Below are 230,686 nucleotides of genomic sequence, written 5' to 3'. Positions count from 1 at the left end.
CCGCCGACCGGCGGTCCCGCACGACGACCGCAGCGCCCGACGGCAGCGCGCGGCAGCGCCCGACGACCAGCGCTGCGCGGGCTGCACCGGACGGCGCTGCGGTCGCGTGACGTCGGGGATGCTGGGGTGCCGGCACCCGCCGACGCCCAGCCCCGGAAGGACTCCATGCCCACGCTGTTCACCCCCCTGACCCTGCGCGGGACGACGTTCGCGCACCGCGTGTGGATGGCACCGATGTGCCAGTACTCCGCGGCCGCGGACGGTCCCGACGCCGGTGTCCCGACCGACTGGCACCTGCAGCACTACGGCGCGCGGGCCGCCGGGGGTGCCGCGCACGTGATCGTCGAGGCCACCGCGGTGGTCCCGGAGGGGCGGATCACCCCGTTCGACCTGGGGCTGTGGGACGACGTCCAGGTGGCGGCCCACCGGCGGGTCGTCGCCCTGGTGCACGCGCAGGGCGCGCGGGCGGGCGTCCAGCTGGCGCACGCCGGCCGCAAGGCGAGCACCGACGCACCCTGGAACGGCGGTGCCCCCGTGCCCCCGGGCGCCGGCGGCTGGCCCGTGGTGGGGCCCAGCGCGGTGCCGTTCGCCGACGGTCACCCGGTGCCCGCACCGCTGACGGTCGACGGCGTCGCCGACGTCGTGGCGGCCTTCGCCGACGCGGCACGCCGCGCGGTCGCGGCGGGGTACGACGTGGTCGAGGTGCACGCCGCGCACGGCTACCTGCTGCACCAGTTCTGCTCCCCGGACTCCAACGTGCGCGACGACGCGTACGGCGGTGGGTTCGAGGGCCGGACCCGCCTGGTGCGCGAGGTGACCGCCGCCGTGCGCGCCGCGATCCCGGACGACATGCCCCTGCTGGTCCGCGTCTCGGCGACCGACTGGGTGGAGCCCGCCGGGTGGACCGCGGACGACACCGTGCGTCTCGCCCGCGACCTCGCGCCGCTGGGCGTCGACATGGTGCACGTGTCCACCGGCGGCAACCTGCCCGGGGTGCACGTGCCCGTGGAGCCCGGCTACCAGGTGCCCTTCGCCGCACGCGTGCGCGCGGAGGCGGGGCTGCCGACCGTCGCGGTGGGCGCGATCACCGATCCCGCGCACGCCGGGCGCGTCGTCGCCGACGGGTCCGCGGACGTCGTCGCCCTGGCGCGACCGCTGCTGGTCGACCCGTTCTGGCCGCACCGCGCGGCCGTCGCGCTGGGTGCCGACCTCCCGCTCCCGCCGCAGTACGACCGCGCCCGCGCGCTGCTCTGAGCGTCGCGCAGGCGACGACGACCCGGGCGACGCGCGCCTCTCGGGTCGCGGTGTCACGTCCCGGCACGAGGATGGGGTGACACCCGACCCACCGGAAGGACCCGCCGTGCCCCAGTCCCCGCTGCCCGCCGACGTCATCGAGCTGCTCACCCGGCCCAACCCGGCCGTCATGGCCACCGTGCACCCGGACGGCTACCCCGTCACCGTGGCCACCTGGTACCTGCTGGAGGACGACGGCCGTGTGCTGCTCAACCTCGACGCGTCGCGTGCGCGGCTGCGGCACCTGCGGGAGAACCCGCACGTCTCGCTGACCGCCCTGGCCGAGCACGACTGGTACACGCACGTGAGCGTGCAGGGCCGGGTCGTCGAGGTCGTCGACGACGTGGACCTGGTGGACATCGACCGGCTGTCCACGCACTACGGCGGCAACCCGTACCCGGTGCGGGACCGCGCGCGGGTCAGCGTCCGCGTGGAGATCGACCGCTGGCACGGGTGGGGTGCCGCCAAGCAGGACTGACCGCCGGGCGCCGCACCGGCGCCGCCGTCACCGTCGCGCCCGTCAGGGCGTCGGCGCGGGTGCCGGTGCGGGCGCCTGACGCGGCAGCTCGACGTCGACGCACGACACGGCGGCCGGGTCGCCGCCCGCGAGCGCGGTCACGCGGGCGGCGGCCTCGGACAGCCGCGCCTCGGGCAGCCGTCCGCTGCGCACCGCGTCCACGAGGGCGTCGCGCATGCGGACGGCCTGCGTCCCGTCCGTGGCCAGGACCGCGTCGGCACCGGCCGTGACGGCCTGCACGGCCGCCTCGGGGAAGTCCCACCGCAGGTTGACCGCGCCCATGCCGACCGAGTCGGTGATCGCCACCCCCGTGAACCCCGTCCCGCGCAGCAGGGCGTACGCGCGCGGGCTGAGCGAGGCCGGCAGGTCGGGGTCCAGGGCCGCGTACTGCAGGTGGTTGAGCATGACGACCGGCACACCGGCCGCGACGGCGTCCCGGAAGGGCACCAGGTCGCTCGCCGTCAGCTCGTCCAGGCCCGCGGTCACGACGTCCGACGCGCGGTGCGAGTCGACCCGCGAGCGGCCGTGCCCGGGGAAGTGCTTCACGGTGGGCGTCACGCCCGCGTCGGCCAGCCCCGCCGCGTACGCCAGCCCGTACCGGGACGCGACCGCGGGGTCGGCGCTGAACGACCGGTCGCCGATCACACCACCGGACGGGCCGTCGTCGAGGTCCAGCACCGGCGCGAGGTCCAGGTCCACGCCCACGGCCGCGAGCGCACGTCCCGTGGCCGCCGCCCGGGCCCGGACCTGCTCGGGCGACTCGCGCTGCGCGAGCCGCCGCGGTGACGGGCCGGCACCCACGACGTCGCGCATCAGCGCGACCCGGCCCGACTCCTCGTCGGTGGCCACGAGCAGCGGCCGCCCGGCAGCGGCCCGCAGGCCCGCGGACAGCTCGGCGACCTGGGCGCCGCTGCGCACGTTCGACTCCGAGAGGAACACCCCGCCGACCCCCAGGCGGACCACGTCCTGCGCGAGCGGCTCGTCGGCGCGGACGACGCCCGGCAGCCCGACGACGAGGGTCGCCGCCGCCCGCGCCTCGAGCGGGGCGGGCGTGCACGTCGGCGTGGGGGACGGCGTCGGTGCGGCGGGCGCGGGTGCGCCGCGTGACACCGCGGCGAGGGGCCGCGCCGCGTCCGGTCCGCGCCGGTCGTCGGCCGCGAGCGTCCCGCCGCCCACGGAGAGCAGCGCGCACAGCACGAGCAGGACCCCGCGGCTCCGCGTCGTCCGCGGCCGCGCGTGCCGGGGTGCCGGCGCACGCGCGGCGCGCACGTGCGGCGGCGTCCGGTCGCTCATCGTCGCAGGCTACGTCCGGTGCCCCGACCCCGCGCGGCCGCGGTCAGCCACACCCCGGCCACGACCGAGCCGATCCCCCCGGCGACGAGGTCGCCGATCGTGTCGGCGTACCCCACGTAGATCGTGTCGTCGACGTAGGTGTTGCCCAGGTACTCGCCGATCTCCCACAGGACGCTCAGCGCCAGGCCGAGCGACGCGGTGACGGCCACGACGCCGACCCGCTGCGCACCGCCGTCCGTGGCCACCGGGTCCAGCAGCGCCCCGGTCCGCCGCGCGAGCAGCAGGTGCGCCACGGCGGCGACGAGCCCGGTGACGACGAGGTGCATGACGACGTCGAGCCAGGCGACCGCCTGGTACAGGTCCAGGGCCCCGGACCACGCCGCGAGGACCAGCCCGATGCCGTACGCCGCGTCCAGCCCCCGGGGTGCCCCCGCGGCCGGCGGCACCACCAGCCCGGCCAGCACCAGCGCGAACAGCGCGGTGTCGACCGGTCCCCGAGCGACCAGCGCGATGAGCACGCAGACGACACCGGCCGCCCGCACGACCCCTCCGGGCCCGCGGAGCATCGCCCGCACGACCTGCCCACCCGTCGCGTCCGCCACGCTGCTCCCGTCGTGCGCGCCGGCCGTCCGGCTCCCGCCGCGACGGTACGTCGGTGCCGCCGTCCCCGCACGGCGATCGCCCCGCCGCCGCCACGTCACGGCGCCGACCGAAACTGTTTCGCACCGCGTCGGCTGGTCTAGCCTGCAGCCTGGTGCGGCACCCCGCCCACCGGTGCGTCGATCCCGAGGAGAGCCGTGGGCGCTGGGCCGAGCGGCCGCCGGGCGACCCTCGCCGACGTCGCGGCCGTCGCAGGCGTCTCGAAGGCGACGGTCTCCAAGACCCTGAACGGGCGCGACGACGTCGCCGGCACGACCCGCGAGCGGGTCCTCGCGGCGGTCGCCGAGCTCGGCTACCGACCGACCACGACCGGGGCCCCCGTGCCGCAGCGGCGCGCCGTCGCCGTCGTGTTCGACCTGCCCGCGTCGCCGTACATCCTCAAGGTCCTCGAGGGCATCCTGGCCGCGACGACCGCCGCCCACCTGGACCTGCTGACCCGCCTGGCCCCGGGCCTGGGCGACCGGCGCCGTCGGACCGTCGCCCGCGAGTGGGTCGCCGAGCAGCGCGCGAGCGGGGTCGTCGGCATCGCGGGGCTGACGCTGTCCGCACCCGACGCGCTCATCGACGCCGCGGCCGACGCCGGCATCCCGTTCGTCATGGTCGATCCCGTCGACACCACCAACGAGCGGATGCTCAGCGTCGGGTCGTCCAACTGGGCCGGGGCCCGCACCGCCGCCGAGCACCTGGTCGCCCTCGGCCACCGGCGCATCGGGTGGATCGGCGGGCCCGAGGCGTCGGGTGCCGCGCAGGACCGCTTCTACGGCTTCAACGCCGCCATGGACGCGGCCGGGCTCACCGTCGACCCGGCGCTCGTGCGCACCGACCGGTTCGACGTCGCGACGGGTGCCCGCCACGCCCACGACCTGCTGACGTCGGCCGACCCGCCCACGGCGATCATGGCCGCCGACGACGAGCTCGCGGTCGGGGTGCTCGCGGCCGCGCACGCGCTCGGGGTCCGGGTGCCCGACGAGCTGAGCGTGACCGGTTTCGACGACACGTCCCAGGCGGCCTGGACGACGCCGCCGCTGACCACGGTCCGCCAGCACCTCGAGGGCATGGGGCAGATGGCGGTACAGGCCCTGCTCACCCTGACGTCCGGGACGTGGCCGGCGTCCCGGCACGTCGAGCTCGCCACGTCGTTGACGGTCCGCGGCAGCACGGGCGCGCCGCCGGGTGCCGGCGACCGCAGCGGCTGACGGCCCTGCCGGGCCGCGCGCGGGACGTCGACCTGCGCACCGTCCGGCCCGCCTACCCTGGTCCGATGCCCTCGATCCTCGCCGTGTGCGTCGTTCACGCCCTGCGCCCCGACTCCGGCCCGGTCGGTGTGACGGCCATCGACAAGCGTGCGGTGACCGCCCCGGTCCGTGTCGGCCCCCTCGGGCTGCACGCCGACGTCCAGGCGGACCGCAAGCACCACGGCGGCCCGGACCAGGCGGTGTACGTCTACGGGCAGGACGACGCCGCGTACTGGGAGGCCGAGCTGGGTCGCGAGCTGCCGCCCGGCTGGTTCGGGGAGAACCTGCGGATCGAGGGCCTCGACCCCAACGCGGCGCGGGTCGGCGACCGCTGGCGCCTCGGTGACGACGTGGTGGTCGAGGTCACCGGACCGCGGACCCCGTGCGCGACGTTCGCGCGGTGGGTGGGCGGCGACGACGAGCGCGGCTGGGTCCGGCGGTTCCGCGACGCGGGCCGGGTCGGGGCCTACCTGCGCGTGGTGCACCGCGGCTCGGTGCGGGCCGGTGACCCCGTGGTCGTCGAGCGCACCGTCCCCGACGCGCCGACCGTGCGGGAGGTCCTGCTGGGCTGACCCGTGGTGCGTCCGGCCCGGATCAGGTCGGGTCAGGTCAGCGCGATGGCGATGAGCAGCATCGTCACGAGGAACCCGGTGAGCAGGTTGAGCCACAGGAACGTGCGCCACCCGGCGTTCGCCCGCTCGCAGTCCTCGTCGGTGACGCCGCGGAACCGCCAGGTGCTCACGGCGTACGGCAACGGCAGCAGCGCCGCGAGGACGCCGGGCCACGGCAGCACCAGCAGCACGGCCGCGGCGGCGACGTAGGCGGCGGTGGCCGCCAGCACGGTGGGCCGCGCGCCCAGCACGGTCGCGATCGACGCGAGCCCGCCGGCGCGGTCCGCACGGACGTCCTGCACCGCGCCGAACGCGTGCGACGCCATGCCCCACAGCAGGAACGCGACGAGCACGGGCCACGTGGTGCGCGCCCCGAGGTCGGCACCGGCCAGCACCAGCGCGTACAGCAGGGGCCCGACGAAGTGCACGGCCGAGGAGAACGAGTCCAGGACCGGCCGCTCCTTGAACCGCAGGCGCGGCGCCGAGTACGCCACCACGTCGAACAGCACCAGCAGCAGCACGACGCCCGCGAGCGGCGACCCGAGCGCCAGCAGCCACACGACGAACGGGACGGTCGTGACCACGCAGGCCACGAGGATGCGCCGGTGCACCGCGCGCGCCCGCGACGGGTCGACCAGCCCGCCCTCGATCCCGCCCTTGCGCGGGTTGGCCAGGTCGGACGCGTAGTCGAACACGTCGTTGACCCCGTACATCAGCAGGTTGTACGGGATCAGGAAGAACAGGGTCCCGACGACCAGACGCACGTCGACGAGCCCGTCGGTGGCCAGGAGCCAGCCGGCGGCGAACGGGTAGGCGGTGTTCACCCAGGAGAAGGGCCGCGACGCGGCCAGCACCTCGCGCATCAGCCCTGCGTGCTCTCGGTGTCGTGGGCGTCCTCGGCGCCCGGCACGCCGTCCGGGCGCGACGCCGTCCGCGGCGAGCGGCCCAGCACCTGCCACAGCACGGGCACGAAGACCGCGGCCGCGACCGCGTACGCGAAGTCCTCGAGCGGGGCACCCCAGACGTAGACCCCGAGGATCTTGGTGGGGTCGAAGACGTACAGGCCGACGTCGATCATGATCGTGTCGAAGACGGCGGTGAGCACGCACAGGTGCACGACGGCCCAGACCAGGGCCCACCCGCGCATCCGACGCAGCACCGACCAGGAGACGACGGTCAGCGCCGTGAGCACGAGCACGTTGAGCACGATGTTCGTCACGACGTCCCCCGCCCCGCGGCGCGGTGCTCGGCCGTCCGGTCGAACCACCGCCAGGCGAGCAGGCCCACGTAGCTGAGCAGGGTGAGGAAGAAGGCCTCCTCGACCGGCAGCTCGGGCGCCAGGAGCAGCCCCGTCATGTGCGGGGAGTCCCCGCGCGCGAAGATCCCCAGCAGCAGGCCGGCGACGTCCCACAGCAGGAACCCGACGACACCCAGGCCGACGGTCCACGCGGACCGGCGCGCGTCGTACCAGAAGGCGAGGCCGAGCCGGCGGTCGATGAGCGCGAGGCAGCCGATCGAGACCACGAGCGCCCCGAGGTAGGCGAACGCGATCATGCACGCCCCGCCGTGACGTCGGACCACAGGCCCCGCGGCAGCGCGGACGCCAGGTACCCGGGGCGCAGCGGCGCGGGCAGCGGTCGCGAGGAGGTCTCCCCCAGCAGCCGCTTGGCGACGAGCTCCGCACCGATGAGCACCATCGGCAGCCCGACGCCCGGGACCGTGCCCCCGCCGACGTGCAGCAGGTTGGGCACCCGGGCCGACGCGACACCGGGCCGGAACATGGCCGACTGCCGCAGCGTGTGCTCCATGCCCAGGGCGGTGCCGCGCCACGCCGACAGGTCGCGGGCGAAGTCCGCGGGCCCGACGACGCGCCGCACGACGACGCGCTCGCGCAGGTCGGGGACACCCGCCCACGCACCGAGCTGGTCGAGGTACCGGTCGGCGTGGGCGTCGAGCTCACCCGGCCGCGTCCCGAGCGCCGGGTCGGCGGGGAACGGGACCAGGACGAACAGGTTCTCGTGCCCCGGCGGCGCGGCGGTCGGGTCGGACGCGGTGGTCCGCGACACGTAGAGGGACGCGACGTCGGGCACGCGCAGACCGTCGGGCGGCGTGGCACGCCCGGGCCCGAGGATCGCGTCGAAGTTGGCGGGCCAGTCGCGCGTGAAGAACAGCGAGTGGTGCCGCAGCTCGGGCAGCTCGCCGCGGACGCCGGCCATGACCAGGAGCGCGGAGATGCCCGGTCCGCGGCTATCCCACGCCCCGGCGGGCAGGTCCGCGTGCCGCGGGTCCAGCAGCGCCGTCTCGGTGTGGTGCCGGTCGGCGCCGGACACCACGACGTCGGCGGGGACGACCGTGCCGTCCGCCAGCCGCACCCCGCGGGCGACGCCGCGGCGGCGCGGGTGCCGGACGCTGCGCGGCGCGTCGTCGACCTCGACGGCCACGACGTCGGCGCCCGTGCGCACGACGACGCCCTCCTCGACGGCGGCCCTGGCCAGCGCCTCGACGAGCGTGTACATGCCCCCGCGGGGGTAGTACACGCCCTCACCGAGGTCGAGGTGGCTCATCAGGGAGTACAGCGCCGGGACGCGGTACGGCGAGGACCCGAGGAACACGGCGTGGTACCCCAGCACCTGGCGCAGCACCGGGTGCTGCACCGTCCGGGCGATCCGGTCCGCGAGGGTCTGCGTCAGCAGGCCGGCCAGCGTCCCGGAGCGGCGCAGCACGTCACGCGAGAGGGCGCGGTCGGGCCGCTCGAAGGTCGTGTACAGGAAGTGGTCGAGCGCGGTGCGGTACGCCTCGCCCGCGTCGGCGACGTACCGCCGGATCGCGGCGCCGGCACCCGGCTCGACGGCGTCGAAGGTGGCGGCGTTGACGAACGGGTCGGCGACCACGTCGAACGGGTCGACGCCGGCGCCGGGCTCGGGGAAGAGCCGGTACGCGGGGTCGAGCCGCTGCAGGTCGACGTAGTCCTCGACGCGGCGACCCAGCAGCGCGAACGCGTGCTCGAACACCTCGGGCATGAACCACCAGGACGGGCCCGTGTCGAACCGGAAGCCGTCGACCGACCAGGTGCCGGTGCGCCCGCCGAGCTGCTCGTGCCGCTCCAGGAGGGTCACGTGCGCACCGCCGCGCGCGAGCAGCGCGGCCGTCGTCAGGCCGCCGACACCCCCGCCGATCACGACGACGCGGACGGCACCGCCCGCGGGGGCACCGTGCGGGTCGTGCACCGCATCCGGTACCCGGTGCTGCGTGGTCATGCGCCCACCACCCGCCGGACGCGCTGCGTGGCCTCGCGGGCGAGCGCACCGGCCACGACGCGGCCCACCACGACCGCCTTGACCGGGCCCGGCACGCGGACGCGGCGCTGCGTGAGGTCCTCGGGCGGGGTGGCGGCGAGGTCCCGCAGCAGGCGGTCGTACAGCGCGGTGGTCGCCTCGACGGCGCAGCGTGCCCGCGGCGGCAGCAGCGGCAGGGCGGCCCGCGCGGTCGCCAGGTCGGCGCGCACCTCGTCGAGGACGGCGCGCACGTCGCCGTCGGTCAGCCGGCCGGCGTCGACGCCCGGCAGGTACGACCGCCCGAGGTCGCCGTGGTCGGCGCCCAGGTCGCGCAGGAAGTTGACCTTCTGGAACGCGGCGCCCAGCGCCCGGGCGCCCGCGACCGCCTGCGGCGACGGCTGCACGACCGGGTCGCCGGGGCGACGGTCGGCGGACAGGAAGACCTTGAGGCACATGACGCCGACGACCTCGGCCGAGCCGTACACGTAGGTGTCGTACGACGCGCGGTCGTGCTCACGCACGGACAGGTCGGCGCGCATGGACGCGAAGAAGGGGTCGACCTCGTCGTGCCCGATGCCGGTGCGGCGCGCGGCGCGGGCGAAGGCGTGCACGACGACGTTGGTCGAGTAGCCGGTCACCAGGGCGCGGGCCGTCTGGGCCTCGAGCTCGTCGAGCTCCGCGTCCGCATCGGGGCCGCGGTAGGTGTCGACGACCTCGTCCGCGAGCCTGACCAGGGCGTAGACGGCCTCGATGTCCGCGCGGGAGCGCGGCGGGAGCAGTCGCGTGCCGATCCCGAACGACGTCGAGTACGTCCGCAGCACCGCCCGGCTGGCCCGCGCCGCCGTCGTGTCGTAGCGGCGTCGCGCCGTCATCCCCGTGCTCCGGCCCACGCGCACCCGCTCCGTCGTCGTCCCGCCCCGGCGCCCGCCCCGGGCGCCACGCCCACCGCGACCGTCAGCAGGGCGGACGGGTGGGTGCTGGAAGCGTACGCGGGATCACGCCGTCCCACCGTGCGATCCCCGCCGCACGTCTGTGCTGTGCAGATGTGTTTGTTCCTGTGTGGTTCTGTGGGATCCGCGGGCTCGGGCGGCTATGCTCGCGGCCATGACGTGGCTGGTGACGGGCGGGGCGGGGTACATCGGGGCGCACGTGGTGCGGGCGTTCCAGGTCGCGGTGCGGACCACGGGCGACGAACGGCTGCGGCCGGTCGTGCTCGACGACCTGTCGAGCGGGCACGCAGAGTTCGTCCCCGCGGACGTACCGTTCGTCGAGGCGTCGGTCGTCGACACCGACGCGGTGCGCGCCGCGCTCGTCGAGCACGGGGTCACCGGCGTCGTGCACCTGGCGGGGTTCAAGTACGCGGGCGTCTCGGTGCAGCGGCCGCTGCACACGTACGAGCAGAACGTCACCGGCACGGCCCACCTGCTCGCGGCGATGGCCGACGCGGGCGTCGGGCAGATCGTCTTCTCGTCGTCCGCCGCCGTCTACGGCACCCCGGACGTCGACGTGGTCACCGAGGCCACCCCGACCGCCCCGGAGTCGCCCTACGGCGAGTCCAAGCTCGTCGGCGAGTGGCTGCTGCGCGACCAGGGTGTGGCCACGGGCCTGCGCCACACGTCGCTGCGGTACTTCAACGTCGTCGGGTCCGGCGCGCCCGACCTGTACGACTCCAGCCCGCACAACCTCTTCCCGCTGGTGCTCGACGCCCTGGCGGCGGGCCGGACGCCCCGCATCAACGGCACGGACTACCCGACGCCGGACGGCACGTGCGTGCGCGACTACGTGCACGTGGCCGACCTGGCCGTGTCCCACGTCGCCGCGGCACGCGCGCTGGCGGACGGCCGCACGCTCGACCCCGTCTACAACCTGGGGTCGGGCGACGGGCTGTCGGTCGCGCAGATCATGACCACCGTCGCCCACGTCACGGGCATCGGCTTCACGCCGGAGGTCGGGCCGCGTCGCGCCGGCGACCCCGCCCGGATCGTCGCGTCCGGCGAGGCCGCCGCGCGGGACCTTGACTGGGCGATGCGCCACACCCCGGAGCAGATGGTCGCGACGGCCTGGGCCGCCCACCGCCGCTGACCCTCCCCGCCCGCGGGGAGGGTGACCCTGCCCGCCGGACCTCAGCGCGACGCGGGCTGCAGCGCCTGCAGCCGGGGCAGCTCCGCGGCGAACCGCTCGAGCTCGCGCTCGTCCCCGGCGTAGACGCCCGACGCCCGCGGCCAGTGCACGACGACGTCCCCGAAGCCCAGCGCCGCCGCGCGCTCGACGCCCTCGACGGCGAGGGCGGCGGACGTCAGGGAGAAGCGGGGGGCACCGTCGAGGCTGAGCCAGCGGCCGACCGGCCGGTCGGCGGCGACCTGGTCGAACGCGTCCACCATCCCGGCCAGCCCGTCCCACCAGGCCTCCTGCGCGGTGGCGGCGTCGACGCCGTCACCGACGCCCGTCCCGGGGCCGTACGTCGCCCAGCCCTGCCCGTACCGGGCGGCGAGCGCCATGGCCCGCGGTCCGTTGGCGGCGACGACGAACGGTGTGCGGGGCCGGGCGAGGGTGCCGGGCACCATCCGCGCGGCCTGCGCCGTGTAGAACTCGCCCGCGTGGTCCGTCACCGGCCGCGTGAGCAGCGCGTCGAGCAGCTCGACGAACTCGGCGAACCGCCGCGTGCGCTCGCCACGCGTGGGCGGGGGTCCGAGGACGCTCGCGTCCCAGCCCTCGCCGCCCGCGCCGAGCCCGAGGACGAACCGGCCCTCCGAGACGTCGTCCAGGCCCATGACGTCCTTGGCGTACGGCACGGGGTGGCGGAAGTTGGGCGAGGCGACCCAGGTGCCCAGGCCGATGCGCTCGGTCACCGCCGCGGCCGCCGCCAGGAGCGGGACGGTGGCGAACCACGGCTCGTCGGCCAGGTCACGCCAGGCCAGGTGGTCGTAGGTCCACGCGTGGTCGAAGCCGAGCTCCTCCGCCCGCTGCCACCGCGTGCGCGCGCTCGCCCACCGTTCCTGCGGCAGCAGCACCACCCCGACACGGACCATGGCGCCCACGGTACCCGCCACCACCGACAGCCCACGTGGCCCCACGTCGGGGAGGAGGAGCGACGCCGGGGCGGACGTCGACGCGCACCCGGCGGGCAGGACCTCGATGTCCTGCGGTTTCGTTCGCGATCTCCTGCCCGCCCTCTATTGAACATGTTCATCTGAACATGTTCGCTGGAACCGTGAACCCTCCTCCCCCGCCGGGGCGCCCCCGTCCGCCGGTCCGGCCTCGCCCGCGGCTCCGGCCGGGTCGGCAGGCCCGACCACGGCCGCGGGTCCGGCCGCCGCAGCCGCGGTGCGCGGCATGAGCGCCCCGCTGACGCCGGCGGCGCTCGGCGGCGTGCAGGCCGCCGTCACCCTCGGCGCGGTGGTGGTCCTGCCGCTGGGTCTGCGCCTGCTCGACGCCGCCGGTGCGCTCCGGGTGCCGCGCCCCCGGTCGGCCGTCTGGCCTCTCGCGGGCGCTGCCGCCGCGCTCGCGCTGCTGCTCCCCCGCGGCCCGGTCGCCGTCGGCGCGGTCCTCCCGTTCGCAGCGGCGACCGTCGCCCTGGCAACGGCGGCCGTGCGCGCCTGGGTCGCACCGACCGGCGGCCGCCGGCGCGACGCGTCCCTCGTCGCGTGCACGGTCGCGCTCGGCCTGACGACCGTCGCCGCGCTCGCACTCGTGGGCGACCGCGCCGGTGCGACGGTGCTGGGCTTCGGCGGGGACCTCCTGCTGCTCACGGTGCCCCACATGCTGTTCACCGGCTTCGGCGCGTGCCTGGCCGCCGGGCTGACCGCCCGCGCCGCGGGTGCCGGCAGGTCGCGGCTCGCCCGCGCCGGTGCCGGCGGCGTCACGCTCGGGGTCGCCGCGGTGCTGGTGGGCTACTTCGTGTCCGACGAGGCGGAGCTGGTCGGGACGGTGGTGCTCACGGCGGGGATCTGGTGCGCCACCGTGGCCGCGTGGCGCGCCGCGGCCGTGCGTGACGGGCCCCGCGCGGCCGCCGGCTGGGCCGGCGCAGCGGTCGTCGGCAGCGTCGTGGCGATGCTGCTGGCGCTGTGGTGGGCCCTCGGGGAGGTCACGGACGTGGCGCACCCCGACCTGTCGTGGATGGTCGCCACCCACGGCGCCGTGAACGCGCTGGTGGTCGTGCTCGGCTCGCTCGTGGCGCTGCGCCTGCGCACGCCCCTGGTGCAGGACGGACCCGCCGCCGGGGCGGGCGGGGGCGCCGCCGTACCCACCGGACCCGGAGGGGGGACACCGTGGACGACGACGAGCTGACGTACGCCCCCGTCGGCGGCACGCGGCGACGGACGGGCCACGCCTGGACCCGCGCGGACGTGCCCCCGGGCTACCGCCCCCTGCGCGCCCGGCACCTGCTCGTCGCGGGCGGCGACGAGACCGCCCGGGCGACCCTCGCGGCGGACCTGCGGACCTGGCGCGTGCACCGCGCGGCGGGGATCCGGGTGCGGACCGACGGTCCGGTGCGCCCTGGTCGCCGAGTCGTCACCCTGCTGGGGATCGGCCCGGCGGCGCTGCGCACCCCGTGCCGGGTCGTGTGGGCGGACGCCGAGGGCTTCGGCTACGGCACGCTCCCGGGTCACTTCGCCGCCGGCGAGGAGGCCTTCCGCGTGGTGCGCCGCGCCGGCGACGTCTGGCTCGAGGTCGAGGCGTACAGCCGCCCGGTCCGCCCGTGGGCACGCGCCCTGGCTCCGGTCGTCCCGCTCGGCCAGGCGCTCTACGTGCGGCTGCTCGCGCACGCCGCCCGGCGGATCCACCGGCGCCGCGGCGTCGTGCACTGACCGCCGCACCCGCGTCCGCACGGGGCGTCGCCGCCGGCGTCGGGCACCGCGGGCGTCAGGGGTGCAGCCCCGCCTCGTCGACGTGCGAGGCGGGCTCCAGCTGGAACGTGCAGTGCTCGACGTCGAAGTGGCCCGACAGGCACGTGCGCAGCTGGCTCAGCACGCGCCCGGTCCCGGCCCTGTCCAGCTCCTCGTCCGTGACGACGACGTGCGCGGAGAGCACCGGCACCCCGGACGTGATGGTCCACGCGTGCAGGTCGTGCACCCCGACGACGCCCGGGACGCCCGCGATGTGCTCACGGACCACGTCGAGGTCGACGCCCTCGGGTGTCGCCTCCAGCAGGACCGCGACGACCTCGCGCAGCAGCAGCACCGCCCGCGGCACGACGAGCGCCGCGATCGCGACCGACGCGATGCCGTCGGCACGTGTGAAGCCCGTGGTGAGCGTGACGACCGCGGCGACGACGACCGCGACGGAGCCGAGCGCGTCGCCGAGCACCTCGAGGTAGGCACCGCGCACGTTGAGCGACTCGTGCCGCCCCCGCCGCAGCAGCAGCATGCCCACCGCGTTGGCGGCCAGCCCCAGCAGGGCGACGCCGAGCATCAGCCCGGACTCCACCTCGGCGGGCTGCACGACGCGGCGGATGCCGCCGATCAGCACCAGGACCCCGACCGTCGCGACGACCAGCCCGTTCGCCAGCGCCGCCAGGATCTCGGCGCGCTGCCACCCGAACGTCCGCCGGGACGTCGCGGGCCGCGCGGCGAGCACGCTCGCCCCGAGCGCCACCGCCAGTCCGGACGCGTCGGTCAGCATGTGCCCGGCGTCCGCGATCAGCGCGAACGACCCCGACACCACACCGCCGACCGCCTCGACGACCATGACCCCGAGCGTCAGCGCCAGCACGGACGCCAGCCGCCCGCGGTGCGCGCCGGCCGCCGTCCCGTGGTCGTGCCGGTGCGCGCTCACGCGCCGGCACGCTCCGCGAGGCCGGCGCCGTGGTGCCCCGCTCCCGGCCCTCGCCGGGTCGCCTCGAGGTCCTGCCACGTCGAGGCGCCGCCCGACTGCGCCGGGCCGCCACCCTGCCGCGCCACCAGCCGCTCGGCGGCCGCCAGCACCTCGTCGATCTCCGGGTCGGCCAGCGCGTAGCGCGTGGCCCGCCCCTCGGGGGTGGCGGTCACCAGGCCCGCCAGGCGCAGGACGGCCAGGTGCGCGGACACCGTCGACTGCGCGTGGCCCAGGGCCGACGTCAGCTCGACGACGCGGTACGACCCGCCGGCGAGCAGGTGGACCAGCGACAGCCGGGTGGGCTCGGCGAGCGCGTGCAGCACCCGCGCGACGTCGCTGTGCGGGTGGTCGTGGGGTGCGTCCTGCGCGGCGGCGGACGCAGCGGCAGTTCTCATCGTCACACGGCGATGATATATCGCCGGGCGGCGCACCCCCGCCCGAGGCGGCCGCACCCCGGCACCGAGGTCAGGCCCACCCCAGGGCGTGCAGCCGGTCGTCGTCGATACCGAAGTGGTGGGCGATCTCGTGCACCACGGTGATCGCGACCTCCTCGACGACCTCGTCCCTGTCCTCGCAGATCGCGAGGGTCGGCAGCCGGTAGACGAAGATCCGGTCCGGCAGCGACCCCGCGGCCCAGAACTCACCCCGCTCGGTGAGCGGGGTGCCCTCGTAGAGCCCCAGCAGCTCCGGCTCGTCGGCCGGCGCCTCGTCCTCGACGAGCACGACGACGTTGTCCATCATCGCCGCGAGCTCCTCGGGGATCTCGTCCAGGGCGTCACGGACCGCGTCCTCGAACTCGTCACGCGTCATCTCGACCACGGGACCATCCTGCCCGGCAGCCCCGGCACCCGCGCCGCGCCGGGCCACCGCACCTGCGGCACGGCCGCTCGCACCCCACCTGACCTGCACAGACGTACGGACTTTGGAGTTCCGGCCGGCACCCCGTATGCTCATCACCGGTCTTCCGACGCCTCGACGTCAGGGGCGGACAACCCGCCCCCATCGTCTAGCGGCCTAGGACCCCGCCCTTTCACGGCGGTAGCACGGGTTCGAATCCCGTTGGGGGTACGAGCAGTTCAGCAGGATGGCTTAGGGTGGCTCCGGTCACCACGAGGCCCCGTAGCGCAGTTGGTTAGCGCGCCGCCCTGTCACGGCGGAGGTCGCGGGTTCAAGTCCCGTCGGGGTCGCTGCGAGGGCCGACCGAGAGGTCGGCTTCCTCGTTGCGAGGCTCTGTAGCTCAGTTGGTAGAGCGTTCGACTGAAAATCGAAAGGTCACCGGATCGACGCCGGTCGGAGCCACACCAGACGGCCCCGCGGGACGCCCGCCGGGGCCGTCGCCATGTCCGGGACCGTGCGACGACGCACCCGCCCCCGACGGCCCGCCGCCACGACGCCCGAGCACCGACCCGCGGTCACCGCAGCGCGCTCGTCGCGCCGAGCGCACCGCGCCGCGGCACGCCGCACCGTGGCAGCCGCGGACCCGCGACGAGCCGGTCACCGGTCCAAGTCGGGCCCATCGTCCCGTCCGCCGCGCAGGCCTGCGCGCCTACCGTGGAGGCACAGCTCCCACCGACCGAGGACACGACCGTGACCACGACGACCGACCGCCCCCGCCCCCGTATCCTCGACCGCCTCACCGACCCGCTCGCCGAGCGTGCGCGGGACCGTATCGAGCGCGCAGAGGACAAGGTGCGGGCCGCGGTCCAGCACGAGCTCGACGCCGTCGGTCGCAGCGTACGGACGCGGGCGGTGCGCATCAGGCCCTCCGCCATCGCCTTCGCCGCCGCGGCCCTGCTGACCGTGATCGGCATCGCGCTCTTCGCCCTCGGCGCGGTCGCCGGCCTGGCGACGGCCCTGCCGGTGTGGCTCTCCGCGCTGCTGGTGGGTGCGACGCTGGTGCTGCTCGCCGCCGGTGCGGCCGCCTGGGGCCGTGCGAAGCTCCCGGCCGGCAACCCCACGATCCCCGTGCCGTCGAGCACGCACCCCGCCGAGGAGCTCGTGCACCCCTGGGTCGACTGAGCCCACCCCCGACCGACGACCTCCTGCGCGGCGCGTCGCGAGCCCCCGCCCTCGCGCGCACCGACTCCTACGGGCAGACTGAAGACCGTCGCAGCACCCGTCCCCGCAGGTGAGAAAGGTCGTCGAATGGCAACGCACTCCGGCTGGGCGGACGATGCCCGCCCCGATGCACCCGAGGACCCCCGGTCGCTCGGTCGCCTGGTCTCCGACCTGAGCGAGCAGGCCACGCGCCTCGTCCGCGCCGAGATCAGCCTGGCGAAGGCCGAGGTGAGCGCCAAGGCCAAGCAGGCGGGCATCGGCATCGGCCTCGTCGCCGGTGCGGCGGTACTCGCGCTCTACGCGCTCGGCACGCTCATCACGACGGCCATCCTGGGCCTGGCCAACGCGGTGTCGCCCTGGCTCGCGGCGCTGATCGTCTCGCTCGTGCTGCTCGCGATCACCGCTGTCCTGGGTCTGCTCGGCGTCAAGCGCCTGCAGAAGGGCATGCCGCCCGTGCCGGACCAGGCCATGGAGAACCTGCAGGAGGACGTCGACACCGTCAAGAAGGGGATGCACCGGTGAGCGCCGAGGAGATCACGCCGACACCCGCCACGGACATCGGCACGCTGACGGCCGAGGCCGCCCTCGCCCGCGCGCAGCTGGCCGAGACCGTCGACGCGCTCGTCGACCGCGTCGACCCGCGCCGGCAGGCCGAGCGGGCCAAGGACCGGGGCCGCCGTCTGGTCTTCGACGCGACGGACCCGGCGGCCCTGCCCGAGGACCGCGCCCGCGCGCGCAAGGTGCTCGCGGTGGCTGGCGTCGTCGTGGCACTGGTGGTCGTGGGCATCGTGCGCCGCGCCACGCGGGACTGACGCCCGGCGCTCACGCGCCGCAGGTACGACGCCGACGGCCGCGGTCGAGCCACCCGGGTGATCCGGGTGGCCCGACCGCGGCCGTCGTGCGTGCCGGAGGCCTGGTGCCGGAGGCCGGCGTCAGGACGTCTCGCACACTCCCCCGCGGTGCGCGCAACACGTCGACGCTGGTGCCCCCTGCGCCGGACCTCAGGACTGCGGGGTCGTCCTGGGCTGCGGGACGCCGTTCAGCAGGTCGCGGACCTCGGACTCGCGGTAGCGGCGGTGCCCGCCGAGCGTGCGGATCGAGGACAGCTTCCCGGACTTGGCCCAGCGGGTCACGGTCTTCGGATCGACCCGGAACAGGGTCGCGACCTCGGACGGGGTGAGGAGCGCTTCGGCCTCTGACGAGTGTGCGGTGGACACTGGATACCTCCCATGTGTGACCGCCCCGACCATCCGAGTCAGGTCACTGGTCCGCGGCGGGGCGTACGTCTTGGTACTGAATCTGACACATCGGGCACCCCGGCAGGTCGTCGGCGACGCGGATCCGGTCGTCGCCACCGTGATCCGGACGCCGAAACCGTCACCACGGCGCTGGGGTGCCGTCGACAACGAGCAGCCTAAACCCGTCGTAATCCGGACACATCTCCGATCGCCACCCGAACGGCGGCGCACGAACGTGTGAGGTTCGTCTCGTGGGACGATTACTCCGATTCGGGGTGCTCTGCACGACGCAGGGTGTGACCAGGGCAAACGTCCTAAGTCGAAGCGCATCAACGCTCTGACGTGCACGAATGGCGGGTCGTGGACACGTTCCCGCGACAGCCCCGACGCACTATGTGATCTGCGTCACACTCGTGTGCGTCGAGGGGTGCTCCCCCGTCCGCCGCGGCCGGCCACCCGTGCGCCGACCCGAGGAACACCCGAGTCAGAGCGGACATCCGCGGAGTCAGCACCTGCCGGCACCTGGCAGGACGTGTCCCAACCCACCCGACGCAGGTGGTCGGAATGGATCGCGACCCTGTACCGTTGCCACACGAAGAGACTCAACAGCACCCGGGGCCGCACGTGTCAGCACGGAGCCGCCCCGCTTCCACGTTAGAGGGGGTCGATGCCATGGGGCGCGGCCGTCAGAAGGCAAAGCAGACGAAGGTGGCGCGGGAGCTGAAGTACTTCAGCCCTGACACCAACTACCGAGCTCTCGAGCAGGAGCTCACGTCGCGCAGCCGCAACGATGTCGTCACGGACAGCCGCCGCAGCGCGGTGAGCACGGACGACGACGACCCCGCCGGTTGGGACCGCTGGCCCCGGGACGACGACTTCTGAGTCTCGGGGACTGATCGGCGCAGACGACCACGGCGCGCGCTCCGACCCCCGGGTCGGAGCGCCGTCGTGCGTCCGCCGGCACCACGCGTGTGACGCGCGCAGGCGCGGTCCACGCGGTGACCCGCTGCTCGCGCCGGCCTTCCGGCTCGCGCCGGCCTTCCGGCTCGCACCGTGACGGGTGCGAGCCCGCGGGCGCCCTCTCCGGCTCCCGCCCGTGCGGTCGAGGTCCTGCGGATCATCACGCCGTGCGGTAGGCCCCGTGCAGCCGGACGGCGCCACCCTGGACGCCCTTGGTGCCCGCGACGACGTCCGCCGCGGTCGCGTCGTCGGCCCGGGCGTCCCGCACCGTGCCGAGCTCCCAGGCGGGCATCCCGAGCTCGCGCGCGGCACGCTGGACGTCGTCCGCCACGTCGGGCGCGACCACCGCGACCATGCCGACACCCAGGTTGAGGGTGCTCTCCAGGTCGCCCCACGGCACGGCCCCGAGGCCCTGCACGAGCGTGAACACCGGGGGCAGCACCCAGGACGCCCGGTCGACGTCCGCGACCAGACCGGGCGGCAGCACGCGGGCCACGTTGGCCGCCAGGCCACCGCCCGTGACGTGGCTGAACACGTGCACCCGGTCCGGCCCGAACCGCTCGACCAGGGCCAGGCAGTCCGACGCGTAGACGCGGGTCGGCTCCAGCAGCTCGGCACCCAGCGTGCGCCCGAGGTCGTCGACGTGCCGGTCCAGGCCCCAGCCGGCGACCTGGACGACGCGGCGCACCAGGGAGTACCCGTTGGAGTGCAGACCCGAGGACCCGAGGGCGACGAGCACGTCGCCCGCCCTGACACGCTCGGGGCCCAGCAGCTCGTTCGCCTCGACCACACCGGTCGCGGCGCCCGCGACGTCGTACTCGTCCGGTGCCAGCAGCCCGGGGTGCTCGGCGGTCTCGCCGCCGACCAGCGCGGTGCCGGCCACCGAGCACGCGGCCGCGATGCCGCGCACGACGTCGGCGATGCGCTCGGGCACCACCCGCCCGCACGCGATGTAGTCCGTCATGAACAGGGGCCGGGCGCCGACCACCACGATGTCGTCGACGACCATGCCGACCAGGTCGAAGCCGATGGTGTCGTGCACGTCCATCGCCTGGGCGATGGCGACCTTGGTGCCCACGCCGTCCGTGGACGTCGCCAGCAGGGGCCGACGGTAGGAGGTGAGCGCCGCCGCGTCGTAGAGGCCCGCGAACCCGCCGACCCCGCCGAGGACCTGGGGGCCGTGGGTCGCCCGCACGGCGTCCTTCATCAGCTCGACGGCCTTGTCCCCCGCCTCCGTGTCCACGCCCGCGGACGCGTACGTGACGGGCTGCGGGGCGCTCACGGGTGCTCCAGCGCGGACGCGCCACCGGCCGCCGGGACGATGCTGAGCAGCCCGTCCTCGGGCTGCCCCAACGGCAGCTGGTTCTGCTCCAGCAGGTGCTTGCCGAGCCGCTCCGACGGGGGCAGCTCGATGGGGTACCGGCCGCTGAAGCACGCGGTGCACAGCTGCGACGCCGGCTGCTCGGTGGCGGTGATCATGCCCTCCTCGGACAGGTAGCCCAGCGAGTCGGCGCCCAGGGACCGGGCGATCTCCTCCACCCCCAGGCCGTTGGCGATGAGCTCGGCGCGCGACGCGAAGTCGATGCCGTAGAAGCAGGGCCACTTCACGGGTGGCGCCGTGATGCGGATGTGGACCTCGGCGGCCCCGGACTCGCGCAGCATCCGCACGAGCGCGCGCTGGGTGTTGCCCCGCACGATCGTGTCGTCGACGACCACGAGGCGCTTGCCGCGGATGACGTCCTTCAGCGGGTTGAGCTTGAGCCGGATGCCGAGCTGGCGCAGCGTCTGCGACGGCTGGATGAACGTCCGCCCGACGTACGCGTTCTTGGTCAGCCCCTGGCCGAACGGGATGCCGGACTTGGCCGCGTAGCCCACCGCGGCGGGCGTGCCCGACTCCGGGACGGGGATCACGAGGTCCGCCTCGACGGGGTGCTCGACCGCGAGCCGGCGCCCCATCGCGACGCGCGCGGCGTGCACGGAGCGCCCGTTGATCGTGGTGTCGGGCCGGGCCAGGTAGACGTACTCGAAGACGCAGCCGGCGCGGTCGATCGAGGCGAACCGGGTCGAGCGCAGCCCGTCGGCGTCGATCGCGATGAACTCGCCGGGCTCGACCTCGCGGACGTACGACGCACCGACGATGTCCAGCGCCGAGGTCTCGGACGCGACGACCCAGCCACGCTCGAGGCGCCCCAGGACCAGCGGACGCACGCCCTGCGGGTCGCGCGCGGCGTACAGCGTGCGCTCGTCCATGAAGACCAGGCAGAAGGCCCCGCGCAGCCGCGGGAGCACCTCGAGGGCCGTGGCCTCCAGCGTGTGGTCGGGGTCCCCCGCGAGCAGCGCCGTGATGAGCGCCGTGTCGGTGGTGTTGCCGCGCGCGAGCTCGCCGCGCCGCTGGCTGCCGTACCGCTCGGCGACGAGGTCGACGAGCTCGGCGGAGTTGGTGAGGTTGCCGTTGTGGCCCAGGGCGACGGTGCCCGCGGCGGTCGCGCCCAGCGTCGGCTGCGCGTTCTCCCACGTCGAGCCGCCGGTCGTCGAGTACCGGGTGTGACCGATCGCGATGTGCCCCTGCAGGGCGTTCAGCGCGGTCTCGTCGAAGACCTGGGAGACCAGGCCCATGTCCTTGTAGACCAGCAGCTGCTGGCCGTTCGACGTCGCGATGCCCGCGGACTCCTGGCCGCGGTGCTGCAACGCGTAGAGGCCGAAGTAGGTGAGCTTCGCCACCTCTTCGCCGGGTGCCCAGACGCCGAAGACCCCGCAGGCATCCTGCGGGCCTTTCTCGCCGGGTAGAAGGTCGTGGTTGAGACGTCCGTCTGCGCGGGGGGCCACGGCACCATGGTGGCACACCGCGGGTCCGCCCGGCTCGCCCGTCCACGCGACGGTGCGGCGGGCACGGCGCCGTCAGTCGCGCGGTGCGGGGCGACGGCCCCGCGTGCTGCGCCGGTCCGCGAGCAGGGCCAGCACCCCGCCCACCAGCGTCCCGACGATGCCCAGCGAGATCACCAGCAGCCAGCGCACCCCGTTCTCGCCGCCCAGGAACGGGAGCACCCCGCCGTCGGCGGTGCCGCTGCTGCCGTCCGACGTCAGGGCCGCGACGACGAGCCCCACGACCATGCCCACCAGCGCACCTGCCACGAGGAACGCGCCGTAGCGCGGCGCGCGACGCACGGTGGCCGGGACGGCGACCCGTACGAGCTCGGCCTCGTCGGGCACGTCGCCCGTCGTCCGGGGAGCGGCGGGCGGGGGTGCGGCCGGGGCCGTCGGCGCCGGGACGTCCCGGCGGGTGTCGTCGTGGGCGTCGTCGGGGCGGGGCGTGTCGGGCACGGGACGATCGTAGGTCAGCGGCTCCGCGCCGCCTGCAGCGGCAGCAGGTGGCGGAGGTCGGCCCGCTCACCCGACGCGTGCACGCGTCCCGCCGCCACCGCCTCGTCCCACGTGACGTCACCGGCGGCGAGCGCCAGCCACGTCGCCGGGTCGGTCTCCACCACGTTGGGCGGCGTCCCACGGGTGTGGCGCGGCCCCTCGACCGCCTGCACGGCGCCGTCGGGCGGCACGCGGACCTCGACGGCGTTGCCGGGGGCCAGGTCCGCGAGCTCCTCGAGGGTGAAGCGCACCGCGGTGCGGCGCACGGCGGTCGCGGCGCCCGCGGGGTCGGCGCGCCACGCCTGCAGCGCGGCGCGCCCGTCGGTGGGGTCGGTACGGCGACGCGGTGGCACGTCCACCATCCTCCCCCACGTGCCGGGACGTCCGCCCGCGGCGCGTGCTCAGTCCTGCCCGTCCAGCCACGCCAGCACGGCCCGGACCCGGCGGTGGTCGTCGGGCCCGACGGGCAGGTCGAGCTTGGTGAAGATGCTGCCGATGTGCTTGGCGACGGCCTTCTCGGTGACGACCAGGGCCGCGGCCACACCGGCGTTGGAGCGCCCCTGCGCCATCAGCGCCAGCACCTCGCGCTCACGCGCCGTGAGGCGTGCCAGCGGCGATGCCCGCCGCCGGGCCATGATCGCCGCGACCACCTCCGGGTCGAGCACCGTCCCACCGGCGGCCACGGTGCGCACGGCCTCGACGAAGCCGGCGGGATCGGACACCCGCTCCTTGAGCAGGTAGCCGACCGCGCCGGCGCCGTCGGCCAGCAGCTCGCGCGCGTACAGGTGCTCGACGTACTGGCTCAGCACCATCACCGGAAGCCCCGGCCGGCGGCGGCGCGCCTCGATCGCGGCGCGCAGGCCCTCGTCGCTGAACCCCGGCGGCAGCCGCACGTCGACGACGGCGACGTCGAGGGTCGGGTCCGCGAGCGCGACCTCGAGCGCCGGGGCGTCCTCGACGGCCGCGACGACCTCGCAGCCGTGCGCCGTGAGCAGCCGGATCAGACCGTCGCGGAGGAGGGCGAGGTCTTCGGCGAGGACCACGCGCACGGCACCTCCAGGTGGATCACGGTCGGACCGCCCGGCGGGCTGTCGACCCCCATCGTGCCGTCGAACGCCGCCACCCGGGCGCGGACGCCCTGCAGACCCGACCCGCGGGCGGGGTCCGCCCCGCCGACGCCGTCGTCGCCGACCTCGACGCGCAGCACCGGGCCGGCGGCGTCCAGCCGGACCCACGCCCGCGACGCGTCGGCGTGCTTGACGACGTTGGCCAGCGACTCGGCGACCGCGAAGTACGCGGCCGACTCGACGGCCGGCGGCGGTCGCCCGGGCAGCCGGTCGGTCAGCGTGACGGGCACGGCCAGGTCCAGGGCGAGCGCCTCGACCGCACCCGACAGGCCACGGTCGGCGAGCACCGGCGGGTGGATCCCCTGGACCAGCTCGCGCAGGTCCCGCAGCACGGCCGCGGTGGTGCCGCGGGCCTCGGCGAGCAGGGCGCGGGCCTGGTCCGGGTCGTCGGCCATCAGCTCGGCGACCAGGCCCAGGGTGAGGCCCAGCGACACGAGCCGGGCCTGCGCCCCGTCGTGCAGGTCCCGCTCGATGCGCCGCAGCTCGGCGGCCGCGTCGTCGACGCTCCGCGACCGCGAGGCCGCCAGGTCCCGCACCCGCTGCTCGAGCAGCGCCTGCCGGCCGGGCGACAGCAGGGCGGCGTCCGCCGCGGCACGCGCCCGCCCCAGCGCGTCGCCCCCGCGCCACCACGTCCACGCCGCCAGGACGGCGAGCGCGACGAGCGCGAGCGCCCAGGGCCAGGGCGTGCCCGCGGCGGCCGGCAGCACCAGCGCGAGCACGACGGCGGCGACCGCCACCGGCACCAGCAGGACCACCAGTGCGCTGAGCAGCAGCCCGCCCGTGGCCGCGAAGCCCACCCACCCGAGCAGACGCCAGGCGTCCGCGTCCACGAGCCAGCGCCACCCCTGGCGGAACGGCTCGCCGGCGCTGCGGCTCAGGGCCGCCACGTCCACCTCCCGCAGCCTGCCGTCGGCACCGAGCCCCCACACGGCCGGGTCCAGCAGCGGCGACGGGTCCTGCGCCCGCAGCGCGACCAGCGGCACCGGGTGCCCCAGGGCGGACGTGGCGAGGCCACGTGCCGCGCGGGCGAGGCCGTGGACCGCCGGCAGCACGGCGCGCAGCAGCGCGAGCCCGACACCCAGCGGGGCGAGCACCAGGCCCACGACGGCGGCGACCGTCAGCAGCAGGCTCGGCACGGCGAGCAGGACGAGCGCGAGCGACCTGCCGGTCGCGGCCCAGGGGGTACGGCGTTCCATGCCGCCCATCCTGGCCGCGGGCGCACCGGTTGTCGGGGGTGCCAGGTCCACCATCCGTCCGGGTGCAGCCACTCCTGACCCGCACCACCCCGCCGGGACAGCGTGGACCCGACCGCTCGTCGAGCCCTCGGAGGCCACCATGCGCACCCTCGGACACCGTCCCGCACCCCGCGGACCCGCCCCCGACCCGACCGCGGGAGCCGCGCCCCGCGCGGTGGCCCACGGCCCGGTCTCCCGCGTCGCCGTCCGCGCCGCCCGCTGGAGCGCGACCCACCCGGCGTGGGCGATCGGCGGGTGGTTCGCGCTCGTGGCCGTGTGCGCCGCGCTCACCGCCCTCGTGCCCACGCAGACGATCCAGGACGAGGACACGGGCGTCGGCGGGTCGGGCACCGCTGCGTCGTGGGTCGCGGAGTCCGGGCTCGCGGAGCCGGACACGGAGCTCGTCCTGCTCACCGCCGGGCCGGAGGGCCTCGACGCGGCGCTCGCCGGCGCCGAGGACCTCGCGCGGACGCTCACCGGGCGCCCGGAGGTGTCCGCGGTGGGGCCCCCGGTCCCCGCACCCGACGGCTCCGCCGTGCTCGTCGCGGTCGAGCTGCTCGACGGGACCGACGACGTGGCCCCGCTCGCGCAGGCCGTCACGGAGGTCGCCGACCGCCATCCCGGGCTCGACGTGGAGCAGGCCGGCGAGGTGTCGCTGCAGGCCGCGATCGACGAGCGGGTCGCCGAGGACCTGGTGGGTGCCGAGATCGTCTCGCTGCCCGTCACGCTCCTGCTCATGCTGCTGGCGTTCGGCGCGGTCGTCGCCGCCGGGATCCCCGTGCTGCTCGCCGTGTCGAGCGTCGCGGCGACGCTCGGGATCTCCGCCGTCCTGTCGCACCTCGTGCCGGCCGACCCGACGGTCGCGAGCATGGTCGTCCTCATCGGGATGGCCGTCGGCGTCGACTACACGCTCTTCTACCTCAAGCGGGAGCGCGAGGAGCGCGCCCGGGGACGCAGCACGCTGGACGCGGTGGAGATCGCCGCCGAGACGTCGGGGCACGCGATCGTCGTCTCCGGTGCCGCGGTCGCCGTGTCGTTGTCCGCGCTGTACCTGCTGCAGCTCGCGACGTTCTCGTCCCTCGCGACGGGCGCCGTCGCCGTGGTCGCCGTCTCCGTGGTCGGCTCCCTGACGGTGCTGCCCGCGCTGCTGGTCACCCTGGGGCACCGGGTCGACCGCCCGCGCGTGCCGCTGCTGTGGCGGGTGCAGCGCCGCGTCGGACCGGGCGCCGTCAGCCGTCGGGTCCTGGGCCCCGCCGTGCGGCACCCGCTCGCTGCCGTGGTGGTGGCAGGCCTGGTCACGCTCGCCGCCGCCGCGCCCGCGCTGGGCATGCGGCTGCACGGCGGCGACCTCGACACCCTGCCGCCCGACCTGGCGGAGGTGCGCACCCTCACCCGCGTCGCCGACACGTTCCCGTCGCGCGGGGAGACGGTCGTCGTCGTGGTGCGCGGCGACGCCGCTCAGCAGGCCGAGGTCGTCGCGGCGCTCGGGTCCTTGCGGTCCGCCGCCCTGGCCACGGGCCGGTTCACCGACCTGGGCGACGTCCCGCCCGTCGCCTCCGACGACGGCCGCACCCACGTCCTGGAGCTGGCGGTGCCGCTGCGGAGCGCCGACCCCGCCCTGGACGACGTGGTGCGCGAGGTCCGTGACGACCTGGTCCCGGCCGCGCTCGACGGCCTGGACGTCGAGGCCGTCGTCGGTGGCTGGCCCGCGGCCGACCTGGACCGCACGCAGCGGCAGTCCGAGCGGATGCCCTGGGTGATCGGGGTCGTGCTGCTGCTGACCTGCGTGACCATGGCCGTCTCGTTCCGCAGCGTGCCGCTCGCGCTGGTCTCGACCGCGCTGAACCTGCTGTCGGTGGGCGTCGCCTTCGGGGTGCTGCGCCTGGTCTTCCAGGAGGGTTGGCTGGCGGGCGTGCTCGGGTTCGCGACCCCGGGCTTCGTCATCGACTGGGTGCCGCTGTTCGTCATGGTGGTGCTCGTCGGCCTGTCGATGGACTACCACGTCTTCGTGCTCAGCCGGGTGCGGGAGCGGGTGGCGCGGGGTGTGGCCGCCCGGGACGCCGTGCGTGACGGCGTGGCCGACTCCGCCGGTGTCGTCACGAGCGCCGCGGCGGTGATGGTCTCGGTGTTCGCGATCTTCGCCACGCTCAGCATGCTGGAGATGAAGATGCTCGGGGTGGCGCTCGCCGTGGCGATCCTCGTCGACGCGACCCTCGTGCGGCTGGTGCTGCTGCCCGGGCTGCTCACGCTCCTCGGGGACCGCGTGTGGCGCGACCGGCCGGCCGCCCCCGACCCGGCACCGACGGGACCCGTCGGACCCCTTGAGGCGGCCGCACCCGCGCGGCTAGGGTCCGGGTCATGACCTCGACCCGCACCCACGTCACGTGGTGGCGGCTGCCCTGACGCAGCCGTGGGTCACCCGCCGAGCTGCTCACGCGGCTCGGCGGGTCCACGTCAGGTCCCTGCGCGGCCGCGCGACGGCTCCTCCCCGAGGAGAGCACCGCCATGCCGACCACCGCCCGCTCCGCCCCGTCCGCCGGCCCGTCCCCCGCTCCCGGTGCCGGGGTCCGTCGGGGGCCGGACCACACCCCGCGTGACCACGACCGCCCCGACGTCCTGACGCTCGAGGAGGTCCTGGCGCGCGACCCCGGCGACGTCCGGGTGCTCACGGGCGACCGCCCGACGGGTCCGCTGCACGTGGGGCACCTGTTCGGCACCCTCGCGATGCGCGTCGCGCTGCAGCGGCACGGCGTCGAGACCTTCGTCGTCGTCGCGGACTACCAGGTGGTCACCGACCGGGACGACGCCGGCGACCTGCCCGCGACCGTGCGGGAGGTGGTGCTCGACCAGCTCGCCGCCGGGCTCGACCCCGAGACCACGACGGTCTTCGTGCACTCGGACGTCCCGGCCGTGCACCAGCTCATGCTGCCGTTCCTGTCGCTGGTGTCCGTCGCGGAGCTCGACCGCAACCCCACGGTCAAGGCCGAGCTCGCCGCGTCCGGGCGCGGGCTGTCCGCCCTGCTGCTGACGTACCCCGTGCACCAGGCCGCGGACATCCTCTCGGTGCGCGGCACCCTCGTCCCCGTGGGGCGCGACCAGCTGCCGCACCTGGAGCTGACGCGCACCATCGTCCGGCGGTTCGACCGCCGGTACGGGCCCGTGCTCACCGAGCCGTCCGCGCTGCTGTCGCAGGCGCCGCTCGTGCTGGGCACGGACGGGGCCAAGATGAGCAAGAGCCGCGGCAACGCGATCGAGCTGCGCGCGGACGCCGACGCCACGGCGGCCGCGGTGCGCGGGGCGCGGACGGACGCCGGACGCACCATCACCTACGACCCGGCGGGGCGCCCCGAGGTCTCCAACCTGCTGCTGCTCGGTGCGCTGGCGTCGGGGCGGACGCCGCAGGCCCTCGCGGACGAGATGGCGGACGGGGGTGCCGCGGCGCTCAAGGCGTACGTCACCGACGCCCTCGTCGCGCACCTCGCGCCGCTGCGGGCCCGCCGGGCCGAGCTGGCGCGCGACCCGTTCGTCGTGCGCGACGTGCTGACCCGCGGGGCTGCGCGGGCGGCCCAGGAGGCGGACGCGACACTGGCCGACGTCCGGCGCGCGATGCGGCAGACGTCCTGACGGGCCCCGTGACGCGCGGCCCTCGGACGTGCGGCTCCTCGAACGCGCGGCCCCTCGAACGCGCGGCTCCTCGAACGCGCGGCCCCTCGAACGCGCGAGGGCGGTCCGGCAGCTGCCGGACCGCCCTTCGCGGGTGGATCGGGCCGGTCAGACGACGCCGAGGGCGAGCATCGCGTCCGCGACCTTGGTGAAACCGGCGATGTTGGCGCCGAGCACGTAGTTGCCCGGGTCGCCGTACAGCTCGGCGGTCTCGGCGCAGTTGTCGTGGATCCGCGCCATGATCGTCGCGAGCCGCTCCTCGGTGTGCTCGAACGACCAGGCGTCACGGCTGGCGTTCTGCTGCATCTCGAGCGCGGACGTCGCCACACCGCCGGCGTTGGCGGCCTTGCCGGGGGCGTACAGGACCCCGGCACCCTGCACCAGGGCCACGGCCTGGGGCGTCAGCGGCATGTTCGCTCCCTCGGCCACGGCGAGCAGACCCGCGTCGACGAGGCGCTTGGCGTCGGTCTCGTCGAGCTCGTTCTGCGTGGCGCACGGCAGCGCGACCTGCGCGTCGACCTGCCACACGCGGGCCGACGGCACGTAGTGCGCCCCGGCGCGCCGCGCGACGTACTCCTCGACAGGCTTGCGCTCGACCTCGCGCACCTGCTTGAGCACCTCGAGGTCGATGCCCGCCTCGTCCACGACGTAGCCGCGCGAGTCGGAGCACGCCACGACGTGGGCGCCGAGCGCCTGCGCCTTCTCGATCGCGTGGATCGCGACGTTGCCCGAGCCGGAGACCACGACGCGCATGCCGTCGAACGACAGGCCGCGGGTCGCCAGCATGCGCTCGGCGAACAGGACGGTGCCGTAGCCGGTGGCCTCGGTGCGGACCAGCGAGCCGCCCCAGGTCACGCCCTTGCCCGTGATGACGCCGGACTCGTAGCGGTTGGTGATGCGCTTGTACTGGCCGAACAGCCAGCCGATCTCGCGTCCGCCCACGCCGATGTCGCCGGCCGGCACGTCGGTGTACTCACCGATGTGCCGGTACAGCTCGGTCATGAACGACTGGCAGAAGCGCATGACCTCGCCGTCGGAGCGCCCGCGCGGGTCGAAGTCCGAGCCGCCCTTGCCGCCCCCGATCGGCATGCCGGTCAGCGAGTTCTTGAAGACCTGCTCGAAGCCCAGGAACTTGACGATGCCCAGGTACACCGAGGGGTGGAACCGCAGGCCGCCCTTGTACGGGCCGAGCGCGGAGTTGAACTCGACGCGGAAGCCGCGGTTGATCCGGACCTGCCCCTGGTCGTCCACCCACGGCACGCGGAAGATGATCTGCCGCTCCGGCTCGCAGAGGCGCTCGAGCACGGCCGCGTCCACGTAGTGGGGATGCCGTTCGAGCACCGGGCCGAGACTCTCGAAGACCTCGGTGACGGCCTGGTGGAACTCGCGCTCACCGGGGTTGCGCGCGAGCACCTGTTCGAGGACACGCTCGAGCTGTACCTGCATGGGTCGGCTCCGCTCTGCTCAGCGAGGACGGGGGAAACTTCTCGAGGGTAGGTCTCGTCCCTGTGAGCGGGACGGGACGTCCGACCCGTGGTCAGCGGCGTGCCAGGTCGGACGGCCGGGACACGGATCGCCCGCCCCGGGGACCCGCACGCGACGAGGCCGCGGACACTCCCCCGTCCGGGGTGTCCGCGGCCTCGTCCTCGGTGCGCGAGCGCCTCAGCGCCGCCGCGCACCGGTGGGTGGTCGTGTCAGCGACACGCCACCGGCCGGTGGCGTCGCGTCACCACTTCGCGTTGCGGGCCAGCTCGAGCGCCATCTCCTGCCACCACTGCCCGGCACCGGGCCCGCCGTTGCAGGCACCGTCGGACTCACCGGGCAACTTGATCCACAGCAGCGCGTCGAGCCCGCTGCCGTCGTTGACCCGCGTGGGGCGCTCACCCAGGGCGCGGCCCCGGGGGTTGCACCACTCGGAGCCGGCCGGGCCGTTGCCGTTGCGCGACGTGTCGATGACGAACGTCTTGCCGCCGGTCAGGCGCGAGATCTCCTGCCCGTAGGCCTTGGCCTCGGCGGTCGTGCGGTAGTTCGACACGTTGAGCGAGAAGCCGACGGCGTCGCTGAACCCGATGCGGTTGAGGCGGTTCGCGGCCTCGGTCGTCGAGAGCCACGCCGAGTGGCCGGCGTCGATGTAGACGCGGGCACCCCGGGCGGTCAGCGACTTCGCGGCGTACTGCAGGAAGCCGACGCGGTCGCCCTGGCCGGAGCAGTCACCGAGCTGCGCGAGGGCGTCGGGCTCGAGGACGACCCAGGGGTTGCCCTGGATGCCTTGCCCGACCGTGTCGATCCAGCGTGCGTACTCGGACTCGGAGACGCCGCCGCCGGAGTGCGAGCCGCAGTCGCGGCCCGGGATGGCGTAGACGACGAGGACGGCGGTCTTCCCGGCAGCGCGGGCGGCCCCGGTGATGTCCCGGACCTCCTGCTGCGCGACCGACGCGTCGGTCCAGTTGCCGACCCAGTACGCCTGCGGCGTCAGCGCGATCTTCTCGAGCAGCGCCTTGTCGTTGCCGGACGCGGCCTGCCACGCGCGGTACGACTGGTTCGTCGTGTCGACGTGGAACTGGCTGTTCGACACCGGCGGGGGCGTCGTCGGGTTCTGCGTCGGCGTGACGACCGGGGTCGGGGTGACGACGGGCGTCGGCGTCGTGACCGGGGGCGTCGTCGGGTTCGACGTGGGGCCCACGACACCACCGGTGCACGTGGTGCCGTTGAGGGTGAACGAGGTCGGTGCGCTGTTGCTGCCGCTCCACGCGCCGTTGAAGCCGACCTGGACGTTGGCGTTGGTGCCGAGCGAGCCGTTCCACGCCACGTTCTTCACGCTGACCTGCGAACCGGTCGTCGAGACGACACCGTTCCACAGCTGCTGGATGCTCTGGCCGTCGGCGAACGTCCAGCGCAGGTCCCAGGACGACAGCGGGTCGCCCAGGTTGGTGACGGTCGCCGTGGCGCCGAAGCCGCCGGGCCACTGGCTCGTCACGGAGTAGTCGACGCGGCAGCCGGCGGCGGCCTGCGCCGCGGTCGAGGTCAGCGCCGTGACGCCGGCGGCCACGACCGCGCTGGCGGCGAGGGCCGCGACGACCTTGCGCCGGGTGGTGGAGACCACCTTCGTGCGGGGGGACATGGACTCTCCTCGGGTCGGGTCGGCGTCGGGCGCGTCGGCGCCGGCGTGCCGGTCGGCGCGCCCGGGGACGCGTCGTCCTCGACGCCGTCCCCGAACGACTCCCCGATCACACCCGAGCGGGGTGCGGCCTGGCGAGCGGACGGTCATGCCCTAATCGTTTTTGCCGCGGCAGGCGGACGTCGAACCGCTTGCGTGCCCGCCGCGGCGCGGCGCCCCGTCACCGCTCAGGGCCGCGGGGCGCCGTGCCCCCGCAACGCCCGGTGGTGGTCACGCGTGATCCGTCGCCACCGGGCCCGCTCCTCCGCCGCGAGCCGCGCGTCGGCGCGCCGCGCCTGGTAGGCAGCCTCCCGGGCCAGCTTGTGCCAGCTCACCAGCCGCCGCTCCGCGAGCTCACCGCTCGCGACGGCCGCCCGGACCGCGCAGCCCGGCTCCCGCTCGTGGGAGCAGTCCGTGAAGCGGCACGCGGCCGCGAGCGCCGCCACGTCCGCGAACGTGGTGTCGAGCGCGTCGGGCGCGGCGACGAGCCCGACCCCCCGCAGCCCCGGCGTGTCGACGAGCACCGCACCGCCGGCCAGGGGCACCAGCTCCCGGTGGGTCGTGGTGTGCCGGCCCCGGCCGTCCGCGCGGATCTCCCCCGTCGCCATGACCTGCCGGCCGGCGAGGCTGTTGACCAGGCTCGACTTGCCGGCGCCCGACGCCCCCACCGCCACGAGCGCCACACCCGGCGCCAGCAGCGCCCGGACCGGATCGAGCCCCGCGCCGTCCAGCACGCTCACCGCGTGGACGTCCACGCCGATCGCGACCTGCGCCACCTCCGCGGCCATGCCGTCGGGGTCCGGGACCAGGTCCGCCTTGGTCAGGACGACGACGGGCCGGGCGCCGGAGCGCCACGCCAGCGTCAGCAGCCGCTCGACGCGCCCCAGGTCCGGGTCCGGGTCGAGGTGCTCGACCACGAGCACGACGTCGACGTTCGCCGCGACGACCTGCTCGAGCGAGGTGCGGCCGGCCGAGTCGCGCACCACCGCCGTGCGGCGCGGGTGCAGGGCGGTCGCGTGCAGGGCCGGCGCGTGCGGGCCGTCGGCGGGCCACGCGTCACGCGCGTCGCCGACCACGGCGACCACGGCGACCACGTCGCCGACGGTCGGGGGTGTGCGCGTGCCGTCGGGCAGCGGCAGGAGGCCGTCACGGGGCAGCTCCGCGCGCCGCGCGGCCGCACCCAGGTCGTCGTCCGGGACGACGAGGAGCGCACCGCGCTCCGCCCGCACCACCCGGGCGCGCAGCGGCGCGCCGGTGCCGGCGGGTGGGTGCGGGGCGGACGTGCTCACCCCTCGACGGTAGGTCGGGCGCGGCACGCGGGCGACGGCTTTTCCCGCCGCGGGCGCGGCCCTGCCCGGCACCCTCAGCCGGTGGGGTAGTCCGGCCCTCCGGGCACCCCGAACGCCTCCTCGAGCGAGCCGATGCCCTGCGCGTGCAGCCACGCGGTGAGCTCGCGACCCACCCACCGCAGGTGCCAGCCCTCCGGCGCGTACCCGGTGACCGCGGTGTTCTGCTCGGTGTAGCGCACGACGAAGCCGTGCTCCCAGGCGTGCTCCGCGAGCCACAGGCCCTCGGCCGTCTGCGCGAAGCAGGTCTGCAGGTTGCACGTGGGCTGCGTCCCGGAGTCGACGTCGACCGCGAGCCCGGTCTCGTGCTCGGAGAAGCCGGGGCGGGCGGAGTAGCGCTCGGCGTGCGCGAACCCGCGACGCCCCTCGACGTCGGCGCGCGCCGCAGCCTGCTCGGCGTACGACCGGAACCCGCTGCGCACGACGAGCCGGGCACCCGCCTGGTCCGCCGCCGCGACCATGGCCGCGAGGTCGGGCTGCACGAGGGCCCGCACCCGTGCACCGCCCACGTCCACGAGGTCCCCCGGCACGTGGTCCGCCGCGATGGGGTGCTGCTTGTTGACGATCACCCAGGGGCTCGCGGGGTCCGTCGTGGAGTGCGCGGCCAGGTCGAACGTCGGCTCCGGCGCCGGTGCGGGCTCGGGTGCCGCCGCACCGTAGGACGGCACGGGCAGCGCCTCGTGCCAGGGCACCTCCTCGGTGAGGCCCTGGACGCGCGTCGACGGGTCGCCCGCCAGCTCGCTCCACAGCCCGGTCGCGGCCCCGCCGATGCCGAGGACGGCGATCAGCACGAGCCCGGCGACGACGATGCTGCGCCAGGGACGAGGTGTCATGGACGCCGATGGTAGGGGCAATCCGGACGAATCCGTCATGCGGCCACGAACGTCACCCGTCGGTGGGGGACGGACACCTCGTCCAGTCGAGCGTCGAGCGTCCCGCCGAGCGGCAGCACGCCCGACGCCGAGGTCACGGGGGCCACGACGGCGGGGTCGCGGAGCTGCAGGGCGCCGCGCACCCGGCCGTCCCGCGGTTCGTCCGCGTCGACGACCACACCGGTGAACACCTGGCCGACCCGGGGCGCCAGCACGGCGGCCTCGACCAGGTCCAGCACCCCGCGGTCGAACGCGGCGACCCGCCGCCCGGTGCGCGACATCGTGGCGGGCAGCTCGGGGAGCCGCTCCTGCACCCACCCCGGCACGTCGTGACCGCCGACGGCGGCGAGGCAGACCTCGGTGCCGTAGCGGTCGACGAGCCGGCGCAGCGGGGCGGTGACGTGCGCGTAGGGCGCGCGGATCGCGGCGTGCTCCGCGTCGCGCCCGGTGGGCGCCGCGTCGTGCGGGCCGAAGGTGCGGTACCCGGCACCGCGGAACAGCGTGGTGGCCTCGCGCAGGAACGCGGCGTGGGGGCCGAGGTGCGAGTCGAGGCCCGCCAGCAGGTCGGGGTACGGCACGTCGTCGGGCCAGTCGATGCCGAGGGCGCCCGCCGTGCGGCGCAGCCGCGCGACGTCCCGCGGGTCGGCGGGCGGCAGCGTCCGGACCACGCCGCTACCGGCGTCGAGCATGAGCCGCGCGGCGACGATGCCGGTCAGCAGGGAGATCTGCGCGTTCCAGCCCTCCACGGGCAGCGTCGCGCGGAACCGCAGGCCGAAGGTGCCGTCGGCGGCGCGCACCACCTCCTGCTCGGGGACGTCGAGGGACGCCCCGCCGCGGTCGCGCTCGCGCGCCTCGCGCAGCCGGCCGACGGCGGCGAGGGACCGCAGGAGGTCGTCGGCCGTCCCCGCGTCCAACCGGTCCTGCACCTCGCCGTAGGCGAGCTGGGCCCGGCTGCGCACGGTGGCCCGCTCCACGTGGACGTCGACGGGCTCACCGTCGGCGTCGAGGTCGATGCTCCACAGCACGGCCGGGCGAAGCTGCCCGGGCAGGAGGCTGGCGGCACCCTCCGAGAGCACCGTCGGGTGCAGGGGCACGCGCCCGTCGGGGCTGTAGCAGGTGAGGCCGCGGCGGTGCGCCTCGGCGTCCAGCGGCCCACCGGGTGCGACGAACGCGGCGACGTCGGCGATGGCGTACCGCACCCGCCACCCGGCACCGCGCCGTTCGACGTGGACCGCCTGGTCGAGGTCCGTCGAGCCCACCGGGTCGACGGTCACGAAGGGCACGTCGGTGCGGTCCGCACGCGGGCCGGGGACATGCGCGTCGCCCGGTCCGCGCCGGGCGGCCTCCTGCGCCTCGGCGAGCGCCTCGGGCGGGTGGGCGCCCGGCAGCTCGACCTCCTCCCGCAGCGCCGCGAGGCCTGCGGCCACCGCGGACGTCGTGGCGTCGGAGGGACCGAGCAGGCGGACGGGACGAACGGGCACGCAGGCACTGTAGGCGCTCGGGCCGGGGCGGGCGCACCCGGGAGGACGTCTCACCAGTCAAGAAAGCCGACCGTTCTTATCCCCTTTTGCGGACGGCGTGCCTAGCCTCGACGCCAGGACGCACCCACGCCGCGCGCACCCGCCGGCGGGACAGGGGACCGCATGAGCACGACCCGGCACGCCGCCGACCGCCGATGTCGGCACCGCGGTCACGCGCCCGCCACCCCGGCGCCCGCGTCCCGCCCGCCGCGCCACCGACCCGACGGCCGGTCGCGCGCGCCCCCGCACACCCACCGACGCCCCAGGAGAGACCATGTCCCGACCCGACCCCGTGCGCGTCGCCGCGCTCGTCGGCAACCCCCGGCCCGGTTCCCGCACGCTCGCCGCCGCCGCGGCCCTGGCCCGCACGCTCGCGGTGCGGCTCGACCCCGCCGCCACGGCCGCCGGTCCCGCGTCCGTCGTGGACCTCGCGACGCTGGCACCGACGCTGCACGCACAGCCCCGCACCCCCGACCTCGACGCAGCGCTGCAGGCCGTGGCCGACGCGGACGTCCTCGTCGTCGCCACCCCCGTCCACAAGGCGTCGTTCACGGGCCTGCTCAAGTCGTTCCTCGACCTGTACGGCCCCGACGGCCTCGCCGGGGCCGTCGCCGTGCCGCTCGTCGTCTCGGCCTCCGCCGCCCACGCGCTGGTCGGCGAGGTGCACCTGCGGCCCGTGCTCGTCGAGCTCGGCGCGACGGTCCCCACCCGCTCCCTCACGCTGCTGGACGCCGAGCTCGCGGACGTCGCGCCGGCCGTCGAGCGCTGGTGGCAGCACGCCGAGCACCCCCTGCGGCGGGCCGTCGGCGCGGACCGCCCCGCCCGCACCCTGGAGGTGGCGCGATGACCACGAGCACCCACGACCTGCAGCACCTGGAACGGCTCCTGGCCGACCACGACGAGCCGGCGCTCACGCCCGAGGAGTACAAGCAGGTGTTCCGCCGGCACGCCGCCGGCGTCGCGGTCGTCACCCTGCGGGACGCCGACCGGCTCGTGGGGTTCACGGCCACGTCCGTCATCTCCGTGTCCGCCGCACCGCCCCTGCTCGCGTTCTCGCTCGCGTCGGGGTCGTCGTCGTGGCCCGCGCTGTCCCGGGCCGCCACCGTCGCCGTGTCGTTCCTGGCCGAGGGCCAGGAGGACGTGTCGACGCGGTTCGCGACCTCGGGGATCGACCGGTTCGCCGCCGGCGGCTGGACGCCGCTGCCGACCGGGGAGCCGGTCGTCGACGGGGCGCAGGCGTGGGTGCGCGGGCGGATCGTCCAGCGCACCCCCGTCGGCGACAGCCACCTGGTCTCGCTCCGGGCCCTCAGCCACGGCGTGACCTGCGCGCGCCCGCTGGTCTACCGGGACCGCGTGTACCACCGCCTCACCCCCTGACGGCCCGGACGTGACGGGGCGACCCGGTCGCACCCAGGCAGCCTGGGTGCGACCGGGTCGTACTCCCACCCCGGGGGGTGGGAGGTGTCAGCCGAAGAGGCGCGGGAGGGTGGCCTCCCACAGCTCGCGGGCCTCGGTCAGCGGCAGGGTGAACAGCCCGCTCACCTCGACCGCGGCCGCGTGCACGTGGTCGTCGTCGTCGACCGGCGTGCCGGCACCCAGGGTGCAGGTCTCGGCGGTCTCGCCGAGCCGCAGGGCGGGGACGCCGCGGGCCGTGCACAGGTCGATCAGGCGCACCTCCTCCGAGCGCGGGACCGCCACGATCGCGCGGGCCTGCGACTCCGAGAACAGCGCCTCGAACGGCGTCAGGCCGTCGCGCTCGCACAGCGTGTCGAGGCTGACCTGCACCCCGACGCCGTACCGCAGGCTCGACTCGACGAGCGCGAGCCCCAGGCCGCCCTCGGACAGGTCGTGCGCGGCGTCGACCAGCTCGTCACGCGCGGCGGCGACCAGCACCTGCGCCAGCCGGCGCTCGGCGTCGAGGTCGACGCGCGGCGGCACGCCACCGAGGTGGTCGTGCACCACGTCGGCCCACGCGGAGCCGTCGAGCTCGGCGCGCGTCGTGCCCAGCAGGTACACGGCCTGCCCGGGGGCGGTCCACCCCGAGGGCACGGCGTCGGCGACGTCGTCGAGCACCCCGAGGACGCCGACGACGGGCGTCGGGTGGATCGCGGAGTCGATCTGGCCGGGCTCCCCCGTGCCGTTGTACAGCGAGACGTTGCCGCCGGTCACCGGCACCTCGAGCACCTGGCAGGCGTCCGCGAGGCCGCGGATCGCCTCGACGAGCTGCCACATGGTGTCGGGGTGCTCGGGGCTGCCGAAGTTCAGGCAGTCGGTGACCGCCAGGGGCCGGGCCCCGACCGTGGCGACGTTGCGGTACGCCTCGGCGAGCGCGAGCTGCGCTCCGGTGTACGGGTCGAGCTTGGTGTAGCGGCCGTTGGCGTCGGTGGCCAGGGCGACGCCCAGGCCCGTGGTCTCGTCGACGCGCACGACACCGGAGTCGTCGGGCTGCGCGAGCGCGGTGTTGCCCTGCACGAAGCGGTCGTACTGGTCGGTGACCCACGCCGGCGACGCGAGGTTCGGCGAGGCGAGGAGCTGCAGCAGCGTGGCGCGCAGCTCGTCGCCGTCGGCCGGGCGGGCGTAGCGCGCCGCACCCTCGGGCGTGCTCACGGAGTCGGCGACGAGCCCGTCCTGCCAGGCCGGGCGCGCGTACGGCCGGTCGTACACCGGCCCGTCGTGCGCGACCGTCTTGGGGTCGACGTCGACGATCCGCTGCCCGAAGTGGTCGATCGTCAGGCGGCCGGTGCCGGTGACCTCACCGATCACGGCGGTCTCGACGTCCCACTTCGACGTGATCGCGAGGAACTCGTCGAGCTTCTCGGGGCGGACCACGGCCATCATCCGCTCCTGCGACTCCGACATGAGGATCTCGCCGGCCGTCAGGGTGGGGTCGCGCAGCAGCACGTTCTCCAGGTCGACGTGCATGCCGCCGTCGCCGTTGGACGCGAGCTCGCTCGTCGCGCACGAGATGCCGGCGGCGCCCAGGTCCTGGATGCCCTCGACCACGCGCGCGGCGTAGAGCTCGAGGCAGCACTCGATGAGCACCTTCTCCATGAACGGGTCGCCGACCTGCACCGACGGGCGCTTGGAGGGCTTGGTGTCGTCGAACGTCTCCGACGCGAGGATCGACGCACCGCCGATGCCGTCGCCGCCGGTGCGCGCCCCGAACAGCACGACCTTGTTGCCGACGCCCGAGGCGTTGGCCAGGTGGATGTCCTCGTGCCGCAGCACGCCGAGGCACAGCGCGTTGACGAGCGGGTTGCCCTGGTACGACGCGTCGAAGACGAGCTCGCCGCCGATGTTCGGCAGGCCCAGGGAGTTGCCGTACCCGCCGACGCCCGCGACGACGCCGTGCACCACGCGCGCGGTGTCCGGGTGCTCCGGGGCGCCGAACCGGAGCTGGTCCATGACCGCCACGGGACGCGCACCCATCGAGATGATGTCGCGCACGATGCCGCCGACACCCGTCGCGGCGCCCTGGTAGGGCTCGACGTACGACGGGTGGTTGTGCGACTCGACCTTGAACGTCACCGCCCAGCCGTCACCGATGTCGACGACGCCCGCGTTCTCGCCGATGCCGACGAGCAGGTGCTCCTTCATCGCCGGGGTGGTCTTCTCGCCGAACTGCCGCAGGTGCGTCTTCGACGACTTGTACGAGCAGTGCTCGGACCACATGACGGAGTACATGGCGAGCTCGGCCGCGGTGGGGCGGCGGCCGAGGATGTCGCGGATCCGCTGGTACTCGTCCGGCTTGAGGCCGAGCTCGGCGAACGGCTGCTCGACCTCCGGGGTGGCCGCGGCGTGCTCGACGGTGTCGGACGTGTGCGGGGCGGACGGAGCGTCGGGGCGCGCAGGTGCGGTGGTCATCGGTTCCCTCGGTGGAGGCCGGGTCCGCAGGGGCGGCTCGCCCGCGCAGGTCCCGCGCCGCAGGTCGGCAGACGCGCTCAGCGTACCGGCGCGCGGGCGGCCGGAGGGTCCGTGTCCACCGCCGGTCCCCTGGCGCGAACCGGCCCCTCGCGGCACGCTCGTCGCAGCGACCACCCGCACCCCGCGGGCGCCGGAGGAGGATCCGTGACCACCATCCGCTCGCTCGGCCACGCCTGCGTGCGCCTCGACCGCGACGACCAGGTGCTGGTCGTCGACCCGGGCACCTTCAGCGGCCCCGACGCCCTCGCGGGCGCGACGGGCGTCCTCGTGACGCACGAGCACCCGGACCACGTCGACCCCCCGCGCCTGGTCGCGGCGCTCGACGCCTCACCGGGCCTGGAGGTGTGGGCACCGCCCGGCGTGGTGGACCAGCTGGTGGCCGCCGACGCGGACCTCGCGCGGCTGCACGTGGTGGTCGAGGGTGACCGCTTCGAGGCCGCCGGCTTCCCCGTCGAGGCGCTGGGCGAGTGGCACGCCGTCATCCACCCCGACATCCCCCGGATCCCCAACCTCGCCTACCTCGTCGACGGTGTCGTGCTGCACCCCGGCGACTCGTTCACGCCGCCGCCACCGGGCACCCGGGTCGAGGTGCTGTGCGTCCCGGTCAGCGCGCCGTGGCTCAGGATCGCGGAGGCCGTCGACTACGTGCGCCTGGTCCGCCCGACCCTCGCCGTGGCGATCCACCACGGGATCCTCAACGACGCGGGGCTCGCGCTGGTGGACCGGGTCATGGGGCAGCTCGTCCCGCCGACGGGGTACCGGCGTCTGGCACCGGACGAGACCCTGACGCTCGACGACGACTGACCCGGGCGTCGGCTCAGGCGTCGTCGTCGGTGGGGTTGCAGCGGGTGGCGAGCAGCGTGGTCGTCGGGACCTCGGGCCGCCACGGCTCGAGGTTCCACGACGCCTTGTCGCGTGCGCCGAGCACGTGGCACCACAGCTGGGCCTGCATGGAGGGCGACGCGGCCTCGGGCTCCGTGGCGGAGAGCCGGGAGGCGAGCGCCTGCTGCGCGGCCAGGCCGCCGTCGCGCACCCACGGGGCCGGGACGACGGCGAGCGACCTGCCGCCCTCGGCCTCGCCCCACGTCGCACCCTCCAGCGGCACGGTGCCGACGACGAACGACACCGGCCCGGCCGGCCCGTCCAGCGCCACCACGTCGCCCACGGGACGCCAGGAGGCGCGGGTGCCGTCGGCCGTGACGGGGGCCGCGAGCGCCGCGACGACCGTCCCGGCCCCGTCGTGCAGGGTCAGCGACCCGTCGGTCTGCACCTCGCCGCGACCGCCGGGCGGCGGGGCGACCCACGCCAGGGCCCCGGGCGGCGCCTGCACGGTCGCCACGACGGACCCGTCACCCTGGTCGACGACCTGCACGTCGCCGCCGTCGACGGGCAGCAGCGACCCGGCGTCGTGACCGAGCCGCGCGGCGTCGGCGAGGGGGACCCCGTCCTGCAGGACGGTCCCGGCGTCGGGGACCGCCGGGGCGGCACCGGGCGACGCGGTGCCGGTCGACGTCGGGGCCGTGCTCGCCGGGGGCGACGGCGTCACCGGCGCGCCGTCGTCCGGACCGCACCCGGCGGTCAGCCCGGCCACGACGGCCGCGGCGGCACCCGCCCACGCGGCACGCGACGCGAGGACGCCTCGGGCCGAACCGCCCCGGCCCACCGCGCGCGCACCCACCCGGCGACCGTACCGTCGGGCCGCACGGCGAGGCATGGACACGGCGGTCGGGGACCCGGACCACGAGTGGATGCCGCGGACCGGCTGAGCCGCACCCCGTCCCGCTCGGCGGCCCGACGTCCCCGTGCTGTGCTGCGGGGTGTGGACGGCTACCGACGCGGCGCCCTGCGGTTCGACGTGCGCGACTCCGGGCCCGTGGACGGCGCGCCCGTCGTCGTGCTGCTGCACGGGTTCCCGCAGGACGCCTCCGCGTACGACGCCGTGGCGCCGCTGCTGACCCGCGCAGGGGTGCGCGTGCTCGTGCCGAACCAGCGGGGGTACTCCCCCGGTGCGCGCCCCCGGGGGCGGCGGGCGTACGCGCTCCCCGAGCTGGTCGCCGACGTGGTCGCCCTGCTCGACGCGGCCGGCGTGGAGCGTGCGCACGTCGTGGGGCACGACTGGGGCGGCGGCGTGGCGTGGGCCCTCGCGACGCACCGGCCGCACCGGACGGCGTCGCTCACGGCGCTGGGCACCCCGCACCCGGGGGCGGTGCGCGCCGGGCTGCTGCACGGCCAGGCGCGGCGGTCGTCGTACATGGCGTGGTTCCAGGTGCCGCGCCTGCCGGAGCGGGCCCTGCTCGCGCAGGACAGCCGGGCGCTGCGCCGCGCGCTGACCGGCGCGGACCTCGAGGCGCCCCTGGCCGACCGGTACGTCGAGCGGATGCTCGTGCCCGGGGCCCTGACCGCGGCCCTCGCCTGGTACCGGGCGCTGCCGCTGTCCCGCGGTGCGGCGGGGTGGGTGCGGGTGCCCACGACGTACGTCTCGGCCGACCGCGACCCGTTCTTCGCCCCCGCGTCCGTGGCGGCCACCGCCCGGTTCGTCGACGCACCGCTCACCCGGGTGGCGCTGGACGCGGACCACTGGCTGCCGGAGCACCGGCCCGCCGACGTGGCCGACGCGGTGCTGGGCCGGGTGCACGCGTGACCCCCCCCCCGCGGGAGGCGGCGGTCGCGGCAGCAGACGGCGCGACGGGCGACGGGGACCCGCGCCACGGGTCCCCGTCGTCCGGCCACCTGCTAGCCCGTCGCGGGCCGGCCGGTGCCCGGCTGCCCCGGTCCCGGAGGCGGGGGTGACGACCCCGCGGAGGAGGGTGCCGACCCCGCGGGTGCGGGGTTGACGAGCACGCTGTCAGTGGTCGCGCGCTCCTCCGCGGTGCGCTTGTCCCACGTCGGCTTGCGCAGCGCGTAGAACAGCAGCGGCGGGCCGCCGAGGACGATGACCACCAGTGCCACGACGAGCGGGTACGCCACCTCGGAGAGGCCGGTGAAGCCCGACGGACGGATGAACGCCAGCACGAACGCGACGGCGCAGGCGACGAACCCGACACCCGCGACGAGCTTCATCGCGGGCGTGCGGTACGTCCGCACCACCTGCGGCTGGGTCCGACGCAGCCGGATCGCCGACGCGAACATGATCATGTACATGATCAGGTAGAGCGCCGCCGCCATGTCGACAAGAGCGATGAAGGCGGTGTTGCCGTTCGGCACGAGGACGAACAGCAGCGCCAGCAGCGTGACGATCCCGCCCTGCACCATCAGGATGCCCACCTGCACCCCGGCCTTGTTGCGCCGCTGCAGCGCAGGGGGCAGCAGGCCGGTGTGGGCCGCGGCGAGCAGCCCGCGCGAGGGTCCCGCGATCCACGTGACGACCGACGCGAACGCCCCGAGCGCGATGAGCAGCGAGACCACCGGCGTGCCCCAGGCCATGCCCCAGTGGTCGAAGAACTGCTGGAAGGCGAGGTTGATGCCGTTGGTCACCCCGAGGTCGCCCTTCGGGACGGCCACGGAGATCGCGATGGTCGGCAGGATGAACACCAGGAGGATGAGGACCGTCGCGGTCGCGATCGACCGGGGGAAACCCTTGCCGGGGTTCTTCAGGTCGTTGGCGTGGACCGCGTTGACCTCCATGCCGGCGTACGCGAGCACGTTCGACACGATGAGCACGATCGACGCGATGCCCGTCCAGGGCGGGATCACCGCCGACGCCTCCAGCGGGGTCTGCGACGGTTCGCCGGTGGCCAGCCAGATGCCGCCGAAGACGATCAGGAGCAGCGCCGGCAGCAGCGTGCCGAAGATGCCGCTCCACGAGCCGACCTTGGCGAACAGGTTGCCTCCGGCGAGCGTGATGAGGGTCGAGCCCCAGTACAGGACGAGGATCACGACCGCCGTGTAGACACCGTTGGAGACGAGCCGCTGGTCGCCCACGACGAACGACAGGCTGGCCGCGATGAACGCGATCTGCGTGGGGTACCAGACGACGTTCTGGATCCACTGCAGCCAGATCGCGAGGAATCCGACCCTCTCGCCGTACGCCTCGCGCGCCCAGGTGAAGATCCCGCCCTTCCACCCCGTGGCGAGCTCGGCCGCGACGAGCGCGGTCGGCACGAGGAACAGGATCGCGGGGAGGACGAAGAGGGTCACCGACCCCAGCCCGTACGTCGCGATCGCCGGCAGCGACCGCAAGGACGCCACCACCACGACCGTGAGCATCGAGAGCTGGAGCACGGACATGAACGTCGCGGGGCCGGCCGCGGGCGCACCGATGGCGGGTCCGGAGTGACCTGCGGGCTGCCGCGCCCCGGGCTCTCCGTAGGGGTGCGGCTTGACGTGATCAGCACTGGGGGCGTGCGTGCCGTCGGCACGCACGTAGGTTCCAGCGTCCCCGGGCACGGAGACGCTGCGGGTGGTCGACATGACAGCCTCCGTCCGTGCGTCAGTGGTGGAAGCCGGAGCGCTGCCTCTCGGTGGGCATCGGTCCGGTGAGGGCATCGAGGTAGGCGACCTCCTCACGCAGGTCGTCCAGGAAGGCCGAGGCCAGGTCGTGGCTGAACCCGTTGCGCACCACGATCCGCTGCACCGTGACGTCGGGGAGGTCGTCCGGCATCGGGTACGCCGGGACCAGCCAGCCCTTGGTGCGCAGACGGTCGGACAGGTGGTAGAGGTTCCAGTTCGTCGTGTACCCCTCGCGCAGCCGCCAGGCGAACACCGGGATGTCCGAGCCGTCGTTCCACAGCTCGAACGCCGGCATCTTCGCGATCTCGTCCGCCAGGTAGCGCGCGACGTCGTGCGACGTCTGCTGGACCGCCGTGTACCCGGCCCGGCCGAGGCGGAGGAACAGGTAGTACTGCAGCAGGACCTGAGCACCGGGCCGCGAGAAGTTCAGCGCGAACGTCGGCATGTCACCGCCGAGGTACGACACCCGGAAGACGAGGTCCTCGGGCAGCGACTCCAGGTCACGCCAGACCACCCACCCGAGACCCGGGTAGACCAGGCCGTACTTGTGGCCGGAGGTGTTGATCGACGCGACCCGCTCGACGCGGAAGTCCCACTCCAGGTCGGGCTGGACGAACGGAGCGACCATGGCACCCGACGCGCCGTCGACGTGGATCGGGACGTCGAGGCCCGTCGCCTCCTGGATGCGGTCGAGCGCGGCGGCGATCTGCTTCACCGGCTCGTACATGCCCGTGTACGTCACGCCCATGATCGCGACGACACCGATCGTGTTCTCGTCGACGTACTTCTCCAGGTCGTGCCCGTCGAGGACCTTGTGGTCCCACGAGATCGGCACGTAGCGCGCCTCGACCTCGAAGTAGTTGCAGAACTTCTCCCAGCACACCTGCACCGCGCTGGACAGCACGAGGTTGGGCCGGTCCGTGGGCTTCCCGGCGGCACGCCGCGCGTGCTGCCAGCGCCGCTTGAGCGCCAGACCGCCCAGCATCGCGGCCTCGGACGAGCCGATCGTCGAGGTCCCGATCGTGTGCTCGGGGTCAGGCGCGTGCCACAGGTCGGCGAGCATCGTCCAGCACCGCGTCTCGACGGCCGCGGTCTGCGGGTACTCGTCCTTGTCGATCATGTTCTTGTCGGCGGCCTCGAGGTACAGCCGCGACGCGTACTCGTCCATCCACGTGCCCACGAACGTGGCGAGGTTGAGGCGAGCGTTGCCGTCCAGCATCGCCTCGTCGTGGACGATCTGGTAGGCCGTGGCCGGTAGTGATTCCTCGTCCGGCAGTCTGAACTTCGGGACAGCCGTGGCCTCGCCCGGACGGGCGAAGACCGGGTTCAGCTCGACCACGTCGGGTTCGTCGTGGCGACGAGCCGCTCGGCGAGTGTTCGTAACCATGGTGGTTCCCCCTGTGAGCTACGAGCTCGCGGGCGCGAGCCCGTGTTTTCAGGATATTCCTGGCCCCAGGATCGGATTCCTGCCCGAAGGTCCTAGTTCTCGCGCGGGTGGAGGGGCTTTCCTCTCGGCCGCGGCCGAGTGGCTCGACGTGCGGGCCTGCACGTCCCGAGCAGTCACCCCGGCCGGCACCTCCCCGACCGACCACGGCTCGGTCGGCTCGACGTCGCCTGACGTCTACGCACGGAGCTGGGTCTCGACGGGTGTCCAGCCGCGGGCCCGGACGGTGAGCCGGACGTCGCCGAGCAGGGCGGTGAGTGCGGCGGCACGCTCCGCGACCGTCGCGGCGGCGTCGTTGCCGACGTCCTCGAAGACCTCGGTGACGACCTCGCCGTCGGTGCACTGCGCCCAGCCGCCGACGACCCGGCCGTCGACCCAGACCGCCGGCCCGGCGTTGCCGTTGCGGTCGTAGACAGGGAGCGTTGCTGGCCGAGCACGTGGTCGCGGTGGGCCCAGGCCATCGCGGCCGGGTCGAACGCAGGCAGCAGCGCGACCCACGGCTCGGCCGGGGCGTCGGGCTCGTCGTCGGCGGCGAGCCGGACGCCCGGCGACCCGTCCTCGAGCACGACGTCCACGGTGTCGAGAGCCGCGAGCGCGTCCTTCGCCCGCCGCACGGTCCAGCCGGTCCACCACCGCAGGTCGTCCGGGCGCGCGGGGCCGTGGGCGTGCAACCACAGCCCGGCGAGCCGGGCGGCCGCCGCGGCGGAGTACGGGGCCGGCCCGAGGTCCCGCCGTCCCATGGGCGTCGTCCACGTGAACTGGGTCGACGCCCAGCCACCGGTCGGTCGCGCCTGCCCGAGCACCGACCGGGCGACGTCGCCGTCCGCGGGCGAGTGTGCCCGTGAGGCTGTGGTCACTGCACCCGGCGCTCCTCGACCGCGCCGGCCTCGTCGCGTGCTGGCGCGAGGCGCTGCTCGCGCAGGCCGTCCTCGCGGGCCGCACCCGTGGGTACACCCGGCACCCGCAGCTCGCACGGTTCCGTGCGCACCCCGAGCCGGAGGTCGCGATCGCCGCGTACCTGCACGCCGTCGCCGACGAGGCGAAGACCCGCGGCTACCGCGTCGACACGACCCGCATCGAGGCCACCGCATCCGAGCGGATCGGCACCACACCACGGATCCCGGCGACCGACGGGCAGCTCGCGCTCGAGTGGCGGCACCTGCTCGCCAAGCTCGAGGTCCGCTCGCCCGAGCGGTGGACGCAGTCGGTGCAGGCCGGCCGGCCGTTACCGCACCCCCTGCTCGTCGTCGTCCCGGGTGACGTCGAGGAGTGGGAGCGGGCGACCTGACGCGCTCGTCGGGCGCCCTGGCGGACCACCTCGAACGGGGCCCGCCCGGACACCCGGCCCTCGATGCCGGCCGTGACGAACTCCTCGGCGCGAGCTGTTCGACGGTCTCGAGGCCGGGTGCACGCGTGACCCCGTCGGCCGACGACGTGCCGGACGACGGGGACCCGTGCCACGGGTCCCCGTCGTCCGGCCACCTGCTAGCCCGTCGCGGGCCGGCCGGTGCCCGGCTGCCCCGGTCCCGGAGGCGGGGGTGACGACCCCGCGGAGGAGGGTGCCGACCCCGCGGGTGCGGGGTTGACGAGCACGCTGTCAGTGGTCGCGCGCTCCTCCGCGGTGCGCTTGTCCCACGTCGGCTTGCGCAGCGCGTAGAACAGCAGCGGCGGGCCGCCGAGGACGATGACCACCAGTCCCACGACGAGCGGGTACCCCACCTCGGAGAGGCCGGTGAACCCCGACGGCCGGATGAACGCGAGCACGAACGCGATGGCGCTGAAGGCCAGCCCGACGCCGGCGACGAGCTTCATCGCCGGTGTCCGGTACGTGCGGACGACGTTCGGCTGCGTACGACGCAGCCGGATCGCCGCGGCGAACATGAGCATGTACATGATCAGGTACAGCGCGGCGGCCATGTCGACGAGCGCGATGAACGCGGTGTTCCCGTTCGGCACCAGGACGAACAGCAGTGCCAGCAGCGTCACGATGATGCCCTGGACACCGAGGATGCCGACCTGCACACCGGCCTTGTTGCGACGCTGGAGCGCCGGCGGGAGCAGGCCGGTGCGGGCCGCGGCCAGCAGACCGCGCGACGGACCGGCGATCCACGTGACGACCGACGCGAACGCCCCGAGCGCGATCAGCAGGGAGACCAGCGGCGTCCCCCACGCGATGCCCCAGTGGTCGAAGAACTCCTGAAAGGCCAGGTTGATCCCGTTGGTGACGCCCAGCTCCTTCTTGGGCACGGCGACCGAGATCGCGATGGTCGGCAGGATGAACACCAGCAGGATGAGGCCGGTCGCGATCGCGATCGACCGGGGGAACCCGCGGCCGGGGTTCTTCATGTCGTTGGCGTGCACGGCGTTGACCTCCATCCCCGCGTACGCGAGGACGTTGGACACGATGAGCACGATCGACGCGATGCCCGTCCACGGCGGGATGACGGCGGACGCCTCGAGCGGCGTCTCCGACTTCTCGCCGGTGGTCAGCCAGATCGCGCCGAAGACGATGAGCATGACCGCGGGCAGGAGCGTGCCGAAGATGCCGCTCCACGACCCGACCTTCGCGAACAGGTTGCCGCCCGCGAGCGTGATGAGGGTGGACCCCCAGTACAGGACGAGGATGACCACGGCGGTGTACAGGCCGTTGTTCGCCAAGCCCTGGTCGTTGATGACGAACGACAGGCTCGCCGCGATGAACGCGATCTGCGTCGGGTACCAGACGACGTTCTGGATCCACTGCAGCCAGATGGCGACGAAGCCGACGCGCTCCCCGAACGCCTCGCGCGCCCACGTGAAGACGCCCCCCTTCCACCCGGTCGCGAGCTCGGCGGCGACGAGGGCCGTGGGCACGAGGAACACGATCGCGGGGATGACGAACAGGGTCACGGACCCGAGCCCGTAGGTCGCGATCGCCGGGAGGGAGCGCAGCGACGCGACCACCACGACGGTGAGCATCGCGAGCTGCAGGACGGACATGTAGGTCGCGGGACCGACGGCCGGCGCGCCGATCGCGGGGCCGGTGTGACCGGGCGGCGTGCGCGCGCCCGGCTTGCCGAACGGGTGCGGCTTGACGTGGTCGGCGGACGGCGCGTGCGTGCCGTCGGCCCGGACGTGCGGGCCGGTGCCTCCGGACGCGGGCGTGCTGCTCTGCGTCGACATAGCTGTCCCCCTAACCTGTCCGGGCTCAGTGGTGGAAGCCGGAGCGGTGGCCCTCGGCCGGCATGGGACCGGTCAGGGCATCGAGGTAGGCGACCTCGTCGCGCAGGTCGGCGAGGAACGCCGACGCGAGGTCGTGGCTGAACCCGTTGCGCACCACCACGCGCTGCACGGTGAGGTCCGTCAGGTCCGCCGGCATCGGGTAAGCGGGCACCAGCCAGCCCTTCGTGCGGAGCCGCTCGGAGAGGTGGTAGAGGTTCCAGTTGGCGGTGTGCCCCTCGCGCAGGCGCCACGCGAAGACCGGGATGTCCGAGCCGTCGTTCCACAGCTCGAACGCGGGCATCTTCGCGATCTCACCGGAGAGGTACAGGGCGACGTCGCGGGACGTCCGCTGCACCGTCTCGTACCCCTTCCGGCCGAGCCGGATGAACAGGTAGTACTGCAGGAGCACCTGGGCACCGGGCCGCGAGAAGTTCAGCGCGAACGTCGGCATGTCGCCACCGAGGTACGACACCTTGAAGACCAGGTCCTCGGGCAGCGACGCGACGTCCCGCCACACCACCCAGCCGAGCCCGGGGTACACCAGCCCGTACTTGTGGCCCGAGGTGTTGATCGACGCGACCCGCGGGACGCGGAAGTCCCACTCCAGGTCGGGCTGGACGAACGGCGCGATCATGCCGCCGGACGCCCCGTCGACGTGGATGGGGATGTCGAGGCCTGTCGACTCCTGGATGCGGTCGAGCGCGGCGGAGATCTGCTTCACCGGCTCGTACATGCCCGTGTACGTCACGCCCATGATCGCGACGACGCCGATCGTGTTCTCGTCGACGTACGTCTCCAGGTCGTGCCCGTCGAGCACCTTGTGCTCCAGCGAGATCGGCACGTAGCGGGCCTCGACCTCGAAGTAGTTGCAGAACTTCTCCCAGCAGACCTGCACCGCGCTGGACAGCACGAGGTTGGGCCGGTCCGTGGGCTTGCCGGCCTCACGCCGCGCGTGCTGCCAGCGCCGCTTGAGGGCCAGCCCACCGAGCATGGCCGCCTCGGACGATCCGATGGTCGACGTCCCGATCGTGTGCTTCGGGTCGGGCGCGTGCCACAGGTCGGCGAGCATCGTCCAGCACCGCGTCTCGACGGCGGCCGTCTGCGGGTACTCGTCCTTGTCGATCATGTTCTTGTCGGCGGCCTCGATGTACAGCCGCGCCGCGTGGTCGTCCATCCACGTGCCGACGAACGTCGCGAGGTTGAGCCGCGCGTTCCCGTCGAGCATCGCCTCGTCGTGGACGATCTGGTAGGCCGTCTCCGGCAGCGCCTCGTCCGACGGGAAGTCGAACTTCGGGATGGCCGTGGACTCCCCCGGCCGGGCGAAGACCGGATTGAGCTCGACGACCTCGGGCTCACCCTCGTGCCGCTCGGCTCGACGCGTGTTCGTGACCATGTTCAGCCCCCCGCTGACGTGGCCCCGCGGACGTGGGGCCTGCTGTCGACGCTAAGTCGCGAACGGCAGGTGTGCACGGGGGGGGCGAAGGGCCTGGTCACCAGCCTGGCCGGTGACGATCCGACAGCGTTCGCCGGGGCTCGTCGGGGGCGACCACCGGGCGGCTCAGGCGCCCTGGCGGACCACCTCGAACGGCGCGCGCCCGGACACCCGCCCCCGGATCCCGGCGGTGACGAAGTCCTTCGCCCGCTCGACGGCCGCACCGACCTCGGCGCCCTTCGCGAGCTCGGCGGTGATCGCGGCCGCCAGGGTGCACCCGGCGCCGGCCACGCGCTCCTCGCCGACCTTCGGGGTCCGCAGCACCGTGACGTCGTCGCCCGCGACGAGCACGTCGACCGCGTCGTCACCGGGCAGCTCGACGCCGCCCTTGGCGACGACGTACCGCGGGCCCAGCTCCTGGATGCGGCGTGCTGCCTCGGTGAGCTGCTCGACCGTCTCGATGGTGTCCATGCCGGACAGCGCGCGGGTCTCGAAGAGGTTCGGCGTGACGACCGTCGCCAGCGGGACGATCTGCTCGCGCAGCGCGTTGTCCGTGTCCAGCGCCGCACCCGGCTCCTGCCCCTTGCAGATGAGCACCGGGTCGAGCACGACGTGCCGCCACGGCTGGCGGCGCAGCCCCTCGGCCACGACGTCGATGGTCGCGGGAGTGCCCAGCATGCCGATCTTCACGACGTCGAGGTCGTACGCGGCGGCCGCCGCCTCCATCTGCGCCGCGATCACCTCGGGCGGGACGGGGAAGAACCGGTGGCCCCAGTCGTTGGCGGGGTCGAACGAGACGATGCAGGTGAGCGTGCCGAGGCCGAACGCGCCGAGCTCCTGGAACGTGCGCAGGTCCGCCTGGATGCCGGCGCCGCCGGTCGCTTCGGATCCGGCGATGACGTAGGCGAGGTCGACCACGGGGTGCTCCTGTGAGTGTCTGCGAGGGGTTCGGTACCAGCGTCGCACGTCTGCGGCGCAGCACGGGCTGTCCGACCACCGGGGCGGGCTCACCGTGAGGCCGGCGACCACCCGTCGGCGTGCATCCGCTCGAAGGCGTCGAGCAGGATGTCGAGCGCGAACTCGAACTCCGCGTCGGCGTCGCACCCCGCGCCGGCGTGCTGCCCGGTCGTCGCCATGCGGATGATCGCGGGGTACGTGACGGCGAAGCCCGCCATCGCGCGGGCGCGGTCCTCGGGGTCGGCCGGGAGCGTCGGGGTCGGCAGGACGTCGCGCGTGAGCCCCCACATGCGGGTGCTCAGCGCGTGCATGGCGTGGTGCACGAGGTCGGCGGACAGGCCACCGGCGAACATGAGGCCCATGAGCGAGTCCAGGTAGGCGAGGACCGCGGGCCCCGCGGTCGTGCGGGTCTCGACCGCCGCCTGGGCCCAGGGGTGTCTGGTCATGACGTCCCGCGCCGACAGGATGCGGGTGCGCAGCGCCTGCTTCCAGGTCTGACCGTCCTGCGGTGCGGCGATGGTCGCGACGATGCGCTCGACCATGCCGTCGACGAGCTCCTCGCGGTGCGCGACGTGCTTGTAGAGGGCCATGGGCGTGACGCCGAGGGCGTCTGCGAGCCGGCGCATCGACATCGCCTCGAGCCCGGTCTCGTCCGCGAGCGCGACGGCGGCGTCGAGCACACGCGTCCGGTCGAGCGACGGGCGCACCACGGGGGTTGACACGTATACAGCGTATACCTACTGTCGTCGGCACGTCGGTATACGGCGTACACCTCCGACGATCGGCAGGACCGTGTCCCGAGCCACCCACGCCCGCGCCGCCGGCGCGCTCTACCTCTCCACGCACGTCACGTCCGTGCTCGCGGTGGTCGCCTACGACGCAGGCGCGACGACGCTCGGCGTCCTGCTCGAGGTCGCGCTCGCGCTCGGCTGCCTCGGCACCGGCGTGCTGCTCCTCCTGCTCCTGCGGCCCCACGGCGAGGCGCGCGCCCTGACGTTCGCGCTGCTGCGGACCCTCGAGGCCGCCGTCATCGCCGCCGGGACGCTGCCCATGCTCGCGCTGGCCTGGGGCGGGACGGGGGCGGGGACCGAGGACGCGCTCACCGACCTCCACACCGCGGCCTTCCTCGTGGGCCAGGGGCTGGTCATCAGCGTCAACACGATCGTGCTCGGGTCCCTGCTGGTCGGCGCCCGCGTGACGCCCCGGGCGCTCGGCCTGCTCGGGGTCGTCGCCGGCGTCGTCGTCCTCGGCAGCAACCTCGCGCAGACCCTCGGCGCGATCCCGCTGGGCGGCGTCGTCGCGGGCGTCTGCGCCGTGCCGGTCTTCGCCTTCGAGATCTGGTGGGCCGTGCTGCTGCTCACCCGCGGGCTGCGCCCGCGGGGCGCGGCAGGCGGTGCCGTCGCACCGCAGGACCACCCCGCCACCGCACCCACCAGCGCGCGCCGGTGACGGGCACCGGCCCGCGACCGGCCCTGCGGACCGAGGCGGCTGCTGGTCAGCTGCCCGCGGGCTCGGCGTCGTCGCGAGGGCCGACGCGCGGGCCACCCTCACAGTCCCGTCCCTCACCGCCCGGGGGCCCGGCGGGGAGCCACCAGCGGAGCCAGCCCGCCCCCACCAGACCGAGCGCACCGACGACCACCGCCGCGACGCCCACGGTGGACACGCCCACCACGGCCGCCACCAGCACCGGTCCGGACGACTGACCGACACCCGTGACGAGACGCCATCCGGCGAGGAAGGACGCCCGTGCGTCCTCCGGCGCCGCGTCGGCACCCATCGTCATCACGGCCCCCGAGGACAGGCCGTTGCCCAGCCCCAGCGCGACGCCGATGACGAACGCCCAGAGCACCGCGTCGCCCAGCGGGAGGCAGAGCAGCGCACCGCCCATCACGACCATCGCGGGGACGACCGCCGCCCGGCGGCCGTACCGGTCCATCACCGTGCCTGCCACGTAGAAGAGACTGAGGTCCACGGCGGAGGACACGGCGAAGAGCAGGGTGACGGTGCTCTCGGCGAGCCCCAGGTCGTGACCCCACAGGGGAAGCAGGGCGTCCCGCGACGCGCGGACGAGCATGACGAGCGCACCGCCGACCCCGAGGGTGCCGAACAGCCGCCCGAACCCCGGCCGCCACATCGCCGGCGCCCGCCCGTCGGCCGCCGGGCCGGGGTCGGCCGGCGCGGTGAACGCGTACGTCGCGACCGCGGCGCACGCCGAGAGGCCGGCGGCGGTCAGCAACGCCCACTCCATGGGTCCGAGCGCGAGCAGGAGCGACGCGATCAGCGCCCCGACCAGCGAGCCTGCGCGGAAGACGCCGCCGAGCACGGACATCGCGCGACCGCGGAGCCTGACGTCCACGGCCGTCGCGAGGTAGCTCTGCCGGGCGACGGCCAGGACGACCCCCGCGAGCCCCATGGCGAAGCCCGCGACGAGCATCGCCGGGACGGAGCGCACGACGCACAGCGCCAGGATCGCCGCGGTCTCCAGGACGAGCGCACCGGTGAGGGCCCACCGGTCCCCCAGCCGCGCGATGACCAGCGCGCTCGGCAGCGCCCCGACGAACCCGCCCACGCTGAGCATCGCCACGACCAGGGCAGCGTCACCCGGTGCGGCGCCCCGCTCGATGGCGAGCAGCGCGAGGATGGGCGTGACGATGCCGAGGCTCGCCATCGCCAGTGCCGCCGGTGCGTACACCGGCACGACGAGACGCCGCAGGTCCGTCGAGCCCGGCACCGCCCCGCCTCTCGCCGTCGGCACGCCGGTCACCGCTCGACGACCACGGCGCACCGGCCACGGCAGACCGACGGCACCCCCGGCAGGACCTCGGGTCCGGCGTCACACAGCAGGCGGTCGACCACCGGGGCAGCCTTCCGCAGATCACTGCGGTCCACGACCCGGATGTCACGGTCAGCGTGGAGGGCACGCCGCCGGTCACCCGGACGGCGCGATCTCACGGTCTGCGGCGCCCCACGCGGCGGGCGTCAGCGCGTCAGGTGCTTCTCCGGGATCGGCGCCTCGCCGCTCGCCCGCTGCGCGCGGTAGTGGGCGCGCGCCTCGTCCTGCCGGGCCTGCTCCTGCCCCGACGCGATGGGCGCCCGCAGGTGCTCCGCGCCGTACCCGAACGCGTCGACCAGGTCCTGCGCGTGCGGCCGCAGCCGGGCGAGCAGACGCTCGATGTACGACGTCACGGTGCGCGCCCGCCCCGCGGACAGCCGCCCGTTGACCAGGTACCACGCGAGGTTCCGCTCGACGAGCGTGAGGCCGAACAGGTCCCGCACCCACGTGAGGACCTGCTTCGTCCCCGGGTCCTCGACGCGCTCGACCGCCCGCGTGAACGCCTCCCACTGCACGCGCTCGGCGTGCGCGCGGGCCGCCTCGATGAGCTCGTGCTGGTGGGCGTTGAACAGGTCCGCGGCCCGCTCCGGGCTCATCTTGCGCGCCGGTGCGAGGGCCTGCGCGACGTGCGCGACCATGGTCTCCACCCGGTCGGTGAGCAGCTCGCGCTGCGTCTCGGTGTCCCGCAGCTGCCCGACCGACCGGCGCGCGTCGCCGCGGTCCCCCAGCGTCTGGACGGCCCGGACCAGCGGCGTGCGGTGCATCGCGACGTCGGCGACCCTGTCCACCACGAACCGCGCGAGGTCCCCGCGGTCCGCCTGCACCGCCTTCAGCGACTTGGCGTAGTCCCCGAGCAGCCGCTTGGCGACCAGCTGGTACAGCACCGTGTTGTCCCCCTCGAACGTCACGTAGACGTCCAGGTCCGCCCGCAGGCCGGTGAGCCGGTTCTCCGCCATGAAGCCGGCGCCGCCGCACGCCTCGCGGCACTCCTGCAGCGTGCGCAGCGCGTTCCACGTCGACGTGGGCTTGAGCGCCGCCGCGAGGGTCTCGAGGTCCTCCCGGTTCTCCGGGGTGTCGCCACGTCCCGAGAACACCTCGTCGAACGCCGCCAGCAGCTCCTCGTGCGCGAACGCCGTGGCGTACGCGTCCGCGACCAGCGGCAGCAGGCGGCGCTGGTGCTGGCCGTAGTCGAGCAGCACGACCTCGTCGCCCGTGCCGCCGGCGAACTGCCGGCGCTGGTTGGCGTACGTCACCGCGATGGCCAGGGCGATCTTGCTCGCGTTGGCCGCGGCGCCGTCGAGCGACACGCGGCCCTGCACGAGCGTGCCCAGCATGGTGAAGAAGCGGCGGCCGGGGCTCTTGATGGGCGAGGAGTACGTGCCGTCGGGGGCGACGTCGCCGTACCGGTTGAGCAGGTTCGTGCGCGGGACGCGCACGTGCGTGAAGTGCAGGCGCCCGTTGTCGATGCCGTTGAGGCCGCCCTTGACGCCGTCGTCCTCGCCGCCGATGCCGGGCAGGAACTCCATCGTCCGCGGGTCGCGGATGGGCACGTAGAACGCGTGCACGCCGTGGTTGACGCGCGGGCCGCCGGGCGCGGCCGTGACCAGCTGCGCGAAGACGACCGCCGCCGTCCCGTGGGCCGCCGCGTTGCCGAGGTAGTCCTTCCACGCCGCACGGAACGGCGTGTGGATGACGAACTCCTGCGTCTGCGGGTCGTACTCCGCGGTCGTCCCGATCGACGCGACGTCCGAGCCGTGGCCCGCCTCCGTCATCGCGAACGCGCCGGGGACCTGCAGGTGCATCGCGTCGGACAGGAACGTGTCGTGGTGGTACGCCGTGCCCAGGTGCAGGATCGCCGACGCGAACAGGCCCCACTGCACGCCGGCCTTGATCTGCAGCGACGGGTCGCCGGCGACGAGCTCCTCGAAGCGCGCGAGCGAGCCGCCGTGGTCGTCGGCGCCACCCAGGTGCGCGGGGAAGGACCGCAGCACGTCATGGTCCGCCTCCAGCGCCCGCAGCTGCGCGAGGACGCGCTCACGGTGCTCGGCCACCGACTGGCCCTCGATCTTCTGGAAGAGCGGGTCGGTGGTGATCGCGCGCGCCTCGCGGCGCAGCTGCGCGTACTGCCCCAGCAGCAGGTTCTCCAGCGCGGCGACGTCGACGCGCGGCGGCGCGGCGGCAGCGACGGGGCGGGCCGTGGGGCGGTCGGTGGTGGTGGTCATCGCTGCTCCCTGGTGGTGTGCCCGGCGTCGTCGCCGGTCGTGTGCTGCTGGTCCGCCGGGTGGGCGGGGGTGCGGGGGTGCGGGTCGAGGTCGGCGGTGGCCGACGCCACGGGCTGCGCCGGTGGCCGCGGGTGCTCGCGGGCGAGCAACCCGACGGGCCCGGCCCAGAGCCACGCGGCGACCTGGGCCGTGAGGGTCTCGCGGTCGGGGGTCCCCGGCTCACCCCGGTGGGCCAGCCACCACTCGCCGGCGCCGCGGACGAACCCGACGGCCCCCGCTGCCCAGGACTCGGCGAGCGCCACGGTGGCGGGGTCCGGTCCGGTGTCCGACGCCTCGGCCTCGGGCCGGCGTGCGACGCGGACGTCGTCCCGGTCCTCCGTGAGACCGCGCGCGAAGGGAGCCGCGACGAGCGCCGTGACCGAGTCGAGGAAGTGACCCAGCGGCCCGCCGGACTCCACCGACCCGTCTCGCGTGACGAACGCGTACACGTGCGGCGACGACTCGATCATCTCGAGGTACACCGCGACCATCGCGCGCAGGCCGTCGCGGGGCGTCGGCGCCACGCGCAGCACGCCCTCCAGGGCACCGCGGATCTGCAGGACGACGGCCTCGGCGACCGCGATCTGCAGCCCGGTCTTGTCGGTGAAGTACCGGTAGACGATCGACTTGGAGGTCCCCGCGGCGGCCGCGATCTCCTCCATCGAGACGTCGGGGCCGCGGTGGTGCACGGTCTTGCGCGCCGTGCGGACCAGCTCGGCGCGCCGCGCCTCGCGGTGGTCGGCCCAGCGGGTCGAGCGGCCGTCGGCGGGGGCGTCGTCGTCCACGCCGTCGGAGGCGGCGGCGCGGGCGGACGGGAGCATCCGCGGCGCGGGCCGGCCGGACGCGTCGTCGCGCGATCGGTTCGAGGAGGTCGTCGTCGACGCTCCCGGAGTGACGGGGCTCACGCAACCGAAGGTATCAGGTACTGTAAGTTCCGGACACCCTTCCGGGACGAACGTCCCTCCCGCCAACGCGGGAGAGGGTCACCGGAACGACCGCACGTCACCGACGCCGATGCGAGAGGGAACGCCAGATGGCCACCCGTAAGCCGAGCACGTCCCCCGCCACGCCCACCACGGCCCCCGCCCTGCCCCGCACCGCGTACGTGCTCGGCGGCAACCGGATCCCGTTCGCCCGCGCCGGGGGCAGGTACGCGCAGGCGAGCAACCAGGACATGCTCACCGCGGCGCTCGACGGGCTCGTCGCCCGCTACGGGCTGCAGGGCGAGACCATCGGCGAGGTCGCCGCGGGCGCGGTGCTCAAGCACAGCCGCGACTTCAACCTCACGCGCGAGGCGGTCCTCGGATCGACCCTCGCCGCGACCACCCCGGCCTACGACGTGCAGCAGGCCTGCGCGACCGGCCTGGAGACCGTCGTCTCGCTGTCGAACAAGATCCGCCTCGGCCAGCTCGAGTCCGCGATCGCCGGCGGTGTCGACACGACGTCCGACGCCCCCATCGCCGTCAGCGACCGCCTGCGCCGCGTCCTGCTCGACCTGTCGCACGCGAAGACGCCGCAGCAGCGCCTCAAGGCGGTGGCCCGGCTGCGCCCCAAGGACCTCGCCCCGGCGACGCCCCGCACGTCGGAGCCGCGCACCCACCTGTCGATGGGTGAGCACCAGGCCCTGACCACCGCGCAGTGGGGCATCACGCGCGAGGCGCAGGACGAGGTCGCGCTGCGCAGCCACCAGCGCCTCGCCGCGGCGTACGACGCCGGGTTCTTCGACGACCTCGTCACGCCGTACCGCGGCCTGACGCGCGACGCGAACCTGCGCGCCGACACGTCGCTGGAGAAGCTCGCGCAGCTGAAGCCGACGTTCGGCCTCGGGCTGGACACCCCGGCCACCATGACGGCCGGCAACTCCACGCCGCTGACGGACGGTGCGTCCACGGTGCTGCTCGGATCGGCCGAGTGGGCCGCCGCCCACGACCTCACGCCGCTCGCCGCGGTCGTCGACGCCGAGGCCGGCGCCGTCGACTTCGTGCACGGCATCGACGGGCTGCTCATGGCGCCGGTGTTCGCCGTCCCGCGGCTGCTCGCCCGGCACGGGCTGCGGCTGGAGGACCTGGACTACGTCGAGATCCACGAGGCGTTCGCGTCGACCGTGCTGACGACGCTGGCCGCGTGGGAGTCCGCCGAGTTCGGCCGCGAGCGCCTGGGGCTGGACGGTGCGTTCGGCACCGTCGACCCCGCGCGGCTCAACGTCCACGGCTCCTCGCTGGCCGCCGGGCACCCGTTCGCCGCGACGGGCGGCCGCATCGTCGCCACGATGGCCAAGGAGCTGCACGCGCGGCGCGCCGCCCAGGTGGCCGCCGGCGACGACTCCCCCGTCCGCGCCCTCGTCTCGGTCTGCGCGGCCGGTGGCCTGGGCCTCACGGCCCTCCTCGAAGCAGCCTGACCTCCTGCGGCGGGAGCCCCTCCCGCCGCAGCGCAGTCCCGCCCCTCCCCTCGGCGACCAGAGCGATCGGCTCCCGGTGGGAGCGGGCGACCCCGCCGGACCCGACGACGCAGGAGTCGTGATGACCGACCGCTACCTCGAGCTCGTCAACAACGGGCTCACCCAGAAGCTCGCGAAGCAGCTCGGGCTGCCGCGCCCCGCCGTGCTGCGCCGCTACCGCCCCGGGCGGCCGCTGCTCGACGGCCCGGCGCTGGTGCTGGGCTCCGGACCCGACGCCGACACCGTCGCCACCCTGCTGTCGTCGCCCCGCGGCGGCACCGCACCCGTCGGCGACGCCCCGGCCGTCCTGGACGGCTGGGACGTCGAGGTGCACCGCCACGCGGCGCCCGACACGCGCTACGCGGCCGTCGTGCTCGTGCTCACCCACGTCGAGCACCCGGACGACCTCACCGCCCCCGTGCTGGCGGCGGCGAGCACGCTGAGGTCCCTGCGCAGCGGCGCACGGGTCGTCACGATCTCCCGGCCCGCGCTGGACTCCGACGCCCCGGCCGTGGCCGCTGCCCGGCAGGGCGTCGACGGGTTCCTCCGGTCCCTGGCCAAGGAGCTGCGGGCCGGGGGGACCGCCAACGGCGTCGTCGTCGCCGAGCCGGTGCCCGTCACCGCGCCGAGCGTGGTCGCCGCGCTGCGCTTCTTCCTGTCCACGCGCTCGGCGTTCGTCGACGGCCAGCTGCTCGAGGTCGACTCCGACGCCGGTGAGCTGCCGACCGACTGGGAGAAGCCGCTGGCCGGCAAGGTCGCGGTCGTGACGGGTGCCGCGCGCGGCATCGGCGCGGCCATCGCCGACGTGCTCGCACGGGACGGCGCCACGGTCGTCGCGGTCGACGTGCCCGCCGCGGGCGAGCAGCTCGCGCAGGTCGCCAACCGCGTGCGCGGCACCGCGCTGCAGCTCGACGTCACCGCGGCCGACGCGGGCGAGCGGATCCTCGAGCACGCCCGGACCCGCCACGGCCGCCTCGACATCGTGGTCCACAACGCCGGCATCACCCGTGACAAGCTGCTCGCCAACATGAGCGACGACAGGTGGTCGTCCGTGCTGGCCGTCAACATCGACTCCCAGCTGCGCATCAACGAGGCACTGCTGACCTCCGGGGACTTCGTGGACGCGCCGCGCATCGTCTCGCTGGCGTCGACCTCGGGCATCGCCGGCAACCGCGGCCAGACCAACTACGCGGCGTCCAAGGGCGGCGTCATCGGCATGGTCCGGGCGACCGCGCCCCTGCTGGTGCCGTTCGGCGGCACCGCCAACGCCGTGGCCCCGGGGTTCATCGAGACCGAGATGACCGCGCGGATCCCGGCCGTCACGCGTCAGGTCGCGCGCCGGCTGAACTCCCTGCAGCAGGGCGGCCTGCCCGTCGACGTGGCCGAGGCCATCGCGTTCCTCGCCTCCCCGGCCGCGGGTGGGGTCGTCGGGCGCACGCTGCGGGTCTGCGGCCAGAACATGGTGGGCCGGTGACGGCCGGTCCGACGTCCGGCCCGACGTCCGAGGTCGTCCTGCCCGCCGTGCCGGGGCTCGGCGGGCTGTACGGCCGCGGGGTCGTCGCGTCGGCCCGGTCGGCGGTGGCCGGTGGCGCGCGCGCGACGTCCCGCGGGCTGCCCGACGTCGCCTACGTCGTGCACGACGTCCACGCCGACGCCGACCACCTGACCGCGTACCAGCACCTGCTGCACGAGCCCGGCACGGACGCGCTGCCGGCGGGGTACGTGCACGTGCTCGCGTTCCCGGTGGCGATGGCGCTCATGGTCCGCCCGGACTTCCCGCTGCCGCTGCTCGGGATGGTGCACCTGGCCAACCGCGTGGAGCAGCGCCGCCCGCTCGCGCTGGGCGACCGGCTCGCCGTGCGGGCCTGGTCGCAGGACCTGCGGCCGCACCGCTCGGGCACCCAGGTGGACCTCGTCACCGAGGTCCGCGCCGAGGGCGAGGTCGCGTGGCGCGGCGTCTCGACGTACCTCGCCAAGGGCGTGCGCCTGCCGGACGCCCCGCGCGACGAGACCCCGCGCCCGGACTTCACACCGCCCGTGCGCACCGGCTGCTGGGAGCTGCCGGCCGACGTCGGACGCCGGTACGCCGCCGTCTCCGGGGACCGGAACCCCATCCACCTGTCCCCGGTCACCGCGCGGGCGCTGGGGTTCGAGCGGGCGATCGCGCACGGCATGTACACCGCGTCACGTGCCCTCGCGGACGTGGGCGCCGCCCGCGGCGACGCGTTCGTCTGGTCGGTCGAGTTCGCCGCGCCCGTCCTGCTGCCCGCCACGCCCGACGTCCGGGTGGCCCCGGACGGCGACGGGCACGCGTTCACCGTCTGGCACCCGCGCTCGGGCCGCCTGCACCTCTCGGGGCAGGTCATCCCGGTCCCCTGACCCGGCAGCGACCTTCTCGGGCACGAGGTCGACCCACCCCCGCCCCAGTCGGCGGGAGGTCGATCCAGCACACCCCACCCGTGCTGGATCGACCTCTCGCCGACTGGGGCCCTCGGGCGCAGGCGGATCGACCTGGCGCGCGCGGATCGACCGGGCGCACGGCGGGGCCGCCCCCGACCCCGGGGAGCGGACCACCTGTCGGTGCGACGTGGCAGGCTCGGGCCATGCTCAGCGGCGACGCGTACGACCTCGAGCCCGACGCCGACCTCGACGGCCTGGCGTTCCGCGGGCTCGACCTGACCGGGCGCGACGCGTCACGCGCGAGGTTCCTCGACTGCGCGGTCGAGGACTGCGACCTCGACCAGGTCACGATGGACGGCGCGCGGGTGCTCGACACCACCTGGACGGGGGTGCGCGCCGGGGCGCTGCCCGCACCGTCCTCGACGTGGCGGGACGTGACGCTGACCGGCGTGCGCGTCGGTGCGCTGACAGCGTTCGGCTCCACGTGGACGCGGGTCGCCGTCGTCGGCGGCAAGATCGACTACCTCGACCTGCGCGAGTCCACGGTGGACGAGCTGCGGCTGGAGGGCGTGACGCTGGGTGACCTGGACCTGAGCCACGCGCGCGTGCGCCGGCTCGTCGTCGTCGACTGCGACGTGCGCCGCCTCGACGCGACGCAGGCGCGCCTGGCGGAGTGCGACCTGCGCGGCGCGCGGCTGCGGGTCGTCGAGGGGGTCGGCAGCCTCGGCGGCGCGCAGGTCACCCGGGACCAGCTGCTGGACCTGGCGCCCCTGCTCGCCCACCATGTGGGGCTCGTCGTCGAGGACTGACCCCGGTCCGCGCCCCGGCTCACCAGCCCGCGAGCGCGACCACCTCCGCGGCGACCTCGTGCGGCGTCCGCCCGTCGGTCGCGACGCGGTGCACGCCCGTGCCCGCCTGCGCGGCCAGCCGCACCGCGGCGGCGTCCGAGCGCGCGACGTGCGCCGTGTACGACTCGCCCTCCTCACGGCGGCCCAGCCGCTCGCGCGCGGTCGCGTCCGACGCGGTGAGCAGCACCGACGTCACGTCCGGGCGGTCCCCCACGACGGCCGCGAGCACGTCGGCCTGCAGCACGCTCACGGTGTTCGTGTAGACCAGCCGCCGGTGCCCCAGGGCGCGGTAGCGGCGCCAGACGTCCGCGAGGTTCGCCTCGGCCACACCGTGCTCCCACGGCGCCGGGTGCGCGAGGTCCAGCGCGTCGCCCTCGACCACGGCGTGCGGGACGTCCCGCGCGACGAGCAGGTCGTGGACGGCCGCGGCGACGGTCGACTTGCCGACACCGGACCGCCCGCCGAGCAGCAGCACCGACGTGCGGGCGGCCGGCACCGCGTCCCCGGCGAGCCGCGCCTCGAGACCCGCGCGCACGTCCGGCCACTCGTCCGCGAGCACCGAGAAGTACAGCGAGTCCTGGCGCGTCCCGTCCGCCGCCACCCGGTGCCCGCGCAGCCGGCCCTCGGGCCGGGCACCGAGCTTGGTGACCGCGGCGATCGACCGGCGGTTGCGCGCCTCGACGCGGTAGGCGACGCGCGCGACGCCCCACGTGTCGAAGGCGTGCGACATCAGCAGCAGCTTGCAGGCGGGGTTCACGTACGTGCCCCACACGCGCGGGTCGTAGAACGTGTGCCCGACCTCGAGCCGTCCCATGCGCAGGTCGACGTCGTAGAACGACGTGGACCCGACCACGTCGCCGTCCACGAGCACCGCGAACGCGTACCGCGCCGGTGTCCCGTGGGCCGCCCGCACGACGTCCCGCACCTCGTCGACGCCGCGGGGCGTGGGCGACGTCATGCCCGCCCAGACGCGCTCGTCGACGAACGCCGCGAGCGCCGCCGCGTGGTCGTCCGCGAGGGGGACCAGGCGGACACCGTGGCCGTCGAGCGTCAGGTCGTGGAGCACGCGGACGATCCTCCCCTCCGCCCCGACCCCGCGACCAGCGGATTCACGTGCGTGTCGCGCACGGTGGACGTCGTGGGTCGCGCGTCGCCGGGGCGACGGCGGGTCGGTGCTCCTCAGTCGTCCAGCGCGGGCCCGCAGGCGGCCGCGGCCGTCGCGGCCAGGTGGTCGAGCCCCTGCACCTCGATGAGCGGGCGCGTGTCGTCGACGACGGACCAGCAGCCGTCGACCACCTCGTACCCGGCCTGCGTCCCGCGCTCCAGCAGCGCACCGAGCGCGGCGACGAGCCGGTCGACGTGCTCGGCCGTCGTCCCGACCCCGACCGACGCGCGCACGGCACCGTGCGACGCACCGAGGTGCGCCAGCAGCGGGTGCGCGCAGAAGCGTCCGTCGCGCACGCCGATGCCGTGCTCGGCGGCCAGGTACGCGGCCACCAGCCCGGGGTCGAGGTCGGCCACCGTGAACGTCACGACGCCCACCGGGTCCGTCGAGTCCGGCCAGATCCGCGCGACGTGCACCCCGTCGAGCTGCTCGAGACCGCGGACGAGGCGGTCCCGCAGCGCCTGCTCGTGCGCCTCCAGCGCACCGGCGGGCAGGGCGGCGAGCGTGTCGCACGCCTGTGCCAGCGCGATGGCCCCGAGCACGTTGGGCGAGCCGGCCTCGTGCCGCGCGGGCGCGGGCTGCCAGACCGTGCGGTCGGCCCGCACGTCGCGCACCGCACCTCCCCCCGCGAGGTACGGCACGCCCGTGTCGAGCCAGTCCCGACGCCCCACCAGTGCGCCCGCACCGAACGGGGCGTACGTCTTGTGGCCGGAGAACGCGACGTAGTCGACGTCCGTGGCGGCCAGCGAGAACCCCCGGTGCGGCACCAGCTGGGCCCCGTCGACGGCGACCCGGGCACCGGCGGCGTGCGCGAGCGCGACCACGCGGTCCAGCGGCAGCGCCTCCCCCGTCACGTTCGACGCCCCGGTCACCGTGACCAGGGCGTACGGGCGGCGTGCGAGCTCGGTGCGCAGCATGTCGAGCGTGGCCACGACCGTCGGCTGCACCGGCAGGACGGTCGCGACGCGGCTCGTCCCGGCCTGGCCGCCGCCGCTGTGCTGCACCCACGGCAGCAGGTTGGCGTGGTGCTCGACGTCGAGGACGAGCACCGCCCCGCCGTGCGGCACGACACCGGCGAGCAGGTTGAGCGAGTCGGTGGTGTTGCGCGTGATGATCGCGACGTCGTCCTCGCGGGCCCCGACGAAGCGGGCGATCGACTGCCGGGACGTCTCGTAGAGCGCCGTCGACACCTGCGACAGGTAGCCCGCCCCGCGGTGCACGGACGCGTACAGCGGCAGCACCTCGGCGACGCGCGCGCCCACGGACTCCAGCGCGGGGGCGCTGGCGGCGCAGTCGAGGTTGGCGTAGGTGCGGCTGCTGCCGTCGACGAGCGGGACGGTGGTCGCCGCCCCGACGACCGCCAGCAGGGGGGCGTCCCCGACGCGTGCCGCCGGGGCGGCGGTGCCCGAGGCCTCGTCGACGCACGCGAACAGCTCGGTGATCGTGGTCATGGTGCTCCTCCGGAACGGTCCGGGGACCGTCGAGGGCCCCGCGCTTGCCGGCACCGAACGGCGCGCGGCCAGGTCGTCACCCGGGGCACCCCACCGCGGAGGAGGGTTGCCGGCCAGCGAGCCGGGGCTTGTCGCTGGCGCTCATGACCTGTGTCGAGGATCGGCCGCCCGGCGTGACCCTGTCAACGGCGGCGCGCCGCTGCTCTCAGGATGCGAGACGCGGCGTCTCATGCCTCGCACCACGGCCCGGGCGCTCCAGGCCGTGCAGCATCACCACGCTGCGGTACGTCTTGCCGGGCCACTGCACGACGTCCGCGTCGACGAAGCCCCACCGCCGGTACATCGCGCGCAGCGGCGCAGCGGGCTCCGCGGTGTCCAGGCCCACCGAGCGCATGCCGCGCGCGAGGGACCACTCGCGCAGCACGCCCCACAGGTACGTCGCCAGCCCCCGCGCCCGCAGGTCCGGACGGACCGCGAGCTGGTTGAGCCAGACGCGGTCCGGCTCGAGCGCCAGGTCCGTGAGCGCCTTGATGCCACGGCCGGGCGGGCTGGTGGCGGTGACGGTCCCCGCGAGCGCACCGGCCGCGTCGACCAGCACCCACGAGGCGCCCACGCCGAGGCTGCGCCGAGCGGTCGTCGCCTCGTCCTGGGTGGCACCCGTGAAGTTCAGGCCGCGCGCGGCGAGGTCCGCGTACGCGTCGTGCAGCAGGCGCGTCAGCGCCGGCACGTCGTCAGGGGTCACGGGTCGCAGCACGAGGTCCTCGGGGGCGTCCATCGCGCACCACCCTGGCACGCCCCGCGCTCCCGCCGCACCGCGGCACGGCGTGCGTGAGACGCCCTGCCGGTGGCGACGCACCCTGGCGTAGCATCGCGGCGACCATCCAGAGCGGCCGAGAGATCTGGCTCGACGACGCCGCAGCAACCCGCACGGGCGACCGTGGCCGAGGGTGCTACCGCCAGAGACGATGGGAGGACCATGACCGTGCAGCCACGTCCCGCACCCGGGTACGCCGGGGACCTCACCCCCACCGAGGCCTGGGACCTGCTCGCCGAGCGCGACGACGCCGTCCTCGTCGACGTCCGCACGGACGCCGAGTGGCGCTACGTCGGCGTGCCCGACCTGCGTGGCCTCGGCCGCCAGGCGGCGCTGGTGGAGTGGGTCTCCTACCCCTCGGGGCGGCCGAACGCCGCGTTCCTCGACCAGCTCGCCTCGGTGGGCGTCGCGCCGGGCGACGAGCGCCCCGTCGTGTTCCTGTGCCGGTCGGGGCAGCGGTCGATCGGCGCCGCGCAGGCAGCGACCGCCGCGGGCTACGGCCCGGCGTACAACGTCCTGGAGGGCTTCGAGGGACCGACGGGCCCCGACGGCCACCGCGGGCACACGGGCTGGCGCGCCGACGGCCTGCCGTGGCTCCAGCCGTGAGCACGCCCGACCAGCCGCCCGACCTGCCCCCCGGCCCGGCCGACTGGGACGACCACCGCCTCGACCGCGGGACCCTGCGCCCCGACACCCTCGCCGTGCGCGGCGGGCTGGTGCGCACCGGGTTCGGCGAGATGTCGGAGGCCGTGTTCCTCACGCAGGGCTACACCTACGCCACCGCCGCGCAGGCCGAGGCCGGGTTCGCCGGCGAGGTCGACCGGTTCCTGTACTCGCGCTACGGCAACCCGACCGTCACCACGTTCGAGGAGCGGCTGCGGCTGCTCGAGGGCGCGGAGGCCTGCTACGCCACGGCCACCGGGATGTCCGCGGTCTTCACGGCGCTCGCGGCGCTCGTGCGGTCGGGGTCACGGGTCGTCGCGGCGCGCGCCCTGTTCGGGTCCTCCGTCGTGATCCTCGACGAGATCCTCGCCACGTGGGGGGTGCGGACCGACTACGTCGACGGGCACGTGCCGGAGCAGTGGGAGCACGCGCTGGCGACCCCCGCCGACGTCGTGTTCTTCGAGACGCCGTCGAACCCCATGCAGGACCTGGTCGACGTCGCCACCGTCAGCCGCCTCGCCCACGCGGCCGGCGCCACCGTGGTCGTCGACAACGTGTTCGCCACGCCCGTGTTCTCCCGCCCGCTCGAGCACGGCGCGGACGTGGTCGTCTACTCGGCCACCAAGCACATCGACGGGCAGGGCCGCGTGCTCGGCGGGGCGATCCTCGGCTCGTCGGACTACGTGCGCGGCCCCGTGCAGACGCTGCTGCGCAACACGGGCCCGTCGCTGTCGCCGTTCAACGCCTGGGTGCTGCTCAAGGGCCTGGAGACGCTCAGCCTGCGGGTCCGGCACCAGGCCGCGTCCGCGCTGACCCTGGCCCGCTGGCTGGAGGAGCAGCCCGGCGTCGCGCAGGTCCGCTACCCGTACCTGCCCTCGCACCCGCAGCACGCGCTCGCGCTCGCGCAGCAGACGGGCGGCGGCACGGTCGTCACGCTCGACCTGGCCGTGCCCGCCGACGCGACCCCCGACGTGGCGAAGAAGGCGACCTTCGGCTTCCTCGACGCGCTGCGCGTCGTCGACATCTCGAACAACCTGGGCGACGCGAAGTCGATCGTCACGCACCCCGCCACGACGACGCACCGCCGGCTCGGGCCCGCGGGGCGAGCCGCTGTCGGCATCGGCGAGGCGACGGTCCGGCTCTCCGTCGGCCTGGAGGACGTCGAGGACCTGCGCGAGGACCTGGCGCAGGCGCTGGCGACGCTCGAGGCCTGACGGCTCGCCGGCGGGACCGTCGTCGACGGGCGACAGCCGGGCGGTCAGCCCGCCGGGACCAGCCCGACCGCGACGACGGAGTCGGCGGACGCCGTGACCCCGACGTCCAGCACGCCTCCCGGCACCTCGAACGGGTCGCTGTCGGCCATGGTCGAGCCGCCCTGGAACACCGGGACGCACGGCGCCTGGTACGACGTCAGGTCCGCGCCCGACGCGGCGACGGTGACCGTGACGGGCCCGCCGTCCGACGACGTGCACACCACCCGCAGCAGGTAGGAGCCGGCCGCGACGTCCGGCACCTGGCCGACCTCGGTCCCGCCGGCGTCCACCGGCGCGGCGAACGCCTCCGTGGCGTCGCCGCCCGCCGCCAGCGCCTCCTGCTGGTCCGCGACCGTCGGCAGCTCGGCCCCGCCGCGCCCGGGGACGGTCGGCGCGGCCATCTCGGCGGGCGTCGACGCGCCCTGGTCCGGGGTGGTGGTCCCCTCGGTGCAGGCGCCGAGCGCCAGCACCAGGACGGGCAGAGCGAGGAGGCGTCCAGATCGCATGGCCCGGACCGTAGCGCAGCGGGTCCCGCCGCCGTCAGGGGCGTCCACCAGAAGGACGAACCGGGCGGAACCCGGACTCACCGACCCGCGACTCACAGGTCGACGGTCGCGTTCTCGCCGCCGTCGTAGGCCTGGCCGGTGACCGTGGACTTCACCAGGCTCAGCACCGTCGCGACCCGACCGCCGGGGCTGTCCCAGTACTCCGCGGACTCGGCCCGCAGCCGCACCAGGCACAGCTCGGGGGTCGACGGCCCGTCGGGGAACCAGGCAGCGGCCACGGGGTTCCACAGCTCCTCGATCCGCGCGCGGTCCTGCAGCACCTCCGCCGTGCCGGACAGCGACAGCCAGGACGACGAGCCGGCGAACGACGCGTTGGCCGGCGACCCCGCCCGGATCTCCGCCACCTTGTGGCTGCCGGTCGTGGTGAAGAACCACAGGTCGCCGTCGAACCCGGCGTCCTGCACGCCCATCGGCCGGCTGACCAGCGCGCCGGAGGCGTCCAGGGTCGTGAGCATGGCCAGGTGGTGGTCGCCCAGCAGCTCGCGGACCTTCGCCAGCGCCTCCTCGCGCGTCGGCCCGTCGTCCGCGGCGGGTGCGTGGTCGTGCGTCGGGGTCTGCTCGTGCGGTGCCGTGGTCATGTCACCCTCCGTCCGCCGGCGGCGGGCGGGCGCCCGTCCGGCCCTGCCACGCTAGGAAGACCGCGCCCTGCCCGCATCCCGAGGGCCGCGCGCACCGAGCGGGTGGGCGGCAGACGGGCTCATCGCGCGGCGACGCCGTCGAGCGCCCCCGCGTGCCGGCGCGACGCCCCGACCAGCGCGAGCGCGACCGTGTCGACGCCGGTGCGGGCGGCCAGCGCCCGCGCGTCGGCGGCCAGCCGCGTGGCCGGGGCGATCAGCCACGTCGCGGTCGGCGACCACGTCAGGGCGGCGAAGGCCTCGGCGTAGGCGACCGCGGCACGGCGGCGCGTCGCGTCGGCGTCGTCGGCCGCGACGACGGCCTCGACCTCGAGGACCAGCCGCACGTCCGCCCGGTCGCGCCCCACGGCACGGACCTCGTCCTCCAGGACCTGCACGAGCGCGCGCACGGCGGCTGCGGTCGGCAGCGCGGCGGAGTGGACGAGGCGGACGACGTCCGCACGGGCCGCCGCGAGCGCCAGCGTCGTCGGGTCGAGCGCCTCGGCGTCGAGCAGGAACTCGGTCGCACCGGCACGGCGGCCGGGTGCCGCGACCTCGACCGTGGCCCCGCCTGCAGGGACGGGGACGGGTGCCGGTGCGGGACGGTGGGTGGGGGTCGCGCGGACGGGCGCGAGCACGTGCTGAGCCACGGGGGTCGTCCTCGGGGTGGTGCGGGTGCGCAGCCGGGCCGGAGCCGCAGGCGCGCGGGGTCGTCAGCTCAGCGACAACACACCCGGCACGAGAACATGCGCACACCCTAGCGGCCCACCGCGAGCCGCGACACCCCCCCGCACGACCCGCCGCGGCTGTCCCCGCGCGGGGGGCGGACGGCAGCCCGGGTGACGCCGCCACGTGCCGTCCGGGACCCGCAGCGGTTACATGGACCCGTGGCCGAGGACATCGCCTGGGGGGACGTCACGCCGGCGACCCGGCTGGCGGCGTCCGCCGTCGCCGGCGTCGCCGCGGGCGTCGTCATGGCCCGGTCCGTGCCCGACGCGAGCACCGTGACCGCGGCGCTCGTCGGCTGGGCGGTCCTGGCGCTGGGCTACTCGCTGTCGACCTGGGCGTTCTTCTGGGGTCTGGACGCGGACCAGACCCGGACCCACGCGACCCGCGAGGAGCCGACGCGCGTGGCCGCCGGCGTGCTCCTGCTGACCGCGTGCATCATGAGCCTGATCGGGATCGTCGACGTCCTCAGCGGCGCGCAGGGGCGCGCCCGGGACCTCGGGATCACCGCGGCCATGGCCGCCGTCCTCGCGTCCTGGCTCGCGCTGCAGACGCTGTTCACCGTGCGGTACGCGCGGGACTGGTACGCCGAGCCGCTCGGCGGCGTCGACTTCCACCAGGACGCCCCGCCGCGGTACTCCGACTTCGCCTACCTGTCGCTCACCATCGCGATGAGCTTCGCGACGTCCGACCCCGACGTGGTCGACTCCGGGACCCGGCGGCTGGTCCTGGTCCACGCGCTGCTGTCGTACCTGTTCGGCACGTTCCTCGTCGCGCTGCTGGTCAACGTGGTGGCCGGGCTGTAGCGCCTCACCGGCCCAGCAGACCGCGCAGGGTCCAGGCGTTGCGCACCGCGTTGCCGCCGCCGTCGTTGTTGAAGTAGGCGACGACGTCGTGCCCGGCGCCCTCCCACTCGCGCATCCGGTCGGCCCACCACCGCAGGTCGTCGTCGGAGTACGAGCCGGCGTACAGGTGGTGGTGGTCCGGGCCGTGCAGCCGCACGTAGACCAGGCGGGACGTGGCGCGCAGCACGCACGGGATCCCCGCCCCGGAGACGACGCAGTACGCGGCCCCGTGCCGCGCGAGCAGGTCGAGCACGGCGTCGTCCTGCCACGACGGGTGCCGCAGCTCGACGGCGACCTGCACCCAGTCCGGCAGCGAGCCCAGGAACCAGTCGAGCCGGGCGTCGTCCCGCTGCGCGTCCGGTCGCAGCTGCACCAGCACCGCCTCGCGCCGGCCCCGCAGCTCGTGCCACGCACGGGCGATGCGCTCGGACCACACCTCGGGCCCGTACAGCCGCCGGGCGTGGGTCAGACCCCGCGACGCCTTCACCGACATGGTGAACCCGTCGGGCAGCCGCTCGCGCCAGGACGCGAACGACCGGTCCCGGGGCCAGCGGTAGAAGCTCGCGTTGAGCTCGACCGTGTCGAACGCCTCGACGTACCGGGCCAGGCGCTCGCGCGGCGGCAGCCCCGGGCGGTAGAGGACGCCGTCCCAGTGGTCGTACGACCAGCCGGACGTCCCGATGCGGATCGTCACCCCCGTACCCTCGCGCGACCCGCGCGGGGACGCACGACGACCCCGGGGCCGTGCGCACGCCGGTCGTCCTGTGGCGCACCCGGGCGCGGGCGCTACCGTCGAGTCAGCGGTGCGGGTGCGAGCACGAGGGGGCGGCCATGGCACGGACGACGGGACGACGGGACCGCGCCGCCACGACGGGCGGCGACGTGCAGCGACGGATCCGTGCGGCGGCGCAGCCCGCGCGCGCGACGGCCGCGGTGTCCGTCCTGGCCGCCGCGCTGCTGCTCGTGTCCGCGTGCGCGACCGGCACCGGGTCGGATGGCGGGTCCGCCGGCCCGTCCGCGACGGACGGCGGCCCGACGTCCGGCACGCCGGGCACCGCTGACCGGACCGACGGGGCGTGGGCGCTGACGTCCGGCGAGGTCGACGGGGCCGCCCTGACGGTGACCGGCGGTGCGCCGGTGACGCTGCTGGTCGAGGACGGACGGGTCTCGGGGACGTCGGGGTGCAACACCTACACGGCGTCCCTCGACACGTCCGACGGCTGGTCGGTCGGGGACATCGGGCTGACGCGCATGGCGTGCGAGCCGGCGGCCATGGCCCTGGAGAAGGCCTACCTGGACGCGCTCGCCGAGGTCGACGCCGCCGCGCTCACCGTCGGCGGGCTCGAGCTCACCGGCCCCGACGTGACGCTGACGTTCGCGGCGGACCCGAACGCGGCCTGAGCGCGGCGGTCCGCCGGCCCGGCGCACGTCCCCGGCCCCGGGGCCGGCCGTCCGGCGTCGCCGTACCGCGCGCGCAGCTCGGCCTGCTGGGCCGTGCGCAGCGCGGTCGCGTCGGCGTCGTCCCGGGCGACGAGCTCGAGGCGCACGTCGCCCCGGGTGCGCGCCGCCACCGGGGTCAGGAGACGAGCGCCTGCAGGACGGACGTGAAGAACCGCAGCCCGTCGGTGCCGCTGCGCGGACCGGCCGGGCCGTCGGGACCGAAGCCCGCCTCGACGGCGTGCTCGGGGTGCGGCATCAGGCCCACGACGTTGCCCGCCGCGTTGGTGATGCCGGCGATGTCCCGGCGCGAGCCGTTCGGGTTCTGCCCGACGTACCGGAACACGACGCGCCCCTCGCCCTCGAGCTCGTCGAGGGTGCGCTCGTCGGCGACGTACTGGCCGTCCTGGTTCTTCAGCGGGATCGTGATCCGCTCCCCCGGCGCGTACGCGCGGGTCCAGGCGGTGTCGGCGTTCTCGACGGCCAGCACCTGCTCGCGGCACACGAAGTGCAGGTGGTCGTTCTTGATCATCGACCCCGGCAGCAGGTGAGCCTCGGTGAGGACCTGGAACCCGTTGCAGATCCCGAGGACCGGCAGGCCACGCCCGGCCGCGTCGACGATCTCGCCCATGACCGGCGCGAACCGGCTGATCGCACCGGCGCGCAGGTAGTCGCCGTACGAGAACCCGCCCGGCAGCACGACCGCGTCGACGCCCTTGAGGTCCGCGTCCGCGTGCCACAGCGCGACGGGCTCACCGCCGGCCAGGCGCACCGCGCGCGCGGCGTCCCGGTCGTCCAGCGTGCCGGGGAACGTGACGACCCCGATGCGACCCATCAGGCCAGACCCTGCGAGGCCACCGTCGCGGCCGCGTCGGCCTCGATGTCGGCCACGCGCACGACGTCCTCGATGACCGGGTTCGACAGCACCTGCTCGGCCGCGGCCGCGGCCGCCTCCAGGACCTCCGGCGTCACCGGCCCGTCGACCTCGAGCTCGAACCGCTTGCCCTGGCGGACGGACGTGAACTGCCCGAAGCCGAGGCGCGGCAGCGCGTTCGCGACGGCCTTGCCCTGCGGGTCGAGGATCTCGGGCTTCGGCATGACATCGACGACGACTCGTCCCACGGGCGCTCCCTGGTTCACGACGTACGGGTTCGGGCCGATCCTACGGGCACGCGCGCACGCCGCGGGGCGGGCGTCCACCACGCAGGCGAGAGCCCGGGCGGCCGCCCACGGGAGGTGCGGGGCGCCCTCACCGACCCCTGGGCAGCCGGGTCCCACCCGCCGACCCCTGGTCGGCCGAGACCTCTACAGGGCCGTGTGGGTCCAGGCGCCCGCGACCAGCGTGCCCGCGACACGGACGTCGCGGACCCGTCCGGGCGTCGCCGCGAGCGCGACCGGGTCGTCGTCCAGGACGACGAGGTCCGCCGGGTCGCCGGTGCGCAGGCCCAGCGGGCGCCCGTCGACGGACGAGGCGAGCGCCGTCGTGACGTCGAGCACCTGCTCCGGGTGCCACGACGGGCGGTCGTCGCCGGTGCGCCACACGGCGGCGTCGACCGCGAGCCACGGGTCCAGCGGTGCGACCGGGGCGTCGGAGCCCAGCGCGAGCGGCACGCCCGCGGCGTGCAGGTCCGCGAACGGGAACGCGCGGTCGGTGCGACCCGCCCAGTGCCGGTCGGCGACGTCGCGGTCGTCGGGCAGGTGCGCCGGCTGGACGCTCGCCGTCAGGCCGAGCGCGGCGAACCGCGGGACGTCGGCGGGGTCCAGCAGCTGGGCGTGCTCCACCGACCCCTGCGCGCCGGTCGCGGCGAACGCGTCGAGCACCAGGGTGTTGGCGGCGTCCCCGATCGCGTGCACCGCGCAGCGCAGGCCGTGCGCGTGGGCGTGCCGCAGCAGGGGCACCAGCTCGTCGGCCGGCACGTTGAGCACCCCGTGGGCGAGCGGCCCCTCCACGCCCGGGTAGGGCTCGTGGCACCAGGCCGTGCGGGTGTTGAGCGAGCCGTCCACGATGACCTTCAGCGGACCCTGCGTGACGCGCGGCCCCGCGAGCCGGTCCCCGGTGTGCAGGTCCTCGGCCACCACGCGGTCCAGGTAGGGCTGCCAGACTCCCGCGCGCACCCGTACCACCGGGTCCCCGGACGCCACCCGGCGCCGCCACGCGGTGACGTTGTCGGCGATCTCGAGGTCCACGACACCGACGACGCCCCGGGCCGCCGCGGCGCGCAGCGCGTCCGCGACCAGCGCGTCCTGGACGTCGTCCGGGACGTGGTCGAGCGCGCCCATGAGCGGCATCCACTCGGTCTCCCGCAGGACCCCCGTGGGGTGCGCGGTCACGCCGAACAGCCGCAGGCCCGCGCTGGACACCCACGCGCAGTGCAGGTCGCCCGAGACGAGCACGACCGGCACGTCGCCGGCGACCGCGTCCAGCAGCGCGGCGGACGGCACGTCGGGCCACGTCCCGTCGCGGAACCCGATGCCGACCAGGGGCCGGCCCGCGGGCGGCGGCTGCGTGCGCAGCCGCTCGGCGACGAGCCGCACCACCTGCGCGGCCGACCCCGCGCCGGACACGTCGAGCCGCCCCCGCGCGAGCGCCCACTGCGTCAGGTGCGTGTGCTGGTCCCACAGGCCGGGCAGCAGGAACCGCCCGTCGAGGTCGACGGTGTCGACGGACGGGTCGGCGGGAGCGCCGATCGCGGCGACGCGGCCGTCACGCAGCACGACGTCGACGGGCGCCTCCTGCCCGAGCAGGCGCGCGCGGCGCAGGACGAGGGGGCGTGGGACCTCCACCGGACCTCCGGGACGTGGGCGGGTGAGCCGCAGGGAGACTACGTCGCCCATCGTGCACCCACCGCCCGGGCCCGGCGCTCGTCGCCCCCCGAGCACCCCGGCGGCCGACGGCGGAGGTGGGTACCGTGGTCGGGGTCCGGTGGTCCGCTCGGGGGCAGGGGTGGCTGATGGGGTTCGACCCGACGTTCCTGGGACCCGAGGTCCCGCTGCCCCGCGCCGCGCAGGACGTGCGCGAGCTGCCGGCGACGCACTTCACGGTGCTGCTCGACCCGGCGCGTCGGCTGGCCGCGGCCACGGCGGTCAACATCGACGGGGTCGCGCTGCTCGACGTCCCGCGCGACGACGAGTGGCGCCTCGACGAGCGCGTCCCGCCGCAGGAGCAGACCGGCCCGGAGCTGTACGCCCGCAACGACCTGGACCGCGGGCACCTCGTCCGTCGCCGGGACCCCGTGTGGGGTGAGCCGGGGGTCGCCGCGCAGGCGAGCCGTGACACGTTCACGTACCCGAACGCGGCGCCGCAGGCCTCGGGCTTCAACCAGAGCCGCGAGCTGTGGCTGGGTCTGGAGGACCACGTGCTGGAGCACGCCCGCGCGCAGCGGCTGCGACTGTCGGTGCTCACCGGCCCGGTCCTCGCGGGGGACGACCCGGAGTACCGGGGCGTCCGGCTCCCCCGCCGCTTCTGGAAGGTCGTCGCGTGGTCGCTCGACGCCGGCCGGCGCCTGGCGTCCGCCGCGTTCGTGCTCGACCAGACCCCCCTGCTGCCGGCGAGCGAGCTCGCCGCGACCACGCACGCGGCCGCCGGGGCCGACGAGCCGCCGCCGCTCGGGCCGTACCGCACGTACCAGGTGCCGGTCGCCGACGTCGCGGACCTCACCGGCCTCGACCTGGGCCCGCTGCCCGCCGCCGACGTGCTGGCCGTGACCGCCCCGCAGGAGCTGGCCTGGCAGGAGCTGGGCGCCCTGGACGAGGTCCGGCTGGACGCCACCGCCTGACGGCGGTCCGACCGCGCCGGCCGAGCCGCCGCGGTCAGACGTCCAGCGGGCGGCCCGTCAGCCGCTCGTAGGCCTCGACGTAGCGCTCGCGGGTGCGCTCGACGACGTCCGCGGGCAGCGGCGGCGGGGCCGCGTCGGACGCGCGGTCCCACCCCGAGGCGGGCGACGTCAACCAGTCCCGCACGTACTGCTTGTCGAAGCTGGGCTGCGCCCGGCCCGGCTCCCACGCGTCGGCGGGCCAGAAGCGCGACGAGTCGGGCGTCAGGACCTCGTCGCCGAGCGTGATCGCACCGGTCGTCGGGTCGGTGCCGAACTCGAGCTTGGTGTCCGCGAGGATCACGCCGCGCTCGCGCGCGACCCGCTCGGCGCGTGCGTACACGGCCAGCGTCAGGTCGCGCAGCCGCTCGGCCGTCTCGGGGCCGACCTCGTCGACGACGACGGAGAAGCGCACGTTCTCGTCGTGCTCGCCGAGCTCGGCCTTGGTCGCGGGCGTGAAGATCGGCTCGGGCAGCCGCGACCCGTCGACCAGACCGGCCGGCAGCGCGATGCCCGTGACCTCGCCGTCCACCCGGTACTCCGCCAGGCCGGAGCCCGTCAGGTACCCCCGGGCGACGCACTCGACGGGGACCATGTCCAGGCGCCGGCAGACCATCGCCCGGCCCGCGACCGCGTCGGGCACGTCGGTGGACACGACGTGGTTCGGCACCAGGTCCGCGAGCTGGTCGAACCACCACAGGCTCAGCTGCGTGAGGACCACGCCCTTGCCCGGGATCCCGGGGCTGAGCACGTGGTCGTACGCGGACACCCGGTCCGAGGCGACGACGAGCACGACGTCGCCGTGCTCGTCGCGCAGCGCGACGCCGGCCACCGAGTCGTCCGGCTCGTACAGGTCCCGGACCTTGCCGGAGTACACGTGCCGCCAGCCCGGCAGCGTGACGGTCGGGGCGAGGGGTGCGTGGGTCACCCGCACAGTGTGGCGTGCGACGCGGGTGCGGGGCGACGTCCGACCGTCCAGCGGTCGCGCGCCGCCCCGCACCCGGGGTGCGTCCGGGTCAGGCCGCCGTGCGCCGGCGGGCGACGAGGAGCAGCGCGGCGCCCAGCACGATCCACGCCGCCGCGAGGCCCGCGGCGGTGACGGGCTCCGCACCGGTCACCGCGAGGACCGCGGGGACGCCGGCGATCGACAGGATCGTGCCGTCGGACGCGACGGTGAACCCGACCTCGCTGGTCAGCGCGGTCCCGTCGAACGCGACGGCGCCCACGACGATGCGGTGCGACCCGACCTCCAGCCCGGTGGGCAGGGCACCCGTGAGGGAGACCGTGCCGTCGGCGCCCACGGTGCCCGTCGCGAGCGTGCGCGGCGTCGAGTGCACGACGAGCGTCACGTCGGACCCGGGCCGCAGGCCCTGGCCCGTGGCCGTGACGGCAGCGCCGGCGGCCCGGTCACCGGCGCGCGCGGCGAGATCGACGCCGAGAGCGGCCGGGGCGACCGTCACCCGGACCGTCGTCGTGGCCGATGCGGCCTGCGTCTCGCGGTCACCCGCCGTGGCCGCGGTGACGACGCAGTCACCCGCACCGGTCCCGGTCACGACCCCGCCCGCGGCCGTGCACGCACCGGTCGCCGTCAGCGTCACCGGCAGGCCGGACGCGGACGTCGCGACGGGGCGCACCTGCTGCCCGAGGCGCAGGTCGGGGACGTCGAGCGTCACGGAGTCGGCGCGCTTGGCGACGTCGAGCTCGAGCGTGCCGGACGACGCCTGCACCTCGTCGGAGCCGGCGTACCGGGCCGTGACGGTCAGGGCGCCGGCGGTCGCCTCGAGACCGTCGACGACCACCCGGCCGTCCACCAGCTCGAGGTCGTCGTAGGACGCGTCGCCGACCGTGACGTCGACGGTCCCGACGGCGGGACGGGTGCTCGGCTCCTCGTCCCCCGGGTCCATGTCGCGGGTCCGGTCGTCCGACTCCTCCGCGGACGTGTCCGGCAGCTCGCTGACGTCGACGAGCACGTCGAAGGTGTCACCGGTCGTGAGGTCGGCGGGGTCGACGGTGACGGTCGTGGTGGTGGGGACCCGCGGCGTGACGGTCACGGGCGCCGACGCCTCGGACCGGCCGATCAGGTTGGTCGCGACGACACGGAACGTGTACGGCTCCCCGTTCGTCAGCCCACGGATCGTCTCGGCGGGCTCCGGGTCCCAGCCGTAGCGGGTGGAGCAGACCTCCTCCTCCTCGCCGGCGGCCGCGCACAGCACCTCGTAGGTGTCGATGCCACCCGCGAGGTCCGTGGGCGGCGCCCACCGGAGCGAGACGCTGCCGTCGAGCGGTTCACCCACGAGGCCGCTGGGAGCCGTCGGGACGCGGGTGGAGAACGTGAGGGTCGCGGCACCCTTGAAGGGCCAGTCGGCCTGGCGGTGGTAGGAGCCGAGGCCGATGAGGTAGCTCGTCCCCGCTTCGAGGTCGACGGCGAGCGCCGCGTCGAGGTCGCTGTGGTCGTCGATCTCGTCGACCAGCACGTCACCGGCCCAGACCTCGAGCGTGGTGTCCCACACCGGCTCGAGCGCGGTGGCACGGATCGACAGCTCGACGTCCGCCACCGGCGTGAGCGAGTACCACGCGACGTTGTTGCGGTACTGGCCGGTACCGGACCCCGAGTCGAGGTGGGCGTTCGAGGCCACGAACGCGGCGTCGAGCGTCGCGACCGGCAGCGGCACGGGGTCGGTCCGGGTGCCCCCGGGGGTCTCGGCCGCGTGCGCCGCGGTGGGGACGAGCATCGCGGCGAGCGCGAGCGACAGCACGGCGGCTGCGCGCGCTCGGCGACGGCAGGTGAGGCGGAAGGTCATGTCAGCTCCGGGGACGAGGGGGTTCCGCCGAAGAATGGCGCGGAACCCCCCTCTCACCAGGACGCTCGTCCAGGTTCACCCGCGCGCGGTCGTCGTTGCCCCGGTATGCCGCTCCACGGTGCACACCCGGCCACCCGCAGGGGTGACGGCCGGGAGAGGACCCGTGCCGCTCCGCTCAGCCCTCGCTGACGGCCAGCGCGATGTCGGTCCGGTGGTGGGCTCCGGCGAGGTTGACCTGGTCCACCGCGACGTACGCGGCGCGGCGCGCGTCGGCCAGGGTCTCCCCGACGCCCACGACGGACAGCACCCGGCCGCCGTCGGAGACGAGCAGCGGGTCGTTGAGGGGGTTCTCGGGGTCGTCACCGGTCGTGCGCACCGCGGTCCCCGCGTGCAGGACGTGGACGCCGGGCACCGTGTCGGCACCGTCGAGGCCGGTGATCGGGTCGCCGGTGCGCACCGCACCGGGGTAGCCGTGCGCCGCGACGACGACGGTGACGGCCGCGTCCGCGCGCCAGTGCAGCGGGTCGAGCTCCGCGAGACGACCCTGCGCGGCGGCGAGCAGCACGCCCGCGAGCGGCGTGCCGAGGCGCGCCAGCACGACCTGGGTCTCGGGGTCGCCGAACCGCGCGTTGAACTCCACGACGCGCAGGCCGCGGCCGGTCAGGGCGAGGCCGCAGTACAGGACCCCGACGAACGGCGTGCCCCGGCGGGCCATCTCGGCCACCGTGGGGCGCGCGACCGTCTCGACGACCTCGTCGACCAGGCCCTCGGGCGCCCACGGGAGCGGCGAGTACGCGCCCATGCCCCCGGTGTTGGGCCCCTGGTCGCCGTCGAGCGCCCGCTTGAAGTCCTGCGCGGGCACCAGCGGCACGACGTCGGTGCCGTCGCTGAGCACGAAGAGCGAGACCTCGGGTCCGTCGAGGTACTCCTCGACGACCACGCGTCCGCCGTCCTTGGCCAGGCACGCGGCGGCGTGCTCGAGGGCGGCGGCACGGTCGTCCGTCACGACGACACCCTTGCCTGCGGCGAGCCCGTCCTCCTTGACGACGTGCGGGGCGCCGAACTCGTCCAGCGCCGCGGCGACCTCGTCGAGGGTGGTCGCGACCCGGGCGGCGGCGGTCGGCACACCGGCGGCGGCCATGACCTCCTTGGCGAACGCCTTGGAGCCCTCCAGGCGCGCCGCCTGGGCGGACGGCCCGAACGCCGGGATCCCGGCGGCCCGCACGGCGTCGGCGACCCCCGCGACCAGCGGCGCCTCGGGGCCGACGACGACCAGGTCGACGCCGAGCGACGTCGCGAGCGCGGCGACGGCGGCCCCGTCCAGCGGGTCGACCGCGTGCAGCGTCGCGTGCTGCGCCATCCCGGGGTTCCCCGGGGCGGCGTGCACCCCGGTCACCCCCGGGTCGAGGGACAGCGTGCGGGCGAGGGCGTGCTCACGGGCACCGGTGCCGACGACGAGGATCTCCACGGCGCACGACCCTACCTGCGCGGTGGCCACCGGGCAGCGGTGCCCGCGCCGGGGGCACCGGACGGCGCTGCGCGCCGGCCTGCTCAGCCCTCGCCGGGCCGCCCGTGCCGCACGGGGAAGACGTCGAGGTGGACGCGCACGCGGCGTGCCCCGTCGGCGCCGTCCTTCCCGCGCGCGTCGCTGAGCTCCTTGTACTCGTCGACCACCTCGAGCATGCGCTCGATGAGGCGGCGGGCCTCGTGCTGCGTGAGGTCGAGGCCGGTGCTGGACATCACCTGGGCCTCCCAGTCGAGGTCGACGTCCTCGACCCAGGCCGCGAGCTCCTGCGACCGCTCCGCGACCATCGCCTGCATCACCGCGCGGGCGGACGACGCCGTCGCCGGGTCGACGAGCAGGTCGGCGCTGTCCATCGAGAACCCGACCGCGCGCCACCAGCGCTCGCGGCCCCCGGTGTGGCCGGGGTCGTCCTCGACGAAGCCGTGCCGCTCGAGCTGGCGCAGGTGGTAGCTGGTCTGCCCGCTCGACTCCCCCAGCGCCCGCCCCAGCATGCTCGCCGTCGCCGGGCCGTCGTTGCGCAGCGACCGGTACATCGCCATGCGCAGGGGGTGCGCGAACGCCTTGAGGGCGTCGGCGCCGATGCTCGGGCCGCGCAGGGTCTTGTCATCCGTCATGTGCAGAGATACCTTTGCAGAGTCTTCTTTGCATAGCGCTCTTTGCAGAGCGTCTCCCCACCCTAGCGAGGTACCTGTGGACAGCACCGCCACCGCGACCCCCGACGCACCGACCGCCGACCGGCCGGGCGGAGCGCCGGCCCCGACCACCGGCGACCGCGCGCTGGGCCCGCGGTTCCGCACGCTGCTCGTCGCGTCCGGCGCGTCGAACCTGGGCGACGGCATCCTCATGGTCGCCGTCCCGCTCGTCGCCATCGGGCTCACGCGGGCGCCCGGCCAGATCGGGCTGCTCACCGCCGCGACCTGGCTCCCCTGGCTGCTGCTGGGCATCGTCGCCGGCGTCGTCGTCGACCGCACCGACCGGCGCCGCGTCCAGATGGTCGCACTCACCGCACGCGCCGCCCTGCTCGCCGGCGCGGCCTGGCTCGCCGTCAGCGGCGGCCTGACACTGACCTGGCTGCTCGTGATCGTCCTCGCCTACGGGACGACCGAGGTCTTCGCCGACCTCGCGGCCAACGCGCTCGTCCCCGACCTCGTCACCGCCGAGCAGCTGCCCACCGCCAACGGCCGGATCGTGTCGGTGCAGGAGGTCACCAACACGTTCCTCGGCTCCCCCGTGTCCGGGGCGCTCCTGGCGCTCGGCACCGGCTGGGCGCTCGGGGTCCCCGCCGCGCTGGCGGTCCTCGCCGTCCTCGTCCTGTGGCGGGGCCTGCCGGGCCGGTACAGCCACGCACCGGCACGCACGTCGGGCGAGGCGACGCCGGGGGCCGTCCGGCACGCCCTGGCGGACGTGCGCGACGGTCTCGCGCTCGTCCTGCGGCACCGGGTGCTGCGCCCGCTCGTCCTCGCCGGGGCGCTCGTCAACCTGACGAGCACCGCCTACATCTCCGTCTTCGTGCTCTGGGTCGTCGGCCCCGGGTCCCGGGTCGGTGTGCCCGCGACCGTCTACCCCGTGCTGCTCACGCTCGCGGCCGTCGGCGCCGTCCTCGGCTCCACGCTCGTGGGCCCCGTGCTCGCGCGGACCGGCGAGGTGCGCGCGATGGTGGGCTCCTGGACCGTCGCGTTCGGCACCCTCGCGCTGCCCGTGCTCGTGCCGCACCCGGTCGCGATCGGCGCGGCACTGCTGGTCATGGGCACGTTCAGCACGATCGGCAACGTCGTCAGCCAGTCCGTGCGCCAGCGCATCGTCCCGCGCGAGATGCTCGGCCGCACGGGCGGCGCCACGCGGACCCTGGTCTTCGGCCTGATGCCCGTCGGCGCCCTGCTCGGCGGCGTCGTCGCCGAGCGCTGGGGCATCGCCACGACGCTCGTGGGAGCCACCGCCGCGGCGCTCGCCGTCGCGGCCGGGCTCGCGGTCGCGATGCGCGGCGTCACGCCGGCAGACCTGGCCGCCCCGCAGCCCGGGACCCGCTGACGTGGCGGCGGGCCGGACGCGGGGGGCTCAGCCCAGCAGCTCGTGCCGGATGATCGTCGCCTCGCGGCCCGGCCCGACGCCCACCGACGAGATGCGCGTGCCCGACACGTCCTCGAGGTACTGCAGGTACCGCTGCGCGGCCTTCGGCAGGTCGTCGAAGTCGCGCGCGCCGCTGATGTCCTCCGACCACCCGTCCAGGTACTCGTACACGGGCTTGGCGTGGTGGAAGTCGCTCTGGTCGATCGGCATGTCCTCGACCCGGCGGCCGTCCACGTCGTACGCGACGCAGACCGGGATCCGCTCACGGCCCGTGAGCACGTCGAGCTTGGTGACCACCAGGTCGGTGAGCCCGTTGACCATCGAGGCGTAGCGCACGACGACCGCGTCGTACCAGCCGGTACGCCGCGGGCGGCCCGTCGTGGTGCCGAACTCGCCGCCCGTCTGGCGCAGCCACTCCCCGTCGACGTCCAGCAGCTCGGTCGGGAACGGCCCCTCGCCCACGCGGGTCGTGTACGCCTTGGCGACCGCGACGACCCGGTCGATGCGGGTCGGACCGACACCCGAGCCCGTGCACGCCCCGCCCGCGGTGCACGCGGACGACGTGACGAACGGGTACGTGCCGTGGTCGACGTCGAGCATCGTGGCCTGGCCGGCCTCGAACACGAGGGTCTTGCCCTCGTCGAGCGAGCGGTTGAGGAACTGCGGGGTGTCCGCGACGAACGGACGCAGGCGCTCCGCGTGACGCAACAGGTCGTCGAGCGTCTCCTCGACCGTGATCGCGCGCCGGTTGTACACCTTCACCAGCAGGTGGTTCTTCTGGTCGAGGGCGCCCTCGACCTTCTGACGCAGGATGCCCTCGTCGAAGAGGTCCTGGACGCGGACGCCGATGCGGTTGATCTTGTCGGCGTACGTCGGGCCGATGCCCCGGCCGGTGGTGCCGATGCGGCGCTTGCCGAGGAACCGCTCGGCGACCTTGTCCATCGTCCGGTTGTACGGCGCGATGACGTGCGCGGCCGACGACACCAGCAGCCGCGAGGTGTCGACACCGCGGGCCTCCAGCGCGTCGATCTCCTGGAACAGCACCTCGATGTCGACGACGACGCCGTTGGCGATGACCGGGACCACGCCCGGCGTGAGGATCCCCGACGGCAGCAGGTGCAGGGCGTACTTCTCGCCCTCGATGACGACCGTGTGCCCCGCGTTGTTGCCGCCGTTGAACTTCACGACGACGTCGGTGCGCTCACCGAGCTGGTCGGTCGCCTTCCCCTTGCCCTCGTCACCCCACTGGGCTCCGAGCACCACGACGGCCGGCATGACGATCACCACTCCCAGGCTGCCTGCGGTGCGGCTCAGCCCGCAGACGGGCGCGAGCGGGCTCGCGGCGCGGGTGACCCCAGCACGCGCGGCAGTGAACGCGTACCACCGGGAAGGGTACCGGAGCGACGCGGGGCCCCGGTCGGGACGCGGGTCCGGGGCGGGTACGAGGCCGGGTCACGGACCGGGTCCGGGCCGGGCGGGATCCGACCCCGCCCCGCCCGGGAGACGGCTCACCGCAGCGCGGCGACCTCCTCGGCCGACGTGCCGCAGTCCCGCAGGAACGCGCGGCAGCGCTCACCCTCGACCGTCTCGCCGATCGCGTCCGCGGCGGTCGCGAGCGCGAGCAGCGCCCGCAGGAAGCCCTGGTTGGGCTCGTGCGCGACCGGGACCGGACCGCGGCCGCGCCACCCGGCGCCCCGCAGCGCGTCCAGGCCGCGGTGGTAGCCGGTGCGGGCGAAGGCGTAGGCCGTGACCGGGTCGGCCGCGCGCTCGGCGAGCAGGGCCCAGACCAGGGACGACGCGGGCGCGAGCGGCACGACGTCGCGCGGGTCGGTGCCCGCGGCGAGCGCGGCGCGGGCCGTCGCGTCGGCGCCGTCGGGGGGCAGCAGCGTCGGGGGCGGGCCGTCCAGGAGGTTCTCGTGGGTCATGGCGCCAGTGTGCACCGCAGCCGCGGCGGCAGGTCGCCCGGGCTGCGCGCCGACGACCGGGCACGCCCCCACCGGGCCCTCGTCGGGGCGCCGCCGGACCCTCGGGGCGAACCGGGAGGAGCCGGGCCTGCACTCGCACCTCGCGGGACCCGCGACTACAGTCGAACGGTCGACCAGTACCCGCCCCCGGGCGGCCCCCTCCCCGGTCGGTACGGAGCACAGGACCCATGATCGAGATCTCGACATCGTCCACGACCACGACCCTCGTCGTGGCGGGCGACCTCGACCTGGCCGAGCGCGACCAGTTCCCCGAGGTGACGGCGCGCGTCGTCGGGCTGCGCCGCCAGCTGCTCGTCATCGACATGTGCCGGGTGACCTTCATGGACTCCACGGGCGCCGCGTTCCTCATCTCGCTGGCCGACGCGGGCCGTCGACGCGGCGGCGCGACGGTGCTGCGCGGTGCGGCCGACCGGGACCTCTTCGTGCTGGAGATCTGCGGCGCGCTCGAGCTGTTCCGCATCGACGCGGACCACCGCTGCGAGCTGGGCGCCGAGGCGGCCCTCAGCCCCGAGGACGCCCCCGCCCCGGCCTGAGCCGACGCCCGTCGAGGGCCGTCGACGACCTCCCGCGCGACTGCCGTCAGCCGAGCCGCGCCGACGCGGGCAGCGCCCCCGGGCGCACCTTCGCCCACACGATCTTGCCGCCGCGCGACTGCCGCCACCCCCAGTCGGCGAGCCGCTCGACGATCTGCATGCCGAAGCCCCCCACGCGGCCCGGGTGGCCGTCGGTCGTCACCGGCGGGGTCGGGTTGGCGTCCTCGACCTCGATGCGCAGCCCGTCGCCCGTGTCGTACAGCTGCAGGGCGACGTGCCCCCAGCCGTGCAGGACGGCGTTGGCCACCAGCTCGGAGACCACGAGCTCGGCGTTGCCCGCGTCGGGGATCCCCCAGGCCTGGCACGTGCGCACCACCGCGTGCCGGGCGCGGCCGATCGACGCCGGCTCGCTGGGCAGCGCCCACCGCCGGCGCCGCGGCGAGACCGCGCCCGCCAGGTGGTCCTCGGTGCCCGGCACGCGCACGACCACGACGGCGACGTCGTCCTCCGGGTGGTCCGCGAGCCGCGAGAGCAGGTCCTCGCCGATGCCCGCGGCGTCGCGCGCGGTCACGGCGGCGGCCACCGTCTCGAGCACCGCCAGCCCGGCGCGCAGGCTGCGGTCGCGACGCTCGACCAGCCCGTCGGTGTAGTAGACGACGACGTCGCCGGGTGCGAGCTCGACCTCGTCCGTGGCCCGCCCGCCCTCGCCGAACCCGACGAGCCGCCCGCCCGTGCCGCGCAGCAGCCGGGTGCTCCCGTCGCGCACGTGCAGCAGCGGCAGGTGCCCGGCGCGGGAGTAGCGCAGCGACCAGCGGCCGCCCTCGCCGCGGACCAGCGCGGAGTACACCAGGCTCGCGGCCCGCGGGATCCGCATGCCGCCGAACAGCTGGTCGACCCGGTCGAGCACCGGACCGGGCGTGGTGATGTCGAACGCGTACGACCGCACGACCGAGCGCAGCTGACCCATCGTGGCGGCCGCCTCGACGTCGTGCCCGACGACGTCCCCGATGACCACACCGACGGTCTGCGGGTCGATCTGCAGCACGTCGTACCAGTCGCCGCCCACCTGCACGTCGTCGGAGTTGGGCGAGTAGTACGTCCACACGTCGAGACCGTCCACCTCGGCCTGCTCCGGCAGCATCGCGCGCTGCAGGGTCTCGGCCAGGCGGTGCTCGCGGTCGTACAGCCGCACGTTGTCGATGGACAGCCCCACGCGTCGCGCGACCAGCTCGACGACCGTGCGCTCGGCGGGGTCCAGCGCGGCGGTGCCCCCACCGCCGCGGGGCCGCACGACGAGCACGCCGACCGGCCGCCGCCGGCCCGGGACGACCTGCACCACGACCCGCTGGTCGCCGTCGGTGCCGTCCGACGCGAGCCGTGCGGACAGCCACTGCGCGTAGGTGCCCTCGGCGTGCTCGGCCGCCAGGTCCAGCTCCAGCACGTCGCCGTGGGTGCCGGCCAGGAGGCGGCCCACCGGGTCCTGCCGGCAGCGCGACAGCATCCGGCCCGACGGCCCGCGGTGCCGCGCGACGCCCGCGTGGGCGGCCTCGAGCCCGTCCGCCGCCCACAGCCCGTTGTCGAAGAGGAAGAAGTCGGCGCGCTCGACCAGCTCGGACTCCAGCAGCGCCGCGATCTCGCGCAGCCCGTGGGGCTCGTCCACGTCCATGAGCAGGTCGGACACCCGTGCGATGAGCGACAGGCTGCGCCGTTCCCGGCGTTCCTCCGCCACGAGCTCCGCCTGCTCGGCGGACGCGCTCAGCTCCGCGGTGAGGTCCTGCACGGCCGCGACGAGCGTCCCGGGCGGGACGCCGGCACCGGCGGGCACGGCCGAGACGTGCGCCACGCACCGCACGTGCACGCCGTCCGCGCGGCGCAGCACCACCGGGTGGGACGACGGCCCGCGGCGGTACTCCCGCACCGCCTCCGGGTCGGTCGGCCGCACGCGCGGGTCGCCGAGCACGTCGAGCCCGACGACGGTGTCGGCCGCGTACCCGACGGCACGCGCGAGGGCGTCGTTGACCCACGTGACACGGATCCCGGTGCGCTGGGCCCGCAGCAGCGCGAGGGGCACCTGGGTGGCGGCGAACGCGGCCCCGAGCGCTGTCGCGTCGGGCGGCGGCCCGGTCCACGGGAGGGCGTCCGGACCGATCGCACGGTCCGCTGGCGTAGTGTCGGACGTCGGTTCCGTGGCGTGGGAGTTGACCACCACCACCTCCGATCGTCTAGCGTGCCGAACGGATGGACGGCTCGACCAACCCGGCGAGCCCCACCAGCGCCCGGAAGGAGCATCGTGCGAGACGCTAACAGTCCTTCCGCCGACGAGGATGCCGCCACGGCGGACCCGACCGACCCGGTCACGGTCGGCGAACCCGGTGCCGTGCAGGTCATCGTGGGTACCGACCGCACCCGCATCGTGCTCTCGGGCGAGGTGGACGCGGACCTCGGCCCCGAGCTCCAGGAGGCCACGGCGGAGGCGGAGCAGCGCGGTCTGCCCATCGAGGTGGACGCCCACCACGTCACGTTCATGGACTCGTCGGGCGTGGCCTTCCTCGCGCGGCTGTCGATCCGCAGCGAGCACCGCGTGCGCCTGCTGCGCGTGCCCCCCACCGTGCGCTTCCTCCTCGAGGTGACGCGCATCGGCGAGCTGCTCGACGTGGTCGACGACGACGACGCCCCGTTCCAGCCGGTCGAACCCACGTCCTGACGGACGCCGCCCCGTCGGGCGGCACCGGGCACGGACGGCCCCGGACGACGACGGCCCCGGTCCCCCTCGCAGGGGACCGGGGCCGTCGTGCAGGCTCAGCGCACCGGGTCAGGAGATCCGGGTGCCCGCCGAGCGCAGCTGCTGGCAGGCCTCGACGATGCGGGCGGCCATGCCGGCCTCGGCCAGCTTGCCCCACGCGCGCGGGTCGTACGCCTTCTTGTTGCCGACCTCGCCGTCGATCTTCAGCACGCCGTCGTAGTTGGTGAACATGTGGCCGACGACCGGACGCGTGAACGCGTACTGCGTGTCGGTGTCGATGTTCATCTTGATGACGCCGTTGTCGACCGCCTCGGCGATCTCCTCGGCCGTCGAGCCGGACCCGCCGTGGAAGACGAGGTCGAACGGCGACTCCTTGCCGATCTTCGCGCCGACCTCACGCTGGATGTCCGCGAGGATCGACGGGCGCAGCTTGACCGCACCCGGCTTGTACACGCCGTGCACGTTGCCGAACGTCAGGGCCGTCAGGTAGCGGCCCTTCTCGCCCGCACCGAGCGCCTCGACGGTCTTCAGACCGTCCTCGGCCGTGGTGTAGAGCTTCTCGTTGATCTCGGCCTCGTGGCCGTCCTCCTCGCCACCGACGACGCCGACCTCGATCTCGAGGATCGTGCGGGCCGCCTGCGAGAGCTCGAGCAGCTCGGCCGCGATGACGAGGTTCTCGTCCAGCGGGATGTCCGAGCCGTCGAACATGTGCGACTGGAACGTCGGGTTCTCGCCGCGCTTGACCTGCTCCGCCTCGAGGGCGAGCAGCGGGCGGACCCACGAGTCGAGGTTCTTCTTGACGCAGTGGTCGGTGTGCAGCGCGATGGTCACGCCGTAGTTCTTGGCGACCTCGGTGGCGTACGCGGCGAGCGCGAGCGTGCCGGAGACGCGGTTCTTGATCGTCGAGCCGGAGGCGTACTCGGCGCCGCCGACGGAGACCTGGATGATGCCGTCCGACTCGGCCTCCGCGAAGCCCTGGATGGCAGCGGTGACGGTCTGGGACGACGTGATGTTGACGGCGGGGTAGGCGAACTTGCCGGCCTTGGCCCGGTCGATCATCTCGGCGTAGACCTCGGGGGTGGCGATGGGCATCGCGGCTCTCCTGATGTTCGGGGTGCGGTACGACACGAGTCTGCCACCACCGGGCCCCGGGCGTTCCGGGACGTCCACCGGGACCGGCCCGCACGGAGCGCGGAACGGTCGGCGGAACGGTCGGCGGACGGCCGCGGCACGGGCACCACGGACCGCCCGCGAGCGCGGCGACGTCAGCGCGGGCCGGCGCCGTCGGGCGGCGTCACGTGCTGCACCATCCACGTGTGCATCGCGATCGCGGCCGCCGCGCCCGCGTTGAGCGACCGCGTGCTGCCGTGCTGGGTGATGTGCAGGACGACGTCGCAGACGTCCTGCGCCGCGGCGCTCAGCCCCGTGGACTCCTGCCCCAGCAGCAGGACGCACGACCGCGGCAGCGGGTACCCCTCGATCGGCACCGACCCGGGCACGTTGTCGAGGCCGACGACCGGCAGGCGCCCGCCGTCCGGCCCGGCGGTGGCGGCCCACCGCGCCAGCGCTGTCGCGTCGGCGTGGTGGTGCACGTGCAGGTAGCGGTCGGTGACCATCGCGCCGCGGCGGTTCCAGCGACGACGCCCGACGACGTGCACGCCGGCGGCGTTGAACGCGTTGGCCGTGCGCACGACCGAGCCGATGTTGAGGTCGTGCGCCCAGTTCTCGATCGCGACGTGGAACGCGTGCCGCCGGGTGTCGAGGTCGGCCACGACCGCCTCGACCGTCCAGTACCGGTAGGCGTCCACGACGTTGCGCCGGTCGCCGTGCGCGAGCAGCTCGGGGTCGTACCGCGGGTCGAGGCGGTCCGTGCCGGGCAGCCGCGGCCAGGCGTCGGGGCCCCCGGGCCAGGGCCCGACGCCGACCCCGTCCGGCGCGTCGCTCGTCGTCGGATCGGCCGGAGCCGCACCCGTGACGTCTCCCCCGGGGCCCGCCTGACCTGCGGGGTCGTCCGATCGCGCCATGCAGCCGAGCGTAGTCGTCGACCCCGTGCGGGCCGGTGCGCACGGGGTCGGGCGGCGTGCGAGGCGTCCGCCCCGGCCCGGTCGGCGGCGGCGGGCTCCTAGGCTGCAGGCATGGCACCCCCGCAGGACGAGGCACCGGCCGGGCCGGCCGACGGTGTGGGGGCGTCGCCGGTCGAGGCCGTCGACCGGGCGCTGCGGGTGCTCGAGGCGCTGGCGGCTGCCGGGCCGCCCGGCACCGGGCTGGCCGAGCTCGCGTCGGGGCTGGGGCTGAACAAGACGACCGTGCACCGCACGCTCGCCGCGCTGCGCCACCGCGGCTTCGCGACGCAGGAGCCGTCCGGCCGGTACGTGCTCGGCGCTGCGGCGGCACGGCTGGGCGACGACTACTTCGCCGACGAGAACCTGCCCGTCCTGCTGCACCCCGCGCTCGTGGCGCTGAGCCGGGACGTCGACGAGCTGGTCCACCTGGGCGTGCTCGGCGGGCGCGAGGTCGTCTACCTCGACAAGGTCGAGCCCGAGCGCCCGGTGCGCGTCTGGTCGGCGATCGGGCGCCGCCGCCCCGCGGTCACCACCGCGCTGGGGCGGGCGCTGCTGGCGTACCGCGGGACCGACCGCGCCGCGCTCGCCGGCTACCTCACGGCGGGCGACGTCGACGCCGAGCACGTCTGGGACGCGCTCGAGCGGGCGCGTCGCACGGGGTACGCCACGGAGGTCGAGGAGAACGAGGCGGGCATCAGCTGCCTCGCGGTGCCGCTCGTGCGCGCGGGTGCGGCGGTCGCCGCGGTGTCGGTCACCGCGCCGGTCGAGCGCATGACGCCCGGACGCGTCGCCGAGCTGCACGCCGCCGTGCTGCGCGTGCTGCCGCCCCTGCTGCCGGCCGGTCTCACCCTCCCCCGCCCCTGAGCCGGGCCGCCCGCACGGCGCCCGGCACCGGCGGGCCCGCCGGTGGTGCGCCGTCGCGCGCACGCCGGTGACGCGGTGGACCCCCGCGTGAGACAGTGTTCCCCTCAGCGGCACGAGCGTTCCGCTAGGCGCAACCCGTTCGAAGGAGAACCTGCGATGGACACCCTGGACCAGCTCGCGGCCGCCCGGATCGTCCCGGTCGTCGTGCTCGACGAGGCCGCCGACGCCGCACCGCTCGCCGCCGCGCTCGTCGCGGGCGGGCTCCCCGTGGCCGAGGTGACCTTCCGGACCGCCGCGGCCCCCGACGCCATCCGGGCCATGAGCGTCCGCGGCGACGTGCTCGTCGGCGCCGGCACGGTCCTCACCGTCCGCCAGGTCGACCAGGCGGTCGCCGCCGGCGCGTCCTACGTCGTCTCGCCGGGACTGAGCCGGGCGGTCGTCGAGCGGTGCCAGGAGCACGGCGTCCTGGTGCTGCCCGGGGCCGTGACCGCCACCGAGATCCAGGCGGCGCTCGAGCTGGGGCTGACGACCGTCAAGTTCTTCCCGGCCGGGACGTCCGGCGGCGCGAAGGCCGTCGCCGCGCTCGCCGCCCCCTTCGGCGACGTCGGCTTCGTGCCCACCGGCGGCGTGGGCGCGGGCAACCTGCACGAGTACCTCGACGTGCCCGCCGTCGTCGCCGTCGGCGGCTCGTGGATGGTGAGCCGGGACCTCGTGCGCGCCGGTGAGTACGCCACGATCACGCGCCTGACCGCCGAGGCCGTCGCCCTCGCCCGGCGCTGAGCCGCACCGCCCCCGCCACCGCACCCACCACGAGACCGAGGACCCCATGAGCGCCCTGTCCATCCGGCCCGCGGCCGAGTGCCGCTACGACGTCGTCTCGCTCGGTGAGGTCATGCTGCGCCTCGACCCGGGCGAGGGCCGCATCCGCACCGCCCGGCAGTTCCGCGTGTGGGAGGGCGGCGGCGAGTACAACGTCGCCCGCGGCCTGCGCCGCGCCTTCGACCAGCGCGCGGCCGTCGTCACCGCCCTGGCCGACAACGAGGTGGGCCGCCTCGTCGAGGACCTCGTCCTCACCGGCGGCGTCGACACGTCGTTCATCCGCTGGGTCCCGTACGACGGCATCGGCCGCGGCGTGCGCAACGGCCTGAACTTCACCGAGCGCGGCTTCGGCGTGCGCGGCGCCGTGGGCGTCTCCGACCGCGGCCTGACCGCGGCCTCGCAGCTGCAGCCGGGGGACGTCGACTGGGACCACCTGTTCGGCGACCTGGGTGTGCGCTGGCTGCACACCGGCGGCATCTTCGCCGCGCTGAGCGCGACGACCGCCGAGCTGGTCGTCGAGGCGGTGACCGCCGCGAAGCGCCACGGCACGGTGGTGTCCTACGACCTCAACTACCGGCCGTCGCTGTGGAAGGCGATCGGCGGGCAGGCGACGGCGCAGGAGGTCAACACGCGCATCGCCGAGCACGTCGACGTCATGATCGGCAACGAGGAGGACTTCACCGCCTCCCTCGGGTTCGAGGTCGAGGGCGTCGACGAGAACATCTCCGCCATCGAGGTCGACGCGTTCGCCGCGATGATCGAGAAGGCCGCCGCCGCGTACCCGAGCTTCCGGGTCATCGGCACCACGCTGCGCACCGTGCACTCCGCGTCCTGCAACGACTGGGGCGCGATCGCGTGGTCCCGCGACACCGGGGTCGTGCAGGCGACGTACCGCGAGCGCCTCGAGATCCTCGACCGTGTCGGCGGCGGCGACTCGTTCGCGTCCGGCCTCATCTACGGCCTGCTCGACGGGCAGCCGCTCGCGACGGCCGTCGAGTACGGCGCCGCGCACGGCGCGCTGGCCATGACGACCCCCGGCGACACCACGATGGTGACGAAGGCCGAGGTGCTCAAGCTCGCGGGTGGTGGCAGCGCCCGGGTCGACCGGTGACGCGGCACCCACGCCGGCCCCGCCGTCACGTCCGCGACCGGGCCCCCGACGGCCCGACGTGCACGGATCCTGCACCCGGGGACCAGCCGCCGCCCACGTCGCGCGCCGTACGCTGGGACCCATGCTGACGACGACGGTGCTCGCTGCCGCCCTGACCGACGCCCCGATGCAGGCCCTGGCAGGTGGTCCGCTGCCCGCGCTGGGCCCGGACTTCCTCAACGCCGAGAAGCTCATCGACTCGTTCGGCACCGCGGCGCTCATCGGCATCGTGGCCGTCGTCTTCATCGAGACCGGGCTGCTCTTCCCGTTCCTGCCCGGCGACTCGCTGCTCTTCACCGCCGGGGCGCTCGTCGCGCAGGACTCGCTGCAGCTCAACATCTGGGTGCTGTGCCTGCTGCTGTTCCTCGCCGCGTTCACGGGCGACCAGGTCGCGTACGCGATCGGCCGCAAGCTCGGGCCCAAGGTCTTCAACCGGCCCGACTCGCGGTTCTTCAAGCAGAAGTACATCGACCAGACCTACGCGTACTTCGACAAGTACGGCGGCCGCACGATCATCGTGGCGCGCTTCGTGCCCTTCGTGCGGACGTACGCCCCCGTGGCGGCCGGCGTCGGCAAGATGCACTACCGCCACTTCGTGTCGTACAACGTCATCGGGGCGCTGCTCTGGGGCGTCGGGGTGACGCTGCTGGGCTACTGGCTGGGCAACTTCTCGTTCATCAAGAACAACATCGAGGCCCTGCTGATCCTCATCGTCGGCGTCTCGGTGCTGCCCGTGGTCTTCGAGCTGTGGAAGGCACGCCGCAAGGAGAAGGCCGGCGAGACGGTCGAGGGGCGCGACACCGACTACGACGAGCCGGTCGAGCGCGCGGCCGTCGAGCGGGAGGTCTTCGGCCACGCCGCGACGGCGCCCGTGGCCGGCCAGGCCGGCACGGAGGTCGTCGACGACGGGGCGACGGAGCACACCGAGCGATGACCCGCGAGATCCGGTCGTGGCTCTCGGACATGGACGGCGTCCTGGTCCACGAGGGCACCGCCCTGCCGGGGGCGGCGGAGTTCGTCGACGCGCTCAAGGCCGCCGGGCGCCCGTTCCTCATCCTCACGAACAACTCGATCTTCACCCCGCGCGACCTGCGGGCCCGGCTCGCCGCCACGGGGCTCGACGTCCCGGAGGAGTCGATCTGGACGTCCGCGCTGGCGACGGCGCAGTTCCTCACCGACCAGATGCCCGGCGGGTCCGCGTACGTCATCGGCGAGGCCGGTCTGACGACCGCGCTCTACGAGGCCGGCTACACGCTGACCGCCTCCCGCCCCGACTTCGTCGTGCTCGGTGAGACGCGCACGTACTCGTTCGAGGCGATCACGCAGGCCATCCGGCTGATCCAGGGCGGCGCCCGGTTCATCGCGACGAACCCCGACGTCACCGGGCCCAGCGCCGACGGCGACCTGCCCGCGACCGGCGCCGTGGCCGCGATGATCTCGGCCGCCACCGGACGCAAGCCCTACTTCGTGGGCAAGCCGAACCCCATGATGATCCGCTCGGCGCTCAACCGGATCGACGCGCACTCGGAGACCACGGTCATGGTCGGCGACCGCATGGACACCGACGTCGTGGCCGGCATCGAGGCGGGCCTGCGCACCTACCTCGTGCTCACGGGGTCCACGCGCGAGCAGGACGTGCAGCGCTTCCCCTTCCGCCCCACGGCGGTGCTGGACTCGGTGCAGGACCTGATCGCGCTCGTCTGAGGGACGTTCGGCCCGCCCAGGGGGTCCTCCGGGGCCGTTCGTCCCGCCTCGGCGACCAGCACCGGGGGCACGCTGGAGCATGCGCAACAGCGAGCTCGCCCAGGTGCTGCGCGCGGCCAACCCCTGGTGGTCGCGTCGCCGCCGTGCGTCCTGGGTGCTCGACGACGCCGACCTGGCGACCCGCGCACGCCACGAGTGGCAGCCGGCGACGCAGGCCGCCCGCGCGCTCCTGGCGGACCTCGCCGCCGGCCCGCGTCCCGGCACGGTGACCGTCGTCGCCGGCCCGCGCGGCGTCGGCAAGACGACCGCGGTCAAGGACGTCGTCGCGCACCTGGTGGCCGACCCCCGCACCGACCCGCGCCGCGTGGTGCTGGTCCCCGCCGAGCGGACCGAGCCCGACGGCACGGTCCTGCAGTGGGAGCCGGCCGACCTCGCCACCGTCGGGCGCACCCCCACCCGGACCGGTGCGCCGGCGTGCGACGACCCACGCGTGCTCGTCCTGGACGAGGTGGGTGCCGTCGACGGGTGGCCGCAGGTCGCCGCCCACGCGCACCACCGCGGCGACCAGGTGGTCGTCACGACGTCCGTGCTCGACCCCGCGGACCTCGCCGCCCTCGAGCAGCAGGTGCCGGGCGTCGCGGTCCGGCGCCTGCAGCCCGCGAGCATGTCCGAGGTCCTGCTCGCCCGGCCGGGCGGTGGCACGCAGGACGTGCGCAGCGCCTACCTGCGCCACGGCGGCCTGCCGCGCGCGCTGGCCGAGCACCGGGACCTGGGCGACGTCGGGGACGAGCTGGTCCGGTGGCTGGCGGCCGGCCTGCACCACGACGTGTGCCGCGGCGGGGACGGCTGCCCGCCCGAGGTGCTGCTGGCGGCGCTGTGCGAGACCACCGACCGGTTCGTGGAGCCGGAGCAGCTGGCGCGCGCGCTCGGCCTGACGATGCCCGAGGTGACGCTGCTGCTGGCCCGCCTGGAGCAGGCCCACCTGCTGGACCCGCGCCGCGGGCTGGTCGACCCGCTGCTGCACCGGCTGCCGTCGTTGCTGGCCCCCGACCGGTACGCCGCGCCCTCGGTGCAGCACATCGCGACGTTCTCGCACTGAGCGCGACGACTTCTGAGCACGACGACGCCCGGCCACGACGGGCCGGGCGTCGGGTGGTGCGAGCGGTGCGGTGCGGTGCGGTGCGAGCGGTGCGGCGGCTCAGAACCCCACGGTCGGGGCGCGGCGCACCTGCGGGTCGTCGACCTCGAAGTACTCGGCGCGCGTGAACCCGAACATGCCGGCCACGACGTTGGCGGGGAAGGACTCGACCTTGGTGTTGAGCTCGCGCACGTTGGCGTTGTAGAACCGGCGGCCCGCCGCGATGCGGTCCTCGGTGTTGGCCAGCTCGGCCTGCAGCTGCTGGAAGTTCTCGCTGGCGCGCAGCACCGGGTAGTTCTCGGCCACCGCGAGGAGCCGGCCCAGCGCGACGTTCAGCGCGTTCTCCTGCGAGGCCTGCTCGGCGGGCCCGGCGCTCGGTCCGGCGGCCGCCGCGCGGGCGCGCGTGACCTCGTCGAACACGCCGCGCTCGTGGGCGGCGTACCCCTTCACCGTCTCGACGAGGTTGGGGATCAGGTCGTGCCGGCGGTGCAGCTCGACGTCGATCTGCCGCCACGACTCCTGCACGAGGTTCCGCAGGCGGACGAACCCGTTGTACTGCGCGACGCCCCACAGCAGGACGAGGACGACGACGACGGCGATCACGACGAGGGCGATGAGGCCTCCGCTCACGGCGACTCCTTGGGTCGGGACGTGGGCCGATCGTACCGGCCGCTCTCCCCGCTCAGGCGCCGCGGGTGACGTCGTCCCGGTGCGGGTCGTGCCCGTGGTCCTGCCAGACGTGCCGCGGGACCCCCCGCACCACGGCCGCCAGCACGCCGAGCCGGGGGGCGATGCGGGCCGTGTCCGTGGCGCCCGTCTCCCAGGACGCGATCCACGTGCCCTCGATGCGCCAGGCGACGCCGAGCGCGTCGGGTCGCAGCAGCCGCTCGAGGGTCCGCGGGTGCAGGATCGCGTGCGCGGTCCGGGCCTCCGGTGCGTCGACCCGGTAGGCGGCGTTGAACGCCGCGGACTCCAGCTGCAGGTCGCGCGCACCGAACGCCTTGGCCAGGCGGGCGCCCACCCCCTCGGCGGTCACCTCGAGCGTCGGCAGGTAGGCGGGCAGGCGGAGCGCGACGACGTGCGCCTCGTGCTCACGGCGCTCGTCGCCGCTGCCCGTGGTCCACGTGTACGTGAACGACACGGCGGGCAGCGCCTCGTACGTGCCGGTGAGGACCTCCGTGACCGTGCGCGCCCGGCCCTGGCCGAAGGGCCGGCCGGTCTGCAGGGTGGCCAGGCCGAGCCCGGGGTCCCGCGGCGAGAAGGCCCAGCCGGTCGCCCCGGCCCACGCCGTCAGCTCGGCGGCGCGCCGGCGCCGCAGCCACGAGCCGCCCACGGCACCCAGCACGACGACCGCACCGATGAGCAGGAGCATCCCGCCGCCCTGCGGGGCGAGACCGGTCCACGAGCCCACGAGGACGAACGCGACCACCCCCAGCGCGGCGTACGCGCCGAGCCGTACGCCCTGCCGCACGACGGGGCCCGTCAGGCCAGGCCGAGGTCGGACAGGTCGAGCAGGTGGTGGTACGCGACCCCGAGCGCTTCGATCGCCTCACGGGCGCCCGTGCCGCGGTCGACGATCGTCGCGACGGCCACGACCTCGCCACCGGCCTCCCGCACGGCCTCGACCGCGGTGATGGCGGACCCACCGGTCGTCGAGGTGTCCTCGACGACGACGACGCGGCGACCGGCCACGTCGGGGCCCTCGATGCGGCGCTGCAGGCCGTGGGCCTTGCCGGCCTTGCGCACGACGAACGCGTCGAGATCCTGCCCGCGCGACGCGGCGGCGTGCAGCAGCGCCGTGGCGACGGGGTCCGCCCCCAGGGTGAGCCCGCCGACGGCGTCGATCTCCGCCGTGCCCAGGCCGACCTCCTCGAGCAGGTCGAGCAGCAGGTGGCCGATGAGCGGGGCCGCGCGGTGGTGCAGCGTCACCCGGCGCAGGTCGACGTAGTAGTCGGCCTCCTTGCCGGACGAGAGGGTGACCCGGCCGTGCACGACGGCGAGGTCACGGACGAGGGCGACGAGCTGGTCACGGGGCGCTGCGGCGGAGGCGTCGGTCACGGCCCGAGGGTACCGGGCCGCCCCGACGTCCGGACGCCGCCGGGCGGTCAGCCCGCCACGCGCACCTCGACGCGGCGGTTCAGCGCCCGCCCGGACGGGTCGTCACGACCGTCGACCTCCTCCTCGGCGACCGGCTGCGCGCTGCCGTGCCCGGTGACGGTGAGCACCAGGTCCGGGCGGGCGGCGGCGAGCGCGTCGGCCACGGCCTGCGCGCGGGCCTGCGACAGCGGCAGGTTGACCTCGTCGCCGCCGAGCCCGTCGGTGTGCCCGTCGACGGCGACCGTCGCCCCCTGCGGCAGCGCGGCGGCGATCTCGCCGATCGCCGCGGGCGCCGCCGGCGCGAGCTCGGCGCTGTCGAACGCGAACAGCAGGTCCGACGTGAGCGTGGTGACGCCCTGCGCCTCCCGCGCCAGCTCGCGGACGGACTTCTCGCGCAGCAGCGCCAGCGGCCCGCCCACCGGACGCAGCGGGCCGCCGGACAGCCGCAGCGTCGCCCGCTCGACCATGTCCGGGGTCACCGGTGTGCGGGCGAGCTCCGCCCACGGCGGCTCGTCCGCCGTGGCGCCCGCCGCCGCGACCGGCACGCCCACGACGAGCGGTGCCGCGGTGACCAGCACGAGCGCCAGGCGCGCGCCCCGCACGGCGGGCGGCGTCACGACGTCTGCCGGGCGGTCACGCCCGTGAACGCGGGCAGCCCGTCGGACACCAGCACGTCGAGCGACCCGCCCGGGTTCTCGGGGGCCGGCAGGGCCGCCCAGCCCTCGAGGGTGGCGTGGTTCTGCAGCGCGGTGTGGATGCGGCTGAGCGGCGAGGCGAGCATCGACGACTGGCACTCCTGCCGGTCGCTCCCGTCGCCGTTCCAGTCGCCCTTGACGCACAGCGGCATGAACGCCTGCAGGTGCGTCGTGTCCGTCACGAGGGGCACGGGGTCGATGCCGAGGCCGAGCAGGCTCATCTCGTCGTCGTCGGGGCGGTCCGGCGCGTCCCACCGCAGCGCCCACCGCACGGTCATCACCTCGGCGTCGACGCGGACGTCCCGCAGCGTGAGCGTGACCTGCCCGCCGGCGGTCTCGGTGCCCGCGGGGGTGTCGACGGTCTGCTCGGCGATCACCTGCGTGGCGACGTCGTCGACCGGCGGCGCGGCGTCGGCGGCGGGTGTGGCCTGCCCGGCCGCCGTGCCGGTGGGGGCGGGCGGGTCGTCACCACCGGTGCAGGCCGAGGTCACGGCCAGGGCGAGGAGCGCGACGAGGGCGTGACGCAGGCGCGGGCGGGCGGACGGGCGCATGGGGGGTCCTCCGGTGACGGGGGCGGAGCCCGCACCGTACCGCGCGTCGGACGGATGCGGACGAACCACCCACCGCGTCCGGGCCGCCACCGACCCCCACCCACCGCGTCCGGGCCGGTCGGGCCGACCGGGTCGGGCCGACCGGTCAGTGCTCGGCGGTCTGCTCCTGCGCGGCGTCGGGCAGCGCCCGCCGGTACCCGCCGAACGCCCGCACCGCGGAGCGGGGCGCGAGGCGCAGCAGCGCCGACACCGCCTTGTACCGCAGGCTCGGCGTCGACAGGACGACGCCGCGGCGGACGTCCGCGAGCGCGGCGGCCACCACGTCCTCGGCGTCGAGCCAGCCCACCTCGGGGTAGTGCGCCGTGTCGATGCGTCCGCGCTCGTGGAACTCGGTGCGGGTGAACCCCGGCGCGACGACCGTCGCGGTGACACCGGTCCCCTTGAGCTCGACCGCCAGGGCCTCGGTGAACACCCGCACCCACGCCTTGTGCGCGGAGTAGGTGCCGGTCGCGATGAGCCCGGCGACGGACCCGACGTTGAGGATCGCGCCGCGGCCCCGCGCGCGCATCGCGGCGGCGGCCTCGTGCGACAGCACCATGACGGCCCGGACCATGAGGTCGAGCGCCCGCTCCTCGGCGGCCAGGTCGCCGTCGACGAAGGGCTGGTTGAGCCCCATGCCGGCGTTGTTGACGAGCAGCCCGACGGGGCGCTCGTCCGAGCGCAGGCGGGCGGCGACGCGCTCGAGGTCGCCACGGTCGGTGAGGTCGGCGGCGAGCACCTCGGCACGGATGCCGGCCGCCGCCTCGAGCTGCCCCGCGAGGCGGGTCAGCCGCTGCTCGTCGCGGGCGACGAGCACCACGTCGTGGCGGGCCGTGGCGAGCTGCCAGGCGAACTCCAGACCGAGGCCGGCGCTGGCGCCGGTGACGAGTGCGGTTCCCATGGGCGCCACCCTACGGATCGCGCGCCCGTCGCGTCGCGTCGGCGGCGCGTCCGTGGCGCGGGTGCGCAGGTGACGGCTGTCCCCGGGGCCGCGGGGCGCCCGGTCCGCGGCCCCGGATGCCCACCAGCCGGACCGCCCGTAGCGTGGTGCGCCCGCCATCGACCCGGAGGTGCGTGCCATGGAGACGTCCCTGCTGCCCGCCCCGCTCGCGCTCGTGACCGGTGCGTCGAGCGGCATCGGCCTGGAGATCGCGACGCGGCTGGCCGAGCTGGGCCACGACCTCGTCGTCACCGCCGAGGACGAGGCGATCGGCCTGGTCGCCGAGGGCCTGACGCAGCACGGCCGCGCGGTGCGCCCCGTGCGCGCCGACCTCACGCTGGCCGAGGGCGTGGACGCGCTCGTCGCCGACGTCACCGCCGGGGGGCGGCCGCTGGACGTGCTCGTGCTCAACGCCGGGCGGGGCGCCGGCGGCGCGTTCCTCGACGTGCCGCTGGAGGACGACCTGGCCACGATCGCGCTCGACGTCGTCGCCCCGGTGCGGCTGGCCAAGGCGCTGCTGCCCGCGATGGTCGACCGCGGCGTCGGCCGGGTCCTGGTGACGTCGTCCGTGGGTGCGCTGATGCCCGGGCCGTACTACGCGACGTACGCGGCGTCGAAGGCGTTCGACCTGTCGTTCGCGCAGGCGCTGCGCTACGAGCTGCGCGACACGGGCGTGACGGTCACGGCGCTGCTGCCCGGCCCGACGGACACCGACTTCTTCGAGGCCGCCGGCATGCAGGACACGCGCGCGGGGCAGGGTCACAAGGACGACCCCGCCGACGTGGCCCGGCAGGCCGTCGACGGTCTGCTGAAGGGTGACGAGAAGGTCGTGGTGCGCTCGCTGCAGGCACGCGGCCAGGCCGCCGCGGGTGCGGTGCTGAGCGACGGTGCCGGGGCCGCGCTGCAGGCCCGGTTCGTCGAGCCGCGGGACGCCGCACCCGCCGACGGGCGCTGAGGCGCAGGTCCGCGCAGCCCCGTCCACAGCCGGACGGCCCGCGCCGCGCCGCGCCCTCGACGGCTCGTAGGGTGGGGGCGTGCTGCCGGACCCCACCGTTCCCGAGACCCGTCGTCGACGGCCGGCCGGACCGCTCGACGACCCGCCGCCCACCGACGCGCCGACGTGGGACGACGAGCCGGCCGAGCCGTGGTGGGACGACGCTCCCCCGCCGCCGGACGACGCCCCGCCGCCCGAGGCGTGGGCCGAGGACCCCTGGGGCGCGCCGGCGCCCGGCCGCACGGGCACCCGCCGCCCGGACGCGCCGCGCAGCACGGCGGCGGGACGCCCGGCCCCCTCCCACGGGACGCCGGCCGAGGTGCTGCACCGGGTCTGGGGGTACGAGGCGTTCCGCGGTGACCAGGCCGCGATCGTCGACACGGTGGTCGCCGGCGGCGACGCCGTCGTGCTCATGCCCACCGGCGGCGGCAAGTCGCTGTGCTACCAGGTGCCCGCGCTGGTCCGCGAGGGCACCGGCATCGTGGTCTCCCCGCTGATCGCCCTCATGCAGGACCAGGTCGACGCCCTGTCCGCCCTGGGGGTCCGCGCCGGGTTCCTCAACTCCACGCACGAGCGCGACCAGCGCCGGGCCGTCGAGGAGGCGTTCCTCGCCGGTGAGCTGGACCTGCTGTACCTGGCACCGGAGCGGCTGCGCGTGCCGGACACCCTCGACCTGCTGGACCGGGGGCACGTCGCGCTGTTCGCGATCGACGAGGCGCACTGCGTGTCCCAGTGGGGGCACGACTTCCGCCCCGACTACCTCGCGCTGTCGCTGCTGCACGAGCGCTGGCCCGACGTGCCACGCATCGCGCTCACCGCCACCGCGACGCACGCGACGCACCGCGAGATCTGCGAGCGCCTGCAGCTGACGGACGCCGCCCAGTTCGTCGCCAGCTTCGACCGCCCGAACATCCGCTACCGGATCGTGCCCAAGGACAACCCGCGCGCCCAGCTGCTGCACCTGCTGCGCACCGAGCACGCGGGCGACTCCGGCATCGTCTACTGCCTGTCGCGGGCGTCGGTCGAGCAGACGGCCGAGGCGCTGCGCAAGGAGGGCGTCGACGCGCTGCCGTACCACGCGGGGCTGGACCGACGGGTGCGGGCGGCGAACCAGTCCCGGTTCCTGCGGGACGACGGCGTCGTGATGGTCGCGACCATCGCGTTCGGCATGGGCATCGACAAGCCCGACGTCCGGTTCGTCGCGCACCTGGACCTGCCGAAGTCGGTCGAGGGCTACTACCAGGAGACGGGACGCGCGGGGCGTGACGGGCTGCCGTCGACGGCGTGGCTCGCGTACGGGCTGGCCGACGTGGTGCAGCAGCGCCGCATGATCGACACGTCCGAGGGCGACGCCGCGCACAAGCGGCGCCTCACCCAGCACCTCGACGCGATGCTCGCGCTGTGCGAGACGGTGGACTGCCGCCGGGCGCAGCTGCTCGCGTACTTCGGCCAGGAGTCCGACGGACCGTGCGGCAACTGCGACACGTGCCTGGAGCCGCCGCAGTCGTGGGACGGGACCGTCCCGGCGCAGAAGCTGCTGTCGACGGTGGTCCGGCTCGACCAGCGGGGGCAGCGGTACGGGGTGGGGCATCTGGTCGACATCCTGCGCGGCAAGGCCACGCCGCGCGTGCAGCAGCTGGGGCACGACCAGCTCTCGACGTTCGGGATCGGGCAGGACCTGTCCGACGGCGAGTGGCGCGGCGTGGTGCGTCAGCTGCTCGCGGCCGAGCTGCTGGCCGTCGACACCGAGGGGTACGGCACGATCCGCCTGCTGCCCGCGTCGGCGGAGGTGCTGCGCGGCGAGCGCGAGGTGCGGCTGCGCCGCGAGCCGGAGCGCACCGGGCGGGCCACGCGGGAACGGCGCGGCTCCGGGCGCACCCCGGCAGCGGCGGCCGACCTCACGGGCGGCGACGCCGCGCTGTTCGAGGCGCTGCGCGCGTGGCGTGCGGGCGCCGCCAAGGAGCAGGGCGTGCCCGCGTACGTGGTGTTCCACGACGCGACGCTGCGCGAGATCGCGACCCGCCGTCCGACGACGCGCGCCGAGCTCGGGACGATCAGCGGGATCGGCGCGGCCAAGCTCGACCGCTACGCCGACGGCGTCCTCGCCACCGTCGCAGCCGACGGCTGACTGCCAGGTCACCAGGTCACCGGGTCACCGGGTCGGCGGGCCGACCGCGCCACCCGCGACCGGGCTACCCGGACCGCCGGGCCCGCGTCAGCCGACGGGGCCGGTCGAGGACCGGACGACCAGGTGCGTCGGCAGCAGCACCGGGTCGGCCGTGTCGCGGACACGGGTGACCGGGTCGTCCTCGAGGTCGGGCTCCTGGTCGAGGTCGGAGGCCTCGTCCGGGTCGGCGGCCGGCCCGGCGTCCGCGCCCTCGCCGGCCGGGCGGTCGCCCTCGAGCCGCGCGAGCAGCAGGTCGGCGGCCATGCGGCCCGCCAGCTCCACGGGTGACTCGACGGTCGTCAGGGCGGGACGCACCAGGTCGGCACCGAAGATGTCGTCGCACCCGATGACGCTCATGCGCTCGGGCACGGGGACGTCGCGGACGTCGAGCCGCTCGAGGACGCCGAAGGCGAGCAGGTCGTTGAACGTGACGACGGCGGTGGCGCCGGCCTCGAGCGCGGCGTCGGCCGCGGCCGCACCGGCCTGCCGCACCGGGGCGTACGGGCCGAGCACCACGAGCTCCACGCCGAGGCGCGCCGCGGCCGGCTCGAGCGCCTCGCGGCGGCGGCGGTCGGACCACGACGTCACCGGGCCGGAGGCGTAGGCCACCCGCCGGTGCCCCAGCGAGGCCAGGTGCTCGAGCGCCTGGACCATGCCGCCCGCGGTGTCGAGCAGCACGCCGGGCGTGGCGGGGATCGTGCGGTTGACCACGACGAGCGCGAGGTCCGCCGCGGCCGCCGCGATCTGCTCGTCGGACAGACGCGACGCGGCGAGCACCGCACCGTCCACCTGGCCGCGGAGCTTGCGCAGGGTGTCGGCCTCGACCTCGGCGGACTCCTCGGTGTCCGCGAGCACCTGGACGTACCCGGACTCCCGCAGCCGTGCCCCGGTGCCCCGCACCAGCCCGAAGAAGAACGGGTTGGTGACGTCGGGCAGCACGAGCGCGACGGTGGCGGTGCGGCCCGAGAGCAGCGCGCGGGCCGACGCGCTCGGGATGTACCCGAGCTCCTTGGCCACCGCGACGACGCGGTCGGCGGTGTCCGCGTTGACCCGGCCGGGGCGGGTCAGCGCCCGCGACGCGGTCGACACGGCGACCCCTGCGGCCGCTGCCACGTCCCGCAACGTGGGCTGTCGCCTGACGGCCATGCACCCTCCAGGTCAGCTCGTCGCCGCCGGTGCGACGGTGCACCGTGCGGATCTTGCTGGCAAACGATTGCCAGCCTAGCGTGTCGGGGCCTACTCTCACCAGTGCCCCTCGCGACGTCGCGACCGGGCGGAAGGAGCCTCCCACGATGCCCGGCACGACGATCCGCTCGGCCGAGGTGCTGGTGTCCAGCCCCGGCCGCAATTTTGTAACGTTACGCCTCGTCACCGAGGATGGCGTGGAAGGCCTGGGTGACGCCACCCTGAACGGCCGGGAGCTGGCCGTCGCCAGCTACCTGACCGACCACGTCGTCCCCCTGCTCATCGGCAGGGACGCGCACACGATCGAGGACACCTGGCAGTTCCTCTACCGCAGCGCCTACTGGCGCCGCGGGCCCGTGACCATGGCCGCGATCGCGGCCGTCGACGTCGCGCTGTGGGACATCAAGGCCAAGCTGGCCGGCATGCCGCTGTACCAGCTGCTCGGCGGCGCGTCGCGCAGCGGCATCATGGCGTACGGCCACGCGTCGGGCCGGGACCTGCCCGAGCTCTTCGACTCGATCCGCCAGCACCTCGACGAGGGCTTCCGGTCCATCCGCGTGCAGACCTCGGTGCCCGGCGTCGACGCCGTCTACGGGGTGGCCGCGCAGCCGTCGTCGTCGGGACGCTACGACTACGAGCCCGCGCAGCGCGCGCCCCTGCCGGCCGAGGAGGACTGGGACACCCGGGCCTACCTGCGCCACATCCCGCGGGTGTTCGAGGCCGTGCGCAACGAGTTCGGCCCCGAGCTGCCGCTGCTGCACGACGGCCACCACCGCATGACGCCCATCCAGGCCGCGCGCCTGGGCAAGGACCTCGAGCCGTACGACCTGTTCTGGCTCGAGGACTGCACCCCGGCCGAGAACCAGGACGCGCTGCGCCTGGTGCGGCAGCACACCGTGACGCCGCTCGCGATCGGCGAGGTCTTCAACACCGTCTGGGACTACCAGACGCTGATCCGCGAGCAGCTCATCGACTACGTGCGCTCGGCCGTGACGCACACCGGCGGCATCACGGCGCTGCGCCGCATCCTCGACTTCGCGGCGCAGTACCAGATCAAGTCCGGCATCCACGGGCCCACCGACATCTCCCCGGTCGGCATGGCCGCGGCGCTGCACCTGGACCTCGCGATCCACAACTTCGGCATCCAGGAGTACATGAAGCACTCCGCCACCACGGACGAGGTCTTCCGCACGTCGTTCACGTTCACGGACGGCTACCTGCACCCGGGCCACGAGCCCGGCCTGGGTGTCACCTACGACGACGACGCGGCCTCGCGGCACCCGTACCAGGCGGCGTACCTGCCGTTCAACCGGCTCAAGGACGGCACGGTGCACGACTGGTGAGCGCCACCGACAACGCCCTCGGCACCGCGACCGTCCACCCCGCGTGGCTGCCCGACGCCGCGTTCGCGCCGCTCGGTTCCCGGCGCGTCCTCGTGGCCCTCGGCCCGGACGCCGGGCCGGTCGGCGAGACCGTCGTCGACGAGGTGCGACGGGCGACCGCCACGCACGGCGGGTCGCTCACCGTCCTCGCGCCCGGTGAGGCGCTGCCCGACGCCGCGTCGGTCCGGTCGCACGACCTCGTGCTGGTCGTGGCGTCACGCGCCCACCACCGCGGCAGCGGGGCGGCCCGGCAGGTCCCGCCGCCGGCGCGCGCCGAGGAGCCGCCGCACCCGAACGACCCGCTGGTCGCGGCGGCCACCGACGGCGCGCTCGTCGCCACCGGTGGGCTGGCGGACTTCAGCCAGGACATGTTCGTGCGCGTCCGGACCGCAGGCACCACCGTGGTCGTCGCCGGCGACGCGACGGGCCTGCTCTACGGCCTGCACGACGTGGTGAGGCTCGGCGAGACGGCCTTCGGGGACTGCGACATCGACGTCACCGACCTCCCGGCCGCCCCCGTCCGCATGCTCGACCACTGGGACAACATCGACGTCCACCCCGTGATGGGGCAGGTCGAGCGCGGGTACGCGGGCGGCTCGATCTTCTACGCCGACGGCCGCGTGCGCGAGGACCTGTCGCGCGTCGCCGACTACGCGCGGCTGCTCGGCTCGATCGGGATCAACGCGGTCGCGATCAACAACGTCAACGTCCACCGCACCGAGGCGCGTCTGCTCACCGACGGGCTGGCGGACGTCGCGCGCGTCGCCGACCTCTTCCGCCCCCACGGGGTGCGGACGTACCTGTCGGTGTCGTTCGCGTCGCCGGTCGTCCTCGGCGGGCTGTCCACGTCGGACCCGGCGGACCCCGACGTGCAGGCCTGGTGGGCGGCCGCCGCGGACCGCGTCTACGCGACGATCCCCGACTTCGGCGGGTTCGTCGTCAAGGCCGACTCCGAGGGCCAGCCCGGGCCGTTCGCGTACGGGCGGGACCACGCCGACGGGGCGAACCTGCTGGCCCGGGCGCTGCGCCCGCACGGCGGGACGGTGTTCTGGCGGGCGTTCGTCTACAACCACGAGCAGGACTGGCGCGACCGGCGCACCGACCGCGCGCGGGCCGCGTACGACCACTTCGCGCCGCTCGACGGCCGGTTCGACGACAACGTCGTGCTGCAGGTCAAGTACGGGCCCATCGACTTCCAGACCCGGGAGCCGATCTCCCCCGTGCTCGCCGCGATGCCGCGCACCCGGCTGGCCGTCGAGCTGCAGGTCACGCAGGAGTACACCGGCCACCAGAAGCACGTGTGCTACCTGGGCCCGCTGTGGTCGCAGGTGCTGACGTTCCCCCTGGCCGACGACGCGACGCGGCCCGTGTCGTGGATCGTCTCGGGGCTGCCGGGCCCGGCGGCCGACGACGACACCGGGTTCCTGCCGGCCGGCGGCGTCACCGCCGTGTCCAACGTCGGGGACGACGAGTTCTGGACCGGCCACCCGCTCGCGCAGGCCAACCTGTACGCGTACGGGCGGCTCGCCTGGAACCCGGAGGCGGACCCGGTCGCGCTGCTCGACGAGTGGATCGGCCTGACGTTCCCGGGCGCCGACCCGCGCGTGCGCGAGACGCTGCACACGCTCATGGACGACTCGTGGCTGACGTACGAGGCGTACACCGCTCCCCTGGGCGTCGGGTTCATGGTCGACCCGGGACGGGGGCACTACGGGCCCAACGTCGACGGGTACGAGTACTCCAAGTGGGGCACGTACCACTTCGCGGACCGCGACGGCATCGGCGTCGACCGCACGGTGGCGACCGGGACCGGGTACGCCGGGCAGTACCCGTCGCCGTGGCGCGAGACGTACGAGGACCTGGCCACGTGCCCGGACGAGCTGCTGCTGTTCTTCCACCACGTGCCGTACGGCCACGTGCTGCACAGCGGCGCGACCGTGATCCAGCACATCTACGACACGCGCGCGGACGCCGTCGAGGTCGTCGAGTCGTGGGTGCCCCGGTGGGAGGCCCTGCGCGGGCTCGTCGACGAGCGCCTGCACGCGCGCGTCGCCGAGCGGCTGACCGAGCAGGTCCGGTCCGCCACCGAGTGGCGCGACCAGGTGCGCTCGTACTTCTTCCGGAAGTCGGGGGTCCCGGACGCCTCGGGGCGGCCGATCCACTGACGCCCCCGGGGGGACGCGCGACGGGGTGCTGCCGGGCTCGGCAGCACCCCGTCGCGCGTCATGGGACGGACCGCCTCAGCGGCCCGTCCCATCCACGGCGTGCTCGTCGATCGCGGCCAGCTCCTCGTCCGTCAGCGGCGGTGCCGACAGCGCCGCCACGTTGTCCTCGAGCTGGGCCACCGAGCTGGCGCCGACGAGTGCCGAGGTGATGCGGTCGTCGCGCAGCACCCAGGACAGCGCGAGCTGCGCGAGGCTCTGGCCGCGACCGGCGGCGATCTCCGCCAGTGCCCGCGCCCGCGCCAGGTACGTCTCCGACAGCGAGCGCTCGGAGAGGAACGGGCTCGCGCCGGCGGCCCGGGACCCCGCCGGGGCCGCACCGCCCAGGTACTTCTCCGTGAGCAGGCCCTGTGCGAGCGGCGAGAACACGATCGTCCCCACCCCGAGGTCGCCCACCACGTCGAGCAGCGACTCGGACTGCCCCTCGGCGACGTTCTCGACGTGCCGGTTGAACATCGAGTAGCTCGGCTGGTGGACGAGCAGGCGGACGCCCATGTCGGCGAGCACCGCGTGCGCCGCGCGGGTCTGGGCCGGCGTGTAGTTGGAGACGCCCACGTACAGCGCCTTGCCGCTGCGCACGGCCTGGGCCAGCGCACCCATCGTCTCCTCGAGCGGCGTCGAGGGGTCCGGGCGGTGGTGGTAGAAGACGTCGACGTACTCCAGGCCCATCCGGCGCAGCGACGCGTCGAGCGACGACAGCAGGTACTTGCGGGACCCGCCGTCCTGGTACGGGCCGGACCACATGTCGTAGCCGGCCTTGGTGGAGATGACGAGCTCGTCGCGGTACGGGCGCAGGTCCGCGGCGAGGTGCCGGCCGAGGTTCTCCTCGGCCGCCCCCGGCTGCGGGCCGTAGTTGTTCGCCAGGTCGAGGTGCGTGACGCCCAGGTCGACCGCGCGGCGCAGGACGTCACGCTGCGTGCCGAACGGCGTCAGGTCACCGAAGTTGTGCCACAGCCCCAGGGACAGGGCCGGCAGGTCCAGTCCGGAGCGGCCCGTGCGGCGGTAGGTCATGGACGCGTACCGGTCGTCGGCGGCGCGGTACGGCTGCAGCGCGGGCATGGGAGGGCTCCTCGTCGTCGGGGGTGGGGCCACGCTACGGCCCGTCCACCCGCCCCCCGGGCCGCGCCCTCGCCGCGACGCGCCGGGCACGCCCGGCACGCCGCGGGGAGGGCTTCGCGTCAGCCCTGCTGCTGCGCCCGCGCCGCGGCCGCCTCGGCCGGGAACGCCTCGTCGAGGTGGGCGAAGAGCTGCAGCGACGTGGCGATGCCGCACGCGAGGTGCTGGTCGACCTGGACGTCCGCGACCCCGTGGGCGTAGTCCACCGTGTGCTCGCCGTAGACGCCGAGGACGTCGTCCTCCGCACGCACGTACCCCTTGGGCCACAGGTGGGTCGAGTTCCACTCGTTGACCAGCGCCGCCACCTCCGCGAGGCGCGCGACCCCGACGTCGCGGCTCCAGCGGCCGCGCACCTGCAGCGACTTGTCGTCGGGGCCCAGCAGGAAGAAGTAGAAGAGGTGCCCGTCGAAGTAGCCGCCGACGTCACCGTCCTCGTCGATGCCGTACTCCAGGCCGCGCGCGTCCAGGACCGCGGTGATGCGCTCCCGGTCGAGGGGGGCCAGTGCGGGCGTCGGACCGGACGTGTCGTCGCTGAGGAGAGCCATGGTCGGGGAGCCTAACCACCCCGGGCGGCGCCCGCGCGGCCACCGCGCGGTGGTCCGCCGAGGGTCGTGCAGGTGTCGCGCCGCCCGGCTCAGCCGCGCAGGACCAGGACCTCCGCCGGGGCCAGGGTGAGCGGCGCACCGGCGTGCACCACCCTGCCCGTCAGCAGGTCCTCCCCGGCCACCTGCGCCGTCACCGTGACCGGAGCGTCGCCGTGGTGCAGCACGAACGTGTACGTCGTCCCGTCGGGGGCGACGCGGCGCGTGACCTCGACGCCCACGTCGTCCGCGTGCGGGCCGACCAGCCCGTGCCCGGTCAGCACGTGCCGCAGCACCCGCGCCACACCGTCGTCGTCCAGGCCCGTCGCGACGTGCCAGGCCGTGCCGTCGCCCCGCCGGGCGCGCGTCACGGCGGCCCTGCCCGCGTAGAAGTCGGCGCCGTACGTGCCGACGACCTCGGTGCCCTCGTCGGGGACCAGCAGCTCGAACACCAGCGTCGCGTCGTGCGTCGTCGCGACCCCGTCGAGCTCGAGCGTCACCGGGTTCACGGCACCCGGCACGCCCGAGTCCGTCTCCTCCACCCGCGTGCCGAGCAGCGGGTCGAGCGGCGGCACGCCGCAGTACGCGTTGTCGTCCTCGTCGACGCGCCCGCCGTAGAACGTCGTCACCAGCGAGCCGCCGCGCTCGACGTGCGCGGTCAGGCGCTCGACGACGTCGCCCTTGAGCAGGTGCAGCAGGGGCGCGACGACCACGTCGTAGGGCGCGAGGTCCGCGGTCACCGGGACCACGTCCACCTCGGCGTTCAGGGACCACAGGGCGCGGTGGTGCTGCAGCAGCGTCTGCAGGTAGGAGACGTGGCGGTTGTACCCGTCGGTCATCTCGACCGCCCACCACGAGTCCCAGTCGAGCAGCAGCGCGACGCGCGCCGGCGTGCGGGCGCCCAGCAGGGCGTCCCCGGTGCGCGCCAGACCCGCACCGAGCTCCGCGGCCTCCCGGAACACACGCGTGTCCGTGCGCCCGGAGTGGTCGATCAGCGCGCCGTGGTACTTCTCGCACGCGCCCTTGGACTGCCGCATCTGGAAGTACAGGGTCGCGTCGGCGCCGTGCGCGACCGACTGCCACGTCCACAGGCCCAGCACGCCGGGCCGCTTGACCGGGTTGACGTCCCGCGACGCCGTGATCGACGGCGTCTGCTCCATGACCCAGAACGGCTGCCCGCCCTTCAGCCCGCGCATCGCCGCGTGGGTGGCGGCCATGCGGGCGGCGGTGCGCAGCGGGTCGTCCGGCAGCGGCGGGTAGTTGTCCCACGACACGAAGTCGAGGTCGTCGGCCCAGCGGTGGTAGTCGACGGGCTGGAAGAACCCCATGAGGTTGGTCGTGACCGGGGTGTGCGGGACGCGGGCGCGGATCGCCGCCTTCTCGTCCGCGTACCCCTCGCGCAGGCGGTCCGACATGTAGCGCCGGTAGTCGAGCGTGATGCCCTGGAACGCGGTGTGGTTCGGCCCGCGCCAGTGCTCGGAGAGCATCGAGGGCGGCACGACCTCGTCCCAGTCACCGAAGACGTGGGACCAGAACAGCGTGTTCCACGCCGCGTTCAGCCGCTCGAGCGTGCCGTACCGCGCCCGCAGCCACTGCCGGAACCCCGCCGCGCACAGGTCGCAGTAGCAGGCGCCGCCGTACTCGTTGCCGACGTGCCACGCGACCACTGCCGGGTGCTCCCCGTACCGCTCGGCCAGCCGAGCGGCCATCGCCACGGACAGCCGGCGGAAGTCCGGCGACGACGGGCAGTGGTTGTGCCGCTGCCCGTAGACGTGCCGACGGCCCTCGATGTCGACGCGGCACGCGTCCGGGTACGCGCGCGCGAGCCACGGCGGCATGGCACCGCTCGGCGTCGCGAGCACGACGTCGCGGCCCTGCGCGTGCGCCCGCTCGACGATCGCGTCGAGCCGCGAGAAGTCGTACGCCCCCTCCGCCGGCTCGGTGTGCGCCCACGCGAACACCCCGACGGTCAGGGTCGTGACGTGCGCGAGGTCGAACGCCGCGTCGTCGTCGTCCCACACCTCGGTGGGCCACTGCTCCGGGTTGTAGTCGCCGCCGTAGCGGATGTGGTCACCGGCAGGGAGGGTCACGGGTACCTCAGGGGGACGGGTCGGGCTCGGCGGACGGGGCCGCCGCGGACGGCTCGGGCTCGGGCTCGGCGGACGGGTCGCCGGTGAAGCGGGCCACGGCGTCACGCACGACCGGCTCGGTGGTGGTGACCACCGCGAACGCGAGCGGCCCGGCCAGCATCACCAGCACCCAGTCGGACGTGAACAGGACGATGCCCACGGCCAGCACCACGAGGGACAGCACCCCGAGCGTCACCAGCGGCTTGGCCGCCAGGTAGTACGTCGACAGACGCGCCACGTCCCGCGTGCGCAGGCTCAGGTGCGACGACAGGGCCAGGGCCAGCACCGACCACATGAGCAGCGCCACGGACACCACCACGAGCACGATGCCGTAGCCGGTGGGCACGCCGGCCGTGTCGAGGTGCGCCAGCGAGAACGCGATCACGGCCAGCGCCGCGAGCACCGGCACCCACCACCGCAGCACGTCGAGCGCGTTGAGCCGGTAGCCCCGCCAGAAGTGCCGGGCCGGCACCAGGTCCCGCTCCTCGATGAACCGGCGCCACGCGAACATGGCCGCCGCGAGCGCGGGACCCATGGGCACCAGCAGCAGGGCGACGACCCACACGTTGGAGGCGTCCCCCGTGAGGAAGGGGACGAGCACCAGCGGCACGCCGCCGGTCACGACCGTCAGGGCGCTGATCACCAGCACCCACATCACGACGGCCGCGCCGCGGGACAGCGGGCCGGCGCCGACCTCGTCCAGGTCGTCGCGGCGCGACATCACGCCCGCCCCCGCTCGTGGGCGGCGACGAGGCGGTCGTCCGACACGCCCAGCAGGCGGCGGTCGTCCAGGCCCTCGTGGTGCGTCGGGGACACGGGCGTGAGCTCGACGAACGTGACCTCGTGACGCCCCAGGACGAGGTCGAGGTCCACGCGCCCGTCGGCGCCGCGGGCCAGGTCGTGCTCGACGGCGGGCCGGGCGCACGCACGCAGCACGTCCAGCTCGCGGGCCGTCGGGGACATCGGGCGGCCCATCTCGCGCCACGCGGCGAACGCGTTGCCGTCGTGCTCGTTGACGCGCTCGCGCAGCACGAACGCGGCGTCACCGCGCACCGGCAGCGACAGCTCGACGCGGTGCTCCGCGGCCGTGTCGGCGGCGTCGGTGCCCCCCACGGGCTGCCAGGCCAGCACGGTGACGCGGCCGTCGGGGTCGGCGCAGACCAGGTGGTCCGCACCGCGCGACAGCACGTCGCGGCCCATGCGCGCCATGAACGTGTACAGGTGGTACGTCGGCTTGGCGACCTGCCGGTGGGTGAGCATGCCGAACCCGCCGTGGAAGAACGACGTGGGGACGTTCGCCTCCTCGAACACGTCGCAGAACGTCCAGTACGAGAACGAGTCGACGACGTCGCCGCCGCCCGCGACCACCGGGGCCAGGAACGCCGCGTTGTACGCGGTGTCGTGGATCGGGTTGTCGGGCCGGTAGGAGGTGTTGAACTCCGTGATGTGCACCGGCAGCCCGGCCAGCGCCGTGCCCTCGAGGTAGCGGCGCGGTGCGCCGAACTGGTGCAGCAGGTCCTGCGGCGGCATCTGCGTCTGGTAGACCCCGAACGGGATCCGCTGGACCGGGCCGGACGAGTACGCGTGCCGGCTGACGAAGTCGATCGGCACGTCGCGGCGCGTCACGAAGTCGGTGAACGGCGCCCACCACTCGTCGTCGGAGCCGCCGCAGATGGCAGGCCCGCCGACCTGCAGGTCCGCGTCGACGTCCTTGATCGCGCGCGCCGTCTCCTCGTAGAGGCGGAAGTACGCCTCCTGGTCGGCGTCCTTCCAGAAGACGGTGAGGTTGGGCTCGTTCCACACCTCGATCGGCCAGCGGCGCACCTCCTCGATGCCGTACCGGTCGATCTGGTGACGCACGAACGCCCGCACCAGCGCGGTCCACTCGTCGTGGTCGCGCGGCGGCGTCACGTTGCCCTTCCACCAGAACACCGTCTGGTCGCCCGACGCGAGCTGCGAGGGCATGAAGCCCAGCTCGAGGAACGGCCGGATGCCGACCGACAGGAAGAAGTCGTGCACCTGGTCGACGTACGTGAAGGCGTACCGGGTGTGGGTCCGGCCGTCGACCTCGTCGGTCCGCAGGACGCCCATGTCGTCCGACAGCACGCCGTGGCCGCGGATGTGGTGGAACCCGACCTCGCGCTGCACCTGGGTCAGCGAGTCGCGGTAGTCGGACCGCAGGGCGAGGTTCATGCGGCCGGTGCCGACGCACGCGCGCCAGGCGTCGGGCAGCGGGCCGGTGGGCTGGGCGGGGACGACGGTGCGCACGGGTGCGACCTCCAGGCGACGGTGGCAGGGGGTTCGACGTCCGCCGCGGCGGACGGGGACAACCCTCGCACGTGGCGGTACGTGTCAGGTGAGGCGGTGCAGGGGTCGCACCGGGCGACCTCCGCCGCCCGGCAGCGGAAGGGCCCGGCCCTCGTCGGGGACGAGGACCGGGCCCGCTCCTGTCAGTCGTTCGCGTCGGCGAAGCGCTGCTGCGCGCCGTTCACGACGTCCAGGTACTGCTGCACGTTCTTGCCCTCGAGCTCGGCGACGTACGCGTCCCACTCGTCGAACGAGCGCTGGCCGAGGATGAAGGCGGCGGTGTTCTGCCAGACGTGGTCCTTGAGGGCCGTCGTCCACAGCGACACCTGCTCGCGCTCGAGCTCGTCGAGCGGGGCCGGCGGCGCCACCGGCGCGAGCTCCTTGTCGGACATCGACTCGACGAACTCCACGACCTCGGGCCGCAGCATCGACTGGTCGAGCTCGTCGGAGGAGCCGTGCTCGAGCATCCACACGCCGTTGTGGTAGCCGTAGTCGACGTTGAGCGACTTCGGCGCCCCGGGGTTCAGACCGTTCTGGTCGATCTCCGGCATGAGGGTGCGCTTGCCGTCGGCGTCCTTGGTGTAGGTCTCGCCCTCGACGCCCCACTTGGCGAACTCGAGCCCCTCGTCGGAGTAGAACAGCCAGTCGAGGAACTGGAGCATCGCGAGGAAGTCGTCCTCCTCGGCCACCGACGACGAGAGCATGACGCCGCTGATGAGGCGCCCGCCCGCGACGATGTCGCCGGCCGGACCGCCCGGCACCCGGATCATCGCGACCTCACCGGCGGTGCCGGTCTCGGTCATCGCGGTGCGGATCTTGAGGATCTCCTGGTCGTTCGTCAGCTGCGCGAACGTCTGGCCCGACGCGATCTTGGTGAGGGCCTGGTCGTCCTCCTGGATCAGGCTCTCGGGGTCCATGAGGCCGTCCGCGACGAGGCCGTTGAAGTACTCGAGCAGCTCGCGGTACTCGTCCATGGCGCCGGTGTAGACGAACTCCTCGGCGTCCTCGTCCCACCACACGCCCTCGCCGTAGCCCCAGCCCGCAGCGGTGCCGAAGTTCGGGGCGGCGACGTTGAGGGACGCCTCGAGCGGGCCGTTGGCCGACCAGCGGTCGGACAGCGGGTACTTGTCGGGGTAGGCGGCCTTGACCTTGGCCAGGTCGGCGGCGAAGTCCTCGTAGGTCTCCGGCTCCAGGCTGAGGCCGAGCTGCTCCCACACGTCCTTGCGGACCGCGTACGTGTAGGACGGGCGGACCGACTCACGCAGGCCGGGCAGCACGTAGTACTTGCCGTCCTCCTGGCGCATGCGGTCGATGTCGGCCTGCAGGTCCCACTTCTCGACCTTGTCGAGGAAGTTCGGCATGTGCTCGACGTAGTCGCTGACCGGCAGGATCGCCCCACCCGCGACGAACGCCACCTCCTGGCCGGGGTAGGTCACCGAGATGATGTCCGGTGCGTTGCCGGCGCCGATGGCGATCGACTGCGCCTGCTGCCAGTCCGACAGCGGGGCGGTCTGGATGTCGAACTCGACGTTCTGGTTCTCCTTGAGCTTGGTGAGGATGTCCCAGTCGTCCTTGAGCGGGTAGTTCGGGTGGTCGCGGTACATCAGCCCGAAGCTCACCGGCTCGGTGGCCTTGAACGTCGTGCCGACGCCGTAGTCCTCCATCGCGCCGACCTGGCCGAGGTCGCTCGCCTCGGGCGTCTTCGCCGCCTCGTCGTCCGTGCCACCCGAGCAGGCCGCCAGGGCCAGCGCGAGGGTCGCGGCGGTCGCGGCGAGCGCGAGGGGCCGCTTCTTCGTCGTCCTCATCATTCTCCTTCGGGGTGGAACGTCGTCGTCCTGATCCGGGGAAGTGCACCGCCGCCCGGGGGCAGCGGGGGTCTGAGGGCCTGGGGCCTCACTGCTTGACGGAGCCGAGCATCACGCCCGACACGAAGTACCTCTGCACGAACGGGTAGAGGCACACGATCGGCAGGACGGTGAGCAGCATCGTCACCGCCTTGACGTTGGCCGCGATCTGCGTCGCCTCGGCCGACCCGGCGGCACCGTCGACGCTCGTCGCACCGGCGATGAGGTTCCGCAGGTAGACGGTCACCGGGTAGAGGTCGCGGTGGTCCATGTAGAGGAACGCGGCGAACCACGAGTTCCAGAACGAGACCGCGTAGAACAGGATCATCGTGGCGATGACCGCCTTGCTCAGCGGCAGCACGATCCGCCAGAGCTTGCCGTAGGTGCTCAGGCCGTCGATCTCGGCCGCTTCCTCCAGCTCGGTGGAGAAGTTCTCGAAGAACGACTTCATCACGAGCAGGTTGAACACGCTGATGGCGTTCGGCAGGGCGATCGCCCACACGCTGTTGCGCAGCCCCAGCTCGTTCACCAGGACGTAGTTGGGGATCAGGCCGCCGTTGAAGAACATGGTGAACACGGCGATGCCGATGAACACCTTGCGGCCCTTGAGGTGGTACTTCGAGATCGCGTAGGCGAACGTCGTCGTCAGCACCATCGCGACGAGCGTCGCGACGACGGTGTAGTACACGGTGTTCTGGTAGTTGCGCCAGAACATCGCGTCGCCCATGACGAGCTGGAACGTCGTGACGTTGAAGCCCTTGGGCCACAGGTTGACCTGGCCGGCGTTGATGTACGACTCGGAGCTGAACGCCTGCGCGACGAGGTTGACGAACGGGTACAGCGTGACCAGGGCGATGATCACCAGCAGCGTGCCGTTGACGACGCGGAACGCCGTGTAGGCGCGGGTGTCCTTGACGGCGCGGACCGTCGACTGCGACAGCCGCTCGTCGAGGCGCGTGACGTTCTCGGCGGTCACCACAGGGACGCTCCCACCACTCGACGCGAGATCGCGTTGGCCGACAGGACGAGGGTGAGGCCGATGAGCGCCTCGAACAGGCCGATGGCCGTCGCGTACGAGAACTGGCTCGAGCCGATGCCGACCCGGTACAGGTACGTCGCGATGACGTCGGCCGTCGGGTACAGCAGGGGGTTGTACAGCAGCAGGATCTTCTCGAACCCGACCGCCATGAACGACCCGATGTTGAGGATGAGCAGCACGACCATCGTGGGGCGGATGCCGGGCAGCGTGACGTGCCACGTCTGGCGCCAGCGGTTGGCCCCGTCGATCCGGGCGGCCTCGTAGAGCTGCGGGTCGACCGTGGACAGCGCGGCGAGGTAGAGGATCGTGCCCCAGCCGACGGTCTGCCAGATCTCCGAGCCGACGTAGATGGTGCGGAACCACTCCGCCAGCTGCATGAAGGGGACGGCCTCACCACCGAACGCGGTGACGACCTGGTTGATGGTCCCGCGCATCGCGGTGATCTGGAACACCAGGCCGGCGACGATGACGACCGACATGAAGTGCGGCAGGTACGAGATGGTCTGGACGAGCCGCTTGAAGCGCCGCGAGCGCAGCTCGTTGAGCATGAGCGCCAGCACGATCGGCAGCGGGAAGATGATGACCAGGCTCAGCACGCCCAGGACGAGGGTGTTCTGGAAGACGTTCCAGAACGTGGGGTCGTTGATGAACATCCGCACGTAGTGCAGACCGACCCACTCCTCGCCGAAGATCGACCCGCCGGGCCGGAACCGCCGGAACGCGATGACGTTCCCGAACATCGGCAGGTAGCGGAAGATCAGGAAGAAGACCAGCGGCAGGACCAGCAGCGTGTAGAGCTGCCAGTCGCGGCGCAGCGCGCGCCGCCAGGTCATGTGCCCGGCACGACGCCGGCGGGCCGCCCGGCCGCCGGGCTCCGGGGGGCCGGCGACGGCGGAGTGCGCCGCTGCGGCTGCCGCCGGGTCCCGGAGGGCCGCCTGCGGGGCGCCCCCGGCGACGGTCACACCGTCCGTGGACATGGCTTCACCACCCTTCGGGTGCGAGGAGCACCTGCGCGGTGCCCCGGAGGTGACGGCCATGGCCGTGCGGCGACGGACCGGGCGGAGCCGGGTGCACGTCCTGCTGCTGCGCCTGCATCGATCTCCACGCCCTCGTGGCCGAAATGTGTCGACGGACGATCCCGCCGCCGTGTGGCCGCCACGTTAGGCAAACGTTTGCGGTGCGTCAACCCACGTGACCGAACCGAGACCCGGGAGGCCGCGTCACGGACGTCCGGGCACATCTCGGACAGACCCCCGTGGCCGGTGCTACCGTCGCTCTCGAAACTTGCGAACCCGTCCCGGGTGCGTCGCGCCGGGCCACGGCGGACGCGAGGGGCGCCCCGGTCAGAGGAGAGCACGTGACCACGTCCAGCGACGGCGGTCGGAACGTCACGATCGCCGAGATCGCGGCGCTCGCCGGGGTGTCCGTCCCCACGGTCTCGAAGGTGCTCAACGGACGCGCCGACGTGGCCGCCGGCACCCGCACGCGCGTGGAGGCGATCCTCGAGGAGCACAGCTACCGGCGCCGCCGCGGGCGCGGGGCCGGTGACCCCAACCTCATCGACCTGGTGTTCAACCACATCGACAACGCGTGGGCGCAGGAGGTCATCAAGGGCGTCGAGGACGCCGCCGCCGCACGGCGCGTCGGCGTCGTGCTGTCCGAGCTCGGCGGGGCGCACCGCCCGCAGCAGGAGCTCATCGACGACATCCTGGCCCGCCGCCCCCTGGGCGTGCTGCTCGTCCTGTCGAGCCTGGACGCCACGCAGCGGCACCAGCTCGAGTCCCGCTCGATCCCCTTCGTCGTGGTCGACACGTTCGGCGAGCCGCCCGCGGGCGTCCCGACCGTCGGGTCGAACAACTGGAACGGCGGGCTCATCGCCACCCGGCACCTGCTGTCCCTCGGGCACCGCCGGGTGGGGGTCATCGCCGGCCCGGCCGACGTGCTGTGCTCCCGCGCCCGCGTCGACGGCTACCGCAGCGCGCTCGAGGAGGCGGGCATCCGCCCCGACCCGTCACTCGTGCGGTGGGGCGACTTCCACGTGACGGGCGGGTACGAGCACGGCCTGGAGCTGCTGTCGCGCCCCGACCGGCCCACCGCGATCTTCGCCGGCTCGGACTACCAGAGCCTGGGCGTCATGCGCGCGGTGCGCGAGCTGGGCCTGTCCATCCCCGGGGACGTCTCGGTCGTCGGCTACGACGACATCCCGCTCGCCCAGTGGCTGGGGCCCTCCCTCACCACCGTGCGCCAGCCGCTGCGCGAGATGGCCGGCACCGCCACCGAGATGGTCCTCAGCCTGGCCGCCGGCCAGCGGCCCGCCAACCTGCGGATCGACCTCGCGACCGAGCTCATCGTCCGCGAGTCGACGGCGCCCGCCCCTGCCGGGACGGCCTAGGCCTCACTCCCCCGCGACGACGACCGGCGCCCCCGGTCGCAGCGTGACGTGGCGCCGCACGTCGCCCTCGCGCACGTCGACCACACCGGGCCGGTCCCCCGTCAGGACGGCGCGCACCACCCGACCGTCGCGCCACCGCAGGTCGGCGACCCGCAGCCCACCGCGCAACCGCAGCCCCTGCACACGGCCCGTGGGCCACGCGGCGGGCAGCGCCGGCAGCAGGTGGACCTCCCGGACGCCGTCCGCGCCGCGGCGGTGCGCCTGCACCAGCGCCTCGGCCACACCGGCGGTGAACCCGAGGTTCCCGTCGATCTGGAACGGCGGGTGCGCGCACAGCAGCGAGCGGTACACCCCACCGCGCGGAGGGCCCCCGGCACCGGACGGGTCGCCCGGGAGGTCCGCGTCGACGGGGTGCAGGAAGGCGTCGACGAGCGTCGCGACCCCCGCGGGGTCCCGCAGCCGCGCCCGCAGCGCCAGCCGCCACGCGAGCGACCACCCCGTCGAGTCCGGGCCCCGCGCGTCCAGGGTGCGCGTCGCGGCGGCCGCCAGCCCGGGGGCGGTGTCCGGGTCGACGGACGTGCCGGGGAACACCCGGTACAGGTGCGACTGGTGACGGTGGCCGGGCTCGGCGTCCGGGACGTCCGTGGACCACTCGGCCAGGCGCCCGTCCGCCCCCACCCGCTCGGTGGGCAGGCGCTCGAGCGCACCGTCGACGTCCGCCCGCAGGTCCTCGTCGTGGTCGCCCGCGACCGGCGCCAGGCGTCGCACGTGCTCCAGCAGGTCCCGGACGATCGCCAGGTCCGCCGTGGTCGACACCGACACCGACGCCGAACGCCCGTCGGGCAGCAGGTAGAGGTTCTCCGGGCTGGTCGCGGGGGACGTGCCGAGCGTGCCGTCGGGCAGCTCCACCAGCAGGTCGAGCACCGCGCGCGCCGCGCCGCGCACCACGGGCCAGTGGCGGCGCAGCGCCTCGACGTCGCCGGTCCAGTCGTGGTGGTCGACCACGTGGCGCGCGAGCCACGCCCCGCCCAGCGGCCAGGACGACCAGCTCGCGGAGTCGTGACCGCGACCCGTGGGCCCCGAGAAGCACCAGGGGTCGCTGTTGTGGTGGGCCACCCAGCCGCCCACGTCGTACAGCGTGCGGGCCGTCCCCGCGCCCGCGACGGCCAGCCGGTCCAGCCAGCCCAGCAGCGGCTCGTGGCACTCCGCGAGGTCCCCGACCAGCGTGGGCCAGTAGTTCATCTCGGTGTTGATGTTGATCGTGTAGTTCGAGCTCCACGGCGGACGCACCCGGTCGTTCCAGATGCCCTGCAGGTTCAGCGGCAGGGTGCCGGGACGGGAGCCCGCGACCGTCAGGTAGCGACCGAGCTGGAACGCGAGCACCGCCAGGTGCGGGTCCGCCTCGCCCTGCGCGTGCCGCACCAGCCGCGCGTCCAGCGGCACGTCCGGCACCGGGACGTCGACCAGCTCGAGGTGGACGCGCCCCATCAGCGCCGCGTGGTCGGCGACGTGCCGCGCCGCGACCCCGTCGACGTCGGCGAGCGCCCGGGCCAGCGCCGCGAGGGCGTCGGCCCGCACGCGCGGGCGGTCGCCGTGCAGCGTGGCGGTGGCGGTGTCGTGGTCGGAGGCCGTGGTGAGCAGCACCCGCACGCGACGCGCCCCGCGCACCTCGACGACGCCGTCGACCACCCGCGCGGACGCGCCGGGCCCGTCCACGAGCACCGCGAGCGCGACGGCCGCGTGCACCGCCGGTCCGCCGTACCGCACCGGGTCGGGCGCCTGCACCCAGTCCGGCAGCACGTGCGCCGGCATGTCGACGGTCGCGACGAGGACCGCCGCCCGCGGGTCCGGCGCCTCCGGCGCGGGGTCGGCGCCCGGCACGGGGTCGGCGCCGGGCACGGACGGCGCCGCGGGTGCCGGGGCCGTGGCCCACGGGTGCGGCGAGGCCAGCCGCACCCGCGCGTCGGCGGCCGGGCCCGTGCGCTCCAGCAGCAGCGCACCGTCCGGGTGGCTCACCAGCACGTCCTGCCGCCACGCGCCACCCGCGGTGGACCGCCAGGTCGTCGTGACGACCCCCGTGCCGAGGTCCAGCGTGCGCCGGTAGCCCGCGTCGCCGGCGGCCTGCGGCTGGTCCAGCAGCAGGTCGACCAGCGGCTGGTAGGCCTGCACCCAGCCGCTCTGCAGCCGCGCGAGCTCCGCCTCCGCCGCGAGCGGGTCGCCCGCGGCCAGCAGCTCGCGCGCCCGTCGGACCACCTGCGGTGCGCCCCCCGGGGGCAGGGGCCCGACCGGCTGCGGCGGCCCGTCCAGCGGCGCCCCGGACCAGCACGTGTCGTCGTTCACCGGCAGGCGCTCGTGGTCCGTGCCGCCGTGGACCATCGCGCCGAGCCGGCCGTTGCCGACCGGGAAGGCGTCGGTCCAGGTGCCTGCCGGGGCGTCGAGCCGCAGGACCAGCCCGGGCGCGCCCGTGCCGCGCCCCGTCGTCGTCCCGTCCGCCGTGCCGTCCGTCGTCGTGCCCGCGTCGATCACGCCCACACCCAACCACCCCCGCCGCGGGCACCCCGGGCCCCGCGCGGGGCGTGTCGCCCGGAGTGGCAGGATCGAGCGGTGCACGTCGCCTTCCACGAGCCGCGGATCCCCGGCAACACCGGCAACGCCATCCGCATGTGCGCGGGCACCGGGGCGACCCTCCACCTCGTCGAGCCGCTCGGGTTCGAGCTGTCGGAGGCCCGGCTGCGGCGCGCGGGCCTCGACTACCACGACCTCGCCCACGTCGTCGTGCACCCCGACCTCGAGGCGCTGCTGGCCGCGCTGCCCGGGTCCCGGGTGCTCGCGTTCACCACGGGCGCCACCCGCCGCTACACCGACGTGGACTGGCGCGACGACGACGTCCTGCTGTTCGGTCCGGAGCCCACGGGCCTGTCCACCGCCGTGCTGGACCACCCGCGCGTCACCGACCGGGTGCGGATCCCGATGCTGCCGGGCCGCCGCTCGATGAACCTGTCGAACGCGGCGGCGGTCGCCACGTACGAGGCGTGGCGCGTGCTCGGCTTCCCCGGCGGGCAGTGAGCCGCCGACGCCGGCACGCCGTGGCACGCTGACCGCATGTTCACGACCCGCCCGGTCCTGACCGGCACGTTCGGCATGGTCACCTCGACGCACTGGCTGGCGAGCGCCGCCGGCATGCGGGTGCTGGAGGCGGGCGGCAACGCGTTCGACGCGGCGGCGGCAGCGGGGTTCACGCTGTCGGTCGTCGAGCCGCACCTCAACGGCCCCGGTGGCGACGCCCCGGTCATCGGCCACCGCGCGACGGACGGTCGCACGTTCGTCGTGTGCGGGCAGGGCGTGGTGCCCGCGGCGGCCACGACCGCGGCGTACCGGGACCTGGGCGTCACCGAGGTCCCGGGCACGGGGCACCTCGCGGCGGTGGTCCCCGGCGCCTTCGGGGCCTGGCTCGACCTGCTGACGCGCTACGGCACCCTGTCCCTGGCCGACGTGCTCGGCCCCGCGGTCGGGTACGCCCGCGACGGGTACCCGCTGGTGCCCGCGGCGGCGCGCACCATCGCGACGGTGGCCGACATGTTCCGCACGCACTGGCCGAGCAGCGCCGCGGTGTACCTGCCCGGCGGGGTCGTCCCGGCGGCGGGCGCCCGCTTCGCCAACCCGCAGCTCGCGGGCACGTTCGAGCGCCTGCTGGCCGAGGCGGCCGCGGCGGGCGCGGACCGTGAGGCGCAGATCGAGGCGGCGCGCCGGGCGTTCTACGAGGGGTTCGTCGCGCAGGCCGTGGACGCGTTCGTCACCGGTACCCCGGTCATGGACGCGACGGGCCGGGCGCACACCGGGTTCCTGCGGGCCGACGACCTGGCCGCGTGGCGCGCGACCGAGGAGCCGACCGTCGCCGTGCCGTTCGCGGGCGTCGAGGTCCACAAGACGGGGCCGTGGGGCCAGGGGCCGGTGCTGCTGCAGCAGCTGCGGATGCTCGAGGCGCTGGGCGTGGCCGACCTGGTGCGGGAGGCCACGTCGGGGGACGACGCGGCCGGCCCGACGGCCGAGCTGGTGCACGTGGTGGTGGAGGTGGCCAAGCTCGCCATGGCCGACCGCGACGCCTGGTACGGCGACAGCGCCCCGGTGCCGCTGGCGGCCCTGCTGTCGACGACGTACGCGGCCGAGCGCGCGCGGCTGGTGGGACCGGTCGCGGACGGCGGGTTCCGGCCCGGCAGCCCGGACGGCCGCACCCCCCGGCTCGCGGCCGCGCTGGTCGCCGCGCGGGCGGCGGCGGACGCCGGCGCGGCCCCCCGGACCGCCGTCGGCCTCGGCGAGCCCACCGTCTCGCCGATCGGTCTCAGTCCGGGCGACACGTGCCACGTCGACGTCGTGGACCGCTGGGGCAACCGGGTGTCGGCCACGCCGTCCGGCGGGTGGCTGCAGTCGAGCCCGGTGGTGCCCGGCCTGGGGTTCTCGCTGCCGACCCGCGCGCAGATGTGCTGGGTCGAGGACGGGCTGCCCGCGAGCCTGCTGCCCGGCCGCCGGCCGCGGACGACGCTGAGCCCGGGGCTCGTGCTGGGCGACGGCGGCCACGGCGTCGCGTTCGGCACGCCCGGCGGGGACCAGCAGGACCAGTGGACGGTGCCGTTCCTGCTGCGGCACCTGCTGGGCGGGCTGGACCTGCAGGCCGCGATCGACGCCCCGACCTGGCACTCGGCGCACGTGCACCAGTCGTTCCACCCCCGGTCGCACACCCCGCGGGGTCTGGTGGCGGAGCAGCGCCTGGGGGCCGACGTCCTCACGGCGCTCGCCGCGCGGGGGCACGCGGTGCAGGAGGCCGCGCCGTGGTCACTCGGTCGGCTCAGCGCGGCCGGCGTGGGACCGGACGGTCTGCTCCGCGCGGCGGCGGACGCGCGGGGGCAGCAGGGCTACGCCACGGGTCGATGACTGGGGCCGGCCGCGCACTGTGACACGTGCACGTCAGGGCTGTGACCTGGGCAGTCACGGCATCCGGGCGACCCTGGACGGCGCGTGAACGTTCAACATCGCGGCCCCGCAGACATTGGATGTCTCACCCAGTCACAGGCCTCATTATGAGGGTTCTATGAGGGATTGACCGCTGCGACGATTCAGACATCGGAGCACCGCTACCGTCGAGGACATGCCCTACGACGTCGTGGATGCGCATCTGCAGGTGTGGGACCCGGAGTCGGTCCATTACCCGTGGATGTCGCAGGACCCCTCCCTCCTGCATCGCACCTACCGAGTCCGTGACGTCGGCGGAGCACTGGACGAGCACCACGTGGACGGCGTGGTGCTCGTCCAGTCCGCCGACAACCGCGCGGACAGCGAGCACCTGCTGTTCCAGGCGCTGTGCTCGCCGCACGTGCTCGGTGTGGTCGCGTGGGTACCCCTCCACGCGCCGGACGAGGCCGCGACCCAGCTCGACCACTGGCGCGTCGAGCCCGTCGTGGGCATCAGCCACCACGTCGACCGGGAGCAGGACCCGCAGTGGCTCCTGCGCGACGGCGTCGACGACGGGCTGACCCTGCTGACCGAGCGGCGCCTCGTGCTCGACCTGCCCGCCACCACCCCGGAGCTGCTGCGGCACGTCGCCACCGTGGCCGACCGGCACCCCAAGCTGACGATCGTCCTCGACCACCTCGGCGCCCCGCCCCTGGCCGCGCGGCGCGCCGGTGACACCGCCGCGTGGCAGCGCTGGACCACCGCGCTCGAGGCGGCCGCCGAGGCCCCGAACGTCGTCGCCAAGCTGGCCGGCCTCGGCCGCGCCGCGGGCCCCGGCTGGACCGTGGACGACGTGCGCCCCGCCGTGGACCACGCGCTGGACGTGCTCGGCCCGGACCGTCTCATGGCGGGCAGCGACTGGCCCACCGCCCTCGACGCCCACGGGTCCTGGCACGAGGTCTGGGGCGGTCTGCGCGCCACGCTCGACGGCCTCGACGACGCCGCGGTCGCCCGCGTCATGGGGCGCACCGCGGTCGAGACGTACGGCATCCCGCCGCTCGTCCCGGAGCGCTGAGACACCGGGCGCCGGGACACCGAGCGCCGAGTCACCGAGCCCCACCGACCGCCCCGACCGACCGCCGCAGCGGACGACGACGGAGACGAGCACGTGTCACGCACCCAGGACGTCGTCGAGGACGTCCAGCGCCTGATCCTGGACGGTGGCCTGCGCCCCGGGGACCGCCTACCGGCCGAGAAGGAGCTCGCGGCCGAGCTGGGCGTCTCCCGCGGGTCGCTGCGCGAGGGCGTGCGCGCCCTCGTCGTGCTGGGGATCCTCGAGGCGCGGCACGGTGACGGCACGTACGTCACCGACCTCGACGCGGCCACGCTGCTCGCACCGCTGGCCTTCCTCGCCGACCTGCCCGGCGACCAGGCCCCGCTGCACGCCGTGCGCGCCGTCCTGGAGACCGAGGCCGCCGGCCTGGCGGCGATGCACCTGACGGACGCCCACCTCGCCCGCGCCCGCGCCGCCCTGGACGACACGGCCCGTGCGCTGGTCGCCACGCGCACCGACCCGGCCCGCCTGGCGGCCGCGGACCTCGCCTTCCACCGTGCGATCGCCGACGGCTCCGGCAACACCGTCCTGTCCGCGCTGCTCGACGCCCTCGCGGGCGGGCACGCGCGACGCCGCGTCTGGGACGAGCTGCACGACCTGGCCGGGGACCGCACGTTCGAGGACCACGACGCGATCCTCGCGGCCGTCGCCGCACGCGACCCGGACCGCGCACGGCTGCGGATGGCGATGCACATGGTGGCGGTCGAGGACCTGCTCGCCACCGCCAGCGGTGACGGGCCCGCGCCCCGCCGGCGCGCGGCCGCCACCGCCTGAGCCGCGCGGCGGGAGCCCGGGACCCGTCATCCGCCCGCCCCGGTGGGGTGCCCGCAGGCCGCGAGCACGACCTCGTACAGCGCGCCGCGCAGCGCGTCGGACGCCGCGACGTGGAACACCGGCTGCGGCACACCGTCCACCTCGGTGCGCAGCCCCAGCACCGTGCCCCGCTTGTCCTCCGCGATCGCGTGCAGGTCGCACCGCGCCGGCACGACCGGCAGGACCACGCGACCGTCGGCCGGCGGCGCGGCGGAGTCCACGTCCACCGCCCAGTCGACGTCGGCGCCCGGGGGCCGCAGCAGCGTCGTCGAGCGCACGGCCGTCAGCCGCACGTGCGGCCCGCCGGGCACGGGCCGCACCAGCAGCGTCAGGTCCGCCACGACGTCCCCGTCCACCTCCCGCACCGTCAGCTCGTCGGACAGCCGGACGTCCAGGCCCGCGGCGACGGCGGCACGCGCACAGTCCTCGCCCCGGATGCGGCGCAGGTCGTCGGTCTCGTCGGTGGGGGTCACGACGACCGTCCCGGCACGGCCGTCGGCGGTGGAGACGTCGAGCGCGACCCGGGCGCCGGGGTCCGCGTCCGGCGCCCCGTCGCACCGGGTGGCGTCCAACGGCACCCGCAGCCGCCGCATCCGGTCGGCCTCCACCACCCGCCCCTCGTCGGTGGCGCCGCCCACGGACGTCCCGGTCAGGCGGGCACGGGTGACCGTGACGTCCAGCGGGCCGGTGTTGCGCACCTGCAGCTGCACGATGCGCGCCACCCGGTCGGTGCGTGCCTGCGCGACCTCGACCTCGAACGTCACCGCGGCCGGCAGGGTCGCCCGCGGTCGCGCGTCGCCGGCGGTGCACGCCGCGACGGCGAGGGCCCCGGCGAGCACGCCGGCCAGGGCCGGGCCCACAGCCCTCTGCTGCCCTCCTGCCCGCCCGCTCCCTGCCTGCCCGCCTGCCCGCCCGCTCCCTGCCCGCGCGCTCATGGGTCGAGCGTGGCACCGCGCACGTCGCCGCGGTAGGCCGCGGACGACCGGGTGGGCGGGTGGTGCACCCGCCTCGGGCGGCGCACCTCAGGCGACGCACCTCGGGCGACGCACCTCAGGCGGCGCACCTCAGGCGGCGCACCTCAGGAGGTGCGCTCCGGGGTCGAGGCGCGCAGCACGACCTCCGTGGGCACCGTGGTCACGCGCGGCTCCGCGGACCGGTCCGCGAGCGCGAGCTCGGTGGCCAGCCGGCCCACCTCCACGAGCGGCACGCGGACGGTGGTCAGCGGCGGCACCACGTCCCGCAGCGTGAGGATGTCGTCGAACCCCGCGAGCGCGAGGTCCTGGGGCACGCGCACGCCCAGGTCACGGGCGGCGGCCAGGGCGCCGAGCGCCATGACGTCGTTCACCGCGAACACGACGTCGACGTCCGCCCCCACGGCCAGCAGCTCGCGCATGGCCGCCTCGCCGCCCTCGTGCGTGAACTCCCCCGGCAGCACGTGCGCGGGGTCCACCGGGGACCCCAGGGCGGCGAACACGTCCGCGAACGCCTCGCGCCGCTCCCGCGCGGTCAGGTGCGTGAGCGGCCCACCCAGCACGGCCGGGCGCCGGTAGCCGCGCGCGTGCAGGGCACGGGCCAGGGCCGCGGCCCCCGCGGCGTTCTCGACGACCACCGTGTCGACGCCCAGCACCGGCTGCCCGACCAGCGCGACCGACCCGCCCGCCGCGGCGTAGTCGGCGAGCGCGGTGCGCATGACGTCGTTCGCCTCGTCGTCGTCGTACCGGCTGCCGGCGACGACCACCGCGCGGGCGCGCTGCCGCTGCAGCAGCCGCACGAGCTCGACCTCACGCTCGGGCTGGTGCTGCGTGCTGGTCAGCGTGACCTGCAGGTCCGCGGCGTCGGCGGCGCCGGTGACGCCCGCCGCGATCGACGAGAAGTACGGGTCGGTGATGTCGTGCACCACCAGGCCGACCGACGTCGTGCGGCCGCGTGCCATGGCCTGCGCGTTGGCGTCGGGCGTGTACCGCAGGCGCTCCGCGGCCGCGAGCACCCGGTCCCGCAGGTCCGGGCGGACCGTGCGCGTGGCGCTGCCGTTGATGGCCCGCGACGCGGTCGCGAGCGACACCCCCGCCTCTCGGGCGACGTCGCTCAGGGTCACGCTGGCGGCCATGGTCGAAGGCTAGGGCACGCGCAGGTGCCGCGTGGCCGGTCACGCCCCCGTCACGGCGCCGGGCACCGGGCGCGGTGGGCGCCCGGTCAGTCGCCGGCGGCCCGACGCTCCGGCGCGGGGACGGCGGCGGGACGCGCGACGGTCCCGACCGGGGGCCGGGCGTACGCGGTGCGCGGCAGCCCGTAGGCCAGGTCGACGGCCGTCTCCAGCGCCTCGTCGAGGTCGAGGCGGTGCTCGACGACCAGCCGCGCCAGGTAGCCCGCGTCGATGCGCCGCGCGAGGTCGTGCCGCGCCGGGATCGACAGGAACGCGCGGGTGTCGTCGACGAACCCCGTGGTGTTGGCGAACCCGGCGGTGTCGGTGACGGCCTCACGGAAGCGCCGCATGCCGTCGGGGGTGTCGAGGAACCACCACGGGGCGCCGAGCCGGACCGCGGGGTAGACCCCGGCGAGGGGCGCCAGCTCCCGGCTGAACGTGTCCTCGTCGAGCGTGAACAGCACCAGCCGCAGGTTCGGGTGGTGGCCGAACGCGGTGAGCAGCGGGCGCAGCGCGCGCACGTACTCGGTGGCCACGGGGATGTCGTAGCCCACGTCGTTGCCGCGCACGGCCAGCACGTGCGGGTCGTGGTCGCGCAGGGAGCCGGGGTGCAGCTGCATGACCAGGCCGTCCTGCGTGGACATGCGCGCCATCTCGAACAGCATGTGCGCCGAGAACGCCCGCGCCGCGGCCGCGTCGACGTCGCCGCGCAGCGCGGCCGCGAACACCGCCGCGGCGTCGGTCTCGTCCATGGGCGTCGTGTCGGCCAGCACGTGACCGTGGTCGGTCGCCCGCGCGCCCGCGTCGACGAACGCCCAGCGGCGGGCCTCGAGCGCCCGCAGGTAGTCGCGGTAGGAGCCGATCGTGGTGCCGGCGCGCTCACCGAGCAGCTCGACGTCCTGCGCCCAGCCGGGGCGGTCGACGTGCAGCACGGCGTCCGGGCGGAAGGTCGGGACGATCCGCTCGCCCCAGCCGCGGGCGGCGAGCGCCGCGTGGTCGGCGAGGGTCGCCGAGGCCGGGTCGGTGGTCGCGATGGTCTCGATGCCGAAGCGGTCGAGCAGCGCCAGCGGCCGGAAGCCCGGCTCCGCGAGGCGGGCCGCGATCGTGTCGTACGCGGCGTCCGCGGTGGCGGCGGAGAGCCGCTCGGTGACGCCGAGCACGTCGACGAGCACGTGCTCCATCCAGAACCGCGTGGGCGTGCCGCGGAAGAGGTGCCAGTGCGCGGCGAAGGTGCGCCAGACGGCGCGGGGGTCGGTCTCGACGGGCCGGCCGTCGCGCCGCGGGACGCCGAGCGCGTCGTGCGGGACGCCCTGCGACACGAGCATCCGCACCAGGTAGTGGTCGGGGACGACGAGCAGCGAGGCGGGGTCCCCGAACGGCTCGTCGCGGGCCAGCAGGCCCGCGTCGACGTGGCCGTGCATGGAGACGATGGGCAGCGTGCGCGTGGCCTCGAGGATCTGCCGGGCGACGGGCCGCGTCACGGGGTCGGCGGGGAGCGCGCGGTCGGGGTGCAGCGCCCAGGGGGCGGCGGCTGCGGTGTCGGGCATCAGGTCCTCCGGCGCGGTCCGCGACGGCGCGGCGGTGCGCCCCACGGTGCGGACGACAGGTGTCGACCGCGTCGATGAATACGTTTGCAGGCCCGACCATGCCACCGTGTCCACCCTGACGCAAGGACCGCACCGGGCACTTGCCCCCGCCGCGACCGGCGTGCTGCAATCGCTTTCATCGTCTGCGCGGGCAGGCGCGTCGGGCCGCGCCCGGCGCCACCGCACGGCGCCGGCACCGACGCGGAGGAGCACCCATGGCCGTCACGCTGCGCGACGTCGCACGTGCCGCCGGTGTCTCGGCCGCGACCGCGTCGCGCGCCCTGTCCGCCCCGGACCTCGTCGCCCCCGAGCGGCGCGAGCTCGTGCGCCGCATCGCGCGCGAGCTCGGCTACCGGCCCAACCGCGCGGCCCGTGAGCTCATCACCGGACGCAGCGGTCACCTCTGCCTCGTCGTGCCGGACCTCGAGAACCCGTTCTTCTCGGCCGTCGCCAAGGCCGTGCAGTCGCGGGCCCGTGCCGCCGGGCACGCCGTGGTCGTCGCCGACGCCGAGGAGGACCCCCGCCTGGAGGCCGAGCTCGTCGCGCAGCTCGGCGCGCAGGCCGACGGAGTCCTGCTCTGCTCCCCGCGCATGTCCGCCGACGACCTCGCGGCGGTCGCCGCCGACGGGCGGCCCGTGCTGCTGGTCAACCGTGAGGGCGCCGACCTGCCGTCCGTCGTCGTCGACAACCGGGACGGCCTGCGCCAGGCGGCGCGCCACCTGCATGCCCTGGGCCACCGGCGCGTCGCCTACGCGGGCGGCCCCGCCGGGTCCTGGTCCGACGCCCGGCGGCGGGACGGCCTGGCGGCGCTCGACCTGGACCTCGAGGTGCTGGACCTCGGCGCGCACGCCCCGGTGTTCGCCGGCGGCGTCGGGGCCGCCGACCTCGCGGTCGCCGGCGGTGCGACCGCCGTCCTGACCTACAACGACCTCATGGCGCTGGGCGTGCTCGACCGGCTCCGGTCGCGCGGGGTGCGGGTCCCGGAGGACATGTCCGTGGTGGGGTTCGACGACGCGCCCGTCGCGACGCTCGTGACGCCCTCCCTGACGACCGTCGCGGTCCCGCTGGCCCGGCTCGGGCGCACCGCGGTCGACCTGCTGCTGACCCCGCACGACGGCGACGCGCCGCGCACCGTGCTGCCCGTCGAGCTGGTGGTGCGCGGCACCACCGCACCACCACCCCGACCCCCGGAGACCCGATGAGCCTGCCCCGCCTGTCCGCCGACACCTGGGCGCAGCGCACCGCGCACGGGCTGCCCGACGCCGTGCGCGGCCCGGCGGTCGATCCCCGCGCGCTCACGGTGGGCCAGGTGCACCTCGGCATCGGCGCGTTCCACCGGGCGCACCAGGCCGTCTGCACCGAGGACGCCGCCGCCGCGACCGGCCGGACCGACTGGGGCATCCTCGGCGTGACGCAGCGCAGCCCCCGCGTGGTCGACCAGCTCCGCCCGCAGGACGGGCTGTACGGCGTGCTGACGGCCGGGGCGCAGGCGTCGACGCTGCGCGTGGTCGGGTCGGTGCGCGACGTCGCCTTCCCCGGCCGGGACACCGCGCGGGTCCTCGACGCGATCGCGGCCCCGACGACGCACGTCGTGAGCCTGACGGTCACGGAGAAGGGGTACCGGCGTGCGGCCGACGGCGGGATCGACGCCGCCGCGCCGGACGTGGCCGCGGACCTCGCGGCCGCCGCGACCGAGCTGACGCGGGACGACGGGACGCCCACCCGGACCGCGATCGGGATGCTGCTGCGCGGGCTCGTGCGCCGCCACCGCACGTCCGGCGCGCCGCTGACGGTGGTGTGCTGCGACAACCTCACCGACAACGGCGCAGTGCTCGCGGGCCTCGTCGCGCAGGGCCTCGCCGCCGTGCACGGGGCGCAGGACGTGGCCGCGTGGGTCGCCGCGAGCGTGCGCTTCCCGTCGACGATGGTCGACCGCATCGTGCCGGCGACGACGGACGCGCACCGCGCGGAGGCCGCGGGGCTGCTGGGCCTGCACGACGAGGCGCTGGTCGTGGGCGAGCCGTTCCTCCAGTGGGTCGTCGAGGACGACTTCGCCGGACCCCGCCCGGAGTGGGAGCGCGCGGGGGTGACGTTCACGCACGACGTCGCGCCGTTCGAGCGCGCGAAGCTGCGGGTGCTGAACGCGACGCACTCGACGCTGGCGTACCTGGGCGCGCTGGGCGGGCACGCGACGATCGCCGAGGCCGTCGCCGACCCGCACCTGGAGGCCCTGGCCCGCGCGCTGGTGGACGAGGACGTGCTGCCCACGCTGGTCGCACCCGACGGCACGGACCTGCACGCGTACCGGGACGAGGTGCTGCACCGGTTCGCCAACCCCCGCACGGGGCACACCACCGTGCAGGTCGCCATGGACGGGTCGCAGAAGCTGCCCGTGCGCCTGCTGGGGACCGTGGCCGACCGGCTCGCCGCCGGCGCCGTCCCGCACGCGGCCGCGCACGCCGTGGCCGGGTGGGTCGCGTACGTGCGTGCCGCGGCCGCGGGCGAGCTCGTCGTCTCGGGGCGCACCGTGGCGCTCGACGACCCGCTCGCGCCGCAGCTGGCCGAGGCGGTCGCCGGCCCGGACCCGGTCGGCGGGCTGTTCGCGCTGCGCGAGGTGTTCCCCGAGGCGGTCGCGGCGTCGACGCCGTTCCGGGACGCCGTCACGTCCGCGCTGCGCGACCTCACCCCCGTGCGCACCGCGCGCTGACCCTCGCACCGCGCACTACCCGCTGCGCACCGGGCCTCTCCCCCTGCGCACCGCGCACTACCCGCTGCGCACCGCGCCCTACCCGCTGCGCACCGCGGCCCGACCTGCTGCCCACCCCTCCGCCGCGGGAGGGCGGTGCCTGTTGACGGGGGGCGGGGGCGTGCCGCTACAGTGCGGGAAAGCGCATTCCTCCTGCCGGGTCGACCCGGCGACAGGCGACGACGCCGCGACCCACGGAGACGACGATGACCACGCGCACCCTGCGCATCGCCATGAACGGCATCACCGGCCGCATGGGCTACCGCCAGCACCTGCTGCGCTCGGTCCTGCCGATCCGGGAGCAGGGCGGCGTCGTGCTGCCCGACGGCACGCGCGTGCAGGTCGAGCCCGTCCTCGTCGGCCGCGACGCCGAGAAGGTGCGCACCGTCGCCGAGCGGCACGGCGTCGAGCACTGGACCACGGACCTGCAGGCCGCGATCCACGACCCGGCCACCGACGTCGTGTTCGACGCCTCGATGACGAGCCTGCGGGCCGCCACCCTCACCGCGGCGATGAAGGCCGGCAAGCACGTCTACACCGAGAAGCCCACCGCCGAGACCCTGCACGAGGCGGTCGAGCTCGCCCGGCTGCGCGGCACGACCGGCGTCACGGCCGGCGTCGTGCACGACAAGCTGTACCTGCCCGGCCTGGTCAAGCTGCGGCGCCTGGTCGACGAGGGCTTCTTCGGCCGGATCCTGTCGCTGCGCGGCGAGTTCGGGTACTGGGTGTGGGAGGGCGACGTGCAGCCCGCCCAGCGGCCGTCGTGGAACTACCGCGCGGCCGACGGCGGCGGCATGACCGTCGACATGTTCTGCCACTGGAACTACGTGCTCGAGGGGATCGTCGGGCGCGTGCGCACGGTGACGTCGCAGACCGCGACCCACGTCCCCACCCGCTGGGACGAGCGCGGCGAGGCCTACGAGGCCACGGCCGACGACGCGGCGTACGGGATCTTCCAGCTCGAGACCCCGGACGGCGGCCCCGTCGTCGCGCAGATCAACTCGTCGTGGGCGGTGCGCGTGCACCGCGACGAGCTCGTCGAGTTCCAGGTCGACGGGACCCACGGATCGGCCGTCGCCGGTCTGTTCCACTGCGTCGCGCAGCCCCGGTCGGCCACGCCGCGACCCGTGTGGAACCCCGACCTGCCGACCACCGAGCGGTTCCGCGACCAGTGGCTGCCGGTCCCCGCCAACGCGGAGCTCGAGAACGGCTTCAAGGCGCAGTGGGAGGAGTTCCTCGTCGACGTCGCCCTGGGCCGCCCGCACCGGTTCGACCTGCTGTCGGCCGCACGCGGCGTGCAGCTCGCGGAGCTGGGCCTGCGCTCGTCCGACGAGGGCCGCCGGCTCGAGGTCCCCGAGATCGTGCTGTGAGCACACCCGTCGCCCCGGTCGGCGAGGCGGCCCCCGGCCGCCGCGCGGACCTCGCCCGGCTGTCGCTCAACACCGCGACGACCAAGCACCTGACCCTCGCGCAGGCGGCGGCCGCCGCCGCGGACGCCGGGCTGTCGTCCATCGGCGTGTGGCGCGACCGCGTGCAGGAGGTCGGCGCCGACGTCGCGGCGACGGTCGTCGCCGACCACGGCCTGCGGGTCTCGTCGCTGTGCCGCGGCGGGTTCCTCACGACCGCCGACGACGACGCCGCCCGCGCCGCCCTCGACGACAACCGGCTCGCGGTCCGCGAGGCGGCGATGCTCGGCACCCGCGAGCTGGTCCTGGTCGTCGGCGGGCTGCCCGCCGCGTCGGCACCGGGTGGCGCTGCCCTCCCGTACCCGGCCCTGCCCCACCCGACCGGCGCCCCGGCCGCCGACGGCCCCGACGACCCGGCCCGCGACGTCGTCGCGACCCGGCAGCGCGTCGCCGACCGGATCGCCGCGCTCGCGCCCTACGCGGCCGAGCACGGCGTGCGGCTCGTGCTGGAGCCGCTGCACCCGATGTTCGCGGCCGACCGCGCCGTGGTCTCGACGCTGGGCCAGGCGCTCGACCTGGCGGCCCCGTTCGACCCCGCCGTCGTCGGTGTCGTCGTCGACACGTACCACGTGTGGTGGGACCCGGACCTGGCGCGGCAGATCGCCCGCGCCGGCGCCGAGGGGCGCCTCGCCGGGTACCAGGTGTGCGACTGGGTGCTGCCGCTCGCGGCCGACCCGCTGCACTCCCGCGGGCACGTGGGCGACGGGTACGTGGACTTCGCGACGATCACGCGGTGGGTCCGCGACGCGGGCTACACGGGCGACGTGGAGGTCGAGATCTTCCACGAGGACGTGTGGGCGGCACCCCCCGGGCGGACGCTCGCCACGATGGCGGAGCGGCACGTGCGGCACGTCCTGCCGCACCTGTGACACGTCTCACAGCCCGCTCCCGGGATCGTCACCGGATCGAGATCCGACACGGTCACGGCCGCACCGGACGGCTGCTTCACTGCTCGCCGTGACCTCCCGTACCCGGCGCCCGCGCGCCGCCATCGCCCTCGCCGTCGCCCTCACCGTGACCCTGACGGGCTGCGGCGCCGTCGTCGACGCCGTCCTGGGCGACAGCCCCGAGGCCGCGCAGCGCGACGAGCCCGGCGGCGAGATCACCGCGTCCGCCGAGGCCGACGTCTTCTCGCTGCAGGTGGGCGACTGCCTCAACTACCTCGCGGAGTCGAAGGAGACCACCGAGTTCGCGTCGCTGCCGACCGTGCCGTGCGCCGAGCAGCACGACGCCGAGATCTACGCCGAGACGACGCTCACGCAGGAGCAGCACGAGAGCGACCTGGCGCTGGCCCAGGACGCCGAGGCCGAGACCCCGACGTACGCCGACCAGTTCTGCTACGACGCGTTCGCCGGCTTCGTCGGGACGGCGTACGAGGACTCCACGCTCGACTACACCTACCTCTCCCCCACCCCGGAGAGCTGGTCGCAGGGCGACGACGTGGTCCAGTGCCTCGTCGTGCACCTCGAGGGCGGGCTCACGGGGACCATGCGCGACTCGGCCCTCTGACCGACCGCGGCACCCCCAGCCGCTCCAGCAGGACCCCGCGGGCGTCGGACGACCCGGGCTCGACGGCGGCGGTCAGCCGGCCGCCGTCGAGCACCCGGACCTCGTCCGCCAGGGTGAGCGCCTCGTCCACGTCGTGCGTGACCAGCACGGTGGCCACCGGACGCGCCGCGCGCACGTCGCGCAGCAGCGCGTGCGCCCCGAGGCGGGTCAGGGCGTCGAGCGCACCGAACGGCTCGTCGAGCAGCAGCACGCGCGGCTCGCGGTGCAGCGCACGGGCCAGCGCGACGCGCTGCGCCTCCCCGCCGGACAGCGTCAGCGGCCACGCGTCCGCCAGGTGCTCGAGCCCGACCTCGGCGAGCGCCGCGAGCGCCCGCGGGCGGTCGGCCGCGCGCGGCACGGGACCGGGCCCGAGCAGGACGGTGCGCCACACCGGCTCCCACGGCAGGAGCCGCGGCTCCTGGAACACGACAGCCGTCGGGTCCGCGACCGCCAGGTGGTCCGCCCGCGCCCCCGGGTCCAGGCCCGCCAGCGCGCGCAGCAGCGTGGACTTGCCGCCGCCGCTGCGCCCCACGACCGCCACGCACGCCCCCGCCGGCACGTCGAGGTCGAGGCCCGCCAGGACGTCCCGACCGTTGAACGCGCGGCGCAGCCCGCGCACCCGCACGCTCACGACCCCGCGCCGCCGTCCGGGCCGCCGGCCAGCCGCGTCGCATCGACCGCGACCCCCGTGACGTCGACCGGGCCGGGCACCATCCCCTCCTCGGCGTAGAGCGCCGCGACGCGCACCAGCTCGGCGGCGAACCCCGCGTCGGCGGGCCGCACGTCGGGCGTCGCCAGCGCGCCGAGGGCCGTCGCGACCCGGTCGTCCGCACCCGCCGCCCGGTACGCCTCGGTCCGGCGCCCGGGATCGGCGCGCAGCGCGTCGGCCTCCGCGACGAGCGCGTCGTACAGCGCCGCGACGGCGGCCGGGTGCCGCTCGACGACGTCACGCGTCGTGACGTGCACGGTCCGGTTGTCCGACGCCAGGTCGCGCGCGAGCGCCACGGTCCGCACGCCCGGCAGCGCCTGCGCGCCGACGAGGTACTGGTCCCACGTCGCCCACGCGTCCACGCGCCCGGCGGCGAACGCGCTCGCCGCGTCCGGGGGCGCGAGGTGCCGGACGGTCACGTCGTCGGGCGTCAGGCCCGCCTCCCGCAGCGCGAGCCGCAGCAGGTACTCCCCGGTGCCGCCGCGGTTCACCGCGACCGAGCGCCCGGCCAGGGCGGCCACGTCCGGGACGTCGCCGTGGGCGACGATGCCCTGGGTGTCGCCCGCGTCGTGCTCGACGGCCACCACGACGAGGTCGGGCGCGCCGGCGAGCGCGGCGACGACGGCCGTGGTGGAGCCGGAGACGACGTCCACGTGGCCGGCGGCGAGCGCCTCGGCCGCCGGTGCGAACGCCGCGAACGGCGGGGTCACCTCCAGCCCGGTGCCGGCGTCCGCGAGGTGCTGCCCGAGCAGGCCGTCGTCGACCGCGAGCGTGAGCAGGTTCTGCGTCGACAGGGGGCCGACCCGCAGGGTGGTGCCGGCCGCGGCCGTCGGTGGCGCCGCCGCGCCGCCGGCCGCCGCACAGCCCGCCAGCAGCAGGGCGGTGACGGCGGCCAGGGCGGTGGGCACGGCTCGGCGTCCGCGCGGTCGGGTGGGGTGCGGGAGGACGGGCGGTGTCATGCGGGCTCCTCGGTGGGACGTCGCGCGGGCGCGACGGCGGGCGTGGACGGGCTGGGCGGTCGGTCTGCCGGTGGGACCCCGGGGGTGGGTGCGCGCCAGCGCAGCGCGCGGTGCTCGACGCCGCGGACCAGGGCGTCGGTGACCAGGCCGAGCGCCGCGTACAGCGCGACGCAGACGAGGACGACGTCGGTGCGCGCCCACGTCCGGGCGTCGGTGAGCAGCGCCCCGACCCCGCGGTCGGTCGCGACCTGCTCGGCGACGATCACCGCGACCCAGCCGGTGCCCAGCGCGAGCCGCACCCCGGCGAGCACCGAGGGCAGCGCACCGGGCAGCACGACGCGTCGCACGGTGGCCCACCGTCCGACGCGCTGCGCCGCGGCGACCTCCCGCAGCCGCGGGTCCACGCCCCGCACGCCGGCGACGGTCGCCACGTACACCGGCACGGCGCTCGCCAGGACGACGAGCAGCACCTTGGGCGTCTCGCCCAGCCCCCACCACACGACGAGCAGCGGGGTCAGGGCCGTGAACGGCACGGCCCGCACGGCCTGGACGGGCCGGTCGACGACGTCGTGGCCCACCGGCGACAGCCCCGCCACGAGCCCGAGGACGAGCCCGGCCGCCGTGCCGAGCAGCGCACCCGCCGCGAGCCGGCCCACGCTGACCGCGAGCGCGGGCAGCAGCGTCCCGGTGGCCACCAGGTCGGCCGCCGCCCGCGCGACGTCGACCGGCGCGGGCAGCACCCGGGGGTCGACCCCGCCCATGGCGGTGACCACGCCCCAGGCGGCACCGAGGACCACGAGGCTCCCCCACGGGCGCCACCACCCGGTGCGCCACCACCCGGTGCGCCGCCCGCCGCTCATCCGACGCCCACCGGGTCGCCCGGCCCGGCCGGCGTCACGACCTCGTCCGCGAGCGCGACGCCCTCACGGACGTCGTGCGTGACCGGGAGCACGGTCCACCGGTGGTCGCAGGTGGCGGCCGCCCACCGCCACGGGTGCACGCTCGGGTCGGTGTCGGTGGGTGCAGCCGGGGTCGGACCGGCGAGGGCTGCGGGCACAGGGGTCTCCGGTGGTCGGTGCGGGCATGACGGCACCGCCTCCGGGCGCACGTCACCCCCGCCACGACGACGCGGGCGGCAGGGACGTGCGCGGAGGCGTGCGGGGCCGTCCGCCGCGGGGGCGGGGTCGGTCGAGCACGACGACGCCGGGCCCGCGTCACGTCACGCGGGCCGGGCGTGGGCCGGTCAGCCGGCCCCGGGACCTCGCCGGGCGGGCACACCGGGCACGGCGTGCGGGAGGAGGGCAGACGGCAGCGGACGCATGGGAGACATGCGCGACATCCCTTCGCTAGTGCGACCTAGATCAGGTTCGACGGGTGTGATCTCAGCCGCGGATGCGGCACCCCGTGTCACGACGTCCCGCACGCTACCCGCTCACCACCCGCCAGCGCCCCGTCCCGTCCGCGACCCGGACACGGCGGGCGAGCGCGCCGGGCTGGTGAGGGCACGGGCCCGACCGGAGGTCTCCCGACGGAGGACGGCGACGACCCCCGCCCGGGTGCCCGGACGGGGGTCGTCGTGCGCGGCGGGTCCGGGGACCCGCGGTGGCTCAGGGCAGCGGCCCGTACAGCGCGGGCGACGTGCGGGCCCGCGTGCTCTGCTCGACGTCGTACGCGAGCCCCAGCAGCGTGGCCTCGTCGAACGCCCGGCCCACCAGCTCGAGGTTGCCACGGGCGTCCTGCACACCACGGACGCCCGGCGACCGGTCAGGGCACGTTGCCGTGCTCGCGGAACTCCCGCCAGACGTTCTCGAAGAAGTCGTCGTCCTCCGGCACGGGACGCCGCGGTCGCCACCGGAAGACGGGCAGCCCTGCGGGGTCGTCGGCGGCGCGCGGCACGACCGGCGCGAAGGCCCGGCCGTCGTCGGTGACGGGAGGCGCCCCACCGGGCGGCACCCACGCCGCCTCCTGGACCTCGTCGTCGAGGGCGCCCGCGTCGAGGCGGAACCGGTACACGTCCGGCAGGTCCAGCGGGTCGTCGTCCGGCCCTGCCGCCGGCAGCTGCCCGTCGGGGTCGGTGTACAGCACGGACCCCCGGGACCGCCCGCCGTGCGCCAGGTAGTCCGCCATCGCCGAGAGGTACACGTACGCGCTGGTCAGCACGTCGCGGACGAGGAAGGTGCGGTTCACCGCCCGCCGGGACCCCGCGTCGGCCGTGACGAGGTCGTCGTACCCGCCGAGCCACGCGTGCACCTGCTCCAGCGCGTCGCGGACCGAGGCGTCCGAGCGCACCGGCCCGGCCTGGCGGCTCATCAGCTCCTGCACGGCACGCAGCAGGTCGCCGGTGTTGTCGGGTACGCCGGCCGCCGCCCGTCCGGTCGCGCGGGCCGTGAGGTCGAGCGCTCCCGCGAGCACCGGCCCGGCCGCGGCGGCGAACGCGGCGTCGTCGAGCGGGGCGTGGCCGCGCCGGGCCGCGATGTACTGCGCCGCGCGCGTCGCGCCGACCTGCCCGCTGTTGAGCGCCGCGCCGCCCGGGCGGTAGACGCCGTGGGCGCCGGCCGCCTCCCCCACCGGGAACAGACCCGCGACGTTGGACCGCCACCAGGCGTCGACCACCAGGCCGCCGTTGTTGTGCTGCGCGCAGACGTCCACCTCGAGCAGGTCCTGCTCCAGGTCCACGCGCGGGTTGCGGTCCAGGTAGAAGCGGTACGCGGGCTCGTTCATGCGGCGCAGCCGCTCGATCGGCGTGCCGCCCAGGACGCCGGCCTGCTCCAGGTACCGGTGGGCCTCGGGGCTCATCGCGGTGGCGTCGAAGTCGTCGCGGACGGGGTTGCGGCGGAAGTCGAGGAAGACCCGCCGCCCGCGCAGGACCGTCTCGCGGTGCACCAGCAGGTCGATCAGCGACGACCCGTCGCGCGCCTTGCGGATGTCGAACGGCCACTGGTAGCCCTTGAGGAACACGAGCGTGAGCAGCCGGCCGTAGTCCGGGACCGCCTCGGTGAGGAACTCGCGCTCGTCGCCGCCGTCCGCGTCGGTGGACACGAAGCGCGGCACCACCTGCATGTAGGAGCCGGAGACGTTCCACCGCGGCCTGGTCGACGCGAGCCCGAACTGCCACTCGGTGAGGTTCCTGCCGTGCACGCCCGCGCGGTACGCCGCACCGGAGGCGCCCCACTGCCCGTGCGGGAACACGCGCGTGGCGTACATCCCCGCCGGGCCGCCCGTCGCGTAGACGAGGTTGGTGCAGCGCAGCAGCAGCCACGGGCTCGCGGCGCCGTCGTGCGGCACGTCGGTGCGCAGGACGAGCAGGCCCGCGACCCGGCGCGCACCGGGCCCGGCGTCGGGGTCGGGCACCGTGACGACGTCGACGACCCGGCACTCGTCCAGCACGCGCGTGCCGTCCGCGCGGACCTTCGCCTCGAGCTTCTCGACCATGGTCCGGCTCGTGTACGGGCCGACCGACGTGGCGCGGCGGCGCGGGTCGTGGTCGGTCTTGTAGCCGATGAACTCCCCGAAGCGGTTCTGCGGGAACGGCACCCCGAGGTCGACCAGGTGCAGGAACCCGCGCGCCGACAGCGCGGCCTCGGCCAGCGCGACGTCACCGTCCATCGCGCCCCCGCTGAACAGCGTCCGCGCCATCTCGTGCACCGAGTCGTCGTCGCCGCCGGAGAGCGTGAGCTTGTAGTACGTCTGCTTGTCCGACCCCGCGTTGCGCGACGCGCCCGCGTGGATCTTGTCGGCGACCATGACGACGTCGTCGTGGCCGAGCTGCACGAGGCGCGCGGCCGCGCAGTACCCGGCCGAGCCGGTGCCGACGACGACCGTGGTGGCCGTGACGACGGGGACGTCGTGGCCCGCGACGCGCAGGGGTCGCGGGTCGTGCGGGGTGCGCGGGTGCTCGGGGCCGCGGGTGTGGTCGGTGCTCATCAGGTCGTCGCCTCCGTGCGTCACAGGACCGGGACGTGCATGCCGCCGTCGACGTGGAAGACCTCGCCGGTCGAGTACGGCGTCTGCCCGGACGCGAGGAGCGCGACGGCGCCCGCGACGTCGGCGGGCCGGCCCCACCGGTTGACCGGTGCGAGGCCCTGCGCGATCAGCGCGTCGTACCTCTCGGTGACCCCCGCGGTCATGTCGGTCGCGATCACGCCCGGCCGCACCTCGTGGACGACGATCCCCTCGGGCGCCAGGCGCACGGCCCACAGCTGCGTGGCCATCGCGACCCCGGCCTTGGAGACGCAGTAGTCGCCGCGGTTCGTCGAGACGGTCGTCGCCGAGATCGAGGAGACGTTGACGACCGTCGCGACGGGTCCCGCGGGCGGCTCGGGCAGCGCGTCGAGCGGGCCGCGCAGCTCGATCACGCGCCGTGCGAACTCCTGGGTGAGGAAGTACGGGCCGCGCAGGTTGATGCCCAGCACCCGGTCGAACGAGTCGGGCGTCGCGTCGAGCAGGTCGGCGCGGACGGTCGGGGCGACGCCGGCGTTGTTGACGAGCAGGTCGAGGCGACCCCACGCGTCGACGGCGTCGGCGACGTAGCGGCGGTGGTCGTCGAGGTCGGCGACGGACCCGCGGACGTACCGGACGAGCGCCGGGTCGCCGGCGGCCTCGCGCAGCTCGGTCAGCACGTCGGTGGGCTCCTCGCGCGTGGCCAGGATCGAGACGGCGAACCCGTCCGCGACCAGGCGACGGCTGATGCCGAGCCCGATCCCGCGGTTTCCTCCGGTGACGAGCGCGACGGGCGGCATCGGTGCCCTCCTGGGTCGTGCACCGGTGGCGGGCGCGCGGGCGCGGTCCCGGCGCGCCGGTGCGGCGGGGTGGTGCGTGCCGGGGAGCCCGACGACGGCTCCGGGCCGGGCCCGCGGCGGCGGGCGTCGGGCCGACGCGGGGATCGTCGCACGTCGCACGCACGGAGGGCAAGCGCTTTCCTACGTCGTGGGTGTGCGTGCGAGGATCGTCGCGTGCCCCGGACGCCCCCCGACGCCCCGCCACGCCCGGCGACGGTCCGCCCGGCGACGGCCGCACGCCGGGCCCGCCCGTGAGCGCCGTCCTCGCCGCCCTGGGCACCATGGGCGCGGTCGTCGCGCTCGGGTGGCTGCTCGGCCGGTGGCGCGTGCTCGGGGACCGGGCCGCCCCCGTGCTCGCCCGCGTCGTGTTCGCCGTCGCCGCACCCGCGCTGCTCCTGTCGACGGTCGCCCACGCCGACCTGCACCTGCTGGTGTCCCGCGCCGCCGTCGTCACCTGGACCTCCACGGCGCTCGTCGCGCTGGTCGCCGTCCTCGTCCTGCGGGTCGCGTGGCACCGGCCCGCCGCCGACGTCACCGTCGGCACCCTCGCCTCGTCCTACGTCAACGCCGGGAACATCGGCCTGCCGCTCGCCGTGTACCTGCTCGACGACCCCGTCGCCGTCGTGCCCACGCTGCTCTTCCAGCTCCTCGTCCTGGCCCCCGTGGCGTTCGCGGTCCTCGACGCCCGCCCCGCGCCGCCGCTCGACGCCACCGGGCCGGACGACGTCGGCGCGGGGCCGGCCGGGCGCCGCGCCCCCGCCCCGGTCGGGATGCGGGTGGCCGCGGTGGCGCGCCGCACGCTGAGCAACCCGATCATCGTCGGGACCCTCACCGGGCTCGTCCTCGCGGCGCTGCCGTGGTCGGTGCCGGAGGTCGTGCTGCAGCCGTTCGCGCTCGTCGGCGCCGCGGCCGCACCGCTCGCGCTGATCACGTTCGGCATGTCGCTCGCCGCCCCGCGCACCACCGCGGACGCCGCACCGCGCCGCGACCTGGCCCTGGCCGTCGGGCTGCGGTCGGTCGTGCACCCGGTGCTCACCTGGGGCGTCGGGACGGCCCTCGGGCTGCCCGCCCAGGCCCTGCTCGCCGTGGTCGCGATGGCCGCGCTGCCCACCGCGCAGAACGTGCTGGTCTACGCGATGCAGTACCGCCGCGGTGAGGCGCTGGCCCGGGACACCGGCCTGGCCACCACCGTGCTGTGCGTGCCCGTGCTGCTGGTGGTCGCCGCCGCGCTGGGGTGACGACGCGGCACCGCCGGGCGCTCAGGTCTCGCGGCGCCGCGGGCGGGCGCGCACGTGCATCCGCTCGCCCTGGGGCCCGTACAGGGCCAGGACCTCGACCGGCTCGTCCGTGACGTTGCCGAGCCAGTGCGGCACGCGCGTGTCGAACTCCGCCGCCTCGCCGGGGACGAGGTCGAGCTCACGGCCGCCCAGCACCAGGCGCAGGGTGCCGTGCAGGACGTAGAGCCACTCGTACCCCTCGTGCACGCGCGGCTCACCGCCCTGCGCGGGCGTGCGGGGCGGGTAGACCAGGCGGTACGCACGCGGCCCCTCGGCGCGCCGGCTGAGCGGCACGTAGGTGACGCCGTGCCGCACCGTCGGGTGCGAGACGACCCGCGGGTCCCCGTGCGGCACGTCGACCAGGTCGTCGATCGTCACCTCGTGGAACCGCGCGAGCGGCAGCAGCAGCTCCAGCGCGGGGCGGCGCAGCCCGGACTCCAGGCGCGACAGCGTGCTGACGGAGATGCCGGTGGCAGCGGCGACGTCCGCCAGCGTGGCCCCGCGCTGCTCGCGCAGCGCCCGCAGCCGGGGTCCGAGCGTGCCGAGCACCGCGTCCAGGTCGTCCACGGACCCATTTGCCGTCATGGCAAACACGCTTGTCAAGGCAGCACCCCCGGGCGCACGCTCGTGCCATGCCGACCACCCGAGCACCCCACCCCGTCGACGTCCTCGTCGTCGGGGGCGGCGCCGCCGGGCTCGCCGCCGCCATGAGCCTGGGTCGCTCCCGCCGCACCGTCCGCGTGGTCGACGCGGGCGAGCCCCGCAACGCGACCTCCCCGCACGCGCACAACCTGCTCACCCGCGACGGCACCCCGCCGGCCGAGCTGCTCGCGACCGCCCGCGAGGAGGTCGCCCGCTACGGGGTCGAGCTCGTCACCGGGCGCGTCGTCGCGGCACGCGCCGTGGGCACGGGGACGGTGGGTCCCGGCGAGCCCGCCTTCGAGGTCGACACCGCCGACGGTGTCACGCACCGCGCGCGGCGCCTCGTCGTCACCACCGGGATGCGCGACGAGCTGCCCGACGTGCCCGGCCTCCCCGCGCGCTGGGGCCGGGACGCCCTGCACTGCCCGTACTGCCACGGCTGGGAGGTGCGGGACCGCGCGCTCGCCGTCCTGGCGACCGGGCCGCGCGCGGTGCACCTCGCGCTGCTGGTCCGCCAGCTCAGCGCCGACGTCACGCTCCTGCCGAACGGCGCGTTCCAGCCGGGCACCGACGAGTGGGCCGACCTCGCGGCGCGCGAGGTGCGCGTCGTCCCCGGGCGGGTCACCGGGGTCCGGGTGGAGCAGGACGCCCTCACGGGCCTGGTCCTCGCCGACGGGCAGGTCGTGCCGTGCGACGCCGTCTTCGTCGGCTCGCGGGCCGTGCTCGACGGCACGGTCGTCGACGGGCTGGGACTGGCGACGACCGCGCTCGAGATGCTGGGCGAGGACGTCGGCCGCGCCGTGACGGTGGACCCGACCGGGGCCACGTCCGTGCCGGGCGTCTGGGCGGCGGGCAACGTCACCGGCCCGCAGCACGCGCTGCCGTCGAGCATCGCGGCCGGCTCGCTGGCCGGCGCCCACGTGAACGCGTCCCTCGTGGCGGCCGACGTGGCCGCGGCCCGCGCCTGACCCCTCCCGCCCCCACCCGTTCCCCCACCCGTTCCCTCACCCCGCGGTGAGGTCGACCGAAGGAGACGCCCGTGCACGCCGACCACCACCGGACCCACGCGGAGCCCGCCCAGCAGCACGCGCACGACCACGACGACCTCGGTGACCAGCCGCTCGACCCCGCCTGGTGGGAGGAGCGGTACCGCTCGCAGGAGCGGCTGTGGAGCGGGCGGGTCAACGCCTCGCTCGTGCAGCTCGCGTCCGACCTGCCGCCCGGGACGGCGCTCGACGCCGGAGCGGGCGAGGGCGGGGACGCCGTGTGGCTCGCCGCGCACGGGTGGCGCGTCACCGCGGTCGACGCGTCGCGCACCGCGCTCGACCGGGGCGCGGCCGAGGCGACGCGGCGCGGGCTCGACGTCACCTGGGTCGAGGCCGACCTGCGGACGTGGGCGCCGTCGCAGCGGTACGACCTGGTGACGTCGCACTACCTGCACGCCGAGGGTGAGCGGTGGTGGCGCCCGCTGGCGCAGGCCGTGGCACCGGGTGGCACGCTGCTCGTCGTCGGGCACGACCCGTCGGACCTCGACGGGCCCGTGCCGCGCCCGCACCTGGCGCGGCTCGGTCACACGGCGGACGAGGTCGCCGCGGACCTCGACCCGGCGGACTGGGCGTCGATCGAGCCGCAGGTGCTCGAGCGCACCATCGAGCACGACGGGGTCGAGGTCACCGTCCGCGACGCGGTCCTGGTGGCGCGTCGTCGCTGAGCGGCGCGCCCACCAGGCCCGTGCGGTAGGCGAGCACCACCAGCTGGGAGCGGTCGCGCGCGGCGAGCTTGGTCAGCAGCCGCGAGACGTACGTGCGCGCGGTGGCGGGGCTGAGGTGCAGCCGGTCGGCGACCTCCTGGTTGGAGCGGCCGAGGCCGATCTCCCGCAGCACCTCCCGCTCGCGGTCCGTCAGCACCCCGAGGGGTGCCGTGTCGGCGGCGGGCGGCCGCGCGGCGGCGGCCCGCATGACGCGCCGGGTCACGGCGGGGTCGAGCAGCGCCTCGCCCGCGGCGACCGTCCGCACCGCCTGCCGCAGCTCGTCGGGGGCGACGTCCTTCAGCAGGAACCCGGCGGCCCCGGCGCGGATGGCGGCGAACACGTTCTCGTCCTCGTCGAAGGTGGTGAGCACCAGCACCGCCGTGCCCGCGAGCGCGGCGTCGTCGACGATCGCACGGGTCGCGTCGATGCCGTCGAGGTCGGGCATGCGGACGTCCATGAGGACGACGTCGGGGTGCAGCTCGCGCACCCGCGCCACGGCCTGGCGCCCGGTCGCGGCCTCCCCCACCACGGCGATGTCGCCGTCCCGCTCGACGAGGGCCCGCAGGCCGGCGCGCAGCAGCTCCTGGTCGTCGGCCAGGACGACGCCGATCATGCGTCGAGCCTCGCGGGGAGCCGGGCGTGCACCGCGAAGCCGCCGCCGGCGCCCGGCCCGGAGACGAGCGTCCCGCCGAGCAGCCCGGCGCGCTCGGCCATGCCGCGCAACCCCTGCCCGGCGGGTGTCCCGGCGCCCACCGGCCCGGCGCCGTCGTCGTCGACACGCACGTCCAGCCACCCGTCGGCGACCGCGGCGGCGACCGTGACCCGCGCGGCGTCGGCGTGCCGCAGCACGTTGGTCAGCGCCTCCTGCACGATCCGGTACGCGCCGGCGTCGATCGCCCCGTCCACCGCGCCGTCCGGGACGTCGAGGCGCACGTCGACGTCGAGGCCGGCGGCGCGCGCGGACGCCGCGAGCGCGCCGACCCCCGCCAGGCCGACGGCACCGCGGGCCGCCTCCTCGTGCGACGCGCGCAGCAGCCGGACCGTCGCGCGCAGCTCGCGCAGCGTCGCACCGGTCGCGTCGCGCACCTGCGCGATCGACGCGGCGGCCAGCGCGTCGTCCCGGCCCACGGCCTCGGCGGCGACGCCCGCGTGCACCGCGACCACGGACACGGTGTGCCCGATGCTGTCGTGCAGGTCGCGCGCGATGCGCACGCGCTGCGCCTCCATGCGGCGCTCCGCGTCGGCGGCCTGCTCGGCCAGCGCGGCGACCCGCAGCCGCTCCTGGTCCTCCCGCGACCGGCGCCGCGCGCGCACGCTCTCGCCCAGGGCGACGGCTGCCACGACGAGCGCCACGTTGGTGAGCAGCTCGTAGCTCAGCAGGTAGCTCACGGGCAGCCCCTCGGCGATGCGGAAGTACGCGGCCACGCCGACGAGCACCGCCCCCACCACGAGCGCGGCCCGGGTGCGCCCCAGCTCGGCCGCGGAGTACAGGGCGGCCGCCGCGGGCAGGGCCTGGCCGATCGCGGGGTGCCCGAGCGCGTAGTACACGAAGATCCCGAGCACCGTCACGACGAGGACCGCGACGGGCCACCGCCGGCGCACGAGCAGCACGGCACCGAACCCCACGGCGAACGCGTAGGCCACGGGTGACGGCTCCCGCTCGGCCTCGACGCCCGCGCCGATGGTGAGCGCGACGACGGCGACCGTCCCGAGCGCGAGCCCGAGGTCGGTCGCACGCGGCGTCAGCGGTGCGGTCACACCCCGAGCGTAGGAACACCGGACCCTCCGGGACATCCCCGGCATGTCGACGCCGGATGTCGCCTCCCGACGACACCACGCGTCGACGACCGACGAGCCGTGTCGACGACACCTGCCGGACTCCCCCCGGACCGCGGCTGCCTAGCGTCGAGAGGCATGGAGAACACACCGCTGACCAGCCGGTCCGTCCCTCTCACCGCGCGCCGACGGGTGCGCGGCCGCGTGGTCGCCGCACTCGCCGCGACCGTCCTGCTGTGGCCCGCGCTCGCGGTCACGCACATGCCCGAGCCAGGTCTCGCGGCAGTCGTCCTGTCCGTCACCCTGGTCGTCTGGGTCGCCGTCCTCGGCCTGCGCGACACCCCCCGGCCCGTCCTCACGGGCACCCTCGCCGGCCTCGCCTACGGCGCCGTCCTCGCAGCGGTGTCGGTCGTGTCCGGTGCCGCCCACCTGTCGCCGGCCCTGCTCGTCGTGGCCGGCGTCTTCGAGCTCACGTGGGTCACGCTGCTCGGTGCCGGCACCGGGCTGCTCGGCAGCGGGCTGCAGAGGACGCGGGGGCGACAGCCGTGAGTCGCGCCCGAGGTGCGCGTCGGCTCGCCGCGGCCGCGGCCGTCGCCCTCCTGGTGGCCGCGGGCGCAGGCGCCTGCAGCGAGGTGTCCGTCTCGGCCGTCGACGTGCCGGAGACGTTCGACGTCCCGCTGCCCGTCCCCCCGCTCGCACCGTCGCGCGTCGCCGCCGACGGCACCCGCACCTTCCGGCTGACCGCGCAGGAGGGCTCGACGCAGTTCACCCCCGGCGTCGACACCCCCACCTGGGGGTTCGACGGCGACCTGCTCGGCCCCACCCTGCGGGCGGCACGCGGCGAGCAGGTGGCCGTCGAGGTCCGCAACACGCTGCCCGAGGCGACGAGCGTGCACTGGCACGGCATGCACCTGCCCGCCGCGATGGACGGCGGCCCGCACCAGAGCGTCGAGCCCGGTGCCACGTGGCGCCCGACCTGGCGCGTCGACCAGCCCGCCGCGACCCTCTGGTACCACCCGCACCCGCACGGCGAGACGCAGGAGCACGTCTACCGCGGGCTGGCCGGGTTCTTCCTGCTCGACGACCCCGCCGCGCCGGACGTGGGCCTGCCCACGGAGTACGGCGTCGACGACGTGCCGGTGGTCGTGCAGGACCGGAACGTCGACCGCGACGGGTCGCTCGACATGTCCGGCGGCGAGCTCGGGGTCCTGGGCTCGCTGGTGACGACGAACGGCGTGCGCGGCGCCCACCTGCCGGTGACGACGCAGCGGGTGCGGCTGCGGCTGCTCAACGGGTCGACGGCGCGCACGTACGCGTTCGGGTTCGAGGACGACCGCTCGTTCCTGCAGGTCGCGTCCGACGGCGGCCTGCTGCCCGAGCCGCTGCCCACCACCCGCGTCCAGCTGTCGCCCGGCGAGCGGGCGGAGGTCGTCGTCACGGCGGCACCCGGCGAGACCGTGCGGCTGCGCTCGTACCCACCGGACCTGGGGCGCGTCGTCGCGGGCTTCGCGATGGGCGCGCAGGACACCTTCGACGTCCTGGAGCTGCGCGCCGCGCCCACCCTGGCCCCGTCACCCGAGGTGGCGTCGACCCTGACGACCCTGGAGCCGCTGTCCGCCGCGGACGCGGACGTGACGCGCACCTTCGAGCTGCAGGACCGCTCGATCAACGGCCGCCGCATGGACATGGACCGCATCGACGTCACCGCCGAGCTCGACACCACGGAGGTGTGGGAGGTCCGCAACCGCAACGCGTTCCCGCACAGCCTGCACGTGCACGACGTGCAGATGCGGGTCCTCGACATCGACGGCGAGGCGCCGCCGCCGGCACTGGCCGGCGCGAAGGACACCGTCTACCTGGCACCGAACCGCACGTACCGCCTGATCATGCGGTTCGAGGACTACGCGGACCCCGATGTGCCGTACATGTTCCACTGCCACCTGCTGCTGCACGAGGACCAGGGGATGATGGGCCAGCTCGTCGTCGTGGACCCGGACGACACGACGGGCGGGCGGTCGTCCCGCGACGAGGACGGCACGCCGCCGGGCAGGGACGGGGCGCCGCCGGGCAGGGACGGGGCGCCGCCGGGCGGGGACGGGGCGCCGCCGGGCGGGGGCGCCGGCCACCACCACGGGTGACCGCGCCCTGGCGTCGACCGGGACCGACGCGACCGCTCTGCCCCTGGTCAACGGCATCCTGCTGACAGCGGGTGGGACCCTGCTCGGCATCAGGCGGCGCCACCGCAGCACCACCTGGTGCGCCCGACGCGCACGGGCCCGCGGCTGCCCCCCGTCGCCCGCCGGCCGGCGCGCCACCACCCGGCGTCCGCCGTCCCTCCCGGCGGACGTCGACGTGTGCCGGACGGTGGTGGCGGGGATCCATCCGGCGGGGCCGTACGTTGGGACCAGCAGGCGCGCCAGGACGGCGCCACGACGAGACGAGACGAGCACCGACGCATGAGCAGCACCCCCGCAGTCCTCGAGGCCACCGACGTCTGGGCCGGCTACGGCGGCCCGCCCGTGCTGGCGGGCGTCTCACTCACCCTGCGTCCGGGCGACGCCCTGGGCGTGCTCGGACGCTCGGGCGTCGGCAAGTCCACGCTCGTGGAGATCCTGGGCGGCGGCATGCGCGCCGGCCAGGGGCACGTCACGCTCGGCGGGGTGCCGGTCGGCAAGACCCCGCGCCGGCGCCGCAAGGACGTCAAGGCGCGCCTGCGCACGGTCCACCAGAACGGCCTGGCCGGGATCGACGTGCAGCGCACGGTCGAGGAGACGATCCTCGACGCGTTCAAGGAGGCCCGGAAGGCCGGTCGCACCACGAGCAACGACGTCGAGGCGGCGCTGGCCGTGGTGGGCCTGCCCATCCGCTTCGTCACGCGGCGCGTCGGCACGCTGTCCGGCGGCGAGCGGCAGCGCGTCGCGATCGCCCGGGCCCTGGCGACCCGGCCCGACCTGCTCCTGCTCGACGAGCCGCTCACCGCCGTCGACCAGTCGATGCGCGAGGAGATCGCCGACGACATCCGCGCCCTGGTCCGCGCGGACGGCATCGGGCTGCTGGTCGCGTCGCACGACGTGCGGCTGCTCGACCGCCTGACCGACCGCGTGCTGGTGCTGGCCGACGGCACGTTCGTGGAGTCCGGCCCGCTGCGGGACGTCCTGCGGGACCCGCAGCACCCGGACACCCAGGCCATCGCGGCCTCGCTGCCCGAGCTGACGGGCGGCCGCCCGCCCGCCTGACCGGCACCGTGACGGGCGACCGGTCGGCGACCCCGCCCGCACGGAGCGGGCCGGGCGGCCCCTGCCGCCCGGCCCTCCCCGGCTCCGAGACCGGGCCCCGAGGTCCGCACCGCCACCCTCACGGGCGACGGTGCGGACCGGATGCCGGTGGGACCGCCCGGGCTACCGCTGCAGCGTGAGCAGCCCCGGACGGTACGGCAGCAGCCCGTAGTCGCCGCCCGAGCTCGGGCTGCGGCCCTGGTAGAGCAGCTGCAGGTTGCACGGGTCGACCGTCATGGTCTGGTCCGCGCTGGTGCGCAGCAGCTCGCCGTGGCTGATGTCGTTCGTCCACGTGGCGCCGCTGTTGGCCTTGCCGGCGAACGGGTTCGACTCGGTGGCGGCCTGCGGGGTCCACTGCCCGTCCAGGCTGGTGGCCGTGAAGGACCGGAAGTAGCGGCCCTGCGAGCCGATGGCCTCGACGATCATGAGGTACCGCTGCTGACCGGCGAGCTTGTAGACCTGGACCGCCTCGAACAGGTTGTTCTTGGTGTCGGTCATGATCGTCTTGTAGCTCGACCCGAAGCTGCCGGGGAAGTTCCCGATCGGCATGGACGCCCGGTAGATGCGGCCGTTGTCGCCGGCGAAGAACAGGTACATGTTCCGGTCGTCACCGATGAGCGCCTGGTCGATCGGACCGGTCCCCGAGCTGCTGATCGAGCCCGTGAACAGGTTCTGGTGCGGACCCCAGCTGTTCACGTCGGCCGGGTTGGTCGAGGTCCGGTAGGAGAACGCCGGGCCGCCCCACTGGTAGGCCAGCACCCAGACGTTCTTCGGCGCGAAGTAGAACAGCGACGGCGCGACCGCGCTGAACGGCATCGCGTTCTGGCTCGCCGATCCCATCTGCGACCAGCTCGAGAACAGGCCGAAGTTCATCGACCCCCACCGCGTGCCGGTGTCGTGCGTCGTGGCGTAGACCAGCTGCTGGCCGTCGACCGGCGCGACCGTGAAGTCCTTCAGCGAGACCCACCCGGAGCGCGGCTGGGCGAGCGCACCGGAGGACGACCAGCGGTACGTCGACGGCAGCGTGCACGTCGCCGGCGGCGGCGTGGTGGGCGGCGGGGTCGTCGGGGGCGGCGTCGTGGGGTTCGTCGACGGCGACGACGTCGGCTGCTGGGTCGGGGTCACCGCACCGTTGCAGCCCGCACCGTTGAGCGTGAAGGCCGTCGGCACCGGGTTGCTGCTGCCGGAGAACACGCCGTTGAAGCCGAGCTGCACGGTCCCACCGCTGGGGACCGACGCGTTGTAGTCGGCGTTCCTGATGGTCACCTGGTTGCCGTTCTGCGTGGCCACACCGCTCCACGCCTGCTGCACGGACTGGGTGCCGGGGAACGCGAACCCGAGGGTCCAGCCGGTGAGCGCGGCACCGCGGTTGGTGATGCGCACGTCCGCGGTGAAGCCTCCGGGCCACTGCGCCGTGACCGTGTAGACCACGCTGCACGTCCCGGTGCCGGGGTCCGGCGGCGGGCTGGTGGGCGGCGGGCTGGTGGGCGGCGGGCTGGTGGGTGGCGGCGTCGTCGGAGGCGCCGTCGTCGGAGGCGGGGTCGTCGGAGGCGCCGCGTTCAGGGCGTCGAGCACCGCGGTGTAGGCGGCCTTCTTGTTGCCCGAGGAGTCGAACAGCAGCGGGTTGGCCCCGGTGCGCCAGGAGTCCGAGTCGCGCACGCCCCACACGGTGATGCCGGTGCACCGCGACACGGCCAGGCACGCCTGGACCACCTGCCGGTAGGCGTTGGCCTGGTTGGAGCCCTGCTCGATGTCGAGCTCGGTGATCTGCACGTCGACGCCCAGGTCGGCGAACCGCTGCAGGTTCGCCTGGTAGTCGCTGGGCACGCCGGTGCCCAGGTGCGACTGGAAGCCGACGCAGTCGATCGGCACGCCGCGGGACCTGAAGTCCCGGACCATGGTGTAGACGCCGGTGGACTTCGCGTTGATCCCGTCGGTGTTGTAGTCGTTGTAGCAGAGCTTGGCCCCGGGGTCCGCGGCGCGTGCGGCGCGGAACGCGGCCTCGATCCAGTCGCTGCCCGTGCGCTGCAGGTTCGAGTCACGGCGGCTGCCGCGCCCGTCGTCGGCGAACGCCTCGTTGACCACGTCCCAGGCGTAGATCTTGCCCTTGTAGTGCGACGCGACCTGCGTGACGTGGTTGATCAGCGCGTCGCGCAGCGTCTGACCGGACAGGCTCGCCATCCACTGCGGCTGCTGCTGGTGCCAGGCCAGGGTGTGCCCGCGGACCTGCTTGCCCTTGCTGAGGGCGTCGTTGACGATCCGGTCGCCGTTGGTGAAGGTGAACTGGTTGCGGTTGGGCTCCGTGGCGTCCATCTTCATCTCGTTCTCGGCCACGACGGAGCTGAACTCGCGGTCGACGATGCCCATGTAGGTGGAGTCGTTCATGCGGCCGGCCGCGACGGCCACGCCGAGGTAGCGCCCGCTCTGCTGGGCGGCCGCACCGAGCGTGCTCGCGGCGGCCTGCGCCGGCAGCGTGGCGAGGACGCCGGTGATGGTGATGGCGGCGGCCGCGGTCGCAGCGACCAGCACCCGCCGCCCTGGTCGCGTGGTGTGCGTCATGCGTCACCCTCTCTGCGGGCCCGCCGGGCGGCGGGGGTCGCGGCCGTACCGGGGCACCACGTCGCCGGAGGGCACGGCGGTCCCACCCGGGTGCGGGTGCAGGCCTGGTGCGTCCGGTGCCGACCGCGCGGGTGGACGCCGTCGGCCCGCCGCACGGCCGCGTGGTGCATGGTCCCGTTCCAGCCGTTGTGTACGTTCACAATCCCATGCGAACCGCCCACGTCGAAGGGCTTGCGCGACGACGAATCGTTTCGCGGGAGGGCGTGACGGGCGCGCCCACCGCCCGCCGCCCGGACCGCCGCGGACGCCGCCGGCAACCCATCCCGATTTGTGACCGTTTCTGCCAGCCGGGACCGCTTTCGGGGGTTAGCATCGGCGGCGGACCGGCCACCGGCGGCGGTCGCACGAACGGGCGGGGGGTCGTCGATGACGACGAACGGCGACCGACCGCGACGACCGTCGATCACCGACGTCGCGCGACGCGCAGGGGTGTCCGTCGGGACGGTGTCCAACGTCCTCAACCGCCCCGACCACGTGGCCTCGTCGACCCGCGACCGCGTCCAGGCGGTCATCGAGGAGCTGGGGTTCGTCCGCAACGCGTCGGCGCGCCAGCTGCGGGTGGGCTCGGCGAACATGCTGGGGGTGCTGGTCCTGGACCTCGCCAACCCCTTCTTCACCGGGATCGCGCGCGGTGTCGAGGACCGGATCTCGCCGGAGGACTACACGCTCGTCCTCTCGTCGTCGGACGCCGACCCGGAGCGGGAGGCCCGCTACCTGCGACTGCACGAGGAGCACGGCGTGCAGGGCATCCTGGTCAGCCCGGCGCGCGCGTCGATCGACCAGGTGCTGGCGGTGCGGGACCGCGGCATGCAGGTCGTGCTCCTGGACACACCGTCGGACGTCGCCGAGGTCTCGAGCGTCGGCGTCGACGACGTGCGGGGCGCCGCCCTGGCGACCGAGCACCTCCTGGCGCTGGGCCACCGCCGCATCGGGCTCGTCAACGGCCCGGGCGGCGTGCGACCGTGCGCCGACCGCCGCACGGGCACCGTCGCGGCGCTCGCCGCCGCCGGCCTGGACCCGGGCGCGGTGCTCGCCGAGGTGACCGTGCCCGCCATGACCGCGGACGCCGGTGACGCGGCGATGACGGAGCTGCTGGCACTCGGCCCCGCCCGCCGGCCGACCGCGACGTTCTGCACCAACGACCTCCTCGCGCTCGGCGCGCTGCGCGCCCTGCGGCGCGCCGACGTCGCGGTGCCCGAGCAGATGGCCCTCGTCGGGTACGACGACATCCCGGTGCTCGGCATGCTGCCCGTGCCCCTGACCTCGGTCCGGCAGCCCACCCACACCCTCGGCTGGACGGCCGCGGACCTGCTGCTGCGGGAGGCCGCGGCGGGCCGCGGTGCCGAGCACCAGCGCGTGCTCTTCCAGCCGGAGCTGGTCGTGCGGGCCAGCACGGCCGGGGCCGCGGCGCCCGACCCGCGCTGAGCCCGCCCGGCTCAGCCGGTGACGGCGAAGCCCCCGCGCAGCAGGTCGCGGTCCCGCGACGAGCGCCCCACGAGCAGCTCGAACTCACCGGGCTCGACGACGCGGCGACCCTCGGCGTCGACGATCGTGCAGTCGGCCACGGGCACCTCGACGTCGACCACGACGGACTCCCCCGGTGCCACGTCCACGTGCCGGTACGCCTTGAGCTCCTTCTCCGCCCACGTCAGCGAGGTGACGAGGTCGCTGACGTAGACCTGCACGACCTCGTGCGACGGACGCGACCCGGTGTTGGTCAGCGTGACCTGCGCGCGGACCACGTCGTCGCGGCCGAGCACCGGCGTGGCCACCGTGAGGTCCGTGTACTCGACCGTCGAGTACGACAGCCCCTCACCGAACGCGAACGCCGGGTCCTGCGTGAGGTCGGCGTAGCGGGTGCCGTGCTGACCGCGCAGCCCGTTGTAGTAGACGGGCTGCTGGCCGACGTGCCGCGGGAAGGTCAGCGGCAGCCGACCGGCCGGCTCGATCGTGCCGAGCAGCAGCTCGGCGATCGCCCGCCCGCCGCGCATGCCCGGGTTGGCGGCCCACACGATCGCGTCCGCTCCCAGGGCCGACTCCGGCAGCACCAGCGGCTTGGACGCGATGAGCACCACCGTCATCGGGGTGCCCGTCGCGGCCAGCGCGTCGAGCAGCGCGACCTGCCCGCCCACCAGCTCGAGCGTCGCGGTGGACCGCGTCTCGCCCATGAGACCGATGGTGTCCCCGACGACGGCGACCACGTGGTCGGCGCCCTGCGCGGCGGCCACGGCCTCGGCGATCATCACGGGGTCCGGCTCGGCGGCGTGCATGACGGGCATGCGGGGCTGCCCGTCCGGGTAGGACTCACCGTCGGGGTCCGGGCCCAATGTGCCGATGTCGGCGCCCCGCGCGTACGTCAGCTCCCAGCTCTCGGGCAGCAGGCCGCGCAGCCCGTCCAGGACCGTCTCGGTCATCTCGCGCGGGTGCCCGGACTCGCGCATCCAGTCGACCTGGCCGGAGCGACCGGCCCAGTCGCCCAGCTGGGCGTCGACGTCGTCCGCGTTGGGGCCGACCACCGCGAGGCGCAGCGGCGCCGGGGCGGCGCCGTCGGGCGCCGTGGCGTGCCCGTCCAGCTGCGAGACCAGACCACCACCCAGCGGCAGCACGCCCGAGTTCTGCAGCAGCACCAGCGAGCGGCGCGTCACGTGCAGGTTGATGTCCTGGTGGTCGTCCGACCCGATGACCTCGGCCTGCCGGACCGGGTCCGGGCGGCGCGGGTCCTCGAAGAGCCCCAGCTCGAACTTCACGGTGAGGATGCGCGCGACGGCGGCGTCGAGCTGCGCCTCGTCGACCAGCCCGTTGGCCACCGCCTTCTGCACGCCCTCGAAGAACCCGGGCGTCGTCATGACCATGTCGTTACCGGCGTTCACGGCGCTCGCCGCGGCGTGCTCGTGGTCCGGGGCGATCTTCTGCTCCCAGACCATGCGTCCGACGTTGTCCCAGTCCGTGATGAGGGTGCCGGTCCAGCCCCACTCGCCGCGCAGCACGTCCTGCAGCAGCCACTTGTTGACGACGATCGGGACCCCGTCGGTGGACTGGTAGCCGATCATGAACGTGCGGGCGCCCTCGCGGGCGACGCGCTCGAACGGCGGCAGGAACCACGAGCGGAGCTTGCGGCGCGAGATGTCGGCCTCGGAGGCGTCGCGTCCGCCCTGCGTCTCGGAGTACCCGGCGAAGTGCTTGGCGCACGCGAGCACGGCGGTCGGGTCCGTGAGGCCGTCGCCCTGGTAGCCGCGCACCATCGCGGCGGCGAGCTCACCGAGCAGGAACGGGTCCTCGCCGAACGTCTCGTTCACCCGCCCCCAGCGCAGGTCACGCGTGATGCAGACGACCGGCGAGAAGGTCCAGTGCAGACCCGTGGCCGACACCTCGACCGCGGTCACGCGCGCCATGGCCTCGGCCGCCGCCGGGTCCCAGGACGCCGCCACGCCGAGCTGGGTGGGGAAGATCGTCGCACCGCGCCAGAAGGAGTAGCCGTGGATCGCGTCGTCGGCGACGAGGAGCGGGATGCGCAACCGGGTGCGCTCGACCGCGTCCAGGGCCTCGAGCACGCGCTGCGGCGAGGCGTGCAGGATCGACCCGACGTGCTTCTCGAGGACCAGGTCCTCCACGCCCGGCTGGGCGTCGAGCTGCAGCATCTGCCCCGCCTTCTCGGGCAGCGTCATGCGGCTCAGCAGGTCGGCGACGCGCGCCGGGACGGGCAGCGACGGGTCCTGGTACGGGAGCGTGTCCACGAAGGGTCCTCTGTGACGTTCGGATCGTTGCGACCGGCCGCATGACGCTAACGCAGGTCGGGCCGGGTGCGGTAACCGCCCGTGACGCGACGGCGCGCACGCCGCCGACGGGCAGCGCGGCACCCGGCCGGGCCGCGCGGGTCGGCACCGGGACCGCATCACCCGATCGCCCCGGATCTCACCCCGCGATCCACCCCCCTGTGTCGGCGGGCCCGGCTACCGTCCGAACCGGCGCGGCTCGGCCCGCGGTCGGCCGGGTGCAGCGCCCGGGCGTCGAGGACGAGCAGCGAGGGTGGCGACATGGGCGAGACGGGTGCCGTACCGGTGCTGACCTCGGCGGACTGCGTGCTGGTGCACACGTCCGCGACGGTGGCCACGACCGTCCACCGCGAGGGGTCCGACCTGGTCGTGCACTTCCTGCAGCTGGGCGGGGTCACCCGCTGGACGTGGCCGTGCGAGGTCGTCGCCGCGGCCCTGGCGACGCCCGGCGTGGTGCGGGGCGACGACGCCATCGAGGTGGTCGTCGACCCCGAGACCGCCGACCTGGTGGTGACGCTCGACGGTGCGGAGGGCAGTGCGCTGCTCGCGGTGCCCGGCGAGGCGGTCCGGACGGCCCTCGCCCGCTGACGCGACGGGTGTGGGTGGCCGCCGGTAGCGTCGTCGGCACCCGACCGGAGCACGCCCGAGGAGCACGTCCGAGGAGCACCGATGCCGCTGCGCTGGTACACGACCGTGATCGAGTCCCGTGACCCGCACGCGCTGGCCCGGTGGTGGGCCGACGCGCTCGGCTGGGACTACGCGCGCTACGCGGACGACGAGGCCGGCGTGCTGCCGCCGTGGGCCCCCGACCTCGGGTCGGCCCTCCCCTTCCACCAGGTGCCGCCCGGCCTGTGCTTCGTCCAGGTCGACCACGACAGGACGGCGAAGAGCCGGCTGCACCTGGACCTGGCACCGCACACCTCGGACGACCGCGAGGCCGAGATCGCCCGGCTGCTCGACCTGGGGGCCACGCTCGCGGACGTCGGTCAGGGGCCGGACGTGTCGTGGACGGTGCTGGCCGACCCCGACGGCAACGAGTTCTGCGTGCTCTCCAGCCGCGAGGAGTGACGCCGCTGTCGGTGGGGCGCGCGAGGATGGGGCGTGCCCGCGTACGTCCTGCTCACCGGTGACCCGCGCGGTCGTACCGTCACCCTGACCTCGCTGGACGCCGACGCGGCGCCCACCGGGTCGCGCGTGGTCGACACCGACGCGCTGCCGGCGGCGGTCGCCCGGGTCGAGGCCGAGCACGGCCCGCGCTGGGTGTGGGACGACACGCGCCGCTGGTACCCCGCGCTGATCGCCGCCGGCGTGCGCGTGGACCGGTGCCACGACCTGCGGCTGTGCCACGCGATCCTGCGGCACGCCGCGACGGCGGCCGGGTCACGGCTGCAGAACGCACCCCCGGGCCCGTTCGACGCACCGGCGCCGCACGAGGAGGCACCCCGCGAGCCGGACCTGCTCGACGCGCTGCGCGAGCTCACCGACGACGCGCCACCGGCGGCGGGGCCCGCGGCGGGGCCCGGCGCCGGCACGCCGCCCGGGCAGCGGCCCACCGACGCGGCGCCGGTCCACGACCCCGACGCCGCACCGGCCGACGACCCCGACGACGGCCCCGACCTGCTCGCGGAGCTGCGCGACCAGCTCGCCGCGGTCGCCGGGTCCACCCGGCCCGGCCGGTTGCGGCTGCTGCTGGCCGCGGAGTCCACGGGCGCGCTGCTGGCCGCGGAGATGCAGCACGACGGCCTGCCGTGGGACCCCGTGCGGCACGACGAGCTGCTGACGGCACTGGTCGGCCCCCGGCCCGCGGGCGGCGGGCGCCCCCGCCGGCTGGAGGAGCTGGTCGGGCGGATCCGTGAGCTGCTGGACGACCCCCGTCTCAACCCCGACTCGCAGCCCCACCTGCTCGCGGCGCTGCGCCGGCAGGGGTTCTCGGTGGGCTCCACCAGCAAGTGGGAGATCCGCGAGCTCGACCACCCCGTCGTCGAGCCGCTGCTGGAGTACAAGCGCCTGTCGCGCCTGCTCAGCGCGAACGGCTGGGCGTGGCTGGACGCGTGGGTGCACGACGGACGGTTCCGGCCCACGTACGTCGTCGGGGGTGTCGTCACCGGCCGCTGGGCCACCGACGGCGGCGGGGCGCTGCAGCTGCCCGCGTCGCTGCGGGCCGCCGCCCGCGCCGACGACGGCTGGCGCCTGGTCGTCGCCGACGCCGCGCAGCTCGAGCCGCGCGTGCTGGCGGCCCTGTCCGGCGACCGTGCCATGGCCGAGGCCGCTCGCGGGTCGGACCTCTACCAGCGCATCGCCGACGCGGGCACGGTGCCCACCCGCACGGACGCCAAGTACGCCCTGCTCGGTGCGATCTACGGCGCCACCACGGGCACGGCCGGCATGCTCATGCCCCGGCTGACCCGGGCGTACCCGCGGGCGGTCGCGCTGGTCGAGGCCGCCGCGCGTGCCGGTGAGCGCGGTGAGCCGGTCTCGACGTGGCTGGGTCGCACGTCACCGCCCGCGAGCGCCGCGTTCCTCGACCACCTGGGTGCGGCGGGCGCCGAGGGCGCGGACCCCGACGACGTGCGCGACGCCCGACGGCGGGCGCGCGACCGCGGCCGGTTCACGCGCAACTTCGTCGTCCAGGGCACGGCCGCGGAGTGGGCGCTGTGCTGGCTCGCGGCGCTGCGCCGCCGGCTGCGGGAGATCGGTGACGGGCGCGCGCACCTCGTGTTCTTCCTGCACGACGAGGTGGTGGTCCACTCCCCCGCGGCGGACGCCGAGGAGGTCGCGCAGGCCGTGCGGGACGCGGCCGACGAGGCGGGGCGGCTGCTGTTCGGCTCGGCACCCGTCGAGTTCGCGCTGGACCTGGCGGTGGTGGAGTCGTACGCGGACGCGTGAGCCCCGGCCCGCCGTGGCCGACCTCAGCCCCCGAGGCTCCCGAGCAGCGCCAGGTCCGCGGTCCTGATCTCCTCCTGCGCCCGGGCGCGCGTCACGGTCGGCTCACCGTCGCCGGGCTGCGGGCCGTAGTCCGCGAAGAACGCGTGCACGGCACCGTCGACCACCGTGGACGTCGTCCCGCGGGGCAGGTCCGCCAGCGACGCCTCGACGTCCGCCGGGGTCGTCAGGCCGTCGCGCGAGCCGGACACCGAGGCCACGCGCAGGTCGGCGTCGCTGATGTCGCCCATCGGGTACGACGCGTGCAGCAGCAGCCCCGCCACCAGCTCGTCGTTCGCGGCGGCGTACGTCGAGGCCACGACGCCGCCGAGCGAGTGCCCGCCGACGGCCCAGGCCTCGATCTCCGGGTAGGCCTCGATGGCGTGCCCCGACTGCGCGGGGGACGTGAGCGCCACGCCCAGCGGCTCCTTGAGCGCGACCACCAGGTAGCCCGCCTCGGCCAGCGGGCGCAGCACCGCGGCGGTCGCGCGCACGTCGACCCGGGCGCCCGGGGAGTAGACGAGCCCGACGGTGGGCGACGCCGGTCCCTGCGGGACGAACGCGTACCAGCCGGGCTGCTCCTGCACCTCGACGCGGGCGTCGGAGCGCAGCGCGGCGAGCGCGTCGTCCGTCGCCGCGAACGGCCGCAGCCACACGACGGCGCCCGCGAGGACGGCGAGCAGCGCGTACCCGACCGTGACGCCCGTCGCGGCCGGCACACGGACCGCGGTCGCACGCCGCCCGACGGCTCCTCCGGTGGTCCCCGCAGCGCGGGCCGCGGCGCGCGCGGACCGGCGCCGCGCGAGGACGACGACGCGCGCGAGCACGGCCGCACCCGCCAGGGCAGCCACCACGAGCAGCACGGTCAGAGCCCGGTGCTGGTGCGCGACGACGTCGCCGGCCGTCGCGACGACCCAGGCCGGGGCGACGAGCAGCGCGAGCCCCACGAGGCCGCGCGCGACGAGGGCGAGGGTGCCGGGCGGGCGGCCCTGCACGGCGGTCACCTGCGGGGTCGTGCCGGGGGCGTCACGCATGCCGTCACGCTACGTCGCCCCGCACGGCGGTGCGCCGCACGGCGGTGCGCCGCACGGCGGTGCGCCGCACGGCGGTGCGCCGCGGCCCTCCGGCCGGGGGCCACCTACGATGCCCGCGACCCCCTCGATCCCCGGAGTGCCCGTGCTGCTCGTCGCCGTCGCCGTGCTGGCGGTGCTCGGCGCGGTCGGGTGCCGGCGCCGGGACCCGGCGAGCGCGCGCCTGGCGGTCGCCACGACGACGCTGACGGCGCTGGCCGGCGCGCTCGCCGCGTGGGGCGCCGCCGCGGCCGCGGTCCCGGGGCGCGCCCCGTCGTGGCTGGTCCTGCTGGGCACCGCGGTCGTGGCCCCGGCCACCGTGCTCGCGGCGGCGCGCGTCGTCCCGCGCGTGCGCGCCCGGGTGCCGCAGCACGACCGGCCGACGGTGCTGGACCGTGCGGACGCGTGGGCGCGACGGCACCCGGTGCGCGTGCGCGGCCTCGACCTCCTGCCGTTCGTCGTGCGGTGCGTGCGCCGCGTGGTCGACGTCCGGGTCACGGGCCTCGCGGCCGAGATGACGTACTACGCCCTGCTGTCGGTGGTGCCGCTGACCTCGGCGCTGGGCGCGAGCCTGGGCTACCTCGAGCGGTTCACCAGCCCCGAGCAGGTCACCCGGGTCGAGGACGGCGTGGTCGACGCCGTGTCGGGCGTCCTGGCGGACGACGTCGCGCAGGACGCCCTGGTCCCGCTGGTGCAGGGGCTGCTGCGCGAGGAGCGGACGGGGGTCGCCGTGGGCTCCCTGCTGCTCACGCTCCTCCTGGCGAGCCGGATGTTCCGGGCCGCGATCCGGGCGCTCGACGACGCGTACACCGTGCCGGAGCGCCGCGGGATCGTGGCGCAGGGCGTGCTGGGGGTCGCGCTGGCGCTCGGCGCCGTGGTGACGCTCCTGGTGGTGCTCGTGCTGGTGGTCGTGGGCCCGCTGCTGGGCGGTGGCGAGCAGATCGCCGACCGGCTGGGCCTGGGCGACAGGTTCGGCACCGTGTGGGCACCGGTCCGCTGGCCCGTGGCCGTGGGTGTCGCGGGGGCGTACCTCACCCTGCTGTACCGCTACGGCCCGCAGCACGAGCCGGGGACGACGTGGCGCCGGGCGGTGCCCGGCGCGGTCGTCGGGTCGCTCGGCGTGCTGGTCGTCGCGGCGGTGTTCGCCTGGTCGCTGCGCACGGTGGGACCCACGGCGCCGCAGGTCGACGGCGAGGGCACCGTCCAGGTGGCCGCGCAGGTGCTCGGCACGATCCTGGCGGCCGTCCTGTGGCTGTGGATCTCCGCGATCGTCGTCCTCACCGGCGGTGTCGTGAACGCGGAGCTGGACCACCGCCCCGCCGCGCACCCGGGCGGGCGCGCGGGTGCGGCGGACGGGTCGCACGCGCGCCCGCCGGGGCGCCGCCCCGGCCGGGCGCGTGCGCGGACCCGCGGCGCCCGCGCCTGACGGACGTCGGCCGCGGGCGGGGGCGCAGCCGCGGACGAGCCGCGTGCGGGCGTCAGGTCAGGGTGCCCGGCCGGCGGTACACGAACTCCCGGTCCGCGTCGGTGATGGGGCGCAGCACGCGCGCCGGGACCCCGCCGACGACGACCCCGGGCGGCACGTCCTTCGTCACGACGCTGCCCGCGCCGACGATCGACCCGGCACCGACGGTCACACCCGGCAGGATCACGACGTGGGCGCCCAGCCAGACGTCGTCCTCGATGGTCACGGGCGCGGAGAACTGCGCCATGCCGGAGCGCAGCTCGGGGTGCACGGGGTGCCCGGTGACGCTGATCGTGACGTTGGGCGCGATCATCACGCGCGAGCCGATCGTCACCTCGATGTCGTCGACGAGCGTGAAGCCGACGTTGACGAACACGTCGTCACCGAAGGACACGTTGTACCCGTAGGACACCTGCAGCGGCGCCTCGATCCACACGCGCTCGCCCATCGGGCCGAACAGCTCGCGCAGGATCGCCTGGCGCGCGGCGACGTCGGTCGGGTTCGTCATGTTGAAGCGCCACGTCAGCTCCTTGGCGCGCTGCCGCTCGGCGACGAGCGCCTCCAGCCCCGGGCCCTCGTCGTCGTACAGCTCCTGCGAGCGCATCCTGCGGCGCACCTCGTGCTCGTCCATGCCTGCCTCTCCCTCGGCGGCCCGGCCGGGGGCGCCGGGACCTCCGCCACCCTACGGTCGCCGGTCGGACGTCACCGGGGACAGGCGTCCCTGCGGGCCCCTAGGGTGTGCGCGTGAGCAGCACCGAGACGATCCGGCCCGAGGTCCCGCCCGGCGCCGTCCCGGCAGGGTGGGTCCCGCCGCGGCGGACGACGACGGCACGGGACGTGCTCGCGATGCTGGCGGTCGCGTTGATCGCCGTGGCGGCGGTCGGTGCGCTCGCGCTGGTCCTCGTCCAGGTGGGCGTCGGGGCCGGGGTGGTCGGCACGGTGCTCGCGGTGGTGCCGCTGACGGTGGTGCTGCTCGGCATCCGCTGGCTCGACCGCTGGGAGCCGGAGCCGCGCGGTGCGCTGCTGTTCGGCCTGCTGTGGGGCGCCGGCGTCGCGGTGCTCGTGTCGATCGTCGTCAACGACCTCACGCTGTACACCGTCGCGCAGGCGACCGGCAGCCTCGACGCCGGGCTCGTGGCGTCCTCGGTCGTCTCGGCGCCCGTCGTCGAGGAGCTCGCCAAGGGCGCCGGGGTGCTGGTGCTGTTCCTGGCCCGGCGCCGCTACTTCGACGGCGTGGTCGACGGCCTCGTCTACGCGGGCGTCGTCGCGGCGGGCTTCGCGTTCATCGAGAACATCCTGTACTTCGGCCGCGCGGGGGACGCCCTGGCCGAGACGTTCGTGCTGCGCGGCCTGGCCACGCCGTTCGCGCACCTGCTGTTCACGGCCTGCACGGGCGCCGCCCTCGGCCTGGCCGCCCGCTCCCGCAGCCGGCACGCCGCGTGGTGGCTGTTCCCCCTGGGGCTGCTGGGCGCGACCGTCGGGCACGCGCTGTGGAACGCGACGGGGCTGGTCGCCGGCAGCGCGTACCTCCTCGTCTTCGCCGTGGTCCAGGTGCCGCTGTTCGCCGGGGTCGTGGGCCTGACGTTCTGGCTGCGGCGCCAGGAGTCCGTGGTGATCCGGCACCGGCTCGCCGAGTACGCCGCCGCCGGGTGGTTCGCCCCGCACGAGGTCGAGATGCTGGCGTCCCTGCAGCGGCGGCGCACGGCCGTGGGCTGGGCGACGCGGGCGGGCGGCCCGGCTGCCGGCGAGGCGATGCGCCAGTTCCAGCGCGACGCGACCACGCTGGCCTTCCGTCGTCAGCAGGCGGCGACCGGCCGGGCGGACCTGCGGACCCACGCCGAGTCCGAGCGGGACCTGCTCGTGGCGGTGACCGCGGACCGGCACCGGGTCCTCGCGGCGGCGGCACCCCGCTGACCCGGGGCCCCGACCGGGGCCTCGACCGGAGTCCAGCCCGTCAGCCCAGCCCCGTCAGCCCAGGTCCCAGGTCTCCAGGCGGCCGCACATGCCGTACCGGCGCGGGGCGGGGTCGGACTCGACCCGCTCGGCGCGGCCGTGGGCCAGGTGCGGCGCGGACCCGCGCATGAGGCCCTCGAGGACCGCGGCGGTCGCGTCGGTCTCGGCGAACGCCGTGCGGCCCCACAGGTCCTGCCAGCGGGGCACCGAGGGACGCACCAGGCGCACCGCCGCCTCGTGGAAGGGCCGCAGCGCGGCGGCGGCACCGTGCCGCGCCGCCGCCTGGAGCAGCTGTCCGTACCCCTGCAGCGCGAGGTCGCGCCGGGCCCGGACCGCGTGGGCCACGTGCTCGTCGGTGACCTGGGCGTGCGCACCGCCGACCGGCAGCGCGGCGGCGTCCCGGTACGTCGCCGCGTCGGCGAGGGCCGGCGGCGGGAACGTCATGACGGCGTCGCCCGCCTCGGGCAGCCCGGCGTTCGACATGACGACCAGCACCTCGAGGTCGCCGTCGTTGACGGCCCGGTGCACGACGCCGGGCTGGACGGTGACGACCACGCCCGGCCGCAGCGGGTGCTCGACGAACCCCTCCGGGCCGAGCGTGTGCAGCGCGCCGGTGCCGGACAGCACCACGTACGCCTCCGCGGAGGCCACGTGCAGGTGCGGTGTACCGCTCCCGGCGCGGCCGACGCCGTCCGGCGCCGGCCAGTCGTAGACGCGCAGCCGGCTGACGGACACCCCACCGGGAAGACTGGTCACGTGTCCAGCATGCCTCCCCGGGCGGCCACCGACCTACCCGCGGAGCGCACGTCACCCCGCCGGGTCGGCGTCAGGGCGACGTCGTCGGCCAGCCCCAGGTCCTCGATGCGCACCGGCAGCCCGGTGGCCATGGACCGGTTGGCGGCGATGCCGACCGCCACCGCCCGCAGCCCGTCGCGGTAGCCCGCGGCGCGCCCGAGCGGGTCGGGCCCCTCGCGCAGGTCCCGCCGGAAGACGTCCATCAGCAGGATCGCGTCGCCGCCACCGTGCCCGCCGACGCCCGCCGGGATCGGCCACTCGCGCGCCGCACCCCAGTGCTGCTGGACCAGCAGCCGCTCCCCCGCCGGCCGCCCGTCGGCCGCCGCCACGGCCTCGGGCGTGGCCGAGGGGTCGAGGACGGCGTGCCCGTCGTCGTCGAGCACCACCGCGCCCCGCTCGACCACCTCCAGCTCGGCCCGCCCCCGGGTGCCGTTCACGGTGACCCGGTAGCCCTCCCAGGGGCTGTGCGCGGTGAGCGAGTAGGTCAGTGTCGCGCCGCCGGCGTAGTCGACGAGCACGGCCATGTTGTCCTCGATGGTGATCCCGGGGGCGAAGACGTCCTGGTCGCGGCGGTACCCGTCGTGCTGCTCGGCGTCCAGGTACAGCGCGCGCAGCCGCGGGTCGCGGGTCAGGTCGAGCGACCAGGGGTCGCCCTGTGCACCGGTGCCGCGCTCCGGGCGCGGCCCCATGCCCCGCTCGGCCGCGTTGGCGTCCCCGTAGAACCGCAGCCCGCCCGACGCGAACACGCGGGCCGGGACGTCCTGCAGCCACCAGTTGACGAGGTCGACGTGGTGGCTCGACTTGTGCACGAGCAGCCCGCCGGACATCCGCTTGTCCCGGTGCCAGCGGCGGAAGTAGTCGGCACCGTGCACGGTGTCCAGCGCCCACTCGAAGTGCACGGACGTCACGCGCCCGATCTCCCCCGACGCGATCACCTCGCGCAGCGCGGAGTTCCGCGGCGCGTAGCGGTAGTTGAAGGTCATGACGACGTCGCGGCCCGTGCGGGCGACGGCGCGCGTGATGGTGCGGCAGCCCTCCACCGTGGTCGTCAGGGGCTTCTCGACCACGACGTCCGCACCCGCGTCGAGCGCCCGCGCGACGAGGTCGGCGTGCGTGGCGTCGGGCGTCGTGACGACGACGACGTCGACCCGGTCCTCGACGATCATGCGCTCGAGGTCGTCGGGGCCGTGCTGCGGCAGGCCGGCCGGGCCGCCGAGGCCCAGCGCCGCACCCGCCTGCGCGTCGTGGTACGCCATGCGGGCGGGGTTGGTGTCGCACCACGCGACGAGCTCGGCGACGTCCGCGTGGTCACCGGTGAGCGCACCGACGTACATGCCGGCGCGGTGGCCGGTGCCGACCACGGCGTGACGGCGGCGGCGGCGTCCGGGCGGCGGGGGCGCGAAGGTCGGCACGACGGACGGGTCGCCCTGGGTGCGGCGGGCGGACGGCGGGCGCGGGGCGGTGGGGTTCTGGTCGAGCGTGCGGGGGTCGGTCGGCTCGGTCACGGGGGTCCTCCGGCGGCGTCGACGATGGGGCGTGGGCGTGCGTTCCGGGGTGCGCGCCGCACCCGTGGGAAAGCGCGTTCCGTCGCGTGGGTCACAGTAGCCCAGGCGTTGCGTGGAGCACCCCGGGGCGACGCTATGCTGGGCACGTTTACAACGTTGTGAATTCGAATCGGAGCTCCGCGATGACCCCGCACGCCACCGTCCTGCTGCACCCCGACTTCCGCACCGGCGCCATCGACCGTCGCCTGTTCGGCTCGTTCGTCGAGCACATGGGACGCGCCGTCTACACCGGCATCTACGAGCCGGGGCACGCCACGGCCGACGAGCACGGCTTCCGCCGCGACGTCGCGGACCTCACCCGCGAGCTCGGCGTCACCATGGTGCGCTACCCCGGCGGCAACTTCGTCTCCAACTACGTCTGGGAGGACGGCGTCGGCCCGGTCGAGGACCGCAAGCCCTTCATCGACCTGGCGTGGCGGACCGTCGAGCCCAACCTCGTCGGCACCGACGAGTTCCTGCAGTGGGCCGAGCGCGAGGGCATCGAGCCGATGATGGCGGTCAACCTCGGCACGCGCGGCGTGGCGGCAGCGGCCGCCCTGGTCGAGTACTGCAACGGCGTCGCCGGCTCGCGCTGGGCCGACCTGCGCATCGCCAACGGCCGCGAGGAGCCCTACGGCGTGAGGCTGTGGTGCCTCGGCAACGAGATGGACGGCCCGTGGCAGATCGGCCACAAGGACGCCCACGAGTACGGCAAGCTCGCCGCCGAGGCCGGCAAGGCGATGAAGCTCGTCGACCCGTCGATCGAGCTCGTGGTGTGCGGGTCGTCGTCCATGCAGATGGAGACGTTCGGCGAGTGGGAGCAGACGGTCCTGTCGTACACGTACGACCTGGTCGACCACATCTCCATGCACGCGTACTACGAGGAGCTGGACGGCGACCGCGCCTCGTTCCTCGGCTCCGCGACCGGCATGGACCGCTTCATCCGCCGCGTCGTCGCGTCGGCCGACGCCGTCGGCGCGCGCAAGCGCTCGGACAAGCGCATCACCATCTCGTTCGACGAGTGGAACGTCTGGTACCTCGAGTCGCGGTTCCCGGGCGAGAAGAACCTGCCGCTGCAGCACCAGCCCGCGCGCATCATCGAGGACGTCTACTCGGGCCTCGACGCCGTCGTGGTCGGCGACCTGCTGGTCACGCTGCTCAACCACGCCGACCGCGTGCCCGTCGCGTGCCTCGCGCAGCTCGTCAACGTCATCGCCCCGATCATGACCGAGCCGGGCGGCGAGGCCTGGAAGCAGCCGACGTTCCACCCGTTCGCGGCCACGTCGCGACTCGCGCAGGGCGAGGTCCTCGACGTGCGGGTCTCGGCTCCGACCATCTCGACCGAGCGCCACGGCGACGTCCCGTCCGTGACGGCCGCCGTCACCTGGGCCGGCGACGCCGGGTCCGGCGACCTGGGCGTGTTCCTCGTCAACCGCACGGCGGAGCCCGTCGAGGTCGAGCTGCGGCACCCCGGCGTCGCGCTCACCCTGGGCGGCGGCGTCCAGGTCACGGCGGACCACGAGCCCGCGGTGCACGGGCCGGAGCACGCGGCCCGGGTCGAGGCCGAGCACGTGGTCACGCTCGACGGTGCCCCCGTCACGGCGAAGACCTCCGGCACGACGACCGTCCGCCTCGCCCCCGAGTCCTGGACCGCCCTGTCGGGTTCGGCCACCGCCGCCTGACCCACCCGGGCAGGGCTGGATCGCCCCCTCACGACGAGAGGGCGATCCAGCCCCACCCCCGAGGGCGCGAGAAGACGATCCAGCCCCACCCCCGGCGCGCGAGCCGTCGGGAACCGCTTGCGAGGAGGACCGATGGACGAGCCGTACGGCTACCTGCTGGTGCACCACGTCGAGGACCCCGACGGGTACGGCGAGCAGATCTACTTCTCGCTGTCCGACGGCGACGACCCGCTGCGCTGGCGGCGCGCCAACGGCGGGCGGCCGGTGCTGCGCTCCGACCTCGGCACCACGGGGGTACGCGACCCGTACCTCGTCGCCGGGGACGGCGAGTGGTTCGTCATCGCGACGGACCTGCGCATCTACGGCGGCGACGACGCCGGCTGGGACGCGTGGACCCGCCACGGCAGCCGCGACCTCGTGGTGTGGCGGTCCACCGACCTCGTGCACTGGTCCGAGCCCTGGCTGCTCGAGGTCGCACCCCCGCAGGCCGGCATGGCCTGGGCGCCCGAGGCCACGTACGACCCGGCGACCGGCGAGTTCGCCGTGACGTTCTCCTCGACGCTGTACCCCGACGACGACCCCGGGCACGCCACGACGTCCTACTCACGCGTCCTGGTCGCGCGGACCCGCGACTTCCGGTCCACCTCGCCCGCGCGCGTCCTCATCGACCGCGGGTCGGGCGTCATCGACACCACCGTGCTGCCGGCGGCGCTGTCGCCCGACGGCCGCGTGCACCGGTTCTCCAAGCAGGACGACGACGCGCCGGACACGCTGCGGGTGTTCCACGAGGCCGGGTCCGCCCTCGAGGCCGACGACTTCGAGGTCGTCGCCGCACGCCTGCTCGACCACCGGTTCGACCACGTCGAGGCGCCGCTGGTGTTCCGCGACCACCGCACCGGCACCTGGTACCTGTGGCTCGACCAGTACGCGGTGCGCCCGCAGGGCTACGTCGCACTGCGGACCGACGACCTGGCGTCGGGCGACTGGCAGGAGGTCCCGGACGGGGAGCTCGTGCTGCCGCCGAACACGAAGCACGGTGTCGTGGTGCCGCTGACCAGGGCGCAGCACACCGCGCTGTCGGCGGCGTACCCCGCCTGACCGCCGGGACCGGGCCGGACGGCCGCTCGGTCAGGCGGCTCGGTCAGGCGGCTCGGTCAGGCGGGCTCGGTGAGTCGGTCGACGACTGTCGGGAGCCACGCCGCGGCCTGCTCCCGCGCGCGGGCGGCGGGCTGCGGGTCGCCCGAGAGGTCGGCGGCGCTGAGGTCGGCCATGTACCCGGCGGTGAGCACGCGCAGCACCTGGCGCGCGGGCAGCACCAGCCGGCGCCCGAGCACCGGCATGAGCCGCTCGATCTCGTCGGCGACCTCGTCGGTCATCTGCCGGTCCAGGTCGTGGTGGTGCCGCGCGATCTCGGGCTGACGCATCGCCAGCAGGGTCAGCTCCGCGCTGATGACCCGCCACCGGCGGTCGTCGGACATGCGCTCGAGCAGGATCTCGAGGAAGCGGCTCAGGGAGTCGACGTCGAGGTCGCTGCCCGTGCCGTGCCCCGACTCCGCCTGGGCGGCGACCAGCGCGGCCCGCAGCTCGAGCAGCCGGCGCCGGTGCTCGCGGGCGGCCAGGGCCACCAGGAGGGCGTACTTGCTCTCGAAGTTGGAGTAGAAGGCGCCGCGGGTGAACCCGGCGCGCTCGCAGACCGCCTCGATGGACGTGGCGTCGACGCCCTCGTCCGCGAAGAGGTCGAACGCCGCGTCGAGCAGCCGCTCGCACGTGTGGCGACGACGCGGCGAGACGACGGGGTCGACGTCGGTGCTGCCTGTGCCGGCCATGGCCCTCACCCTCCCGTGTCGGTCGACGTGCGTCTGACGCGAGCCTAGCGGTTTCGATACAGAGGTGTATCGCATACAGTCCTGTATCGGATCGTCGTGCACGCGCGCCGACCGGACACCGTCGTCCTCCTCACCCCACCGACCCAGGAGCCCCTGTGTCCTCTGCGCTCTACCGCCTCGGCCGCTCGGCGTTCGCCCGGCGCCGCGCCGTCGTCGCCGCCTGGCTGGCGCTGCTCGTGCTGGTCGGGGGCGGCGCGCTGCTGCTCGGCGGCAAGCTCGACAACTCCGTGACCATCCCCGGCACCGAGTCGCAGGCGGCGCTCGACCGGCTCGCGGCCACGTTCCCCGAGGCGGCGGGCACGTCCGCGCAGGTGCTCGTGGTCGGCGAGGACGGTGCCCAGGTCGAGGACACGGCCGTGGTCGACGCCGTGGTCGACGCCGTCGAGGCGTTCGAGGACGTCGACGGCGTCACGTCCGTCGTGTCGCCGTTCGACTCCGACCTGCCCGGCGCGCCCGCGGTCAGCGACGACGGCGAGGCCGCGCTGGTGACCATCTCGCTCGAGGGCGAGGGCGTGTCCATCGGTGACGACGTCAAGGACGGCCTGCGCGACATCGCCGCGGACCTCGACGCCGCGCTGCCCGACGGGTACGAGGCGACGATCGGCGGGCAGCTCTTCTCGCAGGAGTTCCCCGGCCTGACGATCACCGAGGCGCTCGGCGTGGCGGTCGCGTTCGTCGTGCTGCTGGTCACGCTGGGGTCGTTCGCCGCGGCCGGGATGCCGCTGCTCAACGCGCTGCTCGGCGTCGGCCTGTCCACCCTGCTCGTGCTCGTCGCGGCCGCCTTCACGTCGGTCACCAGCACCACGCCGCTGCTGTCGCTCATGCTCGGCCTCGCCGTCGGCATCGACTACGCGCTGTTCATCGTGTCGCGCCACCGCGAGCTGCTCGCCACCGGCCTGCCACCGCGGGAGGCCGCCGCCCGGGCCAACGCGACCGCGGGCTCCGCCGTCATCTTCGCCGGCCTGACCGTGATGATCGCCCTGGTCGGCCTCGGGGTCGCCGGCATCCCGTTCCTCACCGTGATGGGTGTCGCGGGCGCCGTCGCCGTCGGCATCGCCGTCCTGGTGTCCATCACGCTGGTGCCCGCGATGCTCGGGTTCGCCGGGGAGCGCCTGCGCCCCCGCCCCTCGCGCCGCGCGCGCCGCACCGCGACGACCCCGGCCACGGGCACCCCGGCCGCCGCCGCGGGCGCCCCCGCTGCGTCCGCCACCGCGCCGGGCGACGACTGGGACCTGCCCGCGCACCACAACCGGTTCTTCGCCGGCTGGGTCCGCCTCGCCACCGCGCGCCCGTGGATCACCGTCGTGGTGACCGTCGGCGCACTGCTCGCGCTCGCGTTCCCCGCCCTCGACCTGCGCCTCGCCCTGCCCGACGCCGGCGTCCAGCCCGAGGACTCCTCCGCGCGCGTCACCTACGACCGGATCACCGACCACTTCGGCGCCGGCGCCAACGGCCCGCTCGTCGTGACCGGCAGCATCGTCACCAGCGAGGACCCGCTGCAGCTCATGGAGGACGTCGCCGACGAGCTGCGCGCCCTGCCCGGGGTGGAGGACGTCCCGCTGGCCACGCCCAACGCGTCCATCGACACCGGCATCGTGCAGGTCGTGCCCACCACGGGGCCCACGGACCCGGAGACGGCCGAGCTGGTCAACGCCATCCGCGAGCTGCGCCCGCAGCTGCTCGAGGAGTACGGGTTCGACCTGTCGGTCACCGGGTTCACGGCCGTCGGCATCGACGTGTCCGCCAAGCTCGGGGCGGCTCTGCTGCCGTTCGCGGTCTTCGTCGTGGGCCTGTCGCTCGTGCTGCTGACGATGGTGTTCCGCTCGATCGCCGTGCCGCTGAAGGCCACCCTCGGGTACCTGCTGTCGGTGGCCGCGGCGTTCGGCGTCGTGACGGCTGTGTTCGAGCACGGCATCGGCGCCGACCTGCTGCACGTCGCCAAGCTCGGCCCGATCATCTCGTTCATGCCGATCGTCCTCATGGGCGTGCTCTTCGGCCTGGCGATGGACTACGAGGTCTTCCTCGTGTCCCGCATCCGCGAGGACTACGTGCACTCCGGTGACGCGCGCGGCGCCATCGCCAGCGGGTTCGTCGGGTCCGCCAAGGTGGTCACGGCCGCCGCGGTCATCATGGTCGCGGTGTTCTTCGCCTTCGTCCCCGAGGGCGACATCAACATCAAGCCGATCGCCCTGGGGCTGGCCGTCGGCGTCGCGGTCGACGCCTTCATCGTGCGGATGACGCTCGTCCCGGCCGTCCTGCAGATCCTCGGCGACCGCGCGTGGTGGATGCCGCGCCGGCTGGACCGCGTGCTGCCGTCGTTCGACGTGGAGGGCGAGGCCCTGCACCGCGAGCTCAGCATGTCGCGGTGGCCGGAGGACCCCGAGGTCGTCGTGGCCGCGCGCGGGCTGCGCCTGGCCGCGGGCGACGGCAGCGACGTGCTCGACCTCGCGGTGCGCCGCGGTGACGCGCTCGTCGCGCACGCCGACGAGCCGGCCCGCGTCGCGGCGCTCCTGCTCACCGTCGCCGGGCGCCTCGCACCCGCCGGCGGCGACCTCAAGGTCGACGGCTACCTGCTGCCCGTGCGGGCGGCCGCCGTGCGGCGCCGGGTCGGGTACGTCGACCTGCGCACCGAGGGCGTCGACGCGCTCGACGCGGCGGTGGCCGAGAGGCCGGCCGTCCTGGCGGTCGACCGCACCGACCTCGTCACCGACCCGCACGAGCGGGCGCACCTCGCGGCGGCGCTCGCCCGCGCCGTCGACGCGGGGGCGACGCTCCTGCTCGGCGTCGTCGGCACCGGCCCCGCGGACGACCTGCTGCCCAGCGGCACCCCCGTGACCACCCTCGCGCCGCAGACCGGCGTCCTCGCGTGAGCGCGCAGGAAGGAACCCCGATGTCCCGCACCCCGGTGTCCCGCCCGTCCGTCCGGCGCTGGCCCGCCGTCGTCGTCGCCCTCGCGGCACCGATCGCGCTCGTCGTGCTGCTGCTCGCGGCCGCGTGGGCACCCGCCGACGGGCTGCCGCGCGTGCAGGCCGCCGTCGTCAACGAGGACGAGCCCGTGACCCTCGAGGGGCAGTACACGCCGCTCGGCCGGCAGCTCGCCGGCGCCCTCGTCGAGGGGTCCGAGGTCGACGCGAACTACGACTGGGTCGTCACCGACGAGGCCGATGCGACCGCCGGCCTGGCCGACGGGACCTACGCCGCCGTCGTGACGATCCCCGAGAACTTCTCGGCCGCCGCCACGTCGTTCGCGTCCGGCGACGGGAAGCCCGAGCAGGCCACCATCGACATCACGTCGCCCCCCGGGGCCACCGCCGTCGACCAGGCCGTCACCTCGACCGTGACGACGACGGCGACGCGGGTGCTGGGGCAGCAGCTGACCACGACGTACGTCGAGAACGTGCTCGTCGGGTTCTCCACGCTCAGCGAGCAGCTCGGCGGGGCCGCCGACGGTGCCACGCAGCTGGCGGACGGGGCAGCCCGGCTCGCCGACGGCACGGGGCAGCTCGCCACCGGCGCCGACGGCCTGGCAGGCGGTGCCACCGCGCTGGCCGACGGCACCCAGCAGCTGCGCGGAGGGTCGTACGAGCTCGCGACCGGGACGCAGCAGCTGGCCGGCGGTGCGCGCGCGCTGGCCGGTGGTGCCCAGCAGCTGGCCGGCGGGGCCGCGCAGTCCGCCGCCGGGGCGCGGGAGCTGGCGACCGGTGCGGCAGGGCTCGCGACGGGGACGTCGCAGCTCGCGGGCGGGCTGGCCGCGACGTCGGCGGCCGCCGGTGACCCGACGCAGGGCCTGCCGCGGCTGGTCGGCGGCGCCGACGGGCTCTCGACCGGGACGCGTCAGCTGGTCGAGGGGCTGCTGTCCTCGACCCAGCAGCTGGTCGCCGCCAACGCGTGCGACACCTCGGCGCCGCCGCAGTCCCAGACCACGCCGACCTGCATGATCGCGGTCGGTCAGCTGCTGGGTCTGCAGGCGCAGCTCGACGTGCAGAACCCGCAGAGCGTGGTCAACGGCGCGGCCGGGCTCGCGCAGGGTCTCGCGGTCGCCGTGAACGGCGACGGCACCGCCGAGAACCCCGGCCTCGTGGCCGGCCTCCAGCAGCTCGCGGGCGGGGCCGCCCAGGTCGACTCCGGCACGCAGCAGCTCGCCGGCGGCGCCACCCAGCTCGCCGACGGCCTCGACCAGCTCGCGACCGGGACCTCCGACCTCGCCGGCGGCGCCTCCGACCTCGCCGGCGGCGCCTCCCAGCTCGCGGGCGGGTCGTCGCAGCTGGCGGCGGGTGTCGCCCAGCTCGACAGCGGTGCCGAGCAGCTCGCCGAGGGCAGCACGCAGCTGGCCGACGGCGTGCGGCAGACCGACGCCGGCGCGGCGCAGCTCGCGGACGGCACGGCGGAGCTCGGCACCGGGCTCGGCCAGGCGGTCGAGCAGCTCCCGACCACGCCCGAGGACGAGCGCGCCGCTCTGGCGCAGGTCGTGACCGCCCCGGTCGCCGCGCCGTCCACCTCGGTGTCGGCGCCGTTGGGCCAGGTGTCCGTGCTGGTCGCCGTCGCCCTGTGGGTCGGTGCGCTCGTGCTCTTCCTCGTGTTCCGGCCGCTGCCGGTGCGCGTCGCGGGGTCCACCCGCTCGGCGTTCGCCCAGGCGGCGGCCGCCCTGGCGCTGCCGGCGGCGGTGTCGGCGGTCGCCGGTGCGGCGGTCGGCGCCCTCGCGGGCGGTCTGACCGACCAGGGCCTGGGCCGCACGCTCGGGCTGACGGCGGTCGGTGCGCTGGCCGCGGTCGCCCTGGCGGCGTTCCACCAGGCGGTGGGTGCGTGGTTCGGCACGGCGGGCCGCATCGTCGCCGTCGTGGCGGCGTTCGTGTACCTCGTGGCCGGGCTGGCCGCGACGGTGCCCGCCTGGGTCGGGTCGGTCGTCGGCTGGCTGCCCCTGGCGCCCACGGCCGACGCCCTCGGCACGATCGTCGACGAGTCGTCGGCGTCGCTGCTCGGCGCCGTGGTCGCGCTCGTCCTGTGGGGCGTCGCGAGCCTGCTGGCGACGACCGGCGCGGCCGCCCGGGCACGCCAGGCCGTCGGCCCCCGCACGGTCGCCGCCTACGCCTGACCGCCCGGACACCTCCCTACCCGCGAGAGGTCGATCCGGCACGGGGCTGGATCGACCTCTCGCGGCGTCTGGGAGGGCTGGACCGACCTCTCGCGGCGCCTGGGAGGGCTGGACCGACCTCTCGCGGGACTCGGGGCTCGGGGCAGGGCTGCGGCTCAGCGGCGGCGGACCGCCAGCACCCGCTGCAGGATGACGAACGCGAGCAGCACGACGCCGATGAAGACCCGGGTCCACCAGGAGTCCAGGCCCTCCCGGGCGATGAGCACCTGGATCAGCCCGTACACCAGCACCCCCGCGCCGGTGCCGAGCACGAACCCGACACCACCGGACAGCAGGGTGCCGCCGATGACGACCGCCGCGATCGCGTCGAGCTCCATGCCGATGCCGGTGAGGTTGAACCCGGACTTGGTGTAGAGCGCGAACAGCACGCCCGCGATGCCGGCGCACGTGCCGGAGATGACGTACACCCAGACCCGTGTGCGCGCGGGCCGCAGGCCCATGAGGTTGACGGCCGCTCCCCCGTCGCCGGCGCCCAGCCCGTACACGGAGCGGCCGAACCGCGTGTAGTGCAGGACGATGAACGCGATCAGCAGCACCGCCAGCGCGATGAGCATGCTGGCGTTGATGCGCCACATCTGACGCCCCTCACCGAACTTCAGGCTCCACGCCGCCAGCGCCGAGAACCCCTCGTCGTCGATCTTCAGCGAGTTGACGCTGATGACGTTGGCCAGGCCGCGCGCGAGGAACATGACCGCGAGCGACGCGATGAAGGGTTGGATGTCGAACACCTGCACCATGACGCCGATGAGCAGGCCGCACGACGTGCCGATCAGCACGGCGACGACCAGCACCACCGGCAGCGGCAGCCCGGCGGTGAACATCTCGGCGATCGACAGCCCGACGAGTGCGACGACGGCCCCGACGGACAGGTCGATGCCACCGGTGAGGATCACGAACGTCATGCCGACGGCGAGCACCAGCAGGTAGGAGTTGTCGACCAGCAGGTTCGACAGCAGCTTCATGCTGACGAAGTCGACGCGCTCGGTGGAGTACCGCTGCTGCCCGATGCCGAGCATCAGCGCGAGCGTGAGCAGCGTGCCCAGCACGGGCAGGAACCGGCGGTCGAGTCCGCTGAGCGCGCGTCGCGCCCGCGTCACCACCGTCGGGGACGTGCGCGGCGCGCGGACCATCTCGTCGGTGCTCATGCCGTCACCTCCGCGGCGGTCGTCTTCTCCACCGGGGCGGCGGGGGTGCTCTCCCGGTCGGCCCGTCGACGTCCGCGCAGCATCGCGCGCAGCGTCGGCGACGCCGCCACGCACACCGCGATGAGCACGATGGCCTTGAACAGCGGGGTGGTCTGCGACGGCAGCTGGAAGATGATGACGGCCCGCTCCAGGGTGCTCAGCAGCATCGCGCCGACCAGCAGCCCGCCCAGGTAGAACCGGCCGCCGTCGAGCTTGGTGCCGCCGAGCACGACGACCATGATCGCGTCGAGCTCCTTCATCAGGCCGATGTTGTTGGCGTCGGCCGCCATCGTCGGTGCGCCGTAGACCAGGCCGGCCAGTGCGGCGAGCACACCGGCGATGACGTAGACCGTCCACGTGGTGCGCCGGGACCGGACGCCCGCGAGCCGGCTGGCCTCACGGTTGATGCCGATGGACTCGAGGAACATCCCCAGCGCGGTGCGCCGCACCACCACCGCGACGACCACGAACGCCGCGAGCGCGATGACGACCGGCGTCGGCACACCCAGCACGAACCCGGAGCCGATGGTCTTGAAGGGCGGGCTCGTCACGGTGGTGATCTGCCCCTGGGTGATGAGCATCGCGATGCCCCGCCCGGCGACCATGAGGATCATCGTCGCGATGAACGGCTGGATCCCCAGCCCGGCGACCATCGCCCCGTTGAACGCCCCGCCGAGCGCCCCGACGGCGAGCCCGAGGACGATGGCCGTGAGGACCGTGGCGACGGACCGCGGGTCGGCCGCGTTGTCGAGGTACGTGAGCGACACCGCCAGCGCGATCGCCATGACCGCCCCGACGGACAGGTCGATGCCGCCGGTCGCGATGACGAGGCACATGCCCAGCGCCAGCAGCAGGGGCGTCGCGCTGTTGCGCAGCAGGTCGACGAGCTGGCCGAACAGGTGGCCGTCACGGACCGTGACGTCGAGGAAGCCGGGGCTCGCCGCACCGCAGGCGAGGATCAGCAGGACCAGCGCGAGGAGCGGCCAGAACAGGCCGTGGTGGCTGACCTCACGCCAGACGGCGGCACCGCGGGACCCCGTGGGGACGGGCGCGGGGGTGGTGGGGGTCATGCGTGGGCTCCGCTCGGGGGGACGGTCGCGGCGATGGTCTCGAGGATCGTCGAGGTCGTGACGTCGTCGGTGTTGACGAGGTCGTCGACCTTCTCGCGGTCCCGCATGACGACGAGCCGCTGGCTCAGGCGCAGGACCTCCTCGAGCTCGGAGGAGATGAAGACGACGGACATGCCGTCCTGGGCCAGCTCGGTCACGAGCTTCTGGATCTCGGCCTTGGCGCCGACGTCGATGCCGCGCGTCGGCTCGTCGAGGATCAGCAGACGCGGCGCGGTGGCGAGCCACCGGGCCAGCAGCACCTTCTGCTGGTTGCCGCCCGACAGGTTGCGGATCAGCGCGTTCGGGTTCGGCGGGCTGATCTGCAGGGCGGTGATGTACTTCGCGACGACGTCGTCGAGCTGCCGGCGCGGCAGGGGACGCCACGTGCCGCGCCGGGCCTGCAGGGCGAGGGCGATGTTCTCGCGGACCGTGAGGTCGGCGACGATGCCCTCCTTCTTGCGGTCCTCGGTGGAGTACGCGATCCCGCGGGCGAGGGCGGCCAGCGGCGACGTCAGGCGGGTGAGCACGCTCTGGACGCGGACCTCGCCGGCGTCGGGGCGGTCGGCGCCGGCCAGCAGCCGGGCCATCTCGGTGCGGCCCGAGCCGAGCAGGCCCGCCACGCCGAGGATCTCCCCGGCGTACAGGTTCACGTCGAACGGCTGCACGGAGCCGGACTTGCCGAGGCCGACGGCCGTGAGGAACGGCGTCTCGCGCTCGGAGTGGATCGTGATGGTCGAGCGCGCCTTCTCCTCGATGCCGGCCAGCGCGTCGCCGGACTTGCCGATCATCGCGGCGATGAGCTCGCGCCGCGGCAGGTCCTCGATGCGGTGCTCACCGACGAACCGGCCGTTGCGCAGCACGGTCACGCGGTCGGAGATCTCGTAGATCTGGTCGAGGAAGTGCGAGACGAACAGGACGGCCACGCCCTCGTCCTTGAGGCGGCGCACCACACGGAACAGCTCGGCGACCTCGGCGTTGTCGAGGCTGGAGGTCGGCTCGTCGAGGATGAGCACCTTGGCGTCGACGACGAGCGCGCGGGCGATGGCGCACAGCTGCTGCACGGCGATGGTGTGCGACGAGAGCATGGAGCGCGGGTCGAGGTCCAGGTTGAGGCGCGCGAGGAACTCGGCGGCGCGGCGGCGGGTGGCCCGCCAGTCGATGAACGGTCCGCGGCGCACCTCGTGGCCCAGCATCACGTTCTCGGCCACGGTGAGGTTCGCGCAGAGGTTGACCTCCTGGTAGACGGTCGAGATGCCGGCGGCCTGCGCCTGGCTCGGCCCGTCGAACCGCAGGTCGCGGCCGTCGACCTCGATCTGCCCGGAGTCGATCGCGTACACGCCGGTCAGCGCCTTGATGAGCGTCGACTTGCCCGCGCCGTTCTCCCCCATGAGCGCGTGCACCTCGCCCGGGAACAGCCGGAACGACACGTCGTCGAGCGCCTTGACGCCGGGGAAGGAGATGGAGATGCCGCTCATCCGCACGACCGGCGCACCGCCGTCGGGGCCGGATGGCGTGGGGCGGCCGGGGGCGCGGTCGTCGGGGGCGTCAGCGTCGGGGGCGCCGCCGAGCGCGTCGTCGGGGGCGTCGTCGCGCGCGCCGCCGGGGAGTGGTGCGGACATCGGTGTCCTTCCTGCGGACGGACCCCGGGCGGCAGGTGGTCACCTGCTGCCCGGGGCACCGGTCACGTGTCAGTACGCGCGGGCGTCGACCGTCTCCTGCGTGATGGTCTGGTCGAACGCCTCGTCGATGACGATGGTCTCCTTCGGCACGTCCTCGCCGTCGTAGACCTTCTTGATGAGCTCGGCGAGCTGGTCGCCGAACACCGGGTTGCACTCGACGACGTAGTTGAACTTCTTGTCGACGAGCGCCTGCAGCCCGTCGCGCACACCGTCGACGGACACGATCTGGATGTCCTTGCCCGGCACCTTGCCGGCCGCCTCGATGGCCTCGATGGCGCCGAGACCCATGTCGTCGTTGTGCGTGAAGATCATGGTCATGTCGGGGTAGGCCTGCAGGGCCGCCTCGACGGCGGTCTTGCCCTCGGCGCGGGTGAAGTTGCCCGACGCCTTGCCGATGACCTGGTCGCCGACGACCTCGCCGAAGCCCTCCTCGCGGTCCACCTGGGCGCCGGAGCCGAGCGTGCCCTGCAGCTCGAAGATCTTCGCGTCGGGGGCGTTCTCCGCGACCCACTCGCCGGCGGTGGTGCCCTCCTGCTTGAAGTCGGCCCCGATCCAGGTGACGAACGGGTCGTCGACCGTGGTGTCGACCGTGCGGTCGACGAGCACGACCGGGATGCCGGAGTCCTTGATCTCCTGCAGGACCTCGTCCCAGCCGGTCTCGATGACCGGCGAGAACGCGATGACGTCGACGTCCTGCGCGACGAAGTCGCGCAGCGCCTTGATCTGGTTCTCCTGCTTCTGCTGGGCGTCGACGAAGGTCAGGTCGAAGCCGTTCTCCTCCGACAGGCTCTCCTTGACGGACTCCGTGTTGGCCGTGCGCCAGCCGGACTCGGCGCCGAGCTGCGAGAAGCCGACGCGGATGACGTCACCGGAGCCGTCCTCGCCGTCGCCGCCGTCGCCCGACGTGTCGGAACCACCACCACAGGCGGCGAGGGCCAGGATCGTGAACGTCGCGACGACACCGGCCATGCCGGTCCGCGCGCGGTTGATGCCCTTCATGCAACTCCTCCTCGAGCAGCGCGGCCGACGTCGTCGTCGACCGGTCCAGGGATGCGTGTGACGCGTCGAGTGTGAACGTTCTCAACGGACACGTCAACGGTCTCCGGTTGCGGTTCGATCACGAGCGTCGGCGCAGGCCACACACCCAAACCGCGGGGCGGACGGCGGCTCGTGTGAGCGATCACATCGCGCCACGGCCTGCCTCCTCGTCCCGCGCGCCGTCAGAGCAGCACGCGCGCCGGGTCCCGCGGCGGCGCCGTGCTCTCCCGCACCAGCAGCCGCGGCGAGACCGCCACGGAGGACGACGTCGCGGTCCCGTCCCGCGCCGCGAGCAGCAGCTCGACGCAGCGGTAGCCCAGCTCCTCGAGCTCCTGGGCGACCGTCGTCAGCGGCGGGACGAAGTGCGCGGACCCGTCGCCGTCGTCGTACCCGACCACCGACACGTCGTGCGGCACGTTCAGCCGCGCGTCCGCGAGCGCGTGCATCATGCCGAGCGCGAGCAGGTCGTTGGCCGCGAAGATCGCAGTCGGCAGGGTGGAACGCCGCCGACGGACGCGGGCCACCAGCTCCTGACCGGCCAGGTATCCGACCTCCGCGCTCCAGTCGTCGGCCCACAGCGTGCGCGGTGCGAGCCCCGCGGCGGCCATCGTCTCGCGGAAGCCCACGGCCCGCGCCCGCGCGTCGACCCACGGCGCCGGCCCCGCCAGGTGCAGCACGTCGCGGTGCCCCAGGTCCAGCAGGTGCCGGGTCGCGACCTTCGCCCCCGCCTCCTGGTCGATCGCCACCGCGAGCGTGTGCTCCCCGGCGGCGCGCCCCGCCACGACCACCGGCACCTGCGTCGTCGACTCGAGCACCGCCGCGGCGGCCTCGTCGTGCGACGCGACGACCACGATGCCGTCGACGCCCTGGTCGAGCAGGTGCTCGATCGCGGCCGTGACCTCGTCCTTGTGCTGCAGGTCGACCGTCGCCAGGGACACGAACAGGCCCTTGGCGCGTGCGGCCTGCTCGATCGAGACCAGCGTGCGCGTGGGGCCGAACAGGTGCGAGCCCGACGCGACGACGCCGAACACCCCGGTGCGGCGCGTCTTGAGGGCGCGCGCCGCGATGTTGCGGCGGTACCCGAGGCGCTGCATGGCGTCGAGCACGCGCTCACGGGTGTCCGTCGCGACGTTGGGGTGGTCGTTGATGACGCGCGACACCGTCTGGTACGACACGCCCGCGGCGCTGGCGACGTCGGTGATGGCCGGCGGGCGGGGGCGCGCGTTCACCGGGCGTCCCCCCGGGCACGGAGGTGTGCCGGGCGGCCGGGTCCCGAGGGCATCGGTGCACGCGCAGCGGCAGGCACGGGGCTCACCTCCACCTGGTCGTCGACCGGACCGGGCTCCACCGTGAGCCGCTCCTGGCACAGTAGCGCCGATGCGTGCCCGCCACCGGCGGTCTCCACGGGCAGCATCGCGGGCGGGGACGTACGCACGGCCCCAGCCTGCCATGCGTCGGGCCCCGGTCCGGAGGACGGTCGACCCGCCCGCGCCGACCGCCCGCCGCCGGGGAGCCCGCCACGGCGGCTCCCCCGGTGAAATGTTTCGACGCCCTGCGTGGGGAAACGCTCGCCCGTACGTTCGGCACGGCACCGGGCGCTGCAGCGCAGCAGCGACCGGTGCCCTCGCCGCGCGACGACCCCCGGAGGGCTCAGCCATGCCACGTCGGACGCTCCCTGCCCTCGCCGTCCTGGCCGCGGCCGCGACGGTCGCGACCGTCGCCACCGCCCCGGCGGCGTCCGCCGCGGTGGCGTGCCGGGTCACGTACACCGTCACCCACCAGTGGCCCGGCGGGTTCGGCGCCGACGTGCGCGTCGACAACCTCGGCGAGGCGCTCGACGGCTGGACCCTGACCTGGGCCTTCACCGGTGGCCAGACCGTCCAGCAGGCCTGGAACGGCACCGCGACGCAGTCCGGCGCCCAGGTCGCCGTGACCAGCGCGTCGTGGAACGGCGGCGTCGCGAGCGGCGGCACGTTCTCGTTCGGGTTCAACGGCACGTCCGGCGGGAGCAACCCCGCGCCGACGTCGTTCGCGCTCGACGGCACGACCTGCACCGGCTCGGCCGCCCCGACGTCGTCCGCGCCCACGCCGTCCCCGACGGACGTGCCGACGCCGACGCCGGAGCCGACACGCGACCCCACGCCCACGCCCACGCCGTCCCCCACGGCCGCGCCGGTCCCCGTCCCCACGACGCCCGTCGCGGGCTCCCGGCAGCTCGAGAACGTCGACCGCGGGCTGATCTCCGTGCGGTCCGGCACCGGCAACCTCGTGCAGTGGCGGCTGCTGGGCTGGGAGGACCGCACGACGGGCTTCCACGTGTACCGCGACGGCACGCGCATCACGTCGTCCCCGGTCACCGGCTCGACGAACTACCTCGACACCGCGGTGTCCCCGGGCGCGCGGTACACCGTGCGAGCCGTGGCGGGCGGTGCCGAGCAGCCCGCGTCCGCCCCGTCCCTGACGTTCGACGACGGCTACCTCGACGTGCCGCTCCAGCGGCCGTCGTCCGACCACGCCGTCAACGACGGCTCCGTGGGCGACCTCGACGGCGACGGCGACCTCGACCTCGTCGTCAAGTGGGACCCGTCGAACGCGAAGGACAACAGCCAGGCCGGCGTCACGGGCAACGTCTACCTCGACGGCGTGACGCTGCAGGGCCGGCGGCTGTGGCGCATCGACCTGGGCCGCAACATCCGGGCGGGCGCGCACTACACGCAGTTCCAGGTCTACGACGGCGACGGCGACGGCCGGGCCGAGGTCGCGGTGAAGACCGCCGACGGCACGCGGTCGGGCACCGGTCAGGTCATCGGCGACGCGAACGCCGTCCACCGCAACGCCGAGGGCTACGTGCTCTCGGGCCCGGAGTACTTCACGGTCTTCCGCGGCGACACCGGGGCGATCGGCGCGACGACGGACTACGTGCCACCGCGCGGCACCGTGTCGGGCTGGGGCGACTCCTACGGCAACCGGGTCGACCGCTTCCTCGCCGGCACCGCGTACCTCGACGGGCAGCGGCCCTCGATCATCATGGCGCGCGGCTACTACACGCGGACCGTCGTCGCGGCGTGGGACTACCGCGACGGGCGCCTGACGCGCCGGTGGACCTTCGACTCGTCCAGCTCCACGCCGGGCAACGCGGCGTACGCCGGCCAGGGCAACCACTCGCTGTCCGTCGCGGACGTCGACGGCGACGGGCGCGACGAGGTCGTGTACGGCGCGTCGACCATCGACGACGACGGCCGCGGGCTGTGGGTCAACGGCACCGGCCACGGCGACGCCGGGCACGTGGGTGACCTCGTCCCGTCGCGGCCCGGGCTGGAGTACTTCAAGGTCACCGAGGCGACGAACCAGCCGAACATGTGGGTGGCCGACGCGCGCACGGGCCAGACCCTGTGGCGCAGCGGCGCCGGCGCGGACAACGGGCGGGGCGTGGCCGGTGACGTGTGGGCGGGCAGCCCGGGCGCCGAGGCGTGGTCGTCGGCCGAGGCGGACCTGCGCGACGCCGCCACCGGTGCGTCCGTGGGCCGCAAGCCGTCGTCGGCCAACTTCCTGGCCTGGTGGGACGGCGACCCGGTGCGCGAGCTGCTCGACCAGACGCGGATCGACAAGTACGGACCCGGGGGTGACACGCGCCTGCTGACCGGCGCCGACGTGCGGTCGAACAACGGCACCAAGGCCACGCCGGTGCTGTCGGGCGACATCCTCGGCGACTGGCGCGAGGAGGTCGTGTGGGCGCGGTCCGACGAGGGCGCGCTGCGCATCTACGCCACACCCGTCGTGACGTCGTACCGCCTGCCGACCCTGCTGCACGACTCGATGTACCGCGTCGCGCTGGCCTGGCAGAACACGGCCTACAACCAGCCGCCGCACCCGTCGTACTTCCTGGGCGACCCGTTCACCCCGCCCGCCCAGCCCCGCCTCTACGTCCGCTGACCCGCTGCGCGGGTCCCGCGCGTGCGTCGGGTCGGTGCCGGGTCAGCGGGTCCAGGGGGCGCCGAGGGAGGTGAAGGTGGCGGACTCGCGGCCCACGCGGTCGCACCACGCCACGACGTCGTGCACCACCGGGTGGGCGTCCGGTCCGTCGCCCTGCCACGTGACGTGCTCGGCGGCGATCGGCCGCGGCTCCGGGGCGGCACGGACCGCGTCGAGGACCGCCATGAACGCCCCGGTGTCCGCCACGTCGCAGCTCAGCCGGGCCGAGGGGTCCAGCCGGGCGGCCAGCAGGTTCTCCAGCAGGTCGGTCCTCGTGGCCCGCACGCTGCGCGTCCCGCGGTGCGACGTGATCCGCAGGTCGTCGTGCTCGTACAGCAGGGTGGCGCTGCCCTCGGTGCCGCGCACCACGACCGCGGCGTCCGCGCGCTCGGGTGCGCACAGGGTCAGACCGGCGGCGACGCGGCGCCCGCCCGCCAGGGTCACGACGACGGACGACGTGTCGTCCGCCTCGATGGGGTGCGCGCGCCACAGGTCCGTCTCGACGTCGAGCACGTCGGCGGCGCGCGTGGCACCGGCGACCAGCAGCGCGGACGCCACCGCGTGCGCGAGGGGGTTGGTGACCACGCCGTCGACGACGGGCACCCCGTCGAGCGTGCGCCGACCCGCCCAGCGCGAGCGGGCGTAGTACGCGGACGTCCGCACCCAGGTCCCCACCGCGGCGACCGTGGTGACCTCCCCCAGCTCCCCGCTCGCGACGACCCGCGCCAGCTCCGCGAGGGCACCGGACCCGAACGTCTGGAACCCCACCTGGCAGCGGCGGTCGGCGTCCGCCGCCGCCGCGACGAGCGCGTCGTGCTCGGCCAGCGAGGCGGCGGTCGGCTTCTCGAGCAGCACGTCGCACCCGGCGAGCAGCGCGGACCGCGCCAGGTCGAGGTGCGTGTGGATCGGGGTGGCCAGCACGACGACGTCCGGCGGGTCGGCGCCGAGCAGCGCACCGAGGTCGGCGTACCAGGGTGTGGCGGCCGGCACGAGGGGCCCCTGCGGACCGTCGGCCGCCAGCGCGGTGCCGGCGACGGGTCGCGGGTCCACGACGGCGTGCAGCACCGCCCGGCCGCGGGCGGCGAGGTCGCGCACGGTGCGCAGGTGGCTGCTGCCGTGGCCGTGCACACCGACGACGGCGATGCGCGCCGCGGCGCTCATGCCCAGGCCCGGGCGGCCAGGTCGGCGGCCTCGTCGGCGGACAGCGCCCGGTCCACGAGCACGGCGGCCAGCCCGGCGTCGAGCGTGCCGCCGTCCGGGACGTCGCAGACCCGGTCCCACGCGAGCGACGGCCCGGCGCCGGGGTACTCCGAGACGCGCACGAACCACGGGCGCACCTGCGCCGGCGGCTGCACCAGCAGCAGCGTCGTGGTCGCCAGCTCACGGCGCTGCACGAACGCCAGCCACGGCGAGCGCGACCCGTGGACCGCCGCCTCCCCCGCGAGCCCGTCGCCGAGGACGGACGTCGTGTCGGCGGCCGACAGCCGCCAGAACAGCCCGCCGTACCCGGCCTGCGGGCGGCCGTTGGTGGCGGGGCTCTCGATCCGCAGGGCGCCGTGCTCGGCATGCAGCACGCTGCGCCAGCGCAGCGCCCACGCCAGGGCGTCGGGCCAGGGCGCGGCGTCGAGGGTGCGTTCCTCGCGCAGCAGCGGGCGGCCGGCCTCGTCCAGCCACGTGAGGTCCTCGTGGAGCGCGGCGCCGGCCGCGCGGCGTGCCGTGGGGACCTGCCGGCCGTGGTTGGGCAGCAGCGTGGGGCCCTCGTCGCGCAGGAACGTGCGCCCACCCCAGTACGACGTCCCGTTGACGACCGGCACGGCGAAGGACATGCCGTAGTGGTGCCGGTGGTCGACCGGGCTGACGTCGGTGAGCGACGTCCCGCCGGGGGTGTGCACGGGGTGCAGGTAGGGGCGCGGCGCGTGCACGGGCGGCACGTCGGCGCCGGTGACGTAGCGCGCCAGCGGCAGCTCCCCGGGCGCGGCGCCCGACCAGGTGCCCAGCAGCTCGGCGGTCGGCACGCCGGCACCGGGGTGCGGCTCCGCGCCGTCGTGCGCGGCCGTGCCGGGCGCGAGGTGCCACGCGACGTCCCGCAGCGGGGCGGGGTCGGCGGGCTGCGCACCGCCGGGCAGGGCGGTCCGGGCGAGGCGCACGGACGGCGGCACCGGACCGGTGCTGGCGCGCACGGCGAGGCGCGGCCGGATCGGGACGGGATCGGGCACGGGGTCCTCCCCGGTGAGCAGGGGGCGCAGGTGCTGCCACGCGAGGCGGCCGAGCTCGGCCTGCGGGACGGCGGCGGTGGTGAGCGAGGGCGTCGCGAAGCGCGCGAGCTCGACGTCGTCGAACCCGACGATCGACAGGTCCCCGGGCACCGCGACGCCGATCTCGTTGAGGCGCGCGAGCAGCCCGAACGCGACCAGGTCGTTGTAGGCGACGACGGCGGTGGGGCGGGCGGCCAGCACGTCCTCGGCGACCGCGTACCCGGCCTCGACGGTGGCGCCGGCGGGCATCTCGGAGAGCCGGACGTCCGCGCGGTGCGCCGCGGCGGCCCGCAGCGCCTCGAGCCGGCGCCGGTGCGACGCGCTCTCCACGGGCCCGGCGAGGTAGAGCAGGTGCCGGTGCCCGAGCGCGAGCAGGTGCTCGACGATCTGGCCGATGCCGTGCGCGTAGTCGATCTCGAGCGTGGGGGTGGTGCCGTCGGGGGCGCGGTTGACGACGACCGCGGGCCGCACCTCGGGCAGCAGCGCGCGCAGCGCGCGCTCCGGCATGCGCGGCGAGACGAGGACGAGCGCGTCGCACCGCATGCGCGCGTCGACCACGACGCGCTCCTCCTCGCCCGCGTGCTCGGCGGTGTCGGCGACCAGGACGCGGTAGCCGGCCTCGCCGGCGGCCGTCGCGACGCCGCGCAGCACCTGCTGGAACATCGGGTTGGCCAGGTCGGGCACGACGACCGCGACGGTCTCGGTGCGGCCGAGCGACAGGCTGCGGGCGACGTTGCTGGGGCGGTAGTGCAGTCGGTCGGCGACCTCACGGACGCGCGCGACCAGGTCGGCGTCGACGGTGTCGTGCCCGTTCATCACGCGGGACACGGTCGCGCGCGAGACGCCGGCGGCGTCCGCGACCTCGGCGATCGTCGCCGTGCCCCGGGGTCGCCGGGTCTGCGGCCGGGGTGCGGTCAACTGCGGCCTCCTGCGGGTCGGGCGGGTCGGCGTGGGCCACGCCGTCGTGGCACCCGGACCCGGCACTCTGGTCGGGACCCTACACCACGAGAAACCGGTTCCCACCGGACATTACGCGTGGTAGCGTCCCGGCCGGGAACCGGTTTCCAGTTCCGGGTGAAGCGCATCGACGCAGCACCGCGGAACCGGGCCGCGCCCCGCAGCCTCCGCCGCGACGACGCGACGGGGCCGGGCCGAGCACGAAGAGGTGATCGACGATGTCCGTGGTCTCCGAGCTGCGCCGCGCGGCGCGCCCCGGGCCCCAGGGCCCGCCGGGCCGCGCCCCGCTGCGACGAGGGGACGGCCGCGCGGCGGCCGTGTTCCTCGCACCGTGGTTCGCCGGCCTCTTCCTCATCACCGTCGGGCCCATGGTCGCCTCGGCGTACCTGTCCTTCACGGACTACAGCCTCCTGACCGACCCCAGCTGGGTCGGCCTGGAGAACTTCGCGCGGATGCTCGACGACGCCCGCCTGCACAACGCGCTGCGGGTCACGTTCACCTACGTGCTCACGGGGGTCCCGCTGCAGCTCGTCGTCGCCCTGGGGCTGGCGATGCTGCTCGACCGCGGCATGCGCGGGCTGCCGTTCTACCGCTCGGTGTTCTACCTGCCGTCGCTGCTCGGCGGGTCGGTCGCCATCGCGATCCTGTGGCGCCAGATCTTCGGCGTCGACGGCCTGGTCAACGGGTTCCTGGCATTCTTCGGCGTCCCCGGGCGCGGCTGGGTGTCCGACCCCGACACCGCGCTGTGGACGCTGGTGATCCTGCACGTGTGGACCTTCGGCGCCCCGATGATCATCTTCCTCGCCGGCCTGCGGCAGATCCCCGAGATGTACTACGAGGCCGCCTCGATCGACGGCGCCGGGCGCGTCCGGCAGTTCGTCCACATCACGCTGCCGCTGCTCACGCCGATCGTGTTCTTCAACCTCGTCCTGCAGGTGATCGGCGCGTTCCAGTCGTTCACGCAGGCGTTCGTCGTCTCGGGCGGCACCGGCGGCCCGGCCGACTCGACCATGTTCTACACGCTGTACCTGTACCAGAAGGGCTTCACGTCCCTGGAGATGGGGTACGCGTCCGCGATGGCGTGGCTGCTCGTGGTCATCGTGGCCGTCCTGACGGCCATCAACTTCCTCGCCTCGAAGTTCTGGGTCTTCTACGATGACTGAGGTCCGCGTGCGCACAGATCCGCACCCCCCTGCCCCCCGTGACGCCGGCCTCGCCGCGCGCACCTCCGCCCTCGCGGCCGAGAGCCCGGCCCGGCGCCAGAGCTCGCCGTGGCCGCGCCGGCTGCGGTCCACCGGCAAGCACGTGGCGCTCGTCGCGCTGGCCGTGGCGATGGTCTACCCGCTGATCTGGCTGCTGGTGAGCTCGATCAAGCCGAGCGAGCTCATCTTCCGCGACGTGTCGATCATCCCCACGCAGATCGACCTGGCCAACTACACCGAGGGCTGGAACGCGCTGCTCCACCCCTTCGGCCACTACATGCTCAACTCCGCGATCGTCGTGCTGGGGTCGCTGGTCGGCAACCTGGTGGCCTGCTCGATGGCCGCCTACGCCTTCGCGCGCCTGGAGTTCCGCGGCCGCCGGGTGTGGTTCGCCATCATGCTCATGTCGATCATGCTGCCGATCCACGTGGTGATCGTCCCGCAGTACGTGCTGTTCTCCCAGCTCGGCTGGATCAACACGTTCCTGCCGCTCATCGTGCCCAAGCTGCTCGCCACCGACGCGTTCTTCGTGTTCCTCATGGTGCAGTTCTTCCGCGGCATCCCGCGCGAGCTGGACGAGGCGGCGCGGCTCGACGGCTGCGGCCACGGTCGCATCTACCTGCGGATCATGATGCCGCTGGCGATGCCCGCCCTCGCCACCACGGCGATCTTCACGTTCATCTGGACGTGGAACGACTTCTTCAGCCAGCTGATCTTCCTCACCAACCCCGACATGTACACCGCACCCATCGCGCTGCGGACGTTCATCGACTCCACCGGCCAGAGCTCCTGGGGCCCGATGTTCGCCATGTCGATCGTCTCGATCCTGCCGATCTTCCTCGTGTTCCTGCTCGGTCAGAAGTACCTCGTCAAGGGCATCGCCACGACGGGCATCAAGTAGCACCTCCCCACCCCGACCCGGCGCCCGGCCGGGGCGGGCCGTCGTGACGGACACCGCCGTCCTGCTCACCCCTAGGAGAGACATGCGCACCCCTCGCACCCGACGCGGCCGACGGCCCGCCGGCCTGACCGCCGGCCTGCTGGCCGCCGCCCTCGCCCTCACCGCCTGCGCCCAGGGCGGCAGCGCCGACACCGGCGGGGGTGCGACGTCCGACGCCGCCGACCCCGACGAGCCGGTCACCATCCGCTGGTCGTGGTGGGGCTCGGACACCCGCCACACGCTCACGCAGGAGGTCATCGACCTCTTCGAGCAGAAGAACCCCACCATCACCGTGGTCCCCGACTACACCGACTGGGGCAGCTACTTCGACAAGCTGTCGGTGTCGGTCGCGGGCGGCGACGCGCCCGACGTCATCACGCAGGAGGAGCGCTACCTGGCGGACTACGCCGCCAAGGGCGTGCTCGCGGACCTGTCGGCGCTGGACGTCGACACCTCGAAGATCGACGACACCATCCTGCAGTCGGGCACGATCGACGACGCGGTCTACGGCATCGCCACCGGCGTCAACGTGTACTCCGTCGTCGCGGACCCGCAGGCCTTCGCCGACGCGGGCGTCGAGATGCCCGACGACACGACCTGGACGTGGGAGGACTACGTCGAGATCGCCAACGAGATCACCGAGAAGTCCGGCGGCGCCGTCTACGGGGCGCAGGACTACGGGTTCAACGAGCCGGGCTTCTCGATCCTCGCGCGCCAGCACGACCAGTCCCTGTACGACGAGGACGGCGCGCTGGGCTTCGAGCCCGAGCTGCTGGCGCAGTGGTGGCAGCACTCGCTGGACATGCAGGCCGCCGGCGGCCAGCCCGAGGCCGCGAAGACCGTCGAGGTCGACGCGGGCGGGCCCGAGCAGTCGCTGGTCGGCACCAACACCGGCGCGATGGCGTGGTTCTGGTCCAACCAGCTCACCGCCCTGGCCAACGCGTCCGGCCGTCCGCTGCAGCTGCTGCGCGTGCCCGGCGAGTCGCAGTTCGACCGCACCGGCATGTACTTCAAGCCCGCCATGTACTACTCGGTGTCCTCGAGGTCCGAGCACCCGGAGGCCGCCGCCAAGCTCGTCGACTTCCTGCTCAACGACCCCGAGGCCGGCGCGATCCTGCTGTCCGACCGCGGCCTGCCCGCCAACACCGAGGTGCGCGCGGCGGTGACCGAGAAGTTCGCCGACACGGACAAGCAGGCCGCGGAGTTCCTGTCCTCCCTCGAGGACGAGATCGTCGACGGCCCGGTCGTGCCGCCGGTCGGCGCCGGCCAGGTCACGGAGATCGTCAAGCGCCTGAACGCCGAGGTGCTGTTCGGCCGCATGACGCCGCAGCAGGCCGCCGAGCAGTTCGTCCAGGAGGTCGAGGCGGCGATCTCCTGACACCGCCCCACCCGTCCGACCCACCGACGCCCCCGGAGGCCACCCTCCGGGGGCGTCGGCGCGTGCGCCGCGTGCGCCGTGCGAGCGCCGCAGGTGTGTGAGGGTGGGCGCCGGGAGGCGACGTGACCGACACGACCGGCAGCACGGGTGGGACGAGCACCGGCGGGACCAGCGCGGGCCGCGGCGCGACCGCGACCGGGCGGACCGTCGGGACCGCCGTCGACGCGCGCCGGGCCGGCTACGCCTTCGGCAACGGCTTCGTCAACGCGGTCGCCACCCTGCCCGGCGGCGTGCGGGTGCGGACGGCCGGCCGGTGCGGTGGCATGTCGTACTCGGTGCTCGACCACCTGACGGCCGGACGGGACGCGCCGTCCTGGCCGCCCACCCTGTTCGCCCCGGGGCGGGTGCCGCCCGACGGGCACCTCGTGGCGGACCACCTGCGGGCCCGCCAGCTCGACTCGTTCCGCACCGCCTCCGCGCTGCGGTTCCTCACGTGGTCCGTGCTGCCCGACGCCGACGTCGGGCCGCTGGCCGGCGTGCGCACGCGGACCCGCCGCGCGCTGCCCCGCGTGCTGCGTGCGCTGGCCGAGGGCCGCCCGGTGGTGCTCGGCCTGGTCGTCGCGCGCACCCTGGTGCGGTCCGGGGACAACCACCAGGTCGTGGCGACGGGGTTCGTCCGCGACCCCACGACCGGGGCCGTGACGCTCACGGTGCTGGACCCCAACGTCCCGCGGCGCCAGGTCACGCTGCACGGGACGGCCGACGGCTGGCGTACGGACGACGGGCGGCTGTGGCGCGGGTTCTTCGCGCACGCCTACCGGCCCCGGACCCCGCCGCCGCTGCCGAGCGCCTCGCGGCGGCCGGCCGCCGCGGTGCGGTCGGGTGCGGCGCTCGCCCTGGTCCACGTCGCGACGGGGCGCCGGCTGGTCCTGGACGGCGGTGGGCCGGCGCTGCGGGCGCAGGGCACGACGACGTGGACGCCGACCGGACCGCGCGCGGGCCGCGCCCTGGCGGACGGCGCCGTGGTGCTGCTGGCGGCGGGAGGCGACGCACCCGCCGCCCTGACCCTCGACCCCGACGGCCTGGTGCCGACGGCGACGGGCGCACCGCCCGGGGCGCCGGACGCGGACGGACCGACCGGCCCGGCGGTGTGGCGCGTCGTCGTCGAGGGTGGTGGCGCCTGGCGCGAGGGGTCGCGGGTGCGGCTGCTGCACGCGGCGACGGGTGCGCTGCTCCGGGGCGCCGGCGAGCGCACCGGGAGCACCTTCACACCCGACGCGCAGACGTGGTGGACCGTCGGGTCCTGACCGGCGTCGGCGCGCTCAGGCCTCGACGGCGGCGCCGTCCACCACGCGCAGCACGTCGGCGAACCACGGGGTGACGAGGCCGGCGGCGACGAGCTCGTGCGCCCGGGCCGGGGTCACCCACTCGGTGCCGTCGACCTCGAGCGGGTCGGGGGCCAGCTCGCCCTCGTACCGGCCGACCAGCACGTGGTCGTACTCGCACTCGACGTGGCCGGAGACGTCGTCGGGCGCGCGGTAGCGGAACGTGCCGACCTCGCGGGCGTCGACCAGCTCGACCCCCAGCTCCTCGCGGACGCGCAGGGCGGCGCGGTCGTGCAGGTCGGCCCCGGGCAGCGGGTGGCCGCAGCACGAGTTGGTCCACAGCCCGGCGAACCGCAGCTTGGTCAGCGCGCGGCGCTGCAGCAGCACGCGGCCGTCGGGGCGCGTGAGGACGACCGAGAACGCGCGGTGCAGCCGTCCCGGGGCGCGGTGGGCGTCGGCCACCGTCGTCGTGCCGGTCGCCCGACCGTCCTCGTCGACCAGCTCGACCCGGTCGGTCTCCGCCATGGGTCACGCCCTCCCTCGTGTCGCGGTGCGGCGCGCACGCCACGGACCTGCGGCTAGTACGACACGTCGGGGGGCCGGGAGCAAGCCGGTGCGGCCGTGCGCCGCGGGTGGCACGGAGGATCCCGGGGCGCGTCGCGCCCCCGACGTCTCAGGATGCGATCACGGGGTTATTCCCGACTGATCCGGTATGCAATTGTCGACGCATGCCCGCACCGACCCCCACGCACCCCGCAGCCCTCGTGCTGCGGTCCCGCGCGTGTCGGTCGTGCCCGGCCCCGAGCTGTCGCTGACCAGCGCCCCGGACCCCGCCGCCACCCGGCCGCGCGGTCCCGCGGTCACCGGCCCCACCGGTCCCCGCCCCTGATCCCGGCACGTCCTCCGGCCGTCACGCCCACCACCCGCGGGCCGACGCCCGGGCCCGGCGTGCCCGCACCACCCGTCACCGCCGCGCGCACCTCGCGCCCGGCAGCCGCACCCTGCCCGGAAGGCCCGTCATGCCCCTCGCACCCCCCGGCCCGCGCACCGGTCGGACCGCTGCCCCGCCCTCCGCCCGCCCTCGTGCCCGCGGCCGCCGGCTCGCCGCGCTCGCCGCCGCCGCGCTGCTGCCCGCCCTGCTCGGCGCGTGCGCCGGCGACGCCGTGGCCGACGCCCCCGCCGCGACGGGCGCCCCGTCCGCCCTGCCCACGGCGGTGCCCGCCGGGACCACGCTGGTCGTCGGCGACCCCACCACGCAGAAGGCCGTCGAGATCGCGGGCGACGACCTCGACGCGGACCTCGGCTTCACCATCGAGTGGGCCAACCTGTCCGGCGGCCCGCAGACGAGCGAGGCGTTCCGGGCCGGCGCCCTGGACGTCGGCGCGGTCGCGGACATCCCGCCCATCCACGCCGAGTGGACCGGGCTCGACGTCAAGATCGTCGCGGCGGTCTACCGCGAGGACTGGGAGCAGAACCCCGTCTACGAGTTCGGGGTCGGCCCCGACGTCGACGACGTCGAGTCGCTCGAGGACTTCGCCGGCCACCGCATCGCGTACTCGCCCGGGCAGGCGCAGGGCGTCATCGTGCTGCGCGCGCTCGAGGCGGCCGGGCTCACGACGGACGACGTGACGCTCGTCGAGCTGCCCAGCAACGGCGACGTCTACCCGACCGCGCTGGCCGCCGGCGAGGTCGACATCGCCCCCATCGGCGGCGTCCAGATCGCGCGGTACCTCGAGAAGTACGGCGCCGACGGCGCGCACACCGTGCGGCACGGCCTGCGCGACGACCCGAGCCACCTCTACGTGCCGACGTCCGTGCTGGACGACCCCGCCAAGGCCGCCGCGCTGCGCGCCTACGTGCAGCTGTGGGCGCAGGCCAAGCTCTGGGTGCACGACCACCCGGAGGAGTGGAAGGCCGGGTACTACGTGAAGGACCAGGGCCTGAGCCCGCAGGACGCGGACTACCTGGTCGAGCGCGCCGGCGACCCCGACATCCCCGAGGACTGGGCCGAGCACATCGCCCGGCACCAGGAGACCGTCGAGCTGCTGGCCGCCGCCACCGGCAACGAGGTGCTCGACGCGGCCGACCTGTGGGACGAGCGGTTCGCCCCCGTCGTCGCGCAGGCCGCGGCGGACTACCGCGCGAAGGAGGCCGGCTGATGTCGACCCTGTCCCTCCCCCACGGCCTGACCCGCCGGCCCGCCGCCCGCACGGCCGCACCGGCCGTGCCCGCACGGCGCCGCACCCGCGGCTCCCGTCGCCTCGGCCCCGGGCGGCCGCTGCGCGGCGGCCCGGCCATCGGCCTGGGCGTGCTGCTCGCGGTCTGGTCGCTCGGCTCCGCCGTCGGCCTGATCGACACCCGCACGCTGTCGGCGCCCTGGACCGTCGTGACCACGGGCGCCGGGCTGGTCGCCGACGGGCGGCTCCAGGAGCACCTGGCGGTGTCGGCCGGGCGCGCGCTGTCCGGGCTCGTGCTCGGCGTCCTGGCCGGGACGGTCCTCGCCGTGGTCGCCGGCCTCAGCCGCTGGGGCGAGGCGGTCGTCGACGGGCCCGTGCAGCTCAAGCGGGCCGTCCCGAGCCTCGCGCTGCTGCCGCTGCTGATCCTGTGGCTCGGCATCGGCGAGACGATGAAGGTCGTCACGATCCTGCTGGGCGTCCTCATCCCGGTCTACATCCACACGCACAACGGGCTGCGGACCATCGACGCGCGGTACGTCGAGCTCGCCGAGACCGTCGGCCTGTCCCGGTGGGGGTTCCTCACCCGGGTCGTGCTGCCGGGCGCCCTGCCGGGGTTCCTGCTGGGGCTGCGGTTCGCCGTCACCGGGTGCTGGCTGGCGCTCGTCGTCGTCGAGCAGATCAACGGCACCGCCGGCATCGGCTACATGATGGAGCTGGCCCGCACGTACGGGCAGACCGACGTGATCGTCGTCGGCCTCGTCCTCTACGGGATCCTCGGCTACGGCTCCGACCTGCTCGTCCGGCTCGTGCAGAGGAGGGCCCTGTCGTGGCGACGCACCCTGGCGGACTGACCGCACCCGGCCCCACGGAGGACACCCGCGTCCCCGTCCGCTCGGCCGTGCCGGCACCCGCGCACGGGGTGCTCGCCGACGAGCGCGTCACCACCGACGACGGCTCGGTGCGCGTGCAGGACCTGGTCCGGGCGTACGGCCTGGGCGAGGGCGACGGACGCGTGCTGCGCGGCCTGGACCTGACGATCGCCGCCGGTGAGTTCGTGGCGATCCTCGGGCGCAGCGGCTCGGGCAAGAGCACGCTGCTGCGCGCGCTGGCCGGCCTCGACCACGACGTGCACGGCACCGGGACGATCGCCGTGCCGCAGCGCGTGTCGGTCGTGTTCCAGGACTCGCGGCTGCTGCCGTGGGCGCGGGTCCTCGACAACGTGGTGCTCGGCCTGCGCGGCCCGGGGGCGCACGACCTGGGCGTCGAGCGCCTGGCGGAGGTCGGGCTCGCGGGCCGCGAGCGCGCCTGGCCCACCGAGCTGTCGGGCGGTGAGCAGCAGCGCGTCTCCCTGGCCCGCTCGCTGGTGCGCGAGCCGCAGCTGCTGCTGGCCGACGAGCCGTTCGGCGCGCTCGACGCCCTCACGCGCACCCGCATGCACGCCCTGCTGCGCGACCTGTGCGCGCGGCACCGGCCCGCGGTGCTGCTGGTCACGCACGACGTCGACGAGGCGATCGTGCTGGCCGACCGGGTCGTCGTGCTGGACGCCGGGCGCATCGCGCTCGACACCCCGGTCACCCACCGCGACCCCGCGGACCCCGGGTTCGTGGCGCTGCGCCGCGGGCTGCTCGACGCGCTCGGCGTGCCCCCCGTCGTCCCCTCGTCCCCCGTGCCGTCCACCTCCCCGCCCGACAGGAGCACCCCATGACACCCGACCCCGCCGCGAGGGGCAGCTGCACCTCAACGCGTTCCTCATGAGCACCGGCCACCACGAGGCGTCGTGGCGGCTGCCGGAGTCCGACCCGTCGTACCGCAGCACGGACATCGGGTACCTGCAGCGGCTCGCGCAGACCGCCGAGCGCGGGCACCTCGACTCGATCTTCTTCGCCGACGGCCCGGCGCTGTTCCGCGACGTGGGCCGACGGCCGTCGGGCACGCTCGAGCCGACGGTCGTGCTGGCGGCGATCGCCGCGGTGACGAGCCGCATCGGGCTGATCGCGACCGCGTCGACCACCTACAACGACCCGTACAACCTGGCCCGCCGGTTCGCGTCGGTCGACCACATCAGTGGCGGGCGCGCGGGCTGGAACATCGTGACGACCGCGCACCTGGAGGCCGCCCGCAACTTCGGGCAGGACGAGCTGCCGTCGCACCGGTCCCGCTACGAGCGCGCCGCGGAGTTCATCGACGTCGCGCTGACGCTGTGGGACTCGTGGGAGGACGACGTCGAGATCGGCGACAAGGAGGCCGGCCTGTGGGGGGACCCCGCGCGGATCCACCCGCCCGAGCACGTCGGTGAGCACTTCCGGGTCGCCGGGGCGCTGACGACCCCGCGGTCGCCGCAGGCGTACCCGCTGCTGGTCCAGGCCGGGTCCTCGGAGGACGGCAAGGACCTGGCCGCGCGCTACGCCGAGGCGGTGTTCACGGCGCAGCAGACGCTCGACGACGCCCTCGCGTTCGCCACCGACCTCAAGCGCCGGGCCGTCGAGTGGGGCCGGGACCCCGCCGGGCTGCTCGTGCTGCCGGGCATCGTGCCCGTCATCGGGGCGACGGAGGCGCAGGCCCGCGCGAAGGAGGAGGAGCTCGACCGGCTCATCCGGCCCGAGTACGCCCGCGCCCAGCTGGCGAAGACCCTGCGCGTGGACCCCGACGACCTGCCGCTGGACCGCGAGCTGCCCGCCGACCTGCCGAGCGAGGACGAGATCGAGGGTGCGAAGTCGCGGTACACGCTGATCGTCGAGCTGGCGCGGCGCGAGCGGCTGACCGTGCGGCAGCTCATCGGCCGGCTCGGGGGCGGCCGCGGGCACCGCACGTTCTCCGGGACGGCCGAGCAGGTCGCCGACGCCATCCAGGAGTGGTGGGACGCGGGCGCCGCCGACGGGTTCAACATCATGCCCGCCGTGCTGCCGTCGGGCCTGGAGGACTTCGTCGACCAGGTCGTCCCCGTGCTCGTCGACCGGGGCCTGTTCCGCAGCGGGTACACCGGCACGACGCTGCGCGACCACTACGGGCTCGCACGCCCCCCGCACCCCCGCACCCGCACCACGCCCGGCCTGGGCATCGGCGTCCTCGCCGCGGACGCCACCTCCGGCACCACCCACGAAGGAGCACACGCATGACCACGTACCGCCCGCTCGGCCGCACCGGGGTCCAGGTGTCCCCGCTGACGCTCGGCACCATGAACTTCGGCGCCTGGGGCAACCCGGACCACGACGAGACGGCCGCGATCCTGCACCGCGCGCTCGACGCCGGCATCAACGTGGTCGACACCGCCGACGTGTACGCCCGCGGGGAGTCCGAGACCATCGTCGGCAAGGCGCTCGCGGGACGTCGCGACGACGTCGTGCTGGCCACCAAGGTGCACGGCCGGCTGTCCGACGAGGTCAACCACGCGGGCAACTCGCGGCGCTGGATCGTCCGGGCGGTCGAGGACTCGCTGCGCCGGCTGCAGACCGACCGGATCGACGTCTACCAGGTGCACCGCCCCGAGCCGGGCACGGCGATCGACGAGACCCTCGGCGCGCTCGACGACCTGGTGCGCGCCGGCAAGGTGCTGTACGTCGGGACGTCGACCTTCCTGCCCTCGCAGCTGGTGCAGGCGCAGTGGGTCGCCGCGGACCGCCGGTTCGCACGGCCCGCGACCGAGCAGCCGCCGTACTCGGTCCTCGCGCGCGGCGTCGAGCGCGAGGTGCTGCCGCTCGCGCAGGAGTACGGGCTGGGCGTGCTGCCGTGGAGCCCGCTGGCCGGCGGGTGGCTGTCGGGTCGCGCGCTCGACGGGTCGCGCGCCGGCTCGCCGCGGCACGACCGGCAGCCGGGCCGCCACGACCCGGCACTGCCGGAGAACGTCGGCAAGGCCGAGGCCGTGCAGCAGCTCACCAAGGTCGCCGAGGCTGCGGGGCTGACGCTCGTGCAGCTCGCGCTCGGGTTCGTCCTGGCGCACCCGGCCGTGAGCAGCGCGATCATCGGCCCCCGCACGCCGGGGCACCTCGACGCGGCCCTCGCGGCCCTGGACGTCCGGCTCCCCGCGGACGTCCTCGACGAGATCGACCGCATCGTCCCGCCCGGGGTCACGCTGAACCCCGCCGACGCGGGCTGGCACCCGCCGTCGATCACCGACCCGTCCGCCCGGAGGCGCTGACGGGTCCGCCCGGCGCGCAGGAGCGTCCGGCGCCCGGCCGTGCGCGGGGCGGTCCGGCCGACGCCGGACCGCCCTGCGCCGCGACCCGTCCCCAGCCCCCGCCCCGGTGGGACGAACGGGTGACATCCACGGCTCGACGGGCGGGCGGGGCCTCCCGGTGATGAGATTTGCGACGTCCCACCCGCCTCACCGAGGAGCTCCATGTCCCAGGCCCCGTACCCGACCTACCCGGCCTCCGACCCGCAGGGGGCGCTGCCGCCCACCCCCGCCAAGCGGTCCAGCGTGCTGTCGATCATCTCGTTCCCGCTGTCGGCGATCGCGCTGCTGTTCGTGCCGATCCTGTTCGGGGGCGTGGCGATCGTCCTCGCCAGCATCGGCAAGTTCTCGCGGCGCGAGCCGCTGGGGACCGTGGCGTTCGTCATCGCGATCGTGGCCACCGTCATCGGCATCGTCCTCGGGGCGGTCGTCGGCATGCTGAGCGTGGTCGCCTGACCCACCCCTGACGACGACCGAGGCCCGACCCCCTGCCGGGGTCGGGCCTCGTCGTCGTGCGGCCGGGGGACCTGCCGGTCCCGACGTCAGCCGGCGGGGACGTACTCCACGCGCTGGACGTGCGCCACGGTGTCCGTCGGGGCGCCGTTGCTCGTGCCGTAGACCCCGAGCCACAGGCCCAGGAAGCCACCGGTCGCCACGGTGTCGAGCTGCGTCGCGTCGGCCGTGGCCACGACGACGGGCGCGGAGTCGCCCACGCCGGCCAGCAGCTGCAGGTCCGCGCCACGGGCCCGGACGCCCAGCACCAGCGGCGCGTCGGCGGACGCCGCGAGAGTGACCTCGCCGAGCACCCGCTCCTGCCCGTCCTGGCGGTGCACGACGCGGACGCGACGGACGTCGCCCTCGGCCGTGACGGCGAGGCGCGCGTGGTCCTTCTCCGACTGCCGGACGACCAGCCCGACCTCCTCGCCCTGGCCCAGGTCGGCGCGCACGCGCGCCGTGAGGTCGGCGTCCCGGTGCTGCAGCCGCAGCCCGAGGAACGCCGGGACCTCGAGGTCCGCGAGCGTCGCCGGCCGCAGGGACAGGTCCCAGCCCTCACCGGCGGGGGTCGCGACCTCGCTCGGCTGGGCGCGCACGGCGGTCCAGCGCAGGTCGGCCGGCGGCACGACGCCGGACGCCGCACCCTGGACCACGCCGGGCACCGGGGTGCCGGCGAACGGCACGTCCACCTGGTCCGGGATCTTGCCGACACCGGGTGCGAACACCGGCCAGCCGTCCTCCCACACCACGGGCACGAGGAACGTCTCGCGGCCCAGCGGGTAGTGGTAGCCGCCGTAGGTGCGCATGGCCAGCAGCACGGCCCACCAGCTGCCGTCCGCCGCCTGCACCAGGTCCGCGTGACCGGCGCCGACGACCTCGTGCGCCCGGCCGAGGTGGCGGTGCGTGAGCACCGGGTTCCCCTTGGTCCCGACGTACGGGCCGGTCACCGCGTCCGCACGCGCGACGCTCTCGGCGTGGTGGAACTCCGTGCCGCCCTCGGCCGCGATGAGGTAGTAGGTGCCGTCCACCTTGTAGATGTGCGGTGCCTCCGCCCACACGACGCCCTCGACCGCACCGTGCCAGATGACGTGCTCGGGCCCGACGAGCTTCTTGGTCTCCGGGTCGAGCTCACGCACCCAGACCTCGGTCTGGTGGTACCAGAGCGGCTCCTCGGCCAGCCGGGTGCCGTGCACCCAGATGCGGCCGTCGTCGTCGAAGAAGATCGACGGGTCGATGCCGAACGAGTCGATCCAGATCGGGTCGGACCACGGGCCGGCCGGGTCCGTGGCGGTCATGAGGAAGTTGCCGCCCCGGCTGCCGTCGCGCTGGTCGACGAGCGTGCAGACCACCCAGAACTGCCCGTCGTGGTACCGGATCGTGGGGGCGTACAGGCCGCCCGACGACGCGATCCCGGTGAAGTCGAGCTGCCCGGGACGGTCGACGACGTGCCCGATCTGCTCCCAGCTCACCAGGTCGCGGCTGTGCAGGACCGGCAGCCCCGGCAGGTACTCGAACGTCGAGGTGACGAGGTAGTAGTCGTCACCGACCCGGCAGATCGAGGGGTCGGGGTAGCACCCGGGAAGGATCGGGTTGCTCACGGTGCTCATGCGTCGCTGACCTCCACGTCGACGATCCGCCGGTCGGCGGCGGTGACCTCGTGCACGTCACCCGTCACGCGCAGGGTGGCGCGCCGCGTGCTGCTGCCCGGCAGCACGTGGCGGGTGACCTCGCGGCTGTTGGTGATCGCACCGCCGGTGGCGGCGGCCACGTCGGACGGGTCCGCGACGCCGGCGTGCGACGCCACCCAGACCTGGACGTCGCCGGGCTCGACCACGCGCACCAGGCGCCGGTCGACCAGCGCCACGCGCGTGGTCGGCACGCGGAACGTCACACGGCGCGACGCCCCGGCGGCCAGCTCGACGCGGGCGTAGCCGAGCAGCTGCGCGACCGGTCGCACCACGGACCCCTGCACGTCACGGCCGTAGAGCTGGACGACGTCCGCCCCGGCGACGTCACCGGTGTTGGTCACCGTGACCGACGCGGTGAAGACGCCCGCCGAGTCGACCTCGGGGTCCACCTGCAGGTCGTCGTACGCGAACGTGGTGTAGCCGAGGCCGAAGCCGAACGGCCGGACCGGCGTGGGGTCCGTCGACGTCACGTCGGACGGACCGCCGAGCACCGGGTGCAGGTACCGGAACGGCTGGGCGCCCGCGGCACGCGGCAGCGAGACGGGCAGCCGGCCGGACGGGCTCGCGACGCCGGTGAGCAGGTCGGCGATCGCGTCGCCGCCGCCCTCCCCGGGGAAGAACGCCTGCAGCACCGCGGCGGGCCGCGGGCCCTCGCCGTCCAGGGCCCAGCCGATGGCGTAGGGACGCCCGGTGAGCAGCACCATGACGACGGGCGTGCCGGTGGCGACGAGCGCCTCGACCAGCCGGCGCTGCACGCCCGGCAGCTCGAGCGACTGCACGTCGTTGCCCTCACCGACGGTGCCTCGGCCGAACAGGCCGGCCTGGTCACCGACGACGACGACCGCCACGTCGGCGTCCTGCGCGGCGGCGACCGCGGCGTCGAAGCCGCTGGTGTCGTCGCCCTCGACCGTGCAGCCCTCGGCGTACGTGACGTCGCCGGTCAGTGCCGCGGCCAGCGCCTCGTGCACGCTGCGGATCTCGAAGCCGAGGGGCAGCCCGGGGTGGTGCGCCAGCACGTGGTTGGCGAACGAGTAGCAGCCCATGAGCGCCTCGGGGCGGGCCGCGTTGGGGCCGACGACGGCGACCTTGCGCGGCTGCGCGAGGGGCAGGACGCCGTCGTTCGACAGCAGCACGACCGACTCCTGCGCGAGGCGCCGCGCGAGCTCGCGGTGCCGCGGGGAGTCGAGGTCGATGTCGGTGGGCGGCTCGTCCTCGAAGGCCTCGGGGTCGAGCAGACCCAGCTCCTCCTTCTGCGCGAGGGCGCGCAGGACGGCGCGGTCCACCAGCGCCTCGTCCGTCAGGCCGGCGCGCACCCGCTCGGCCAGCGGCTCGAGGAACGCGTCACCGGTGGGCAGCTCGATGTCCAGGCCGGCAGCCAGGGCCAGCGCGGCCGCCTCGCCGCGGTCGGCGGCGACGCCGTGCATGACCTGCAGGAACGCGACCGCGAAGTAGTCGGCGACGACGACGCCGTCGAAGCCCCACTGCTCGCGCAGCACCTCGGTCAGGTAGTGCGGGTCAGCCGCGATCGGCATGCCGTCGACGTCGGCGTAGGAGTTCATCACCGAGCGGACGCCGCCGTCGCGCACGGCCATCTCGAACGGCGGGAGGTAGATCTCGGCGAGCTCGCGCGGTCCGGCGTGGACGGGCGCGTGGTTGCGGCCGGCCGCGGAGGCCGAGTACCCGACGAAGTGCTTGAGGGTGGCGTGGACGCCGGCGTCCTGCAGGCCGCGGACGTACGCGGTGCCGACCGTGCCGACCAGGTACGGGTCCTCGCCGATGCACTCGTCGACGCGGCCCCAGCGGGGGTCGCCGACGACGTCGAGCACCGGGGCCAGGCCCTGGTGGATCCCCAGCTCGCGCATCGAGTCACCGATGGCCCGCGCGGCCTCGTGCACCAGCTCGGGGTCGAACGACGCGCCCCACGCGAGCGGGGTCGGGTAGCTCGCGGCCTGCCAGGCGGCCAGGCCCGTGAGGCACTCCTCGTGCACCAGCGCGGGGATGCCCAGGCGCGTCTCGCGCTTGAGGCGACGCTGCTCGGCCCACAGCCACGCGGCGCGCTCGGCCGGCTCGACGGGACGCGTCCCGTACACGCGGGTGTAGTGGCCGAGGCCGTGCCGCGTGATCTCGGCGAGCTGCCCCGAGTCCTTCTGGCCCGAGGCCATCTCGGACTGCATGGGGGCGACGGTGCCGTTCTGGTCGAGCCAGTAGCCGACCAGCTGCGCCAGCTTCTCCTCGAGGGTCATCCGGGCGTGCAGGTCACGCACCCGGGCGGAGACGACGGGCATGGCGGGGACGTGCGACGACCGCTGCTGGGCGGCGCTGCCGAGGGTGTCGGACACGGGGTGGTGCTCCTTCGGAAGGTATGGCGAGGTGGTACGGCTGCGCGCCCGCCCGGGACGGACCCGGACGGGCGCGCAGAAGGGGTCGTCAGCCCTTGACGGCGCCGGTCAGACCGCCGACGATCCGCCGCTCGAACAGCGAGAAGAAGATCAGCGCCGGGATCATCGACAGCGACGTGAACGCGAGGACCCGGGCGGTGTCGACCGAGTACTGCGACGCGAAGGACTGCACACCCAGAGGCAGGGTGTACATCGTGTCGTCGTTGAGGATGAACAACGGCAGCATGTAGCTGTTCCAGGCCGCCACGAAGGCGAGGATGCCGACCGTGACGACGCCCGGGATCGACAGCGGGACGACCATCCGGAAGAAGAACCCGAGACGGCTGGCCCCGTCGATCGCGGCGGCCTCCTCCAGCTCCTTGGGGATGGCCCGCAGGAACGGCACCAGGATGATGATCGTCGTCGGCAGCGCGAACGCGATCTGCGGGAGGATGATGCCCGCCAGGCTGTTCATCAGACCGAGGTTCTTGATCATGATGTACAGCGGCGTGATCGCGACGGTCATCGGGAACATCAGACCCGCGGCGAACAGCGAGTACATCGCGCCGCTGGCCTTGAAGTCGTAGCGGGCGAGCACGAAGCTCGCCATGACCCCGAGGACCACGACACCGGCCGTCGTGGCGATCGCGCTGATCGCCGAGTTGCCGGCCTGCTGCCAGAAGAGCGAGCTGTTGAGGACCGCGGAGTAGTTGCCCCACTCCCAGGTCGTCGGGAACCCGGACGGGTCCGCGGTGATCTGCGAGTTGGTGCGCAGACCGCCGAGGATGATGTAGATGACCGGCCCGACGCAGATGCCGACGAGGAGCCACGCCACCACGTAGACGAGCGGGTTGACCTTGTCGAGCGACTTGCCGCGGCGCCGCACGGGGGCGGGCAGCTTCGCCGGGGTTGCCTGAACCGCGCTGGCGGCCATCACTTCTTCCCTCCAGTGAGCGCGCCCTCGGTGTCCCGCTTGAGCACGAAGCGCTGGTAGGTCAGCGCGATGACCAGCGAGATGAGGAAGAGGACCACGGCGACGGCGTTACCGAACCCGTAGTTCCCCGCGTTGCGCCCGTTGAGCACCATGTAGGTCGCCATCGTCGAGGTGCCGGCCGTGGCGGACACGTACTGGCCCCAGATGATGTAGACGAGGTCGAACAGCTGCAGCGAGCCGATGATCGACAGGAACGCCCAGATGCGGACGGTCGGGCCGAGCAGCGGCAGCGTGATGCTGCGCTGCGCCTGCCAGTAGGAGGCACCGTCGATCGCGGCCGCCTCGTGGAGCTCCTCGGGGATGGACTGCAGACCCGCGAGGAAGAGGATCACGGCGAAGCCGATGTACTTCCACGTGATGATGATCATCAGCGACCAGATCGCGACGTCGGGGTCGGACAGCCAGTCGACCGCCCAGCCCTCCAGCCCGATCTTGGCGAAGAGGTCGTTCACGGCACCCGTGGTCTGGAGCATGAGGCTCCAGCCGGTCCCGACGATGACCTCGGAGACGACGTAGGGCACGAAGATGAGGACCCGGATGAGGCCGCGGCCGCGCATCTTGCGGTTGAGCAGCAGCGCGAGCACCACCGCCGCCGGTCCCTGCATGACGAGGGACATCACGACGATGAAGCCGTTGTGCATCAACGCGTCGTGGAAGGTCGTGTCCTGCAGGATCGTGATGTAGTTCTCGAGGCCCACGAAGTCCGTCGGGACGCCGTAGCCCTTCCACTTGTAGAACCCGTAGTACGCCGCCATGACGACGGGGAAGATGACGAACGCGACGAAGACGACGATCGCGGGGCCTGCGAGGAGGGTGATCTCGGCACGCTTGCGCCAGTCACCCCTGCGGCGGGGCCGGCGCGCCGGGGACGGTGCCGTACCGGCACCGCCCCCGACGACCGAGCCATCCCCGGGCGTCGACGTCCTCAGCAGCGCGTTCCCGCCCTGGGAGTTGCTCATCGGACCAGTTACTCCTTGGCTGCCGCGGCGTTGACCGTCGCCACGATGCTCTCGGCGTCACCGTTGCCGGCGAGCATCTCGACGACCGCGCCGTTGAGCGCGTTGCCGACGTTCTGGCCGAGCAGCGTGTCGAGCCACACCGTCACGTAGGCGGCGTCGTTGTAGGACGCGAGGACGTCCTGCAGGGCCGGGTCGGTGACAGCGCCCTGCGCGTCCTTCGAGGCCGGCAGGGTGACGAACGCCTCGGCGTAGCCCTCCTGGTGCTCCTGCCCCATGTAGAAGTTGAGGAAGTCGGCGCACGCGTCGGGAGCGTCCACGTGGCAGGCGTACCCGTCGACGCCACCCATCATGGCCGTCGCGTCACCCTTGCCACCCTCGACGGCCGGGAAGGGGAACCAGCCGAGGTCGGCCAGCGGCTCGCCGTCAGGCGTCAGACCGGCGATGACACCCGGGTTCCACGCACCCATGAGCTCCATCGCGGCCTGGTGGTTGGCCAGCAGACCGGCCGAGGAGCCGGCACCCTGCTGCGCCGTCGTCGTCAGGAACCCGTTGTTGAAGGGCTCGATGCCGGCGAAGTCCGCGTACTCCTGACCCGCCTCCAGCCAGCACGGGTCGTCGAAGTTCATCTCGGCGGCCGACTCGTTGATCGTGTCCTGCGAGCAGGCGCGCAGCGCGAAGAAGTAGTACCAGTGCGCGGCGGGCCAGGCGTCCTTGCCGCCCAGGGCGATGGGCTGGATGCCCGCGGCCTTGAGCTTGGCGACGGCGTCCTCGAGCTCGGCCATGGTGGTCGGCGTCTCGGTGATGCCGGCCTGCGCGAACAGGTCCTTGCTGTACCAGATGCCACCGGGGAGCACGGCGGTCGGCATGCCGTAGACCTTGCCGTCCACCGCGAACGCGTCGAGCGCGCCGCCGACGGACTCGCGCACGGAGTCGTCGATCTTGTCGGTCAGGTCCATGACCTGGCCGGAGTCGACGATGTCGGCGAGCTTGCCGCCACCACGCGCCATGAAGATGTCCGGCGCGTCGCCCGAGTTCAGGGCGGTCTGGAGCTTGCCGTCCATGTCCTCGTTCTGGATGGACTGGATCTTGATGGTCACACCCGGGTTGGCCTCCTCGAAGGCCGCCGCGGTGGCCTCCCAGTACGCCTTGCCGTCACCGGTCGTGGAGTTGTGCCAGAACGTGAGCTCGGTGTCACCGCCACTGCTGGCGCTGTCGTCGGAACCGCCGCAGGCGGTCAGCGCCAGAGCGCCCATGAGCACGGCAGCCGTGGCCGCCAGTGTCTTCCTTACCTTCATGGTCTGTCCCTCTTCGTTGAGCCACACAGTGCTTGGACGAACCCGGGGGGCCGCCTCGAGGGCGGGTCGAGCGTTGCAGACCGCTCACGTCGTGACGACGTGCGACGCGACCGTGCGGCGCCTCCACCCTCACCCCGCCGCGCGGGGCTGTGATCGACTCTGACAGCGGCCTCGCTGGATCGTCAAACTCGTTCGATAACGATATCGAAACAGCCGGGGCATATGCCCAGGACACCCCCGGTGACAGCCCCGTCATAGTGGGCGGTGGGCCGGTCGGCCACGGACCGAGGTCCTACCCGCCGCACGCCCGCCACAGGGGTGCCGTGCACGCCGCACGGGGCGGCCGGTGCCCGGCACCGCTACTCCTTGGCGGCCGCGTCGTTGACGGCGGAGACGATGCTCGCGGCGTCCCCGTCGCCCGCGAGCATCTCGACGACGGCCCCGTTCAGGGCGTTGCCGACGTTCTGCCCGAAGAGCGTGTCGAGCCACACCGACACGTAGGCGGCGTCGTCGTAGGCGGCCAGGACCTCCTGCAGCGCGGGGTCGGTCACCACGCCCTGCGCCTCCTTGCTGGCGGGCAGCGACACGAACGCCTCCGCGAAGCCCTCCTGGTTCTCCTTGCGCAGCAGGAAGTTGAGGAACTGCGCGCACTGCGCCGGGGCGTCGACGTGGCAGCTGAGCCCGTCGATCCCGCCCATCATCGCGGTCGGGTCGCCGGCACCGCCCTCGACCTGCGGGAACGGGAACCAGCCGAGGTCGGCCAGCGGCTCGCCGTCGGGCGTCAGGCCGCCGATGACGCCGGGGTTCCACGCGCCCATGAGCTCCATCGCCGCCTGGTGGTTGGCGATCAGGCCGGCGGACGACCCCGCGCCCTGCTGCGCGGAGGTGGTGAGGAAGCCCTCGTTGAACGGCTGCAGCGCCGCGAAGTCGGCGAACTCCTCCCCCGCCTGCGTCCAGCACGGGTCGTCGAAGCTGCGCTCCTTCGCCGCCTGCTCGATCGCCTCCTGCGAGCAGGACCGCAGGGCGTAGAAGTAGTACCAGTGCGCTGCGGGCCACGCGTCCTTGGCACCCAGGGCGATCGGCTCGATGCCTGCGGCCTCCAGCGCGGCGACGGCCGCCTCGAGCTCGGCCATGGTCGTCGGCGTCGACGCGATGCCGGCCTGGGCGAACAGGTCCTTGCTGTAGAAGATGCCGCCGGGCAGGACCGCCGTCGGCATGCCGTAGACCTTGCCGTCGATCGTGAAGGCGTCGATGGTCCCGCCCAGGGCGTCGCGGGTGGCGTCGTCGACGAGGTCCGTCAGGTCCATCACCTGGCCGGCCTCCGCGATGTCCGCGAGCTTGCCGCCGCCGCGGGCCATGAAGATGTCCGGCGCGTCCCCGGAGTTCAGGGCGGTCTGCAGCTTGCCGTCCATCTCCTCGTTCTGCACCACCTGCAGGGTGATCTCGACGCCGGGGTTCTCGGCCTCGAACGCGTCCGCCATCTCCTGCTGGTACGCCTTGCCGGCGTCGGTGGTGGAGTTGTGCCAGAACGTCATCGTGACGGCACCGTCCCCCTGCGCACCCTCGTCGGTCGAGCTCCCGCACGCCCCCAGCGCCAGCGCGCCCATGACCAGTGCGGCCGATGCCGCCACCGTCCTCGTGACCCTCATCAGATCTGCCCTCTTCGTCGAGTCGGCCGATCCCGGGCGGCGCCCGGGGCCCCCTGCCGACGCCAGGTCCACCGGTTCGTGCACGCGCCCGGTGCGTCGTGCCCCTCGTCGAGCACCGACCGGACGCGCCCTGCCGTCGACGGCTGCCCGACTCTTGCAGGAGGGGAGATATATCGTCAAACACCCGAGGCGGACATCGTGCGCGAAACCACCGCGCGGGCACGCCGTCCGCCCCCGGCCCGGGCACGCGGAAGGCCCCGGGCACGCGGAAGGCCCCGGTCCCTCGCGGGACCGGGGCCTTCGTGCTCACGCGCGAGCGCGGGCGGATCAGGCGGGGGCGAGCCCCGTGCCGCCGTCACCGCGGGCCGGGGCCGTGGGCGCCGCCGGGACGTCCGTGCCGGACCCCGGCGTGCCGACGGTCGCACCGACCGGCAGCGGCTCCTTGTCCTGCGTGCCGCGCGGCACGCCCCGGAACAGGAACTCCCCGAGCAGACCCTCGCCCTGGGCGTCGACGATGACCTTCTGACCGGCCTTCAGCTCGCCGAACAGGATCTTCTCGGACAGCGCGTCCTCGATGTCCCGCTGGATCGCACGACGCAGCGGACGGGCACCGAGCACCGGGTCGTAGCCCTTCTCCGACAGCAGCTTCTTGGCCGCCGGCGTGATCTCGATGGCCATGTCCTTGTCGCGCAGGCGCTTGTCGAGCTTGGCGATCATCAGGTCGACGATCGCGAAGATCTCGGACTGCGAGAGCTGGGGGAAGACCACCACGTCGTCGACGCGGTTGAGGAACTCGGGACGGAAGTGCGTCTTGAGCTCGTCGTTGACCTTGGCCTTCATGCGCTCGTAGTCCGTCGCCAGCTCGCCACCGGCCTGGAAGCCGGTCATGACGCCCTTGGCGATGTCCCGCGTGCCGAGGTTCGTGGTCATGATGATCACGGTGTTCTTGAAGTCGATGACGCGGCCCTGCGAGTCGGTCAGGCGACCGTCCTCGAGGATCTGCAGCAGCGAGTTGAAGATGTCCGCGTGCGCCTTCTCGACCTCGTCGAACAGCACGACCGAGAACGGCTTGCGGCGCACCTTCTCGGTGAGCTGACCGCCCTCGTCGTACCCGACGTACCCGGGAGGCGACCCGAACAGCCGCGACACCGTGTGCTTCTCGGAGAACTCCGACATGTCGAGCTGGATCAGCGCGTCCTCGTCCCCGAAGAGGAACTCCGCGAGCGCCTTGGCCAGCTCCGTCTTCCCGACACCCGTGGGGCCGGCGAAGATGAACGACCCACCGGGACGCTTCGGGTCCTTGAGGCCCGCACGCGTGCGGCGGATGGCCTGCGAGAGCGCCTTGATCGCCGCGTCCTGCCCGACGACCCGCTTGTGCAGGTTCTCCTCCATGTGCAGGAGTCGGCTGGACTCCTCCTCGGTGAGCTTGAACACCGGGATGCCCGTGGCGTTCGCCAGCACCTCGGCGATGAGCTCCTCGTCGACCTCGGCGACGGCGTCCAGGTCGCCGTTCTTCCAGGCCTTCTCCTTCTCGGCGCGCTTGAGCCCGAGCTGCTTCTCCTCGTCGCGCAGGCGCGCGGCCTTCTCGAAGTCCTGCTCGTCGATCGCGGACTCCTTGTCGCGGCGCGTCTCGGCGATCTGCTCGTCGAGCTCGCGCAGCTCCGGCGGGGCCGTCATGCGACGGATGCGCAGGCGGGCGCCGGCCTCGTCGACCAGGTCGATCGCCTTGTCCGGCAGGTACCGGTCGTTGACGTACCGGTCGGCCAGCGTCGCGGCGGCGACGAGGGCGGAGTCCGTGATGGAGACGCGGTGGTGCGCCTCGTAGCGGTCGCGCAGGCCCTTGAGGATCTCGATCGCGTGCTGCAGGTTCGGCTCGGAGACCTGGATCGGCTGGAAGCGACGCTCCAGGGCCGGGTCCTTCTCGACGTACTTGCGGTACTCGTCGAGCGTGGTGGCACCGATGGTCTGCAGCTCACCGCGCGCCAGCATGGGCTTGAGGATCGACGCCGCGTCGATCGCGCCCTCGGCGGCACCCGCACCGACGAGCGTGTGGATCTCGTCGATGAACAGGATGATGTCGCCGCGCGTGCGGATCTCCTTGAGGACCTTCTTCAGGCGCTCCTCGAAGTCACCGCGGTAGCGCGAGCCGGCGACCAGCGCGCCGAGGTCGAGCGTGTAGAGCTGCTTGTCCTTCAGCGTCTCCGGCACGTCGCCGCGCACGATGTCCTGCGCCAGGCCCTCGACGACCGCCGTCTTGCCGACGCCGGGCTCGCCGATCAGCACCGGGTTGTTCTTGGTGCGGCGGGACAGCACCTGCATGACCCGCTCGATCTCCTTCTCGCGCCCGATGACCGGGTCGAGCTTGCCGTCGCGGGCCGCCTGCGTGAGGTTGCGGCCGAACTGGTCGAGCACCGCCGACCCCGAGGGCTGACCCTCGGCGGGGCCGCCCGACGCGACCGGCTCCTTGCCCTGGTAGCCCGAGACGAGCTGGATGACCTGCTGGCGGACCCGGTTGAGGTCGGCGCCCAGCTTGTTGAGGACCTGGGCGGCGACGCCCTCGCCCTCCCGGATCAGGCCGAGCAGGATGTGCTCGGTGCCGATGTAGTTGTGGCCGAGCTGCAGCGCCTCGCGCAGCGACAGCTCGAGGACCTTCTTGGCGCGCGGCGTGAACGGGATGTGCCCGCTCGGCGCCTGCTGGCCCTCGCCGATGATCTCCTGCACCTGGGCGCGGACGGCCTCCAGGGAGATGCCGAGGGACTCCAGGGCCTTGGCCGCGACACCCTCACCCTCGTGGATCAGGCCCAGGAGGATGTGCTCGGTGCCGATGTAGTTGTGGTTGAGCATCCGCGCCTCTTCCTGGGCGAGGACGACCACGCGACGGGCTCGGTCCGTGAATCTCTCGAACATGTGCACTCCTCACGAGCGGCGTGCCCCGGCTGCGCCACCCGGCAGGGGTCCGGGCGGAGCCGACGAAGCGGCGTGTTTCGATGCTAACGGCGGGGTACCTCCACCACGTCCCGTGTTCGCCGCAGGCGGAGACCGGTCTGCCACCCCGCTCCCCGCCGTCGTGCGCACCGGACTTGCGCAGCGACTACGGATGGCACCGCCCCGCCCGCGACCTACGCTGCACGGGCCGGTGCGCACCGGCAGCACGGTGGGAGGGACAGTGGGACGCAGGACGGCGACGCGACGGCCACGGGCGGCAGCCCTGGTCGGGGCGGCACTGCTGACGAACGCCGCCGTCGCGGGCTGCGCGTGGTTCGGGGACGACGGGACGAGCGCCACGCAGGTGCTCGACCTCGCCGTCGGCGACTGCGTCGTCACCCCCGACGACGTGCAGGCCGAGCTGACCGACGTCACCACCGTCGCGTGCGACGCCCCGCACCACATGGAGGTCTACGCGCTGGTGCCCGACGCGCTCGACGGCCCCGAGGCCCACCCGGGCGTCGACGCCCTGGCCGCGTTCGCCGACGGCGCGTGCGCCGAGCGGTTCGCGGAGTACGTGGGCGTGGACTACCGCGACTCCGACCTCTTCCTCACCTACCTGCTGCCGTCGGCGCGCGGGTGGTCCGAGGGCGACACCACCGTGACCTGCCTCGTCACGACGACCGGTGAGCAGCTCACCGCGTCGGTCGCGGGCTCGGGGCGCTGAGCCGTGCCCCTGCCCGTCACCACGTCGGCCACGGTCACCTGCTCCTTCGGGACGGCGCCCGCGACGCTCGTCGCGCTGCCGACGCCGCGCGTGCTGGTCGAGGGCCGCCCGGTCGCGACCGTCTCGGACGCGGCGCCCCTGGTCAACGTCCCCCCGTTCGCGATGTGCCTGTCCCTGGCCAACCCGCAGGTCGCGGCGGCGACGGCGGCGGCCCTGGGGGTGCTGACCCCGATGCCGTGCGTGCCGGCCACGACCGGGACGTGGACGCCCGCCGCCCCGCGCACCGTGGTCGGCGGGAAGCCGGTCCTCGCGCAGGGCGCGATGTGCGTGTGCGCGTACGGCGGCGTGGTGCAGGTCGTGGTGCCGGGCCCGGTCCGCACGACCGTCGCCTGACGGTCAGTCCGCGTCGAGCGCCTCGACCTGCAGGACCAGCGCGTCGAGGTCCGCGGTGCGGACGTCGTACGCGGCCTCGGCGGGGCCGCGGGTGCCCGCGACGACGTCCTCGACCGCGTCCAGGACGCGCTCGACCGTCGCCTCGACGTCCTCGACGACCGCCAGCAGCAGCGCCCCGAGCACGTCGGGGTGCAGGACGGGCCGGCCGTCGGGGACCGGCGCGAGCGGCCCGAGGGCCAGCGAGCCGCGCACGGCGACCGTGCCGGCCGGGGACCCGGCCTCGACGCACGTCGTGAACAGGTCCGCCGTCAGCGCGCCCGCGAGCAGGGCCACGTCGGCCGCGCGGTCCGCCGGGACGTCCACGGGGACCCGGCCGTAGCAGGTGACCGTGGCGGCCTCCTCACGGACGAGCACCAGCACCGGCTCCCCGCCGGGCAGCTGCGAGGCGAGGTCGAGCGTGCCCGCGGCGTCGTCCGCGCGCAGCGGACGCGCCGGGGCGAGCGCCGCGGCGACCGCGGTCAGCAGCGGCCTCACGGCGTGGTCCCCGCGGCCTCGGTGAGCTTGCGCTGCAGCAGCTCGAGCAGCAGGTCGACCATCTCCGGGGAGTTGCGCTGCGGGCGGGCCGCCAGCTCGGCCTCCAGGTCCTGGACGCTGATGGTGTCGACGAACTGCGCGTACTGCTGCGGCGTCGCGTCGGCGGCCAGGGTGTGCGCGCCGACGACGAGCCCGACGGCGGGGGCGCCGGTCCCCTGCGCGGTCAGCACCGCGGTCATCCGCTCCTTGCGGGCCAGGTGCTCCTCGCCCTTGAGGGTCTGGCGGACGCGCCAGAACAGGCCGCGGTCGTCGCGCACCCTGCCGCCGTTCGCCTCGGCACCCGCCTGCGCGGTGTTGCGCTCACCCGCGAGCGCCCCCGAGCGCCGCCAGCGGTCCACCAGGCCGCCGGCGGTGCCGCCGGCGACGCCGACCGCGTCCTCGAAGGCCGCGCGCGTGCGCTCGAAGACCGTCTGCGGGTCCGCGTCGACGCCCATGGACTCCAGCACGGCCTCGCGGATCAGCGCGAGCGCGCCGTCGTCCGTCGTCAGCTGCTCCTGCTCCGCGGCCCGCAGGTCCGTCGGCGCCGAGCGCTGCCGGCGCGGGTCGTGGGCGGCCACCGCGCGCGGCTTGATCCGGTCGAGCAGTGCGCGGCCCACCGGGCGGCCGTGCACGCGGTAGTTGGCGAGGAACGCCTCGGCCGTCGGGTCCTTCGCCGCCGCCCGCAGGATGATCCCGTCGACCGCGGCCTTGGGGTGGCGGCGCAGCTCGTGCTCGGCACCGCCCTCGAGGTGCTGCACGGCGGACTCGCGCTCGGCGGTCTGCGCCTGCACGACGAACACCTCGTCGGCGATGAAGTGGCCGAGGGAGTGCACGTTGTCGACGACCGACTTGACGCCCTTGATCGCCGCGGGGATGCCGAACCCGCCGCCGGAGGCGACCTGCCCGATCGACAGGCCGAGGTCCACGACCGACGAGCCGAGCGCCCACGTGGTGCTCTCGAGGTTCTTGGTGTGGCTGCGCGACACGTTCATCAGGGGCCACACCATGACGTTCGCGTTCTTGCCCGCGCGGTTGAGGCGGGCCGCGAACATCGCGGTGTCCGTCTCGTGCTGGCGCATGCCCGCGACCGCGACGTCGGTCACGGCCTTGACCATCGCCAGCGCGGACGCCGCGATGTCGAGACCGGGCACGACCTTCGCGACGCCGCCGGCGACGCCCGAGTCGATGAGCTTGGCGAGGTTCGCCGTCGACTTCGCGGCGGACACCAGCCCGTCGACGGCCGACGCGCCGGACTTCGTCGCCGCCATCGCGGCGTACGGGTCCTTCTCCTTCCAGGCGTCACGCACCGAGCGGGCCGTCGCGAAGGCCTCGCGCACCGCGGTGAGGAGGCCGCCGAGCATCCCGGTGACCGTGGAGATCCCCTCCTTGGCCTGCCCCCCGGCGGTCTTCAGCGGGTCGTCGGCGAGGTTCTCGTAGTCGTCGTCGGACCGCACGCCGTTGGCCGTGCGCCATCTCGCGCGCGAGATGGCGTCGACCGCGCCGCCGTCGAGCTGCTCCGGGACCGACAGGTCCGAGCCGCCCGGGGAGCCCGTGAGCTCCGGCGTGTAGCGGTCGGCGATCGCCCCGCCGGCGGACTCGATGCCCGACAGGGCGGTGCTGCCGAGGGACTCGGCCGTCCCCGCCGCGGCATCGCCCCTGTCGAGCCGGTCCAGCGCCGCGAGGTTCGCCGCCACGCCCTGCGCCTGCCGCTCGCGGCGGGCCTCGAGGATCGGGGCGCGCTGCTCGGCGAGCGTCCACGCCTCACGGTCGACGACGGAGTTGCGGACGGGCAGCCTCCCCGCGATCTTCGGCGTGAGCGACGCGCGGACCTGCTTCGCCGCCCTGTCGCGCGCGAGCTCGGGGTGCAGCGTCGGGTCGGCCGTCGTGAGGGTCCGCGCGGCCGTGACCATCCGGTCGTACACGTCCTCGAGCTCCGTCGGCATGACCCGCGACCCGGCGAGCTCCTCCTCCTCGGCCTCCACGGCCTCGGTGTGCCGCTCCTCGACGTGCCGGGCGGAGCGCACCTGCAGCATGAGCCGCTCGGCGGCGGTCTCCCGCGGCGGGCGCACCGACTCCAGCGACCGGAACTTCCCGTGCCACGTCGCGTCGTAGGCCTCCTGCGCCGCGTCCGGCGCCGGGGTGCCGTCGGCGACCAGCCGGTTGTAGAGGCGGACCTCGTACGCGAGGGCCTTGTCGAACCGGGCCCACAGCACGTCCATGCGCTCGCCCGCCGTGACCGACGTGATGCCGTCGTCGTCGTGGACCATGCTCGACAGGTTCGCGCGGCCCTGCTCACCCTTCGCGCGGTCCTGCGCGAGAGCCGCGAGCTCGGCCTTCTCCGCGACCTTGCCCTCCTTGACCTTCTGCCGGTCGAGCTCCTTCTGGGTCGGCGCGGCCGGCGCCCCCGTGCCGAAGAGCTTCTTGAAGGGGTTGGAGAACCGCCGCACCGCGCGCGAGCCGGTCTCCTGCACGACGTGCGCGATCTCGTGCGCCAGCACCTTCTCGCCCACGGGGTCGTGCGGCGCGAACCGGCCGTGGCCGAAGAAGATGTCGTCGCCGGTGGTGAACGCCTCGGCGGACATCGCGCGCGACAGCCGCCCCGCCTCGGGTCCGGTGTGGACGCGCACGTGGCCCAGGTCCGTGCCGAACGCGGACTCCATGCGCCGGCGCACCGGGCCCGGCAGCCCCCTGCCGCCCGACCGGGCCGCCTCGACCTGCGACGTCACGTCGGCGTCCAGCGCCCCGCCGGCGGCCCCGACGACGCCCGACGCCCCGTCGAACGACCGGCGCAGGTGCCCGCACCCGGGGGTGTGCCGGTGCGGGTCCTCCCCGTCGAGCCGGGACAGCGCGCGGTCGGCCAGCGCGTCGGCGGCGTGCTCCGCGTGGTCGTCGGCGGCGCCGACGGTCAGCGTGGCGGCGGCGGGACGCAGCGTCCCCGGTGCGGTCGGCGCGGCGGCCTGCGGCGCGGCCGGGGCCGGTGCGGCCGACGTCGGCACGGGGACGCGCGCGTGGTGGGTGCTCATCGGTGCCTCCGGTGACGGTGCGCGGACGGGTGCGGGACGGGCGGGCGGCAGCGCCGGGACGCGCCCACGGCCCAGCCTCCCCGCGGGCGGCGGTCCGGCACATCGGTAAGCACTACGCATGTTGCCGACCGCGCGGCTCACCACCGCGGGTCGGTCAGCCGCCGTCCCAGCTTCGCGATCTCCCGCTCCGTCGCGGCACGCACGTGCCGCATCCCCAGCGGGGTGCCCGCGGTGACCGCGTCGTACGTCGCGGCGAGGACGACGTTGCGGATGTCGCCACCGCAGACCTCCACGGTCTCGGCCAGCAGGTCCAGGTCCACGGGGTCGGCGGCGTCCGTGGCGGGCAGCTGCGCCAGGTGGTGCTCCCACAGCGCGCGGCGGGTGGGCACGTCCGGGTCGGGGAAGTGGACCATGAAGTGCAGGCGACGGGCGAAGGCCGGGTCGAGGTTGCCGCGCAGGTTGGTCGCCAGGATCGTCAGGCCCTCGGCGGCCTCCATGCGCTGCAGCAGGTACGCCACCTCCTGGTTCGCGTAGCGGTCCTTGGCGTCGGTCACCGCGGAGCGGGAGCCGAACAGCGCGTCGGCCTCGTCGAAGAACAGCACCGCGTTCAGCGACTCGGCCTGGCGGAAGACGCGCTCGAGGTTCTTCTCCGTCTCCCCGATGTACTTGTCGACGACCGACGACAGGTCCACCTGGAACAGGTCCATGCCGAGGGTGTCGGCCACGACGTGCGCGGCGAGCGTCTTGCCGGTGCCCGGGCTGCCGGAGAACAGCGCGCTGATCCCCGTGCCCTTGCCGCCCTTGCCGTGCAGGTCACCCAGCGCCAGGACGTCGTCGCGGTGCCGTGCCCACGCGACGAGCCGCTCGACCTCGTGGCGCGTGTGCTCCGGCAGCACCAGGTCGTCGAGCGTCGCGGCCGTGCCCTGGGTGCGGACCCGCGAGCCGGCGGCCCCGCCGAGCCGCCGCGCCGTGCGGCGCACGTCGTCGACGTCGACGTCGCGGGAGTCCCGCGCCGCGTCGGCCCGTGCCCGGCGGCCCACCCGGACGATCTCCTCCGGGGTCATGCGCAGCGACACGACGTCCGCGGTCGCCACGTCCGGGCCCGTCATCGCGGCCCACCGCTCGGCCCGCTGGGCGAGCGTCAGCCGCCCGGCGGTGACCGTGGGCGGCAGCGGGCCCGCCCAGCGGGGGTCCCACACGGTGCCGCCGACCGCGACGACCGGCACGGCACCGTCCGTGACGAGGCGCACGAGGTCGGGGCCGGCGAGGTGCGCACCGGCCAGCACCAGGACGCAGCGGCCCAGCACGGCCTCGAGCTGCGCGGCACGCACGGCGTCGTGCAGGGCCGCCCGTGCCGGCCCGTCCGACCCGGCGACGGCGGGCACGCGCTCCAGGTCGACCACGACGCACGCGACGTCGAGCTCGCGGCACGCCGCGACCGCCAGCCCGGTGCCCGCCGCGCCCACCGGCGCGTGCACCCACACCAGGGGCTCGTCCGCGGCCAGCGCCGCCGCGACCTCGGCGTACCCGGTGACGTCCGCGGGCACCGCCTCGGCGAGCAGGGCACGCACCTCGGCGGCCGCGTCCCGACGCCCCAGCAGGTGGGCCACGACCCGCGGCACGAGCCCCACCCGCGTCGTGGCGAACGTGCCGCCGGCCACGAGCCGCAGCAGCCCGGCGCGCCGCAGCGCCGCCCCCGGCGCGAACCGGCCGTGCGCGGCGGGGTCCAGCACGGACGCGCCGGCCAGCTCGACCGCGAGCGCCACGGTCGGCAGCCCCGCGGCGCCGTCCCCGGCGAGCAGCCCGCACAGCAGGTGCGCGACCGGGTGCGTCTCGGCCAGCAGCGCGACGGCGACGACCTGCCGGTCCGCCGGCGTCAGCGCGCACGCGTCGACCAGGTCGTCCAGGGCCGGGTCGAGGGCGTCGAGGCCCGGGGCGTCCGCCGTCAGCGCGTCGAGCGCCGCCCGGGCCGCGGTCGCGTCGGACCACCCGGGGCCGCGTCGTGCGACCGCCGCCTCGAACGCCCGCAACGCTCCCGACGTGCCCACCGTGCTCCCCCACCTCCACCGGGTCGCGCCCGGACGGCGTGCGGTCGGTCCGCTCGCCCGTCGGCACCCTGGCACCCCGCGCGACGGCCCGTCGAGCCGTCCCGGGCAGGTTCCGTAGCGATTACCGATGCCCGCCGCACGGGCGCGTCCGTAGCGTGGGGCCACCCGACGGCAGGTCCCGCAGCACTCTCCTGCGCGCCGGCGCCGGACGGGCGTGTCCGTGGTCCGCTGCCCCGCCGGGAGGTGCCGTGCTCATCCCTGCCGTGCAGGACGGGCTGGAGCGACTCCTGCGCACCGCGCTGCCGCTGAGCGAGCAGCAGGGCGACGTCGTGTTCGACGCCCCGACGTCCACGTGGTCCGCCACCGTCAACCGCCTGACCGTGAACCTCTTCCTCTACGACGTCGCCCGCTCGGGCCGCCCCGCCCGCGTGGACGCACCCGTGCGCAACCCCGACGGCACCGTCGCACGCCGCCGGTTCCCGCTGCCGATGGTCGAGCTGAGCTTCCTCGTCAGCGCGTGGGCAGGCTCGACGCGCGACGAGCACCAGCTGCTGGGCGACGTGCTGACGCGCCTGCTCGCCCACCCGACCGTCCCGGCCGACCTCGCACCCGCCGCGCTGTCCTCGCCCGTGGAGCTGTCGATCGCGTCCGACGAGCGCAACCGCCCGCGCGACCTGTGGACGTCCCTCGGCGGGCAGGTCCGCGCGTCGTTCACGCTGGTCGCGACGGTCGCCGCGGACGCCTACCCCTGGCAGGACGCACCGACCGCCGTCGCCGGCGTCGAGGCGGCGCTCTCGCCCCACGTCGACGGGCGCCGATGAGAGCGGTCAGCGCACCCAGCGCCCTGGAGGTCGCACCCGGTGGCACCGGGACGGTCCCCCTGGAGGTGCAGAACACCTCCGGGGTGATCGACGAGCTGACCGTCCAGGTGCTCGGCGTGCCCGCCGGGGCGGTCGAGGTCAGCCCCAGCCGGGTGGTGCTGTTCCCCGACGCGACCGCGCACGTGCAGCTCACGTTCCGGCTGCCCGGGACGTACCCGGCCGGGACGCACGCGCTGTCGGTGGTGCTGACCGGCCGTACCGGCGGGGCGGCCCCCGCACCGCTGCCGATCGAGCTGACGGTGCCCGCACGGCCGGGCACGCGGCTCGGGGCGGTGCCCACGCTCGTGCGCGCCCGCCGGCGCGCCGCGTACACCGTGCAGGCGACCAACACGGGCAACGTCCCGCTGGACCTGGCGCTGCGGGCCGTCGACACCGACCGCGCGCTCACCGCGACGCTCACCCCCTCGACCCTGCACGTGCCGGTGGCCGCGACGGCCGCCACCACGGTCGTCGTGCACGCGCCGCGTCGCCTGCTGGGTGCGGACCAGGACCGCGCGGTGCGCGTCGAGGCGGTGGGCCTCGGGGACGCGGCCGTCCGCGGCGACGTCCTGCTGACGCTGCGGCACCGCCCGCTGGTGGGCCGGGGCGCCGTCACCGCGCTCGTCCTGGTCGCGATCGTCGCGGGCTGGGCGGCGGCGATGTGGTTCGGCATGCGCACGGCGCTCGGCGCCGAGCCGGTCGGCAAGGTCGTGGCGGGGTCCTTCTACGCGGCGACCGTGGGCGCGGGCGCCACCCCGGACGGTGCGCTGCCGAAGGACGGCGCCGTGCCCGCGGCCGTCGGCGCGACGCTCACCGGCACGGTCACGTCGGCGGTCGACGGCGAGGGGGTGGGACGGCTCACGGTCGACGCCCTGCGGCGCACCCGGGACGGCCTGAGCGTGGTCTCGTCGGCCGCGACGCAGTCGGACGGCACGTACACGATGTCCGGGCTCTTCCCCGGGCCGTACCTGGTGCGCGTGCAGTCCCCCGGGTACACGACCCTCTGGTACCCGGCGGCGGCGACCGACGGGGCCGCCCGCGAGGTCCGCGCCCCCGCGCAGCAGACCACCGAGGGCGTCGACCTGCGCGTCACGGGCGACGCGGCGTCGCTGACGGGCACGGTCGAGGTGGGGCAGACGACGCGTGAGGTCGTCGTCGACGTCACCGCGACCGCCGCGTGGGACGGCGCCGACCCGGCGCTCACGTGGACGACCGCCACGCAGGGCGGCACCTACCTGTTCGAGGGGCTGCCCGCCCCCGGCACGTACACGCTGACGTTCACGGCCGAGGGGTACGCCCCGACCACCACCACCGAGCGGGTGCTCGGCGGGCAGCAGCGCATCGCGACGGCCGTGACCCTCGGCGCCGGCACCGGCCAGGTCGCGGGGGTCGTCACCGACGGCGTCCGCCCCCTCGGCGGCGTGACGGTGACCACCACGGTCGACGGCGAGGAGGTGCAGGTCGGCACGCCGACGGTCGGTGAGGTCGGCCGGTTCGTGCTGCCCGCGCTGCCGACGCCGGCGACGTACGTGCTGACGTTCGCGCGCACCGGGTACGGCACGCAGACCCTCGTCGTCGACCTCGCCGCCGGCGAGCAGCGCGACGACGTGCGGGTCGCGCTGCCCGCGGGCGCCGGCACCGTCACGGGCCGGGTCGTCGACCCCGCCGGCACCGGGCTCGGCGGGGTGCAGGTCACCGCGGGCGGCGCGGGCGGCACCACCACGACGCTCACCGCGGGCGACGTCGGCGCGTTCACCCTGGCCGGTGTCGGGGCGGGCGAGCTGACGCTGACGTTCGCACGGGACGGGTACACGTCGACCACGGTCGCGGTGGACGCCGCGACCCGGTCCGCCGGGACCGTCACCCTGCGACCCGCGGTCGGCACGGTCAGCGGGCGGGTGCTGCGCGGGGGTGCCGGCACCGCGGGGCTGACCGTGCAGGCCACGGACGGCGCCGAGGTGCGCACCACGACGTCCGCGCAGAGCGGGACGCTCGGTGCGGGCACGTACGCCCTCGACGGCCTGCACGCGGGCCGGTGGACCGTCTCCGTGCTGGACGCCGACGGCCGCGTGCTGGTGACCACGCTGGTCACCGTGGCGGGTGGCGCCTCGGTGCGCACCGACCTGACGGTGGCGGGCGCCTGATGCACGTCGACGTCACCCCCCGCCACCTGCCCGCCGGCGCCGGCGTCACCGGCGAGGTCGTCGTCACGCTGACGAACACGCGCGACGTCATCACCGGGTTCGCCGTGCGCGTCCTCGGCGTCGACCCCGCGTGGGTGCACGTCGCGGACCCGGAGCCCCGGCTGTTCCCCGGTGCGACCGTGGGCGTGCGGATCGCCCTCACGCTCCCGCCCGACGCCCCCGCGGGCCGCGGGACCGCGACCGTCGAGGTCGTCGACCGGGCGGACCCGGCGGCCGTGAGCCTGCACGAGGTCGTGCTGGAGGTGCCCGCGGTGCGCCGCACGCGCGTCGTGCTGGACCCGCCGACCGTCACCGCGGGCCGGCAGGCCGTGTTCACGGCCGTCGTGCACAACGACGGCAACACCGAGCACGTGGGCGGGCTCGCGGCGGTCGACCCCGAGGCGCGGGCCGTCTTCGCGTTCGACCCGCCCGAGGTCGTCGTCCCCCCGCGCGCGTCGACGTCCGTGACGCTGACCGCGCGCGCCCGCCGCCCGTGGGTCGGGGACCCCCTGCTGCGGCCCTTCGAGCTGCGGACCACCGGCCCGCACGCCCCCGCCCCCGACGCGCCCCCGGCCGCGACCGGCGTGTTCGTGCAGCGCCCGCGGTTCACGCGCGGTGCGCTGGCCCTGGTGGGCCTGCTCGCCGCCGTCACGGTCTTCGCGACCGTCATCGCGCTGGCGCTGGGCACGGTCGTGCAGCGCTCGGCCGCGGACCGGGACCTGGCGCTGCAGGTCGCGCAGGCGCGGGACGCCGCGGCGACGAGCGGGACCGCGCGCGTCGCGGGCACCGTGGTGGAGCTGACGACGGGTGCGACGCTCGGCGGCGTCAGCGTGGAGGTCGTCGACCCGGACGACACGAGCGCGGCCGTCGCCACGGTCGCCACCGCCCCCGACGGGACGTTCACGGTCGGGCGGCTCGCCGGCGGGTCCTACCTGCTGCGGGTGCGCGGCGCCGGGTTCGCCGAGGTCTGGTACCCCGCGGCGTCGTCGCCGGACGACGCCACCGCCGTGGACGTCGAGGACGGCGCCGCGGCCGAGGGTCTCGTGGTCGTCGTCGGCGGCGTGCCCGCGACCCTGACGGGCGTCGTCACGGGCGACGACGTGGGCGGCGCGACCGTCCAGGTGCAGATGCCCCTGGACACCGCGCCGCTGCTGGGCACGGACGTCGCGGGCGAGGGCGGCGCACCGGTCGCGGGCGACGGCGTCGTCGTGCGGACGGTGCCCGTGGGCGAGGACGGCACGTTCGACGTCGCCGACGTCCCGTCGCCGGCGGTGTACGACCTCGTCGTCACGAAGCCGGGGTTCGCGACGCACGTGCAGCGCGTCGACGTGGCGGCCGGGGAGTCCCGCAGCGGCCTGGAGCTGTCGCTGCTGCTCGGGGACGGCACGATCAGCGGCACGGTCAGCGGCGGCGGCGGCCCGCTGGGCGGCGCGACCGTGGTCGCGTCGTCCGCGGCGGTGCGCGTCGAGACGGTGTCGCTCACGCAGGACGCCGTCGGCTCGTTCGTGCTGCGCGGCCTGCCGACCCCCGGCACCTACACGGTCGTCGTCAGCGCCGACGGTCGCGCCCCCTCGACGCTGACCCTGACGCTCGGCGAGGGCCAGCAACTCACGGGCGTCGCCGTGGTGCTCGGGGACGCCGAGGGCGCCCTCGGCGGCACCGTGGGCGTGCCGGTCGGCGACCCCGGCGGGGTGGAGGTCACCGTGACCGACGGCGCGAGCACGTGGCGCACCGCCGCACGGTCGGGGTCGGGCACGTGGCGGATGACCGGGGTCCCCGTGCCCGGCACGTACACCGTGACGTTCGCGCGCGCCGACCTGCAGTCGCAGGTGCTCTCGGTGAGCGTCGACGGGTTCGGGCGCGTCACGTCGGGCGCCGCGTCCGCGCAGGGGCTCGACGTCACGATGCGCTCCGCGACGGGCACGCTGTCCGGCACCGTGCAGCAGCAGGACGCCGCCGGCGCCCCCGCACCGGCCGGCAACGTGACGGTCCAGGTGGCGTCCGGGACCGTCACCCGCACGGTCACGACCGCGTCGACACCCGCCGGGACCGTGGGCCGGTACGCGGTCGACGCCCTGCCGCCCGGGACGTACACCGTGACGTTCACGCGCGCCGGCACCCGCAGCGTCTCGCAGATCGTCGTGGTGCAGGCCGGGCAGGACGCGACGCTCAGCCCGGTGCTCGTGCGACCCGCGGGCGTGCGGGGCTCGGTCACGCGCGCCGGTGCCGCGGCCGCCGGTGCGACCGTGCGCCTGTTCCGCGCCGCGGACTACGGCCTGGCGGGCGCGCAGCCCGTCGCGTCGACGACCACCGACGCCGCCGGGGCGTACGCCCTGGACGACGTCGACGCACCGCAGAACTACCTCGTGGAGGTCCGCGTGGTCGCGGGCGGCTCCGTGCTCGGCGTCTCGGCGCCGTTCACGCTGGGCGCCAGCGAGCAGCGGACCGTGGACGTGACCTCGTGAACGCGCGTGCCGCGGCACGCAGGATCGGAGCACCGCAGTGAGCGACGCCTCCCGGCGCAGCACCGCCACCGCGCCGACGGTGACGGTCGGCAGCGCCGCCCACGGGTCCCCGGGCCGCGACGTGGACGTCACCGTCCGCGTCCGCAACGTCGCCGCCGGACCGCTGGACGTGCAGGTCCACGCGATCGGCCTCGAGCCGGCGTGGGCCGCGCAGGCCGTGACGGTGCCCGCCCTGGCCCCGGGCGCGACCGCGGGCACGACGCTGCGCGTGACGCCGCCGGCGGGCGCCGCCCCCGGCGACTACCCGTTCCTCGTGGTGGTCGAGAGCGCCGCGGGACGCACCGTCACCGACGCCGTGCTCACGCTCGCCGTGGCCGACGGGCTGGTCGCCGGTGTGGAGCCCACGGACGCGCGGGGGCGCGGCCGCCGCCGCGTCGAGGTCGTGCTCGCCAACACCACGGCGACCCCGGCGGCCGTGCGGCTGTCGGCCACCGGCCACGGCGTCGACGTCGACGTGCCGCACACGGCCGTGGAGGTCCCCGCCGCGGGGACCGTGCGCGTGCCGGCCGTGCTGCGGACCGTGCCCCGCTGGGTCGGGCACGCGCAGCGCCACACGTTCACCGTCACCGTCACCGGGCGCGGCGCGCCGCAGCAGGTGCCGGGCACGTTCACGTCGCGCGCGTGGCTGGGGCCGGGTGTGCTCAAGGTCGCCGCGGTCGTCGCCGTGCTCGCGCTGTGGGTCGGTGGGGCGCTGGTCGGGATCCCGCGCGTCGTGACGGCGCTCGGCGACCGGGACGGCGACACGCTCGTGGCGGACCCCGGGTCCCCGGCGGCGGACGGGCCGGGCGACGGGTCCGGCGACGGGTCGGGCACGGCCACGGGCGGGGACGGCGGGGACGCGGCCGCGGCTCCGGACGCCGCCCCGGGCACCGCCACGCTGCGCGTCGCCGGGCAGGTCACCGGGCCCGACCCCGGCGACGCGAGCGTGCAGGTGGTGCCGACGTCGGAGCTGTGGGGCTCGACCGGTGCCGCGACGACGACGGGCACCGACGTCCCGACCTCCGCCGCCGCCGTGGGACGGGCGGCCCTCGGGGCTGCCCTCACCACCGCGCTGGCCCCGGCCGCGGGACCGGTCGCCGCCGCCGTGGGCCGGGTGCTGGCCGGCACCGCCGACGCGGCACCCGGCAAGCTGCTGGGCACCGCGCTGACCGTCGAGGGCACCACCGGCACCGCGCAGCGGCTGCGCACCACGACGGACGCGGCGGGCACGTGGGCGTTCGCCGGCCTGTCCCCCACGACGCGCTACCTCGTGACGGTCGCCAAGCCCGGCTACCGCACCCAGCGGTACGTGCTGACGGGTGCCGAGCTGTCCGCGGCGCCGCTGCGCACCGAGCTGCGCGCCGGCGACGGCGTGCTGCGCGGCCTCGTCACGGGCCCCGACGGGCCCGTCGGCGGCGTCGAGCTCACGCTCACCGACGGCACGACGACGGTGACCACGCGCACCGTCACCGAGGGACGCGTGGGCACCTGGTCCGTCGAGGGCCTGAGCACGCCGAGCACGTACCTCGTCACGGCGTCGTCCGACCGCTGGGGCAGCACGTCGCGGCTCGTGGCACTGGGCGCTGCGGGTGAGCGCGACGTCGACCTGGCGGTGGAGCCGGGGGTCGCGGCGGTCACCGGCGTCGCGGTCGGCACCGCGGCGCTGGGCGGCGTCGGCGGCATCGGCGGCCTGACGGTCACCGCGACCGACGGCACCGTCACGCGGACCGCCACGACCCTCACGGGCGACGACGCCGGCCGGTTCGTCCTGGCGGACCTGCCGGTGCCCGGCACGTACACCGTGACGGTCGGCGGGCCGGGGTACGCGACGGTCACGCGCGAGCTGGACGTCACCGCGGCGGGCGTCGCGGGGTGGGAGGTCGCCATGACGGCCGTCGGCGGCTCCGTCTCGGGCACGGTCCGCGCCGACGACGGCGCCGGCGTCACCGCGGCCGGGCTCACCCTGAGCGACGGCACCACCACGTACAAGTCGATGTCGTCGTCGGACGGCCGGGGGTCCTACCGGTTCGTCGGCGTCGCCGCCGGCACGTACGTGCTGTCCGCCGAGGCGTTCGGGTACGTCACCGGGCACGCCCAGGTGGAGGTCGCCGCCGGTGCGGCGGCGTCCTCGGACCTCGTGCTGACGTCCGTGCCCGGTGACGGGCTCGTCGCGACCGCGGGCGTCACGGGCCGCGTCACCGACGCCTCCACCGGCGGGCGCGTGCAGTGCCTGGCCACCACCGAGCCGTGCCTGGTCACGGTCACCACGACCGCCGCCGCCCTGGACGGCACGACGCGCACCGTCACCACCACCGCGGCCCCGGACGACGCCTACGTCCTGCCCGCAGACGGCGACGGCGGCCTGCTGCCCGGCCGGTACACGCTCACCGTGTCGGTGCCCGGGTACGAGACGGGCACCGTCGCCGTCACCGTGCCGATGGGCGTGGTCGTGGAGGCCGCGACGGTCGCGCTGACGCCGTCGCCGTCCCTCGTCGGCTCGGTGCTGCCGCGCGTCGGCGCCCTGCCCACCGACGTGTGCGTCGTCGCACGCCCCGCCGGGTCCGCCACCACGTGCGCCCCCGCGACCGCGACCTGCACGGGCACCGACGCCCGCTGCGCGCGGCTCACGCAGGGCATGTACGAGCTGCGGCGCCTGCCCGCCGGGACGTGGGAGGTCGTCGTCGTGGGCCTGCCGGCGGACGACTGGGTGACGCCCGATCCCGTCGAGGTCGTCCTGCTGCCCGGGGAGACGCGACGGTACGACGCGACCATCGAGCGCCTCGGCATCATCCGGGTCACGACGCTGCGCGCCGACGCGACCGGCGCGATCGACGTGGCCCGCGACGCCTCCGTGCGGGCCGAGCAGGTGGGCGGCCCGACGGTGCGGACGGCCGTCAGCGACACGCACGGCATCGCCGAGCTGCGCGGGCTCACCCCCGGCACCTACCGGATCGTCACGTCGGCGCCCGACGACCCGGGCGTCGAGGTCGTCGTCGAGCGCGACATCTCCCTGAACCAGCAGCTCGACGCGACCGTCGTGCTCGCGTCACCCGTCGGGGACCAGGTCGTGCAGGTCGTCGTCCAGTCCGCGGACGACGCCTACCAGGCGCTGCCCGGTGCCCGCGTCACCGTCACGGGCGTCGTGGGGTACTCCGGGACCACGCAGGTGCGCCGCAGCCAGACCTTCACCGCCGACGCGTCGGGCGAGGTGCTCGTCTGCACGGCCGCGACCGCCGCCTGCGCCGGCCTGCCGGTGCTGGCGCTGGTGTCCGGGCAGGTCGACATCGCGGTCCAGGCCGACGGGTTCGACGCCCAGCGCCTCGGCGCGGTCGAGCTGGGCGCGGTGGACCGGGTGGTCCTGACCCCGTCGTACCAGCTGCTCGACGCGTCGGCCCTGCTGGTCCCCGCCGTCGCCGCCGTGCCGGACCTGGCGCTCGAGGTGGTGTCCGCGCCGCCCGGCACGGGCACCGTGCGCCTCACGCCGGCGGCCACCGGCACGGCCACGACCCACGGGGAGGCGCCCGACGCGCGGCCCGCGACGCGCGTGGCCCTGACGTTCGTCGACACCGCGATCGGCGTCGAGAACCGCATCCGCCCCGGCACGTACCGCTTCGCGCTGCGCGCCCCGGGGTGGAGCACGCCCACCGCGACCACCGAGGTCGTCGTCGACGTGCCCTACCGCACGGCGGACACGGCGGACACGACGCACTCGCAGACCGTGCTGCTGCGCGACGGCGGCGTGCGGGTCACCCTGGCGCCCGACGGGGCCGCGCCGCTGGCCGCCGCCCGCGTCACCCTGTCCGCCGGCGGGGCCGTGGTCGCGCAGCGGGACGTCACGGGCACGCCCGTGGTCGACCTGGGCGCCCTGCCCGTGGGCGCGTACGACCTGCAGGTCGTCGCCGCCGGGTTCCGCACGCCCGCACCCGTGGGCGTCGAGGTCGGTGCGGGGTCGGTCGCGACGCCGTCCGTGCCGCTCGCGGGCCTGGGCCGCATCCACGGCACGGTGTCCACCCGCCTGGGTGCCGGCTGGACGGTCGCGCTGCCGGGGGCCGAGGTGCGCGCCGTGGGCCCCGCCGACGGCACCGGGTCCGGCGACGTCACGTTCGGCGCGCGGTCCGACGGGTCGGGCGCGTTCACGCTGGTGGGCGACCTGGACCGCGAGGGCCTGTGGGACGGCGACTGGGACGTCACCGCCTCGGCGGACGCCCACACCGCTGCCACGGTCCGGGCCGTCGTCGCACCGGGCACGACGACCTCGCACCTGGAGCTCGACCCGCTCGGCTCGACCCTCACCGTGCGCGTCACCGACGCCGCGGGCGCCGCCGTGACGTCGGGGCTGAGCGTGCGCCTGGCGTACTCCGACCACGCCGTGACGATCGCACCGCCCACGGTGGACGGCGACGAGTTCGTGTTCAGCGGTCTGCTGCCGCTCACGTACACCCTGTGGGTCGTGCCCTCGACCAGCGAGTACACGACCGTCAGCACGCGCGTGACCGTCGGCCCCGGCCAGCCGGGGCGCGTCGAGGTGCCGCTGGCGACCCCCACGGGTGCGGTGCAGGGCCAGGTGACGCAGGAGGCCGCCGACGGCTCGACCGACGCGCTGCCGGGCGTCACGGTGACGGCGACGCCGCAGGGCAGCACCGACGGGGTCTCGGTCACCACGGACACCGACGGGCGCTACCTGCTCAGCGGGCTGGGCGGCGGCACGTACGCGCTGACGTTCACCGCGTCCGGGACCACCCTCACGCGCGGTGTGCAGGTCGTGCCCGGGCAGGGCACCGTGCTGGACGTGACGTTCCCGCTGACCCGGCACGCGGTGACGGTGCAGCTCACGTCGAGCATCGGGGCGGACCTGACCGGTGGTCTCGTGACGCTGACGTCGGCCACCGGGACCGTGCTCGGGCCGCAGCCGGTCGCGCGGTCCGGCACGCGGCACGTGACGACGTTCCCGCAGGTGCCGCCCGGCACGTGGACGGTGCGCGCCGCCGGCCCCGCCGGGCACCTGGCGACGGTGCAGCAGACGGTCCAGGTGTCCGGTCCGACCACCGTGCCGCTGCAGCTGCGCGAGGTCGAGCTGCGGCTGCGCGCCACGGGCGGGGCGCCCGCGGTGGACGTCACGGTCGCACCGACCGGCGGCACGCCGGTGGACGTGCGGCTGCTCGACGGTGCGAGCGACTCCGTGCTGTACCTGCCCGGGTCCACCGCCGGACCGGCCGCTGCGCTCACCGCGACGACGAGCCCCGGGTGGCGGGTCGCGCTGTCGCAGGCGACGGTGCCCGCCGGTGCGACGCAGCTGCTGGTCACCGCGACGACGACGCCCGTGCCCGCGGTGACCTCGGTCTCCGCACGGTCGGCCGGACCGGTCGAGGTCGGCACCGACCTGACCGTGACGGTCACCGTGACCACCGCCTCCGGCACACCGGCCGGGCAGGTGCAGGTCGGCGTCGGGTCCCCGAGCGTGTGGGGTGCCGCCGTCCCGCTCGCCGGCGGGACCGCCACCGTCCGGGTGCCGACGACCGGCTGGTCGCCGGGGAGCAGCACGCTGGCGGTCCGCTACCTGCCCTCGTCGACGACGACGTGGGCGCCGTCGAGCACGACCGTCGGCGTGCAGGTGCAGCCCGTGACGGTCGTGCCGGGGCCGGGCGGCGGCGGCTCGGGTGGTGACCAGGGCGGCGGTCAGGACGGCGCCGCCCCGGTCGACGGGTGAGCCGCACGGTGGGAGAGGATGGGGCGCACGCGTGGCACCACGCGTCGCACCGCACGGCCGAGAAGGACTGACACGTGATCGAGATCCTCAGCCCCTCCGAGGTGTCCCGTGCCCGGGACACGGGAGCCCTGGTCGCCGAGATCCTGCAGACGCTGCGCCGCCGCGCCACGGTCGGCACCAACCTGCTGGAGATCGACCGGTGGGCGCAGCAGATGATCGTCGACGCCGGCGCGCAGTCCTGCTACGTCGACTACGCGCCGTCGTTCGGTCGCGGCCCGTTCGGCCACTACATCTGCACGGCCGTGAACGACGCGGTCCTGCACGGCCTGCCGCACGACTACGCGCTGCGCGACGGGGACCTGCTGACGCTCGACCTGGCGGTGTCGCTGCGGGGGATCGCCGCGGACTCCGCGATCAGCTTCGTCGTGGGCACGCCGCGCGACCCCGCCGACGTCGCGCTCGTCGAGACGACCGAGCGCGCGCTGGCCGCCGCCGTCGCCGCCGCACGGCCCGGTGCCCGCGTCGGTGACGTCTCGCACGCCATCGGCACCGTGCTCACCGACGCCGGGTACCCGGTCAACACCGAGTTCGGCGGTCACGGCATCGGCACGACCATGCACCAGGACCCGCACGTGCCCAACGCCGGCCGCCCGGGCCGCGGCTACCCGCTGCGTCCCGGCCTGCTGCTCGCCCTCGAGCCGTGGGTCATGGCGGACACGGACCGGCTCGTCACGGACCCCGACGGCTGGACGCTGCGCAGCGCGACGGGCTGCCGCACCGCGCACAGCGAGCACACCGTGGCGATCACGGAGGACGGCGCGGAGATCCTCACGCTCCCGCGCTGAGGCCGTCCCGCCGACCGGCGGGCTCGCGACGCTCAGCCCAGCAGCAGCATCGCCGCCACGAACGCCGCACCGGCACCCAGCAGACCGGACACCAGCGCGACCACCCACGTGCGGGGGTGCGTGCACGGCACCGGCACGGGCACCTCGACCACCACGGGAGCCGGCTCCGGGGCCGGGGGCGGCGGCAGCAGCGGCGCCGGGGGCGGCGTCAGGTCCCCGCCGCACCGCACGCACGGGCCGCGCGCGTGCCCGTTGTGCTCCCCGCAGCCGTGGCAGACGACGACCACGTCCGCGACCTCGCCCTCGACGCCGGGCGACCGGCGCACGGCCCCCGGGTCGGTGTCCCCGGGGGGCGCCCCCGCGCCGCCGCGGTCGGCCCAGAACAGCGGGAAGTCGCACTGCGGGCAGAACCCGGACGCGTCGCGGCGCAGCAGGTCCAGCGCCGTGCGGGTGCCGCACTCGGGGCACACCGTCAGGGTGCCTCCCGCCGCACCCGGGCGCGCCGGCAGCACCGGCTCACGGACCACCTCGGTCATCGGGACCCCTCCTCGGGTCGCGGCCACACCGTGCGACCGCCCACCACCAGCTCGACCCGCACGTGCGCGGGCACCTCGGCACGCACCAGCTCGACCAGCTCGTCCTGCGTCAGCCGCCCCGGGGTGGCGGCCTCGAGCCGCACCCACGCGGTGTCGTCCGGCTCCTCGCCCAGCGGGTGCACACCGCCGCCGTCCACGACCCGTGCCGGCCCGCCGGTGTACCCCTCGAGCAGCAGGCGCAGCCCGTGGGCCGTCCCCCGCCACGGCAGCGCGGCCGCGCCGGCGACGAGCAGGTCGCGCTGCAGGTCCTCCGGCAGGTCCGCGTCCAGACCGGGCAGGCCGATCCAGCGGGCCAGGTACCGGACCATCTCCGGCGGCGCGAGCCGCGGGTCCGCGAGGTGCGGGAGGTTGTCCGGGTGGGCCAGCAGGGTCTCGGCCTCGGCCTGGAAGATCCGCACGAACCGCGCGAAGAAGTCCTCCGCGACCATCCCGCCGGGGAGCTGCGCGAGCAGCCAGTCGTCAGCGCGTCCCACGGTGCACCCCCGCCGTCCTCGGCACCGCCGTCATCAGCACCGCCGTCATCGCACGACCACGCGGTGCCCGGCGGACAGCAGCAGCGTGTCCGCGTCGATCGTCAGGGACTCGCGCCCCTCGCCGACGCGCCGCCCGTTGCGCAGGTCGTACCCGAACAGCGTGACCTCGTCGACGCCCAGGACGCCGTCGACGCCCTCGACGACCTGCGCGACGGCGGTGGCGGTGAGCGTCTGGCCGAACGGCCACCCGGTGCCGTGCGGACCGCCGACCAGCGGGTGCACGAACCGCGTGAGCGCCTCGACGACCCGCTCGCGCACGGCCTGCGCGGGCCGCCCGGGCACCGCCCGGACCAGCGCCGCGACGGACACCCCGTGGTAGTACGGCGCCCCCAGCCCCACCGAGACCCCCACGGTCCGGCGCCGGTCCAGCTCGGTGGCGACGGTGTCGAGCAGCCGCGGGGAGAGCACGAAGTCGTCGATCGTGTGGGTGCGCGGGTCCGTGCGCACCTGCGGCACGAGCAGCACGTGCACCGGCGCCACCGGCCCGTCGGGGGGCACGGCCAGGCACCGGGCCCGCGCGACCTCGACCGACGCCTGCCGGGCGACCTGCTCGAAGTCGGACGCCGTGACCGCACGCTGCCCCGCGCGCAGCGCCAGCGGCCCGCGCACCTTGGCCTCCTCGACCGTCTCGGCGTCGACGCCGCCCGTGGCCGGGACCAGGTTGGTGACCGAGCGCACCGACGGCAGCGCGGTCCG

General features: G+C 75.2%; 195 protein-coding genes, 3 tRNA genes, 1 pseudogene and 3 riboswitches (1 of these 202 only partly in view). Of the genes and pseudogenes, 88 read left to right on the top strand and 111 right to left on the bottom strand.

Annotation, left to right across the window (positions count from 1 at the left end; translation table 11 throughout):
• The first annotated feature begins 165 nt into the window (after positions 1–165).
• The gene (locus BMZ16_RS03785) at positions 166–1,254 is read left to right on the top strand and encodes an NADH:flavin oxidoreductase/NADH oxidase (protein WP_089798714.1); all 1,089 of its coding nucleotides are present in this window, start codon (positions 166–168) and stop codon (positions 1,252–1,254) included.
• 106 nt (positions 1,255–1,360) lie between these two features.
• Positions 1,361–1,771: a TIGR03618 family F420-dependent PPOX class oxidoreductase gene (locus tag BMZ16_RS03780; protein ID WP_089798218.1), complete on the top strand. Its 411-nt coding sequence runs from the start codon at positions 1,361–1,363 to the stop codon at positions 1,769–1,771.
• 42 nt (positions 1,772–1,813) lie between these two features.
• Here the strand turns inward: BMZ16_RS03780 and BMZ16_RS03775 are convergent, their stop codons facing one another.
• Together BMZ16_RS03775 and BMZ16_RS19175 are read right to left on the bottom strand one after the other, a co-directional pair.
• Positions 1,814–3,103, bottom strand: a complete 1,290-nt coding sequence (locus BMZ16_RS03775) for a glycoside hydrolase family 3 N-terminal domain-containing protein (RefSeq protein ID WP_089798217.1) — start codon at positions 3,101–3,103, stop codon at positions 1,814–1,816.
• Positions 3,100–3,705, bottom strand: a complete 606-nt coding sequence (locus BMZ16_RS19175) for a DUF2238 domain-containing protein (RefSeq protein ID WP_177199576.1) — start codon at positions 3,703–3,705, stop codon at positions 3,100–3,102. The genes BMZ16_RS03775 and BMZ16_RS19175 overlap by 4 nt, the downstream gene beginning before the upstream one ends.
• Positions 3,706–3,900: 195 nt before the next feature.
• Between BMZ16_RS19175 and BMZ16_RS03765 the strand changes: the two genes are divergently transcribed.
• Both BMZ16_RS03765 and BMZ16_RS03760 read left to right on the top strand, forming a co-directional pair.
• Positions 3,901–4,959 (top strand): LacI family DNA-binding transcriptional regulator, encoded by a 1,059-nt coding sequence (locus BMZ16_RS03765; protein WP_089798215.1) that lies wholly within the window; start codon positions 3,901–3,903, stop codon positions 4,957–4,959.
• Between the two features lie 65 nt (positions 4,960–5,024).
• Positions 5,025–5,570, top strand: coding sequence for an MOSC domain-containing protein (locus BMZ16_RS03760; RefSeq protein WP_089798713.1), 546 nt, complete (start codon positions 5,025–5,027; stop codon positions 5,568–5,570).
• A 32-nt stretch (positions 5,571–5,602) separates the two neighbouring features.
• Here the strand turns inward: BMZ16_RS03760 and BMZ16_RS03755 are convergent, their stop codons facing one another.
• The 5 genes from BMZ16_RS03755 to BMZ16_RS03735 are packed head-to-tail and all read right to left on the bottom strand — an operon-like array spanning position 5,603 to position 9,756.
• Positions 5,603–6,472, bottom strand: a complete 870-nt coding sequence (locus tag BMZ16_RS03755) for a prenyltransferase (RefSeq protein ID WP_089798214.1) — start codon at positions 6,470–6,472, stop codon at positions 5,603–5,605.
• Positions 6,472–6,828, bottom strand: coding sequence for a lycopene cyclase domain-containing protein (locus tag BMZ16_RS03750; RefSeq protein WP_089798213.1), 357 nt, complete (start codon positions 6,826–6,828; stop codon positions 6,472–6,474). Before BMZ16_RS03750 ends, BMZ16_RS03755 begins: the two co-directional genes overlap by 1 nt.
• Positions 6,825–7,163: a lycopene cyclase domain-containing protein gene (locus BMZ16_RS03745; protein ID WP_218143305.1), complete on the bottom strand. Its 339-nt coding sequence runs from the start codon at positions 7,161–7,163 to the stop codon at positions 6,825–6,827. Before BMZ16_RS03745 ends, BMZ16_RS03750 begins: the two co-directional genes overlap by 4 nt.
• A complete protein-coding gene (gene crtI, locus BMZ16_RS03740) occupies positions 7,160–8,866 on the bottom strand; it encodes a phytoene desaturase family protein (RefSeq protein ID WP_089798212.1) in 1,707 nt (568 codons plus the stop codon). The genes BMZ16_RS03745 and crtI overlap by 4 nt, the downstream gene beginning before the upstream one ends.
• Positions 8,863–9,756 carry a phytoene/squalene synthase family protein gene (locus BMZ16_RS03735; protein WP_089798211.1) on the bottom strand — a complete coding sequence of 298 codons (894 nt, stop codon included), beginning with the start codon at positions 9,754–9,756 and terminating at the stop codon, positions 8,863–8,865. The genes crtI and BMZ16_RS03735 overlap by 4 nt, the downstream gene beginning before the upstream one ends.
• A gap of 232 nt (positions 9,757–9,988) precedes the next feature.
• On the opposite strand from BMZ16_RS03735, the gene galE reads away from it, so the two are divergent.
• Positions 9,989–10,966 carry a UDP-glucose 4-epimerase GalE gene (gene galE / locus BMZ16_RS03730; RefSeq protein WP_089798711.1) on the top strand — a complete coding sequence of 326 codons (978 nt, stop codon included), beginning with the start codon at positions 9,989–9,991 and terminating at the stop codon, positions 10,964–10,966.
• Between the two features lie 41 nt (positions 10,967–11,007).
• On the opposite strand, the gene BMZ16_RS03725 is transcribed toward galE, so the two are convergent.
• Entirely contained in the window at positions 11,008–11,913 is a 906-nt protein-coding gene (locus BMZ16_RS03725) for an LLM class flavin-dependent oxidoreductase (protein ID WP_089798710.1), read from the bottom strand.
• Between the two features lie 304 nt (positions 11,914–12,217).
• Between BMZ16_RS03725 and BMZ16_RS03720 the strand changes: the two genes are divergently transcribed.
• Entirely contained in the window at positions 12,218–13,171 is a 954-nt protein-coding gene (locus BMZ16_RS03720; RefSeq protein ID WP_089798210.1) for a YndJ family protein, read from the top strand.
• Positions 13,153–13,692: a DUF1990 family protein gene (locus BMZ16_RS03715; RefSeq protein WP_089798209.1), complete on the top strand. Its 540-nt coding sequence runs from the start codon at positions 13,153–13,155 to the stop codon at positions 13,690–13,692. The genes BMZ16_RS03720 and BMZ16_RS03715 overlap by 19 nt, the downstream gene beginning before the upstream one ends.
• A 55-nt stretch (positions 13,693–13,747) precedes the next feature.
• Here the strand turns inward: BMZ16_RS03715 and BMZ16_RS03710 are convergent, their stop codons facing one another.
• From BMZ16_RS03710 to BMZ16_RS03700, 3 genes are all read right to left on the bottom strand, one after another.
• Positions 13,748–14,659 carry a cation diffusion facilitator family transporter gene (locus BMZ16_RS03710; protein WP_089798208.1) on the bottom strand — a complete coding sequence of 304 codons (912 nt, stop codon included), beginning with the start codon at positions 14,657–14,659 and terminating at the stop codon, positions 13,748–13,750.
• The gene (locus BMZ16_RS03705; protein ID WP_089798207.1) at positions 14,656–15,093 is read right to left on the bottom strand and encodes an ArsR/SmtB family transcription factor; all 438 of its coding nucleotides are present in this window, start codon (positions 15,091–15,093) and stop codon (positions 14,656–14,658) included. The genes BMZ16_RS03710 and BMZ16_RS03705 overlap by 4 nt, the downstream gene beginning before the upstream one ends.
• Before the next feature lie 70 nt (positions 15,094–15,163).
• On the bottom strand, positions 15,164–15,508 hold the full coding sequence (locus BMZ16_RS03700) for a metallopeptidase family protein (RefSeq protein WP_089798709.1): 345 nt from the start codon (positions 15,506–15,508) through the stop codon (positions 15,164–15,166).
• A gap of 185 nt (positions 15,509–15,693) precedes the next feature.
• Between BMZ16_RS03700 and BMZ16_RS03695 the strand changes: the two genes are divergently transcribed.
• From BMZ16_RS03695 to BMZ16_RS03670, 6 genes are all read left to right on the top strand, one after another.
• Positions 15,694–15,766, top strand: a tRNA-Glu gene (locus BMZ16_RS03695).
• 45 nt (positions 15,767–15,811) lie between these two features.
• Positions 15,812–15,885: transfer RNA gene (locus BMZ16_RS03690), tRNA-Asp, on the top strand.
• A 39-nt stretch (positions 15,886–15,924) separates the two neighbouring features.
• Positions 15,925–15,997: transfer RNA gene (locus BMZ16_RS03685), tRNA-Phe, on the top strand.
• 288 nt (positions 15,998–16,285) lie between these two features.
• On the top strand, positions 16,286–16,717 hold the full coding sequence (locus BMZ16_RS03680; protein WP_089798708.1) for a phage holin family protein: 432 nt from the start codon (positions 16,286–16,288) through the stop codon (positions 16,715–16,717).
• 126 nt (positions 16,718–16,843) lie between these two features.
• Entirely contained in the window at positions 16,844–17,278 is a 435-nt protein-coding gene (locus BMZ16_RS03675) for a phage holin family protein (protein WP_089798206.1), read from the top strand.
• The gene (locus BMZ16_RS03670; RefSeq protein WP_089798205.1) at positions 17,275–17,568 is read left to right on the top strand and encodes a DUF3618 domain-containing protein; all 294 of its coding nucleotides are present in this window, start codon (positions 17,275–17,277) and stop codon (positions 17,566–17,568) included. The genes BMZ16_RS03675 and BMZ16_RS03670 overlap by 4 nt, the downstream gene beginning before the upstream one ends.
• Before the next feature lie 189 nt (positions 17,569–17,757).
• Here BMZ16_RS03670 and BMZ16_RS03665 read toward each other — a convergent pair whose 3' ends face one another.
• Positions 17,758–18,006: a BldC family transcriptional regulator gene (locus BMZ16_RS03665; RefSeq protein ID WP_089798204.1), complete on the bottom strand. Its 249-nt coding sequence runs from the start codon at positions 18,004–18,006 to the stop codon at positions 17,758–17,760.
• 660 nt (positions 18,007–18,666) lie between these two features.
• Between BMZ16_RS03665 and BMZ16_RS03660 the strand changes: the two genes are divergently transcribed.
• Positions 18,667–18,876, top strand: coding sequence for a DUF3073 domain-containing protein (locus BMZ16_RS03660; RefSeq protein ID WP_089798203.1), 210 nt, complete (start codon positions 18,667–18,669; stop codon positions 18,874–18,876).
• Between the two features lie 238 nt (positions 18,877–19,114).
• Here BMZ16_RS03660 and purM read toward each other — a convergent pair whose 3' ends face one another.
• The 6 genes from purM to BMZ16_RS19170 all read right to left on the bottom strand — a co-directional run bounded on the left by purM (position 19,115) and on the right by BMZ16_RS19170 (position 24,637).
• Complete coding sequence (gene purM, locus BMZ16_RS03655; protein WP_089798202.1) at positions 19,115–20,236, bottom strand: phosphoribosylformylglycinamidine cyclo-ligase; 1,122 nt, start codon at positions 20,234–20,236, stop codon at positions 19,115–19,117.
• Positions 20,233–21,780 carry an amidophosphoribosyltransferase gene (gene purF, locus BMZ16_RS03650; protein ID WP_089798201.1) on the bottom strand — a complete coding sequence of 516 codons (1,548 nt, stop codon included), beginning with the start codon at positions 21,778–21,780 and terminating at the stop codon, positions 20,233–20,235. The genes purM and purF overlap by 4 nt, the downstream gene beginning before the upstream one ends.
• A 72-nt stretch (positions 21,781–21,852) precedes the next feature.
• Positions 21,853–22,275: a histidine kinase gene (locus BMZ16_RS03645; protein WP_255366328.1), complete on the bottom strand. Its 423-nt coding sequence runs from the start codon at positions 22,273–22,275 to the stop codon at positions 21,853–21,855.
• Positions 22,276–22,289: 14 nt separating this feature from the next.
• Positions 22,290–22,667: a sterol carrier family protein gene (locus BMZ16_RS03640; protein WP_089798706.1), complete on the bottom strand. Its 378-nt coding sequence runs from the start codon at positions 22,665–22,667 to the stop codon at positions 22,290–22,292.
• 48 nt (positions 22,668–22,715) lie between these two features.
• Positions 22,716–23,363, bottom strand: a complete 648-nt coding sequence (locus BMZ16_RS03635) for a LuxR C-terminal-related transcriptional regulator (RefSeq protein WP_089798200.1) — start codon at positions 23,361–23,363, stop codon at positions 22,716–22,718.
• Positions 23,315–24,637, bottom strand: coding sequence for a histidine kinase (locus tag BMZ16_RS19170; protein WP_089798199.1), 1,323 nt, complete (start codon positions 24,635–24,637; stop codon positions 23,315–23,317). Before BMZ16_RS19170 ends, BMZ16_RS03635 begins: the two co-directional genes overlap by 49 nt.
• 139 nt (positions 24,638–24,776) lie before the next feature.
• Between BMZ16_RS19170 and BMZ16_RS03625 the strand changes: the two genes are divergently transcribed.
• Together BMZ16_RS03625 and trpS are read left to right on the top strand one after the other, a co-directional pair.
• Positions 24,777–27,038 carry an MMPL family transporter gene (locus BMZ16_RS03625; RefSeq protein ID WP_089798198.1) on the top strand — a complete coding sequence of 754 codons (2,262 nt, stop codon included), beginning with the start codon at positions 24,777–24,779 and terminating at the stop codon, positions 27,036–27,038.
• A 143-nt stretch (positions 27,039–27,181) separates the two neighbouring features.
• Positions 27,182–28,300 carry a tryptophan--tRNA ligase gene (gene trpS, locus BMZ16_RS03620; protein WP_089798197.1) on the top strand — a complete coding sequence of 373 codons (1,119 nt, stop codon included), beginning with the start codon at positions 27,182–27,184 and terminating at the stop codon, positions 28,298–28,300.
• Positions 28,301–28,447: 147 nt separating this feature from the next.
• Here the strand turns inward: trpS and gdhA are convergent, their stop codons facing one another.
• The 5 genes from gdhA to BMZ16_RS03595 all read right to left on the bottom strand — a co-directional run bounded on the left by gdhA (position 28,448) and on the right by BMZ16_RS03595 (position 35,195).
• A complete protein-coding gene (gene gdhA / locus BMZ16_RS03615; protein ID WP_089798196.1) occupies positions 28,448–29,785 on the bottom strand; it encodes an NADP-specific glutamate dehydrogenase in 1,338 nt (445 codons plus the stop codon).
• Between the two features lie 280 nt (positions 29,786–30,065).
• The gene (locus BMZ16_RS03610; protein ID WP_089798195.1) at positions 30,066–31,460 is read right to left on the bottom strand and encodes a glycoside hydrolase family 6 protein; all 1,395 of its coding nucleotides are present in this window, start codon (positions 31,458–31,460) and stop codon (positions 30,066–30,068) included.
• A gap of 224 nt (positions 31,461–31,684) precedes the next feature.
• The gene (gene rsgA / locus BMZ16_RS03605; RefSeq protein WP_255366327.1) at positions 31,685–32,785 is read right to left on the bottom strand and encodes a ribosome small subunit-dependent GTPase A; all 1,101 of its coding nucleotides are present in this window, start codon (positions 32,783–32,785) and stop codon (positions 31,685–31,687) included.
• A 74-nt stretch (positions 32,786–32,859) separates the two neighbouring features.
• Positions 32,860–33,675, bottom strand: coding sequence for a M15 family metallopeptidase (locus tag BMZ16_RS03600; RefSeq protein WP_177199575.1), 816 nt, complete (start codon positions 33,673–33,675; stop codon positions 32,860–32,862).
• Positions 33,676–33,710: 35 nt separating this feature from the next.
• Positions 33,711–35,195, bottom strand: coding sequence for an RNB domain-containing ribonuclease (locus tag BMZ16_RS03595; RefSeq protein WP_089798193.1), 1,485 nt, complete (start codon positions 35,193–35,195; stop codon positions 33,711–33,713).
• A 313-nt stretch (positions 35,196–35,508) separates the two neighbouring features.
• On the opposite strand from BMZ16_RS03595, the gene BMZ16_RS03590 reads away from it, so the two are divergent.
• Positions 35,509–36,081: an NADPH-dependent FMN reductase gene (locus BMZ16_RS03590; RefSeq protein ID WP_089798192.1), complete on the top strand. Its 573-nt coding sequence runs from the start codon at positions 35,509–35,511 to the stop codon at positions 36,079–36,081.
• Positions 36,078–36,611 (top strand): flavin reductase family protein, encoded by a 534-nt coding sequence (locus BMZ16_RS03585; RefSeq protein WP_089798191.1) that lies wholly within the window; start codon positions 36,078–36,080, stop codon positions 36,609–36,611. The genes BMZ16_RS03590 and BMZ16_RS03585 overlap by 4 nt, the downstream gene beginning before the upstream one ends.
• 87 nt (positions 36,612–36,698) lie before the next feature.
• Here BMZ16_RS03585 and purL read toward each other — a convergent pair whose 3' ends face one another.
• On the bottom strand, positions 36,699–39,098 hold the full coding sequence (purL, locus tag BMZ16_RS03580) for a phosphoribosylformylglycinamidine synthase subunit PurL (protein ID WP_089798190.1): 2,400 nt from the start codon (positions 39,096–39,098) through the stop codon (positions 36,699–36,701).
• 204 nt (positions 39,099–39,302) lie between these two features.
• Here purL and BMZ16_RS03575 point away from each other — a divergent pair, with 204 nt between their 5' ends.
• Positions 39,303–39,962, top strand: a complete 660-nt coding sequence (locus BMZ16_RS03575; RefSeq protein ID WP_218143304.1) for an MBL fold metallo-hydrolase — start codon at positions 39,303–39,305, stop codon at positions 39,960–39,962.
• Positions 39,963–39,975: 13 nt separating this feature from the next.
• Here BMZ16_RS03575 and BMZ16_RS19165 read toward each other — a convergent pair whose 3' ends face one another.
• Entirely contained in the window at positions 39,976–40,836 is an 861-nt protein-coding gene (locus tag BMZ16_RS19165) for a DUF2599 domain-containing protein (RefSeq protein WP_177199574.1), read from the bottom strand.
• Positions 40,837–40,977: 141 nt separating this feature from the next.
• On the opposite strand from BMZ16_RS19165, the gene BMZ16_RS03565 reads away from it, so the two are divergent.
• On the top strand, positions 40,978–41,799 hold the full coding sequence (locus BMZ16_RS03565; protein WP_089798702.1) for an alpha/beta fold hydrolase: 822 nt from the start codon (positions 40,978–40,980) through the stop codon (positions 41,797–41,799).
• A 92-nt stretch (positions 41,800–41,891) separates the two neighbouring features.
• On the opposite strand, the gene BMZ16_RS03560 is transcribed toward BMZ16_RS03565, so the two are convergent.
• The 3 genes and pseudogenes from BMZ16_RS03560 to BMZ16_RS20015 all read right to left on the bottom strand — a co-directional run bounded on the left by BMZ16_RS03560 (position 41,892) and on the right by BMZ16_RS20015 (position 45,854).
• Positions 41,892–43,568 carry an APC family permease gene (locus BMZ16_RS03560; protein WP_089798189.1) on the bottom strand — a complete coding sequence of 559 codons (1,677 nt, stop codon included), beginning with the start codon at positions 43,566–43,568 and terminating at the stop codon, positions 41,892–41,894.
• Positions 43,569–43,587: 19 nt separating this feature from the next.
• The gene (locus BMZ16_RS03555) at positions 43,588–44,994 is read right to left on the bottom strand and encodes a glutamate decarboxylase (RefSeq protein WP_089798188.1); all 1,407 of its coding nucleotides are present in this window, start codon (positions 44,992–44,994) and stop codon (positions 43,588–43,590) included.
• Between the two features lie 234 nt (positions 44,995–45,228).
• A pseudogene (locus BMZ16_RS20015) lies at positions 45,229–45,854 on the bottom strand (DNA glycosylase AlkZ-like family protein).
• Positions 45,855–45,892: 38 nt separating this feature from the next.
• On the opposite strand from BMZ16_RS20015, the gene BMZ16_RS03545 reads away from it, so the two are divergent.
• A complete protein-coding gene (locus BMZ16_RS03545) occupies positions 45,893–46,339 on the top strand; it encodes a pyrimidine dimer DNA glycosylase/endonuclease V (protein ID WP_089798700.1) in 447 nt (148 codons plus the stop codon).
• A 197-nt stretch (positions 46,340–46,536) separates the two neighbouring features.
• Here the strand turns inward: BMZ16_RS03545 and BMZ16_RS03540 are convergent, their stop codons facing one another.
• From BMZ16_RS03540 to BMZ16_RS03525, 4 genes are all read right to left on the bottom strand, one after another.
• Positions 46,537–48,213, bottom strand: a complete 1,677-nt coding sequence (locus BMZ16_RS03540) for an APC family permease (protein WP_089798187.1) — start codon at positions 48,211–48,213, stop codon at positions 46,537–46,539.
• A gap of 25 nt (positions 48,214–48,238) precedes the next feature.
• Positions 48,239–49,645, bottom strand: a complete 1,407-nt coding sequence (locus BMZ16_RS03535) for a glutamate decarboxylase (RefSeq protein ID WP_089798186.1) — start codon at positions 49,643–49,645, stop codon at positions 48,239–48,241.
• 165 nt (positions 49,646–49,810) lie between these two features.
• Entirely contained in the window at positions 49,811–50,602 is a 792-nt protein-coding gene (gene thiD, locus BMZ16_RS03530; protein ID WP_089798185.1) for a bifunctional hydroxymethylpyrimidine kinase/phosphomethylpyrimidine kinase, read from the bottom strand.
• An 89-nt stretch (positions 50,603–50,691) separates the two neighbouring features.
• Positions 50,692–51,363, bottom strand: a complete 672-nt coding sequence (locus BMZ16_RS03525; protein ID WP_255366325.1) for a TetR/AcrR family transcriptional regulator C-terminal domain-containing protein — start codon at positions 51,361–51,363, stop codon at positions 50,692–50,694.
• Positions 51,364–51,433: 70 nt separating this feature from the next.
• Between BMZ16_RS03525 and BMZ16_RS03520 the strand changes: the two genes are divergently transcribed.
• Complete coding sequence (locus tag BMZ16_RS03520; RefSeq protein WP_089798184.1) at positions 51,434–52,090, top strand: DUF4386 family protein; 657 nt, start codon at positions 51,434–51,436, stop codon at positions 52,088–52,090.
• Positions 52,091–52,136: 46 nt separating this feature from the next.
• Here the strand turns inward: BMZ16_RS03520 and BMZ16_RS03515 are convergent, their stop codons facing one another.
• From BMZ16_RS03515 to BMZ16_RS03505, 3 genes are all read right to left on the bottom strand, one after another.
• Complete coding sequence (locus tag BMZ16_RS03515; protein ID WP_143082741.1) at positions 52,137–53,396, bottom strand: MFS transporter; 1,260 nt, start codon at positions 53,394–53,396, stop codon at positions 52,137–52,139.
• 224 nt (positions 53,397–53,620) lie between these two features.
• A complete protein-coding gene (locus tag BMZ16_RS03510) occupies positions 53,621–55,696 on the bottom strand; it encodes an acyl-CoA dehydrogenase family protein (protein WP_089798182.1) in 2,076 nt (691 codons plus the stop codon).
• Entirely contained in the window at positions 55,693–56,640 is a 948-nt protein-coding gene (locus tag BMZ16_RS03505; protein ID WP_369822482.1) for a TetR family transcriptional regulator, read from the bottom strand. The genes BMZ16_RS03510 and BMZ16_RS03505 overlap by 4 nt, the downstream gene beginning before the upstream one ends.
• A 128-nt stretch (positions 56,641–56,768) precedes the next feature.
• Between BMZ16_RS03505 and BMZ16_RS03500 the strand changes: the two genes are divergently transcribed.
• The 4 genes from BMZ16_RS03500 (at position 56,769) to BMZ16_RS03485 (ending at position 61,381) form a co-directional block, all read left to right on the top strand.
• Entirely contained in the window at positions 56,769–58,133 is a 1,365-nt protein-coding gene (locus BMZ16_RS03500; protein WP_089798180.1) for an acetyl-CoA C-acetyltransferase, read from the top strand.
• Between the two features lie 121 nt (positions 58,134–58,254).
• Positions 58,255–59,646, top strand: a complete 1,392-nt coding sequence (locus BMZ16_RS03495; RefSeq protein WP_089798179.1) for a 3-oxoacyl-ACP reductase — start codon at positions 58,255–58,257, stop codon at positions 59,644–59,646.
• Positions 59,643–60,551, top strand: coding sequence for a MaoC/PaaZ C-terminal domain-containing protein (locus BMZ16_RS03490; protein ID WP_255366324.1), 909 nt, complete (start codon positions 59,643–59,645; stop codon positions 60,549–60,551). The genes BMZ16_RS03495 and BMZ16_RS03490 overlap by 4 nt, the downstream gene beginning before the upstream one ends.
• A gap of 224 nt (positions 60,552–60,775) precedes the next feature.
• Positions 60,776–61,381 (top strand): pentapeptide repeat-containing protein, encoded by a 606-nt coding sequence (locus BMZ16_RS03485; protein ID WP_089798178.1) that lies wholly within the window; start codon positions 60,776–60,778, stop codon positions 61,379–61,381.
• A gap of 19 nt (positions 61,382–61,400) precedes the next feature.
• Here the strand turns inward: BMZ16_RS03485 and BMZ16_RS20010 are convergent, their stop codons facing one another.
• The 3 genes from BMZ16_RS20010 to BMZ16_RS03470 all read right to left on the bottom strand — a co-directional run bounded on the left by BMZ16_RS20010 (position 61,401) and on the right by BMZ16_RS03470 (position 64,811).
• The gene (locus tag BMZ16_RS20010) at positions 61,401–62,486 is read right to left on the bottom strand and encodes a GNAT family N-acetyltransferase (protein ID WP_089798177.1); all 1,086 of its coding nucleotides are present in this window, start codon (positions 62,484–62,486) and stop codon (positions 61,401–61,403) included.
• Between the two features lie 113 nt (positions 62,487–62,599).
• Entirely contained in the window at positions 62,600–64,036 is a 1,437-nt protein-coding gene (locus tag BMZ16_RS03475; RefSeq protein ID WP_089798176.1) for an aminotransferase class V-fold PLP-dependent enzyme, read from the bottom strand.
• 35 nt (positions 64,037–64,071) lie between these two features.
• Positions 64,072–64,185: riboswitch (SAM riboswitch) on the bottom strand.
• Between the two features lie 56 nt (positions 64,186–64,241).
• Complete coding sequence (locus tag BMZ16_RS03470; RefSeq protein WP_089798175.1) at positions 64,242–64,811, bottom strand: GNAT family N-acetyltransferase; 570 nt, start codon at positions 64,809–64,811, stop codon at positions 64,242–64,244.
• A gap of 99 nt (positions 64,812–64,910) precedes the next feature.
• Positions 64,911–65,008, top strand: a riboswitch (SAM riboswitch).
• A 4-nt stretch (positions 65,009–65,012) separates the two neighbouring features.
• Here BMZ16_RS03470 and BMZ16_RS03465 point away from each other — a divergent pair.
• Positions 65,013–65,456: a rhodanese-like domain-containing protein gene (locus tag BMZ16_RS03465; RefSeq protein ID WP_089798174.1), complete on the top strand. Its 444-nt coding sequence runs from the start codon at positions 65,013–65,015 to the stop codon at positions 65,454–65,456.
• Between the two features lie 23 nt (positions 65,457–65,479).
• On the top strand, positions 65,480–66,727 hold the full coding sequence (locus BMZ16_RS03460; RefSeq protein WP_089798697.1) for an O-succinylhomoserine sulfhydrylase: 1,248 nt from the start codon (positions 65,480–65,482) through the stop codon (positions 66,725–66,727).
• 44 nt (positions 66,728–66,771) lie between these two features.
• Here the strand turns inward: BMZ16_RS03460 and BMZ16_RS03455 are convergent, their stop codons facing one another.
• From BMZ16_RS03455 to BMZ16_RS03445, 3 genes are all read right to left on the bottom strand, one after another.
• On the bottom strand, positions 66,772–67,272 hold the full coding sequence (locus tag BMZ16_RS03455; RefSeq protein WP_143082740.1) for a hypothetical protein: 501 nt from the start codon (positions 67,270–67,272) through the stop codon (positions 66,772–66,774).
• A 92-nt stretch (positions 67,273–67,364) separates the two neighbouring features.
• Positions 67,365–67,910 (bottom strand): pyridoxamine 5'-phosphate oxidase family protein, encoded by a 546-nt coding sequence (locus BMZ16_RS03450; protein ID WP_089798172.1) that lies wholly within the window; start codon positions 67,908–67,910, stop codon positions 67,365–67,367.
• Positions 67,911–68,029: 119 nt separating this feature from the next.
• Entirely contained in the window at positions 68,030–68,596 is a 567-nt protein-coding gene (locus BMZ16_RS03445; RefSeq protein WP_089798171.1) for a hypothetical protein, read from the bottom strand.
• 237 nt (positions 68,597–68,833) lie between these two features.
• Between BMZ16_RS03445 and BMZ16_RS03440 the strand changes: the two genes are divergently transcribed.
• Entirely contained in the window at positions 68,834–69,478 is a 645-nt protein-coding gene (locus tag BMZ16_RS03440) for a DUF1345 domain-containing protein (protein ID WP_089798170.1), read from the top strand.
• A gap of 4 nt (positions 69,479–69,482) precedes the next feature.
• Here BMZ16_RS03440 and BMZ16_RS03435 read toward each other — a convergent pair whose 3' ends face one another.
• Positions 69,483–70,211, bottom strand: coding sequence for a DUF72 domain-containing protein (locus tag BMZ16_RS03435; RefSeq protein WP_089798169.1), 729 nt, complete (start codon positions 70,209–70,211; stop codon positions 69,483–69,485).
• A gap of 137 nt (positions 70,212–70,348) precedes the next feature.
• On the opposite strand from BMZ16_RS03435, the gene BMZ16_RS03430 reads away from it, so the two are divergent.
• Positions 70,349–70,918 carry an META domain-containing protein gene (locus tag BMZ16_RS03430; RefSeq protein WP_089798168.1) on the top strand — a complete coding sequence of 190 codons (570 nt, stop codon included), beginning with the start codon at positions 70,349–70,351 and terminating at the stop codon, positions 70,916–70,918.
• A 175-nt stretch (positions 70,919–71,093) separates the two neighbouring features.
• On the opposite strand, the gene purQ is transcribed toward BMZ16_RS03430, so the two are convergent.
• The 3 genes from purQ to BMZ16_RS03410 form a co-directional block, all read right to left on the bottom strand.
• Positions 71,094–71,789 (bottom strand): phosphoribosylformylglycinamidine synthase subunit PurQ, encoded by a 696-nt coding sequence (gene purQ, locus BMZ16_RS03420; protein WP_089798166.1) that lies wholly within the window; start codon positions 71,787–71,789, stop codon positions 71,094–71,096.
• Positions 71,789–72,076, bottom strand: a complete 288-nt coding sequence (purS, locus tag BMZ16_RS03415) for a phosphoribosylformylglycinamidine synthase subunit PurS (RefSeq protein ID WP_089798165.1) — start codon at positions 72,074–72,076, stop codon at positions 71,789–71,791. Before purS ends, purQ begins: the two co-directional genes overlap by 1 nt.
• A gap of 183 nt (positions 72,077–72,259) precedes the next feature.
• Positions 72,260–73,738: an amidohydrolase gene (locus BMZ16_RS03410; protein WP_255366323.1), complete on the bottom strand. Its 1,479-nt coding sequence runs from the start codon at positions 73,736–73,738 to the stop codon at positions 72,260–72,262.
• A gap of 167 nt (positions 73,739–73,905) precedes the next feature.
• Between BMZ16_RS03410 and BMZ16_RS03405 the strand changes: the two genes are divergently transcribed.
• Positions 73,906–74,730 (top strand): DNA/RNA non-specific endonuclease, encoded by an 825-nt coding sequence (locus BMZ16_RS03405; protein ID WP_089798696.1) that lies wholly within the window; start codon positions 73,906–73,908, stop codon positions 74,728–74,730.
• A gap of 34 nt (positions 74,731–74,764) precedes the next feature.
• Here BMZ16_RS03405 and BMZ16_RS03400 read toward each other — a convergent pair whose 3' ends face one another.
• From BMZ16_RS03400 to BMZ16_RS03385, 4 genes are all read right to left on the bottom strand, one after another.
• A complete protein-coding gene (locus tag BMZ16_RS03400; RefSeq protein ID WP_089798163.1) occupies positions 74,765–75,700 on the bottom strand; it encodes a phosphoribosylaminoimidazolesuccinocarboxamide synthase in 936 nt (311 codons plus the stop codon).
• A gap of 82 nt (positions 75,701–75,782) precedes the next feature.
• Complete coding sequence (locus BMZ16_RS03395) at positions 75,783–77,567, bottom strand: fibronectin type III domain-containing protein (RefSeq protein WP_089798162.1); 1,785 nt, start codon at positions 77,565–77,567, stop codon at positions 75,783–75,785.
• A gap of 175 nt (positions 77,568–77,742) precedes the next feature.
• Positions 77,743–79,035, bottom strand: coding sequence for a phosphoribosylamine--glycine ligase (gene purD / locus BMZ16_RS03390; RefSeq protein ID WP_089798161.1), 1,293 nt, complete (start codon positions 79,033–79,035; stop codon positions 77,743–77,745).
• Positions 79,036–79,118: 83 nt separating this feature from the next.
• The gene (locus tag BMZ16_RS03385) at positions 79,119–79,706 is read right to left on the bottom strand and encodes a winged helix-turn-helix domain-containing protein (protein ID WP_089798160.1); all 588 of its coding nucleotides are present in this window, start codon (positions 79,704–79,706) and stop codon (positions 79,119–79,121) included.
• Positions 79,707–79,782: 76 nt separating this feature from the next.
• Here BMZ16_RS03385 and BMZ16_RS03380 point away from each other — a divergent pair, with 76 nt between their 5' ends.
• Positions 79,783–81,120: an MFS transporter gene (locus BMZ16_RS03380; protein ID WP_255366322.1), complete on the top strand. Its 1,338-nt coding sequence runs from the start codon at positions 79,783–79,785 to the stop codon at positions 81,118–81,120.
• A 27-nt stretch (positions 81,121–81,147) separates the two neighbouring features.
• Here BMZ16_RS03380 and BMZ16_RS03375 read toward each other — a convergent pair whose 3' ends face one another.
• Complete coding sequence (locus tag BMZ16_RS03375; RefSeq protein WP_089798695.1) at positions 81,148–82,434, bottom strand: adenylosuccinate synthase; 1,287 nt, start codon at positions 82,432–82,434, stop codon at positions 81,148–81,150.
• A gap of 233 nt (positions 82,435–82,667) precedes the next feature.
• A complete protein-coding gene (locus BMZ16_RS03370; RefSeq protein WP_089798694.1) occupies positions 82,668–83,084 on the bottom strand; it encodes a DUF3151 domain-containing protein in 417 nt (138 codons plus the stop codon).
• Positions 83,085–83,311: 227 nt separating this feature from the next.
• On the opposite strand from BMZ16_RS03370, the gene BMZ16_RS03365 reads away from it, so the two are divergent.
• Positions 83,312–83,677, top strand: a complete 366-nt coding sequence (locus tag BMZ16_RS03365) for an STAS domain-containing protein (RefSeq protein ID WP_089798158.1) — start codon at positions 83,312–83,314, stop codon at positions 83,675–83,677.
• A gap of 46 nt (positions 83,678–83,723) precedes the next feature.
• Here BMZ16_RS03365 and BMZ16_RS03360 read toward each other — a convergent pair whose 3' ends face one another.
• Positions 83,724–85,886 (bottom strand): ATP-binding SpoIIE family protein phosphatase, encoded by a 2,163-nt coding sequence (locus tag BMZ16_RS03360; RefSeq protein WP_255366321.1) that lies wholly within the window; start codon positions 85,884–85,886, stop codon positions 83,724–83,726.
• A gap of 81 nt (positions 85,887–85,967) precedes the next feature.
• Between BMZ16_RS03360 and BMZ16_RS03355 the strand changes: the two genes are divergently transcribed.
• On the top strand, positions 85,968–86,381 hold the full coding sequence (locus BMZ16_RS03355) for an STAS domain-containing protein (RefSeq protein WP_255366320.1): 414 nt from the start codon (positions 85,968–85,970) through the stop codon (positions 86,379–86,381).
• Between the two features lie 108 nt (positions 86,382–86,489).
• On the opposite strand, the gene fbaA is transcribed toward BMZ16_RS03355, so the two are convergent.
• Together fbaA and BMZ16_RS03345 are read right to left on the bottom strand one after the other, a co-directional pair.
• Positions 86,490–87,512 carry a class II fructose-bisphosphate aldolase gene (gene fbaA, locus BMZ16_RS03350; protein WP_089798156.1) on the bottom strand — a complete coding sequence of 341 codons (1,023 nt, stop codon included), beginning with the start codon at positions 87,510–87,512 and terminating at the stop codon, positions 86,490–86,492.
• Between the two features lie 173 nt (positions 87,513–87,685).
• Positions 87,686–88,444, bottom strand: a complete 759-nt coding sequence (locus tag BMZ16_RS03345) for a TrmH family RNA methyltransferase (protein WP_089798155.1) — start codon at positions 88,442–88,444, stop codon at positions 87,686–87,688.
• A 111-nt stretch (positions 88,445–88,555) separates the two neighbouring features.
• On the opposite strand from BMZ16_RS03345, the gene BMZ16_RS03340 reads away from it, so the two are divergent.
• The 6 genes from BMZ16_RS03340 to BMZ16_RS03315 all read left to right on the top strand — a co-directional run bounded on the left by BMZ16_RS03340 (position 88,556) and on the right by BMZ16_RS03315 (position 94,119).
• On the top strand, positions 88,556–89,347 hold the full coding sequence (locus BMZ16_RS03340) for an IclR family transcriptional regulator (protein WP_089798154.1): 792 nt from the start codon (positions 88,556–88,558) through the stop codon (positions 89,345–89,347).
• A gap of 156 nt (positions 89,348–89,503) precedes the next feature.
• Entirely contained in the window at positions 89,504–90,127 is a 624-nt protein-coding gene (eda, locus tag BMZ16_RS03335; RefSeq protein ID WP_089798153.1) for a bifunctional 4-hydroxy-2-oxoglutarate aldolase/2-dehydro-3-deoxy-phosphogluconate aldolase, read from the top strand.
• 46 nt (positions 90,128–90,173) lie between these two features.
• Complete coding sequence (locus tag BMZ16_RS03330) at positions 90,174–91,277, top strand: sugar kinase (RefSeq protein WP_089798152.1); 1,104 nt, start codon at positions 90,174–90,176, stop codon at positions 91,275–91,277.
• A gap of 121 nt (positions 91,278–91,398) precedes the next feature.
• A complete protein-coding gene (locus tag BMZ16_RS03325) occupies positions 91,399–92,250 on the top strand; it encodes a VTT domain-containing protein (RefSeq protein ID WP_089798151.1) in 852 nt (283 codons plus the stop codon).
• Positions 92,247–93,020 (top strand): HAD-IIA family hydrolase, encoded by a 774-nt coding sequence (locus BMZ16_RS03320; RefSeq protein WP_089798150.1) that lies wholly within the window; start codon positions 92,247–92,249, stop codon positions 93,018–93,020. The genes BMZ16_RS03325 and BMZ16_RS03320 overlap by 4 nt, the downstream gene beginning before the upstream one ends.
• Before the next feature lie 79 nt (positions 93,021–93,099).
• Positions 93,100–94,119: an AAA family ATPase gene (locus BMZ16_RS03315; RefSeq protein WP_089798149.1), complete on the top strand. Its 1,020-nt coding sequence runs from the start codon at positions 93,100–93,102 to the stop codon at positions 94,117–94,119.
• Positions 94,120–94,218: 99 nt separating this feature from the next.
• Here BMZ16_RS03315 and BMZ16_RS03310 read toward each other — a convergent pair whose 3' ends face one another.
• The 6 genes from BMZ16_RS03310 to BMZ16_RS03285 all read right to left on the bottom strand — a co-directional run bounded on the left by BMZ16_RS03310 (position 94,219) and on the right by BMZ16_RS03285 (position 98,441).
• A complete protein-coding gene (locus BMZ16_RS03310) occupies positions 94,219–94,788 on the bottom strand; it encodes a LemA family protein (RefSeq protein ID WP_089798148.1) in 570 nt (189 codons plus the stop codon).
• 52 nt (positions 94,789–94,840) lie between these two features.
• Entirely contained in the window at positions 94,841–95,629 is a 789-nt protein-coding gene (locus BMZ16_RS03305; RefSeq protein ID WP_089798147.1) for a hypothetical protein, read from the bottom strand.
• Positions 95,630–95,640: 11 nt separating this feature from the next.
• Positions 95,641–96,216, bottom strand: coding sequence for an orotate phosphoribosyltransferase (pyrE, locus tag BMZ16_RS03300; protein WP_089798146.1), 576 nt, complete (start codon positions 96,214–96,216; stop codon positions 95,641–95,643).
• Between the two features lie 47 nt (positions 96,217–96,263).
• Positions 96,264–96,872, bottom strand: coding sequence for an OmpA family protein (locus BMZ16_RS03295; RefSeq protein WP_089798145.1), 609 nt, complete (start codon positions 96,870–96,872; stop codon positions 96,264–96,266).
• Complete coding sequence (locus BMZ16_RS03290) at positions 96,869–97,501, bottom strand: hypothetical protein (RefSeq protein ID WP_089798144.1); 633 nt, start codon at positions 97,499–97,501, stop codon at positions 96,869–96,871. The genes BMZ16_RS03295 and BMZ16_RS03290 overlap by 4 nt, the downstream gene beginning before the upstream one ends.
• A 145-nt stretch (positions 97,502–97,646) precedes the next feature.
• Positions 97,647–98,441, bottom strand: a complete 795-nt coding sequence (locus BMZ16_RS03285) for an SDR family NAD(P)-dependent oxidoreductase (protein ID WP_089798692.1) — start codon at positions 98,439–98,441, stop codon at positions 97,647–97,649.
• 178 nt (positions 98,442–98,619) lie between these two features.
• Between BMZ16_RS03285 and BMZ16_RS03280 the strand changes: the two genes are divergently transcribed.
• Complete coding sequence (locus BMZ16_RS03280; protein WP_089798143.1) at positions 98,620–99,435, top strand: SDR family NAD(P)-dependent oxidoreductase; 816 nt, start codon at positions 98,620–98,622, stop codon at positions 99,433–99,435.
• A gap of 79 nt (positions 99,436–99,514) precedes the next feature.
• Entirely contained in the window at positions 99,515–101,602 is a 2,088-nt protein-coding gene (gene recQ / locus BMZ16_RS03275; RefSeq protein ID WP_177199572.1) for a DNA helicase RecQ, read from the top strand.
• A gap of 87 nt (positions 101,603–101,689) precedes the next feature.
• On the opposite strand, the gene BMZ16_RS03270 is transcribed toward recQ, so the two are convergent.
• Positions 101,690–102,787 (bottom strand): LacI family DNA-binding transcriptional regulator, encoded by a 1,098-nt coding sequence (locus BMZ16_RS03270; protein ID WP_089798142.1) that lies wholly within the window; start codon positions 102,785–102,787, stop codon positions 101,690–101,692.
• A gap of 146 nt (positions 102,788–102,933) precedes the next feature.
• Here BMZ16_RS03270 and manD point away from each other — a divergent pair, with 146 nt between their 5' ends.
• The gene (gene manD, locus BMZ16_RS03265; RefSeq protein WP_089798141.1) at positions 102,934–104,169 is read left to right on the top strand and encodes a D-mannonate dehydratase ManD; all 1,236 of its coding nucleotides are present in this window, start codon (positions 102,934–102,936) and stop codon (positions 104,167–104,169) included.
• Positions 104,166–106,373, top strand: a complete 2,208-nt coding sequence (locus tag BMZ16_RS03260) for an alpha-glucuronidase (RefSeq protein ID WP_218143303.1) — start codon at positions 104,166–104,168, stop codon at positions 106,371–106,373. The genes manD and BMZ16_RS03260 overlap by 4 nt, the downstream gene beginning before the upstream one ends.
• A gap of 75 nt (positions 106,374–106,448) precedes the next feature.
• Here the strand turns inward: BMZ16_RS03260 and BMZ16_RS03255 are convergent, their stop codons facing one another.
• From BMZ16_RS03255 to BMZ16_RS03220, 8 genes are all read right to left on the bottom strand, one after another.
• On the bottom strand, positions 106,449–107,489 hold the full coding sequence (locus tag BMZ16_RS03255; RefSeq protein WP_089798140.1) for an aldo/keto reductase: 1,041 nt from the start codon (positions 107,487–107,489) through the stop codon (positions 106,449–106,451).
• Between the two features lie 119 nt (positions 107,490–107,608).
• Positions 107,609–108,091 (bottom strand): type III secretion system chaperone family protein, encoded by a 483-nt coding sequence (locus BMZ16_RS03250; protein WP_089798139.1) that lies wholly within the window; start codon positions 108,089–108,091, stop codon positions 107,609–107,611.
• A gap of 89 nt (positions 108,092–108,180) precedes the next feature.
• Entirely contained in the window at positions 108,181–110,217 is a 2,037-nt protein-coding gene (locus BMZ16_RS03245; RefSeq protein ID WP_089798138.1) for a beta-galactosidase, read from the bottom strand.
• A gap of 7 nt (positions 110,218–110,224) precedes the next feature.
• Positions 110,225–110,977, bottom strand: coding sequence for a DUF624 domain-containing protein (locus tag BMZ16_RS03240; RefSeq protein WP_089798689.1), 753 nt, complete (start codon positions 110,975–110,977; stop codon positions 110,225–110,227).
• Entirely contained in the window at positions 110,977–112,524 is a 1,548-nt protein-coding gene (locus tag BMZ16_RS03235; protein WP_089798137.1) for a GH39 family glycosyl hydrolase, read from the bottom strand. Before BMZ16_RS03235 ends, BMZ16_RS03240 begins: the two co-directional genes overlap by 1 nt.
• A 182-nt stretch (positions 112,525–112,706) precedes the next feature.
• A complete protein-coding gene (locus BMZ16_RS03230; RefSeq protein ID WP_089798688.1) occupies positions 112,707–114,368 on the bottom strand; it encodes an ABC transporter substrate-binding protein in 1,662 nt (553 codons plus the stop codon).
• An 88-nt stretch (positions 114,369–114,456) separates the two neighbouring features.
• A complete protein-coding gene (locus BMZ16_RS03225; RefSeq protein ID WP_089798687.1) occupies positions 114,457–115,383 on the bottom strand; it encodes a carbohydrate ABC transporter permease in 927 nt (308 codons plus the stop codon).
• A complete protein-coding gene (locus tag BMZ16_RS03220; protein WP_089798686.1) occupies positions 115,380–116,279 on the bottom strand; it encodes an ABC transporter permease in 900 nt (299 codons plus the stop codon). Before BMZ16_RS03220 ends, BMZ16_RS03225 begins: the two co-directional genes overlap by 4 nt.
• A gap of 524 nt (positions 116,280–116,803) precedes the next feature.
• Between BMZ16_RS03220 and BMZ16_RS03215 the strand changes: the two genes are divergently transcribed.
• Complete coding sequence (locus BMZ16_RS03215; RefSeq protein WP_089798136.1) at positions 116,804–117,838, top strand: LacI family DNA-binding transcriptional regulator; 1,035 nt, start codon at positions 116,804–116,806, stop codon at positions 117,836–117,838.
• A 3-nt stretch (positions 117,839–117,841) separates the two neighbouring features.
• On the opposite strand, the gene BMZ16_RS19505 is transcribed toward BMZ16_RS03215, so the two are convergent.
• The gene (locus BMZ16_RS19505) at positions 117,842–120,370 is read right to left on the bottom strand and encodes a glycosyl hydrolase family 95 catalytic domain-containing protein (protein ID WP_218143301.1); all 2,529 of its coding nucleotides are present in this window, start codon (positions 120,368–120,370) and stop codon (positions 117,842–117,844) included.
• A 72-nt stretch (positions 120,371–120,442) separates the two neighbouring features.
• On the opposite strand from BMZ16_RS19505, the gene BMZ16_RS03205 reads away from it, so the two are divergent.
• From BMZ16_RS03205 to BMZ16_RS03190, 4 genes are all read left to right on the top strand, one after another.
• Positions 120,443–120,904, top strand: a complete 462-nt coding sequence (locus BMZ16_RS03205) for a tRNA (cytidine(34)-2'-O)-methyltransferase (protein WP_089798134.1) — start codon at positions 120,443–120,445, stop codon at positions 120,902–120,904.
• A gap of 36 nt (positions 120,905–120,940) precedes the next feature.
• A complete protein-coding gene (locus BMZ16_RS03200; protein WP_089798133.1) occupies positions 120,941–122,767 on the top strand; it encodes a gamma-glutamyltransferase family protein in 1,827 nt (608 codons plus the stop codon).
• A gap of 214 nt (positions 122,768–122,981) precedes the next feature.
• Positions 122,982–123,860, top strand: a complete 879-nt coding sequence (locus tag BMZ16_RS03195) for an amidohydrolase family protein (protein ID WP_089798132.1) — start codon at positions 122,982–122,984, stop codon at positions 123,858–123,860.
• Between the two features lie 93 nt (positions 123,861–123,953).
• Positions 123,954–124,673, top strand: a complete 720-nt coding sequence (locus tag BMZ16_RS03190; RefSeq protein WP_089798131.1) for a FadR/GntR family transcriptional regulator — start codon at positions 123,954–123,956, stop codon at positions 124,671–124,673.
• A 26-nt stretch (positions 124,674–124,699) separates the two neighbouring features.
• On the opposite strand, the gene BMZ16_RS03185 is transcribed toward BMZ16_RS03190, so the two are convergent.
• From BMZ16_RS03185 to uxaC, 3 genes are all read right to left on the bottom strand, one after another.
• Positions 124,700–125,572 (bottom strand): hypothetical protein, encoded by an 873-nt coding sequence (locus BMZ16_RS03185; RefSeq protein WP_089798130.1) that lies wholly within the window; start codon positions 125,570–125,572, stop codon positions 124,700–124,702.
• Between the two features lie 218 nt (positions 125,573–125,790).
• Complete coding sequence (locus BMZ16_RS03180; protein ID WP_089798129.1) at positions 125,791–126,819, bottom strand: LacI family DNA-binding transcriptional regulator; 1,029 nt, start codon at positions 126,817–126,819, stop codon at positions 125,791–125,793.
• An 86-nt stretch (positions 126,820–126,905) separates the two neighbouring features.
• Positions 126,906–128,402, bottom strand: a complete 1,497-nt coding sequence (gene uxaC, locus BMZ16_RS03175) for a glucuronate isomerase (RefSeq protein WP_089798685.1) — start codon at positions 128,400–128,402, stop codon at positions 126,906–126,908.
• 254 nt (positions 128,403–128,656) lie between these two features.
• On the opposite strand from uxaC, the gene BMZ16_RS03170 reads away from it, so the two are divergent.
• The 5 genes from BMZ16_RS03170 (at position 128,657) to BMZ16_RS03150 (ending at position 134,162) form a co-directional block, all read left to right on the top strand.
• Entirely contained in the window at positions 128,657–129,643 is a 987-nt protein-coding gene (locus BMZ16_RS03170) for a LacI family DNA-binding transcriptional regulator (RefSeq protein WP_089798128.1), read from the top strand.
• Complete coding sequence (locus BMZ16_RS03165) at positions 129,640–131,148, top strand: mannitol dehydrogenase family protein (protein ID WP_089798127.1); 1,509 nt, start codon at positions 129,640–129,642, stop codon at positions 131,146–131,148. The genes BMZ16_RS03170 and BMZ16_RS03165 overlap by 4 nt, the downstream gene beginning before the upstream one ends.
• A 245-nt stretch (positions 131,149–131,393) precedes the next feature.
• On the top strand, positions 131,394–132,557 hold the full coding sequence (locus tag BMZ16_RS03160) for a Gfo/Idh/MocA family protein (protein WP_089798126.1): 1,164 nt from the start codon (positions 131,394–131,396) through the stop codon (positions 132,555–132,557).
• Positions 132,554–133,522 (top strand): sugar phosphate isomerase/epimerase family protein, encoded by a 969-nt coding sequence (locus BMZ16_RS03155; protein WP_089798125.1) that lies wholly within the window; start codon positions 132,554–132,556, stop codon positions 133,520–133,522. Before BMZ16_RS03160 ends, BMZ16_RS03155 begins: the two co-directional genes overlap by 4 nt.
• Before the next feature lie 88 nt (positions 133,523–133,610).
• Positions 133,611–134,162, top strand: coding sequence for a septum formation family protein (locus BMZ16_RS03150; protein WP_089798124.1), 552 nt, complete (start codon positions 133,611–133,613; stop codon positions 134,160–134,162).
• Here BMZ16_RS03150 and BMZ16_RS03145 read toward each other — a convergent pair.
• The 7 genes from BMZ16_RS03145 to BMZ16_RS03120 all read right to left on the bottom strand — a co-directional run bounded on the left by BMZ16_RS03145 (position 134,131) and on the right by BMZ16_RS03120 (position 140,608).
• On the bottom strand, positions 134,131–134,832 hold the full coding sequence (locus BMZ16_RS03145; protein WP_218143300.1) for an ABC transporter ATP-binding protein: 702 nt from the start codon (positions 134,830–134,832) through the stop codon (positions 134,131–134,133). The two genes, BMZ16_RS03150 and BMZ16_RS03145, sit on opposite strands and share 32 nt — an antisense overlap.
• Entirely contained in the window at positions 134,829–135,869 is a 1,041-nt protein-coding gene (locus BMZ16_RS03140) for an ABC transporter substrate-binding protein (protein WP_089798122.1), read from the bottom strand. The genes BMZ16_RS03145 and BMZ16_RS03140 overlap by 4 nt, the downstream gene beginning before the upstream one ends.
• Complete coding sequence (locus tag BMZ16_RS03135; protein WP_089798121.1) at positions 135,866–136,729, bottom strand: ABC transporter permease; 864 nt, start codon at positions 136,727–136,729, stop codon at positions 135,866–135,868. The genes BMZ16_RS03140 and BMZ16_RS03135 overlap by 4 nt, the downstream gene beginning before the upstream one ends.
• Positions 136,726–136,926, bottom strand: a complete 201-nt coding sequence (locus BMZ16_RS03130; RefSeq protein ID WP_089798120.1) for a hypothetical protein — start codon at positions 136,924–136,926, stop codon at positions 136,726–136,728. Before BMZ16_RS03130 ends, BMZ16_RS03135 begins: the two co-directional genes overlap by 4 nt.
• 264 nt (positions 136,927–137,190) lie before the next feature.
• A riboswitch (TPP riboswitch) is annotated at positions 137,191–137,284 on the bottom strand.
• A gap of 192 nt (positions 137,285–137,476) precedes the next feature.
• Positions 137,477–137,611, bottom strand: coding sequence for a hypothetical protein (locus BMZ16_RS19650; protein WP_255366319.1), 135 nt, complete (start codon positions 137,609–137,611; stop codon positions 137,477–137,479).
• Positions 137,612–137,633: 22 nt separating this feature from the next.
• Positions 137,634–139,793: an FAD-dependent oxidoreductase gene (locus tag BMZ16_RS03125; RefSeq protein ID WP_089798684.1), complete on the bottom strand. Its 2,160-nt coding sequence runs from the start codon at positions 139,791–139,793 to the stop codon at positions 137,634–137,636.
• A gap of 20 nt (positions 139,794–139,813) precedes the next feature.
• A complete protein-coding gene (locus BMZ16_RS03120) occupies positions 139,814–140,608 on the bottom strand; it encodes a 3-ketoacyl-ACP reductase (RefSeq protein ID WP_089798119.1) in 795 nt (264 codons plus the stop codon).
• Between the two features lie 290 nt (positions 140,609–140,898).
• Between BMZ16_RS03120 and BMZ16_RS03115 the strand changes: the two genes are divergently transcribed.
• Positions 140,899–141,885: an AEC family transporter gene (locus BMZ16_RS03115; RefSeq protein WP_089798683.1), complete on the top strand. Its 987-nt coding sequence runs from the start codon at positions 140,899–140,901 to the stop codon at positions 141,883–141,885.
• Between the two features lie 21 nt (positions 141,886–141,906).
• Here the strand turns inward: BMZ16_RS03115 and BMZ16_RS03110 are convergent, their stop codons facing one another.
• The gene (locus tag BMZ16_RS03110) at positions 141,907–142,509 is read right to left on the bottom strand and encodes a helix-turn-helix domain-containing protein (RefSeq protein ID WP_177199571.1); all 603 of its coding nucleotides are present in this window, start codon (positions 142,507–142,509) and stop codon (positions 141,907–141,909) included.
• 47 nt (positions 142,510–142,556) lie between these two features.
• Between BMZ16_RS03110 and BMZ16_RS03105 the strand changes: the two genes are divergently transcribed.
• Both BMZ16_RS03105 and BMZ16_RS03100 read left to right on the top strand, forming a co-directional pair.
• Entirely contained in the window at positions 142,557–143,534 is a 978-nt protein-coding gene (locus BMZ16_RS03105) for an NAD(P)/FAD-dependent oxidoreductase (RefSeq protein ID WP_089798117.1), read from the top strand.
• A 71-nt stretch (positions 143,535–143,605) separates the two neighbouring features.
• A complete protein-coding gene (locus BMZ16_RS03100; RefSeq protein WP_089798116.1) occupies positions 143,606–144,277 on the top strand; it encodes a class I SAM-dependent methyltransferase in 672 nt (223 codons plus the stop codon).
• Here the strand turns inward: BMZ16_RS03100 and BMZ16_RS03095 are convergent.
• Both BMZ16_RS03095 and BMZ16_RS03090 read right to left on the bottom strand, forming a co-directional pair.
• Positions 144,237–144,929: a response regulator transcription factor gene (locus tag BMZ16_RS03095; RefSeq protein ID WP_089798115.1), complete on the bottom strand. Its 693-nt coding sequence runs from the start codon at positions 144,927–144,929 to the stop codon at positions 144,237–144,239. The two genes, BMZ16_RS03100 and BMZ16_RS03095, sit on opposite strands and share 41 nt — an antisense overlap.
• A complete protein-coding gene (locus BMZ16_RS03090) occupies positions 144,926–146,074 on the bottom strand; it encodes a sensor histidine kinase (protein ID WP_255366318.1) in 1,149 nt (382 codons plus the stop codon). Before BMZ16_RS03090 ends, BMZ16_RS03095 begins: the two co-directional genes overlap by 4 nt.
• Before the next feature lie 156 nt (positions 146,075–146,230).
• On the opposite strand from BMZ16_RS03090, the gene BMZ16_RS19645 reads away from it, so the two are divergent.
• From BMZ16_RS19645 to BMZ16_RS03080, 3 genes are all read left to right on the top strand, one after another.
• Positions 146,231–146,641, top strand: a complete 411-nt coding sequence (locus BMZ16_RS19645) for a hypothetical protein (protein WP_143082737.1) — start codon at positions 146,231–146,233, stop codon at positions 146,639–146,641.
• Positions 146,638–148,230, top strand: coding sequence for a multicopper oxidase family protein (locus BMZ16_RS03085; RefSeq protein ID WP_143082736.1), 1,593 nt, complete (start codon positions 146,638–146,640; stop codon positions 148,228–148,230). Before BMZ16_RS19645 ends, BMZ16_RS03085 begins: the two co-directional genes overlap by 4 nt.
• Positions 148,231–148,548: 318 nt before the next feature.
• Positions 148,549–149,328: an ATP-binding cassette domain-containing protein gene (locus BMZ16_RS03080; protein ID WP_089798112.1), complete on the top strand. Its 780-nt coding sequence runs from the start codon at positions 148,549–148,551 to the stop codon at positions 149,326–149,328.
• 162 nt (positions 149,329–149,490) lie between these two features.
• On the opposite strand, the gene BMZ16_RS03075 is transcribed toward BMZ16_RS03080, so the two are convergent.
• On the bottom strand, positions 149,491–151,926 hold the full coding sequence (locus tag BMZ16_RS03075) for a non-reducing end alpha-L-arabinofuranosidase family hydrolase (protein WP_089798111.1): 2,436 nt from the start codon (positions 151,924–151,926) through the stop codon (positions 149,491–149,493).
• Positions 151,927–152,352: 426 nt separating this feature from the next.
• On the opposite strand from BMZ16_RS03075, the gene BMZ16_RS03070 reads away from it, so the two are divergent.
• A complete protein-coding gene (locus BMZ16_RS03070; RefSeq protein ID WP_089798110.1) occupies positions 152,353–153,411 on the top strand; it encodes a LacI family DNA-binding transcriptional regulator in 1,059 nt (352 codons plus the stop codon).
• A gap of 11 nt (positions 153,412–153,422) precedes the next feature.
• Here BMZ16_RS03070 and BMZ16_RS03065 read toward each other — a convergent pair whose 3' ends face one another.
• On the bottom strand, positions 153,423–155,720 hold the full coding sequence (locus tag BMZ16_RS03065) for an exo-beta-d-1,3/1,6-glucosidase (RefSeq protein ID WP_089798109.1): 2,298 nt from the start codon (positions 155,718–155,720) through the stop codon (positions 153,423–153,425).
• Positions 155,721–156,020: 300 nt separating this feature from the next.
• Between BMZ16_RS03065 and BMZ16_RS03060 the strand changes: the two genes are divergently transcribed.
• The 3 genes from BMZ16_RS03060 (at position 156,021) to BMZ16_RS03050 (ending at position 158,645) form a co-directional block, all read left to right on the top strand.
• Entirely contained in the window at positions 156,021–156,347 is a 327-nt protein-coding gene (locus tag BMZ16_RS03060) for a hypothetical protein (RefSeq protein ID WP_089798108.1), read from the top strand.
• 81 nt (positions 156,348–156,428) lie between these two features.
• Positions 156,429–156,827: a VOC family protein gene (locus BMZ16_RS03055; protein WP_089798107.1), complete on the top strand. Its 399-nt coding sequence runs from the start codon at positions 156,429–156,431 to the stop codon at positions 156,825–156,827.
• Between the two features lie 33 nt (positions 156,828–156,860).
• Positions 156,861–158,645, top strand: a complete 1,785-nt coding sequence (locus BMZ16_RS03050) for a bifunctional 3'-5' exonuclease/DNA polymerase (RefSeq protein ID WP_089798106.1) — start codon at positions 156,861–156,863, stop codon at positions 158,643–158,645.
• 23 nt (positions 158,646–158,668) lie between these two features.
• On the opposite strand, the gene BMZ16_RS19145 is transcribed toward BMZ16_RS03050, so the two are convergent.
• The gene (locus tag BMZ16_RS19145) at positions 158,669–159,715 is read right to left on the bottom strand and encodes an alpha/beta hydrolase (RefSeq protein WP_089798105.1); all 1,047 of its coding nucleotides are present in this window, start codon (positions 159,713–159,715) and stop codon (positions 158,669–158,671) included.
• 109 nt (positions 159,716–159,824) lie between these two features.
• Between BMZ16_RS19145 and BMZ16_RS03040 the strand changes: the two genes are divergently transcribed.
• A complete protein-coding gene (locus BMZ16_RS03040) occupies positions 159,825–161,177 on the top strand; it encodes a YihY/virulence factor BrkB family protein (RefSeq protein WP_218143299.1) in 1,353 nt (450 codons plus the stop codon).
• A 52-nt stretch (positions 161,178–161,229) separates the two neighbouring features.
• On the opposite strand, the gene BMZ16_RS03035 is transcribed toward BMZ16_RS03040, so the two are convergent.
• Positions 161,230–161,847: a sugar O-acetyltransferase gene (locus BMZ16_RS03035; protein ID WP_089798103.1), complete on the bottom strand. Its 618-nt coding sequence runs from the start codon at positions 161,845–161,847 to the stop codon at positions 161,230–161,232.
• 113 nt (positions 161,848–161,960) lie between these two features.
• Between BMZ16_RS03035 and BMZ16_RS03030 the strand changes: the two genes are divergently transcribed.
• A complete protein-coding gene (locus tag BMZ16_RS03030) occupies positions 161,961–163,130 on the top strand; it encodes a PrsW family intramembrane metalloprotease (RefSeq protein WP_089798682.1) in 1,170 nt (389 codons plus the stop codon).
• Between the two features lie 54 nt (positions 163,131–163,184).
• Here the strand turns inward: BMZ16_RS03030 and BMZ16_RS03025 are convergent, their stop codons facing one another.
• Entirely contained in the window at positions 163,185–163,925 is a 741-nt protein-coding gene (locus BMZ16_RS03025) for a cupin domain-containing protein (protein WP_089798102.1), read from the bottom strand.
• The gene (locus BMZ16_RS03020; protein ID WP_089798101.1) at positions 163,922–165,469 is read right to left on the bottom strand and encodes a Gfo/Idh/MocA family protein; all 1,548 of its coding nucleotides are present in this window, start codon (positions 165,467–165,469) and stop codon (positions 163,922–163,924) included. Before BMZ16_RS03020 ends, BMZ16_RS03025 begins: the two co-directional genes overlap by 4 nt.
• 182 nt (positions 165,470–165,651) lie before the next feature.
• On the opposite strand from BMZ16_RS03020, the gene BMZ16_RS03015 reads away from it, so the two are divergent.
• Positions 165,652–167,190: an arabinosylfuranosidase ArfA gene (locus tag BMZ16_RS03015; RefSeq protein WP_089798100.1), complete on the top strand. Its 1,539-nt coding sequence runs from the start codon at positions 165,652–165,654 to the stop codon at positions 167,188–167,190.
• A 132-nt stretch (positions 167,191–167,322) separates the two neighbouring features.
• Positions 167,323–168,288 (top strand): glycoside hydrolase family 43 protein, encoded by a 966-nt coding sequence (locus BMZ16_RS03010; protein ID WP_089798099.1) that lies wholly within the window; start codon positions 167,323–167,325, stop codon positions 168,286–168,288.
• 56 nt (positions 168,289–168,344) lie between these two features.
• On the opposite strand, the gene BMZ16_RS03005 is transcribed toward BMZ16_RS03010, so the two are convergent.
• Positions 168,345–169,016: a TetR/AcrR family transcriptional regulator gene (locus BMZ16_RS03005; protein ID WP_177199569.1), complete on the bottom strand. Its 672-nt coding sequence runs from the start codon at positions 169,014–169,016 to the stop codon at positions 168,345–168,347.
• A gap of 155 nt (positions 169,017–169,171) precedes the next feature.
• Between BMZ16_RS03005 and BMZ16_RS03000 the strand changes: the two genes are divergently transcribed.
• Together BMZ16_RS03000 and BMZ16_RS02995 are read left to right on the top strand one after the other, a co-directional pair.
• Positions 169,172–171,946: an MMPL family transporter gene (locus BMZ16_RS03000; RefSeq protein WP_089798097.1), complete on the top strand. Its 2,775-nt coding sequence runs from the start codon at positions 169,172–169,174 to the stop codon at positions 171,944–171,946.
• Positions 171,947–171,966: 20 nt separating this feature from the next.
• Positions 171,967–174,168, top strand: a complete 2,202-nt coding sequence (locus tag BMZ16_RS02995) for a YhgE/Pip domain-containing protein (RefSeq protein ID WP_089798096.1) — start codon at positions 171,967–171,969, stop codon at positions 174,166–174,168.
• A 155-nt stretch (positions 174,169–174,323) separates the two neighbouring features.
• Here the strand turns inward: BMZ16_RS02995 and BMZ16_RS02990 are convergent, their stop codons facing one another.
• The 5 genes from BMZ16_RS02990 to BMZ16_RS02970 form a co-directional block, all read right to left on the bottom strand.
• A complete protein-coding gene (locus tag BMZ16_RS02990) occupies positions 174,324–175,373 on the bottom strand; it encodes an ABC transporter permease subunit (RefSeq protein ID WP_089798095.1) in 1,050 nt (349 codons plus the stop codon).
• Positions 175,370–176,482, bottom strand: a complete 1,113-nt coding sequence (locus BMZ16_RS02985; protein WP_089798094.1) for an ABC transporter permease — start codon at positions 176,480–176,482, stop codon at positions 175,370–175,372. Before BMZ16_RS02985 ends, BMZ16_RS02990 begins: the two co-directional genes overlap by 4 nt.
• Positions 176,479–177,996 carry a sugar ABC transporter ATP-binding protein gene (locus BMZ16_RS02980; protein WP_089798681.1) on the bottom strand — a complete coding sequence of 506 codons (1,518 nt, stop codon included), beginning with the start codon at positions 177,994–177,996 and terminating at the stop codon, positions 176,479–176,481. Before BMZ16_RS02980 ends, BMZ16_RS02985 begins: the two co-directional genes overlap by 4 nt.
• Before the next feature lie 213 nt (positions 177,997–178,209).
• Positions 178,210–179,199 carry an ABC transporter substrate-binding protein gene (locus tag BMZ16_RS02975; protein WP_089798093.1) on the bottom strand — a complete coding sequence of 330 codons (990 nt, stop codon included), beginning with the start codon at positions 179,197–179,199 and terminating at the stop codon, positions 178,210–178,212.
• Between the two features lie 221 nt (positions 179,200–179,420).
• Positions 179,421–180,467 (bottom strand): LacI family DNA-binding transcriptional regulator, encoded by a 1,047-nt coding sequence (locus tag BMZ16_RS02970; protein WP_255366317.1) that lies wholly within the window; start codon positions 180,465–180,467, stop codon positions 179,421–179,423.
• Between the two features lie 427 nt (positions 180,468–180,894).
• On the opposite strand from BMZ16_RS02970, the gene BMZ16_RS02965 reads away from it, so the two are divergent.
• The gene (locus BMZ16_RS02965; protein WP_089798092.1) at positions 180,895–183,171 is read left to right on the top strand and encodes a rhamnogalacturonan lyase family protein; all 2,277 of its coding nucleotides are present in this window, start codon (positions 180,895–180,897) and stop codon (positions 183,169–183,171) included.
• Positions 183,172–183,213: 42 nt separating this feature from the next.
• Here BMZ16_RS02965 and BMZ16_RS02960 read toward each other — a convergent pair whose 3' ends face one another.
• Positions 183,214–184,371: a Gfo/Idh/MocA family protein gene (locus BMZ16_RS02960; RefSeq protein WP_089798091.1), complete on the bottom strand. Its 1,158-nt coding sequence runs from the start codon at positions 184,369–184,371 to the stop codon at positions 183,214–183,216.
• Complete coding sequence (locus BMZ16_RS02955; RefSeq protein WP_255366316.1) at positions 184,368–186,383, bottom strand: DUF6807 family protein; 2,016 nt, start codon at positions 186,381–186,383, stop codon at positions 184,368–184,370. Before BMZ16_RS02955 ends, BMZ16_RS02960 begins: the two co-directional genes overlap by 4 nt.
• 257 nt (positions 186,384–186,640) lie before the next feature.
• Between BMZ16_RS02955 and BMZ16_RS02950 the strand changes: the two genes are divergently transcribed.
• The 4 genes from BMZ16_RS02950 (at position 186,641) to BMZ16_RS02935 (ending at position 191,249) form a co-directional block, all read left to right on the top strand.
• A complete protein-coding gene (locus BMZ16_RS02950; protein WP_089798090.1) occupies positions 186,641–187,585 on the top strand; it encodes a carbohydrate ABC transporter permease in 945 nt (314 codons plus the stop codon).
• Entirely contained in the window at positions 187,578–188,525 is a 948-nt protein-coding gene (locus BMZ16_RS02945; protein WP_089798089.1) for a carbohydrate ABC transporter permease, read from the top strand. Before BMZ16_RS02950 ends, BMZ16_RS02945 begins: the two co-directional genes overlap by 8 nt.
• A gap of 82 nt (positions 188,526–188,607) precedes the next feature.
• Positions 188,608–189,942, top strand: coding sequence for an ABC transporter substrate-binding protein (locus BMZ16_RS02940; protein WP_089798088.1), 1,335 nt, complete (start codon positions 188,608–188,610; stop codon positions 189,940–189,942).
• Positions 189,943–190,064: 122 nt separating this feature from the next.
• Entirely contained in the window at positions 190,065–191,249 is a 1,185-nt protein-coding gene (locus tag BMZ16_RS02935) for a hypothetical protein (RefSeq protein WP_089798087.1), read from the top strand.
• A 15-nt stretch (positions 191,250–191,264) separates the two neighbouring features.
• Here BMZ16_RS02935 and idi read toward each other — a convergent pair whose 3' ends face one another.
• A complete protein-coding gene (idi, locus tag BMZ16_RS02930) occupies positions 191,265–191,792 on the bottom strand; it encodes an isopentenyl-diphosphate Delta-isomerase (RefSeq protein WP_089798086.1) in 528 nt (175 codons plus the stop codon).
• Positions 191,793–192,286: 494 nt separating this feature from the next.
• Here idi and BMZ16_RS02925 point away from each other — a divergent pair, with 494 nt between their 5' ends.
• The 6 genes from BMZ16_RS02925 to BMZ16_RS02900 all read left to right on the top strand — a co-directional run bounded on the left by BMZ16_RS02925 (position 192,287) and on the right by BMZ16_RS02900 (position 198,071).
• Positions 192,287–193,426 carry an ABC transporter substrate-binding protein gene (locus BMZ16_RS02925; protein ID WP_089798085.1) on the top strand — a complete coding sequence of 380 codons (1,140 nt, stop codon included), beginning with the start codon at positions 192,287–192,289 and terminating at the stop codon, positions 193,424–193,426.
• The gene (locus BMZ16_RS02920; RefSeq protein WP_089798084.1) at positions 193,426–194,295 is read left to right on the top strand and encodes an ABC transporter permease; all 870 of its coding nucleotides are present in this window, start codon (positions 193,426–193,428) and stop codon (positions 194,293–194,295) included. Before BMZ16_RS02925 ends, BMZ16_RS02920 begins: the two co-directional genes overlap by 1 nt.
• Entirely contained in the window at positions 194,271–195,149 is an 879-nt protein-coding gene (locus BMZ16_RS02915; RefSeq protein ID WP_089798083.1) for an ABC transporter ATP-binding protein, read from the top strand. Before BMZ16_RS02920 ends, BMZ16_RS02915 begins: the two co-directional genes overlap by 25 nt.
• A gap of 46 nt (positions 195,150–195,195) precedes the next feature.
• Positions 195,196–196,560, top strand: coding sequence for an LLM class flavin-dependent oxidoreductase (locus tag BMZ16_RS02910; protein ID WP_089798082.1), 1,365 nt, complete (start codon positions 195,196–195,198; stop codon positions 196,558–196,560).
• Positions 196,557–197,579, top strand: coding sequence for an aldo/keto reductase (locus tag BMZ16_RS02905; protein ID WP_089798081.1), 1,023 nt, complete (start codon positions 196,557–196,559; stop codon positions 197,577–197,579). The genes BMZ16_RS02910 and BMZ16_RS02905 overlap by 4 nt, the downstream gene beginning before the upstream one ends.
• A 201-nt stretch (positions 197,580–197,780) precedes the next feature.
• Positions 197,781–198,071 carry a M48 family metalloprotease gene (locus BMZ16_RS02900; RefSeq protein ID WP_089798080.1) on the top strand — a complete coding sequence of 97 codons (291 nt, stop codon included), beginning with the start codon at positions 197,781–197,783 and terminating at the stop codon, positions 198,069–198,071.
• An 86-nt stretch (positions 198,072–198,157) separates the two neighbouring features.
• On the opposite strand, the gene BMZ16_RS02895 is transcribed toward BMZ16_RS02900, so the two are convergent.
• From BMZ16_RS02895 to BMZ16_RS02865, 7 genes are all read right to left on the bottom strand, one after another.
• On the bottom strand, positions 198,158–199,717 hold the full coding sequence (locus BMZ16_RS02895) for a glycoside hydrolase family 43 protein (RefSeq protein ID WP_089798079.1): 1,560 nt from the start codon (positions 199,715–199,717) through the stop codon (positions 198,158–198,160).
• Positions 199,714–202,083, bottom strand: coding sequence for a beta-xylosidase/alpha-l-arabinosidase (locus BMZ16_RS02890; protein WP_089798679.1), 2,370 nt, complete (start codon positions 202,081–202,083; stop codon positions 199,714–199,716). The genes BMZ16_RS02895 and BMZ16_RS02890 overlap by 4 nt, the downstream gene beginning before the upstream one ends.
• Positions 202,084–202,225: 142 nt before the next feature.
• Positions 202,226–203,110 carry a carbohydrate ABC transporter permease gene (locus BMZ16_RS02885; protein WP_089798078.1) on the bottom strand — a complete coding sequence of 295 codons (885 nt, stop codon included), beginning with the start codon at positions 203,108–203,110 and terminating at the stop codon, positions 202,226–202,228.
• Positions 203,110–204,129 (bottom strand): carbohydrate ABC transporter permease, encoded by a 1,020-nt coding sequence (locus tag BMZ16_RS02880; RefSeq protein WP_089798077.1) that lies wholly within the window; start codon positions 204,127–204,129, stop codon positions 203,110–203,112. The genes BMZ16_RS02885 and BMZ16_RS02880 overlap by 1 nt, the downstream gene beginning before the upstream one ends.
• An 8-nt stretch (positions 204,130–204,137) precedes the next feature.
• Positions 204,138–205,424 (bottom strand): ABC transporter substrate-binding protein, encoded by a 1,287-nt coding sequence (locus BMZ16_RS02875; protein ID WP_089798076.1) that lies wholly within the window; start codon positions 205,422–205,424, stop codon positions 204,138–204,140.
• Between the two features lie 359 nt (positions 205,425–205,783).
• Positions 205,784–207,073 (bottom strand): extracellular solute-binding protein, encoded by a 1,290-nt coding sequence (locus BMZ16_RS02870; RefSeq protein ID WP_089798075.1) that lies wholly within the window; start codon positions 207,071–207,073, stop codon positions 205,784–205,786.
• A 327-nt stretch (positions 207,074–207,400) separates the two neighbouring features.
• Complete coding sequence (locus BMZ16_RS02865) at positions 207,401–209,980, bottom strand: ATP-dependent Clp protease ATP-binding subunit (protein WP_089798074.1); 2,580 nt, start codon at positions 209,978–209,980, stop codon at positions 207,401–207,403.
• A gap of 259 nt (positions 209,981–210,239) precedes the next feature.
• Here BMZ16_RS02865 and BMZ16_RS02860 point away from each other — a divergent pair, with 259 nt between their 5' ends.
• Positions 210,240–210,725, top strand: a complete 486-nt coding sequence (locus tag BMZ16_RS02860) for a septum formation family protein (RefSeq protein ID WP_177199568.1) — start codon at positions 210,240–210,242, stop codon at positions 210,723–210,725.
• A gap of 3 nt (positions 210,726–210,728) precedes the next feature.
• The gene (locus tag BMZ16_RS02855; protein ID WP_089798072.1) at positions 210,729–211,118 is read left to right on the top strand and encodes a DUF4280 domain-containing protein; all 390 of its coding nucleotides are present in this window, start codon (positions 210,729–210,731) and stop codon (positions 211,116–211,118) included.
• 3 nt (positions 211,119–211,121) lie between these two features.
• Here BMZ16_RS02855 and BMZ16_RS02850 read toward each other — a convergent pair whose 3' ends face one another.
• The 3 genes from BMZ16_RS02850 to BMZ16_RS02840 all read right to left on the bottom strand — a co-directional run bounded on the left by BMZ16_RS02850 (position 211,122) and on the right by BMZ16_RS02840 (position 216,762).
• Complete coding sequence (locus BMZ16_RS02850; protein ID WP_089798071.1) at positions 211,122–211,652, bottom strand: hypothetical protein; 531 nt, start codon at positions 211,650–211,652, stop codon at positions 211,122–211,124.
• Entirely contained in the window at positions 211,649–214,714 is a 3,066-nt protein-coding gene (locus tag BMZ16_RS02845) for an eCIS core domain-containing protein (RefSeq protein ID WP_089798070.1), read from the bottom strand. Before BMZ16_RS02845 ends, BMZ16_RS02850 begins: the two co-directional genes overlap by 4 nt.
• A 137-nt stretch (positions 214,715–214,851) precedes the next feature.
• Positions 214,852–216,762: an ATP-binding protein gene (locus tag BMZ16_RS02840; RefSeq protein WP_143082735.1), complete on the bottom strand. Its 1,911-nt coding sequence runs from the start codon at positions 216,760–216,762 to the stop codon at positions 214,852–214,854.
• A gap of 248 nt (positions 216,763–217,010) precedes the next feature.
• Between BMZ16_RS02840 and BMZ16_RS02835 the strand changes: the two genes are divergently transcribed.
• From BMZ16_RS02835 to map, 5 genes are all read left to right on the top strand, one after another.
• On the top strand, positions 217,011–217,583 hold the full coding sequence (locus BMZ16_RS02835) for a Pvc16 family protein (protein WP_177199567.1): 573 nt from the start codon (positions 217,011–217,013) through the stop codon (positions 217,581–217,583).
• The gene (locus tag BMZ16_RS02830) at positions 217,580–219,766 is read left to right on the top strand and encodes a carboxypeptidase-like regulatory domain-containing protein (protein ID WP_089798067.1); all 2,187 of its coding nucleotides are present in this window, start codon (positions 217,580–217,582) and stop codon (positions 219,764–219,766) included. The genes BMZ16_RS02835 and BMZ16_RS02830 overlap by 4 nt, the downstream gene beginning before the upstream one ends.
• On the top strand, positions 219,766–222,270 hold the full coding sequence (locus BMZ16_RS02825; RefSeq protein WP_089798066.1) for a carboxypeptidase-like regulatory domain-containing protein: 2,505 nt from the start codon (positions 219,766–219,768) through the stop codon (positions 222,268–222,270). Before BMZ16_RS02830 ends, BMZ16_RS02825 begins: the two co-directional genes overlap by 1 nt.
• Before the next feature lie 37 nt (positions 222,271–222,307).
• Positions 222,308–228,016 (top strand): carboxypeptidase regulatory-like domain-containing protein, encoded by a 5,709-nt coding sequence (locus BMZ16_RS02820; protein ID WP_089798065.1) that lies wholly within the window; start codon positions 222,308–222,310, stop codon positions 228,014–228,016.
• 74 nt (positions 228,017–228,090) lie between these two features.
• A complete protein-coding gene (gene map, locus BMZ16_RS02815) occupies positions 228,091–228,861 on the top strand; it encodes a type I methionyl aminopeptidase (protein ID WP_089798064.1) in 771 nt (256 codons plus the stop codon).
• A gap of 32 nt (positions 228,862–228,893) precedes the next feature.
• Here map and BMZ16_RS02810 read toward each other — a convergent pair whose 3' ends face one another.
• The 3 genes in view from BMZ16_RS02810 to BMZ16_RS02800 are tightly spaced (at most 45 nt apart) and all read right to left on the bottom strand, a layout consistent with a single transcriptional unit that may run on beyond the window.
• A complete protein-coding gene (locus tag BMZ16_RS02810; RefSeq protein ID WP_089798063.1) occupies positions 228,894–229,397 on the bottom strand; it encodes a hypothetical protein in 504 nt (167 codons plus the stop codon).
• Positions 229,394–229,930, bottom strand: a complete 537-nt coding sequence (locus BMZ16_RS02805; protein WP_255366314.1) for a phage tail protein — start codon at positions 229,928–229,930, stop codon at positions 229,394–229,396. Before BMZ16_RS02805 ends, BMZ16_RS02810 begins: the two co-directional genes overlap by 4 nt.
• 45 nt (positions 229,931–229,975) lie before the next feature.
• A protein-coding gene (locus tag BMZ16_RS02800) for a putative baseplate assembly protein (protein WP_089798062.1) crosses the window boundary here: on the bottom strand, positions 229,976–230,686 show its final stretch. The gene runs 1,245 nt beyond the window's last position; only the last 711 of its 1,956 coding nucleotides appear in the window; its start codon lies off the right edge, out of view; the stop codon is at positions 229,976–229,978.

It is taken from the genome of Cellulomonas sp. KH9 (assembly GCF_900114185.1).
Lineage (GTDB): Bacteria > Actinomycetota > Actinomycetes > Actinomycetales > Cellulomonadaceae > Cellulomonas.
The sequence above is the reverse complement of the archived record's forward strand: the minus strand, read 5'-3'. Positions and strand labels throughout refer to the sequence as shown.

Coding starts and splice junctions, on each gene's coding strand:
- BMZ16_RS03785 (WP_089798714.1), top strand. CDS start 166: ATGCCCACGCTGTTCACCCCCCTGACCCTGCGCGGGACGACGTTCGCG.
- BMZ16_RS03775 (WP_089798217.1), bottom strand. CDS start 3,103: ATGAGCGACCGGACGCCGCCGCACGTGCGCGCCGCGCGTGCGCCGGCA.
- BMZ16_RS03760 (WP_089798713.1), top strand. CDS start 5,025: ATGCCCTCGATCCTCGCCGTGTGCGTCGTTCACGCCCTGCGCCCCGAC.
- BMZ16_RS03755 (WP_089798214.1), bottom strand. CDS start 6,472: ATGCGCGAGGTGCTGGCCGCGTCGCGGCCCTTCTCCTGGGTGAACACC.
- BMZ16_RS03745 (WP_218143305.1), bottom strand. CDS start 7,163: ATGATCGCGTTCGCCTACCTCGGGGCGCTCGTGGTCTCGATCGGCTGC.
- crtI (WP_089798212.1), bottom strand. CDS start 8,866: ATGACCACGCAGCACCGGGTACCGGATGCGGTGCACGACCCGCACGGT.
- BMZ16_RS03735 (WP_089798211.1), bottom strand. CDS start 9,756: ATGACGGCGCGACGCCGCTACGACACGACGGCGGCGCGGGCCAGCCGG.
- galE (WP_089798711.1), top strand. CDS start 9,989: ATGACGTGGCTGGTGACGGGCGGGGCGGGGTACATCGGGGCGCACGTG.
- BMZ16_RS03725 (WP_089798710.1), bottom strand. CDS start 11,913: ATGGTCCGTGTCGGGGTGGTGCTGCTGCCGCAGGAACGGTGGGCGAGC.
- BMZ16_RS03720 (WP_089798210.1), top strand. CDS start 12,218: ATGAGCGCCCCGCTGACGCCGGCGGCGCTCGGCGGCGTGCAGGCCGCC.
- BMZ16_RS03705 (WP_089798207.1), bottom strand. CDS start 15,093: ATGAGAACTGCCGCTGCGTCCGCCGCCGCGCAGGACGCACCCCACGAC.
- BMZ16_RS03700 (WP_089798709.1), bottom strand. CDS start 15,508: ATGACGCGTGACGAGTTCGAGGACGCGGTCCGTGACGCCCTGGACGAG.
- BMZ16_RS03675 (WP_089798206.1), top strand. CDS start 16,844: ATGGCAACGCACTCCGGCTGGGCGGACGATGCCCGCCCCGATGCACCC.
- BMZ16_RS03665 (WP_089798204.1), bottom strand. CDS start 18,006: ATGGTCGGGGCGGTCACACATGGGAGGTATCCAGTGTCCACCGCACAC.
- BMZ16_RS03660 (WP_089798203.1), top strand. CDS start 18,667: ATGGGGCGCGGCCGTCAGAAGGCAAAGCAGACGAAGGTGGCGCGGGAG.
- BMZ16_RS19170 (WP_089798199.1), bottom strand. CDS start 24,637: ATGGAACGCCGTACCCCCTGGGCCGCGACCGGCAGGTCGCTCGCGCTC.
- BMZ16_RS03625 (WP_089798198.1), top strand. CDS start 24,777: ATGCGCACCCTCGGACACCGTCCCGCACCCCGCGGACCCGCCCCCGAC.
- trpS (WP_089798197.1), top strand. CDS start 27,182: ATGCCGACCACCGCCCGCTCCGCCCCGTCCGCCGGCCCGTCCCCCGCT.
- gdhA (WP_089798196.1), bottom strand. CDS start 29,785: ATGCAGGTACAGCTCGAGCGTGTCCTCGAACAGGTGCTCGCGCGCAAC.
- BMZ16_RS03610 (WP_089798195.1), bottom strand. CDS start 31,460: ATGTCCCCCCGCACGAAGGTGGTCTCCACCACCCGGCGCAAGGTCGTC.
- BMZ16_RS03600 (WP_177199575.1), bottom strand. CDS start 33,675: ATGACACCTCGTCCCTGGCGCAGCATCGTCGTCGCCGGGCTCGTGCTG.
- BMZ16_RS03590 (WP_089798192.1), top strand. CDS start 35,509: ATGTCCCGACCCGACCCCGTGCGCGTCGCCGCGCTCGTCGGCAACCCC.
- BMZ16_RS03585 (WP_089798191.1), top strand. CDS start 36,078: ATGACCACGAGCACCCACGACCTGCAGCACCTGGAACGGCTCCTGGCC.
- purL (WP_089798190.1), bottom strand. CDS start 39,098: ATGACCACCGCACCTGCGCGCCCCGACGCTCCGTCCGCCCCGCACACG.
- BMZ16_RS03560 (WP_089798189.1), bottom strand. CDS start 43,568: ATGTCGACCACCCGCAGCGTCTCCGTGCCCGGGGACGCTGGAACCTAC.
- BMZ16_RS03555 (WP_089798188.1), bottom strand. CDS start 44,994: ATGGTTACGAACACTCGCCGAGCGGCTCGTCGCCACGACGAACCCGAC.
- BMZ16_RS03540 (WP_089798187.1), bottom strand. CDS start 48,213: ATGTCGACGCAGAGCAGCACGCCCGCGTCCGGAGGCACCGGCCCGCAC.
- BMZ16_RS03535 (WP_089798186.1), bottom strand. CDS start 49,645: ATGGTCACGAACACGCGTCGAGCCGAGCGGCACGAGGGTGAGCCCGAG.
- BMZ16_RS03510 (WP_089798182.1), bottom strand. CDS start 55,696: ATGACCACCACCACCGACCGCCCCACGGCCCGCCCCGTCGCTGCCGCC.
- BMZ16_RS03500 (WP_089798180.1), top strand. CDS start 56,769: ATGGCCACCCGTAAGCCGAGCACGTCCCCCGCCACGCCCACCACGGCC.
- BMZ16_RS03495 (WP_089798179.1), top strand. CDS start 58,255: ATGACCGACCGCTACCTCGAGCTCGTCAACAACGGGCTCACCCAGAAG.
- BMZ16_RS03485 (WP_089798178.1), top strand. CDS start 60,776: ATGCTCAGCGGCGACGCGTACGACCTCGAGCCCGACGCCGACCTCGAC.
- BMZ16_RS03475 (WP_089798176.1), bottom strand. CDS start 64,036: ATGACCACGATCACCGAGCTGTTCGCGTGCGTCGACGAGGCCTCGGGC.
- BMZ16_RS03470 (WP_089798175.1), bottom strand. CDS start 64,811: ATGGACGCCCCCGAGGACCTCGTGCTGCGACCCGTGACCCCTGACGAC.
- BMZ16_RS03465 (WP_089798174.1), top strand. CDS start 65,013: ATGACCGTGCAGCCACGTCCCGCACCCGGGTACGCCGGGGACCTCACC.
- BMZ16_RS03455 (WP_143082740.1), bottom strand. CDS start 67,272: ATGCGATCTGGACGCCTCCTCGCTCTGCCCGTCCTGGTGCTGGCGCTC.
- BMZ16_RS03450 (WP_089798172.1), bottom strand. CDS start 67,910: ATGACCACGGCACCGCACGAGCAGACCCCGACGCACGACCACGCACCC.
- BMZ16_RS03430 (WP_089798168.1), top strand. CDS start 70,349: ATGGCACGGACGACGGGACGACGGGACCGCGCCGCCACGACGGGCGGC.
- purQ (WP_089798166.1), bottom strand. CDS start 71,789: ATGGGTCGCATCGGGGTCGTCACGTTCCCCGGCACGCTGGACGACCGG.
- BMZ16_RS03405 (WP_089798696.1), top strand. CDS start 73,906: ATGGGGTTCGACCCGACGTTCCTGGGACCCGAGGTCCCGCTGCCCCGC.
- BMZ16_RS03395 (WP_089798162.1), bottom strand. CDS start 77,567: ATGACCTTCCGCCTCACCTGCCGTCGCCGAGCGCGCGCAGCCGCCGTG.
- BMZ16_RS03385 (WP_089798160.1), bottom strand. CDS start 79,706: ATGACGGATGACAAGACCCTGCGCGGCCCGAGCATCGGCGCCGACGCC.
- BMZ16_RS03375 (WP_089798695.1), bottom strand. CDS start 82,434: ATGCCGGCCGTCGTGGTGCTCGGAGCCCAGTGGGGTGACGAGGGCAAG.
- BMZ16_RS03370 (WP_089798694.1), bottom strand. CDS start 83,084: ATGACCCACGAGAACCTCCTGGACGGCCCGCCCCCGACGCTGCTGCCC.
- BMZ16_RS03365 (WP_089798158.1), top strand. CDS start 83,312: ATGATCGAGATCTCGACATCGTCCACGACCACGACCCTCGTCGTGGCG.
- fbaA (WP_089798156.1), bottom strand. CDS start 87,512: ATGCCCATCGCCACCCCCGAGGTCTACGCCGAGATGATCGACCGGGCC.
- BMZ16_RS03345 (WP_089798155.1), bottom strand. CDS start 88,444: ATGGCGCGATCGGACGACCCCGCAGGTCAGGCGGGCCCCGGGGGAGAC.
- BMZ16_RS03340 (WP_089798154.1), top strand. CDS start 88,556: ATGGCACCCCCGCAGGACGAGGCACCGGCCGGGCCGGCCGACGGTGTG.
- eda (WP_089798153.1), top strand. CDS start 89,504: ATGGACACCCTGGACCAGCTCGCGGCCGCCCGGATCGTCCCGGTCGTC.
- BMZ16_RS03330 (WP_089798152.1), top strand. CDS start 90,174: ATGAGCGCCCTGTCCATCCGGCCCGCGGCCGAGTGCCGCTACGACGTC.
- BMZ16_RS03325 (WP_089798151.1), top strand. CDS start 91,399: ATGCTGACGACGACGGTGCTCGCTGCCGCCCTGACCGACGCCCCGATG.
- BMZ16_RS03320 (WP_089798150.1), top strand. CDS start 92,247: ATGACCCGCGAGATCCGGTCGTGGCTCTCGGACATGGACGGCGTCCTG.
- BMZ16_RS03315 (WP_089798149.1), top strand. CDS start 93,100: ATGCGCAACAGCGAGCTCGCCCAGGTGCTGCGCGCGGCCAACCCCTGG.
- BMZ16_RS03290 (WP_089798144.1), bottom strand. CDS start 97,501: ATGCGCCCGTCCGCCCGCCCGCGCCTGCGTCACGCCCTCGTCGCGCTC.
- BMZ16_RS03285 (WP_089798692.1), bottom strand. CDS start 98,441: ATGGGAACCGCACTCGTCACCGGCGCCAGCGCCGGCCTCGGTCTGGAG.
- BMZ16_RS03280 (WP_089798143.1), top strand. CDS start 98,620: ATGGAGACGTCCCTGCTGCCCGCCCCGCTCGCGCTCGTGACCGGTGCG.
- BMZ16_RS03270 (WP_089798142.1), bottom strand. CDS start 102,787: ATGGCCGTCAGGCGACAGCCCACGTTGCGGGACGTGGCAGCGGCCGCA.
- manD (WP_089798141.1), top strand. CDS start 102,934: ATGCCCGGCACGACGATCCGCTCGGCCGAGGTGCTGGTGTCCAGCCCC.
- BMZ16_RS03255 (WP_089798140.1), bottom strand. CDS start 107,489: ATGCCCGCGCTGCAGCCGTACCGCGCCGCCGACGACCGGTACGCGTCC.
- BMZ16_RS03250 (WP_089798139.1), bottom strand. CDS start 108,091: ATGGCTCTCCTCAGCGACGACACGTCCGGTCCGACGCCCGCACTGGCC.
- BMZ16_RS03240 (WP_089798689.1), bottom strand. CDS start 110,977: ATGTCGCGCCGCGACGACCTGGACGAGGTCGGCGCCGGCCCGCTGTCC.
- BMZ16_RS03230 (WP_089798688.1), bottom strand. CDS start 114,368: ATGAGGACGACGAAGAAGCGGCCCCTCGCGCTCGCCGCGACCGCCGCG.
- BMZ16_RS03220 (WP_089798686.1), bottom strand. CDS start 116,279: ATGACCTGGCGGCGCGCGCTGCGCCGCGACTGGCAGCTCTACACGCTG.
- BMZ16_RS03200 (WP_089798133.1), top strand. CDS start 120,941: ATGTTCACGACCCGCCCGGTCCTGACCGGCACGTTCGGCATGGTCACC.
- BMZ16_RS03195 (WP_089798132.1), top strand. CDS start 122,982: ATGCCCTACGACGTCGTGGATGCGCATCTGCAGGTGTGGGACCCGGAG.
- BMZ16_RS03180 (WP_089798129.1), bottom strand. CDS start 126,819: ATGGCCGCCAGCGTGACCCTGAGCGACGTCGCCCGAGAGGCGGGGGTG.
- uxaC (WP_089798685.1), bottom strand. CDS start 128,402: ATGCCCGACACCGCAGCCGCCGCCCCCTGGGCGCTGCACCCCGACCGC.
- BMZ16_RS03170 (WP_089798128.1), top strand. CDS start 128,657: ATGGCCGTCACGCTGCGCGACGTCGCACGTGCCGCCGGTGTCTCGGCC.
- BMZ16_RS03165 (WP_089798127.1), top strand. CDS start 129,640: ATGAGCCTGCCCCGCCTGTCCGCCGACACCTGGGCGCAGCGCACCGCG.
- BMZ16_RS03160 (WP_089798126.1), top strand. CDS start 131,394: ATGACCACGCGCACCCTGCGCATCGCCATGAACGGCATCACCGGCCGC.
- BMZ16_RS03140 (WP_089798122.1), bottom strand. CDS start 135,869: ATGACACCGCCCGTCCTCCCGCACCCCACCCGACCGCGCGGACGCCGA.
- BMZ16_RS03135 (WP_089798121.1), bottom strand. CDS start 136,729: ATGAGCGGCGGGCGGCGCACCGGGTGGTGGCGCACCGGGTGGTGGCGC.
- BMZ16_RS03125 (WP_089798684.1), bottom strand. CDS start 139,793: ATGAGCACCGACCACACCCGCGGCCCCGAGCACCCGCGCACCCCGCAC.
- BMZ16_RS03120 (WP_089798119.1), bottom strand. CDS start 140,608: ATGCCGCCCGTCGCGCTCGTCACCGGAGGAAACCGCGGGATCGGGCTC.
- BMZ16_RS03110 (WP_177199571.1), bottom strand. CDS start 142,509: ATGACGGCAAATGGGTCCGTGGACGACCTGGACGCGGTGCTCGGCACG.
- BMZ16_RS03105 (WP_089798117.1), top strand. CDS start 142,557: ATGCCGACCACCCGAGCACCCCACCCCGTCGACGTCCTCGTCGTCGGG.
- BMZ16_RS03095 (WP_089798115.1), bottom strand. CDS start 144,929: ATGATCGGCGTCGTCCTGGCCGACGACCAGGAGCTGCTGCGCGCCGGC.
- BMZ16_RS19645 (WP_143082737.1), top strand. CDS start 146,231: ATGGAGAACACACCGCTGACCAGCCGGTCCGTCCCTCTCACCGCGCGC.
- BMZ16_RS03080 (WP_089798112.1), top strand. CDS start 148,549: ATGAGCAGCACCCCCGCAGTCCTCGAGGCCACCGACGTCTGGGCCGGC.
- BMZ16_RS03075 (WP_089798111.1), bottom strand. CDS start 151,926: ATGACGCACACCACGCGACCAGGGCGGCGGGTGCTGGTCGCTGCGACC.
- BMZ16_RS03070 (WP_089798110.1), top strand. CDS start 152,353: ATGACGACGAACGGCGACCGACCGCGACGACCGTCGATCACCGACGTC.
- BMZ16_RS03060 (WP_089798108.1), top strand. CDS start 156,021: ATGGGCGAGACGGGTGCCGTACCGGTGCTGACCTCGGCGGACTGCGTG.
- BMZ16_RS03055 (WP_089798107.1), top strand. CDS start 156,429: ATGCCGCTGCGCTGGTACACGACCGTGATCGAGTCCCGTGACCCGCAC.
- BMZ16_RS19145 (WP_089798105.1), bottom strand. CDS start 159,715: ATGCGTGACGCCCCCGGCACGACCCCGCAGGTGACCGCCGTGCAGGGC.
- BMZ16_RS03040 (WP_218143299.1), top strand. CDS start 159,825: ATGCCCGCGACCCCCTCGATCCCCGGAGTGCCCGTGCTGCTCGTCGCC.
- BMZ16_RS03035 (WP_089798103.1), bottom strand. CDS start 161,847: ATGGACGAGCACGAGGTGCGCCGCAGGATGCGCTCGCAGGAGCTGTAC.
- BMZ16_RS03015 (WP_089798100.1), top strand. CDS start 165,652: ATGACCCCGCACGCCACCGTCCTGCTGCACCCCGACTTCCGCACCGGC.
- BMZ16_RS03010 (WP_089798099.1), top strand. CDS start 167,323: ATGGACGAGCCGTACGGCTACCTGCTGGTGCACCACGTCGAGGACCCC.
- BMZ16_RS03005 (WP_177199569.1), bottom strand. CDS start 169,016: ATGGCCGGCACAGGCAGCACCGACGTCGACCCCGTCGTCTCGCCGCGT.
- BMZ16_RS02995 (WP_089798096.1), top strand. CDS start 171,967: ATGTCCCGCACCCCGGTGTCCCGCCCGTCCGTCCGGCGCTGGCCCGCC.
- BMZ16_RS02990 (WP_089798095.1), bottom strand. CDS start 175,373: ATGAGCACCGACGAGATGGTCCGCGCGCCGCGCACGTCCCCGACGGTG.
- BMZ16_RS02985 (WP_089798094.1), bottom strand. CDS start 176,482: ATGACCCCCACCACCCCCGCGCCCGTCCCCACGGGGTCCCGCGGTGCC.
- BMZ16_RS02980 (WP_089798681.1), bottom strand. CDS start 177,996: ATGAGCGGCATCTCCATCTCCTTCCCCGGCGTCAAGGCGCTCGACGAC.
- BMZ16_RS02975 (WP_089798093.1), bottom strand. CDS start 179,199: ATGAAGGGCATCAACCGCGCGCGGACCGGCATGGCCGGTGTCGTCGCG.
- BMZ16_RS02965 (WP_089798092.1), top strand. CDS start 180,895: ATGCCACGTCGGACGCTCCCTGCCCTCGCCGTCCTGGCCGCGGCCGCG.
- BMZ16_RS02960 (WP_089798091.1), bottom strand. CDS start 184,371: ATGAGCGCCGCGGCGCGCATCGCCGTCGTCGGTGTGCACGGCCACGGC.
- BMZ16_RS02950 (WP_089798090.1), top strand. CDS start 186,641: ATGTCCGTGGTCTCCGAGCTGCGCCGCGCGGCGCGCCCCGGGCCCCAG.
- BMZ16_RS02945 (WP_089798089.1), top strand. CDS start 187,578: ATGACTGAGGTCCGCGTGCGCACAGATCCGCACCCCCCTGCCCCCCGT.
- BMZ16_RS02940 (WP_089798088.1), top strand. CDS start 188,608: ATGCGCACCCCTCGCACCCGACGCGGCCGACGGCCCGCCGGCCTGACC.
- idi (WP_089798086.1), bottom strand. CDS start 191,792: ATGGCGGAGACCGACCGGGTCGAGCTGGTCGACGAGGACGGTCGGGCG.
- BMZ16_RS02925 (WP_089798085.1), top strand. CDS start 192,287: ATGCCCCTCGCACCCCCCGGCCCGCGCACCGGTCGGACCGCTGCCCCG.
- BMZ16_RS02920 (WP_089798084.1), top strand. CDS start 193,426: ATGTCGACCCTGTCCCTCCCCCACGGCCTGACCCGCCGGCCCGCCGCC.
- BMZ16_RS02910 (WP_089798082.1), top strand. CDS start 195,196: ATGAGCACCGGCCACCACGAGGCGTCGTGGCGGCTGCCGGAGTCCGAC.
- BMZ16_RS02905 (WP_089798081.1), top strand. CDS start 196,557: ATGACCACGTACCGCCCGCTCGGCCGCACCGGGGTCCAGGTGTCCCCG.
- BMZ16_RS02900 (WP_089798080.1), top strand. CDS start 197,781: ATGTCCCAGGCCCCGTACCCGACCTACCCGGCCTCCGACCCGCAGGGG.
- BMZ16_RS02895 (WP_089798079.1), bottom strand. CDS start 199,717: ATGAGCACCGTGAGCAACCCGATCCTTCCCGGGTGCTACCCCGACCCC.
- BMZ16_RS02890 (WP_089798679.1), bottom strand. CDS start 202,083: ATGCCCGTCGTCTCCGCCCGGGTGCGTGACCTGCACGCCCGGATGACC.
- BMZ16_RS02885 (WP_089798078.1), bottom strand. CDS start 203,110: ATGGCCGCCAGCGCGGTTCAGGCAACCCCGGCGAAGCTGCCCGCCCCC.
- BMZ16_RS02880 (WP_089798077.1), bottom strand. CDS start 204,129: ATGAGCAACTCCCAGGGCGGGAACGCGCTGCTGAGGACGTCGACGCCC.
- BMZ16_RS02875 (WP_089798076.1), bottom strand. CDS start 205,424: ATGAAGGTAAGGAAGACACTGGCGGCCACGGCTGCCGTGCTCATGGGC.
- BMZ16_RS02870 (WP_089798075.1), bottom strand. CDS start 207,073: ATGAGGGTCACGAGGACGGTGGCGGCATCGGCCGCACTGGTCATGGGC.
- BMZ16_RS02865 (WP_089798074.1), bottom strand. CDS start 209,980: ATGTTCGAGAGATTCACGGACCGAGCCCGTCGCGTGGTCGTCCTCGCC.
- BMZ16_RS02845 (WP_089798070.1), bottom strand. CDS start 214,714: ATGAGCACCCACCACGCGCGCGTCCCCGTGCCGACGTCGGCCGCACCG.
- BMZ16_RS02830 (WP_089798067.1), top strand. CDS start 217,580: ATGAGAGCGGTCAGCGCACCCAGCGCCCTGGAGGTCGCACCCGGTGGC.
- BMZ16_RS02825 (WP_089798066.1), top strand. CDS start 219,766: ATGCACGTCGACGTCACCCCCCGCCACCTGCCCGCCGGCGCCGGCGTC.
- BMZ16_RS02810 (WP_089798063.1), bottom strand. CDS start 229,397: ATGACCGAGGTGGTCCGTGAGCCGGTGCTGCCGGCGCGCCCGGGTGCG.